207 protein-coding genes, 5 tRNA genes and 1 riboswitch (1 of these 213 cut by a window edge) are annotated in these 230,686 nt (G+C 42.2%); of the genes, 108 read left to right on the top strand and 104 right to left on the bottom strand.

Annotation, left to right across the window (positions count from 1 at the left end):
• The 3 genes from queD to FHW88_RS26700 form a co-directional block, all read left to right on the top strand.
• Window positions 1-252, top strand: the 3' portion of a protein-coding gene (queD, locus tag FHW88_RS26710; RefSeq protein WP_090533243.1) for a 6-carboxytetrahydropterin synthase QueD. 105 nt of this gene lie to the left of the window's left edge; only the last 252 of its 357 coding nucleotides appear in the window; the start codon falls outside the window, past its left edge; the stop codon is at window positions 250-252.
• A 156-nt stretch (window positions 253-408) separates the two neighbouring features.
• On the top strand, window positions 409-1,443 hold the full coding sequence (adhP, locus tag FHW88_RS26705; RefSeq protein ID WP_176628632.1) for an alcohol dehydrogenase AdhP: 1,035 nt from the start codon (window positions 409-411) through the stop codon (window positions 1,441-1,443).
• 286 nt (window positions 1,444-1,729) lie between these two features.
• Entirely contained in the window at window positions 1,730-2,419 is a 690-nt protein-coding gene (locus FHW88_RS26700; RefSeq protein ID WP_090533247.1) for an OmpW/AlkL family protein, read from the top strand.
• A 108-nt stretch (window positions 2,420-2,527) separates the two neighbouring features.
• Here FHW88_RS26700 and FHW88_RS26695 read toward each other — a convergent pair whose 3' ends face one another.
• Genes FHW88_RS26695 through FHW88_RS26685 form a run of 3 tightly spaced genes read right to left on the bottom strand, consistent with a single transcriptional unit; the run spans window position 2,528 to window position 3,524 of the window.
• Window positions 2,528-2,731, bottom strand: a complete 204-nt coding sequence (locus FHW88_RS26695) for a hypothetical protein (RefSeq protein WP_176628631.1) — start codon at window positions 2,729-2,731, stop codon at window positions 2,528-2,530.
• The gene (locus tag FHW88_RS26690; RefSeq protein WP_090533251.1) at window positions 2,709-3,023 is read right to left on the bottom strand and encodes a hypothetical protein; all 315 of its coding nucleotides are present in this window, start codon (window positions 3,021-3,023) and stop codon (window positions 2,709-2,711) included. The genes FHW88_RS26695 and FHW88_RS26690 overlap by 23 nt, the downstream gene beginning before the upstream one ends.
• A gap of 57 nt (window positions 3,024-3,080) precedes the next feature.
• Window positions 3,081-3,524, bottom strand: coding sequence for an Hsp20/alpha crystallin family protein (locus FHW88_RS26685; RefSeq protein ID WP_090533253.1), 444 nt, complete (start codon window positions 3,522-3,524; stop codon window positions 3,081-3,083).
• A 339-nt stretch (window positions 3,525-3,863) separates the two neighbouring features.
• Here FHW88_RS26685 and FHW88_RS26680 point away from each other — a divergent pair, with 339 nt between their 5' ends.
• Window positions 3,864-4,379 (top strand): hypothetical protein, encoded by a 516-nt coding sequence (locus tag FHW88_RS26680; protein ID WP_176628630.1) that lies wholly within the window; start codon window positions 3,864-3,866, stop codon window positions 4,377-4,379.
• 36 nt (window positions 4,380-4,415) lie between these two features.
• Here FHW88_RS26680 and FHW88_RS26675 read toward each other — a convergent pair whose 3' ends face one another.
• On the bottom strand, window positions 4,416-5,570 hold the full coding sequence (locus tag FHW88_RS26675; RefSeq protein WP_176628629.1) for an ankyrin repeat domain-containing protein: 1,155 nt from the start codon (window positions 5,568-5,570) through the stop codon (window positions 4,416-4,418).
• Between the two features lie 281 nt (window positions 5,571-5,851).
• Between FHW88_RS26675 and FHW88_RS26670 the strand changes: the two genes are divergently transcribed.
• Together FHW88_RS26670 and FHW88_RS26665 are read left to right on the top strand one after the other, a co-directional pair.
• Window positions 5,852-7,150, top strand: coding sequence for an epoxide hydrolase family protein (locus FHW88_RS26670; RefSeq protein ID WP_176628628.1), 1,299 nt, complete (start codon window positions 5,852-5,854; stop codon window positions 7,148-7,150).
• Between the two features lie 74 nt (window positions 7,151-7,224).
• Complete coding sequence (locus tag FHW88_RS26665) at window positions 7,225-7,635, top strand: cupin domain-containing protein (protein ID WP_176628627.1); 411 nt, start codon at window positions 7,225-7,227, stop codon at window positions 7,633-7,635.
• Window positions 7,636-7,723: 88 nt separating this feature from the next.
• Here FHW88_RS26665 and FHW88_RS26660 read toward each other — a convergent pair whose 3' ends face one another.
• The 3 genes from FHW88_RS26660 to FHW88_RS26650 all read right to left on the bottom strand — a co-directional run bounded on the left by FHW88_RS26660 (window position 7,724) and on the right by FHW88_RS26650 (window position 13,439).
• Window positions 7,724-11,362, bottom strand: a complete 3,639-nt coding sequence (locus tag FHW88_RS26660) for a family 78 glycoside hydrolase catalytic domain (protein WP_176628626.1) — start codon at window positions 11,360-11,362, stop codon at window positions 7,724-7,726.
• Window positions 11,363-11,502: 140 nt separating this feature from the next.
• Window positions 11,503-12,579, bottom strand: a complete 1,077-nt coding sequence (locus FHW88_RS26655) for a YncE family protein (protein ID WP_217633211.1) — start codon at window positions 12,577-12,579, stop codon at window positions 11,503-11,505.
• 212 nt (window positions 12,580-12,791) lie between these two features.
• Window positions 12,792-13,439, bottom strand: a complete 648-nt coding sequence (locus FHW88_RS26650; RefSeq protein WP_176628625.1) for an RNA polymerase sigma factor — start codon at window positions 13,437-13,439, stop codon at window positions 12,792-12,794.
• Between the two features lie 118 nt (window positions 13,440-13,557).
• On the opposite strand from FHW88_RS26650, the gene FHW88_RS26645 reads away from it, so the two are divergent.
• The 3 genes from FHW88_RS26645 (at window position 13,558) to FHW88_RS26635 (ending at window position 14,814) form a co-directional block, all read left to right on the top strand.
• Window positions 13,558-13,929 carry a hypothetical protein gene (locus tag FHW88_RS26645; protein ID WP_176628624.1) on the top strand — a complete coding sequence of 124 codons (372 nt, stop codon included), beginning with the start codon at window positions 13,558-13,560 and terminating at the stop codon, window positions 13,927-13,929.
• 210 nt (window positions 13,930-14,139) lie between these two features.
• Entirely contained in the window at window positions 14,140-14,526 is a 387-nt protein-coding gene (locus FHW88_RS26640; RefSeq protein WP_176628623.1) for a VOC family protein, read from the top strand.
• 45 nt (window positions 14,527-14,571) lie between these two features.
• The gene (locus FHW88_RS26635; protein WP_090533271.1) at window positions 14,572-14,814 is read left to right on the top strand and encodes a hypothetical protein; all 243 of its coding nucleotides are present in this window, start codon (window positions 14,572-14,574) and stop codon (window positions 14,812-14,814) included.
• Window positions 14,815-15,066: 252 nt separating this feature from the next.
• Here FHW88_RS26635 and FHW88_RS26630 read toward each other — a convergent pair.
• Window positions 15,067-15,139, bottom strand: a tRNA-Gly gene (locus tag FHW88_RS26630).
• A 313-nt stretch (window positions 15,140-15,452) separates the two neighbouring features.
• Between FHW88_RS26630 and FHW88_RS26625 the strand changes: the two genes are divergently transcribed.
• Window positions 15,453-17,558, top strand: coding sequence for an AAA family ATPase (locus tag FHW88_RS26625; RefSeq protein WP_176628622.1), 2,106 nt, complete (start codon window positions 15,453-15,455; stop codon window positions 17,556-17,558).
• A 9-nt stretch (window positions 17,559-17,567) separates the two neighbouring features.
• Here the strand turns inward: FHW88_RS26625 and FHW88_RS26620 are convergent, their stop codons facing one another.
• Both FHW88_RS26620 and FHW88_RS26615 read right to left on the bottom strand, forming a co-directional pair.
• On the bottom strand, window positions 17,568-17,789 hold the full coding sequence (locus tag FHW88_RS26620) for a DUF6965 family protein (protein WP_129570495.1): 222 nt from the start codon (window positions 17,787-17,789) through the stop codon (window positions 17,568-17,570).
• A gap of 49 nt (window positions 17,790-17,838) precedes the next feature.
• On the bottom strand, window positions 17,839-18,297 hold the full coding sequence (locus FHW88_RS26615) for an SRPBCC family protein (protein WP_218117307.1): 459 nt from the start codon (window positions 18,295-18,297) through the stop codon (window positions 17,839-17,841).
• Window positions 18,298-18,653: 356 nt separating this feature from the next.
• On the opposite strand from FHW88_RS26615, the gene FHW88_RS26610 reads away from it, so the two are divergent.
• Together FHW88_RS26610 and FHW88_RS26605 are read left to right on the top strand one after the other, a co-directional pair.
• Window positions 18,654-20,000: a two-component regulator propeller domain-containing protein gene (locus tag FHW88_RS26610; RefSeq protein WP_176628621.1), complete on the top strand. Its 1,347-nt coding sequence runs from the start codon at window positions 18,654-18,656 to the stop codon at window positions 19,998-20,000.
• A 328-nt stretch (window positions 20,001-20,328) separates the two neighbouring features.
• Window positions 20,329-21,129 (top strand): SDR family NAD(P)-dependent oxidoreductase, encoded by an 801-nt coding sequence (locus FHW88_RS26605; protein ID WP_176628620.1) that lies wholly within the window; start codon window positions 20,329-20,331, stop codon window positions 21,127-21,129.
• 78 nt (window positions 21,130-21,207) lie between these two features.
• On the opposite strand, the gene FHW88_RS26600 is transcribed toward FHW88_RS26605, so the two are convergent.
• From FHW88_RS26600 to FHW88_RS26590, 3 genes are all read right to left on the bottom strand, one after another.
• Window positions 21,208-21,459: a hypothetical protein gene (locus FHW88_RS26600; RefSeq protein ID WP_091170165.1), complete on the bottom strand. Its 252-nt coding sequence runs from the start codon at window positions 21,457-21,459 to the stop codon at window positions 21,208-21,210.
• Window positions 21,460-21,502: 43 nt separating this feature from the next.
• On the bottom strand, window positions 21,503-21,679 hold the full coding sequence (locus FHW88_RS26595; RefSeq protein WP_175490088.1) for a hypothetical protein: 177 nt from the start codon (window positions 21,677-21,679) through the stop codon (window positions 21,503-21,505).
• 70 nt (window positions 21,680-21,749) lie between these two features.
• Window positions 21,750-22,688 (bottom strand): sugar phosphate isomerase/epimerase family protein, encoded by a 939-nt coding sequence (locus tag FHW88_RS26590; protein WP_176628619.1) that lies wholly within the window; start codon window positions 22,686-22,688, stop codon window positions 21,750-21,752.
• A 142-nt stretch (window positions 22,689-22,830) separates the two neighbouring features.
• On the opposite strand from FHW88_RS26590, the gene FHW88_RS26585 reads away from it, so the two are divergent.
• On the top strand, window positions 22,831-23,226 hold the full coding sequence (locus tag FHW88_RS26585) for a hypothetical protein (RefSeq protein ID WP_176628618.1): 396 nt from the start codon (window positions 22,831-22,833) through the stop codon (window positions 23,224-23,226).
• A gap of 2 nt (window positions 23,227-23,228) precedes the next feature.
• Here the strand turns inward: FHW88_RS26585 and FHW88_RS26580 are convergent, their stop codons facing one another.
• Window positions 23,229-23,645, bottom strand: coding sequence for a VOC family protein (locus FHW88_RS26580; RefSeq protein ID WP_090533290.1), 417 nt, complete (start codon window positions 23,643-23,645; stop codon window positions 23,229-23,231).
• Window positions 23,635-24,138, bottom strand: coding sequence for a hypothetical protein (locus FHW88_RS26575; protein ID WP_090533292.1), 504 nt, complete (start codon window positions 24,136-24,138; stop codon window positions 23,635-23,637). The genes FHW88_RS26580 and FHW88_RS26575 overlap by 11 nt, the downstream gene beginning before the upstream one ends.
• Before the next feature lie 204 nt (window positions 24,139-24,342).
• Here FHW88_RS26575 and FHW88_RS26570 point away from each other — a divergent pair, with 204 nt between their 5' ends.
• On the top strand, window positions 24,343-24,660 hold the full coding sequence (locus FHW88_RS26570; RefSeq protein ID WP_090533293.1) for a hypothetical protein: 318 nt from the start codon (window positions 24,343-24,345) through the stop codon (window positions 24,658-24,660).
• 103 nt (window positions 24,661-24,763) lie between these two features.
• Window positions 24,764-24,979 (top strand): YjbQ family protein, encoded by a 216-nt coding sequence (locus FHW88_RS26565; protein ID WP_176628617.1) that lies wholly within the window; start codon window positions 24,764-24,766, stop codon window positions 24,977-24,979.
• 47 nt (window positions 24,980-25,026) lie between these two features.
• Here FHW88_RS26565 and lysA read toward each other — a convergent pair whose 3' ends face one another.
• The 3 genes from lysA to FHW88_RS26550 all read right to left on the bottom strand — a co-directional run bounded on the left by lysA (window position 25,027) and on the right by FHW88_RS26550 (window position 29,005).
• Entirely contained in the window at window positions 25,027-26,193 is a 1,167-nt protein-coding gene (lysA, locus tag FHW88_RS26560) for a diaminopimelate decarboxylase (protein WP_176628616.1), read from the bottom strand.
• A gap of 126 nt (window positions 26,194-26,319) precedes the next feature.
• On the bottom strand, window positions 26,320-27,630 hold the full coding sequence (locus FHW88_RS26555; RefSeq protein ID WP_091170343.1) for an aspartate kinase: 1,311 nt from the start codon (window positions 27,628-27,630) through the stop codon (window positions 26,320-26,322).
• 244 nt (window positions 27,631-27,874) lie between these two features.
• Window positions 27,875-29,005, bottom strand: a complete 1,131-nt coding sequence (locus FHW88_RS26550; RefSeq protein WP_090533299.1) for a glycosyltransferase — start codon at window positions 29,003-29,005, stop codon at window positions 27,875-27,877.
• A gap of 85 nt (window positions 29,006-29,090) precedes the next feature.
• Between FHW88_RS26550 and FHW88_RS26545 the strand changes: the two genes are divergently transcribed.
• Both FHW88_RS26545 and FHW88_RS26540 read left to right on the top strand, forming a co-directional pair.
• Window positions 29,091-30,074, top strand: a complete 984-nt coding sequence (locus FHW88_RS26545; protein ID WP_090533301.1) for a sugar phosphate isomerase/epimerase family protein — start codon at window positions 29,091-29,093, stop codon at window positions 30,072-30,074.
• 181 nt (window positions 30,075-30,255) lie between these two features.
• A complete protein-coding gene (locus tag FHW88_RS26540) occupies window positions 30,256-30,693 on the top strand; it encodes a DoxX family protein (protein WP_090533303.1) in 438 nt (145 codons plus the stop codon).
• Between the two features lie 113 nt (window positions 30,694-30,806).
• Here FHW88_RS26540 and FHW88_RS26535 read toward each other — a convergent pair whose 3' ends face one another.
• The 5 genes from FHW88_RS26535 to FHW88_RS26515 all read right to left on the bottom strand — a co-directional run bounded on the left by FHW88_RS26535 (window position 30,807) and on the right by FHW88_RS26515 (window position 36,342).
• Entirely contained in the window at window positions 30,807-31,073 is a 267-nt protein-coding gene (locus tag FHW88_RS26535; protein ID WP_090533305.1) for a UBP-type zinc finger domain-containing protein, read from the bottom strand.
• A 23-nt stretch (window positions 31,074-31,096) separates the two neighbouring features.
• Window positions 31,097-32,758 carry a response regulator gene (locus FHW88_RS26530; protein WP_176628615.1) on the bottom strand — a complete coding sequence of 554 codons (1,662 nt, stop codon included), beginning with the start codon at window positions 32,756-32,758 and terminating at the stop codon, window positions 31,097-31,099.
• 53 nt (window positions 32,759-32,811) lie between these two features.
• Window positions 32,812-34,230 carry an ATP-binding protein gene (locus FHW88_RS26525; protein ID WP_090533309.1) on the bottom strand — a complete coding sequence of 473 codons (1,419 nt, stop codon included), beginning with the start codon at window positions 34,228-34,230 and terminating at the stop codon, window positions 32,812-32,814.
• 301 nt (window positions 34,231-34,531) lie between these two features.
• Complete coding sequence (locus tag FHW88_RS26520; protein WP_176628614.1) at window positions 34,532-35,275, bottom strand: LytR/AlgR family response regulator transcription factor; 744 nt, start codon at window positions 35,273-35,275, stop codon at window positions 34,532-34,534.
• Window positions 35,272-36,342, bottom strand: a complete 1,071-nt coding sequence (locus tag FHW88_RS26515; RefSeq protein ID WP_176628613.1) for a sensor histidine kinase — start codon at window positions 36,340-36,342, stop codon at window positions 35,272-35,274. Before FHW88_RS26515 ends, FHW88_RS26520 begins: the two co-directional genes overlap by 4 nt.
• 285 nt (window positions 36,343-36,627) lie before the next feature.
• On the opposite strand from FHW88_RS26515, the gene FHW88_RS26510 reads away from it, so the two are divergent.
• The 5 genes from FHW88_RS26510 to FHW88_RS26490 all read left to right on the top strand — a co-directional run bounded on the left by FHW88_RS26510 (window position 36,628) and on the right by FHW88_RS26490 (window position 42,528).
• A complete protein-coding gene (locus tag FHW88_RS26510) occupies window positions 36,628-39,477 on the top strand; it encodes a TonB-dependent receptor (protein WP_176628612.1) in 2,850 nt (949 codons plus the stop codon).
• Between the two features lie 447 nt (window positions 39,478-39,924).
• Window positions 39,925-40,800: an AraC family transcriptional regulator gene (locus FHW88_RS26505; RefSeq protein ID WP_176628611.1), complete on the top strand. Its 876-nt coding sequence runs from the start codon at window positions 39,925-39,927 to the stop codon at window positions 40,798-40,800.
• 215 nt (window positions 40,801-41,015) lie between these two features.
• Window positions 41,016-41,567: an RNA polymerase sigma factor gene (locus FHW88_RS26500; RefSeq protein ID WP_176628610.1), complete on the top strand. Its 552-nt coding sequence runs from the start codon at window positions 41,016-41,018 to the stop codon at window positions 41,565-41,567.
• A complete protein-coding gene (locus FHW88_RS26495) occupies window positions 41,548-41,820 on the top strand; it encodes a hypothetical protein (RefSeq protein ID WP_176628609.1) in 273 nt (90 codons plus the stop codon). The genes FHW88_RS26500 and FHW88_RS26495 overlap by 20 nt, the downstream gene beginning before the upstream one ends.
• A 12-nt stretch (window positions 41,821-41,832) precedes the next feature.
• A complete protein-coding gene (locus FHW88_RS26490; protein WP_176628608.1) occupies window positions 41,833-42,528 on the top strand; it encodes an ATP-dependent Clp protease proteolytic subunit in 696 nt (231 codons plus the stop codon).
• A 55-nt stretch (window positions 42,529-42,583) separates the two neighbouring features.
• Here the strand turns inward: FHW88_RS26490 and FHW88_RS26485 are convergent, their stop codons facing one another.
• From FHW88_RS26485 to FHW88_RS26465, 5 genes are all read right to left on the bottom strand, one after another.
• Entirely contained in the window at window positions 42,584-43,456 is an 873-nt protein-coding gene (locus FHW88_RS26485; protein ID WP_176628607.1) for a creatininase family protein, read from the bottom strand.
• Between the two features lie 106 nt (window positions 43,457-43,562).
• Window positions 43,563-45,431, bottom strand: a complete 1,869-nt coding sequence (locus FHW88_RS26480; RefSeq protein ID WP_176628606.1) for an ATP-binding protein — start codon at window positions 45,429-45,431, stop codon at window positions 43,563-43,565.
• 207 nt (window positions 45,432-45,638) lie between these two features.
• Window positions 45,639-46,340 (bottom strand): NUDIX hydrolase, encoded by a 702-nt coding sequence (locus tag FHW88_RS26475; protein ID WP_090533328.1) that lies wholly within the window; start codon window positions 46,338-46,340, stop codon window positions 45,639-45,641.
• Between the two features lie 387 nt (window positions 46,341-46,727).
• A complete protein-coding gene (locus tag FHW88_RS26470) occupies window positions 46,728-46,925 on the bottom strand; it encodes a hypothetical protein (RefSeq protein WP_090533330.1) in 198 nt (65 codons plus the stop codon).
• 200 nt (window positions 46,926-47,125) lie between these two features.
• The gene (locus FHW88_RS26465) at window positions 47,126-47,776 is read right to left on the bottom strand and encodes an HAD family hydrolase (protein WP_176628605.1); all 651 of its coding nucleotides are present in this window, start codon (window positions 47,774-47,776) and stop codon (window positions 47,126-47,128) included.
• A gap of 305 nt (window positions 47,777-48,081) precedes the next feature.
• On the opposite strand from FHW88_RS26465, the gene FHW88_RS26460 reads away from it, so the two are divergent.
• The 3 genes from FHW88_RS26460 to FHW88_RS26450 all read left to right on the top strand — a co-directional run bounded on the left by FHW88_RS26460 (window position 48,082) and on the right by FHW88_RS26450 (window position 50,108).
• Window positions 48,082-49,218 carry a GAF domain-containing protein gene (locus FHW88_RS26460; RefSeq protein ID WP_176628604.1) on the top strand — a complete coding sequence of 379 codons (1,137 nt, stop codon included), beginning with the start codon at window positions 48,082-48,084 and terminating at the stop codon, window positions 49,216-49,218.
• A 120-nt stretch (window positions 49,219-49,338) separates the two neighbouring features.
• Window positions 49,339-49,533, top strand: a complete 195-nt coding sequence (locus FHW88_RS26455; protein WP_090533335.1) for a cold-shock protein — start codon at window positions 49,339-49,341, stop codon at window positions 49,531-49,533.
• A gap of 188 nt (window positions 49,534-49,721) precedes the next feature.
• Window positions 49,722-50,108, top strand: coding sequence for a YtxH domain-containing protein (locus FHW88_RS26450; protein ID WP_090533337.1), 387 nt, complete (start codon window positions 49,722-49,724; stop codon window positions 50,106-50,108).
• Between the two features lie 73 nt (window positions 50,109-50,181).
• Here the strand turns inward: FHW88_RS26450 and FHW88_RS26445 are convergent, their stop codons facing one another.
• Together FHW88_RS26445 and FHW88_RS26440 are read right to left on the bottom strand one after the other, a co-directional pair.
• Entirely contained in the window at window positions 50,182-52,047 is a 1,866-nt protein-coding gene (locus tag FHW88_RS26445) for a M1 family metallopeptidase (RefSeq protein WP_176628603.1), read from the bottom strand.
• Between the two features lie 277 nt (window positions 52,048-52,324).
• Complete coding sequence (locus FHW88_RS26440) at window positions 52,325-52,831, bottom strand: DUF892 family protein (RefSeq protein WP_176628602.1); 507 nt, start codon at window positions 52,829-52,831, stop codon at window positions 52,325-52,327.
• A 155-nt stretch (window positions 52,832-52,986) separates the two neighbouring features.
• Here FHW88_RS26440 and FHW88_RS26435 point away from each other — a divergent pair, with 155 nt between their 5' ends.
• Window positions 52,987-53,937, top strand: a complete 951-nt coding sequence (locus FHW88_RS26435; protein ID WP_176628601.1) for a Smr/MutS family protein — start codon at window positions 52,987-52,989, stop codon at window positions 53,935-53,937.
• A 59-nt stretch (window positions 53,938-53,996) separates the two neighbouring features.
• Here the strand turns inward: FHW88_RS26435 and FHW88_RS26430 are convergent, their stop codons facing one another.
• Window positions 53,997-56,144: an alpha-L-fucosidase gene (locus FHW88_RS26430; protein WP_176628600.1), complete on the bottom strand. Its 2,148-nt coding sequence runs from the start codon at window positions 56,142-56,144 to the stop codon at window positions 53,997-53,999.
• A 288-nt stretch (window positions 56,145-56,432) separates the two neighbouring features.
• On the opposite strand from FHW88_RS26430, the gene FHW88_RS26425 reads away from it, so the two are divergent.
• Entirely contained in the window at window positions 56,433-56,660 is a 228-nt protein-coding gene (locus tag FHW88_RS26425) for a hypothetical protein (RefSeq protein ID WP_090533348.1), read from the top strand.
• Between the two features lie 353 nt (window positions 56,661-57,013).
• Here FHW88_RS26425 and FHW88_RS26420 read toward each other — a convergent pair whose 3' ends face one another.
• Window positions 57,014-57,811 (bottom strand): carboxypeptidase-like regulatory domain-containing protein, encoded by a 798-nt coding sequence (locus FHW88_RS26420; protein ID WP_176628599.1) that lies wholly within the window; start codon window positions 57,809-57,811, stop codon window positions 57,014-57,016.
• Window positions 57,812-57,945: 134 nt separating this feature from the next.
• Window positions 57,946-58,572: a MarR family winged helix-turn-helix transcriptional regulator gene (locus tag FHW88_RS26415; protein ID WP_176628598.1), complete on the bottom strand. Its 627-nt coding sequence runs from the start codon at window positions 58,570-58,572 to the stop codon at window positions 57,946-57,948.
• A gap of 129 nt (window positions 58,573-58,701) precedes the next feature.
• Here FHW88_RS26415 and FHW88_RS26410 point away from each other — a divergent pair, with 129 nt between their 5' ends.
• Window positions 58,702-59,178 (top strand): hypothetical protein, encoded by a 477-nt coding sequence (locus tag FHW88_RS26410; RefSeq protein ID WP_176628597.1) that lies wholly within the window; start codon window positions 58,702-58,704, stop codon window positions 59,176-59,178.
• Between the two features lie 11 nt (window positions 59,179-59,189).
• Window positions 59,190-59,861 (top strand): NAD(P)-dependent oxidoreductase, encoded by a 672-nt coding sequence (locus FHW88_RS26405; RefSeq protein WP_176628596.1) that lies wholly within the window; start codon window positions 59,190-59,192, stop codon window positions 59,859-59,861.
• A gap of 135 nt (window positions 59,862-59,996) precedes the next feature.
• Here FHW88_RS26405 and FHW88_RS26400 read toward each other — a convergent pair whose 3' ends face one another.
• The gene (locus FHW88_RS26400) at window positions 59,997-61,367 is read right to left on the bottom strand and encodes a hypothetical protein (RefSeq protein ID WP_090533361.1); all 1,371 of its coding nucleotides are present in this window, start codon (window positions 61,365-61,367) and stop codon (window positions 59,997-59,999) included.
• A 56-nt stretch (window positions 61,368-61,423) separates the two neighbouring features.
• On the bottom strand, window positions 61,424-64,258 hold the full coding sequence (locus FHW88_RS26395) for a TonB-dependent receptor (RefSeq protein WP_176628595.1): 2,835 nt from the start codon (window positions 64,256-64,258) through the stop codon (window positions 61,424-61,426).
• Between the two features lie 175 nt (window positions 64,259-64,433).
• Between FHW88_RS26395 and FHW88_RS26390 the strand changes: the two genes are divergently transcribed.
• Window positions 64,434-64,781, top strand: a complete 348-nt coding sequence (locus FHW88_RS26390) for an ArsR/SmtB family transcription factor (RefSeq protein ID WP_090533366.1) — start codon at window positions 64,434-64,436, stop codon at window positions 64,779-64,781.
• A 24-nt stretch (window positions 64,782-64,805) separates the two neighbouring features.
• Window positions 64,806-65,510: a helix-turn-helix domain-containing protein gene (locus FHW88_RS26385; RefSeq protein WP_176628594.1), complete on the top strand. Its 705-nt coding sequence runs from the start codon at window positions 64,806-64,808 to the stop codon at window positions 65,508-65,510.
• Between the two features lie 154 nt (window positions 65,511-65,664).
• Here FHW88_RS26385 and FHW88_RS26380 read toward each other — a convergent pair whose 3' ends face one another.
• The 9 genes from FHW88_RS26380 to FHW88_RS26340 form a co-directional block, all read right to left on the bottom strand.
• Window positions 65,665-67,005, bottom strand: coding sequence for a vanadium-dependent haloperoxidase (locus tag FHW88_RS26380; protein WP_176628593.1), 1,341 nt, complete (start codon window positions 67,003-67,005; stop codon window positions 65,665-65,667).
• A 277-nt stretch (window positions 67,006-67,282) separates the two neighbouring features.
• On the bottom strand, window positions 67,283-69,013 hold the full coding sequence (locus tag FHW88_RS26375) for a GMC oxidoreductase (protein ID WP_176628592.1): 1,731 nt from the start codon (window positions 69,011-69,013) through the stop codon (window positions 67,283-67,285).
• A gap of 185 nt (window positions 69,014-69,198) precedes the next feature.
• Window positions 69,199-72,603 (bottom strand): VCBS repeat-containing protein, encoded by a 3,405-nt coding sequence (locus tag FHW88_RS26370; protein ID WP_176628591.1) that lies wholly within the window; start codon window positions 72,601-72,603, stop codon window positions 69,199-69,201.
• Window positions 72,590-73,156, bottom strand: a complete 567-nt coding sequence (locus tag FHW88_RS26365) for a hypothetical protein (protein ID WP_139160091.1) — start codon at window positions 73,154-73,156, stop codon at window positions 72,590-72,592. The genes FHW88_RS26370 and FHW88_RS26365 overlap by 14 nt, the downstream gene beginning before the upstream one ends.
• Window positions 73,157-73,170: 14 nt before the next feature.
• Window positions 73,171-76,560 carry a VCBS repeat-containing protein gene (locus tag FHW88_RS26360; protein ID WP_218117306.1) on the bottom strand — a complete coding sequence of 1,130 codons (3,390 nt, stop codon included), beginning with the start codon at window positions 76,558-76,560 and terminating at the stop codon, window positions 73,171-73,173.
• 357 nt (window positions 76,561-76,917) lie between these two features.
• Window positions 76,918-78,519: a RagB/SusD family nutrient uptake outer membrane protein gene (locus FHW88_RS26355; protein ID WP_176628590.1), complete on the bottom strand. Its 1,602-nt coding sequence runs from the start codon at window positions 78,517-78,519 to the stop codon at window positions 76,918-76,920.
• Window positions 78,520-78,552: 33 nt separating this feature from the next.
• Window positions 78,553-81,828: a SusC/RagA family TonB-linked outer membrane protein gene (locus FHW88_RS26350; protein WP_176628589.1), complete on the bottom strand. Its 3,276-nt coding sequence runs from the start codon at window positions 81,826-81,828 to the stop codon at window positions 78,553-78,555.
• A gap of 334 nt (window positions 81,829-82,162) precedes the next feature.
• Window positions 82,163-83,155: a FecR family protein gene (locus tag FHW88_RS26345; protein WP_176628588.1), complete on the bottom strand. Its 993-nt coding sequence runs from the start codon at window positions 83,153-83,155 to the stop codon at window positions 82,163-82,165.
• Window positions 83,156-83,240: 85 nt separating this feature from the next.
• A complete protein-coding gene (locus tag FHW88_RS26340; RefSeq protein WP_176628587.1) occupies window positions 83,241-83,831 on the bottom strand; it encodes an RNA polymerase sigma factor in 591 nt (196 codons plus the stop codon).
• A 481-nt stretch (window positions 83,832-84,312) separates the two neighbouring features.
• Here FHW88_RS26340 and FHW88_RS26335 point away from each other — a divergent pair, with 481 nt between their 5' ends.
• Both FHW88_RS26335 and FHW88_RS26330 read left to right on the top strand, forming a co-directional pair.
• Window positions 84,313-85,281 carry an SDR family oxidoreductase gene (locus FHW88_RS26335; RefSeq protein WP_176628586.1) on the top strand — a complete coding sequence of 323 codons (969 nt, stop codon included), beginning with the start codon at window positions 84,313-84,315 and terminating at the stop codon, window positions 85,279-85,281.
• A gap of 12 nt (window positions 85,282-85,293) precedes the next feature.
• Complete coding sequence (locus FHW88_RS26330; RefSeq protein ID WP_176628585.1) at window positions 85,294-86,079, top strand: helix-turn-helix domain-containing protein; 786 nt, start codon at window positions 85,294-85,296, stop codon at window positions 86,077-86,079.
• Between the two features lie 404 nt (window positions 86,080-86,483).
• Here the strand turns inward: FHW88_RS26330 and FHW88_RS26325 are convergent, their stop codons facing one another.
• Both FHW88_RS26325 and FHW88_RS26320 read right to left on the bottom strand, forming a co-directional pair.
• Complete coding sequence (locus FHW88_RS26325; RefSeq protein WP_112652622.1) at window positions 86,484-86,957, bottom strand: hypothetical protein; 474 nt, start codon at window positions 86,955-86,957, stop codon at window positions 86,484-86,486.
• 105 nt (window positions 86,958-87,062) lie between these two features.
• Window positions 87,063-87,152 (bottom strand) — tRNA-OTHER (locus FHW88_RS26320).
• 35 nt (window positions 87,153-87,187) lie between these two features.
• On the opposite strand from FHW88_RS26320, the gene FHW88_RS26315 reads away from it, so the two are divergent.
• Window positions 87,188-88,357, top strand: coding sequence for a site-specific integrase (locus tag FHW88_RS26315; RefSeq protein ID WP_090534885.1), 1,170 nt, complete (start codon window positions 87,188-87,190; stop codon window positions 88,355-88,357).
• Between the two features lie 44 nt (window positions 88,358-88,401).
• On the opposite strand, the gene FHW88_RS26310 is transcribed toward FHW88_RS26315, so the two are convergent.
• Complete coding sequence (locus FHW88_RS26310; protein WP_090534883.1) at window positions 88,402-88,848, bottom strand: hypothetical protein; 447 nt, start codon at window positions 88,846-88,848, stop codon at window positions 88,402-88,404.
• A gap of 666 nt (window positions 88,849-89,514) precedes the next feature.
• On the opposite strand from FHW88_RS26310, the gene FHW88_RS26305 reads away from it, so the two are divergent.
• The 9 genes from FHW88_RS26305 (at window position 89,515) to FHW88_RS26265 (ending at window position 96,984) form a co-directional block, all read left to right on the top strand.
• Complete coding sequence (locus FHW88_RS26305; RefSeq protein ID WP_139160084.1) at window positions 89,515-91,371, top strand: DEAD/DEAH box helicase family protein; 1,857 nt, start codon at window positions 89,515-89,517, stop codon at window positions 91,369-91,371.
• A 298-nt stretch (window positions 91,372-91,669) separates the two neighbouring features.
• On the top strand, window positions 91,670-92,017 hold the full coding sequence (locus FHW88_RS26300) for a response regulator transcription factor (protein WP_090534880.1): 348 nt from the start codon (window positions 91,670-91,672) through the stop codon (window positions 92,015-92,017).
• A 964-nt stretch (window positions 92,018-92,981) separates the two neighbouring features.
• Window positions 92,982-93,467: a hypothetical protein gene (locus FHW88_RS26295; protein ID WP_139160083.1), complete on the top strand. Its 486-nt coding sequence runs from the start codon at window positions 92,982-92,984 to the stop codon at window positions 93,465-93,467.
• A gap of 8 nt (window positions 93,468-93,475) precedes the next feature.
• Window positions 93,476-93,685, top strand: coding sequence for a hypothetical protein (locus FHW88_RS26290; RefSeq protein ID WP_090534874.1), 210 nt, complete (start codon window positions 93,476-93,478; stop codon window positions 93,683-93,685).
• Between the two features lie 123 nt (window positions 93,686-93,808).
• Window positions 93,809-94,306 carry a hypothetical protein gene (locus FHW88_RS26285; RefSeq protein ID WP_090534872.1) on the top strand — a complete coding sequence of 166 codons (498 nt, stop codon included), beginning with the start codon at window positions 93,809-93,811 and terminating at the stop codon, window positions 94,304-94,306.
• 308 nt (window positions 94,307-94,614) lie between these two features.
• A complete protein-coding gene (locus FHW88_RS26280; protein ID WP_090534871.1) occupies window positions 94,615-95,064 on the top strand; it encodes a hypothetical protein in 450 nt (149 codons plus the stop codon).
• 59 nt (window positions 95,065-95,123) lie between these two features.
• Window positions 95,124-95,513, top strand: a complete 390-nt coding sequence (locus tag FHW88_RS26275) for a hypothetical protein (protein WP_090534869.1) — start codon at window positions 95,124-95,126, stop codon at window positions 95,511-95,513.
• Window positions 95,514-95,772: 259 nt separating this feature from the next.
• Window positions 95,773-96,387 carry a hypothetical protein gene (locus tag FHW88_RS26270; protein ID WP_090534867.1) on the top strand — a complete coding sequence of 205 codons (615 nt, stop codon included), beginning with the start codon at window positions 95,773-95,775 and terminating at the stop codon, window positions 96,385-96,387.
• 72 nt (window positions 96,388-96,459) lie between these two features.
• Window positions 96,460-96,984 (top strand): hypothetical protein, encoded by a 525-nt coding sequence (locus FHW88_RS26265; protein ID WP_090534866.1) that lies wholly within the window; start codon window positions 96,460-96,462, stop codon window positions 96,982-96,984.
• Between the two features lie 902 nt (window positions 96,985-97,886).
• Here the strand turns inward: FHW88_RS26265 and FHW88_RS26260 are convergent.
• The 8 genes from FHW88_RS26260 to FHW88_RS26225 all read right to left on the bottom strand — a co-directional run bounded on the left by FHW88_RS26260 (window position 97,887) and on the right by FHW88_RS26225 (window position 111,021).
• On the bottom strand, window positions 97,887-98,360 hold the full coding sequence (locus tag FHW88_RS26260; protein WP_090534864.1) for a hypothetical protein: 474 nt from the start codon (window positions 98,358-98,360) through the stop codon (window positions 97,887-97,889).
• Entirely contained in the window at window positions 98,357-101,902 is a 3,546-nt protein-coding gene (locus FHW88_RS26255) for a DUF6443 domain-containing protein (RefSeq protein ID WP_090534863.1), read from the bottom strand. Before FHW88_RS26255 ends, FHW88_RS26260 begins: the two co-directional genes overlap by 4 nt.
• 30 nt (window positions 101,903-101,932) lie before the next feature.
• The gene (locus tag FHW88_RS26250) at window positions 101,933-102,751 is read right to left on the bottom strand and encodes a hypothetical protein (protein WP_176628584.1); all 819 of its coding nucleotides are present in this window, start codon (window positions 102,749-102,751) and stop codon (window positions 101,933-101,935) included.
• Between the two features lie 18 nt (window positions 102,752-102,769).
• Complete coding sequence (locus FHW88_RS26245) at window positions 102,770-106,459, bottom strand: hypothetical protein (protein WP_090527715.1); 3,690 nt, start codon at window positions 106,457-106,459, stop codon at window positions 102,770-102,772.
• A gap of 1,140 nt (window positions 106,460-107,599) precedes the next feature.
• Window positions 107,600-107,673: transfer RNA gene (locus tag FHW88_RS26240), tRNA-Arg, on the bottom strand.
• Window positions 107,674-107,814: 141 nt separating this feature from the next.
• Window positions 107,815-108,621 (bottom strand): polysaccharide deacetylase family protein, encoded by an 807-nt coding sequence (locus FHW88_RS26235; protein WP_176628583.1) that lies wholly within the window; start codon window positions 108,619-108,621, stop codon window positions 107,815-107,817.
• Window positions 108,602-109,570, bottom strand: a complete 969-nt coding sequence (locus FHW88_RS26230; RefSeq protein WP_090527721.1) for a glycosyltransferase family 2 protein — start codon at window positions 109,568-109,570, stop codon at window positions 108,602-108,604. The genes FHW88_RS26235 and FHW88_RS26230 overlap by 20 nt, the downstream gene beginning before the upstream one ends.
• A 269-nt stretch (window positions 109,571-109,839) precedes the next feature.
• Entirely contained in the window at window positions 109,840-111,021 is a 1,182-nt protein-coding gene (locus tag FHW88_RS26225) for a glycosyltransferase family 87 protein (protein WP_176628582.1), read from the bottom strand.
• Between the two features lie 109 nt (window positions 111,022-111,130).
• Here FHW88_RS26225 and FHW88_RS26220 point away from each other — a divergent pair, with 109 nt between their 5' ends.
• Both FHW88_RS26220 and FHW88_RS26215 read left to right on the top strand, forming a co-directional pair.
• Entirely contained in the window at window positions 111,131-112,060 is a 930-nt protein-coding gene (locus FHW88_RS26220) for a Nif3-like dinuclear metal center hexameric protein (RefSeq protein ID WP_176628581.1), read from the top strand.
• A 329-nt stretch (window positions 112,061-112,389) separates the two neighbouring features.
• Entirely contained in the window at window positions 112,390-113,250 is an 861-nt protein-coding gene (locus FHW88_RS26215) for an N-acetylglucosamine kinase (RefSeq protein ID WP_176628580.1), read from the top strand.
• A gap of 340 nt (window positions 113,251-113,590) precedes the next feature.
• Here the strand turns inward: FHW88_RS26215 and FHW88_RS26210 are convergent, their stop codons facing one another.
• Window positions 113,591-114,283, bottom strand: a complete 693-nt coding sequence (locus FHW88_RS26210) for an NUDIX hydrolase (protein WP_371328320.1) — start codon at window positions 114,281-114,283, stop codon at window positions 113,591-113,593.
• A 129-nt stretch (window positions 114,284-114,412) separates the two neighbouring features.
• Here FHW88_RS26210 and pfkA point away from each other — a divergent pair, with 129 nt between their 5' ends.
• From pfkA to gap, 3 genes are read left to right on the top strand one after another with little or no spacing between them, the layout of a single operon-like run.
• Complete coding sequence (pfkA, locus tag FHW88_RS26205; RefSeq protein ID WP_176628579.1) at window positions 114,413-115,399, top strand: 6-phosphofructokinase; 987 nt, start codon at window positions 114,413-114,415, stop codon at window positions 115,397-115,399.
• 7 nt (window positions 115,400-115,406) lie between these two features.
• A complete protein-coding gene (locus FHW88_RS26200; protein WP_090527741.1) occupies window positions 115,407-116,255 on the top strand; it encodes a hypothetical protein in 849 nt (282 codons plus the stop codon).
• Window positions 116,256-116,261: 6 nt separating this feature from the next.
• Window positions 116,262-117,257, top strand: coding sequence for a type I glyceraldehyde-3-phosphate dehydrogenase (gene gap / locus FHW88_RS26195; protein ID WP_090527744.1), 996 nt, complete (start codon window positions 116,262-116,264; stop codon window positions 117,255-117,257).
• A 337-nt stretch (window positions 117,258-117,594) separates the two neighbouring features.
• Here gap and FHW88_RS26190 read toward each other — a convergent pair whose 3' ends face one another.
• The 5 genes from FHW88_RS26190 to FHW88_RS26170 form a co-directional block, all read right to left on the bottom strand.
• Complete coding sequence (locus FHW88_RS26190; RefSeq protein ID WP_255485447.1) at window positions 117,595-118,860, bottom strand: DUF5103 domain-containing protein; 1,266 nt, start codon at window positions 118,858-118,860, stop codon at window positions 117,595-117,597.
• On the bottom strand, window positions 118,857-119,288 hold the full coding sequence (locus FHW88_RS26185) for a hypothetical protein (RefSeq protein ID WP_090527747.1): 432 nt from the start codon (window positions 119,286-119,288) through the stop codon (window positions 118,857-118,859). Before FHW88_RS26185 ends, FHW88_RS26190 begins: the two co-directional genes overlap by 4 nt.
• 175 nt (window positions 119,289-119,463) lie before the next feature.
• Complete coding sequence (locus FHW88_RS26180; RefSeq protein ID WP_176628578.1) at window positions 119,464-121,386, bottom strand: ABC-F family ATP-binding cassette domain-containing protein; 1,923 nt, start codon at window positions 121,384-121,386, stop codon at window positions 119,464-119,466.
• A 269-nt stretch (window positions 121,387-121,655) separates the two neighbouring features.
• Window positions 121,656-122,429, bottom strand: coding sequence for an SGNH/GDSL hydrolase family protein (locus FHW88_RS26175; protein WP_176628577.1), 774 nt, complete (start codon window positions 122,427-122,429; stop codon window positions 121,656-121,658).
• Between the two features lie 123 nt (window positions 122,430-122,552).
• Entirely contained in the window at window positions 122,553-122,912 is a 360-nt protein-coding gene (locus tag FHW88_RS26170; protein WP_090527758.1) for a hypothetical protein, read from the bottom strand.
• Window positions 122,913-123,131: 219 nt separating this feature from the next.
• Between FHW88_RS26170 and FHW88_RS26165 the strand changes: the two genes are divergently transcribed.
• Window positions 123,132-123,665 carry a hypothetical protein gene (locus FHW88_RS26165; protein ID WP_090527761.1) on the top strand — a complete coding sequence of 178 codons (534 nt, stop codon included), beginning with the start codon at window positions 123,132-123,134 and terminating at the stop codon, window positions 123,663-123,665.
• A 157-nt stretch (window positions 123,666-123,822) separates the two neighbouring features.
• Here the strand turns inward: FHW88_RS26165 and FHW88_RS26160 are convergent, their stop codons facing one another.
• Window positions 123,823-126,183 carry a BamA/TamA family outer membrane protein gene (locus FHW88_RS26160; protein ID WP_090527764.1) on the bottom strand — a complete coding sequence of 787 codons (2,361 nt, stop codon included), beginning with the start codon at window positions 126,181-126,183 and terminating at the stop codon, window positions 123,823-123,825.
• Here FHW88_RS26160 and FHW88_RS26155 point away from each other — a divergent pair.
• The 3 genes from FHW88_RS26155 to FHW88_RS26145 all read left to right on the top strand — a co-directional run bounded on the left by FHW88_RS26155 (window position 126,174) and on the right by FHW88_RS26145 (window position 127,244).
• Complete coding sequence (locus FHW88_RS26155) at window positions 126,174-126,923, top strand: TrmH family RNA methyltransferase (RefSeq protein ID WP_176628576.1); 750 nt, start codon at window positions 126,174-126,176, stop codon at window positions 126,921-126,923. The two genes, FHW88_RS26160 and FHW88_RS26155, sit on opposite strands and share 10 nt — an antisense overlap.
• A gap of 46 nt (window positions 126,924-126,969) precedes the next feature.
• Window positions 126,970-127,040: transfer RNA gene (locus FHW88_RS26150), tRNA-Cys, on the top strand.
• Window positions 127,041-127,070: 30 nt separating this feature from the next.
• On the top strand, window positions 127,071-127,244 hold the full coding sequence (locus tag FHW88_RS26145; RefSeq protein WP_090527770.1) for a spore protein: 174 nt from the start codon (window positions 127,071-127,073) through the stop codon (window positions 127,242-127,244).
• 773 nt (window positions 127,245-128,017) lie between these two features.
• Here the strand turns inward: FHW88_RS26145 and FHW88_RS26140 are convergent.
• Complete coding sequence (locus tag FHW88_RS26140) at window positions 128,018-129,067, bottom strand: quinone-dependent dihydroorotate dehydrogenase (RefSeq protein ID WP_176628575.1); 1,050 nt, start codon at window positions 129,065-129,067, stop codon at window positions 128,018-128,020.
• A 291-nt stretch (window positions 129,068-129,358) separates the two neighbouring features.
• On the opposite strand from FHW88_RS26140, the gene FHW88_RS26135 reads away from it, so the two are divergent.
• Both FHW88_RS26135 and FHW88_RS26130 read left to right on the top strand, forming a co-directional pair.
• Window positions 129,359-129,961, top strand: coding sequence for a DUF998 domain-containing protein (locus tag FHW88_RS26135; protein ID WP_176628574.1), 603 nt, complete (start codon window positions 129,359-129,361; stop codon window positions 129,959-129,961).
• Between the two features lie 23 nt (window positions 129,962-129,984).
• Entirely contained in the window at window positions 129,985-130,347 is a 363-nt protein-coding gene (locus FHW88_RS26130) for a hypothetical protein (protein ID WP_176628573.1), read from the top strand.
• A gap of 153 nt (window positions 130,348-130,500) precedes the next feature.
• On the opposite strand, the gene FHW88_RS26125 is transcribed toward FHW88_RS26130, so the two are convergent.
• Window positions 130,501-130,923, bottom strand: a complete 423-nt coding sequence (locus tag FHW88_RS26125) for a hypothetical protein (RefSeq protein WP_176628572.1) — start codon at window positions 130,921-130,923, stop codon at window positions 130,501-130,503.
• Between the two features lie 120 nt (window positions 130,924-131,043).
• Between FHW88_RS26125 and purU the strand changes: the two genes are divergently transcribed.
• Window positions 131,044-131,868 carry a formyltetrahydrofolate deformylase gene (gene purU / locus FHW88_RS26120; protein WP_176628571.1) on the top strand — a complete coding sequence of 275 codons (825 nt, stop codon included), beginning with the start codon at window positions 131,044-131,046 and terminating at the stop codon, window positions 131,866-131,868.
• A 235-nt stretch (window positions 131,869-132,103) separates the two neighbouring features.
• On the top strand, window positions 132,104-132,985 hold the full coding sequence (locus FHW88_RS26115; protein WP_176628570.1) for an endonuclease/exonuclease/phosphatase family protein: 882 nt from the start codon (window positions 132,104-132,106) through the stop codon (window positions 132,983-132,985).
• Window positions 132,986-133,038: 53 nt separating this feature from the next.
• Here FHW88_RS26115 and FHW88_RS26110 read toward each other — a convergent pair whose 3' ends face one another.
• A complete protein-coding gene (locus FHW88_RS26110) occupies window positions 133,039-134,502 on the bottom strand; it encodes a glycoside hydrolase family 30 protein (RefSeq protein WP_176628569.1) in 1,464 nt (487 codons plus the stop codon).
• A gap of 279 nt (window positions 134,503-134,781) precedes the next feature.
• Complete coding sequence (locus FHW88_RS26105) at window positions 134,782-135,162, bottom strand: chorismate mutase (RefSeq protein WP_176628568.1); 381 nt, start codon at window positions 135,160-135,162, stop codon at window positions 134,782-134,784.
• 314 nt (window positions 135,163-135,476) lie between these two features.
• Here FHW88_RS26105 and FHW88_RS26100 point away from each other — a divergent pair, with 314 nt between their 5' ends.
• Window positions 135,477-136,523, top strand: coding sequence for a sterol desaturase family protein (locus tag FHW88_RS26100; protein WP_176628567.1), 1,047 nt, complete (start codon window positions 135,477-135,479; stop codon window positions 136,521-136,523).
• A 130-nt stretch (window positions 136,524-136,653) separates the two neighbouring features.
• Here the strand turns inward: FHW88_RS26100 and FHW88_RS26095 are convergent, their stop codons facing one another.
• Together FHW88_RS26095 and FHW88_RS26090 are read right to left on the bottom strand one after the other, a co-directional pair.
• Complete coding sequence (locus tag FHW88_RS26095; protein ID WP_176628566.1) at window positions 136,654-137,637, bottom strand: GlxA family transcriptional regulator; 984 nt, start codon at window positions 137,635-137,637, stop codon at window positions 136,654-136,656.
• 128 nt (window positions 137,638-137,765) lie between these two features.
• Entirely contained in the window at window positions 137,766-138,413 is a 648-nt protein-coding gene (locus FHW88_RS26090) for an ankyrin repeat domain-containing protein (protein WP_176628565.1), read from the bottom strand.
• A gap of 274 nt (window positions 138,414-138,687) precedes the next feature.
• On the opposite strand from FHW88_RS26090, the gene FHW88_RS26085 reads away from it, so the two are divergent.
• Together FHW88_RS26085 and FHW88_RS26080 are read left to right on the top strand one after the other, a co-directional pair.
• The gene (locus FHW88_RS26085) at window positions 138,688-141,300 is read left to right on the top strand and encodes an FtsK/SpoIIIE family DNA translocase (RefSeq protein WP_090527808.1); all 2,613 of its coding nucleotides are present in this window, start codon (window positions 138,688-138,690) and stop codon (window positions 141,298-141,300) included.
• 69 nt (window positions 141,301-141,369) lie between these two features.
• Window positions 141,370-142,047, top strand: coding sequence for a LolA family protein (locus FHW88_RS26080; protein ID WP_176628564.1), 678 nt, complete (start codon window positions 141,370-141,372; stop codon window positions 142,045-142,047).
• A gap of 565 nt (window positions 142,048-142,612) precedes the next feature.
• Here FHW88_RS26080 and FHW88_RS26075 read toward each other — a convergent pair.
• The 3 genes from FHW88_RS26075 to FHW88_RS26065 form a co-directional block, all read right to left on the bottom strand.
• The gene (locus FHW88_RS26075) at window positions 142,613-143,152 is read right to left on the bottom strand and encodes an AAA family ATPase (protein ID WP_176628563.1); all 540 of its coding nucleotides are present in this window, start codon (window positions 143,150-143,152) and stop codon (window positions 142,613-142,615) included.
• Window positions 143,153-143,316: 164 nt separating this feature from the next.
• Window positions 143,317-143,772 carry a DUF4265 domain-containing protein gene (locus tag FHW88_RS26070; RefSeq protein ID WP_176628562.1) on the bottom strand — a complete coding sequence of 152 codons (456 nt, stop codon included), beginning with the start codon at window positions 143,770-143,772 and terminating at the stop codon, window positions 143,317-143,319.
• A gap of 9 nt (window positions 143,773-143,781) precedes the next feature.
• Complete coding sequence (locus tag FHW88_RS26065; RefSeq protein ID WP_176628561.1) at window positions 143,782-144,843, bottom strand: polysaccharide deacetylase family protein; 1,062 nt, start codon at window positions 144,841-144,843, stop codon at window positions 143,782-143,784.
• 117 nt (window positions 144,844-144,960) lie between these two features.
• Here FHW88_RS26065 and FHW88_RS26060 point away from each other — a divergent pair, with 117 nt between their 5' ends.
• From FHW88_RS26060 to FHW88_RS26050, 3 genes are all read left to right on the top strand, one after another.
• A complete protein-coding gene (locus FHW88_RS26060) occupies window positions 144,961-145,233 on the top strand; it encodes a hypothetical protein (RefSeq protein WP_091175078.1) in 273 nt (90 codons plus the stop codon).
• Window positions 145,230-145,991: an MBL fold metallo-hydrolase gene (locus FHW88_RS26055; protein WP_176628560.1), complete on the top strand. Its 762-nt coding sequence runs from the start codon at window positions 145,230-145,232 to the stop codon at window positions 145,989-145,991. Before FHW88_RS26060 ends, FHW88_RS26055 begins: the two co-directional genes overlap by 4 nt.
• 61 nt (window positions 145,992-146,052) lie before the next feature.
• The gene (locus FHW88_RS26050) at window positions 146,053-146,478 is read left to right on the top strand and encodes a BLUF domain-containing protein (protein WP_176628559.1); all 426 of its coding nucleotides are present in this window, start codon (window positions 146,053-146,055) and stop codon (window positions 146,476-146,478) included.
• Here FHW88_RS26050 and FHW88_RS26045 read toward each other — a convergent pair.
• Window positions 146,475-146,753, bottom strand: a complete 279-nt coding sequence (locus FHW88_RS26045; protein WP_176628558.1) for a DUF3072 domain-containing protein — start codon at window positions 146,751-146,753, stop codon at window positions 146,475-146,477. The genes FHW88_RS26050 and FHW88_RS26045 overlap by 4 nt on opposite strands.
• 66 nt (window positions 146,754-146,819) lie before the next feature.
• The gene (locus tag FHW88_RS26040; RefSeq protein ID WP_176628557.1) at window positions 146,820-147,287 is read right to left on the bottom strand and encodes a hypothetical protein; all 468 of its coding nucleotides are present in this window, start codon (window positions 147,285-147,287) and stop codon (window positions 146,820-146,822) included.
• Between the two features lie 187 nt (window positions 147,288-147,474).
• Between FHW88_RS26040 and FHW88_RS26035 the strand changes: the two genes are divergently transcribed.
• Together FHW88_RS26035 and FHW88_RS26030 are read left to right on the top strand one after the other, a co-directional pair.
• On the top strand, window positions 147,475-149,055 hold the full coding sequence (locus tag FHW88_RS26035) for a GDSL-type esterase/lipase family protein (protein ID WP_176628556.1): 1,581 nt from the start codon (window positions 147,475-147,477) through the stop codon (window positions 149,053-149,055).
• Between the two features lie 281 nt (window positions 149,056-149,336).
• Window positions 149,337-149,840 (top strand): hypothetical protein, encoded by a 504-nt coding sequence (locus FHW88_RS26030; RefSeq protein ID WP_176628555.1) that lies wholly within the window; start codon window positions 149,337-149,339, stop codon window positions 149,838-149,840.
• On the opposite strand, the gene FHW88_RS26025 is transcribed toward FHW88_RS26030, so the two are convergent.
• From FHW88_RS26025 to FHW88_RS26015, 3 genes are all read right to left on the bottom strand, one after another.
• Complete coding sequence (locus tag FHW88_RS26025; protein ID WP_176628554.1) at window positions 149,832-150,770, bottom strand: DUF72 domain-containing protein; 939 nt, start codon at window positions 150,768-150,770, stop codon at window positions 149,832-149,834. The genes FHW88_RS26030 and FHW88_RS26025 overlap by 9 nt on opposite strands.
• A 136-nt stretch (window positions 150,771-150,906) precedes the next feature.
• Window positions 150,907-151,668: an SDR family oxidoreductase gene (locus FHW88_RS26020; RefSeq protein WP_176628553.1), complete on the bottom strand. Its 762-nt coding sequence runs from the start codon at window positions 151,666-151,668 to the stop codon at window positions 150,907-150,909.
• A gap of 282 nt (window positions 151,669-151,950) precedes the next feature.
• Window positions 151,951-152,065: riboswitch (SAM riboswitch) on the top strand.
• A 149-nt stretch (window positions 152,066-152,214) separates the two neighbouring features.
• Window positions 152,215-153,660 carry a DUF3943 domain-containing protein gene (locus tag FHW88_RS26015; protein ID WP_176628552.1) on the bottom strand — a complete coding sequence of 482 codons (1,446 nt, stop codon included), beginning with the start codon at window positions 153,658-153,660 and terminating at the stop codon, window positions 152,215-152,217.
• A 253-nt stretch (window positions 153,661-153,913) separates the two neighbouring features.
• Between FHW88_RS26015 and FHW88_RS26010 the strand changes: the two genes are divergently transcribed.
• Window positions 153,914-154,315, top strand: a complete 402-nt coding sequence (locus FHW88_RS26010; protein ID WP_176628551.1) for a transmembrane 220 family protein — start codon at window positions 153,914-153,916, stop codon at window positions 154,313-154,315.
• 69 nt (window positions 154,316-154,384) lie between these two features.
• Here the strand turns inward: FHW88_RS26010 and FHW88_RS26005 are convergent, their stop codons facing one another.
• Both FHW88_RS26005 and FHW88_RS26000 read right to left on the bottom strand, forming a co-directional pair.
• Complete coding sequence (locus tag FHW88_RS26005) at window positions 154,385-155,233, bottom strand: transglutaminase-like domain-containing protein (protein ID WP_090527859.1); 849 nt, start codon at window positions 155,231-155,233, stop codon at window positions 154,385-154,387.
• 4 nt (window positions 155,234-155,237) lie between these two features.
• Window positions 155,238-155,975 carry a peptidase gene (locus tag FHW88_RS26000; RefSeq protein WP_090527862.1) on the bottom strand — a complete coding sequence of 246 codons (738 nt, stop codon included), beginning with the start codon at window positions 155,973-155,975 and terminating at the stop codon, window positions 155,238-155,240.
• Between the two features lie 140 nt (window positions 155,976-156,115).
• Here FHW88_RS26000 and FHW88_RS25995 point away from each other — a divergent pair, with 140 nt between their 5' ends.
• On the top strand, window positions 156,116-157,111 hold the full coding sequence (locus tag FHW88_RS25995) for a nucleoside hydrolase (protein WP_176628550.1): 996 nt from the start codon (window positions 156,116-156,118) through the stop codon (window positions 157,109-157,111).
• A gap of 74 nt (window positions 157,112-157,185) precedes the next feature.
• Window positions 157,186-157,413 carry a hypothetical protein gene (locus tag FHW88_RS25990; RefSeq protein ID WP_176628549.1) on the top strand — a complete coding sequence of 76 codons (228 nt, stop codon included), beginning with the start codon at window positions 157,186-157,188 and terminating at the stop codon, window positions 157,411-157,413.
• Here the strand turns inward: FHW88_RS25990 and FHW88_RS25985 are convergent, their stop codons facing one another.
• Window positions 157,414-158,127 (bottom strand): YdcF family protein, encoded by a 714-nt coding sequence (locus FHW88_RS25985; RefSeq protein WP_176628548.1) that lies wholly within the window; start codon window positions 158,125-158,127, stop codon window positions 157,414-157,416.
• Between the two features lie 139 nt (window positions 158,128-158,266).
• Here FHW88_RS25985 and FHW88_RS25980 point away from each other — a divergent pair, with 139 nt between their 5' ends.
• Window positions 158,267-158,476, top strand: coding sequence for a hypothetical protein (locus tag FHW88_RS25980; protein WP_090527874.1), 210 nt, complete (start codon window positions 158,267-158,269; stop codon window positions 158,474-158,476).
• Window positions 158,477-158,893: 417 nt separating this feature from the next.
• Here the strand turns inward: FHW88_RS25980 and FHW88_RS25975 are convergent, their stop codons facing one another.
• From FHW88_RS25975 to argH, 6 genes are all read right to left on the bottom strand, one after another.
• Window positions 158,894-159,295: a helix-turn-helix domain-containing protein gene (locus FHW88_RS25975; protein WP_176628547.1), complete on the bottom strand. Its 402-nt coding sequence runs from the start codon at window positions 159,293-159,295 to the stop codon at window positions 158,894-158,896.
• A gap of 9 nt (window positions 159,296-159,304) precedes the next feature.
• Window positions 159,305-160,939: an amidase gene (locus FHW88_RS25970; protein ID WP_176628546.1), complete on the bottom strand. Its 1,635-nt coding sequence runs from the start codon at window positions 160,937-160,939 to the stop codon at window positions 159,305-159,307.
• A 191-nt stretch (window positions 160,940-161,130) separates the two neighbouring features.
• Window positions 161,131-161,829 (bottom strand): DUF1345 domain-containing protein, encoded by a 699-nt coding sequence (locus tag FHW88_RS25965; RefSeq protein ID WP_176628545.1) that lies wholly within the window; start codon window positions 161,827-161,829, stop codon window positions 161,131-161,133.
• 56 nt (window positions 161,830-161,885) lie between these two features.
• Window positions 161,886-162,092: a YwbE family protein gene (locus FHW88_RS25960; protein ID WP_091211944.1), complete on the bottom strand. Its 207-nt coding sequence runs from the start codon at window positions 162,090-162,092 to the stop codon at window positions 161,886-161,888.
• Between the two features lie 120 nt (window positions 162,093-162,212).
• On the bottom strand, window positions 162,213-163,310 hold the full coding sequence (locus FHW88_RS25955) for a TlpA disulfide reductase family protein (protein ID WP_176628544.1): 1,098 nt from the start codon (window positions 163,308-163,310) through the stop codon (window positions 162,213-162,215).
• Between the two features lie 45 nt (window positions 163,311-163,355).
• On the bottom strand, window positions 163,356-164,690 hold the full coding sequence (argH, locus tag FHW88_RS25950; RefSeq protein WP_176628543.1) for an argininosuccinate lyase: 1,335 nt from the start codon (window positions 164,688-164,690) through the stop codon (window positions 163,356-163,358).
• 284 nt (window positions 164,691-164,974) lie between these two features.
• Between argH and FHW88_RS25945 the strand changes: the two genes are divergently transcribed.
• The 9 genes from FHW88_RS25945 (at window position 164,975) to FHW88_RS25905 (ending at window position 175,573) form a co-directional block, all read left to right on the top strand.
• Complete coding sequence (locus FHW88_RS25945) at window positions 164,975-167,644, top strand: alpha-L-rhamnosidase (protein WP_176628542.1); 2,670 nt, start codon at window positions 164,975-164,977, stop codon at window positions 167,642-167,644.
• Window positions 167,645-167,782: 138 nt separating this feature from the next.
• The gene (locus FHW88_RS25940) at window positions 167,783-168,427 is read left to right on the top strand and encodes an START domain-containing protein (RefSeq protein WP_176628541.1); all 645 of its coding nucleotides are present in this window, start codon (window positions 167,783-167,785) and stop codon (window positions 168,425-168,427) included.
• A 455-nt stretch (window positions 168,428-168,882) separates the two neighbouring features.
• Entirely contained in the window at window positions 168,883-169,620 is a 738-nt protein-coding gene (locus FHW88_RS25935; RefSeq protein WP_176628540.1) for a (Fe-S)-binding protein, read from the top strand.
• A complete protein-coding gene (locus FHW88_RS25930) occupies window positions 169,620-171,008 on the top strand; it encodes a lactate utilization protein B (protein ID WP_176628539.1) in 1,389 nt (462 codons plus the stop codon). The genes FHW88_RS25935 and FHW88_RS25930 overlap by 1 nt, the downstream gene beginning before the upstream one ends.
• Window positions 171,005-171,598 (top strand): lactate utilization protein C, encoded by a 594-nt coding sequence (locus tag FHW88_RS25925; protein ID WP_176628538.1) that lies wholly within the window; start codon window positions 171,005-171,007, stop codon window positions 171,596-171,598. Before FHW88_RS25930 ends, FHW88_RS25925 begins: the two co-directional genes overlap by 4 nt.
• A 479-nt stretch (window positions 171,599-172,077) precedes the next feature.
• A complete protein-coding gene (locus FHW88_RS25920) occupies window positions 172,078-172,815 on the top strand; it encodes an SDR family oxidoreductase (protein ID WP_176628537.1) in 738 nt (245 codons plus the stop codon).
• Between the two features lie 82 nt (window positions 172,816-172,897).
• Window positions 172,898-174,439: a DHA2 family efflux MFS transporter permease subunit gene (locus FHW88_RS25915; protein ID WP_176628536.1), complete on the top strand. Its 1,542-nt coding sequence runs from the start codon at window positions 172,898-172,900 to the stop codon at window positions 174,437-174,439.
• Window positions 174,440-174,466: 27 nt separating this feature from the next.
• On the top strand, window positions 174,467-175,069 hold the full coding sequence (locus tag FHW88_RS25910) for a TetR/AcrR family transcriptional regulator (RefSeq protein WP_176628535.1): 603 nt from the start codon (window positions 174,467-174,469) through the stop codon (window positions 175,067-175,069).
• 114 nt (window positions 175,070-175,183) lie between these two features.
• On the top strand, window positions 175,184-175,573 hold the full coding sequence (locus tag FHW88_RS25905; protein ID WP_090527920.1) for a two-component system response regulator: 390 nt from the start codon (window positions 175,184-175,186) through the stop codon (window positions 175,571-175,573).
• Window positions 175,574-175,660: 87 nt separating this feature from the next.
• On the opposite strand, the gene FHW88_RS25900 is transcribed toward FHW88_RS25905, so the two are convergent.
• Entirely contained in the window at window positions 175,661-176,146 is a 486-nt protein-coding gene (locus FHW88_RS25900) for a DUF4268 domain-containing protein (protein WP_255485446.1), read from the bottom strand.
• A gap of 288 nt (window positions 176,147-176,434) precedes the next feature.
• Between FHW88_RS25900 and FHW88_RS25895 the strand changes: the two genes are divergently transcribed.
• Window positions 176,435-176,719, top strand: a complete 285-nt coding sequence (locus tag FHW88_RS25895; protein ID WP_176628534.1) for a DUF3892 domain-containing protein — start codon at window positions 176,435-176,437, stop codon at window positions 176,717-176,719.
• Between the two features lie 57 nt (window positions 176,720-176,776).
• Here the strand turns inward: FHW88_RS25895 and FHW88_RS25890 are convergent, their stop codons facing one another.
• On the bottom strand, window positions 176,777-177,133 hold the full coding sequence (locus FHW88_RS25890; RefSeq protein ID WP_176628533.1) for a nuclear transport factor 2 family protein: 357 nt from the start codon (window positions 177,131-177,133) through the stop codon (window positions 176,777-176,779).
• Window positions 177,134-177,326: 193 nt separating this feature from the next.
• On the opposite strand from FHW88_RS25890, the gene FHW88_RS25885 reads away from it, so the two are divergent.
• The 4 genes from FHW88_RS25885 (at window position 177,327) to FHW88_RS25870 (ending at window position 179,514) form a co-directional block, all read left to right on the top strand.
• Entirely contained in the window at window positions 177,327-177,818 is a 492-nt protein-coding gene (locus FHW88_RS25885) for a hypothetical protein (RefSeq protein ID WP_176628532.1), read from the top strand.
• 158 nt (window positions 177,819-177,976) lie between these two features.
• Window positions 177,977-178,321, top strand: a complete 345-nt coding sequence (locus tag FHW88_RS25880) for a hypothetical protein (protein ID WP_176628531.1) — start codon at window positions 177,977-177,979, stop codon at window positions 178,319-178,321.
• Window positions 178,322-178,431: 110 nt separating this feature from the next.
• Entirely contained in the window at window positions 178,432-179,004 is a 573-nt protein-coding gene (locus FHW88_RS25875; protein WP_090527932.1) for a Crp/Fnr family transcriptional regulator, read from the top strand.
• 72 nt (window positions 179,005-179,076) lie between these two features.
• Window positions 179,077-179,514, top strand: coding sequence for a carboxymuconolactone decarboxylase family protein (locus FHW88_RS25870; protein ID WP_176628530.1), 438 nt, complete (start codon window positions 179,077-179,079; stop codon window positions 179,512-179,514).
• 70 nt (window positions 179,515-179,584) lie between these two features.
• Here FHW88_RS25870 and FHW88_RS25865 read toward each other — a convergent pair whose 3' ends face one another.
• Entirely contained in the window at window positions 179,585-179,875 is a 291-nt protein-coding gene (locus FHW88_RS25865) for a YciI family protein (protein ID WP_176628529.1), read from the bottom strand.
• Window positions 179,876-179,971: 96 nt separating this feature from the next.
• Here FHW88_RS25865 and FHW88_RS25860 point away from each other — a divergent pair, with 96 nt between their 5' ends.
• Entirely contained in the window at window positions 179,972-180,322 is a 351-nt protein-coding gene (locus FHW88_RS25860) for a nuclear transport factor 2 family protein (RefSeq protein WP_112652862.1), read from the top strand.
• Window positions 180,323-180,406: 84 nt separating this feature from the next.
• Here FHW88_RS25860 and FHW88_RS25855 read toward each other — a convergent pair whose 3' ends face one another.
• Window positions 180,407-182,362 (bottom strand): sialate O-acetylesterase, encoded by a 1,956-nt coding sequence (locus FHW88_RS25855; RefSeq protein WP_176628528.1) that lies wholly within the window; start codon window positions 182,360-182,362, stop codon window positions 180,407-180,409.
• Window positions 182,363-183,155: 793 nt separating this feature from the next.
• Between FHW88_RS25855 and katG the strand changes: the two genes are divergently transcribed.
• On the top strand, window positions 183,156-185,432 hold the full coding sequence (gene katG / locus FHW88_RS25850; protein WP_176628527.1) for a catalase/peroxidase HPI: 2,277 nt from the start codon (window positions 183,156-183,158) through the stop codon (window positions 185,430-185,432).
• A gap of 309 nt (window positions 185,433-185,741) precedes the next feature.
• Here the strand turns inward: katG and fbp are convergent, their stop codons facing one another.
• Both fbp and ppsA read right to left on the bottom strand, forming a co-directional pair.
• Window positions 185,742-186,788 carry a class 1 fructose-bisphosphatase gene (gene fbp / locus FHW88_RS25845; protein ID WP_176628526.1) on the bottom strand — a complete coding sequence of 349 codons (1,047 nt, stop codon included), beginning with the start codon at window positions 186,786-186,788 and terminating at the stop codon, window positions 185,742-185,744.
• Window positions 186,789-186,864: 76 nt separating this feature from the next.
• On the bottom strand, window positions 186,865-189,318 hold the full coding sequence (gene ppsA, locus FHW88_RS25840; protein WP_176628525.1) for a phosphoenolpyruvate synthase: 2,454 nt from the start codon (window positions 189,316-189,318) through the stop codon (window positions 186,865-186,867).
• A gap of 127 nt (window positions 189,319-189,445) precedes the next feature.
• Here ppsA and FHW88_RS25835 point away from each other — a divergent pair, with 127 nt between their 5' ends.
• Window positions 189,446-190,333 (top strand): AraC family transcriptional regulator, encoded by an 888-nt coding sequence (locus FHW88_RS25835; protein ID WP_176628524.1) that lies wholly within the window; start codon window positions 189,446-189,448, stop codon window positions 190,331-190,333.
• 77 nt (window positions 190,334-190,410) lie between these two features.
• On the opposite strand, the gene FHW88_RS25830 is transcribed toward FHW88_RS25835, so the two are convergent.
• The 3 genes from FHW88_RS25830 to FHW88_RS25820 form a co-directional block, all read right to left on the bottom strand.
• Window positions 190,411-192,003, bottom strand: a complete 1,593-nt coding sequence (locus FHW88_RS25830; protein WP_090527961.1) for a RagB/SusD family nutrient uptake outer membrane protein — start codon at window positions 192,001-192,003, stop codon at window positions 190,411-190,413.
• Between the two features lie 20 nt (window positions 192,004-192,023).
• Entirely contained in the window at window positions 192,024-195,293 is a 3,270-nt protein-coding gene (locus FHW88_RS25825; protein ID WP_175489996.1) for a SusC/RagA family TonB-linked outer membrane protein, read from the bottom strand.
• A 269-nt stretch (window positions 195,294-195,562) separates the two neighbouring features.
• A complete protein-coding gene (locus FHW88_RS25820; RefSeq protein ID WP_176628523.1) occupies window positions 195,563-196,570 on the bottom strand; it encodes a FecR family protein in 1,008 nt (335 codons plus the stop codon).
• A gap of 207 nt (window positions 196,571-196,777) precedes the next feature.
• On the opposite strand from FHW88_RS25820, the gene FHW88_RS30060 reads away from it, so the two are divergent.
• Together FHW88_RS30060 and FHW88_RS30055 are read left to right on the top strand one after the other, a co-directional pair.
• Window positions 196,778-196,990, top strand: a complete 213-nt coding sequence (locus FHW88_RS30060; protein ID WP_218117305.1) for a hypothetical protein — start codon at window positions 196,778-196,780, stop codon at window positions 196,988-196,990.
• Window positions 196,991-197,050: 60 nt separating this feature from the next.
• Complete coding sequence (locus tag FHW88_RS30055) at window positions 197,051-197,419, top strand: hypothetical protein (protein ID WP_218117304.1); 369 nt, start codon at window positions 197,051-197,053, stop codon at window positions 197,417-197,419.
• A gap of 14 nt (window positions 197,420-197,433) precedes the next feature.
• On the opposite strand, the gene FHW88_RS25810 is transcribed toward FHW88_RS30055, so the two are convergent.
• The 3 genes from FHW88_RS25810 to FHW88_RS25800 form a co-directional block, all read right to left on the bottom strand.
• The gene (locus FHW88_RS25810; protein ID WP_090527972.1) at window positions 197,434-198,027 is read right to left on the bottom strand and encodes an RNA polymerase sigma factor; all 594 of its coding nucleotides are present in this window, start codon (window positions 198,025-198,027) and stop codon (window positions 197,434-197,436) included.
• A gap of 249 nt (window positions 198,028-198,276) precedes the next feature.
• Entirely contained in the window at window positions 198,277-199,146 is an 870-nt protein-coding gene (locus FHW88_RS25805) for an inositol oxygenase family protein (protein WP_090527975.1), read from the bottom strand.
• 292 nt (window positions 199,147-199,438) lie between these two features.
• A complete protein-coding gene (locus tag FHW88_RS25800; RefSeq protein WP_176628522.1) occupies window positions 199,439-200,968 on the bottom strand; it encodes a glycoside hydrolase family 28 protein in 1,530 nt (509 codons plus the stop codon).
• Window positions 200,969-201,233: 265 nt separating this feature from the next.
• On the opposite strand from FHW88_RS25800, the gene FHW88_RS25795 reads away from it, so the two are divergent.
• Window positions 201,234-201,305: transfer RNA gene (locus FHW88_RS25795), tRNA-Arg, on the top strand.
• Window positions 201,306-201,341: 36 nt separating this feature from the next.
• Here the strand turns inward: FHW88_RS25795 and FHW88_RS25790 are convergent.
• Window positions 201,342-202,184, bottom strand: coding sequence for a helix-turn-helix domain-containing protein (locus FHW88_RS25790; protein WP_176628521.1), 843 nt, complete (start codon window positions 202,182-202,184; stop codon window positions 201,342-201,344).
• Window positions 202,185-202,271: 87 nt separating this feature from the next.
• On the opposite strand from FHW88_RS25790, the gene FHW88_RS25785 reads away from it, so the two are divergent.
• Window positions 202,272-202,667, top strand: coding sequence for a DoxX family protein (locus tag FHW88_RS25785; protein ID WP_176628520.1), 396 nt, complete (start codon window positions 202,272-202,274; stop codon window positions 202,665-202,667).
• Between the two features lie 4 nt (window positions 202,668-202,671).
• Window positions 202,672-203,619: a polysaccharide deacetylase family protein gene (locus tag FHW88_RS25780; protein WP_176628519.1), complete on the top strand. Its 948-nt coding sequence runs from the start codon at window positions 202,672-202,674 to the stop codon at window positions 203,617-203,619.
• A 127-nt stretch (window positions 203,620-203,746) separates the two neighbouring features.
• On the opposite strand, the gene FHW88_RS25775 is transcribed toward FHW88_RS25780, so the two are convergent.
• Together FHW88_RS25775 and FHW88_RS25770 are read right to left on the bottom strand one after the other, a co-directional pair.
• Entirely contained in the window at window positions 203,747-205,135 is a 1,389-nt protein-coding gene (locus tag FHW88_RS25775) for a sulfatase (protein ID WP_176628518.1), read from the bottom strand.
• Window positions 205,136-205,208: 73 nt separating this feature from the next.
• Window positions 205,209-205,571 (bottom strand): winged helix-turn-helix transcriptional regulator, encoded by a 363-nt coding sequence (locus FHW88_RS25770; RefSeq protein ID WP_176628517.1) that lies wholly within the window; start codon window positions 205,569-205,571, stop codon window positions 205,209-205,211.
• Between the two features lie 75 nt (window positions 205,572-205,646).
• Between FHW88_RS25770 and FHW88_RS25765 the strand changes: the two genes are divergently transcribed.
• Window positions 205,647-206,462: an SDR family oxidoreductase gene (locus FHW88_RS25765; RefSeq protein ID WP_090527996.1), complete on the top strand. Its 816-nt coding sequence runs from the start codon at window positions 205,647-205,649 to the stop codon at window positions 206,460-206,462.
• A 103-nt stretch (window positions 206,463-206,565) separates the two neighbouring features.
• Here FHW88_RS25765 and FHW88_RS25760 read toward each other — a convergent pair whose 3' ends face one another.
• Window positions 206,566-206,853 (bottom strand): hypothetical protein, encoded by a 288-nt coding sequence (locus FHW88_RS25760; protein WP_176628516.1) that lies wholly within the window; start codon window positions 206,851-206,853, stop codon window positions 206,566-206,568.
• 165 nt (window positions 206,854-207,018) lie between these two features.
• Here FHW88_RS25760 and FHW88_RS25755 point away from each other — a divergent pair, with 165 nt between their 5' ends.
• Together FHW88_RS25755 and FHW88_RS25750 are read left to right on the top strand one after the other, a co-directional pair.
• Window positions 207,019-207,903, top strand: coding sequence for an oxidoreductase (locus FHW88_RS25755; protein WP_176628515.1), 885 nt, complete (start codon window positions 207,019-207,021; stop codon window positions 207,901-207,903).
• A gap of 98 nt (window positions 207,904-208,001) precedes the next feature.
• The gene (locus tag FHW88_RS25750; protein ID WP_176628514.1) at window positions 208,002-208,808 is read left to right on the top strand and encodes a helix-turn-helix domain-containing protein; all 807 of its coding nucleotides are present in this window, start codon (window positions 208,002-208,004) and stop codon (window positions 208,806-208,808) included.
• A 248-nt stretch (window positions 208,809-209,056) separates the two neighbouring features.
• Here FHW88_RS25750 and ychF read toward each other — a convergent pair whose 3' ends face one another.
• The gene (ychF, locus tag FHW88_RS25745; RefSeq protein WP_090528008.1) at window positions 209,057-210,160 is read right to left on the bottom strand and encodes a redox-regulated ATPase YchF; all 1,104 of its coding nucleotides are present in this window, start codon (window positions 210,158-210,160) and stop codon (window positions 209,057-209,059) included.
• Window positions 210,161-210,378: 218 nt separating this feature from the next.
• Between ychF and mgtE the strand changes: the two genes are divergently transcribed.
• Window positions 210,379-211,749 carry a magnesium transporter gene (mgtE, locus tag FHW88_RS25740; RefSeq protein ID WP_176628513.1) on the top strand — a complete coding sequence of 457 codons (1,371 nt, stop codon included), beginning with the start codon at window positions 210,379-210,381 and terminating at the stop codon, window positions 211,747-211,749.
• A 93-nt stretch (window positions 211,750-211,842) separates the two neighbouring features.
• Here the strand turns inward: mgtE and FHW88_RS25735 are convergent, their stop codons facing one another.
• Both FHW88_RS25735 and FHW88_RS25730 read right to left on the bottom strand, forming a co-directional pair.
• Window positions 211,843-212,175, bottom strand: coding sequence for a DUF3276 family protein (locus tag FHW88_RS25735; RefSeq protein ID WP_090528014.1), 333 nt, complete (start codon window positions 212,173-212,175; stop codon window positions 211,843-211,845).
• A 381-nt stretch (window positions 212,176-212,556) separates the two neighbouring features.
• Entirely contained in the window at window positions 212,557-214,344 is a 1,788-nt protein-coding gene (locus FHW88_RS25730; RefSeq protein ID WP_176628512.1) for an ABC transporter ATP-binding protein, read from the bottom strand.
• Between the two features lie 680 nt (window positions 214,345-215,024).
• Here FHW88_RS25730 and FHW88_RS25725 point away from each other — a divergent pair.
• The 14 genes from FHW88_RS25725 (at window position 215,025) to FHW88_RS25655 (ending at window position 230,483) form a co-directional block, all read left to right on the top strand.
• The gene (locus tag FHW88_RS25725; protein ID WP_176628511.1) at window positions 215,025-215,627 is read left to right on the top strand and encodes an RNA polymerase sigma-70 factor; all 603 of its coding nucleotides are present in this window, start codon (window positions 215,025-215,027) and stop codon (window positions 215,625-215,627) included.
• A gap of 89 nt (window positions 215,628-215,716) precedes the next feature.
• Entirely contained in the window at window positions 215,717-216,901 is a 1,185-nt protein-coding gene (locus FHW88_RS25720) for a FecR family protein (protein ID WP_176628510.1), read from the top strand.
• A gap of 278 nt (window positions 216,902-217,179) precedes the next feature.
• The gene (locus FHW88_RS25715; RefSeq protein WP_176628509.1) at window positions 217,180-220,611 is read left to right on the top strand and encodes a SusC/RagA family TonB-linked outer membrane protein; all 3,432 of its coding nucleotides are present in this window, start codon (window positions 217,180-217,182) and stop codon (window positions 220,609-220,611) included.
• A gap of 21 nt (window positions 220,612-220,632) precedes the next feature.
• On the top strand, window positions 220,633-222,105 hold the full coding sequence (locus FHW88_RS25710; protein WP_176628508.1) for a SusD/RagB family nutrient-binding outer membrane lipoprotein: 1,473 nt from the start codon (window positions 220,633-220,635) through the stop codon (window positions 222,103-222,105).
• A gap of 213 nt (window positions 222,106-222,318) precedes the next feature.
• On the top strand, window positions 222,319-223,998 hold the full coding sequence (locus FHW88_RS25700; RefSeq protein ID WP_218117303.1) for a S8 family serine peptidase: 1,680 nt from the start codon (window positions 222,319-222,321) through the stop codon (window positions 223,996-223,998).
• Window positions 223,999-224,266: 268 nt separating this feature from the next.
• Entirely contained in the window at window positions 224,267-225,352 is a 1,086-nt protein-coding gene (locus FHW88_RS25695; protein WP_091175201.1) for a Glu/Leu/Phe/Val family dehydrogenase, read from the top strand.
• Between the two features lie 57 nt (window positions 225,353-225,409).
• On the top strand, window positions 225,410-226,357 hold the full coding sequence (nusB, locus tag FHW88_RS25690; RefSeq protein ID WP_176628507.1) for a transcription antitermination factor NusB: 948 nt from the start codon (window positions 225,410-225,412) through the stop codon (window positions 226,355-226,357).
• 8 nt (window positions 226,358-226,365) lie between these two features.
• Window positions 226,366-226,806 carry a DUF1573 domain-containing protein gene (locus FHW88_RS25685; RefSeq protein WP_176628506.1) on the top strand — a complete coding sequence of 147 codons (441 nt, stop codon included), beginning with the start codon at window positions 226,366-226,368 and terminating at the stop codon, window positions 226,804-226,806.
• Between the two features lie 16 nt (window positions 226,807-226,822).
• Window positions 226,823-227,152 carry a preprotein translocase subunit YajC gene (yajC, locus tag FHW88_RS25680; protein ID WP_090528049.1) on the top strand — a complete coding sequence of 110 codons (330 nt, stop codon included), beginning with the start codon at window positions 226,823-226,825 and terminating at the stop codon, window positions 227,150-227,152.
• A gap of 163 nt (window positions 227,153-227,315) precedes the next feature.
• A complete protein-coding gene (locus FHW88_RS25675) occupies window positions 227,316-228,266 on the top strand; it encodes a YbbR-like domain-containing protein (protein WP_176628505.1) in 951 nt (316 codons plus the stop codon).
• A complete protein-coding gene (gene coaE / locus FHW88_RS25670; protein ID WP_176628504.1) occupies window positions 228,266-228,862 on the top strand; it encodes a dephospho-CoA kinase in 597 nt (198 codons plus the stop codon). The genes FHW88_RS25675 and coaE overlap by 1 nt, the downstream gene beginning before the upstream one ends.
• The gene (locus FHW88_RS25665) at window positions 228,862-229,800 is read left to right on the top strand and encodes an MBL fold metallo-hydrolase (protein WP_176628503.1); all 939 of its coding nucleotides are present in this window, start codon (window positions 228,862-228,864) and stop codon (window positions 229,798-229,800) included. The genes coaE and FHW88_RS25665 overlap by 1 nt, the downstream gene beginning before the upstream one ends.
• Window positions 229,800-229,976, top strand: a complete 177-nt coding sequence (locus tag FHW88_RS25660; protein ID WP_176628502.1) for a DUF5522 domain-containing protein — start codon at window positions 229,800-229,802, stop codon at window positions 229,974-229,976. The genes FHW88_RS25665 and FHW88_RS25660 overlap by 1 nt, the downstream gene beginning before the upstream one ends.
• 57 nt (window positions 229,977-230,033) lie before the next feature.
• Window positions 230,034-230,483 carry a MarR family winged helix-turn-helix transcriptional regulator gene (locus tag FHW88_RS25655; protein ID WP_091175216.1) on the top strand — a complete coding sequence of 150 codons (450 nt, stop codon included), beginning with the start codon at window positions 230,034-230,036 and terminating at the stop codon, window positions 230,481-230,483.
• Window positions 230,484-230,686 lie beyond the last annotated feature (203 nt).

Raw genomic sequence — 230,686 nt, 5'->3', positions numbered from 1 at the left:
GTTTATTTTGAAGGCGAGGTAACAACACCCGAAGGATGGGTGCTTGACTTCGCCCTGATCAAAAACGCGGTTAAACCGATAGTTGATCAATTGGACCATACCATTCTGAACGAGGTCCCTGGTTTGGAAAACCCCACGGCCGAAAACCTGGCCGTATGGATTTGGAACAGCGTAACAGGAAAATTGGATGGGCTTACTAAAATTGAATTGAAAGAAACGCCGACATCGGGAGTTATTTACGAGGGAAAATAGCGCGGCTATCTTTCCCATCTTGTATTTTCATGCAGTCTCCCCCCAGATTGAATGTGCCATATCATAACAGGAGGTGATTTTGATCACTATTTAAGCCGCTAAATTCCGCAAGCTTTGTATCAATAAAAAAATCATTAGTCATAAGCCATTGAAAATATGATACCTAAAAAAATGAAAGCCGCCGTAGTGCACGAGTTTGGCCAGCCTTTGCAAATAGAAGAAATGCCGGTTCGCGAGCCGGGCCAACATGAAATACTGGTTAAAGTAATAGCCAGTGGTGTTTGCCATACCGACTTGCACGCGGCAGACGGCGACTGGCCGGTTAAACCCAAAATGCCACTGATACCCGGCCACGAGGCCATTGGTTATGTAGTAGCGCTTGGCCCTGATGTTAAAGGCCTGAAGGAAGGTGATATTGTGGGTGTACCCTGGCTGTACAGCGCCTGTGGATGCTGCGAATTTTGTATTACGGGTTGGGAAACCTTATGTAACGACCAGCGAAATGGCGGCTATAGCGTTGACGGCGGTTATGCAGAATATGTGGTGGCCGATTCCCGTTATGTTGGGCATTTCCCGGCAGGCTCGGATTGTACCGCGATGGCACCGATCATTTGCGCAGGTGTTACCGTTTACAAAGGCCTTAAAGAAACGGAAACCAAACCCGGCGAATGGGTAGCTATTTCCGGCATAGGTGGCCTTGGGCACTTAGCTGTACAATATGCCAAAGCCATGGGCATGCATGTTGCGGCTATTGATGTAGACGATACAAAACTGGAATTAGCTAAAAACCTTGGCGCCGAGTTAACAGTTAATGCCAGAACTACCGACCCTGGCGCGTTTTTACAAAAAGAAACAGGGGGGATGCATGGCGTGTTGGTTACCGCTGTATCACCCATCGCGTTTAAACAAGGCATATCCGCGTTAAGAAGAAAAGGGACTATCGCGCTGAATGGATTACCGCCCGGTAGTTTCGACCTCCCCATATTTGAAACCGTGTTGAACCGCTATACCATCAGGGGATCAATTGTAGGCACTCGTAAAGATCTGCAGGAAGCTATCGAGTTCGCTGTGGAAGGAAAAGTTAAAGCCACCATACATACCGCGAAGTTAGAAGACATCAATACAGTTTTGGCCGACCTGAAAAATGGTAAGGTAGACGGCCGGATTGTACTTGAAATAGCTAAACCCTAATCTGCAAATAACAAAAACTTTTACCGCAGGCCGGATCAAACTGCTCATTGACGCAATATACCGTACCTAAGCGCCTCCTCAAACTAAGTTACAATAAAAAGATCCGCTCCCTGGGCGGATCTTTTTTATTGCGGGCAACGTCAGCATTATACTCGTTTCCGGGTTGCTATCCGGTAATAAACCGGGTAAACGTGAAATGATAAGTATCATGAGAACAACTGTTTCCTGTCAGGCAAAATTTATCACCTGCGGGATACATTTGACCCATAATTTAATACAAATCATTATGAAAAAGATTTTCTTTACTACCGTAATCTTATTTTTATTAAACGGGATAACCGCTTTCGCTCAGCAAAAAAATGAATGGGACATCCGCATCAGGGCAATTGGGGTTATCCCCCAGGAAAGCGCGGCGATAGGCGTCATCGGCGGAGATATAAACATTTCCAATACTGTTGTTCCCGAGCTCGATTTCACCTACTTTTTTGCCAAAAATTTTTCTGCAGAATTAATCCTGGCGACAACAAAACACCAGGTAAAAACAAAAGGCTCCAACCTGAGTGCTATTGGTGCCGGCTCTTCGGCCGATGTTGATCTCGGTAAAGTATGGTTGCTTCCGCCTACGCTTACTTTGCAATATCATTTGCCCACAGGTACCCTTTTTAAACCCTATATCGGCGCGGGGCTTAACTACACTATTTTTTACAATGCCGATAAAGGTCCAACCGTAGGCGGCATTGATTACAACAACAGTTTTGCTTTTGCAACTCAGTTGGGTGCTGATTTCGATATCAGTAAAAAAGTATTCTTGAATATTGATCTGAAGAAAATATTTCTCTCTACCGATGTAAAGGTTGATGCATCCAATTTAACGCCTGCGGGCAAACCCGAACTTGCGCCGGTTTTGAAAAACATACCGGCTGATGTAAAAATCAGGCCATGGATCATCGGCGTAGGTATGGGTTACCGTTTTTAATCCCTTATAGCAAGGGATACCCTGCGAAAGCCTGGTGTATGAAGACCACACCCAATCAAGAAAGAAATACGATTTCACGAAGCTAAGGGCAGAACAACTGTCTTATTATTATATCGCCCAGTCATCGCTGTCTGTTTTGTTTATACGAAAAAGAATGCCCGATATCCAAAGCAAGGCGCCGGTGAGCAATAATTTCTGATTCATTTCGGGCAAGCGGTGACCTGGGCTGGTTAACCATAAAAACAATTCTGTCAATAACACCAGTATCGTGAGTATACCGATGAGCATTTCACTCCATTGTTGCCTGTCCATATCCGTTAAATTCTGTGAGGTTTTTCTGCCGGAAGATACCCCGGACAATCAATTTGATATTGCAGGTTAGCTCCTCAAGAGTACAGGATATCGACTTAATTTTTACCGGGATTTCACCCGTCGTTTCCATCAGGTCGATATGAAGTAAATCGGAGCCCGAATGTTCTCTGCCCTTAAAGCTGTCAAAAAGCAGGTCGGCGAAATTTCGGTCATTACCTAAAAAATACTGTCCATAACTATCAAATCCTGCCGGTGTTCTAACGCTCAGCAAAATATAAAACCCGAGTTCCATAGCTATAAATTAAAGGCTCCTGCTTTAACAGGAGCCTCATTTAAAAAACTAATCCACTTATTTAATTTCAATTTGCCTGCGTATAGCCTTAGCTTCTTCGCGTTTAGCAATATCGATCTTCAGGACGCCGTCTGTATAAGACGCCTCAATATTTTCGGCATTGGCGCTGTCGGGCAACGTAAACGAACGTACAAATGAACTGTAACTATACTCACGTTTACTGTAATTTTTTTGAACGTCGCTGCTTTCGTTTTGTCGTTCTACCGAAATGTGCAGCACATTGCGGTCAAGGTTAATTTTGAAATCTTCTTTTTTCAGGCCGGGCGCAGCCAGTTCAACATGATAATGATCCTCGGTTTCGCTGATGTTAGCTGCTGGAACGCGCGCTACCAGGCGGTCATTGAAAAAAGAATCGTTTAAGATTGATTCAAAAACATCATTAAATGACGGTAATAACGAACTGTTATTCTTTTTGTCGGCATTAAATTTAACCAATGTCATAGGTCTTCCTCCTTAAATAAATTAATGATTAAAACTTATATTAATTAAACCGGTTCATTCAATTCAAAGCTAATGCCAGTGTAATAAATACTTGAGATCACTGAAAAAAATTCACAAAAAATGCTTTTTTTTCAGTTCGACCTGACAAATATTCAATATGCCATTGCTTTTTAACATTCGTATTAAAGCAAAGCAATAATGGTTGATATTTTTACGACGTGTACCGCTTTGTTCAAGCTAAAAAAGCATTGGTAGAATCGCGGCCAATTACCCCCCTCCGTTCTTTGGGGCCTAAAACAATAACTATTTTATTTTGGTTTAAATCATAAAGTACAAATCATGGTGCCTATCAGGTTAATAACAGATGATGTGAGCAGAAGAATCACTTATTTTTATTCCAAACCCTTTTATACCAGTTTTGGATTGATGTTTAATCTTTGCTTTGGAGCACCCTTAATAGTCTTTTTTGGCAGCATGGGCGGCTGGATAATATTTGTACCATTGTTGCTGGCCTGGGCTGGCATTTTTTACCTGATCCTTTCCGTTAAATCAAAAAAGATCAAAAAGGCCAAAGAGGTTTATGAATTCGGTTATGAAACAACTATCTATTTTCAGGGGATAGATTATAATTACAGCGTACAGGTAAACGGAGCGCCGCAACCGGTGATCCTCCTCCGCATAAACAGCGAAACTATCAGGGTTAAAACATTTAACCAGCGCGTGATCAGGGCATTTGACGTTCCCGTTCAAAAGGCTTATATGATGGATAAATACCCAGATATTATACTGCCTGAAAATCTTTTTTCGATGAATATGGCTAACCCATCGACTAAATTAAGATCGATTGACATGTAGGAAAATTGCCATGCAAGCTCCTTTCATAGGGTCAGGCTATGTTTCAGCTCTTTTTTCATCGATATAAATTTGCCAGTCATTCTTAATAACTGCACCCGAGGCTATCAGTATTTCCATGATTTCCAGGTGGCCCGGCCTCCGGCTGTTGTACAGCGCCCAAAGCGTGGAGCCCAATACAGTGCCCCCGTATCCATTCAATGCTTCCATGTCTGCGCCTTCGTTCAGCAGCATCTTTACCAGTTCCACCTGCCCCCCGTAGGCTGCCGAATGGAGTGGCGTGGTATTGTCCCAAACGGTGCGCACGCCGCAGCCGTGCTTCAGTAAAAATTCAACTACCGGGCGATGACCGCAAACACAAGCCCAGATCAGGCAGCCATCGCGCTTCGCAGCCATGCTTTTACTAATAAGTTCTCCCTGTTCATTAAAATAAGATTTAACCTTTTCCAGGTCGCCAATACCACCGGCACCTTCCAATTCAACTTCCGCGCCTTTGGAAGCAAGATAACGGACAGGTTCATAACGGCCATTATGCAGACAGGCCAGGATCAGGTTGCCATCGGTATAATCCGCAGCTACCGCATGATTGGGGTCGGCACCATGCCTGATCAGGATATCCATCAGCTCTTCCTGTATTCCTTTGATAACCGGGTGCACACTGGTGGCAACAAGTCCGAGTGTAGATGTTCCCCGGTACATACTGCCCCAGGCGTCAACTTCTGCGCCTGCATCTAAAAGTATAGCCGCAATTTCCACGGCATTTTGTGGTGTTTTCTGGCGCCATGCTTCAAAGCCATTTGCACCAACATAATTTAACAATGTGCTGTGATGATTGCGCCGCGAACGCTCATTTATCAGGCCTGGCCTTTGTGCCAGCAGTTTTTTGAGCGTATCCGCATCTCCGGCAGCTGTAGCATCGGCGGCCTGCTCAAATTGCTGCAAGGACGGATTTGCTGATAACCCGGTTTTAAATTTTTCATAATCTGCCCAGCTATCAAAATAGTTTGCATGAGATATAATTAACCGGGCATTCTCCTCGGGGCTATTTTCCGATTGATAACCCGTATCCCCATACCACTGCGACAACTGTGACCTATCGCCATAATTCAGTATAAAATCAGCCAGGGTAGTAACATTGCCATCGCGGGCTGCCTGGTCTGCTATACTCTTTTGGGTTATAGATATGTCAGTCATGATTTTATTCGTTAAAACTTCATTTTTTTAGAAGTATAAACTGGCAATCTTAAAGCCTGATTTAAGTGATTTATATATTGGCAATTGTTTATCAAATATACATTAGTCAAATCTTGTTAGCTATTCTTTTTCGGCCGGTAAGCGGTCATTTTCTCCTCCTTAACCTGACTTTTGCATCCGTTAATGTCTGTCTGAAGGATTAGTTAGTCCGCTTCACCATAAAGGAGCTTCATAACGGATAGCTACTGCTGTAGTTTTACCAAAAATTAGATACTCAAACAATGAAAACTGTAAAAAACCTTCTTGTAAGTACCATTATTGCAGGAACCTTTCTGGTGCAGGGCACAACCGGCTATGCGCAAACGGGAACTCCTGCCGAAGTACAATCCAATGAAGTCATTCGCCCTTTCAAGGTTTATATTCCTCAAAAAGAACTCACTGATCTTAAACGCCGCATAGCAGCAACGCGCTGGCCAGATCATGAAACCGTTGCCGACCGTTCACAAGGTGCTCAGCTTGAACAGCTACAGGAACTTGTTAATTATTGGGGCAAGGGCTACGATTGGCGCAAAGCTGAAGAAAAACTAAATGCTTTGCCACAATTTACAACTACAATTGATGGCGTTAACATCCACTTTATTCATGTACGCTCACCATACAAAAATGCATTGCCGCTCATTATTTCACATGGCTGGCCTGGTTCTGTGTTTGAATTACTTAAGATCATTGGCCCGCTTACTAATCCGACCGCATTTGGGGGCCGGGCAGAAGATGCTTTTGATGTAGTGATTCCATCCCTACCGGGTTATGGCTTCTCTGGCAAACCAACCGAAGCTGGCTGGGGCCCAGAGCGCATTGCCCGCGCATGGGATGTGCTTATGAAACGACTTGGATACACCCATTACGCGGCACAAGGCGGCGATTGGGGCGCAGTTATCACCGAAGCAATGGGCAGGCAGGCGCCGGCAGGTTTGGCAGGCATTCACCTCAATTTACCGGCCACAATACCTGTTGAAGTAGATGCGGCGCTTACCACCGGCAGCCCCGCTCCTGCCGGACTTTCAGGTAAAGAACTTGATGTATTTAATGCCTTAAGCAAATACAGAAAAACAGGCGCCGCTGCATACAACGTAATAATGACTGCCAGGCCACAGGCCATTGGCTATGGCTTAACAGATTCACCTGCCGGCCTTGCAGCCTGGTTACTAATTCATCCCGGTTTTTCACAATGGACTTATGATGATGACCCAGACAAATACCCAACAAAAGATGAAGTACTCGACGACTTTACTTTGTACTGGCTTACAAACAGCAGTACTTCTGCAGCGCGCCTTTATTGGGAAAATGCCGGACGCGGACCCATAAGCGCCACTGCGCAAAAAACCACCGAGATCAAATTGCCGGTAGCTATTACCGTGTTTCCGGAAGATGTTTATCGCGCTCCCGAAACCTGGGCCCGGCGTGCATACCCTAACCTTACTTATTTTCATGAGGTTGACAAGGGTGGTCACTTCGCAGCGTGGGAACAACCACAATTATTTACTGAAGAGTTGCGTGCAGCATTCAAACAACTGCGTTAATTTACTTTAGGGTAATGGAGTAATCACATTGCCTGCTTTTAAATAAATTACAAACAACTAAAATCAAAAAAAACATGAAAACTAATAAAAACAAATTGGCTACTGCCATTATTATCACAGCTCTTGCAGTACTTACACTTCCATCATCTGTCCTGGCTCAGCAAACGGTAACTGGCCGCACGGAGTTACAGCGACATGACCTTAGTGTTCCTGGCCGCGAAATGGTGCAGATCCGTGTAGATATTGAAAAAGGGAAGGCTTATCCTGAGCATAAACACCCCGGCGAAGAAATTATTTATGTACTTGAAGGGTTACTGGAATACCAGGTAGCAGGCCAACAACCGGTAACACTTAAAGCAGGCGATGTTTTGTTCATTCCTTACGGAACCGTGCATTCGGTAAAAAATGTGGGTACTACTAAGGCGAGTGAGCTTGCCACCTATATTGTTGAAAAAGATAAACCACTTGTTACATTGATCAAGTAAGGTTCATTATAGATTTTGGAAGTATCGATCCCCAACCTCATCAATAATCGTTGCGATCAATACTTCCAAAATTGCTTCGGGCATAGCTTTATAAGCTTGATGTAAACCGGTAAGCTCCCGGCATCAAGCGATAAATTGCTTTGTTTCCTTCAAACCTGATAAAGCTGATACCCTTTGCCCCTGCCACAGGCTTACCACCTTCAGTTATGCCTTTAACAGTAACTGCCGGAAGAAACAATGTAGCTGTGGTATTCGCCGGAACAGTTGCATCATAGGCCAATGTTTTACCGCTTACGGACCAGCTACTGTTTATCCGTCCATAAGGTGAATCATAAGATCCTTTAGCCCAGGTCATCTCCCCGGTAGGGTCGGGCTCAGGCTGCAAAATAAATTTCTTAAAACCAGGTTCATCACGCTGAATCCCGATAGAATAAGCAATCATCCATTGACCAACAGCGCCAAATGAATAGTGGTTAAAAGAGTTCATGCTGTTATTACCGCCAAAGCCGTTTTCTACAGTATACCCGTTCAGCCTTTCCCAGATAGTTGTAGCGCCCTGATTAATAGCATACAGCCACGATGGATAATGCTCGTTCTGCAACATTTTATAAGCAAGGCCCGAGTGCCCGTTATCTGAAAGGGCTTTACTGATCGCGCCCGTACCTACAAATCCGGTCATGAGGGAATAAGACGGACGGACGATCCCCTGATCATCTTTATTCTCACGTTCAACCGCAGCCTCAAGGTTCTTTGCCATATAACTGACATTTTCGTCGCTGAATACACCAAGGGCCAAACCTGTTGCATAGGCGGTTTGTGTATCCGAAACTTTAAACTCTTTCTTGCCCGGCTCGCCGAACATCCCACCCCCAATAAGACCTACGGCTTTTTTATCAGCGTTAACAAATGTTTTGTTGAAGAAAGCTTTTCGCTCTTCATATTTTTTCCTGAATTTCTCAGCATCATCTTTCTTTCCTAAAATGCCAGCCACCTTTGCCATAATGCCCAAATCATAAACATGATAAGCCGTAACCGGGAAAGCAGTGCCAAGCTGCATATACTGTGGCCCAAGCCAGTCGCCCAGCACACCATCCGTACTGAAGCCGGTTTTAGGATCAATAGTTGAGTCGATGTAATCCATATACCTGCACATGGCATCATAATGTTCGGCAAGTAATGATACATCATTATATTGCTGGTAAGTTTCCCAGGCTACAGTAATGCCAGCGCTTCCCCAAATCACGCCGCCAAATCCGCCGCCAACAGGCGCAATATCGGTAAATCGCCCTTGCTCGGTTTGCAAATCGCGCATAGCCAGCATGTGCCTGCGCAGAAACTGATCGGCATTGGATACATAGGTTGCAGTACGCGAAAAAATACTGATATCGCCCGACCAGCCCATCCGCTCATTCCTTTGCGGGCAATCGGTTGGTATTGTGAGGAAGTTATCGATGTTTGACCACGTTAGGTTGGACCATAGTTTGTTTACCCTTGGATTGGAGGTAGTATAATTGGCAGTGAGTTTTTTTACAGAACTTATAACCAGGCCTTGTACATCCTCTAACGGCAGCGGCCTATCAATGCCGGTAATTTCGATATATTGATAACCATGCGATGTAAAATGCGGTTGGATCACCTGATCGCCATCCTTCATGATATAAAGATCCTGACTCAGTGCTGCGCGGTAATTTTCGGTCATGATCATACCTACATTTCTACCAGACTCCTTCAGGTTGGGATACAGGATTTCGGCATAACGTAAGGTTAGTTTTTTTCCGGCGATACCATTTTTGATGCTGATCTTGGGCACACCTACAAAATTCTGTCCCATGTCATATACATAAACACCTTTTCTAACTTCCCTCACTCCTTTTGCAGTAAGGGTTTTATAAATTCCTGCCGATGTTCCGATCTGCCCGATCATCGAAATATGATCAAAATCCAGCGGGATCTTTTTCCCGAAATAGTCAACGTCATCCCCCGTATATGTTGTTCCTTTTAGAGATACTTCCTGCGCCTTTTGCCAGTTATGATCATCATAAGCTACCGTGTTCCAGTCTTTAACTGCAACTTCCTTTGTGGCATCATCAACCTCGCCCATATCCAGGCTGCTGTAAACAACAGGGCCATCGTTAAAATATTTCCAGTTTTTGTTATTGGTTTTGATCACCTCCTGCGAACCATCAGTATAAGTAATAACCAGCTTGGCTAATAAGGATTGCCTGTCGCCAAAATGGTTCCAGACCGAGCCGTAGCTCAACAAGCCACTCCACCAGCCTTCGCCGAGCATAGCACCAATAGCGTTTTTCCCTTTACTTACCATACCGGTTACATCGTAGGTTTGATAAAGATGAGTTTTGTTATATTGTGTAAGGCCGGGGTTGTAATAATCGTTACCTACCCGTTTACCGTTAAGATAGATTTCATAAATCCCCCTTGCCGTTACATAAAGCCTTGCCTGCGAAATACTTTTATCGGCATTAAAAACCGAGCGTAGCATAGGCATAGCGTTATGACTGGGATCGGCAAGGATAAATGCGCCCGCACTTCCGCCATCTACCTCATATTTCCCATCTTTTATAACTAAACCGGATGAAGGAGTAATAACTGCTTCTTTAAAAATCCCTTTGTAATTATGTTCTTCGGGCTTTTCGCTGAATAAATTGTTGCGCGGCGACCTGAAATTGGAAACCGTCAGCTCAGAAAATTCGGCTTTCTGACCTTTATCTACAGAAAAACCTATCTCGCCAAGCATTCCAAAAGAGATTACATCATGGCGGCCAAGCGGATTAAGTGTTATCACGGCGTCGCGGTTTGCAGGCACAGGCTGGGCTATAGCAGTTGCATCTTTCTCATCGGCTAAAAATATTTTATTATCATCAACAGTGAATGTAAGTGTACCAAGCTCATTATTGATCAATATGGAGTGCTGTTTGTTCTTATTACCGTTGCCAATCAGGTCGGTTTTTATTGGAAAGCTTTTAAATACTTTACCCAATGTATCTTTTTCCGAATACCCTGCTCTGTATACGTTGATCCGTGCATTGCTTCCCCGATCCAGACCTGAAATATCCACCTCCACTTTAAAATAAGATTGGTTCTTTTTATTGGCAAGCTGAAAAATGTTCCTGTTACTATCCATCAGCCGTGGGTCATTAGCGGCAAAAATCATGCTTGCCCTGGAGCTGCCCGGAGCGATAGCCACTTTATATTTCAGGTTATACAGCGGCAGGTAATGTGCATAAAGCACCAGGTCATTATCTCCTCCCCCTATCCATTGCGCGCCATCCCATGCCGACATTCCCGTGTCCATGAGCCCCATTTCAAACCAGGAGCCCGAGGAAGAAACACCGCCTGCCTGATCCCAAACAGTTACCGTCCAGCTATAGCGGGTTGCGGCTTTAAGCGGCGAGCCTGCGTAAACCACAGCTAAGGCTGTTCCGCTTTTTATTCTGGTGCTATTCCATACCACTTTTCCCTGTGCATCTTTTACGATGATCTGATAAGCAACCTGGTTATAGCCTCTCGATCCTTCAGGGGCCAGCATTTGCCAGCTAAACCGGGGCAGTTTAACATCAATCCCAATAGGATGCTCAGTATATTCCACCTGTAGGTTAACTATCCGGGTCCCTTTTACAGCACCGTAAAGGTTAATTTGTATAAATGAAAATAACAGTAATAAAATCAGGGCAGCCGGTTTAGTTATCGGGGCAGGATTTTTTGTCATAATTGGGTTTACAGTAAAAATAATTGGTAAAGCAATATGCTAATAAAATGATACTTAACTGTCCCTTACTTACCCCTTTGATTGCAAATACTTTTTTATAGGACTAAAAGCAGAATACGAAGCCTAAAGCTAATAAATTATCACGGCATCAACGCCCAGGCCAAACCATCAGCCCCGCGAATATCAATATGCCCGGTCACTTCTAATTTATTAAGGTCGATCACTGCCACATAATTATCACCAGTGCAGCCGATAAATGCACGTGATCCGTCGTCGTCTACCAGAATCCCTGCCGCCCCATGGCCTGCATTTATACGTTTTATTTCCTGATGCGAAGTAGCATCAAAAACGAACAAGTCGCCGGTACGAAGACTGGTAACCAATACACGTTTGCCATCAGGCGTAAATTTAAGCCGGTTGGCACCCGTTACCTTTGCATCAATTGTGGCAGTTACCTTTTTGGCCGTGATATCGATGATCGAAATATTGCCATCCTCAGCACCTGCAGTCCATAATTCGCGCCCTTTGGGTGATACATCAAAACCCTCAGAACCTTGAGCTACCGGGATAACGGTCTGTACCCAGTCATGACGTGCCGGAGGTGCAAAACCGCCCGGAGGCCCCATTGGCTTCAGCAAACTATCCTCCAAAATGCTTACCGTTGCTGAAGATACATTTGTGGTGAACACCTTTTTCCCATCATCGGTTACATAGATCATGTGCGTTCTATCCTGGCCTGTTCCCATGGCCCAGTCAAATTTGCCGGTTGCAGGATCATAGCGGCCAACAGCTTTAGCGCCTTCGGCCGAGAACCAAACTTTTCCTCCTGCAAATGTTAACCCATGTGGCCCCATCAATGGTTTGGTATCAATGGCGGGCAGCGCTTTTTGCGCCACAAGATCAATTACGCTCAGCTCGTGCAGGCTTCCTCCACCGTAGATGGAAACATAAGCCGTCTTTCCATCGGCTGAGGCAATAACTTCATGAGGATCGGAACCCACGGGCACGCGTGTAATAACCTTTAAAGTCAGCGGGTTGATGATCGCCAAATTATGATCGCTTTTTGAAAGTGCAAGTAAAACCCGTGAGGGTGTGGCCTGCGCTGAACATTTGTTTGAAATAAAAACCATCGGAATCCATAATATGCTTACGACGAGTAATTTGACCATGTCAAATCTCATCGCTTTAAAATTAGGGGCGAATGCTGTTTTATTCATGCGGTTTACTAATTGAAGGGCGGTTTATAAGTCGTTTAAAAGTAACGAAGCCGATCATTAAGAGTGATCTCTCCTTAAAACAAATATACTGATCCCGGCTTTGCTATCTCTGCCAGTGGCAAACAAATCGACGAAGACCAGATTGTTACCCATCGCGGTTTGTTTTTAATAGATTAACTATAGTAAAACCCAAATTTCTGATAACATTATTATCAACCTGCATTGATTTTATGCATCACATAATTAACGATCACATCACAACGAGTAAGGTTAAATTCCAGAAGTTCTCCGGGCTGCCAATAACTATTTAACTCGGTGCGTAACATTTCTTTGGCCCGGTTCAATCTTATTTTAACATTAGACTCCCCTATTTCCAGCGCTTCCATTGTTTCATTAGTGGTCATTCCCTGTATCTCCCTCATTACAAATACCAACCTGTATTTTTCGGGGAGCGTTAATACCGCCTTTTCTAAAATAGCTTTTAATTCTTTGTTCATAAGATTATCTAAAGGTGTTTCAGGTTGGTGATCAATACGAATATGTTCCGTAAGTGTTTTTTCTAATTGAGCTTTCCTCTTTTTGTGCAACAGGCTCTCGTTAATCAGGATCCGGATTAGCCAGGTGCTAAAACTCGATTGATATTTGAAATTAGACAACTGGCGATAGGCGTTTAGGTAGGCCGTTTGCATAATGTCTTCAGCCTCCTTATCGTCGTTAATGATGGACATGCTGATCCTATACAATCTTTCGTTGAATTTGCGCATTAGTTTTTCGTACAAATGCTTTTCGCCATTAACTACTCGTTTTACAATCTCCTCGTCACTGAAAGTATCGGTCATATGATCGGCAGGTGGGTTCATAAAATCTGATTTATATAATAGAGCACTGTAAAGCTAAAGGGTTACAGATTACCTCTAATTAAACTTTGTAACCCTTTGTTCAAAGGCAATCTCTAATGGATATTAATTCAAAATAATCATGGAAAATCAAACTAAAAACACTCAAACTCTATTAAAGTTTACTTATGGTTTAGTGCCTGTTGTGGCGGGAGCCGACAAATTCACCAACCTATTGACCGATTGGTCACATTATCTCAATCCAACAATTAAAGCCATGCTTCCTTTTGGCGAACATGTATTTATGATGATTGTTGGCATAATTGAAATTGTGGCCGGAATATTAGTGCTTTTTAATCCGCAAAAAGGAGCTTATCTTGTTAGTGCCTGGTTAGTATTAATTGCACTTAGTTTATTGGCAAGCGGCAACTACTTAGATGTGGCTGTGCGTGATATTGTAATGGCCATCGGAGCCTTCTCATTAGCAAGACTATCTACTATAGTCAAAAATTAATATCATTAGCACCATACAATTGTAGTCTTGGACAATTATTTATAATGGGGCCATAAAGGACATTATACTGCAAAATCTGTCGGGTAAAACTTATATCCGACAGACTTACATATATGTTCATATTATTCTGGAAAGAGAAACATATTTCACATATTGCCAACCCAGTATCTGCTTCATATATTTATATCTGCAATCTTGTAAAATCAACTTATGAATCAGCCACATATAGCCGGCATTGCTCCATTCTTCATTGTAAGCAATGTCACAACAGCAATATCCTTTTATCTGGAGAAACTCGGTTTTGATACCGTTTTCCAGGAGCCGGATCACGATCCGTTTTTTGCTATTGTACAGCGGGATGGGGCAATGATCTTCCTGAAATCTGTAAGCGGGGATCCGCTTCCGAACTACAAGCAAGCCCCGGATGCCCGGTGGGACGCGTATGTTAGTGTACCTGACCCGGATACGCTGGCCGCAGAGTTTATATCGCGCGGTGTTAGCTTCACTGTACCGCTACAAAATACTCCTGATGGCTTGCGCGGCTTTGAATTGGCAGACGCTGATGGTTATATTTTATTTTTCGGCCATCCCGGTTGATAGAGATAGTTACTAAACAGGTATACTTTTTGCAAAAGGTATAGCATGGATCAAAATTATTTACTGAACTCCGTAGATGGGGTCGACGTTATCTTAATTCCCGGTTCAGGCAGTAGCGTCTGCGTTTTCGAACCGGAAACGCAAACCAGTGCGGGTTCGTCCCAACTATTGCGGGCCACAATACTGGATAAAGAACTGGTTTTCCAGCCCACAGGCAATAATATTATTTCAGAAGATGAGCTATTAAAAGTTATCCGCTGGTACAGTTACCGCAAAACTTTTTCCTGAAATATTGAGGCAATTTTTATAAGCAAACAGCTTTTACGCCCGCCCATAAGCTCAATTAGCGTATATAAACTTTCCCGAACCGGGGAAGAATTAACCCTGCCATGACGCTGCCTCGGCCAACCCTCACTATCTATCTTCATTGTATTGATATTGTTACAGATAGGCTTTTACTAAAATTATTCCTTCATCGGGTAGTTGAATAGATGATTAGAGGTATAAAAAAGCCTCTCCCTGGATAGGGAAAGGCGTAAGAGCGAAAGACGAGATTCGAACTCGCGACCCCGACCTTGGCAAGGTCGTGCTCTACCAACTGAGCTACTTTCGCATTGGTGGCCGCAAATATATAACTTCCACCAGGTGCTGGCAAAATATTTTTAAAAATTTTGCAAATTAAATTTAACACACTTTTAATCAAATACTTACACCCGTCGCCAGACCTATTATAGTTTGTAATTAATGTCCGTGTAAGAAACAGGCACTTAAAAAAAGGCAAAGAAGGTAATTAATTTATCCTTTTGGGTGTGTTTTATTTAAAGTCGTTTTCTGATATGTTGACAAACAGTTTCCAGCACTATCGCACCTAATTATTAAATTTGAAGATAATTTCCTGATCCGGGGAGCGATAATATAACAAGTGTATGGTGTTGGAGTCTTTTCATGAACTCGTCCTTAAATTTATTGAAAATACTAACCGGCCGATATTTTTAACAGGTAAGGCAGGCACCGGTAAAACCACTTTTCTCCGCTGGATCAGGGCAAACGTTACCAAAAATCTGGCGGTTGTAGCCCCTACCGCAGTAGCGGCTATTAACGCCGGCGGCGTAACCATTCATTCTTTTTTCCAGGTGCCTTTCGGGCCGCAGGTGCCTGTAACGGATTATAACAATCACAGCACCCTGCTCAGGCAGGTAAGCCTCGAAAAATCAAACATATTAAAATGCCTCGACCTGCTTATTATTGATGAGATCAGTATGGTGCGGGCCGATACGCTTGATTATATTGACACTGTATTGCGCCAGGTTAAAGGATCGGCGAGGCCTTTCGGCGGTGTACAGTTATTGATGATCGGCGACTTGTTTCAGCTCCCCCCTGTTTATGAAAAAGACTGGCCTGTACTCAGAAACTTTTACAAAGGGCCTTATTTTTTTGATAGCCTTGCATTCCAAAAATTTCCGGTGTTAACATTTGAACTTACACAGGTTTACCGCCAAAAAGATCCGGTATTTGTGGAGATCCTGAACAGTATTCGCAATGGCTACGCCAACAACGAAATGCTGGACAAGCTTAACGCACATTATAACCCTAAGCTGAATGCCAACTGGCTTAAAGATTATGTAACCCTATCTACCCATAACCAACTTGTTAACGAAATTAACCAGCAGCGTTTAATGGAGCTTGATGGTGAAGCCCACACTTTTAAAGCCACCGTAACCGGCGATTTCCCCAAAGATGCCTACCCCGCCGAAGATGAGCTTGTTTTGAAAGTTGGGGCACAAGTAATGTTCATTAAAAATGACAGCTCTGGTAAAAAGCAATATTATAACGGCCGCACGGGGCGCATCGTTGCAATGGGACCGGGTAATATTCGCCTTAGTTTCCTTGACGACGGTACCGAGTTTGAAGTGATCCCAGAAACCTGGCAAAACGTAAAATATGCATTGGCCGAAAATGAGCAGAAAGTAAATGAACAAAATAACGGTTCGTTTAGCCAATATCCGCTTAGGCTGGCCTGGGCCATCACCATACACAAAAGCCAGGGACTTACATTTGAAAAAGCGGTTATTGATGTCGACGCCGCCTTTGCTTTCGGGCAAGCTTATGTTGCGCTAAGCCGTTGCCGTTCGCTTGAGGGCATGATCCTGAAATCGCCGGTACGCCCCGAAAATATCCGCACCGATCGAGAGATCATCAGCTTTATGCAAAATGCAGCTATCTCCATACCCGATGAAAATCTGCTGGAAAGTACTATCCGGCAAATAGCCCTGGAAGAAATGAAGGACATCTTCGATTTTTCGATGCTCACGGGTGCATGGAGGCAGATTAAAACCATCATGCTAAACAGCGCGATTAAAAATAGCCCCTTATCCGAAAACATCAACAAAACCGATCACAGCTGGGAAACTGAAATTAAAACTATTGGCGACCGTTTTATCAGGAAGGAACTGGGCGCTTTACCCGATGATCAGCTTATCTGGACCAATGCCCCGTTTATAAGCAGGCTAAAAAATGCTGCTAACTATTTTCTGCCTAAATTAAATACTTTTTCGGAGGCTATTAACAGTTTTTATACTGTCATAAATAACACCAACCCTCCTGCCGAGTTTTACGACAGCTTAAATCACTTATTGGTTAAACTGAAAGCAAAAACGGCAGCATTTGTACGTCTGCCCATTGCTACATCGGGCAGGGATGTTTTATCGTCGGTACAGGAAGCAGGGATAAGTTACAAGCCCGTATATAAAAATTGGAACCCTAAAGCACTGCCAAAAGAGAAGGAAATTGTTAATCCCGAATTATACAAACAATTACTCAATTGGCGTAAAGAAACCAGTCTCGAACGTAAAATCCCCGAACATACGCTGGTGTCTGAAAACATGCTGCGCGATATCACTGCTAAGCTACCACGGTCATTAAACCAGCTTTCGCAATTAAAAAGTTTTGGTGATGCAAAAGCAACAGACCTGGGCGAACCCATTCTAAAAATGATCAGGAGTTATTTAGGCGAAAACGACTTATTTTCCTAAACAGAACATCTAAAACCTCGGAATTTCCGGGCCGTTATATGGATTTTCGAGGGCATTTTTGATCCTCATTAACTGGTATTGGTGACGCCAATTATCAGGATAGTTTTTCATGTTCTTCAATAATTGCTTAACAAAATCGGCAACATGGAGCTGAGTTGTAGCGCGATCTAACCTTAATTCCTGGGGTAATGTAACATTAGTAAAGTATTCACTCAATTCTTCGTAGCTCATAGTGCAAAAGTAAAAGATTTTAGTGTATCTGTGCTAAAAACTCCTGCTGTTACTTTCCTTGCGGGAATTTATCTTCCATCAAATTTAAATGGATCCCGTACTCCAGCCAGGCTTTCAATCCATCTAATACCGTTGTGAAACCTCCTGTAGAATCTTTGATAGCAGCAATTAATTCATCTCCCGTTTGATTGAACCCATAATTCTGAATCTCTACATAGGTAGCATCCCCGCCCATAGGTTTAAAATTAAAATCAACAGTTGTAGCAGGCGATCCCCATTCAACGGTGATCAATTCGTTTTCTTTAATAACTATCGGAACCACTACCGATGATACACCATACATTTCCCATGACCAGATAACTTGTTTTCCGGTTTCCAGTTTACCTGTTGATTGGGTAAACCAAAATTGCGTGGTAACATACGGATCAATAAAAGCGTTAAACACTTCAGCAACAGGCTTGCGAATCAGCATTTGCGCTTCGGCGCTCTTTGATTTTTCAACTTTCATATTAATTAAATATTAAAGGACCTAAAATGTAATAAATCCGTGCTCCAGGATAATTAGTTTTAAAATAACATTTATCATATTTTAAATGTTTTATAGCAGGCAAGTCAAATGCAAACTGCTTCATATTATCCTCATTTAGGATTTGTATCTTTGTTTAACATTATTTAACTATCATTCGCTTGGAGTTTCGGGTTTGCTTTCTTTTATTTATAAGCGTAATGCTGGCATTGTTATCCCCAACTAAAATCCGCAGAGTTTTATTTATCTGCCTGTTTATCTTTATTTTACCATCGGCCCTGTTTGCACAAAATCTTTTTTTGCAAAAGGTTGAGATGTGCAATATCACCAATTATTGCATGGACTGCGGCGATCCCAAGGCCAGTTGCGACCAGCTTGCCATTGATTTTGTTTCTGCGAGGATCAATAACCGTTATCTGCTAAAAGAAGCTACGGGTTCCATAACGTTCCAGGTTTTGGTGGATGAGCGGGGTTTTAGCTGCGTGCTTAGCCATAATGATGCGAGCAAAAGCGCCCTCACCAACGAGTTGATCACCTACCTGAACGGTTGTATCTGGAAGCCGGCCAAGGTAGATGGCAAGCCGGTGGCCTCATCTGTAAATGTGATCTTTCGCTTTATAAGCGGCGGCGTTTATGGCCAGGTACAGAGGTTGGATCTTGCCGAAATGAAACCACCCGGCGACCCAACCATTTACAATAAAACTTTCACCTACACCAATCCATCATTAAAAAACTACGACTTTACGGTATGGACAAAATATAACTCGCCCCTGGTTGATAACATCGCCAAATCAGCTGCTATGGATCAATCGGATCTGTTATGGTATGCTACCGAAAAAGGAATGACCCGCTTTGAGGGAACAACGTTTATCCCGGTTAATGAATATAATTCGCCATTCCCGTCAGATGCAAACATAAAGGAAGTCACCATCGACAGGGATAATAATAAATGGGTTTATTACGATAATAAAATATTTATGTACGGCAGTGGCGGCTGGCAGCTGTTTGATTTTAAGCAATTTTTGGCAGGTGGGGTTAACCAGGTGCTGAACAGCCGCAATGGCGAATTACTTTTCGCCACCCAAAACGGTCTTGTTGTAAAAAGGAAAGATAAAGTAGTAGTAATAAACAAAAAATCGATGCCTGAAATGCCCTCCAGCAATGTGCTTTTTGCTTATGTAGATAGTCAAAAACGGCTTTGGATAGGTACGTCAAAAGGCACCATCATGATTGATAAAAGCGTTATCACCTCATTTAACAGCCTTAACAACACTCCGCTGAAAAATGCCAGTATTTCGGGCGCGGTGGAGGATGAAAAAGGAAATGTTTACTTCTCACTGGTTGATTGTAATAAACAAACAGGTGAAAATGATAGTGACAAAGAAGGTATAGCCGTACTAAAGTTTAATGGCAACTGGCTGCATTATAATGATAAAAACTCGGGCATGCCTGCTAACCATGTTAATACCATGTTGTATGATAAGTTTGAGCATGTTTTGTGGCTGGGTACAGACGAATCGGGCATTGCCAGGTTTGACTTGAATAGTGGTTGGGAAAATTACCACAACAACAATTCGCCGCTCCCTGGTTTTACTATTTACCAGATTGTACAAGATTCAAAAGGTATTATTTATGCCACCACTGCTAATGGTTTGTTAAGGATCAGGAAAAAGACGGGAGCTTAACATTAAGCAACTGTATATTATCAAAATGGCCTGAAGCTTATAAATAAGCCGTTTACGTTTGTTTGCTGATTGCCATCAGATTCCCTTTTAGCAAACGTTAATATGGCAAGCAATCAAACACAATCTAACCTAATCAAAGGATATAACTCAATAGTCTCTATTGGGTCTTAAATTTACCTGGTAAGTTCATCTATGTTTAATTTGGCATATTCCTTTTCTTGTCCCACCCCCGTAATTGTCATCTTTCCCCTTCCCTCAAACATCATTTACAATTAGTTTTGTTATGTAGCCGGTGTTTTTAAAACTATCTTTAAATAAAACTACAATCATGATGCTCCAAAATAAAAACGCGGTAATTTACGGTGCTGGCGGTTCATTAGGCGGTGCTGTTGCAAAGGCACTGGCCGGCGCCGGCGCGCGCGTATTTCTAACCGGACCTAACCCCGGGTCAATTAGAAAGATATTCGATGAAATTATTGCTGCAGGGGGATTGGCTGAAATAGCAATTGTAGATGCATTTGACGAAAAAGCAATTGATCGGCATTTACAGCAAGTGGTAAGCAGCGCAGGGACGATTGATATCTCGTTTAACGCCGTTGGAGTTGACGTTGTGCAGAATGTACCGCTTACCGAAATATCAGCCGAAGACTTTGTAAAGCCCATTACCCTTACTATGCAAACCCGTTTCATGACCGCTATTGCAGCAGGCAAAGTAATGATGAAACAAAAATCAGGAGTAATTTTATCGCTTACAGCTACGCCGGGAGGTATAGGCTATCCTCACACAGGTGGCTTTGGCCCCGCTTGCAGCAGTGTTGAAAGTTTTTCGCGCACACTGGCATCCGAATTGGGTGCTTACGGCATCCGCGTGGTTAATATCCGATCGGGAGGCTCGCCCGATTCGCGCGTGTTCAAAAACGCAATTGACGCCATGCCCGATGTTATGGACCCTATCCTCAAAAAAATGGAAGCTGATACCATGCTCAAAAAACTACCATTAATGGCCGATATTGCTAATACCGCGGTTTTTCTGGCATCGGATCTGGCTGGCCAGATTACAGGCGTTACCATTGATGTAACCGGAGGTACAACTGCAGCATTAAATTACAGAGTAAACAGGCTTGATTAAACGGGTTTAGGAAAGAAACGCCATTAATTGATCCCAAAAAAGACAAGCATAAAAATCAGGTCGGGGTATTGCAGTTAATTACTTTCCGCCCATAAATCCTATCGATTTTGCCGGAACCTGTTTCGTTACTACGCCCTCAATGTAAAGCTGACCATCCTTAATTTTATAATCAAGGGTACGGTCATCAACTTTATAGTCATCATCGTGAAAAAGGTCCTTCAGTTTGCTCAGCAATTCTTTGCGATCAAACACTGGGCTGATACTTAATTGATCGTCAACCGGGGTAAGTATAATGCCATCTGCCTTGTATGAAAATATTTTAGATTCCATTTGATAAAGATAGGCTTATGCCGAACATCAGCAAAGCAATCTCCTATGATTTTCGCCGGTAAATCTTGTGCTTTGTAAAGCCTTTGCCGCTTTGATAAATCCCGTTTATAGGTTGTGTTTGTTTAAGCTTATCAGCCGATGTATCGTTAAAGCCATGTTTTGCTATTCCGCTATAGGCGGCAGGAATCCATTCCAACTTTAGTTTACAGGAGTTATCCATAGCTATATTCAAATAAATATAAATTTACAAAACAAGAAGCATTCATATCACGGACAAACCATACAATAGTTTATGCCAGCGCATCGGCAGCAAATTGGCGACAAATTTTCACCTCCTTTACCGCGTCTGACCCTTCAGGGATTTTATACTCCAGCTCAATGGTGGCCGGGAATTTATAGTGGTTATTTTTAAGCAGTTGCAGTACTTCTTTTATCGGAGTATCGCCCTGTCCCCAGGGTTGGTTGGGACCGTCATGAAACTTACGATCTTTGATGTGCATGCTGATTATACGGTCATGATATTTTTCAATAAAGGGAACCGGGCTGCTGCTGGTACCCGCTACATAATGGCCGATATCCAAATTAATTCCGTTATACTTTGACTGGGCCAGGGCCGCGTCCCAAAGGGTTGGCGTGGCCTGGGTGTGGGCATGGTAGCCAACCATCATTTTATGTTTGGCGGCTATATCACCAAGGCGTTTGGTTTGAACCTCATCAGACAACTCAACAGTTACGTGATTTACACCCAAAGCTTTCCCTGCATTAAAGGCATAATCAATTTCGGCATCGCTGTTTTTAGTACCGAGGGCATTGGGTTTCCAGGCATAAATATTGACACCGGCATCATGGTACATCTTCCTGATCTCCTTAAATTTATCCATTGGAGCCGAGACACGCCATTCGGCTATCTTTTTTCCAAATGCAGCCCAGTCTTCGCCAGCTTCATGTTTAGGGGCACCGGCGTATATTTCGGCGGCATCGCCCATAAGTTCAATGGCGTTAATATTACAGTCGATACAGTACTTCAGTAAATCTTCGATTGTGCCCGGCATGCTCCTGAATGAGTAGGTGATCACGCCTATTTGTACGCCATTGATAAGCGAGTTGGGTTTATCAACCCTGCCTGAAACCACGCCGGCGAATGATGATTTTGAAAATGCTAAAAGCCCCGCTGCGGCAAGTGCGCTGCTGCCAATAAACCTGCGCCTTGATAAGTTATGCTGCTTCATAAATTTTATAGGAAATACATTGGTTTACACCAAAGTTATCAATTAATTGATGCCTGCAAATTGTGTATTGAAAGTGTTACTAACAAAGTTAATTTGTAGCGTTTTGCCTGGTATTAACGTAAAGTATTATAAACCTTATGCTATGAAAAAGCTGTTTTTATTTGGCGTGCTCGCCGTTTTATCAGGCTGTAAAAAAGACAATACCCCTAATAATGATCAGTTGATTGGCAGGTGGGAGTACCGCGGCACCAGTTGTTACTGCGAGCCTCCCAAAGATCTTAATTCGATAAGGCCGGGCAACGGCAACATTATTGTTTTTACCGCTAATACGTACAAACGATTTAAAAAAGACACCCTGATAAACAGTGGCACTTACCGTACCCGGAAATATGATAATGCAAATGAGCAAATCATGTATGACAATGATACCACGAGCAACAGTATCACATTTTTTAGGGTAGAAGGCAAAATACTGACTTTTTACGGGACAGTTCCCCTTGCAGCAGATGGCTCCGAATCTCACTATGAGCGGTTATAATATTATGGTACAGGCCAGTGGAAGCACAGCTGATATCCATCCGGATCAAGCAGATAAATGGCTTTCCAGCCATAACCTGTAATTTGAGGTTGTTTAAGGTGCATGCCCTTACTTAATAAATAGCTATATAGCATATCAATGTCGGGGTGGCCGAAATAAAGTGAAGTATCGGCATGGGCAGAAACACGCTGTTCATCGGGCTCGAAAGGGCGGCCTGGCTTTTCGTACACGGTGTTGAGCATTAGTTCTATACCATTAAGTTTCAATAAAACCCAATCAACATCATCTCCTTCGCCCGATGCCTGCACTATTTCAAAACCCAGCACATCGCGGTAAAATCCTAAGGCCACGGGCATATCAAAAACCTGAAGCAAGGGGGCTATGCCCTGTATTTGTTTTGTGGTAGTGCTATCGCTCATAATCTCCTTCTAATAATTCTAATAAAAAAGATTTACAGCTATTACTTTCCGAGTTGAAGCCATATATCATAATAAGATAAATGAATACCAACATACCAAATGGAGTTATTGATAAGGGATCAGACCTATCAGACATTGAAGAATGTATCCAACCGCCAAAACCCGCGACCATTAAAAAAGCAGCCATTCCAATGATAATATATTCTATTTCCTGGTGCATAGCCATGGTTATATAAAGACAACTTCCCGTTTCCGCAAACTCCACGCGCCCCTTTATCAAAGGTATAAACGAATTCCTACCAACAACTACGGGTTCAATTTTAAACTCACCAATATTTACATACCCTTTAAAAGGAGTGGGATACCTGTTGGTTAATTGTTCAAAGAAACTTCCTGTGAAAGCAGGGCTTACTTGTTCTGTCAATCTTAATCTTACCTCTTCGGGGTTGAGCGGACTTATAATGGAAAATTTTTCATATGGCCACCAATTCATAACTAACAGATATTTACGTTAAAAGTACCAATACTTCTCATCAAAACCTATTTAAATAATAGATACCCCTGCACGAAAACGAACAATAAATGTATCATAACGATGCACATTATTGCATTAAAAATAATAGCAATTAATTGAATATCAATATCATAAATACATGGCACTTAATTTGAGTTCATAACAAAGATTACTGTATATATCATGAGACACGGCAAACAACTGGAAAGGCGTACTTTTAACCAGGACCGTTTTGAAATACTTATTAAACGGCAAAAAAACGGTATAGCCACCTTTAACGAGCTCACCGAACTGGATGAGATCGTAAACCGTGACCCTGAGATCCGTGAAATTGTTTTGGAAGAAATGCAGGATGCCGATACCCCAAATCCTCCGGACGATGATCAAATTCAAATGGTTGAAAAACCGGTCAGGAAAAGTTTCATCGAAAAGATAAAGGCGTTCATTAATCGCCTGTTCGCAGTTGAAAGCGATGATCTGAATCCCGCCATCGCTGCATAGGCAATGTAAACCTGTAAACAATTTTTAATTGGCGCACCATTCAAGACAAAACGGAACAATCTTTATAGATATGTTTGCAACACTGTTATGAAGCAAACTGTTTATGAAAATATTTCAGCAAATGCTTCAGCTTAGGGAGCGCAAAAGAGGCTCCCATCTTGTGACAGCCGAAGTAATGAATACACTGCCTCAAATACAAGAGTTAAAAACCGGTATTTGCCAGGTATTTATTCAGCATACTTCGGCATCATTAACCATTAATGAAAATGCCGACCCAACCGTTATTTTATGCAGATTAAAATTATATGGCCGTTGTTGAAGCTGGTACCTATGTACAGCTAAGACTTGGCTACAGGTTCAGATAGCTTATTCAGAATAAACGCTGCCAACCCTGTCGCGCAGGTTATAGCCTGATGCCATCACCTCACCATAAGCGCCAGCGGTACGTACAGCTATCAGGTCGCCGCGGAATGACTCGGGCAGGCTCACATCCCTCTGAAAACAATCCGTGCTTTCACATATCGGCCCAACAACGTCATATTTCAGACCATGGTCTATGGTCCATGATCCATGGCCTTTCCTGCTCAAATTCTCTATCTGGTGATAAGCCTGATAAAGCATCGGACGAATCAGCTCGGTCATGCCGGCGTCAAGGATCAGGAAGTTCTTTTTCTGCCCGTTTTTAACATACAATACACGCGATATAAGCGACGCACTTTGGGCTACCAGTGCACGGCCAAGCTCAAAATGAACTTCTTGCCCCGACTTAACGTTCAGGAAGTTTTTAAACACCTGGAAGTAGGCTTCAAAATCGGCTATGTTGTTATCCGGGCTGTAATAATCAACCCCGAGGCCACCGCCGGTGTTAAGCACTTTTATCGGGAAGCCACGATCTTCAAACCAATCCTGCATTTCATTAATGCGGGTACACAGGTTTTTGTAAACTTCAAGGTCGGTAATTTGTGAACCAATATGGAAGTGGATACCTAAAAATTGCAGGTTATCACATTTGCGCAAAGCAGCGGCAACATCAGGTAATTGCCAGGTATTGATGCCGAACTTGTTTTCATCAAGTCCGGTGGTGATGAAATGGTGAGTATGTGCATCAACATTCGGGTTAATGCGGATAGCCACACCGGCTTTTTTGTTTTTTGCTTTAGCAAGGCCATCAATAATAAAAAGCTCCTGGATGGATTCGACATTGAAGCAGAAGATATCCGCATCAAGGGCCAGGTTCATTTCACGGTCTGATTTGCCTACACCTGCAAATACAACTTTGCTTTTATCAAAGCCATGATCAATAGCTGCCCGAACTTCATTACCGCTCACACAATCGGCGCCAAAGCCATAGGTTTGTATGGTGTCAATAACTTTTGGGTTAAAGTTGGCCTTCATGGCGTAATGCACATGGAAGCCGTGCTTTGCAGAAGCATCGCGGCAGGCACTCAGGGTGTTTTTAAGCACCTCGAGATCGTAGTAATAAAACGGAGTTTCTAAGCCGTTGAATTTATCTATAGTTTTACTTGTGAACATGGGTAATATTTCATCAAATCATGCTGAACTATTGCATATCAGGGATTGCTTCGTTCCTCGCGATGACGTTTTAAATTAAAAATTTCAAATAAGGCAATTCCGAAATCGAAAATCCGATATCCGGAATTAAAACAACCTGTTATGTAAACTCCTTAAAGCCTCAACCTTATCCTCTGTTTTTACCAGTAACGACAGGTTGTGATCACTGCCACCGTATGATATCATCCTTAAAGGGATATGTTTAACAGCTTCAAGCACACGTGCGGCATACCCATGTTTTTCGGCCCCGAAATCACCTACCACACAAATAATGGTTTGGTTTACATCAATTTCCACCGAACCGTAAGCGTTTAATTCTTTGGTGATGTCGCCCAGGTAAGTGGTATCATCGATGGTAACAGAAACACCAACTTCTGATGTGGTGATCATATCGATAGATGTTTTATAACGTTCAAATACCTCGAATACCTTGCGTAAAAAGCCATGTGCCAAAAGCATCCTGCTCGATTGGATCTTGATAGCCGTAATGGCATCCTTAGCAGCTATAGATTTGATCTTGTCCTTTTCGCTGGTATTGGTGATTAGGGTACCCAGCGCTTTAGGATCCATTGTGTTTAATAAACGAACCGGAATCTTATATTTTTGAGCAGGGAACACGCTTTGCGGGTGCAGAATTTTGGCACCAAAATAGGCAAGCTCAGCAGCTTCATCAAACGATAGCTGAGCAATAGGCTGTGTGCCTTTTACAATCCGCGGGTCGTTATTGTGCATGCCGTCGATATCTGTCCAGATCTGGACTTCCTCGCTGCGGATGCCGGCACCAATCAATGAAGCGGTATAATCGCTGCCGCCGCGGCGCAGGTTATCTATCTCGCCATAAGCATTGCGGCAAATATATCCCTGGGTAATAAACAAGTTTACTTCGGGGTGCTTATCAAGCAGCGGGAGCAGGTTTTCGGTAATATGATCAACAATGGGCTCATTATCCTCATCTATCTTCATAAAATCCAGGGCAGGCAGCAATACCGATGGGATACCTATCTCCTTTAAATAAACATGATAGAGGGTAGTTGAAAGCAGTTCGCCCTGTGCAACGATGATCTTATCTTCAATATGGGTGAAAAGATCATTCGCCAGGTTGCTGAGCAACGAAAAATGGTAGTCGATAACCTCTTTGCCCTGGGCTAAAAATTCGGGTTTCGCAAACAATTCCTTAATAAAAATTTCGTACTTATCCTTTAGGATAGTAATAAGCTGCACTGCCTTCTTCTTATCGCCGGCGAGATATGCTTGTCCAATTTCTACGAGGCTGTTTGTTGTGCCTGACACTGCCGATAGCACCACTACCTGGCGCTCGGCCGGGTTAATGATATCAAGCAGCGCTTTCATCCGGGCGGGGCTACCTACTGATGTCCCACCAAATTTTAAAACTTTCATTTTTATGTTGCTGTTAACCGTATATGATCGGTGTTCCTGAACATCATTTTACTGATATTCAAGCACCAATATTTGAGGCGCTAAAAATAGTGTTTTAAAACGCTTTAATGTAATGTGATTGGAATTTAAATTTGACGGGCATATCGCTTCTGAGTTTTGAAATTCGTTGGGCTTTGATTGAGAAATGACATCTCCGTTCCGTCATTCGGTATAAGATGTCGGGATCGTAATAAACCCAATTTTATCACTTTCCCCTCAACATATCAAGCGAGTAAAAACTCTCGCGCCAGTAAATGCCGCCCTGTACAACTGTTATTATTGATGCTTTTAAAAAATGCCAGGCCAGAAATAGCCCCGAAAAGGGTATCATGAATGCATACCACCACTTATTTGGTGGCACTATCATCATATAAATAATATGGGATACCAGCATAATAGCAGCCATGATGCGGATACCTGCAGTGCCGAAAATAAACATCAACGGCATGGGCAGAGCTACTGTTAATAACATATTCAGCACGTTAATAATGGCTTGCACAAGATTATAGTTGGCAACAGCAAATGAGTTTTTCTGCACACCGCGCCCAAGCTCACCAAGATTTTTATACCATTCCAGGCAAACGTAACCCTTACCGGCTAAAACATCCTGCCGTAAACCTTCTTTTTTTATCAATTGACCAAGTTGAAGATCATCATCCGGGCGCAGTTTTATGCGTACATGCGTGCCAATTTTTTCATAAGCTGTACGTCTGACCAAATTGAAAGCCCCTATGCCCGACGATGCTTTTGATTTCGGTTTTTTTGCCTCCCATGGTTTCATGGCAATCATGAGCATAATGCTTAATGTGGCAAATACACTGTTTAAAATTGACGACCGGGAGATCAACTCAGGTAACATGGTTAAATGATCAACCTCGTGCTTAACGGCATAACCGACAGCCTTGTTAATAGCATCAGGATGAAAAACGATATCAGCATCGGCAAAAAGCATCCATTCCTCAGTACTGCTAAGGTAACCCTGGTAAAGTGCGTTGTTTTTACCAAGCCATCCGTCGGGTAAAGTGTCTATCGTAGTTACCTGAAGCTTTGGATAGTGTAAGCTAAAATCTTTCAGGATGTCGGTGGTACGGTCGGTTGAGCGGTCGTTCACTACAATAAGGCGATGGTTAGGATAATTGATATGGCAAACGCTTTGCAAGGCTTTTTCAAGGTCTTCCTCCTCGTTTCGCACAGCTATAATGATGGCAAGGGGTGGGGGATTATCCATCACAGGTTGTCGGCTTACCTGTTTAATTTGTTTAAAGCCGATAAGCAGATAAAAGTTAAGCGCTAAAGTGGATACAAACAGTATTACGCTGTACCAGAATAATATCATGATAAATAGGTTTGGATAAAGGTGGGCAAAATCAGGAAATAATCACAACAAAAAATGGCATATTGCATTACCAATTTTAACACCTATGAAAAACATCAGCCGCAAAAAATTTATTGCTTCGGCCGCAATAGCTGCTGCCGGTTTACCTTTTGGTTTAAGTGCTTTGGCTAAGCAATCACCCTTAAATACTGACGTTGCCACAGGTAACCCCTCTGCGGGTGAAAAAATAAAAGTGAGCATATTTTCCAAACATATGCACTGGCTTAATTATGCCGATATGGCCGCTTTAACGGTACAGCTTGGTTTTGACGGAATTGACCTTACTGTAAGGCCCGATGGCCACGTGCTGCCCGAACGTGTTGCCGATGACCTGCCTAAAGCGGTTGAAGCTATTGAAAAAGCCGGGCTCAAGGTTTATACCATAGTAACCAATATTAAAACTGCTGATGAAAAATACGCCGAACCGATCCTGAAAACAGCATCGGCATTGGGCATTAAATATTATCGTACCGCCTGGTTTAATTATGATAAGGCTACCAGTGTACCGGCCAATATCAGGGCTATCAATAAGCAACTGGCCGGTCTTGCCCAGCTCAACAAAAGGTATGGCATGCACGGCGGCTATCAAAACCACTCCGGCGACTTGTTTGGAGCATCACAATGGGATTTATGGCTGAGCCTTGAAGGGCTTGATCCTAATAACATCGGTTGTCAGTACGATGTAAGGCATGCAACAACTGAAGGTGCCGATACCTGGCCTGTTACACTTGACCTGTTGAAGGCTTATTCCAAAACAATCAATGTAAAAGATTTTTACTGGGAGAAAAAGGGCGACAAATGGCGGGTGAAAAGTGTGCCATTAGGCGAGGGTATGGTTGATTATAAAAAATACTTCAGCCTGCTAAAACAATACAATATCAATGGCCCCATGAGCCTGCACTGCGAATATCCCTTAGGCGGGGCAGAGGATGGTAAACGTGAGCTGACTATTAGTAAGGATGAGTTTTCGGCCGCTTTAAAAAAGGATTTGACCAGATTGCGTGGATGGCTGGCAGAGTATGACCTGTAGGTCTCGTTCAACGCATTACAGGTTTAAGTATCCGCGCTTCAACCTGTCATTTTTTTTACTCCCCTAAAACTTGTTTTATAACAAATTTGTTACTAAATTTAATAACAGCATGCCCGTCGCTTGATCTCCCTGATCGCCCCGGGTTGCTCATAACCAATTATTAAACTAAAAGGAGGGCTTTATGAATCTGGTTCATAAAATTGAACACTGGGGCGACACTCATCACCCTAAAGTTTTGGATATTGTGCGTATTGTTCTTGGCGTATTTTTATTAGTGAAAGGCATAACTTTTATGGAAAATACATCATACCTGCGAGGTATTATTACCGATCAGGATGTTATTAATGTATCGCCTGATATGCTGATGATCCTGGTATACTATGTATCATTTGCCCACATGGTTGGTGGTATACTCATAGCCATGGGTATATTAACCCGTTTGGGCTGCATTATTCAGATCCCTATATTGGTGGGCGCAGTATTTTTAACAGGGATTTTCCAGGAACCTATCAATACCATGTTATGGCCATCAATTACAGCTCTGGCTCTGCTTATACTATTTACCATTTTAGGCTCCGGTCCATGGTCATTGGATAAAGTACTATCGTTTAAGGGATAATGGAGAGATAAGAAATCAAGAGCCAGGAAAGGAATTTCTTTTAACTAACACCAAAACTGTAAAACTCCCAATTTGGGACTTAAAACTTCGAACTCAAAACTTCCGACTTCCAATTAATATCCTTTAACGGCTTCATCTACATAACACCATAGCCAGCGCTCACCTGGTTCGGCAGATATAACTACGGGATGGCCTGTAGCGTGGAAATGCTTAGTCATATGCGTATTGGGTGAACTATCGCAGCAAAGCGTAACGCCGCAGGTTTGGCAGGTACGCAGGTGCAGCCATGAACCGTGATGTTTTATGCATTCCTCACAAACGTAGCCTTTGGGCTCGGTTATGCTTTCAACAGCTTCGATGTGGGCACAGGTTTCTTCCATAGGTATATGTAGTGATTAATAATTTAAACTTCGGCAAGATATTTATGTACGAAACTTATAGCCATTGAGCCTTCGCCTACGGCAGATGCCACGCGGTTCATAGCCCCGGCACGCACATCGCCGGCTGCAAATATGCCCGGGCAGCTTGTTTCCAACAGAAATGGATCACGTTTAAGCTTCCAAACTTTACCAAAATTCTCGTAACTGCGCAACTCCCGGCCGGTTTCAATAAAGTCTTTATTATTTTTAATGATGTCCAGCTTTATCCAGTCGGTATACGGCTTGGCACCAATAAATATATATAATGCGTTAGCAGTTTTAACTTCGCTTTCCTTGGTTTTGCAGTTTTGTATCGTAAGCTTTTCAAGGCAGTTAGTGCCTTCGGCCTCAATTACCTCGGTATTTGGCATAACCTTTATATTGGGCGTATCGGCAATCTGGTTAATCAGATAGGCCGACATGGTGGCTGTCAAATCATCCCTGCGGATAATGATATGCACATTCTTCGCGAATTTAGACAGATACATAGCCGCCTGTCCCGCCGAGTTACCTCCGCCAATCACAAATACCTCTTTACCTGTACATGCCGAAGCTTCGGTAGTAGCCGCGCCATAGTAAATGCCGGCTCCGGTAAAGTTATCAACGCCTTTAACTTCCAGTTTACGGTAATCAACACCGGTAGTAATTACTACTGTACGACTGATGATCTCCGGTCCGTCATCCAAGATAATGGTTTTGTAGCCGTCTTTTTGCCGGATATCGCTAACAGATTGAGGCGACAAAAACTCGGCACCCAGGCGCATAGCCTGACTTATAGCACGACGGGTAAGATCGGCACCGCTCAAACCTGCCGGGAAACCCAGGTAATTTTCAATACGCGAGCTGGTACCTGCTTGTCCACCTGGTGCTTTACGCTCAATCAATAAAGTTTTTAAGCCTTCTGATGAGCCGTATACGGCAGCAGCCAACCCTGCAGGGCCGGCACCAATGATCACCACGTCATAAACATCAGTAAGCTGGGTAGGATTTTTGCCCATTTTATCGGCAATATCCCTGATGGTTGGTTTTGTTAAACAGCTGCCATCCTCAAAAATCACCATCGGCAAATCATCGGTTGTGCGGTTATTGATGGTAAGCAAACTGGCCGAATCGATATTTTTTTCGATATCAAACCAACGGTAAGGGATCAGGTTACCGGCTAAAAAATCTTTTATAACGTGCGATTGAGGCGAAAACTGGTAGCCAACGAGCTTCATACCCACAAATTCGGGTATGTAGTGGCTATGCCAGTCATCGAGCAAATCATTTATTACAGGATAAAGTTTTTCCTCCGGCGGGTTCCAGGGCTTCATCAGGTAATAATCAAGCTGTACATCGTTAATGGCTTTAATGGCGGCATCTGTATCGGAGTAGGCGGTAAGCAGTACCCGTTTAGCTTCGGGGAATACTTTTTTTGCCTTCTCCAAAAATTTAACGCCTTCCATTTCGGGCATGCGCTGATCGCACAAAAACAAGGCAACCACTTCCGAACTGTTTTTCAGTTCAATAAGGGTATCATATGCCTCATTTGCCGATGTTGTGCTTAATATTTTATATTCTTTGCCATACTGCGACTTTAAATCGCGGCTTATTGACCGCAAAACCTGCGGATCATCATCTATGGAAAATATTATCGGACGGCTCATAGGGTAAATATGCAGGCAAATTAACTAATATTTTTGGTAAAACCAGTTTTTTGCTAACCATTTATCGGGAAGCAAACTATAAACTCGGTATGCCCGGGTCTTGATTTTACTTTTATCGAACCGCGGTGCTGCTTCACAATACGCTGCACCACTTCAAGGCCCATACCAGTGCCTTTGCCCATTTCTTTTGTGGTAAAGAACGGATCGTAGATCTGGCTGATATTATCTTCGGGTATACCGGGCCCATCATCAATGATTCTTACTTCAACAAAGTCGTTATCTTTTTTTGTGCGGATGGTAAGTGTGCCTCTCTCATTTATTTCCATGGCATCAAGGGCATTATCAACCAGGTTGGTCCAAACCTGGTTAAGTTCGCCGATAAGCGCTTTCACTTCGGGCAGGGTTTCATCAAACTCTTCAATTACGGTAATATTTTCCTTCCTAATCTTGTACCCCAGCATGGTAATCGTGTTACGGATCCCTACGTGGATATCGGCATACTGCTTATCCTGGGCGCGGTCCATATGGGTAAACGTTTTAACGGAACTTACCAATTCGGCAATACGTCGTGCAGACTCCTGGATATCTTCAATCATTTTTTCGCCCATAAGCTTGGCACTAAGCCAGCCCATAATGATTGGTACCGCATGTTCTGGAATGTGCGATTTTAGTGCCTCCAGATTTTCGGTAGTAAAACTAAAGTCAACAAAGCTTTCGGCTATATCATAGGCATCCTCAACACCGTTATCTTCCAGCCATTCTGATATTTCGTCTTCAAGTTGGGTACGCTGTTTTAGTGTAAGGCGGGTATAGCATTCCTTTTTATTCAGAATCCTGAACAACTCGTCGGTCAAACCATCAACCTGCTCATCACTCGCCCTTATGGCAAACATATTTTTCAGATGGGCAGGCACCATACGCAGGTGCTTTCTTAATGATAACGAGTCGCGTACAATGGCCGATGCCGGGTTATTAAGCTCATGAGCCAAACCAGCCGATAATTTACCCAAGGCCATCATTTTATCATTTTGCTGCTGCATGGCGGTAAAATCACGTACGCGGGTGGTCATGATATGAACCAGCGCCTGGGTAAGCTCAAAATGGTTCCGGATCATTTCCATGATTTCGGCTGTAGGGTAACTCAACACCGTCAGTTCGCCAACAGCCTGGGCATAGCCTTTGGCTATGAGACCGCGGGAATAGGGCATATAACCCGTGATACTTCCTTTTTCAACCATGGTATAATCGCGACGCGAACCCTGCTGCATCATAAAGAAGCGCATGTTGCCTTCTATTATAAAATGCGGGCCTGTAAGATCCTGACCCGGCTCCATCAGGTATTCACCATCTTCAAATGTTAAGATCTCGCTTTTATCAATCAGCCATTGCAGCTGATCGTCGGGTATATTGGCCAAAGCTTCAAAAGCTTTTAAGTCTGATACGCTTACCTGTAGTTCACTTACCTTTTGCATAATTTAAAAGTAGGGAATATTATTTAATGATGTAAAAATGAGGCAAAAAATTGCAATTAGGTGAACCTGTGCAGGATGGATTTTGTTTGTCTGTACCAGGATTTTGTCTGAACCGGGATTTAGTGGATTATTGGATTCCCTGGATTCGTGTCCTTACGAAACGCTTTGTTAATATGGAAAGTTGATGGCTTTGAAGGCGATCGTGGAGACACGATCGCAGGGGCAGAATATCGAATGGCTCGGTTAATCTTCAGGCAGCATTCAAAAATCCAGTAATCAGGAAAATCCTATAAATCCGGGTTCAATTCCATTTGCTCAAAAATACCCCGAAGGCTTCTTTATACTGATCCCCAACGGTAATGTTCACTTTTCCTATCTGCAAAGCATTGCGGGTAATGGAATTGATTTTATTGAGCGATACAATGAATGAGCGATGTACGCGCATAAAACGTTTGGATGGCAGTTTTTCTTCCAAAGCTTTTAAACTGGTGAGGGAAAGCAATGGTTTTTCCTTATCCTGAAGATAGATTTTTACATAATCTTTCAAACCTTCAATGTACAAGATGTCATTAAGAGCGATCCTTACTAACTGGTATTCTATCTTTAAAAACAAGTACTCTTCCTCTTCGGGTTCAGCGGCAATTACGGTTGCAGGGCTGTTCGAGCGGTTCACCAGTTCAAAATAAGTTAGGGCTTTGTTTGAAGCATGCAAAAATTCTTCGTAGTTAAAGGGTTTGAGCAGGTAATCGAGGGCATCAACCCGGTAGCCTTCAATAGCAAACTGGTTGTAGGCGGTGGTGAAAATAATGCGGGGTTTATTTGCTCCGCGACTGTCAAGCACCCGTGCGAGCTCCATGCCGTTAAGGTTAGGCATTTGGATGTCCAGGAAAATAAGGTCAACCTTTTTATCCTGTAAGCCGACAAGTGCCTCAACGGCACTGCTGTAACGGCCGATGAGTTTCAGGAAAGGGGTTTGTTCGATAAAAGCACAAACCAGGCCCAGCGCAAGCGGCTCATCATCAACAGCTATGCAGTTAATTATCATGACAGGTTAAGGATTAAGTGAACGGTATAGATATTGGCGGTTACATCCTCAGTAATATCCAGTTTATATTTTCCTGCATAGAGCAAATCAAGCCGGCGAATGGTATTGGTTAAACCGATACCTTTATTTTCGCCAATGTTTAGGTTATGATCTTTATAGATGCCATTCTCTACCTTTAACTCCAGTAGATTATCATGCTGATCGATAATGATGCGGATAGCGCTTGGCTCCGTAGCGCTGATGCCGTGTTTAAAGGCGTTTTCTACAAAAGGTAAAAAAATCATCGGGGCCACAGTTACATCGTTAGTGTGTGCAGGCGGAGTAAAGGTAACGGTTACTTTTTGGGTAAGGCGCAGTTCCATAAGGCTGATATAGTCTTTAATGAAAGCTACCTCCTGGCTTAATAATGCCGTACCATGCTGCGTATCATATAATACATATCGCATCATGCGCGAAAGCTGGTGCAGCGCCTTGCGCGATGTTTCGGCGTTAACATGGGTAAGCGCATAAATGTTATTGAGCGTATTGAAAAAGAAATGCGGGTTGATCTGGGCTTTCAGAAAAGATAATTCCGAGCTGATCTTATCCTGTTCCAGGGCCTGGCGCAGGCGGATATCCATCTGCCATTTTTGTATAGCCGTAATACTGGTGCTGATCCCTAAAACCAATGCCACTATCACGGTTCCAAAAATATCCCAGCCGCCGCGGTCTTTTGGTTTAGGCGGACGGTGCTGCCGGTGAAAAACGGCTTCCATATGCTCATGCATATGCAGCGCTTTATCGGCCCAACTGTTAAGCAATAAAAAAACTATTACTATACCTACAACGGCTATAAAATACATACCGGTGCGGTCATGCAGTAAAAAGCGCGGAACAAGTAATTTGCTGTTAAAGTAATAGGCAGCAACCAGTATAAAAAAAGTAACCGCCTGTTTGATCCAGAACTGGTACGGAAATTCAACATTCCAGGTTAGCGGCTGATAAAAGAACAACAGCAGTCCAAATACCACCCATATTAAAATATGAATGAGGACGGTAATGGTATTGCTTTTTGATTTAAGGCTCATTGAAGGGGTTTACACTACAGTGCACTACAAATAAATTTAAAGATATAATTCAGCAATATTACAAATCAATAAGACTATAAAACAATTATAATCGCCCGGGAGGCAAAAATCACCGATGAGCGCTTTAATCTGATCTTTAAAGACTTCTATCAACCTTTCATAGGGTAGCGCTGCGCTTTTGTAGGTAAAAAGTCGTATCCCGTCTATATATAAACAGCGTCTGTCTATTATGTTTTTTACACTAAAATTAATGCTATTGTTTTGCCGCTGTTAATCAGCATAAAAATGAAAATCCTATATTCCTTAGCAGTAATAATTGCCTTAGCGTTCACGATACCGTTTAACGCAAAAGCCGACCCCGGCCGTACGATTAAAGGCATTGTAAAAGACTCTACCGGTTACCTGGTTGCCGGTACCAGCGTAAAAATGCTTACCGGTACCGATAGTACCACTGTTATTACCGGTGCCGATGGTACTTTTACCTTTAACAACGTAACAGCAAGCCAGTTTAGTTTGGTTTTTAGCTCGATAGGTTATCAGCCACTCAAACGCAGGTTTGTGTTGGCTAACGATAACAAGCCGGCCAATTTGCCTCCGGTTATCCTAAAGATAGAAACTACCATGCTGAAAACCGTAGTTATTGCAGATGTAAACCCGGTAAAGCTTAAAGAGGATACTATTGAATTTAATGCCGATGCCTATAAAGTACGTGATAACGCCCCCGTTGAAGATGTAATTAAAAAGCTGCCCGGTATGGATGTTGATAAAGACGGCAACATCACCGCCCAGGGTAAAAGCGTAACTAAGGTAAGGGTTAACGGCAAGGACTTTTTTGGAGGCGATGTTAAAACAGCTACTAAAAACCTGCCTGCCGATATCGTACAAAACATCCAGATCATTGATGATTATGGCGATCAGGCCAACCTTACCGGTATCAAAACGGGCGAACCCGATAAAGTACTTAACATCACCATCAAACAAAATAAAAACTACGGATACTTTGGGCAAGCCAGTTTAGGGGGCGGTCGTGATGCTATTCCAGGTATATCGAATGATAAAGAGAGTAACAGGTATGTGGCTTCGGCCAATGTATTTAGTTTTAACGGCAACAGGCAGCTGGCCTTTTTAGGTAACCTGAATAATACCAACACCAACTTATTCACCTTTGGCGGCGGCGGTCCGAGAGGCGGCGGTCCGGGAGGTCCTCCGGGATCAAACAGCAGCTCATCAAACGGGATCACTACCGCACGTTCGTTCGGTTTCAATTATCGCGATAGCTGGGGCAAAAAGATTACCGCTTATGGTAGTTACAGCTTTGCCGATAACTCGGTGAATACCATCAGCAGCACTATTCAAAATAACCTGTCGTCAACCAATCCCAGCACCAATAATCAAACCAATAACCAGCAGGACGAAAAGCTGAACCACCGGGTAAACTTCAACATCGAATACAAACCGGATACGGTAAACTATGTAAAGATCACCCCTACATATGCTTACGCCAGCACTAACACTACATCCGATGCAACCAGTTTGCTGGTCAGAAACTCAGAGACGGTATCAAATTACAGCCTCGCAAACCTCAGTAAATCAACAGAGCCTAACTATGGTGTTAATGTGCTGTTTAATCATAAGTTCAACACTCATGGGCGTAACTTCAGTGTAAATGTTGGGGCAGGCAGCTACACCATTAACAAATATCAAAACCCGGTTTATACCTATATTGACGGTGCCCGCAACGCGCCCCTTAACCAGTTCATCAATACCGATAGCCGTACCGATAGCGTGGGAACTACCCTATCCTACATGGAGCCTATCAGCAAGAAAGGCTACCTGGAACTTAATTATGCTTACCACTACGCCTACACCACTGCCGACAGGGCAACTGATACTCTGGCCGATGACGGAAATATAAACCGGTACGATTTGCTAAGCAATAACTACAATTCAACTTTTGTTACCAACAGGTTTGGACTTAACTATCGTTTTATCGACAAAAAATACAACTATACCTTAGGTGTGGTAGCTCAGCCAACGCTATTAAAAGGATCTTCGATAGTTGATGGCACGCCATTTACCACCAATAACAATACGTTTAACTGGGCGCCTACTGCAAGGTTCATTTATAACTTTTCGCGCAGCCAATCGCTTAGTTTAAATTATAACGGCAGCAGCAACCAGCCTACTTATACCGAGTTGCAGCCGGTTACCGATTTTAGTAACGCATCATACCCGGTACAAGGTAACCCCGATCTGAAACCGGAGTTCAACAACACGCTGTCGTTAAAATACAATAAATTCAATTTTGAAAGCGGGAACGTGTTTTTCAGTAACCTGTCGTTCATTAAAACAGATAATAAGATAGTAGCCAATACCATTACCTATCCCAGAAATTATACGCCTAACAGTAAGCTTGCGGGAAGCATCTTAACCCAATATTTAAATGCCGATGGCTATTATTCGGCACAGGGATTTTATGTGTTTGCCAGGCCATGGCAAAAAAGAAAATATAATTTGTTCATGATCGGTAACATTTCGTACAATAACAACGTCTCATATATTAGTAACGTCGACTCTGCTACCTATAACATGACAACCGAAAAGAATATCGCCAAAAATTTGGTATTATCTCAAGGCGCGCGCTTTAGGGTAAGCATTACCGACGTTATTGATGCCGAAGCAAGCACTACTTACAGCGTTAACACCTCAAGCAATTCTATCAAACAGGCAAATGTTAACAGTAACTTCCAAACGCTTAATCTTGGCCTTAATGGCAAAAGCTATTTTAAAGACTGGACCCTGAGCTATGATTATTCAAAAATGATCTACTATGGTTATACGGGCGCTACCAATCCTAATATATTGAATACCTATGTTGAGCGTCGCTTTTTGAAAGGCAATGCCGGTACGTTACGCTTTTCGGTGATGGATGTGTTTAATGAAAATACCGGGTATACTACCACTCAGAACGGCAGCTATATCACTCAAACCAACAGTAACCGTTTGGGGCGTTACTACTTGTTAACCTTTACGCTTAAGCTACAGAAATTTGCCGGCAAAAGGCCAACCATGGAGCGTGGCGGACCGGGTGCTCCACCTCCGGGCGGCGGCCCCGGCGGACCGCCGCCATTTTAAAGAACAGCAAGGTTCATAAAATATTAAAAACCTTCCCATCCCTGAGAACGATGGTGAGTTCAGATCAAAAAAGCATGATGATCTGAGATTTAGTTGATGTTATCATCAGATAACTGCAGGGCGTTCCGAGGTGAGATACGGGACGCCCCTTTTTTATTAATTATACGTTAATGCACTTATTTAGGTTTCGATTTTTTGCTTAAACCAATTTATTATTCAATCAATCTGAATATCAACGCAGTAGTATGAGATATTATTCTCATTTTTTTATTATTTAATTAAACTACACAAACCAAAGATTAAACTTTTATGTGTTAATTTACCTGGACCGTTTTTGTGGGGGGGTACTTCGTAGCCCGAATATTTGTTAATTTAGCCCTTTATAAAAAATAAGCTTTTTTTACAGTTTTTAATTACATTTAGCCCGTTGTTTGTAAATAAAACTGAATGAAGCCGCTTTTACTTAAAGTTTCTGCCGACCCTGCGCATTCCTTTAGCGTAAGGCATGATGTATCACCGGATATCAATAACCGCTGGCACTGCCATCCCGAATTGGAGCTGATTTATTTCATCAAAGGTGGCGGAACGCAATTTATAGGCGATAGTATTAAGCAGTTTGAAGACGGCGATATGGTGCTGGTTGGATCAAACCTGCCTCATTACTGGCGCTTTGACGACATGTACTTTAATAATGGCAACGAACAGGTGCCGGTTGATACCATCGTGGTACATTTTTGCGAAAACTTTTGGGGCGATCAGTTTCTTCAGCTTCCAGAAAACAAGCTAATAAAAGTATTGCTTGAACGTTCAAAACGTGGCTTGCAAATAACAGGTGAAATAAAAAAGCAGGTGGCCTCTATTTTAGCCACTATGCTTAATACTGATGGTGCCGAAAGGATCATCATGCTGCTCAAAGCATTGAATACCATAGCGGGCAGTTCACCGCCTAATTACCTAACTTCTATAGGTTTTAAGTACGATCATAATGAATCGGAAAGCGACAGGCTCAATAATATTTATGAATACTCGGTACGTAACTTCCGCAAAAAGATTTACCTGGAAGAAATTGCCGATATAGCCGGTGTGAGCGCGAACTCGTTTTGCAGGTACTTTAAATCAAAAACCCGTAAAACCTACTCGCAGTTTGTAATCGAGATAAAAGTGGGTTACGCCTGCAGACTCCTGATTGAAAACAAGCTCAACATCAAACAGCTTTGCTACGATAGTGGGTTCAATAATTTCTCCACTTTTCACAAGCATTTTAAGCAGGTAACGGGCAAAAGCCCACTCATGTACCAAAAGGAGTTTACGAAGAAAACATAATTTTTTGCTATCCCCGAGTGGTTTTAATTGTATTGAAAATAACTCGGGATGGGCTGACCTTTAGAAAAAAGGCAGTTCATGACAGGGCAGCAGCCCCTTCAATATCCTTTTCCATAAGGCTGAAAATAATTCTATTATCCTATCCTGGGAATAATTTTCTAAATTCACGGTGATATATCTCTCGTTTTGCGCACTTACTATTAAACGCACTGATCATGACACATGAGATAGTTTTTGATAAACCGGCCGCCCGAAGGGAAAAACTCATTACGAAGCTTTACCAAAGCGCTTTCCCAACAGTGGCTAAATATGTAAGCAAAATGGGCGGCTCTTTTGATGACGCGAAAGATATTTTTCAGGATGCCCTTGTTATTTATTATGAAAAGACGTTAAACGGTGATCTGTCACCGCATAACGGTGAAAAGGCTTACCTGCTGGGTATTGCCAAACATCTTTGGCTCAAAAAGTTTAAGGGTGACCGCCATAACCTGTCGCTTGATAATTGTACCAAAGGTTTTGATGTTACAGATGAAACTGAAGATCAGCCATCGGCAGTTAAACTAATGAGATACCTGGAAATGGCGGGTAAAAAATGCATGGAGTTGCTAAGCGCTTTTTATTATCATAAGCTGCCCATGAAGGATCTCGCGGATTTGTTTGGCTACGCGGGTGAGCGATCAGCTACTGTGCAGAAGTATAAATGCATTGAAAAGGTAAGGGAAACAGTTAAAGAACAATCACTGGCCTATGAGGACTTCATTGAATGAGATCAAGGAAGTTGACGATCATGTGCTTGGGCAAACTGCGCCTGATGAGGCACTGCTGTTCGATGCCAAACTGATCATCAACCCTGGCCTTAAGTATAAGGTGATGCGGCATAAACAAACTCTGGCCCTTGTGCAGCAATATGGCCGTAACAGCCTTAAGGCCGAAATTGAAACTGTACATCAAAAGCTATTCAGCCTGCCTGAGCATGTGGGTTTCAGGCAAAAGATCATGCGTTTGTTCAATAAACGCTAAACATTAAATTTTATGAATATCAATCAAAATGAGTTCCGCAAATATGCGGTAAGGCATCGCCGTGTCCAAAGTTTACATATTGACAGGTTTATTGCGCAGGTAAATAACAGCCAAATAAGGATGGGCATGACGCCCTATATTATGGAAGAGCGGCAGCTCAATATCTCGCAAATGGATGTTTTTTCGAGACTGATGATGGACAGGATCATTTTTCTGGGCACTGCGATAGATGAGCAGGTGGCTAACATCATCCAGGCGCAACTGCTTTTCCTGCAATCGGCCGATGCCAAAAAGGATATCCAGATCTATATCAATTCACCGGGCGGTTCGGTGTATGCCGGACTGGGGATTTATGATACTATGCAGTTTATATCGCCCGATGTGGCTACTATCTGTACTGGTATGGCTGCCTCAATGGCTTCGACATTACTTTGCGCCGGCGCCAACGGCAAACGGGCCGCGTTGCCGCACTCACGGGTGATGCTGCACCAGCCATCAGGCGGAGCGCAGGGGCAGGAATCGGATATCGAAATTGCTGCCCGGCAGATCTCTAAAATGAAGCGAGAACTGTATGAGATCACAGCCAAACACAGCGGGCAAAGCTACGACAGGGTTTATGAAGTATCCGACAGAGATTACTGGATGATAGCTAAAGAAGCTAAATCTTTTGGGATGATAGACGAGGTTTTGGGAGGTAAGGAGGACTGATTGGCATATTGAAGACTTAAGAAGTTTAATTACTTCGTAAGTCTGGCTACTTAGATCACTTATTTAACGCATCTACCTTATCAAAAAACTCATTTTGCAATTTGATGGTACTGGTATCGGCCTTAATCGCTTTAAGCGCTTGTATAAAACTGGCTATTTCATGCTCTGCTATAAATTTGCCAAATTCAGGTGTAGCTTTAGCCCCTTCACCTGCATAGTGGTTAGGATAAGCGGCATACCACCATATAGGTGTATAAATATTAGCTAGGTTTAAACGGCGCTGATTATCGCCTGATTGTGATGCTGCCCGGTCCATCTTCATCAGATCTGGGCGATAGTAAAGCATCGACGCGGTTTCACTTTCGCCGGCATGCTGATCACCTTCAATAGCTGATTTATGCATTTTGCGGTATTGATCTGTGTATTCCTTATCTGCACTATGCGGGTTATAAAAATATACTGCATAGCTGTGACGTTTGTTGAGCAGAGATTGCATAAAGAACTGGATAAACTCGGGATTGCCGCCATGGCCGTTCAGTATTACTATTTTATCAAACCCGTTTCGCGCAATTTCATCGCAGGTAGCTTCCAGTAAATCCCAGATCACTTTGCTTGGCAGCGCAAACGTTCCGGGCTGATGGCGGGCCTCATTGATCTGCCCATAAAAATAATCAGGAAATACAACAGCATATTCCAACTTAACAGCATGGGCAGCCCACTCACGTACGTGGATCAGGTCGGTCCCCAAAGGGGAATGGGGGCCGTGTTTTTCCAGGATCCCAATGGGCAGGATACAGGTTTTCGACGATTTTTCGAGCGCAGCAGGAAAATCTGAGGCAACAAGCTCGTCCCAGCGGGCAGGTATTTGCTGGGCAAAGGAATAAGCAGAAAGCAGTAGCGCTGCAAACAGTAATAAGTAAGTTTTCATAAATTATAGGTTTAATAACAGGTTATAGCAAACTGTATTTGAACTGAAATTTACGAACTTAAAATGTTGTTTTTCAACAGGTAATTTAAAAATTACAATGAAGAGGTTAATGGATATTGGGCAATGAGTAGCAGAAAATAGCTCCTTTTTCCTTGTTGTTTTCAACCCAGATCCGGCCATTCATCTTTTCGGTAAAATCTTTGCAGATCATAAGCGCTACGCCCGCGCCTTTTTCCTTTTCGTTACTGTACTGCATGTTGGCTTTAAAATTAAAGAGCAACTTCAACTTATCGGGTGAAATACCTTTTCCTTCGTCCTGTACACAAACAGTTATATCGTTGTTATCGCTTGACGCACCTATAGTAATGGTTGAATTATCTGGCGAAAACTTAATGGCGTTATGTATAAAATTGCGATGGATAAACTGTACCAGTTCCTTGTCGGCATGAATAACAATGGCCGGGTCCACTGTGATTACGAACTTAAGTCCACGGTCTTTCCCCATTAAGTAAAATGGTTGTATAGCCTCATCAATAAGATCCTTTAATGGCAATGGAACAGCTTTGTAATTAAAGCCCGACAATTGCTGTTTGATCCATTGCAAGATATTTTCAAAAATCTCCAGCGAAATATTTGAAGAATGCTCCATTGTATCTACCAATTCCATCAACTCTTCCCGTGTAAAAGTATTAGCGTCTTTAAGTACGGTTGCCAGTGTTTTGAGTGCGCCTATTGGCTGCCTGAAATCATGCGCAAGAATTGATACCAGCCGGTTGTTGAATTCATGATCTATTTCCAGTTTTTCGTTTCGTAGCTGTACAGTGCGATTAAGTTCTTCCAATGTTTGGCCATGCTTTTTCTTGAGGTTATACAGGCGGTAGGTAAATATTACAGTAATGGCAGTTATCACAAATAAAATACCAAGTACAATAGCAAGCACCTGCCTGTTTTGGCTCCGGATGGTTATAGCTTCCAGTTCCTGGTCCTTAAGTGCATAATCAATGTAATCGAAGCCCGATGTGTTAGCGAATTTTTCTTCATCTTCATAAAGCTTCAATAATTTTTCGCTGTAGCGCTGTACTTCATTCAGGTTATTTTGAGCGCTGTAGATTTCATATAATTTTTTGCCGAAGAACTTTTCATAATAATGATAACCACTTTTTTCGGCAATGGAAAGCCCTTGTTTGTAATATATAATAGCTTTGGCGATATTATTATCCATGTACAGATCGCCAAGGTTAATGATTATATCAAGGCTCAGATAGGAAAGCTCCATTGCTAAACCGTTGTTAGCAGCTTGTTGCAGTAATGCCGTACCTTTTTCGCGCTCGTTGTTTTGCACATACAATAAGCCCTGGATCTGGTCTGCTTCAACCAGCATACGGTTATCTTTAAATCTTGTTCCTATCTCCCGCGCTTTTTTAAGATAAATTTCAACGGAATCTTTTGGCACTTGCTCCGGGTATAAGAGCAAGTAATTACATAACACCAGCGACATTATAGAATCACGATGCAGGGTTTTGCCGAGGTTCATCGCGCGTTTAAAAAAGTCTATTGCTTTTTTATTCTCTTTGGTTTCGTTAAATACGAGGCCAATGTTCATTAACCCCTGTACAATGTTCGAGGTATCTTTTAACTCCTTATAAAGATTATAGGCCTCGTTATAATACCGCAGCGAAAGCTGTAAATTGCCTTTTAGGTCATAAACAATACCTATAGCATTCAAGGCGTCGGCTTTACCGGCCTTATAGTTAAGTCGTTCGGCTATATTTCTTGCTTTTTTTGCATAAAAAAAAGCACTGTCGATGTTTTGCTCATACAAAAGTAAGCCCAGCCGGTTAAGTGCATTGACATATTGTATACTGTCATGAATTAAAGGAAGATTTTTTTTTAGTTTATTAACCTCCTTGAATTGGCCGAAACATTCAGATACAGCAAGCAACAGCAATACTAAAAGGCTTACGTTTTTTTTCATTAATTAATATTTGCAAAACGGGGCTAACGGTTCATAATATAGCCTAAAGCTATTATACGGATAAAAAATGGTATGGTTGGAGAATGTTAAATAAAATAGGCCTGAGTTACAGTTAATTTAAACTGCTATCCCCCAAAAAAAGATATTCAAGCTTATGCAGGTAATACCGGCATAATGGCTGAAATAAAAAAATGATTCAAAGAACTGTTATAACGAATCGGGATTAGGAATAAAGTTCATAAATGCCTGAAACTTGGCATAATAGTTTTGCATGTTTAACTGGTAATAATAAGCACCGCGTTTTGAGCCGGCTTTATCCTTATCGGCCAGTTTAATGAGTAAACCGGTTGCCAGCACCCTTTTACTGAAATTACGTTTATCAATAGTGGTATTAAACACGCTTTCGTAAAGTGTTTGCAATTGCGGAATAGTAAACTTGGTGGGCAAAAGCTCAAACAGGATAGGGTGCATAGCTGCTTTGTAGCGGATGCGTTTGCGGGCCTGCTCAACCATTTCCTGCTGGTCAAATATCAATTTAGGGGCGCGTTTAAGCTGAAACCATTCGGCATGGTAATCATCACTAATCTGGGCTTCATATTTATGGATGTCAACCAGTGCAAAGTATGCTACAGATACTGTACGCTCAATAGGGTCACGCTGGGGTTGCCCAAAAGTATATAATTGTTCAAGGTACACGCCCTCCAAACCGGTTAATTGCTTTAAAATGCGGTTGGCACTTTGATCAAGACTTTCATCTGGCTGAACAAAGCCACCCATCAGGCTCCAGTTTCCCTTTTCGGGTTGAAAGCCTCTTTTTATCAATAGGATCTTTAAAACTTCGCCATCAAAGCCAAAAATGATACAATCAACAGCTAATAATAACCTTGTTTGCTTGGAGTACTTGAGCATTTATAAACAGTAATAATTTTATGGTAAAAACAAATATAGAATAACATTCGATATAAGCTTGCAAATTTGCTGTGTTATACCTGTTAAAAACGCATTAATTTACAATTGTTAGTCAAATGTGTAAATTAATTGTGCTTTTTACAATAATAATTGACACTTATTCATTATTTATTCGCCCCATGCCGATATTACCAGCATGCGGTTGCCGCCGTGGTTACGATGCTCGCACAAATAAATTCCCTCGCCGCTTCAAAATCGATAAAGCGAAAATCGATACGTCCGCTGCTCACAAAAAAGTTCCCGACAACCTCCCTCCTGCCGTTCCAAAGAACTTATTTTTAAAGTAGTTGGGATCTTGCGGCTCCAATTCGCTGTTATGATAATTACCTAATGTACCATAGCACCGTAAGCCGGGTTGAAATGATCAAATGCATGTGCGCGGCTAAAATTAAGCTGTCCACTAACCAACTCGTCTGAGTAATTAGGGCTTTCATCAACTACTAACGCCCCCGAAATATAATTTGTCGATTTGACAGCATCGGCAGATACCGGTTTAGGCAGATAAGCAATATCGCTATGGTGCATGGCCGGCGCATAAATATGATCACTGCATGCACATACTGGACAGGAGCAAAAGCAGGCTGAATTTAAGTTTCATCATAAAAGGTCCGGGGCAGGTTTATAAATAGGCACCAAGGGCATTTATATCATAACCTTATTTCGTTAGCTATATTAACAACAAGTCATCATCACTAAATATTAAAATGCGTTTGCCCAACTATTTATTATACCAGGCTACCAACAAAGTCATCCGTAAAATCATCGGCAAAATGAATTACGTTTTGCAATTCGGAAAACTCATCTATTTGATGGGTAGTAGTAAGTACAACAGCTTTCATACCTGCATTAGCGGCAGCTTCAGCACCTTTAGGTACATCCTCAAACACAATACAATCTGTGGGCAATGTATTCAGCAATTCGGCAGCTTTTAAAAATGTTTCTGGATGGGGTTTACTTAGTACTACGTCATCGGCACTTACTATTGCTTTAAAATAATGCCTGATGTTAAGGTTATCCAGTACAAAATCAATGTTAAAAGGAATAGCGGCTGAACCGATAGCCATAGGGATACCGTTTTGATAAGCTTTTTCCAAAAACTCATGCAAACCGGGCAATAGCGCCAGGTGGGGTAAAAACTCATTCTGGTAGCGCTGTTCTTTAAGGTACGAAAGCCTGTTCATTTCCTCGGTAGTAAAGCGATTGGGGCCAAACATACGTTCCAGTACTTCCTGATTTTTGCCGTACATCTGTGGTTTTACTTCATCCCAGGTAAAGCTGCCGCCAAGGTCGGTATTTAAAAGATATTGCCATGCTTTGGTATGATAAGGCATGTCATTGATCATAGTGCCGTTAAGGTCGAATATAAAGGCCTTCATGTATTAATTTTCAATTTATGAAATAAAACCGATCCCAGTTTTTTGGCAAACTTAAACCTTTAAAAAACTAAAAGTTGAATTATGCCACATATTCTTTAAACACATGAGCGATTAGTTTTTAACAGCCGTACGATTAACCAGTTAAATTGTAATAAAATCATTGCCATTATGTCTTTTTATTCTGTAATTTATACAACTATTAGCTAAACTATTGCGTATGTGTTTAATAAGCTCATTATTATTATAGTGCGCGTAGGCTCCGTATTGGATATATAAAAAAACTACTAATCCTTATACAATATACAATGAATAACGAACCCCTGCGCCTGCGTGCCGTTAAGAGATTTAAGGATCTGGATAGTGACATCGCGGTTGATTTAAATGATATAGTAGGATTAGCAGCTCAGATCTGCGGCACTCCCGTCGCCCTGGTTACTTTGCTCGATACCGACATGCAGTGGTTTAAAGCCGCTACCGGCACCAATATCACCTGTACCCCACGTGATTTATCATTCTGCAATCACACTATTATCCAAAAACAGGTATTGGTTGTACCCGACCTGCTTAATGACGAACGCTTTAACACCAACCTTCTTGTTATTGAAGATCCACAGGCAAGGTTTTATGCAGGTGCCCCTTTGATTACTAAAGATGGCCATGCCCTTGGCAGCCTGTGTGTTATTGACTTTAAGCCCCATGAACTTAACCAGCAACAGATTAAATCATTAAAAACGCTGGCCAGGCAGGTTATAAACCTCATGGAACTTAATTCAAGTTTACATTCGCTTGAGCAGCAGCACCAGCAGTCGCAATCACAAAAAGCGTTTATCAGCGAATCGGAAATGAAGTTGAAAGCAATTTTCGACAGTTCAAAAGATACCCATATCCTGGTTGGCCGTAATCTTGAGGTTATGGCATTCAATAAATCTGCATCGGTTTTTATCAGAAGCCTATATAATAAAAAACTGGCCAATGGTGATAATATTATCGCTTACACAGAGCCGGCCCTGGTAAACTCATTTTCGAAATACTTTGCGATAGCATTAACCGGCCGTTCCATTAAACGGGAGTGGGAACTGCTGTCGGGAACGCCAAATGCCTGCTGGAAAGAAACCTCATTTATCCCGGTAAAAAATAGTAGCGGTGAGGTAATTGGGGTAGCTATTAACTCAACAGATATTACTACACGCAAAAGACACGAGGAACAAATCAATATTCAAAAAGAGGCGCTTAACCGTATAGCTATCATACAATCGCACGAATTACGGAGGCCGGTAGCGTCACTGCTTGGCATATTAGACCTCATGCGGATGGAAAATATTGATTTTGGTTACTTTAATATAATAGAACATACCGTTAACGAACTGGATGAAAAGATACGGGGAATAGTAAAAGATTCGGAAGATACCATACAGGGAGGGCATTTGGCAATAGTAGCCTGACCATCAATTATCTAAAATCCAAATACCATCCCACAGATTTGGTTTACACCTAAATTACGCTTTGGCTATTGCTGATTACGGTAAATTATAACTACCTTGGCGGCATTAATAAATAAAAGAATGCAAAATCAAGGAACAGTAAAATTTTTTAATGAAACAAAAGGTTTCGGATTTATAGTACCAAGCAATGGTGGTCCGGATATTTTTGTTCATTCAACAGGCCTTATTGACGAAGTTCGTGAAAACGACACCGTTGAATACGAAGTTGAAAACGGCCGTAAAGGTCTTAACGCGGTAAATGTAAAAGTTATATAATTATAATATAATCATTAAGCCTACCAGGCACTCAATTTTTTGAGTGCCTTTTTTGTTGACTTATTTTTTTTATTAACCTGCAGGGTATTTCAACTTAATATTTGAATGTTACTTTCAAATAAAACTGGCATTGTTGTTGTTTAAACTATGATATCATAAATCGACTACATATAAAACAAAGAAAGAACATGAAAGATCAAGCAAAAATTATAGCAGCACTATTGGTAGGTGCAGCGGCGGGCGCGGCTTTGGGTTTATTGTTAGCTCCTGAAAAAGGGACTGAATTGAGAGGAGATATTGCAGACTATATAAATGATTTGGTTGATACAGCCAAAACGAAAGCGCAAACAACAGCCGGAGAAATCAAAGATTACAGCAACAATGTAATTGACAAAGCAAAAACCAAGTTTAGCGGAACTGTTAGCGACCTTTGGGATGCTAAAGATAAAGCTGTTGACACAGTACAATCAAAAGCCGATGAAATTGCAGGCAAAGCCAGCGACGCCGCCGAAAGCGCAAAAGATAAAGCTAAAGCAACTGCTAATGACTGGAACAATTCTGTACAAAACGCATAATATTTAGTACTATCATAAAATAATAAAACCCTGCCAGTTGGCAGGGTTTTATTATTTATAAGCGTTTTTTTTATTATTTATTCCATGTATTGTTGCTGTCATCAGCATCCATAAATATACCGCCATCTAAAGTAGCTGATTTAATGGTTTTGGCGGTTTTGATATCTACCGAAATTTGCTTTTGATTTTTTTCCCAAACCACAGGGGTTTGATGAATGCTTTCGGCCGAACCATCAGCATAAGTAATTTTTACATCAAACGGAATTACAAAACCGCCCACGTTTTTAATTGCTACTGTATAACCACCGGCTGTTTTGGTTACACCTTTTACCGACAGATCGATATAGTAATTAGTAAAGAACCAGTTATTGAAAAACCAATCAAGGTTTTTACCTGTAATATTACTCATAGAGTTAAAATAATCCCATGGTATTGGGTGTTTGCCATGCCAGCGGTCCATATATCCATGCAGGGCTTTTTTGAATAGTTGATCGCCAAGCATATCTTTCAGGGCTAAATAACTTAACGATGGCTTACCATAGGAGTTATTACCGTATCCACCCCTCAATTCGCTCGATGGTGTAATGACCGGCTGATCTTCGGCGGTTGAAGCATCATGGATCCATCTGTCAACACGGAAATTTTTATACAATGCTTCAGCTTTTTCTTTGCCAACTTCTGATGTTCCAATCAACAGTTCAAAAGTGGTTGCCCAGCCCTCGTCCATAAATGCATAACGGCTTTCGTTAATACCCATATAAAAAGGGAAATAGGTATGCGCTATTTCATGATCCTGCACAAACTGCGAAAAGCGCACATCGTTGGTATGGCTATCGTTAACCATCATAGGGTATTCCATATCTGCAAAGCCCTGGAACGACGTCATTTTAGGGAACGGGTAGGGTACCCCCGGCCAGTTATGTGATAACCAGCTTAATGAATTACGGCCGTTTTGTACCGCATGATGAAAATCTTCCGAGCTATCTAAAAAAGCAGCCTGCATACTGGCCCGGCGGTTTGTTGCGTCATCAACCACAACGCTGGCTGCATCCCATACATAATGATCACTAATACCTACAGCCATATCGCTGATATCATTAGCGGTCCAGGTCCAGGTGTTCATCTCCTTTTGAGCCGTTACTTTATGGGCGGCAAGCTCAGCAGCCGATGCAATATTGATAGTTGAATCACTGGTGAATGAAGCCTTCAATCGTTTTGCATATTCAGGCTGAAGCACCTCTTCAGGGTTTTGCAGGGTACCGGTAGCCCAAACCACGTAGTTTTTAGGCGCGGTAACGTGCAGGGTATAGTCGTTAAAGTCGTTGTAAAATTCCTGGGCATCTAAAAAAGGTAGCCTGTCCCAGCCATTGTAATCGTCATAAACCGACACCCGCGGATAAAAATAAGCCAGGTAGCAGGTAGTTGAATCGATCATTCCTTCGCGGCCGCTTTCTTTCGAAATTTCAAAATGCCAGCCAATATCAAGCTTAACAGAATCATGAGGCATCAACGGCTTACTTAAACCAACCATTTGATTTGTTGAACCTGATGCAACTTTTTTTGCTTCGCCATTAATTGAAAAGCTATCAAACTGAATGCCCGGTGTAAGATAGTCAGCCCCTGCATCGCCAAAACGGGCGGCACCCGGTTTATGAATGTTCAGGATGAGCTTCATGTTAAGCCTTTTTAAAGTATCCGGACTATTATTAACATAAGTGATCTGTTCTGTGCCTTTTACAGTACGATTTTGAGGCACAGCCGTAATACTGATATTATAACGGCCATAATTTTGCCAGTACTTTTTGCCGGGGCGGCCATCAGTCGAGCGCGTTTCGTTTTTAAATGCTTTTTGTATATCGCGGGGCATATACAAGGTTTGGGCCTTAACCTGTATAAATGCAATGCAGGCTAATGCAGATAAAATAATGGGTTTGGTCATACGTCTTAAATTTCGTTGCCAATTTAAATTAATTGGACTAAATAACGATATGCAGGAAACATTAATCGGAAAATTTAAAACAAAAAATCGCTTGATAAATCGCTATATCAGAGCTTATTTTGTAACAAAGCTGTCACAAAGATTATTTATAAATAAATATTTTGCGGTATCGGATATATTTTTTTTTACTTTGTTACCAGTTATTTTAATAGGGGTATTAAATAACTAACATTTAAGCCATCTGCGCTATGCGGATGGCTTTCTTTTTTATAGATACTTAATCTGCAATTATATATTCTTTGCTAATAAGCGTAAACAGCTCATCGTTGTCAATTGATTCATCTTTACATTCGGTAAGTAATTGTTGAGCTTCAGTGTAATTAAGCTGTTGAGCCACCATTATTAACATATGGCACGATGTAATATTAATATGCTCAAGTAACTGCAGATACAACATAATATCCATATCCAGCAATACAGGTATAGTTTGCTCTTCGTCCAGGCAAAACTCATCCTTAACAATGGACTTTATAGGGTTACAGTTCTTATCCGATGGAATTTCATCAATCAGGGTATACACCTTATTCATCCGTTCTATCTGTTTTTTGATATCGTCCCAAAACTCCTGTATCGCTTGCTGCAATGCGGTAAAAGAAGCGAGGCCTTTCAGGTGCCCAAGATGTTTATCAAGATAACACTTACCAAAATAAATTCTGTTCAGGTTGTGGACAAAAACCTGTTTTAACAAATCGTTATCCAGTGTTTTAGGGGTATTGTTACTCATGGTATGAAGTTAAAAGTATATAGTTAGGGTTTATATATTTCTTAAAAGCTGTTTCACGCAATTGCTTATCAAACTTACCTTAAAAATAACTAAGTTTTATTAGCCGGACAGATGTGCCGGGATAAATTAACTTTGCATTGCAATAACATAATGCTATGAAATATAAATTAGGCGATTTTGTTCGGTTTGTTGATGAAAAAATGGAAGGTTTTGTAACGCGCATCATCGACGAACAGATGATAGGCGTTACCGGCGAAGACGATTTTGAGATTCCGGTACTGGCCAGTAAAGTAACTTACGTTCATGGTTACCAACCGGCAGGGGCGACAAAAAGCAACAATACAACGGCTGAAAAGCCCTTAACACCAGGTGAATTTGTAAAAAAAGGCGTTTATATAGGCGTGGTTACTGACGCCAGGGCAAGTTCTGTCGTACATTTTCATTTAATCAATGAAACTTCGTTTCAGTTGCTGGCTACTTTGACCACAGATAAGCAACAGGTATTTAAAGGCGAATTTGCAGGGATCATCGCGCCAAAATCAACCGAAAATATCTACTCCGCCCAACTGGCCGATCTGCAGGTTTGGCCAAAGTTTATTTTCAACGTTTTATTCAGCACCAAACAAAACGTTGAACCACCGGCACCGTTGGCTGTACATGAAAAGTTTAAGGCCAAGGATTTTTCGACCACTAAAAAGAACATTCCATTGCTTAACCAGGCTGGCTGGCTCATCAGGCTCGACGAGCCTGAACTGATTATTGATGCTCAAAAACTGAAGGAAAGCTTTTTTGAAAGCCCTACCGAAAAAGTAGTGATTGAAAAGCCGGTTAGCGAAGTTGACCTGCATATAGAAAAGCTGCGGGACGATTACCAGTTTTTAAGCAGCGCTGAGATTATGGAGATTCAACTGGCCCATTTTCACAAAGCGCTTGATGCAGCTATTGTTCATCAACTACCTGATATTACTTTTATACACGGTGGTGGCAATGGCACGCTGCGTAATGAGCTGCACAAACAATTGGGCAGGCATAAAAAAGTACAAACCTTTATGGATGCCCGTAAAGAAAAATTTGGTTACGGCGCTACCAAGGTGTTGTTGAAGTAACAATTTACGAGAGTAAGTAAGCCTTACGAAGTTTTAAAACCTTCGTAAGGCGGTTTTTCTTACTTTTTCGCAAACCAGATTTCAAGATTAGGCAACTTTAAAGTTTGATGCGGCGATGCCGGATCATGTAACTTTAAACTCACCGGGTAAAGTTCATTTGCTTCAAACGTTAAAGGTTCAAGATCTTTAATATAGAGATTTTGTGGAATACTATGTGTGAGCGCAATAGGAATGTTCTTTTTAAAGTTGTTGAACACTTTTATCAGTAACTGGTTATTGCCGGGCATCAAATCCAAACCGATGACATGACTTACAGAGGCAGCCTTACCCGGATTATTATTGATGAGCAGTTGCCTCCCATTAAGCAAAACAATTATGCCATCGCCGCTGGTAATCTTAACCTGCGCGTAAATTAAATCCTTGCCTGCGTTGATGTTTTGCAAAATGTAGTAAGCATTATCCATGCCTGCAGGCAGATCAATCAGCTGCCCGTTTTTATAGTCATTTACAGACCGCCATGGTTTATCGGTGTCTTTGGTAAAAGGTTTTGAGATATCGATTTTATCCGCGCTGCCATTTAAACCTCCTAAGCCCGCGGAGTATGGGCCGGTTATATATAATGGCCCCCATTTTATTTTAGCCGTATCGGGTTTATACTTCATCTTCCTGTCGCTGTCGAGTTTGAGCGTGGTGGTTACATTATTTACATTTAGGTCAACAATGCTGCCTTTTTCTTCGTCGGTATATTGTATAGCAGGCTGATACCTGCCTTTGTGTTTGGGCTTAATTGTCCAGCCTTGCTTTACCGTACTTTGATAATTGCTGTTATAATCAATACCCGATGAACTATAATAATTATAAGCGTTGTGCTCATCCAGTTTTATGTGGTCATAACTGCTGCTCAGGATATGAACAGGTTGCACTTTGTAACCTTCGGCAACGTCAACCGCTATAACTTTTATTTGTTTTTCACTGTCAAAACCTGCGGGTAAGGTTATCACAGCGGCATCAGTTGCCTGTTTAAAGCTAAGCGATTGTTGTTCACCCAAAACAGAAACATTACTAATCCTGCCTTCCAGACCGGGTAAAGTGATCAGGCCATCAGCGGGTGCCGAGGTTACAAAAAGATAAAGCTTATTGGGTTTACTGGTTATATTCCCCCAGTCAAAAGAGGCAAAAAAGGGATCGGCAGTTGTGCCATAAACAGCTTCGGCATTTTTATGGAGCCAGGTCCCTATCTTCAATAAAACATCCTTTTCAAAACCAACTACTGAGCCATCTCCTTTGGGCCCGATATTAAGCAGGTAATTCCCTCCCCTGCTAATCACGCGGATCAGGCTTTCCAATTTCTCTTTATACTTTTCATCCTCGCTTCCGCGTTTTTGCCACGACCGGTAGCCCCAGGTTTCGTCAAAAAATGAAGCGGGCGACTGCCAGGGCACTCCGATGGAATAATCGGGATACTGATTATCACCCATTACGGCAAAATCGCCCTGATCATTACCCAAACGGCTGCTTACCATACAATCAGGCTGCAGGCGGTGCACCAATTGATAAAGCTCTTTACTTTGTTCAGGGCTTTGCGACCCCATATCAAACCAAAGTTCGGATATAGTACCATAGTTTGATAGCAACTCGGTTACCTGTTTCTTGTTATATTCATGATGCTCGGGTGTTATATAATCAGAATTATGACTTGATATGGGCGACGCTTGCGGATAATGCCAGTCTATCAGCGAAAAATACAAACCAAACCTCAGACCATGCCTTTTACAGGCTTCGGCCATTTCCTTTACCACATCACGGTTAAATGGAGTAGCATCAACCACATTAAAATCGATAGTTGTAGTTTTAAACATGCAAAATCCGTCGTGATGTTTTGAAGTCAGTACAACAGAGCGCATCCCAGCCGCTTTAGCCAGCAGGGCAATACTATCAGCATTCCAGTTTATCGGGTTAAAGTTTTTGGCCAGGTTGGCGTAAGTATCACTGTAAATACCAGCATGGGCCTGAATTTGCTCACTTAAGCCGCGGGTAACCGGCTTCCCATCCCAAACGCCACCCAAAACTGAATAAATACCACCGAAATGGATAAACATGGAAAACTTCTGATCCTGCCATTGCTTTATCGAAGAAGATGGCGGTTGTGCAAATGCAAAATGAATACAAACTAATAATGATAACAGTGTGCTTATGATTTTTTTCATGAGGAGGAATTCAATATCTCAAAGTGTAAAAAAGTTGTTAATAAACAAAAAACTCACAACTTAAACTTGCGTGTTGTAAACCAACAGCTATACAATTATGCACACAAAACACGTCAACTTTACACTTTTGCTAATAAACATGTTATATAATTGTGAAATCCGCTTCACAAATTGCATTTTTTTAATAAAAATATTATTTGCATCTTTGTAGCAACACAACCCTAATTCATAATGAAAAAACTTCTCTTGCTCAACGGCAAGGGTTCATTTAACCTTTAAAAAAACGTAATGTCCGAATCTATTCAAATTCAACCCAATATCCATTGTGAGCCTTGCAAAGAATGTGGTGCACGCCCGGTAATTAATCAAACCCGTAAAGGTTTTGTGGTTACCTGCCCAACAAATAAAAAGCATTATGAAACTGCTCCTGGTATGGTAAATATTGACGAATGGAACAGGTTTAACCAAAAATCGCCTGTGCTTACAGGCACTCAATATAAAAGCAAAGCCTCATAAAAACTATTCCATAAAGTAATAGTTTCAGTTTTGGGTATTTAATCAATAAAAGCCTGCTTATGAGGATACAATGGGTTTAATTGTATTCATGTTATGCATATTGTAGATACTGAAAATGAACCTTCAAAAAAAAGGCACAGCTATACATTTTGTCCAAAGTGCCAAACCAATACCGGCCAAAGGATCCACCGGCCGGCATTGTTAAAGCTATTGACATTTTGGCTGCCGGTTAAAAGGTATTTTTGTTATAGCTGCAACAAAAAATACCTGGTAATTGAAAGGTAACGAAACCGTTCGGTAACAACACTTCCTATTGTTCAAAACACAGTATAGCTTAACAATATAAGACCCTTTCACTTTGCAAAAAGCGGAGCTGTTTGCCTGCTACCCGATTTGAGATACTCGGCATAGCTTTTTTTAATATAACTGATCATATCATAATCGCTCATTTTTTTCACTTTTTTAATTTCGGGGTGATATTGGTTCATAAAGTTTTGCAGCGAATCGCCTTTAAGATTAGTTATTGAGCTCACCTTTTCTGGCGAAAAAAACCTGTCCACATACTCATCTTCTTCATCTTTCAGCAAAATCTTTTGCAGCTTTGATTGCGGAGCTCTGTTTTTATTCAACATGTCGATCACCGACAGCAAGTTGATGCTCAAGATAGTTGCTGTACTTTTATCCGCATTTATGTGATTGCTGGGTTTACCAAAATCAAGATCAGCCGGACGTGCTATAAACGCATCTTTTATAGTTGAGCTATGATAGGCAAAAACAGAGGCAAACTCCCTCCTGTTACGTAATGAATCGGCCCTGGAATTACGCCTGGCCCTGATCTTTACCTCACTTAAAACAGTTGCCGCAGGCTCAATGTAACATCTTAAGGTATCAAATTTTAAAAAACTGACTATAAGCTTAAAAGGCTTGTAACCTATGCTGGTGATCCTTAAAGTATCACCGGGCTTTACGTTGGCCAACACAAACTTCCCTTCGGCATTACTTATACTTTTTGATGCAGGTGTATTGATAAAAGCATTTGCCACCGGCAAATAGGTAGCTTTATCAATAACAATACCTTTAACACGCTGGGCAAACAGATTTATGGACAAGAGCATCAATATCACTGTTGAGGTAAGTTTCAATGTTTTCATGACGGGTTCAGTTAACAGGTGAGCAGGTTAACTAAATATACGCATAAATTATTAACCTTTAAACTTTTAACAGATATTAACACTTGCCGCATTACGGTCACAAAACTTTTCTTTCCGTTAAAAAAGCCAATAAACTACTTCATCATAGCTTCAAAAATTTCATCAAAACCTTTGCTTTTAAATTTTTGGAAGGTTCCGTCAAACTTTTCGCTAACGGGGTTAAGCAATTGAAAGCAAAGCTGTTTATCTTCCTCGCTCAATGCGCTGGTCATCATTCGCGCAACTTCAAGTACACGTACTTTGGCTTTTCCAAGAGTTTCCTCTCCAAGGGCTGTTAATTTTAAACGCTTAATACGTTTATCATCAATATCTTCATACTCGGTTATCAGTTCGCGTTTTTTTAGCCTGTTAAGCATATTGGTACCGCTTGATAGTTCGATTATGTTATTATAAATAGCTTCAGATTTTATTGGGTTAACCTGGTTAAAAATAGTAACCAATATACCGAACTCCTCTATCTGATCAAGCCCTGTACCTTCAAGCGCTTTGTTTGAATATACCATATGGTACTTTCCTATCCGTCTTATCAAAATCATGAGCTTGCCGTTAATTCCCGGCCTTAATTGCCAGTCGGGCGTTGCTTTCTTCTCATCTGCTGCCTTGGCCATTAGCTGATGCCGGAAGAAATCATCCAAATTACAACCGGGATTTTGCTCCTCATAATCGCCCCAAAGCTTAACCAATTCAACTGTTTTATTCACGTGTTATTTCCTTTTGGTATCAAATCTAAAAAAAACGTCTCCATATTTGCTATTTACTTTCTTTTGGTATAATATTGCATTAGTTTACTACCATATGGTATATTTTATAAATTTAATCAATCATACCAAATGAATACCTCCCTCTTTTTACCAGCACTATTAATACTACACTTAACAGGGCTAACTATAATGGCGGGCACCACCATTGTTGATTTTACAGTATTTAAAACCTTTTGGAAGCATTTTGATGATGATACAGAAAAATCAAAAGGTATACTGGCAGGTACATCTAAGTCATCAACACTGATTGGAATAGGTGCCGCCCTGCTGGTTATAACAGGCATTGGCATGATGGCCTTAACCCATGGCGTATTTGGCGAACAGCTATGGTTTAGAATAAAAATAGGAATTGTTTTGGTTCTAATGCTAAACGGGATATTTTTTGGAAGGAAGCAAGGCGAAGAGTTACGAATGATTATGAATAACGACAAAGCTTACTTAGCAGAACGGGTTGACCAAATTAAGGTGAACCTTAATATCTTTTTTACAGTACAGCTGATATTGTTTTTCAGCATAGTTTTTTTAAGCGTTTTCAAATTTAGTTAATCACCAAAAAAATGGAAATGCAACAAAACATGCCTGTTTATAAGTTCGTGATTGTAGGCGCAAACGGCGGCATTGGCAGGCAGTGCGTTGAACATGCCCTTCAGGCCGGGCACCTGGTTACCGCAATATTACGAAACCCGGCCAAATTAGCAATCGAGCACCCCAATCTAAAAAAAGTAAGCGGCGATGTTATGCAACCCGGCGCATTTGAAAATAATTTTGAAAACCAGGATGCTGTGATTTCGGCAATAGGCATGCCCGGTGGTTTCGGATCAGATAAGCCCACAACTTTGTATTCGCAGGGCAATGCCAATATTTTAAAAGCGATGGAACGAAAAGGCATAAACCGCATGTTCCTGATCTCGGCCAGTGCAATTGAAATAAGTCCCGTGCTTCCATTTTATATCAGGTTTATCGAAAAATATGTAGTTCAAAAACTGCTGAAACACATGTATACCGATTTGCTCAAAATGGAGGCATTGATAAAAAGCAGTAACATTAACTGGACTATCATTAGACCTCCACAGCTTACAAACCAGGCTGTTACCGGCACATATCGCATAGCTATTAATGCATTTCTTAAAAACTGCCTCAAAATATCAAGGGCCGATGTTGCGCACTTTATCATTAATAACATTGCTAACAGGGACACATACCAGGCAACAGTTGAAATTGGATATTAACACTAAATTCCGCCAATGAAGCAGGGCACTTTTAACTACATGTTAACTTAGCGTTCCAATCAAAGCTGACTATCTGGTATAACAAAAAAGACCTTTCCATTACTGAAAAGGTCTTTTCTTTTAGTACGCTGCGGATTATTTTCCGTAAACTATCCAGGAAGCTTTCGACCAGTCATTAGCTGGATCGATCGCACCTATATAGTTGGTTTTATCAAAGAACGAATCGGATAAGGAGCCATCAAACTTGCCTGCAACAATTGCCGGTGAACCTGCTTTAGGCAATAAGTTTGGAGCAGCATTGTTAAACGGATCGGTCAACATAATATCCGCTGCAGCAGTAAATGATTTTGTGCCATCGCGGCCTTCAACTAAAGTTTTTAAACCTGCTGCGTCCAGTAAACCAGCTGTAGCCAATTTGTCAACTTTATAAGGTGAAGTTACCGCCTGTAACAAGCTGTTTTTTAAACCGCTTGTCCCGGCAATATAATACTGCGCGGTTGGGTCATTATCCAGGTCTAAGCCCGCTTTTTGCCCCCCCATTACTATGGCATTAGCCAAAATAAATTTTGCACCTCTTCTCCAGCGCATACCGTAACCGTAATCCGCAGATACTCCTGTGGCGTTATTAGGCCCTACAGCCGTAAAGTTCGACAACAAAGGGAATGTGTTAGGAGTTAATAAATAACCTTTAGCATCTGTTGTGTTATCCACTTCAAAATTGTTGGAGATATCACCGCTGGTACCTTTATTATCAGTAAATGCCGGATCTTTAACAGAGATCGCGTATTGGATCTTACCATGGTATCCGTCATCAAAATCAAAATCATCATCAGCGTTGTTATAGGCAACCAGGTATTTAGCATTAAATGAACCCCCGAAAAACTCGTAAGCATCGTCAAGGCCGCGAAGCACTTCAATGTGGTCTATTTTGGTACCGCTACCTACGGTATACATACTTAAGCCGTTTACTTCATCACCAGGGTTAACCGCTTTACCGGCATATTCAATACGTACATATTGTAAAACCCCCGAATTATCAGCATCGTTTGTGCCGCCGAATGGCTGGTGCTCGGTATCTACGCCACCTTCCAAAACAGCGTGGTTGCCATTACCCGTGGCCGATCCAACGATCACAAGGCCACCGAAATTACCTGGTTTCGGATCAGCCTCCGCCGAAGTGAAAACAATTGGCTTATCAGCAGTTCCGGCGGCATTGATCTTGCTTCCTTTATAAATGATAAGGACACCGGCTGAGTCTTTATTGCTCACAATTTTGGTTCCCGGATCGATGGTTAAAGTTGCATTATTATCCACGTAAACATAACCGCGAAGCCTGTAAGTGATATCGGCGGTCCAATGTGTGTCTTTAGTAATCTTTCCCCTCACATCCATCTTGGTAACAGCAGGAGGATTAACCGGTGGATTTTTACCCGGATCATCGTTTTTTGAGCAGGATGCTAATCCTATCATGGCTAATGAGCCAAGTAAATACAACGTTTTTTTCATAATAATTGTTAATAATAATTGATAATAAATTGAAGGCCTTTTACTGTATAGCGTGATTATTTTTTAAAACTGAAATTATATTTGAACGAAAGGGTTGTTCCAAAACCCGAATAACGGCTCTGGATGATTTTATCCTCTTTAGCATTATATGCGGTGCTCCCCGAGCTTCCGTAATTATTATACAATGCGAAGGGCTGCGCAAGCAGATCAGATACGGTCAGTTTAAGCTCGGCATGCTTTTTAAATAACGCCTTGCTTAGCTGCATATCAATCACATTCCGCGGTTTCTCATAGATATCCACGCCACCAGTAACAGCTCTGAAACGTAAACGCTCCCCTATCCTGTTATAAAGCACGTTGAATGAAAAATCACTGCCTTCGGGTGTATAATACAGGCCCGAGTTGATCAGGTAGGGTGACTGTCCCTGGAGGGGGGTAGACGCGTTACGGCCATCAGCCAGCTTTACCTTGGCATTGATGTAGGAAGCATTCACATAAAATGTTACATCATTCAAGAAACTTCCCTCAGCAATGAAATTCAGTTTCTTCCTCATCTCGGCCTCAAAACCAAAATCCTTGGCATTGAGCGCATTCTGATAAGTCAAAATATCGTTACCCTGATTGATCTGCTCGATCGGATTCTTAAATTTCTTGTAAAAAGCCGAAACCGAGATGATCTCCCCTCCTGACGGATAATATTCAAAGCGAAGGTCTGCGTTATCAATTATACTTCGCTGCAGATCCGGATTACCGCTGACAATAAAGTTAGTCTGGTAGTCAAAATAGCGAAAACTGGCAAGCTCTCTGAACTCCGGACGGTTTACCGACCTGAAGTACGCCGCGCGTAAATTGACCTTCTCCGATAAACTATAGGTCAGGTTACCTGAAGGCAGGACATCTGTATTATTATATTTCTGTTCGGTCTGGCCCAGCGGTTTGAGCGACTGCGCATACCGTTCAACCCGTGCCCCCCAAACCAAACGGATTTTTTTGTTCAGCTTATTGTCCAGCATCACATAACCCGCGTCCTGATCGGCTTTTCCTTTGTAATCGGTGGAGCTAAGGTCCAGGCGCGACAGATCGATCCCGTTTTGAGCGATACTTTGAGGACTGAAAACATTGAAGATCGTATAGCCACCAGTCAGCGGGATTGCCTTGTTTCCGAAGCCGATGGCGTCAGTGTATCCCAGCGCATCAATACTGAAATCACGGTCACGATGAGAAATAAGACCACCGAATTTCAATTTCTGCGACTCATTAAGCCACTTGAACGGAACTGCCAGGTTTGCTTTCGCACCGTAAATATTTTCATTTAATTTTGAATACACACGGCCAAGGTCATTAGGTTTGGGGCTGTTTTCGCTGGATAATGAGATATATTCGGGCTGGTTCAAAGGTGTATAGATGGTTACGATCCTTTGATCGGGCTGGTTCCGGTATGATAAACCGTAGGAAGCATTCCAGTCAAAAATAATATTCTTTTTGCCCAGCGTGTGCTGTCCTTCCAATGCAGAAGTATAAATGCCGTTTTGAGTTGTCTCTACAGAGTAGCCTTTGTAGCGCAGCGGGTCTGTTTGACCGGCCTCAAAATTCAGGGCATTGTTGGTTTGCTCGAAGTCAACAGAAAAATCGTTGTTGTAAAGGTTTCTCCAGGCAATTTTGTTTTTTCCGAATGTATAAGCGAAATTCAGCAAACCGCCAAGGCTTTTATAATTGGTGTAAGTATTACGGTCAAAGCTGTACAGAGGAAGCTCTTTCGACGCGTCATTGAACCCGGTATAGCCAATTCTGTCACCAAATGACGCTCGGTGCCCATTGCTGTAGTTCAGACTGAAATTATAACCCAGGCGATTGCCATTAGTATTGGTCTTAGAGTTGCCCGTGGAAAATTGGAAACCAATATTGGGAAGGCTCATTTGCCCTTCTTTATAATAAAAGGTATTGGGAAATTGCTGCGCTATAGCGATTTTTTCGGCACTTGTTGTCCCGGATGTATAGTCTTTTTTCACATTAGAATAAGCTGCAGGCAGCTTTCGTGAACCGTCATCGAATCCAAGGAAATCATATTTACCGTTAGGCCTCGCATCGATAAAGTTATTCTTAAGGGTAGTTTTGGAATTATAGCCAACACTTAGCGCCACTTCCAGGAACCTGCTGTCGGGAATATCTTTGGTAATAGTATTGATCGTACCACCCGCAAAATCGCCGGGCAGATCGGGCGTCGCCGTTTTGTACACGATAATATTATCGACAAGACTTGAAGGAATGATGTCAAAAGCAAAAGCTTTTTTATCCGGTTCGGAACTTGGCAGCGTTGTCCCGTTCATCATATTGTTATTATACCTTTCGGATAAACCACGGATAACAACGAATTTGCCCTCCTGCACGCTTGTTCCGCTGACGCGTTTCAAAACGTCACCAGTATTCCGGTCAGGGGATTTACGGATCATATCGGCAGATATACCATCACTTAATTGTATACTATTCTTCTGCCTTGCGTAAAGGGCGTTTACTGAAGCCTGGCGGTATGTAGCTTTCACAACAACTTCATTAAGAGCCTGCGTTGACGATTGGGTCAAAGCGACATCCAGCGAGGTTACTGCACCTGCCTGAACTTCCACATCAGAAACCGATTTGCTCTGGTAACCGATGTATTTAACAACGATACTGTATTTGCCCGGCTGAAGTCCACTCAATATATACCGGCCTTCCACATTGGTGGCAGCGCCCTTGCTGCCGCTCTGTAAGCCAACTGTCGCGCCTATGAGTGTTTCACCAGTCTTTTGGTCGATTACCTTACCGGCAATTTTACCCAATGACTGTGCAAATGAATTGGAGCTTATTAAAAAACTTAAAATAATGAAAGGAAAGAGCCGAGTAAACTTTTGCATAATCTTAAATGACGCTCAAAATTATCGGCGATAAATTAAGCCAATGTTAAGTTCATATTATCAAAAAGAATATATTGAATAATCGATATTATAGACAATATTAAATAGATCGAGAAGCTTCCAACATTCAAAAAACAAACTCTATTTTAGCACGATCAAATAATTGTAAACAGCGATGGCACAAAAGAAAACAGAAGAGTTCAGTTATCCCGACCAGTTCATCTCAGATGTATCCATAGCACTGTCGCACCCCGGTAGGATCTCTATTATCCGTATCATTGCCCGGAAACCTGGGATTACCACAGGCGAGCTCGTGGAATTTCTACCGTTCGCGCAATCTACAGTATCCCATCATTTGAAGGAGTTGATCAAAACCGAATTGATCTCGGTTAGCATCGATGGAAAAAGATCTTTGTATACATTAAATGAAAATATGTGGAGCAGATTCGCCAGACATTATGGTCGCCTCGTGGAAGAACTGGGCATACCGGATTCCCACGAAGCAGAACCGGAACAACATTAATTTATATTCTATAATATCGTATCTATGCCCGGTTCAAATATGGATATCAATAAAGCAGATCTGGAACTTTGCAACTTTGCCAGGTTGCTGGCGCTTCCAATCAGGGTATCTATCTTCAAAGCGCTTATCGCGAATGGCAACATACTATCTCAAGAGGTATTGCTTTCTCTTCCTTTTAACCCAGGGCAATTAACGAAGCATATAACCGATCTTAAAAAAGCAGGCTTTGTAACCATCAGACGCGAGAATAGAAAGATCAGATATGAGCTTAAAACATCCGATATAAAGCGCCCTGCCATGCAGTTGGCCGATCTTTTCAAAATCATCGGCAGCTACGCACCTATTGAGCCACTAAACCCTAACACCGTCGCTTCCGGGAAAGAGAGCCTCCCACCTGCCGCTTTGAGCTTTGGTAGGTTGATCAAAAAGTATAGGACAACATTAAAGTTTTCACAAGAATATTTATCCGCAGAACTTGGAATGAACCGGAGCGAATTAAGCAGGATAGAATCAGATAAAAAGGACTTTCCTCCGGGGAAGCTACAATTGCTGGCGCTGGCACTATCTGTTGAATATGATGGATTAAAAAAGCAATTCTATAGCTTCAAAATTGTGGAAATGGTTGACAAAAGCGGGTTTGACGAGGCCGTATTAAAAAATGTCAGTCACGTGCTGCAGGCCGGCATTCCCGTCTCCGAACATTTCCCAACCAAGCAAGCTACCCGATAAATGCTGTTTATATTACATTCATATGTTATGCAGGAGATTGTCACGCCCCCTTGGTGATATCCTTTTTAATGCAATGGCTGAGCATAATTCAGTATAACATTAAATGTATATTAAAGGCAACAAGCGAAGATTGAATCGATCTTACGATATAAACTCATTTTTCATGCAATTTAATCTTCATATGTAACCTGTTTAATACCAATTGCCCAACTTGCTTACCCTCTTCTGTTCCAACTATGCAGGAATTTTTAAAATGTATACCGCCATAAACGCGCGATATGCCCGCTTCCATTGCTGCTTCCCTAAAAGATCTAAAGCTACGGGGTGCTATTCCAAACTCAGTCTCTGATGTATCCCGGTATGCAAAATTATCTCCGAATTGGTTGGTCAAAATCTCGGCTGCTGCTGCCGAGATTACAGCATGGCCGCTTACGTATTCGGGGAATGAGGGCGTTTGAATATATGTTTTCCAGTCAAGGTCCAAATATTTGGTTATTACAGTCTCGGGGCGAACTAAATTATATTTATACTTAAAATACCAGCAATTGATAAATGCATCGAATAAAGCAATCGATGTTTCAGCATATGCACAAACTGTGCTGCTAAAATCGGCCTTGCACGTTTCTGAGGCTATCCCCGCGATATTCATCCAATGCCCGCCCGGTGAGAACTTCTTAGTTCCAAAGGTGGCATGTCCCACAACGTTTAACTTAAAGGCATTATCATCCCAAAAATCAGCGATGTGTTTTTGCTCTTTGGTAAGATTTGTACCAATAGACTTTACATCTAATACGTCCTTATAAAACTGGCTATTTATGTCCTTCATATCAAATAAAGGAGGTGGTGGTGGCGCCACTTGCGAAGCAGAATCGAGTATCAAAGGCCTGATCTCTCCCCAATGCGGTTCCAATGCTTGTGAATACATAGGTGGTGTAGGTACCCAACGCCCTTCTTTTTTTGTAACCGTGTATTTGTTAGCGGATCGTGTTTGTGCATAATGATCCGTTTTGCTCCATTTCATAATGTGCTTTGCAACTACATCTGAATAGTTCACCGAATGCTCAAATACATCAGAAGGCATTCCGCCATCTTTTGCTTTCTTTTTTAATGCATCGACATATTCATCCATACTCCCCTCTGGAAATGTAACCGCATTCCCTACATAGCAAAAGGCAAGCAAGGATGCAAACGGGTAATCAATTTCAACACCCGGAGCAGGTTTTGGGGTAGCGGTTAAATGCCTGATTTGACCTGCCAACGACCGGAATTTTTTAGGATCCTGGGCGGATATTACCTCGTATGCGGCGATGTTAGCATACGCATAGTTACGGGAAGCAATGACTGGGGGGAAATTATTTTCAAGTATAATGTCATTTAATTTTTTTTCCGTAATACGGTACAATTCCGGGTTATCAGTTATCTTTTGATAATCAGTTTTTTGGCAGGAACTAAGCAAAATGATAATCCCTGAAAGCCAAAGTAAAAAACGATTCATAAAAATTTATTAATTGTGACGCAGCATAGCTACTATATGAAAAGGTGCTTTTATTTGATAATAGTCATTGGCTCCGAAAAAGCCTTGTCGCTATCCAAAAATGATAGCGACATTTAAATCTACGGCCCATGGTAATTAGTCGGAACTATTGTCCCGGTATCTTCGGGCTTTGAAATTTGCTGCGTTTTGCGATAAAACAGATGCTTACCAATATTGCCGCATGTATTAATTGTATTTCGTCTGATTAATTATTAAAATTAAAGCTTAAACATGTCGCTTATAAATTGCCTTTTTTTAACTCATCCACAGCATAGTGAGCCGCGCGTGCGGTAAGCGCCATGTAAGTGAGCGATGGGTTTTGACAGGCGCTTGAAGCCATGCAGGCCCCATCAGTTACAAACACATTTTGCGCGTCCCAAACCTGATTGTGCGCGTTGAGTACCGATGTTTTTGGATCTTTACCCATACGTGCACTCCCCATCTCGTGAATGCCCTGACCAATTGCATAATTTTTATCCCAGGTTGTGATATTCTTTACCCCGGCCGCTTCATACATGGCCACCAATTCTTTAATAATATCCCTACGCATGCTTAGCTCATTCTCTTTCAAACCCGCATCCATTGAAAGTACAGGCAGCCCCCACTTATCTTTCACATCTTTATTAAGCGTTATTTTGTTATCGTGATAGGGCAAAATTTCACCAAAACCTGTCGCTCCGATATGCCATGCACCAGGTTCTGTAAGTGCATCTTTAAAATCAGCACCTATATTCATTTCCGCAACATCCCGGCTCCAGCCGTCCCTGCTGGCGCTTCCCTGGTAACCATAGCCGCGCAGGAAGTCCCTTTTATCACCAAACAAGTTAACAAAACGGGGAATATAAAAACCATTCGCCCTGCGGCCAAAATAGTATTTGTCTTCGAAGCCTTCTATTGTTCCTTGTGCGCCGAGCATATAATGATGATCCATAATATTATGTCCTAATTCGCCGCTGCTACTGCCTAATCCGCCTTGCCATACATCTGTTGCGGTATTCATCAAAACCCATGCACTGTTCAGTGCAGAAGCATTCAGGAATACAATTTTTGAATAAAATTCATAGGTTTTATTCGTTTCGCCATCCAGCACCTCAACACCCGTCGCTTTGCTGGTGTCTTTATCGTACAAAATTTTGGTTACGATTGACCATGGCCTCACGGTAAGGTTACCCGTTGCCATTGCTGCGGGCAGCGTTGAAGATTGGGTACTGAAATAGCCGCCAAATGGGCAACCCTCCCAGCACCGGTTTCTAAACTGACACTGCGTTCTTGCCTGGATAGGCGCGGTAAGATTGGCCACGCGGCCTATAAACATGTGGCGCTGTCCCTTGTAAAAAGCTTTTATTCTTGATGCCACATCTTTTTCCACACAATTTAGTTGCATAGGCGGCAAGTAGTGCCCATCGGGTAAATGGGGCAAGCCCTCCGTCGATCCACTTATTCCGGCAAATTTTTCTACATAGTCATACCATGGCGCCAGTTCTTTATAACGAATAGGCCAATCAACAGCAATACCATCTTTTGCATTAGCTTCAAAATCAAAATCACTCCACCGGTAGCTTTGCCGCCCCCATAAAGTAGACCTTCCGCCTAACTGATATGAACGCCACCAGGTAAACGGTTTAACTTCCACATAGGGACAATCTTTTTCATTTACCCATGACTTCATCAGGGGTTCCTGGGCCGCGGTCCCGTACATAGCCCAATCCCGGGATATAACAGGGTTATCTGTTTTCTGCTGTAAGGTAGCATTGCCCCGGTGTTCAAATTCCCATGGATCTTTTGTAGCGGTAACATAATCCTTTATATGCTCATAATTACGACCGCGTTCAAGCATTAATACTTTCAGCCCTTTTTCGGTTAATTCCTTTGCAGCCCATCCGCCGCTAATCCCCGAGCCGATTACAATAGCATCGTAGGTGTTTTGAATTTTAGCTTTGGTATTTACGTTCAATGAATCTATTGGCATTTGACTATATTTAGATTTATGGTATTCGGTTAAATTATAGTTCGGCAATTTCTATTTTTCGGTAATAAATTTCTGCTTCTTCGGATTGTATAATTATCCGCCCATCATTCAACGATGGTAATTCGGTTGTATTTTACTACCACCCTATTTACAATGCAGGTAATTTTATTTTATCACTATTCCCTTTACTGTATTCCATTTACTCCTTTTTTATCCGGAGCCTTTACCAGTACCTCTGTTTTATCATTATTTTTAGCTACAATCAGCAGCTTATTGTTTCCGGCTTTAATCTCTTTTATATCACGTACGGCCCCTTTTATTACGATGCCGCTTACCTGAGGTTTAACTGCCGTAAAGCCACCTTTCCCGTCTCCTTTAAGCAGCAATCCATAGCTGGCATCGTAGATCCCTGCTTCCGGTTTTGACTGGTAAAAGTTGCCTCCCAGCACAATGTCCTTTTTCCCATCCCCGTCATAGTCTTTCACCACCAGCCCAAAAACCGTCGAAAACTGCGCCTCCACCGGCAATGGCTTCATCAGGAACTTGCCATTCCGCTTATTCAGCAGCACACTGCTCCGCATTTCGCAGGCATCCAGCTTAACCATCTTTTGTAACAGGTCCCTGCCAAATATATCTTCCATCGTTTGTTCCTTATACTGGGCGTACCGCAGGTATTTCTTCTTCAGATAAGGAAGTTCGCCTACCAGGTCATGCCTCAGTGCCATCGGGTATTGTTTGTCGCCGTTATAGGTGCATACTATATCTTCTATGCTGCCCGTGCCGCTAAAGTCCCCAACATACATGCTTACCGGCTTCGCTCTGGTTGCCTTAAACCTGGAGTTTAGCCCGTGATTGCCGGCTACTATATCCGGGTAACCATCGCCGTCTATGTCCGCAATCTCCAGGCGGTTCCACCACCCATTACTCCACTCCAGACCCGCTTCGCGCGTTACTTCCTTTAAACGCCCCCCTTCATTATGGAATATCCGGATCGGCATATACTCCCCGCAGGTTACCAGGTCTGGTTTTCCGTCGCGGTCATAATCAAACCATTTGGCATCCGTAACCATACCCAATTCCGTTAAGCCCGGGGCCCTCTCCTCGGTTACATCTGTAAAAAAGCCTTTGCCATTATTCTGCAGGAGATAACCCTTGCACGGGTAGCCATATTCACCCGGCTTTAACCGCACTCCAACAAACAGGTCCTGGTCCCCGTCCCCGTCAACATCTGCTGCCGTTACGCAGGAGCTGCTCTCAAACTGAAATGACGGCAGCACCTGTTGCGATTTGCTGAAATTACCCTTCCCATCATTGATATATAGCCGGTCGATCAGATCCGTCGAGTTAGCCGAGAACTCGTTGCCTCCGCTGCATACATACAGGTCCTGGTCCCCGTCGCCATCCGCGTCGAAAAACAAACAGTCCGTATCTTCACTGGCCTTATCCTGCTCAAACAGCTTTTCGTTGCTCCGTTTAAAACGACCCGCCCGGGTTTGGATATATAATGCGCCTGGCTGGTCCTTGGCCCCGCAGATATAGAAGTCTTCCAAACCGTCGCCGTTGACATCGCCTTTACCTATCCGCGGGCCATCCGCCGAGTGCATCTGGAAGATCAGCTTTTCCCTGTCAAAATCTATAAAGTCATTTTCCTTGTGCACAAAGTCTATCCCATGGTTATCTGTACTTTGCTCAAATACCGGCTTTGAACCGGCTGCCCCTCGCACTGCTTTCCCGGGCAGTTCTGATTCAACCTCCTTTACCGTGATCGTCTGGTTCGGTTTTACTCCTTTTAATACTTTCTGCTTACCACAAGGCCATTTTACCACTATCGAATCGATCTCCTTTATTTTACCTAACCCGAAATTCAAACGGGTGTCTACGCTCGATTCAAATCCCCGCGACGGAACCTGCTCCTGGTAGTTTAAGGTATGATTATAGTATAACGTTACCTGTGCCCCTACGCCAAACCGGTTCCTCCCCTCGCCCTGCAATACTACTTTCAAATATTTATTCGCCGGCTCCAGCTTCCTGCTGTTGTTTCGGTAGATAAAGGCCGGCATATTTACATTGTTCACCACCAGGTCAAGCGCCCCATCGTTATTTAAATCACCATATGCCGAACCATTCGAAAAACCCGGATCACCAAGACCCCATTCGGCTGCCTTATTGGTAAATGTCAGGTCCCCATTGTTTCGGTAGGCATAGTTAGGCACAGCCTCCGAGGGCATACTATCTATTAGCTTCTTGTAATTTATGCCTTTATTTGTCCAAACACTTCCCATCACGTTCCGATCGGATAAACGTTGAATATAGTCCTGGTTTGTTAAGTCCTTATAAATACCGTTAGCGATAAAAACATCTTTGAATCCATCATTGTCAAGGTCAGTGATCAACGCGCCCCAGCTCCAATCGGTTGCATGAACACCTGCAAGCCGGCCTATCTCGCTAAAAGTTCCGTTGCCATTGTTCAACTGGAGCGTGTTCCTGGTAAACTGGTGATAATAATCATATCTTAAATCAAGCTGGTATTTATCCCAGTTTTCAAAAGTGGTATTTGTTTTAAGCCTTGATTCTGATGCCGGAAGCATATCCGTCACAAAAATATCAGGATGTGCATCGTTGTTAATGTCGGCCAGGTCGGCCCCCATCGATGCATTACTAATACTTTTCATCTGATCCTCAAGCGATTCTTTAAACATACCGTTGTGATTATTAATATATAGGTAATCCCGTTCAAAAAAATCGTTGGAAACATAGATGTCGTCCCAGCCATCCCCATTTACATCTCCCACACTTACCCCCAAACCAAAACCAATTACACTACCATAAATACCGGCCTGTTCACTCACATCGGTAAAATGGCCGCCATCATTCCTGAATAATTTTTGCCCTCCCAATAAATCTCTTTTATTCCGTTCATTATTCTGAATATTAAAGCTACCGATTGCCTTAAAAGAATTGCTTAACATAAAGAGATCCAGGTCTCCGTCATGATCATAATCAAAGAAAACAGCGTGGGTTGAGTATCCATTTACGCCAATTCCATATTCTTTTGCCCGTTCGGTAAAGGTGAGATTACCGTTGTTGATGTATAATTCATTCTGCTTATGATCGCCTTTAACATCGCCACTATTGCAAACATAAATATCCAACAACCCATCACCATTAACATCGGCCATAGTAACACCGGTAGACCATCTGCCGAGCTTGGTAATTCCGGCTTTCCCGGTTATGTCTTCAAACTGAAAATTGCCTTTGTTTAAATATAGATGACTGGGCACCATGTTGCCCACCAAAAAAATATCCGGCAATCCGTCATTATTGATATCTCCTATTGCTACACCGCCACCGTTATAAAAATTACGATAAGTAAAAATATTGAAATTAGCATCATACGATAATTGGTTAACAAAATCGATATGCGTTTCATTGGAATTTAAAAGTTCAAAAAGCTTATTGCCACCTCCGCTTTGCTTTTTCTGGCAACTGGTTAAAGCCAACAAAAAGAACACAAAACAGTACCTGATGCTAAAAACATCATGAATAGTTTTTTCTGTCAAAAAAGTAAAATTCACCTTATTTTTTTTCATCTGTCAGTAAATCAGTGTAATCTACTTTTACATGGGCGTCATCATATTTCCCGATGATAATTCTGCGGTTACCATCTACCTGCACAAAAATCGTCCCTTTAGCCGGGTCCGTTATACGGATAAAGTCCTTTTCCTTATACCATTTTTTCAGCATATTTAATACATCCAACTGCAGGCTATCAGCAAACATTTGTTTATTCCAAGGGGCGAAAGCATCGTAACTAAAACTCACTCTCATTTTGCTAATCTTACCTTGCCGAAAATCAGGGTAGAAATTCATGGAAGCCGGATATTTCAATTCCTTATTTAGTTTGTATAAAACTGTTGTATTGCCGGGGCCTGCAAAAAAGATCCCTTTTTTATTCATTTCCCAACAATGGGTATAAAACTCTTTTGAGGTCATCCCTAATTTTATTCCCTGAAACAGGCTATCTCTTCTCACCCCCCGCGAAAGTTCACTCGCTACTACGTTTTCATACTTTCTGTCGTCTGAATTACAAGAAAATACAGAAATGAGGCATAAAACAACCAGGATCCCTTTAAAATATCTCATAGTTAACCACCATCTTATTTAAAACTCAACACCTCTGTTTTATCATTATTTTTAGCTACAATCAGCAGCTTATTGTTTCCGGCTTTAATCTCTTTTATATCACGTACGGCCCCTTTTATTACGATGCCGCTTACCTGAGGTTTAACTGCCGTAAAGCCACCTTTCCCGTCTCCTTTAAGCAGCAGTCCATAGCTGGCATCGTAGATCCCTGCTTCCGGTTTTGACTGGTAAAAGTTGCCTCCCAGCACAATGTCCTTTTTCCCATCCCCGTCATAGTCTTTCACCACCAGCCCAAAAACCGTCGAAAACTGCGCCTCCACCGGCAATGGCTTCATCAGGAACTTGCCATTCCGCTTATTCAGCAGCACACTGCTCCGCATTTCGCAGGCATCCAGCTTAACCATCTTTTGTAACAGGTCCCTGCCAAATATATCTTCCATCGTTTGTTCCTTGTACTGGGCATACCGCAGGTATTTCTTCTTCAGATAAGGAAGTTCACCTACCAGGTCATGCCTCAGTACCATCGGGTATTGTTTGTCGCCGTTATAGGTGCATACTATATCTTCTATGCTGCCCGTGCCGCTAAAGTCCCCAACATACATGCTTACCGGCTTCGCTCGGGTTGCCTTAAACCTGGAGTTTAGCCCGTGATTGCCGGCTACTATATCCGGGTAACCATCGCCGTCTATGTCCGCAATCTCCAGGCGGTTCCACCACCCATTACTCCACTCCAGACCTGCTTCGCGCGTTACTTCCTTTAAACGCCCCCCTTCATTATGGAATATCCGGATCGGCATATACTCCCCGCAGGTTACCAGGTCTGGTTTTCCGTCGCGGTCATAATCAAACCATTTGGCATCCGTAACCATACCCAATTCCGTTAAGCCCGGGGCCCTCTCCTCGGTTACATCTGTAAAAAAGCCTTTGCCATTATTCTGCAGGAGATAACCCTTGCACGGGTAGCCATATTCACCCGGCTTTAACCGCACTCCAACAAACAGGTCCTGGTCCCCATCCCCGTCAACATCTGCTGCCGTTACGCAGGAGCTGCTCTCAAACTGAAATGACGGCAGCACCTGTTGCGATTTGCTGAAATTACCCTTCCCATCATTGATATATAGCCGGTCGATCAGATCCGTCGAGTTAGCCGAGAACTCGTTGCCTCCGCTGCATACATACAGGTCCTGGTCCCCGTCGCCATCCGCGTCGAAAAACAAACAGTCCGTATCTTCACTGGCCTTATCCTGCTCAAACAGCTTTTCGTTGCTCCGTTTAAAACGACCCGCCCGGGTTTGGATATATAATGCGCCTGGCTGGTCTTTGGCCCCGCAGATATAGAAGTCTTCCAAACCGTCGCCGTTGACATCGCCTTTACCTATCCGCGGGCCATCCGCCGAGTGCATCTGGAAGATCAGCTTTTCCCTGTCAAAATCTATAAAGTCATTTTCCTTGTGCACAAAGTCTATCCCATGGTTATCTGTACTCTGCTCAAACACCGGCTTTGAACCGGCTGTCCCCCTCACTGCTTTCCCGGGCAATCCCGATTCAGCCTCTTTTACCGTGATTGTCTGGTCCGGTTTTACTCCTTTTAATACTTTCTGCTTACCGCAAGGCCATTTTACCACTATCGAATCGATCTCCTTAATTTTACCTAACCCGAAATTTAACCGGGTGTCTACGCTCGATTCAAATCCCCGCGACGGAACCTGCTCCTGGTAGTTTAAGGTATGATTATAGTATAACGTTACCTGTGCCCCTACGCCAAACCGGTTCCTCCCCTCGCCCTGCAATACTACTTTCAAATATTTATTCGCCGGCTCCAGCTTCCTGCTGTTGTTTCGGTAGATAAAGGCCGGCATATTTACATTGTTCACCACCAGGTCAAGCGCCCCATCGTTATTTAAATCACCATACGCCGAACCATTCGAAAAACCCGGATCTCCAAGACCCCATTCGGCTGCCTTATTGGTAAATGTCAGGTCCCCATTGTTTCGGTAGGCATAGTTAGGCACAGCCTCCGAGGGCATACTATCTATTAGCTTCTTAATTACTTCCTTCTCACTACCCATCATTTTTCTTACTTGTATCGGGTTAGCCATAAATTGGATATAATCCTGATCGGTTAGGTCTTTATAAATACCGTTGCTAACGAAAATGTCTTTAAACCCATCATTATCCATATCCGAGATCAGCGCGCCCCAACTCCAGTCGGTTGCATGAACTCCCGAAAGCCGGCCTATCTCGCTGAAGTTTATCTTATTTTCGGCTAAGTTTTTATTCATAACCGGGCCCTGGTTCAGCTGCAAAACATTGCGAAGGAATTGCTGATAATATCCATTTTGGAGGTCGGACTGATACTTATCCCAGTTTTCAAAAGCTGTTTTTGTTTTTAACCTTGATTCCGGTTCAGGAAGCATATCAGTTACATAAATATCAGGATAGCCGTCATTATTGATGTCGGCTATGTCAGCTCCCATTGAGTTTTGGCTCAATTCCCTAATTGCGTCGGTAAGGCACTCTTTAAAGGTGCCGTCGCGATTATTAATGTAGAGGTAATCACGTTCAAAAAAATCGTTGGAAACATAGATATCGTCCCAGCCATCCCCGTTTACATCAGAAATAGTTACACCTAATCCAAAACCAATTTTGCTACTGTATATTCCTGCTTGTTGGGTCACGTCTGTAAAATGACCACCGTCGTTACGATACAGTTTATTCCCACCCAGGGGATCAGGAATATTGCGCTGATCTTTGATCAAATCATAGTTCCCTACCGAACGAAATGAATTATTAAGAAGGTAGCAATCCAGGTCTCCGTCGTGATCGTAATCAAAGAAAACAGCATGAGTACACAAGCCTTTATTATTTAACCCATATTCGGCCGCTTTTTCGGTAAACGTGAGGTTACCATTATTAATGAATAACTGATTACTTCTGTTTTTCCCGGAAAAATCGCCCGACTTACATATATAAATATCCAACAGCCCATCGCCGTTAACATCCGCAAAGGTAACGCCCGTTGACCATACACCTGCCGAAGAGAGCCCAGCCTTATCGGTTATGTCTTCGAACTGAAAGTTGCCTTTGTTTAAATAGAGTCTGTTTGATTTTTGATTTCCGCAAAGGAAAACATCCGGCAAGCCGTCATTATTAATATCTCCAATACCAACACCCCCACCGTTATAAAAATTACGGTAGGTATAAACATTCAGTTGTTCGGTATATTTAACATCATTGGCAAAATTTATTCCTGTGGATGATGAAGGAAGCAGTGAAAAAAGTTTGTTGCCTTCGTCTTTTTTAGGCTCGATGCGATTGCAGCCCATCAAAAATAAAAATGCAAAAAACGGTACCTGCCGAATATAGCTGGCCTCTGTGCATGAAGCATATATCTTTGCCGCCATAACGGAACGCCAAAAGGTTGTGAAAAATAAAATGACCTTTGGGGAGCTACGTTTTATTGGAGAATAAACCAATAATACAATTGGCTCAGGAATAATATTAAGTACCCGTTTAATCATTCACTTTATATAAAATAAGTTCCTTTTAACCTTGTTCAAATATTGTAGCCGTCGCAATTTCTAAACCTGATGGGTTGACAACAACTCAATCAAAACAGCAAAACACAATCAACTAATAATCAAACATTTAAATCAACATTCAGGTCAATTAGGTAAACCCGTGGTATTTAATGAGGAAAGCAAGTAATAAATCACTTGCTTTCCTTAAAAGAGCACCTTTGCCAAACTCAAAGCATTTTATCAATACCCGGGGTTTTGTTTCAGGTTTGGATTTGCATTAATTTGAGGTTCGGGTACCGGAAAAATATTAACGTGAGCATCCGGATCGGCCGGGTGGAAACGGTACGCGTCATTATAAACACCAAAACGGATCATATCCTGCCTTCTATAGCTTTCTGCGAACATTTCCCGGCCGCGCTCTGCTAAAAATATTAAAGGAGTTAAACTGGTGAATGGTGCAACCCCTCCATGTACTGTTCGGATTTGATTAACCAAGGCAAGCGTAACCGGGTCGTTCCAATTGCCACTTTTTCTGGCTAATAATTCGGCCTTCATCAGCAAAATATCGGCGTATCTATAAATTGCCAAATCATTATCCAAACTTGACTGCATACCTTTATAAAATTGCCATTTACCAATACGAGCACCCGCCTGTCTCCAGGCATTGGGCTGCAGTTCGTTAATGTAAGGGGTAAAGGTGATAGGCGGACCATTAGGATCCGTCACATCTGCACCGCCGTCCGTTAAGGGGGTTACCCCATCAGCCTGGTATTGAGGTCCCACAAGGAAATTATTCAGCATCCGTTTGTCGAGTGTGCCGGTAGTAGGTGTACCTTTGGGGTCAAGGCCTACAACAGTTCCCTGCGGGCCGGGGTTTTGCGCCGGGTCAATATAGGATTGGTAAAATTCCTGTACCGAAGCAAATCCATTCCATGGCTGGTTATTCATTTGATAAGTGTTCTGGCTTTGCAAGTGCAAGGTCTCCATATTCATATTAAAGCCGCCCGCTTTAACCCCATCAAACGGTATCGCCCAAATAGACTCGGTTGAGCCCGTATTATTCCTTGAAAAGTTGTCGGCGTAATTATTCATCAGCGTATACTTACCGGAATTAATAATTACATCACATGCAGCTAATGCTTTATCATATTGTGGGGTTCCGGTATAAGTTTGGGCATTTAAATATAACTTGGCCAAAGTTGCTTCAGCAACATAATAAGTAACGCGGCCGTAGTATGGGCCATCGCCTGTGCCTATTTTGGGTAGTTTTTCAATATTTGCCAGTAATTCTGATTCAATAAAAGCGTAAACCTCGGCCCGGCTTTTGGTTGCAGGGGGTTTGGTATCCGAAAAATCAGTGGTGATAGGCACGTTGCCAAACAAATCAAGCAGCCAGTAGTAGTAAATGGCCCTTAAACATTTTAATTCTGCTACATAAGTAGCAGCAGTTGGTGATTTACTTACAGCCAGGGCGGCTAAAATTTTGTTACAAGTGGTAACCCCGCCGAAACCAAGGCTCCAGCCATTAGCTGGTTGCGAATCGGTGCTGTTGGTTTTATGTGTTTTTAAACGTACCCAGTGCCCACCGTCACCCCAGTCAGCGCCCCGTGTTGGTACAACAACCTCGTCGGTAGTAACCTCATTTAAGTTAAAGAAAGCACCGTTGTAACCATAAATAGAAGAATATGCAGCGCCCACGGCGGCCGCCAGTTGCTTGTCTGTTTTATAAAAACTATCCTCAGTTACCTGATCGTAGAGCAATGCTTTTTCATCCAGCTTTGTACATGAAGCCGCAGCAAGAAACACCAGCAACGAATATCTTGTTAATGATTTATGTTTCATAATTTGTATATATTAAACTTTGAAATACCTTAATTAAAATCCCAAATTAACGCCGAGGGTAAATGACCTTGTATAAACCCATGTCTCCCTACGGTCGATACCCGGAGCTAACACATTTCCGGAGTCAGCGTACCTAACCTCCGGGTCAACACCTGTATAGCCGGTAATAGTGAAAAGGTTCTGGCCCGAAATATAGGCTCTCAAACTGCTAATCATCCCCGGTTTATTGCTTTTGGCAATCTTGAAAGTATAGCCAAACGTTGCGTTATCCAATTTCAGGAAAGATGCTTTTTCAACGTCATAACTGCTGTATGCAGCACCATCGGTAACTTTGGGATTGAAATATTTGGTATTTACTATATTGTAGCTGGTTGCAACATTTGGATTTTCATAAAAGGCGCGATAAGTATTGATTAACTGATGACCGATAGATGAGCGAAGGAAAAAGTTAAAATCGAACTGTTTGTATCTAAAGGCGTTGGTAATCCCAAATTCAAATTTAGGTAAGCCATTGCCAATAACCTGGCGTGGTGCATTTGCCAATCCAACAGTGCCACCTTTACCGTCAGAGTACTGGTACACACCATTTGCATCAACGCCTACATATTTGGGCCCGTAAAGTATACCAATAGGCTGGCCTTCAACCGCCCTCGTTAGCTGCGTGGCTTCCTGACCAGGAGTGCCCAGGTTGGTGGCCCCTACGTACGAACCTTTTAAAGCATCAATCAGCTTTGTTAAAACTACGTGATAACTTGAAATATTGCCACCGGTAGTCCAACTGAAGTCAGGTGTTTTAATAGCTTCATAGCTTAAAGCTAATTCCACGCCTGAGTTACTCAGTTCGCCAATGTTTTCCCAGGTGTTGTTGAATAACGCTGGCGGCGAAGGCACCGTAACGTCAAAAATCAAGTCGGTAGTTTTCCTGTTAAAATAGTCAAAGGTACCAGTTAACCTTCCGTTTAACAGTGAAAAGTCTAACCCGATATCTGTTTCAGCTTTTTTCTCCCATTTCAGACCAGGGTTAGGATTCCTGGTGCCGCTGTAGGTGCTCAGATATACACCATTACCCGCATAATAGGTACCGCCACTATTTGATAAAGTAGACAATGAAAGATACGGAAACGGTGGTAATGCACCGGTAACACCGTAGCTGCCGCGCAATTTGAGGTTGCTTATACTTTGAATCTTTAATATTCTGCTCAAATCAAAACCTGCACTAACAGCAGGAAAAAAGCCCCATTTGTTATTTACACCAAACTCTGTTGAACCGTCTCTTCTTAAACTGGCGGAAAGGAAAGCGATATTATCATAGTTTAAGTTTACCCGCCCGAAAAACGAGATCAGCTTATTCTCATTTTTATAACTTTCAACTACGCCTATACCATTTTTAAAGTCGAGGGCTGCAGCAAAATTTTGACCCGAGGCATCCGTTACAAAATTACCACCCTGGGCATCAAATCCCTGGTAGAAGAAATCCTGATACGAATATCCGGCGACGGCAGCAATCTCCAGTTTATGTATTGTTTTGTCGTAAGACAAGGTACTTTCAAGTAAACTGTTTTCAGATTCATCATCAAATTTTGCAGAAATGCCCGAACGGCTAAAACCACTGCCCAACGGGAAGCCCCTGGAAATAAAGGCTGTAGTTGGGGAGTACTCTGAATGATAAATACTTGTTGTTTGTTTAAAATATTTAGTAGCAAATTTCAGCCCTTTGGTTAGCTCATAGGTCGCAGTTCCGCCAATATTAAACTTCTTATTCCGCGCTTCGTTAGTATTTTGAACCAACATTGCCACCGGGTTTGAATAATCAACGAAGTTGGATTCAAAAAAACCACCGCCGGTTAAATCATATAAAGGATCTGTAGAATGAACTGGTGCTGTGGGGTTAAAAATGGTTGCATATTTGAAAGCATCTGGAAAACCAAATTGTGAGTTTCTGTTAGTAGTATTTATATTTAAATTAAGGACCAATTTGTTATCCAAAGCCTTGTGTGTGATATTCAAACGGCCATTTAATTGCTGAAAACCAGTTCTGATTGCAACACCCTGACTATTGCGATAGTTTAAAGTTGCATCATAAACAGTACGTTCGTCACCTCCCGAAATACCTAAATTATGTACATGTGAAAAAGCCGAACGGGTTATTTCTTTATTCCAATCGGTAGAAGAGCCATAGTTTGTCCCTTTGCCAAGCGCAACAAACTCGGCGGCTGTCATATGCTTGGTAAATTTGGCAGGGGTTTCTTCAGTACCTGAAACGTTATAAGTAAGCTTTGACATCCCTCTCTTTCCTGCGATGGTTGTTATAATGATAACGCCTGCCGAACCGCGTGTACCATAAATGGCAGCGGCCGAACCATCCTTCAGTACGTCAATACTTTTTATATCATTTGGATCAACTGTATTAATATCAGCCCCCACCTGGCCATCAAGCACTATTAGCGGCTGTGTGTTAGCTCCTAAAGTAGAAAGTCCCCTTAATCTGATGGCAAAACCACCGTTAGGGTCGCCACCCGGGCGTGCGATAGAAAGACCGGCTACTTTACCTTGTAATAACTGTGCAACATCACTGATATTACCTTTATTAAATTGTGCTGCACTTACAGAGGTAATTGCGCTGGTTACTTCCCGCTTTTTCTGGGTTCCGTAACCAGTTACAACAACTTCGTCCAGGCCATTTGTACTTTCCGTTAACGCCACATTAATTACACTTTGCTGATCCTCTCCTAGTGCTAATGTTTTTGTTACCGATTTAAAACCAACAAAAGTAAAAGTGAGCGTATAGTTACCTGCCGGTAAATTAGAGAAGCTATAGTTGCCGTTAACGTCTGTTGCTTTATTTAATGAAATCGCGCCATCCAGTTTTACCGTAACACCCGCTAACGGACTCTCCTTTGAATCGGTTACCGTTCCTTTAATTATGCCTTTGGATGCTACTATATCAGTAGTGACATCTGCTTTTTCACCGGTTGCCGCTTTATCCTGATTTGATTTTGTAATTAATATCTGGTCATCAATCTGTCTGAATTTGAGTAAAGTGTTAGACAAAATGGCCTTCAGAACTACTGCTATCGATTTATTACTGGCAGCAATATCCAGGTTGAGAATATCTTTCACATCATCATTGCGATACATAAAATGAAAACTGCTTTGTGATTCGATTTTATGAAAAGCTTTTACAAGTGATTCATTCTTGAGTGTAAGACTCACCGCTACCTGGTCAATTGTCTGACTCTTTACAGGGGCTGCTGAAAATACAGGAATTGAAGTAGCTAATATGAACATTGAAATTATCCCGATTCTCATACACTGTTTAAAATTTAAGTCAATTAGCAGATGAAATCTAAGCGGGTATTTAACAAAATGCCGCGGTTCTGCCAGAATTATGGAAAAATTCATAATTTAGTTTGTTTTAAGTGATTAATGTCTTCGATTGAATGTTAAAATTTAAAACACCCGGCTAATACAATCGATTGCAGTCGAATAGTGTTAGCGACCCTCTGAGGTTATTTCCCCGGAAATGGTTCAGAGGGTTTTTTATGCCGGAGAACTATCCGGACTTCTTTGAAACAGGATCTGTTTGTGATTTTTGAGGTACTTTTTCTTCATATACTTTAAGTTTAATTGGTTTGAGATTTAGTTAATTGGCTTGAGATTTAGTGGAGATGGTTATGGTAGTCTTTGCTTTATCGTACGAATAAATGGCGTCATTGAACTCACAAATGCTTTTTAATGCCTGATCCAGGTTGGCAGATTTATTGAAAGTAGAGGTGAAGTGTTTTGAGCGAACCAACTGATCTGCAAATAATATCTTAACCTTAAACCGGTCTTCCAATACCTTGGCTGCTTCCCCAAAAGTCACATCTTCAAAATACAAATCATCCTTCGCCGTCCAGATTGTATAATTTTTTGCATTTATGTTAGTTTGCATTGAAATAGATTTTTGCCGGTCAAAGGTGATTTGCTGATTAGGAACAATAATACCCAGGAGCTTGTTGTTATTGCTGACTTTTACCTTACCTCTTGTAACGGTGACTGTTATAGCTTTATCACCTGGCACAGCTTTTACATCAAATGCAGTACCTAATACGGTTGTTTTTATTTTACCGGTGTGTACAACAAAAGGTTTTAAGTTGTTGTGTTTTATGTCGAAAAAGGCTTCACCGGTAAGATATACTTCGCGTTTCGCAAGGCCATCAAATGATGAAGCATAACTAAGTTTACTACCATAGCTGAGTATTACCCTGCTTCCGTCAGGCAATACCAGAAACAGGTTAGGTTTTGGCCGATGGGCCGAGTATGACTGGGGAGATTTAACAACTGGTTTATTGTATAAAAATAAATATCCTATGCCACAAACTCCTATGATTGCCGCTGCGGCAGCTATTTTTCTGCCCCAGGTCTTCAGACGTATAATTTTTTTATCAACCCCGATATGTTTATCGATGCTTTCCCAAATTGAGGCATTTATTTCTTCCTTGATTTCCTTCTTTTGCTCATCACTCAATAGAGAAATAATATCTGGCTCAGCAGAAAACAACTCATAATATTTAACTAAAAATTGCTGTTCTTCATCTGTTGCCTCATTATTGAGATATTTATGCAGCAGTTCAAGAAAATATTGCTTGTCCATTTAAAATAGGTTGTACTATTGATTATAGATATGACCTGTAAACAAACAAAAGTCCCACTCTGCTAAAAAATTTATTTTTATAGACTTAATTATTTTTTGCCCAAAATAAAATGATCAATAAAGAGAGGAAAGGCAATAATGACACTTTCAATTTTTCAATAGCTTTTCCGAGCTGATTTTGAACTGTTTTTCTTGTGAGACCTAATTGCGCCGCGATTTCTTTGGTTGGTAAATCGTTCTGATAATGAAGGCGGAAAATAATTTGCCTTTTAGGAGGAAGCGTATTTAAAAGTGCCTCATAAGATATTAAAAACTCTTTCCAAAGCAAATTGTCGTCGGCCTGTTGACAAGATGCAGGCAGGTCATCAATGATATCAAAGAATGGATGAATGGTTTTCTGCTTTTCAACCAGTTTAAATACCTTATTACGTATAGCTACTGTTAAATAAGCCGGTAGATTATGAATACGGAGACTTTCCTTTTTGAGCCAAATATGGGTAAATACTTCCTGGACTATATCTTTTGCCTGATCCGAATCCTTTAAACGTTTATAGGCTTCAGAATAGGCGTTCCCCCAATGCTTTTCATACAATAAATTAAATGCATGTTGACTGCCCTGTTCTATTTGCTGCAATAATAAAACGTCGTCAGTATGATTTAACTCAATTGGCTTCATTATAAATTTGGTGTTTATAACAGTTACAGTCCGTCTTCATTGAAAACAACTAATTTGTTTATCAGTCAATAAAAATTCAACGCGTAGAGGAACTATAATTAGGTTTTAATTGTATTACTAATCTAAATCAATTAAATCAATAATCAAATAAAAACTCAAATTAATTGTTAAATAAACATTAATTTCCAGTTCGATGAATATACCGAAAAACCAAATGTCGCTGTTCGCGTGCCAGAGATATAAGAATTTTCCATGAGGAATTCGGCACAAATTTAAGTGTTACTTTAACATCTATAACAAGTCAGATTGGAATTAAGGACTGCCTTGTCCACTTGGTAAACAATACGGTTATTTGCTAACTCTTATAGTCAGCGATTAAAGCAAAATCAAATTTTCTGGACTTTTAAACAAAACAAAATTGAACTTCTAAACAAAACAGGCAAGCCACATTAGCGCCATCTTTGTCAAAAGAAAATTCAAAATGGAAAATAACATCAAACAGCCAACCGTATTAGTAACAGGCGGCACAGGCTTCATTGGCATCTACTGTATCCTTCAACTCTTACAACAAGGTTACACTGTTAAAACAACCCTTCGCTCCTTAAAAAGAAAAGACGAAGTAATTAACCTGCTCAAAGGAGCCGGAATCAAATCCTTTGAAAACTTAGCCTTTGTGGAAGCAGACCTGACTAATGACCAAAACTGGAACCGGGCAGCTGATGGCTGCACCTATGTGCTGCACGTAGCTTCCCCATTTCCTGCCGAAGAACCCGAAGATGCCAACGACCTTATTATACCAGCACGGGATGGCGCGTTAAGGGTATTGAAAGCCGCCCGCCATGCCGGTGTGAAGCGCGTGGTACTAACCTCATCCTTTGCCGCCATCGGCTACAGCAAAGATCCCAAAGGCTACACCTTTACCGAAGAAGACTGGACAGACCCCGAACTGACAGACCGCGCCTACATTAAATCTAAAACGATTGCCGAAAAAGCTGCCTGGGACTGGATCAACAGCGAGGGCGACGGCATGGAACTCACCGTAATAAACCCGGTAGGCGTATTCGGCCCTGCCCTGGGAAAAGACTTCTCCACCTCTATCGGCTTTGTGAAAGGCGTATTGGATGGCCAGATCAAAGAAACGCTGCCCTTCACTTTTGGCGTGGTAGATGTGCGTGATGTAGCCGATATTCACCTCAAAGCAATGACACATCCGGCCGCAGCGGGCGAGCGCTTCCTGGCAACAGCCATCGGAGTCATGAGCCTTTACGACGTGGCTGAGCTTATCCGGAAAGAAAGACCGCAATACTCCGGAAATATCGCCGACCTGAAACCGCTGGATGAATCCTTCTATATTGCCATTTCCAACGAAAAGGCACAGCGGGTATTGAATTGGCATCCTCGCAGTAAGGAAGAAGTGATATTGGCAAGTGCGGATAGTCTTTTGAATTAAGTATTTTTGAGCATGATCACCAGTAGTCTGCAATCCTGTCATTTAGGCCCCGGAATATCTCCCGAACAGGTAATATCCGATCATTTCTTTCTGTACCTCCTAAAAGGCTCAATGCTGGCATACAGTGGCGACAAGCATTACCACTTTCATCCCGGCGACAGCTGCATCGCCCGCAAGAACCATTTGCTACGCTACACCAAGCAGCAACAGGACGGTGACTTTAAAAAGATCGTCATCGTCCTGGATGAAGCTTTTCTAAAACGGTTTTTAGCCCGGCACAGGGTAGATACCGGCATCGCCACGTCAGACGATTCCATCCGGCCGGTCAAGGACGATCAGCTACTCACCAGCTTCATCAATTCCCTCGAACCCTATTATAAGGGCGAGGCCGAGATCGAGGAAGCTTTTGCAGATCTCAAGCGGGAAGAGCTGCTATTGATCCTGCTCAAAAACGACCCGGGCCTTGCTGCCGTATTCTTCAACTTCGGTGTGCCGCAAAAGATAGACATCGAAGCTTTCATGACCCGGAACTTCAGGTTTAATGTCCCTTTGGAGCGCTTCGCGTTTCTGACAGGCAGAAGCCTATCCGCTTTCAAGCGTGACTTCCAGCAAATCTATAACGACACGCCCGGACGCTGGCTGACAAAAAAGCGATTGGAAGAAGCTTACTTTCTCATCCACCAGCAAAGCCAAAAGCCCAAAGACATTTATCTTGAGCTGGGCTTCGAGAATCTGTCCCATTTCTCCTTTGCCTTTAAAAAGCAATTCGGGCTTGCGCCGACTGCTGTGCTTTACTAAAAAAAGCATCAGACTTTCGTATAGTCTATAGCTCGCATACCGGGGAAATAGCACACATAAACTCACTTAGCAATGACTTTTACAACTGGCTATAAAGTCGATACGATACTCGTTGATAGGTGGAGATTCTGTTGAACTTGACCACTGTGTTCCGGAACAAGCTGATACGACGAGCGTCTATTCAAGATATGGGGCTAGCCCTCAAAAGTACCCTCATGCACAAAAAAGCTGTTTCTATGTATATGAAACGGCTTTTCTTATAAGTGAGCGCAACTGGATGCCATACGAACCAGTTTTTTGATATTTTGAAGACGATTGCAAGTCTCAAAATTCCGGAAGGTGTGGTGTATGGAGATTAGCGATAGTTGATTTTAAGTATGAATGCTAATAGCAAAATGAAGGCATCATTTTATCTTTACAAAATGTTTAGTTTGTTCATTAAGTATCCAATATTCTGGCTGACAAACCGCGCAATCACTTTTATCACCTGGTCTATTTACAATTAGCAATCTACTCCAGCGCCTATATTCGAACTGACGAGCAGCCGTAGGCCCATCGTACACCTTTCCCGTTTGCAAGTCGACAATCGCGCTTTGTTGACAATCAGATCCGCACCCCCAATACGCGAAACAATAATGACCAGCGAAATTTAGCCCTCCTTTACCATGGAATTTTCTGATATATGGATCGTCATTATATGAATTAGAAATTGCTGTCTTATATCTTTCTGCCAATGCATTACCTTTGATTTTAAGTTTGGCAGCTCTTCCAATAAATATTTTTGTTTTATAATTGCCAAATGAAGGCGTCTGAGCGAAAGATACTTTTACTACACTAATTAGGAAGAGTGTCGTAATTACTTTGAAATAAGGTTTCATATTGGTTACAAGGATAAAATTATATCGCTCTAATATACCAATAAGGCTTTTTGCAATTCATTTTAAAAAAATATAGCCAGATACAATGTATCCAGCTATATTCAGTGATCCCATTTGGATTCGAACCAAAGACCTACAGATTAGAAATCTGTTGCTCAACCCTTCGATAGTGCATTTAAAGGCCATTTTCGGGATATTGTAATACTGAATGCGCCAAAAACGCGCCAAGTATGTTCACAATACCTACAATTGTTGTAAGCGATGATCTTACCCAAAGAGCTTACATAACTTTTTATTTCAATAACAACCGAGTCCGAGAATACAATGGGAAAAAGATAGGCTTACACATCAGCCCGAACAAGGCAACTTCGTTAACACAGAGAAGCGAACTGCTGGAAAAGCTTAGATTCGAGTTTCACAAAGCCTTAGAAGCAAATTCCTATCCATTAACAAAGACGAAGCCTGTACAAAAGCCGCAACTACAGGAAATAGCGAAGCCGAACGAACTACCAATACACGATTCCTGTATCTACCTGCTGTTTAAAGCAACTCGCGCAAAATTACAATCTGACCTAAGCAAGAAATACAAACGCAATTTAAAGTCTATCTACCGACAGTTTAAGAAATACATGTCAAACGAGGATTTGAGTGGGCCAATAACGCTCATATCTGCATCAAAGATTGACTTGTTTCTAAATCAGTTTCGATCATCGGGCACATACTACATGAACAAAAGGCGCGACCTTGGTGTACTGTTTTCCGCAGCAGGGAGGCTGATAGACCAACCAGTGGAAACAATTCAGAAATCCCAAAAGAAGAAATCCAAAGCCGTACTGCATAAGGCTTACGAAAAGAAGCAGTTAAAACCGATATTAAATTATTTGAAGGTTAACAATCCGAACCTTTACATCTGTAGCCTGTTAACATACGGAGCGTGGTTAAGGCCTCATGAAGAAGTGCGATTACTTACGATGGGCAGTTTTAAAAGCGATCTTAGCGAAGTCCATCTATCCGGTGAAGAAAACAAAGGTGGCAGGGTAAGAGTAGTTCACATTCCCGAATATATCCGAGTAGAACTTAGAGGAAAACTTGCCGGTTTGGGAAGACACGACAATATCTTTAGCTTGAATGCAGTACCTTTTAATGAGTACTACTTTAACACCCAATGGTCAAGAGCCTGGGCGAAGATGTACAAATTAGGTTTGATATTCGAAGATCAAACCATTTACTCATTTAGGCATACAGCAGCGGTACAATTGTATCGAAGAACTAAAGATGTTCACCTTTTGCAACAGCTTTTAGGCCATTCAGCAATAACCGTAACATTAAAGTATCTTAGAAACTTAGGAGAGATTGATAGTGAACAACTTGCTAAGTATGCACCTCTATTAGAGCTTTGATAAACAAAAAAGCCCATCCGTACAAATGGATGGGCTTCCAAGTTCTAAGCTGGTAACACCTTCGCAACAGGTTGATACCCCTTAAACACTTTCACCGGAACTTTTTCAACCACTACATCTTCATAATGCTCTCGTACAAAGAAGACCAAATTGAAGTCAGCTTCGGATTGTATCTTAATCTTTTCGGTGTAAGGGATTAATCCCATTTCCCTACGAGCTTCATTTACCTTTCCGATAATTTGCCCTGGAGTGTAGACTTGATATAACTCAAAAGTCTCATACAGACCGTTATAATACTCTTTCACTTTAGGCTTGGCCTCAATAACAGAATCAATCTTTTCTAAAGTTGAATTCCAGGAGGTTTTGCCTTTGCCGAACACGTTGCGAACTATTGTCGACGATAATTCACCATAGATCGGGAAAAGATAATCATAACGTTGTTGTTGAATGGGAGTGAGAGGGGAACCTTGAGGCTCAGTTTGATTTGACATTTTGTAATGAAACAATAATTGGTAATAGACTTTCGTCTGTGTTAAGGATCTTGATACAGGCTTACGCCTAAAGAGCAGTATCCGGCCCTTCATTCGTTTCGAAACAGAACTAGCTGTATTTGGTTCCAACTCAACGTGCACTTTTTGGCTGGATTGTACAGTTAAAAACAACAGGTCAAACACGACCTCAGCATGTCAAAGAACATAAAAATTCATTTGCCTCTAAAGGCAGCGTTTTGATTGATTCGGCCATAGGAATGTCGGTTGGTGTCGGCCTAGCGGAGAACAGGTTGATAAAGCATAGTAGCGCTCCGTTAAGACAAAGATAGCTTGGTTAAACTAATAAAGCAAAGGAATTGTAAATTAAATAGCTTAATAAGATTAGTGAAACGTTGTTTGATCTTAAATACCTTGAGTTGGGATTTTAGTAACTATTTGCTTATTAGATATTTAAGTTGTTTTTATCGTAAAGATTTCGTATATTTGTACTACAAATTCAAAGTCAATATAGCCAATCGGCAGGGTCAATTAGGGATCAGTTTAGCTAACTGATCTTTCCTTTTGTCCCAACTTTCTAGAAATTTTGACTTTTTAGATTCACCCTTAAGAATACAACCACTTCTTAAAAGTTAGATAAACCCTGAAGAACTTTAATGACTATGAAAATTGTACAAATTAACAACTACCTATGTAGTATCCCCTAAAACCCGATTAGATAAAATAATGCCTGTGGGCGTGCCTATTAATGCCTTTATCGATAAAGGACGTTGCGGTATAGGCGCAACTTATGGGGAGATTAAAAATAAAGATAGATGCACACTTATAGCTGTACCTAACATAAGTATTCTGCTATGTAAGCAAAAAGCGCACCCCGAGATCGATATTGTATATGGATTAGTATCATATCAAGATATTAAACAAATGTTGATGACAAGCAAGACAGGACATAAAATAATGACTACACCTGAAGGGATGCGCAGAATAATGAAAGCAGCCGAAGAGGTTAAACGTTATGACGAAATCGTTAGCGAATGGTTTCTATTACTCGATGAAGTACACACATTCGTGAGCGAAGCATACCGTGAAGACATATTAGCGCCATTCGATTACTTCTGGCAATTTAAAAACAAGTCTATCATTTCAGCTACCCCATACGAATTTAGCGATGAAAGATTTAAATCCTTACACCATTACCGAATCAAATTCGAAGAGAAATTGGGTAAAGTAACGTTGGTGAAAGCAAAGAGTGTTGTTGGCACATTAGACTACATACTTCAGAACTGTGATGAGTTTCCTGGGAATCTGCACATATTTTATAATTCAGTTACTCAAATTGTAGCGGCGATCAAACGGGCAAGATTAACGATAGAACAATGCAATATCTTTTGCGCGGATGATAAAGACGGAAAGAACATGCAAAAGCTTGGTGAATTGATTAATTATTTTGTTGCAGAGCCTAAAGACGGCATTTACAAGAAGATCAACTTCTACACAAGTAAGTATTTTGAAGGCTGGGATTTACGTGACATCAATGCGACGATGATTTTAGTGACGGATAAGCATCGGCCTCAAACCTGTGTAGGTGCAAGTACAAAAGGCAAACAAGCATTTGGCAGGTTGCGATCAGGCGAAATTCAAGGCGATAAACCATATCAATTAATCCATATCACAGACCATAAAGGACTTTTAGAATTGAAACCTCTTGTGCAATTTAAAATTGATTTTCGAGAGGATGCCAGGTTAGGGATAGACCACTGGAATGAAAGAGTGGCACACCGCACAAAATCAGGCATGACACTCAGTGAGAAAACCGAGGTTGACAAATACGCAGATAGAGATACCAAAACAAAAATCGCACAATTAAATCTTATGAAACTCGATCAACAAATAAACGAAGCAGCAAACAACGAGATATACAATCATATAAACTTTATAAAGCAAGATTGGGAGGATGGATACTTCAATGTTGAACTTCTTGAGGCAAATCATGTAATTGAAAATAAGAGCACTGAGAAACGGAAGTCAAAAGCTAAGCAGCTTGAAGAGGATTATCTAAAGCTTAAAGAATATAAAGGGAAGAAGGCAAATGGTATAGTATTTTCGATAGGACAATCAATTGAAGATGAAATCAAAAGCAGGAATCCAACCGCGTATCAAGCCCACGAACTACTAGATGAGGCCACAATGATAAAATTGAAGTATAACGTTAAGCGAGTTGATAGAGAAATTATTCTTAAAGAGAACACAAGAGCAGAACTAAAATTGGCCAAGCTATTGAAACAGGAATTCAAGCCTGGGAATAAGGGATACACAAATCAACATGTTAAATGCAAGTTGCAAGAAATGTATAACAGCTTAAACATTCGTAGTGAAAATGGAAAGGTTAGGATAGCTGCTGCTACTCATCTTGAAGATAATGGCTGGTTTCAAGTTGAAACAGGAAAGGTTAAGAACTCAAGAGGCATCCGGGAAAATGGCTTGCGTATCATACGTGCCAACTTTAACATACTGATGGCTGCTTGATTTATTTAGGGTATCTATTTTCTATTTAATTTAAGAAAGGTGCATTGTTATAGGGATTTACAAAGTTTGTGAATTTATTAGAATGTATAGTTATTGGTTAATCGTTAGCTAACTACCCTTTAAGTCATTCTTTAATGCTAAACATGCGGTATTGCTAACATCTTGGATAAAACATATGTTTAGTACAGTTATACAGAAAAACACTGTTTTACTCCTTTCAAATTTCAAGTATGACATATTGATTCTTCTTTTGAAAAATGTTTCATTGTTACTCTATCTTTGAGGCTTAAACAATAAGATGAAAACAGTATTACTTATAAGTAACGATAACACTTCAGCCGACACGATTAAACAAATTTTAGAATGCCAAGACTACTCAGTTAGTATTGTCGATAGCAAACAACTGACTTCTGTAGAAATGATTACACCTGAACTGTCACTCATTTTGTTGGACATTCAACATGACAATGAGGCAAGCGAATTCGTAAATAATGTTAAGGAAAAGATGGTGGGTAACAGGCCACTTATGGTTATAGCCGATCCCCGTGAAGCGGAAGCAATCTCGCAGTTAAACGCAGCTTATATCTTTACAAGGCCATTCGATTTACATGAATTTATAACTGTTACAAATAAACATACTGTGTAAATTATCAAGATTACTCGACCTCAATAGCTGCCATAGTGCAGCTATTTTTGTTTACAAGCTATTTGCGCTGATGCTATTTCAATCGCATTTATTAAAAGGTAAACTGCTCAAATTATTCGGATAGTCATTAGCGAGGCTTCCCTTTTAAATAAAGCGTTGGACAAATTCACTTACTTTCATTAACAAATCTATAATACCAAACAGAGGCCACTATAACTATACAGTAAGGTAATGCCCAAAGTACTGTCTCTTTGTATGATGACGGATCATCATACCCAAATACAATATAGAACGCCAAGGAAGAAAGGGCTGTGCCTATTACGGATAATAGACCCCTCGCCTGGTTAGTCTTCACATCAAATCGTATCAATAGATAAACTGCTAACCACAATAAGAGAAAGCTTGGTATTGAAAGTATTATTCCAAAGGGTATTGACATTAAAATAAAGTATACGCTACTTGTAACACCAATCTTTGCATATCCCATGTTAGGTTCTGTAATACCGTTAATAAAAAGATGAAGAATTGGACTAATTACGATGCTGGTTAGCCATATCTTCAAAGTGTAACCTAGTGCTTTAATAATCATGATCCAATTTAGGTTATAAGGCTAATATACACATCTACAGCAAATCCCCCCCGGTATACTCTTTTCACCCCTGCTCCCTATATCAAAATAAAACGCCCCCCTACACACCTCATCTGCTCCTTAATTTTCCGGCAAGAGTGTTCTGCGCGATTTAAGGGGTTCGATTTCTACCGCCTCACCTTGTCTCGATGGAAAGCCGATTGACTTTGCGTGTGAAGGCCAAGAAGGCTGTCAGCAAAGCAGCAAAAAGCAACCTTATCGGTTGGCAGCCTAAAGCTGCCATAACTAAACTATATGTGCTGCCTTGCACCATCCTATTTCTTGCCTCCAAACTCAAACTCATCAAATCTCTAAACCATAACTAATCAACAAACAATGACACGACAAACAGAAAACGACAACAAATCAAAATCGCCATCAACATTAAGCCGCAGATGGCCTTATCGGGAGCAAAAGATGTGGAAAAAAGTCAAACCATCTACCCATCCTACCAACATGGTACTTGCCGTAGAACATGCAATGGCTGCTTACTTAGCCATACTTCAAGTGCTAAAGACCCACATCATTGAACCGGGCACCGTTTACTTTGAGCGTGATTACAGGGGCGATAATAGTGATTCTCATGCATGCTACTGCTTTGCTTTTGAGAAAGGCTATTTATACCTTGAATGCGATGCAGCTTGCAATATGCAGCTTCATTATGACTTCACCGGCTACGCTAAAGAGGCAGAGGTTGTGAAGCTCTTAAAGCTACTCATCCATTTAAAATTAGCTTCGCACAGACCACGACAGCCGGACTTGCCAACTTTCTTCAAAGGCGTTATGGCCTATCAACCTCAACAGTTTATTCACACACTTTAAAACTTACAATGAATAATCCTTATCAATTCAGCAATGCCACATCGGTAGATGAACTTTACGTATTAATCAAATGGCCTTTCGTACAGGAATTAATGGAGGAAGATTGGTTCCGGGCCGAATGCATACTTTACCAGTCATTTGACGAGCAAGAGTACCTTGATTCGGCCTACTTTGTGCCACTGAAACGCCTCTATGAATTTAAAGAGCAGGAAGGATAAGTGCCTTTCAGCCCTATTCTATTAAAAGGTAAACTTCGCAATTAACTCTTCGAGCAACACACGAAAAGCCTTGGTTTCATCAACCAGGGCTTTTCTCATTTACGAACCTTAACAAATCTCATTATGAAACCCAAGCAAAATGATCCGCCATTACTAACTTATAATAAGTCAGTTAAAGAAGCATATTTCAAAATCCTTAAAGGAGCCAAACAGCTACTCTCATCAACATTCAGGCACGAGCTTCGCTGTGCCTTGTGCCGCTCCAATAAGCCTGGAACAATGGTTAACACTATTGATGAACTTGTCAATCCAATAATTTACTTATCGCTTGAGTGCAACGATGGCGAACGTTATTCTATCCACTTTGGGTTTGAGCAGTTTAAAGAGGAATGCGAATACTCTCTAATTACTGCGAAGTTCGTTAGGCTACTTTATAAGCTTACAGCTATCGAGCATACTACAGTCAACATTGAGGATTGCATTAACACGGAGTATGTTATTACAGATTGCTCCGCATTATACGAGGCAGTTGAGGATAGCAATCATAAAAAGCATAAGCTGATTGTCATACCTTACAAACCAACCGTTAAACAAAGAAAACTCATGAAAGCCGTGGCATAGTGTCACGGCTGTTTATTAACTTCGCATAAAAACAGGAGGAAACCGCAAACATACCATTACATAGACATATCATTAAATAGAAAATATAAGCGTTAAGCTTTGTTTGTTTTGCATTCGGGAAACCTAGGAAATTTCACAAAACAGCAAAAACAAATGAGTTGGACGTCCACGCGCAAGCGTAGGGCGAAGACTTGTTTGTTGCTGTAAGGGCTCTCCTAGGTGCCTCCGATGCGCAGACTAAGTTCAGTCCTGCGCTTTCGTGTTTATAAACCTACCGATTAAGGGCTGTTCGGTACCTTAAAATTATCATGAAACCTATAATTATCGCTTTATTTATTGTTTCACTAACTTATGCCAAATCTTTTGGGCAACGCTCTCTAAGAGTTCGTATAAATGAGAAGGAATATAATATTGATGAGCAAAACCTAAATACTCTGTTTAACAACTCTTTTAGCCAGCTAATATCGCAGAAAATCACCACAGAAAACGACTTTTCACTTTGGGCTTCAACCTATTCGGATTGGAAAGATTATGCGTTAAAAGGCGTCTTTAACTTTCGTGTATTAGGTAACAGGCTGGAAGGAGTTAGCTTTGATGGGGAAATGCCTTTATTTTACCTTGGGTGGAGAGAAAACCATAAACAGGCAAAAGGCAACCCAAACCGCAGAGATAACATCTCTCGCAGGTGCAGCTTCATGAATTATTATCTCCACAAAGAGATAGTTTATTATTGTACCAATATCGTATTGGCAAACTGATTATAAAATCATTTTTTAAAACCTACCGAAGAAACTTCTCGGTGCCTTAACTAATCACAATGTATAAGCTTTTATTAATTCTACTTATCTCTACAACCCCAATTTTGTGCTTAGGGCAAACCCAATACGTCCTGACTAAAGTCTCTTATCAGAAAGTAAAGCCTGATGGCTCCTTAGAGAAAGCTCCTTTTAAAGATTTACCTAAAGGGGTTCGCGCCTTGTTATTTAGTAATGCTTTAACAATCTCAGGACTCGACGTAATAGGAGAGTCTTATAAGTTTGTAAGAAAGATTAATCAACAGGAAAAGGATGGCGTACATGTGAAATGGATTGCCTTAGATCGGAATGAAAATGCCTTTCAAATCATGATATTAGATTTTGGCAACTATTCAAGAATCGGAATACTAAACCAAAAGACGAGGAATTTCACTCTATACGAAACCCTGTAAAAAGCGATTTATCCGTAAAACATTCCTGACCTATCGAATAACCAAAAGATAAATATAACTATGAAACAAACGATTACCATGACCCTTGCAGCCACATGCCTAATTTTCGCTTTACGTTCAAAGAATAGCAACACTGGCGGACGACTTCAAACTTAAAACAAGGTAACGATCAATGGCACCTTTTTATAAGGTAAAATTAATTGCTAAATAAAACCCAACTAGAGCCTATCACTTATTAGGCTCTTTTAATAAATTGACTATGACGAAGCAGGAACAAAATAAAATCAACTGGCTCGCATCCGCGATGAGTTTGCCGATAGTTTATCGTGATGAAGTTTGCTACTATGCCAAGCAGCTAAATCTAATGGGTGCAATTGCAGGCAATGATCATCTTTTATTAGAAGAGGATTTTAAAACAAAGTACACAACTCAATATACAGATCTCGAAATTGAATTACTTACAGGCCTTTTTCAACAGTTTGATAACAATCAACAAGACTTCGTTGCCATTCCCCGAATAAGCAATGATGAGCGCGTTCGCATTCAAATGGAGTTTATGGCTACTCACCAAGATCTATCTGATTTTAATGTACTCGTTGACTATATTACGTCGCAAGATGATAACACAGCATTCATTCTACTTCATTTATTTTGCAACGAGTCACATCTGGAGTATTTGCTCGATGATTGGCAAGTACATATGAACAGGGCAATGCTCATTAAAATAAATGATTTCCTGAAACTATGGGAGATAGATTTAAGTACTGTCGAAGTTTGGGATATTGACTTTTCAAGACGTGCGATAGTTGATTTGCCCAATCAAACTCCAATTGCTCAAACATCGGGAAAGAAGCCTTTTTGGAAGATTTGGTAATTAAAGCTCATTTATCTGATAACCCATTGATTCACCGCATTTCTTTGAATATCTTCGCTCTAAATCTTTTCTATGCCGATCATCAAAGAAGCACACCATTTCGTACTCGATTCAAGCTTTAAAGCAAAACGAGTGGATAAATTGACCAACGAATCGATTGCATCGCCAACGATTATTTTAACAACTGGTAATCAATCTAACCACGGAACATTTGGGCCAGTATTCAGGGTGCCATACTCCGATGTGTATTTTACCTTTCCCAACCAAAAAGTTCATAATCGTAGCATAGTTAACGGTTGGTCTTTGACAGTTGCTGTGACTTACCCGAAATACGACAATGAAAAAGATTCGATATCTTATACTCATAACCCGATCACGTTTCTTATCACCGACCCATTTCACCGTAAGAAAGAGTTTCATTGCAAAGCAGATATAGACGAGGTAGTTAATATTTTGGCCACCTTTGTTAAATACAGTAGCAAAAGCTCTCTTGATGTTGCTGCATATGAGACGCGAATACAAGAATTAGAAAGTGAAAACGAAAAGCTTAAGGCGGTTATCTCCGACATTCAAAGCAAAATTGCGCCACTGTTTTAATTTGGAGCCATTTTTGAACTTTTTAAGTCTAATTTAAATAAGCCATCACTTGCCTTTCCCGCTTTTGGTTGCTTAGACCGAGAAAGGCAAGCTCTGCTTATGCCTGTCCCTCGCATAGCCCACCACACCAGGAAGATCGGTGTTCTTCACTTCTAAGCGCCGCAAAATATCACGCCAAGCTTCGTTACGCTCGATAAGCTTTCAGCACATCTCGCTAAACCGCATCTTTTTGCCAGTGCAACTAACTCCGCACATTATTTATTTATAAGGTATACTTTGTATATGGTTGTTTTAAAAATGTGCGGAAGTAAGACCAACGCACAGATGCGGCTTGTCACGCTATTTGAGGGCGCAAAGTCGTTCATCACATGAGCTCTCCCTGTCTTCATCAACCTTTCACCTATGCTGCGCTTTCACTTGGTCTATCGACCAGGTGAAGCTTGCAACGCTCAAGATTAACTCAGCCAGTCGCTCATCATTTTAGGCTCGCCTGCGCCATCGCAAAAGGCTTCGGTACTGTCACAGCATTTGAAATATCCAACGCTTTGCCCTTATAGTCAAATGCAGCGCCAGTAGCCTTGTGAAGCATGCTGTGAAGTCGCTGCTATGCAGCTTTCCCTTCACAGACCTTTTGCTCAACTCGCAGCGGCTCGAAGATCAGCTACAAAGCATCAATAGCCGATAATACATTTACGAAAATCCCGGATGCTGATTTCATCCAGCATTTCCTATACCTCGCAAGCAGGATGCTTGCTTTGTTTTTGGTCGAAGTTACGCTTTCGCTAAACTTCGACCAGTGAGGTGCAACAGCCACGAAAACGCTTGCGGCAGCAGGGGGGGCGGAGAAAATAACAGCAAAGCCCGGACTTGGCCGGGCTTTCTTATGTCTATCATTGTCTTGGTTAGTTTTGCTTATCGGTAAACATTATACCATCACCTTCTTTAAGTAAGTCAAACTTCCAATAAACAATCTTCTTGTACTTGTCACTATCTCCCTCGGTAGAAACCCCTATCAAATTGTCAAAAGGTGCTTCATCAACACCAAAAATCCACTTTACATCTTGAGTTGATTGGACTACGCGGCGATCTACATTATGAAAAACCCCTTTATAACCTTTATAGGTAATAATTACAGTGATTGTCTTTACTTTCTTATTAAGTTGAGGAGGTATTATATAATTACTCTTAACAATCCCATACTTAATAAAACCCTTTTCATCACTGAACGCTATGGTTAATCCGGATAAACCAGCATCTTTTTCATCTATAAAGAACTTCGAGGGAACAGAACTGTTCCTGTTTTTGATCTGACCGCTAATCTTGCAACTAATCAGTAGAAACAACAGCACTGTAATTGATATTATACGCTTTTTCATTTACCTAATTGTCTAAATTTGTCTAAAGGGAACGTTGCAACAACAGTAGCTGTGCCGCTGGCACCATTAGGCTTATAAATGTATATTGTGTTATTTCCTGCTCCTAATACGTAACTCGAACCATTTATACCAAACCTTTCACTTCTATAACCTGCATTATTTAAATCTGCAGATGATGGAGGCTGCACAAAAGATGTCTTACCGTCTCCTTTGGGATGAACATGGTAAGTACCTTCTATCTTAATCCCTACTCTGTCTTCCGTACTGCCCGTTGTATTTAAAGGATTCACACCTAAACCTTTTCCTCCCGGTTGATATACCATCCCTGGTTTAGAATCAAGTGCAACATCCTTTGTTCCTACCTTTCCATAAACCCCTCCTTCTTCATGCATACCACCTTTCGTGTCCTTTGCCTCTGTACTAGCGCTATTAGACCTATCAACAGCCGCTACCATTCTATCTCTGACAACCTCGCTTGGTAATTGTATCGCGGAAGAAACTTCAATAACTTGGGTCGTTCCTCCTGCTGAATTAGTAGTAGAGATTTTATTTATTTCATTTTGATTAGATACCACATAGTATTTCTTATCATCGATACCGTTGGTTCCAATTTTGTTACCTTGTTGATCTAGAAAATCTCCAGGTACCATCCCATCAGGATCAAGGAAACGCATTGGATTATTGAATCCATAATTGTATGGAGAATGCCTTCTCATTTTCTCCGTCAATGGATCCACGCTTCCCCATCTCCCAATGACCGGATCATAGAACCGCGCGCCATAATCATATTGCCCCAATTCTTCCTGCAGTTCTTTCTTATTATAAAGGTACTCATTCTTCGGACTTGCAGTAGTACCTCTTGATATTTCCATACCAAACGGGTAATAATCATCCTGCTGCCTGATTGCTGTCGCCGAGTTCTGATCAAAGCTTAACCGATTGTTGCCCAAATGATCTGTCAGGGTATACTCATAGATATAGTTGCCTCCGCTGTTGATCGCCCGGCCTTCTTCGGTTTGGATAAAAATGATGTTACCGTTTTCGTATTGAATGCCCTCAATATAATCGGTTATGGTCGCCCCGTTGTTTTTACGGAGTTTTTTACCTGCCGCATCGTAGGTATAGCTCAGGTTAAAACCTGTTGCGGTTACACTCTGCGGCAGGTTCAGCAGGTTATACGCAATGGTCTTCTGGTTACGGGCATCAAATTTGACATTCCCATTCGGGTCGTATTGATATGTACCCGTGGTCAGCCCGCTTACCGATTGCAATTGGTTGCCCGTATAATTATAAGTATAGGCTGAGTTTTGGCGAGTCAGGTGCTGGATATTCCCTGCCAAATCATAATCAATGCCCTGTTCATTATAGTTCTCATTAGATATACCTGCTGTCAGCCTGTTCAGCGCGTCATAGGTATAATTATAACTTTTGCTTGCGCCGCCCTGGATCTGCCAGGTTTGGTTACTGATATTGCCATTAAACGGAGCGGTATTACCATTATTATAGGTTAATTGCATGGCAAACAAGGGTGAAGTACTGCTCTTTAACCATCCACGTTCATTATAGGCATACGCGATATTCTGCATAAACGGTGCTGCTCCTGTTGCTCCGTGCAGGTGTTTGGTTTGAACCTGGCCAATCTCGTTGTAATCTGTCTGGCTCAACAATATGTTCGCACCACTGTTGATCTGCTCCTTGGTTTGCACCTTGCGGCCCATATGGTCATAAGCGTAGGTGTTTAGTATCGTTACCGATTTAACCTTATCCGTATTGTTCGCGTTTTTGACATAATGTTCACGCTTACTGGTCGTCAGTTCGCTGGTAATGTTATTATATGTATTGGTGATCTGGTCATAATTATACTGGCTTACCGTGCCGCCTAAATAGTGCTGTTTAAACAGCTGTGTTTCCCTGCCCTTATCGTCATAGTAATGTACTGTCCACAAATAATCTGAGGGGTTGTTCAGCACCGCTGTCTTACTGGCTGTTATTAATCCTGTGGTCATAGTGCTGTTCCCCGATACGGTAAAATTGGTTGGGTAACCCGGGTAACCTGCCAGAGTGTTATAACTATCATAATAGTTTACCGTCAACGCTACTGCCCCCGGACCGGTCGGAAATGAAGTGTTGGTATAACCATGAGTACCGGCAGCACTGGGAATTTCCCATTCCGTAACTCCTGACGATGCGTTCTTTAGTGTTGTAGTTATATAATCCTGAAGGCCCTGCCTGGTTTCGGTATGTCCACCTTCTGTACCGGTCATAATTACCCTGCCTAAAGCGTCATATTTGATAAAGCTCCAGTCCTGAGGCGATTTGATCCGTTGATTGCCATCCTGGGTAAAGATCACCTGGTCTAAAAGGTTATATACCATATATTCCCAATCTTTACCCGGCAGCCTCTTTTGAACCATCCTGTTCCGCTCATCATACTGGTACTGGTAGCATAAATTATCCAGTGTGGCTTGATTGGCGGCACTGGTGATACCCGCGTCGGCATTGCTGTTCGGAGGCAATACAAAAGCCAGGTTTCCCAGATCATCGTACACATAATAGGTTGATAATACCTGTACGGTTGTGCCCACCTGATTAAATGTCCGTTTCAGTATCACATGCCCCTCTTTGTCTTTATACTCTTCTGTAGTGCCGGGCTTCCCGCTTACCCAGTTCTCATCTTTGCTTATTGTTACGTACAGCTGACCGGCAGCATAGTTGGCACCGTTTGCGTGGTTGAGCGTCCGGCTTTGATCACTGTTGATCGCTGCTGTGTACAAAACTGCCAGGTAACTGTTGTTTACATCACTTAGCGCGGTGATATTATTGGTGGTATAATCTATCTTATTGGTATGCCCGGCAGTGCTGCCCGCTACCGGCTGCCATACGGCACCGGGAGCTCCCTGTTCCAGCACCCGGTTCAGTGGCGAGGGTTCAAAATTGGTCATAGAAAAAGGGCTTGCAACCGCCGAAACGCCCGAGCCTGATGGCGGGGAGGTATAAAATGTATTCTGGTCGCTGATTGCTGCGCTTTTATAGCTCCCGTCTGCTGCTCCCTGTGCCGCGTAAGGCAGGTACGTTTGTGCTTCCCGCCCGAACTGGTCATATACAAATGGCTGGACCACATCTTTACCCGCTGTCGACCCTTTTACCTGTACCGTTTGCAGCGGCCTGCCCAACCCGTCAAAGTATTGCACTGTTTGCATCAGGTCACAGGCCGTTTTACCGCTCGTGCTAAACGAGCTCATTGCCGTACGCGGCGTACTGGTAATAATATAGTTCTGGTTTTGGCTAAAACTGTTTGTTAGCTGCTGGCAGTCGGGATTGGCGATATACAGGTTCAGGCTGCTACCAGTTGCTGCCGTAAAACTGAAGTTTGGGTTCAGCGTGATCCCCGTATAGTTATAATATGAGCCCGCTGCCGGTGCTGCTGTTAATGTTGCCGGAGGCGACAGGTAGATTTGTGCCGCCAAACGCATACTGCCTGTAAACAGCGATATAAGTAAGGAAACCGTAAAACGGTTTCTGTGACGAGCATTTCTTTTCATGCTTCAAATATTTAGCTGTGATAGGTTCGGTTATTTTTTTGCTTTCCCTGAAGCAGGCTTGAGTTGTTGCTTTAACGCGTTGATCTGTTCCTGGAGCGAAGCCAAAAGCTTGTCTTTTTTCTTGTCCTTCTGCTCGTTCTCTATCGCGTACAAGGTCAGTTCTTCCACTTTCTTCATCAGTAACTTGTTCATCTCGCTGACATTAAGCCCTTTTTTGGTCATTTCCTGTTCTGAAGGGATTTCCGGTAAATGCTGGTTTTGATCGATATATGCTTCGACCTCCGATAACGGTGCCAAGCGATAATCTTTTTTGAACACATAATCACTCCAGCCATTCAGGTCGATCAGCACGGATTTAGAATGTATGGTGCCATTAACATCCAGTTTGTTTTGCGGGTCCGTTTTGCCAATACCTATATTTCCAGAGGCATCTATGGTAAGCCTACGGATGTTGCCTGTTACCAGGCTAAAAGAAGGGAGATTGGCATATCCATTACTGCTTTCCAATAGCATCCCACCCATTTTGTCAGATTCACCTGTGGTGCTTTCGCTTGATAATTTGAAAACAAGGCCGATCTGCCGCTGAACAGCATCTACGTTTACGCCTGGATGGTTCAGAACTACCAGATCAGCAAAGGTTGCCGGTCCGGTCCCTGTTACTACATTGAATTTGGACGTAACAGATGGAAATAAAGCCGCTGAAGCATTGACTACTGTTGGGGTTGTCGCCCCGATAACCACACTGCCCGCATTATTGGTATATATATTGGTGCCGCTGGTTGTCCATTGCGCAAAAAGATAGTTCGAGATAAAAACGAACAGAATGGTGATTAAGGTTAATTTTTTCATGTGATTGGTTCTAATTTGTTATTGTCCCTGGTAATGGTAATCTGTATGTTTAACGATGTTGCCGTCTTTATCCCTGATGTTTTGCAAACGTCCGAGGCCGTCATATTCGTAGTACGAGGCATTGTTCTTCGGATCTATCGAACTGGTCACGCCGATCAGCGGCGTATAAGTATAGGTGGTCATCTGAGCGCCCTTCGGATATAACCTGAGTTCATCAATATTACCTGTACCTGATACGGCAACTGTCGTCTGCCCGGTAACCTGGTGCTCGTAATAGGTCCACCCGTTAATAGTCCCTCCTTTCAGCGGGTAACCGGCTACGGTACCGGCTATGGCTAACGCCGATCCATTGCGGGTCCAGTATGATATTACATAGGTATTAGCTGCGGTCAAGTTGCCTTTGGTGATACCGCCATTAGAAAGGTTATAGGATTTATAGCCTGAAAATGCTGCGGTAACGCTATCTCGCTGGGTTGACGCTACTGCCCAGTGGCCTGTTCCCTCCGTCTCGAAAGAGGTATAAGCGACCGACAACGTGTCCGCGTTCTTCACCTGGGCGACTGGTGACATCTGGCGGTAGTCCCAGATAATGCTTATCGGTAACTGACCTGTTGCCGTATATTGCGCAATATTGTTCTTATCATCATACGCATCGAAGTTAATCAGCTGGCGGTACCGGCTGTCCTGGTTAATGGTATTCCCGCTTACCGACATCGGTACAAAATCCGTTACCGGCTTGATCACATCAAGCTTATACATCTTGTCTGACACTACCGTTCCCGATGAAAGCTGACGGAACCTGCTTACAGATGCCCCCGCTACGTACCCAGTGGATGATCCTTTATAATACAGGCTGTCCCGCTTTTCTATTGTCGTAGCGACCATGTTTCGCCGGATCAGCGTATCGAGTACAGTGTTTCCTGTCACTCCTCCCCCTGTAATGTAATCCTGAGGGTAAGTGGTTCTTGATACATGGCGATCTCCTTTTTCATCAGTCATGCTGCTCCGGGTCAACTGGTAATGCAAAGGATTATCGTAAAAACTTTTGTTGCTCACCGTTACAAATTTCGTAGTGTCATTCTGATCATACGTAATTTCCCTGACAGAATCCTGTAACACCCGTTCCGATTTCAATAATGGGTAAAACAATGCGATCATTTCAACAGGAACCCCGGCGTTACCGTTGCAATCCCCGATGCCTGTTCCCCCAGAACCTATTGGCCAGGCCAGGAAGTATTTGGGGTTAAAATATACGTTGCGGTTTGCCGTATGATAATAATTATAGGTTTCATGAACTTTATAATAATTGCCGCCTGTATTCCTGTATTCTTTTTTTGATAACAGCGAACCGTTTAAATGGTTGCCTATGTTTAACGTTCCAGGCCTCCGGAAACCATTATAATTAATGACGGAATCGGGAGAATTGAAGAAATTGTAAACGCTTTTCCCGATATCAGCATTGGTTACGGGATCAATAGTTCTTTCGTTGACCTGGGAGTACCCTACGATATTGCCCTGTATCACACTGGTTAAACCGGTATTGCTGGTACCCAAAATGACCACACTGGGGCAAACACCCTGATTGATCGTATTAGCAACAAACTCCTTGTGGATATAGGATGGGAATGACATCAGCCTCCCATAGGTATATTGATCAGATCCGGAAGTGTACCCATAATCCCAAATACGTTTTTTTGTTATCGTTACGTTATCCGAATAATCAGTTATGGAGTTGATCCTGATCCCCCCTGCGATCTCCTTGTGGATACCATTGCTCTGATGTACGCGCAGTTTATAGCCCTGATAGGTTACCTGTACATGAATAAGCGAGAAGTCAGTTGTGGGAATACTGGGATCTACGTATGAATTCCAGGTATAAATGGTGCTTGATTGCGTAGGCGCATGAAGGGTTACACTGGTACTGCACGCCGGTCCACCACAACTCAGGTTACTACTGGACAGGTCGACAACGCTCCCGTTCACCGAAAAGTACAGTTTTCCGTAAGTTGCCCTGTCAGCCGGAGGCCAGCCGGAATTGATTTTCGAAACAAAGGCCACATTGACTGTTGCATCTGTACCGGCTACGATGTGGCTAAGGTCAAAAGTCCCGTTTTTTGCGCCATACGTGCTGATCACAAAAACTGTATCAATAGTCACCTGGTCAAGCTGTGGGTATTCGGTAACACCAATGATAGACTTATCATAATCATATTCATTGGCCGAATATTCGAATACGGTTTTGCCTCCTGTAGGATAAACGACCTGTTGCAGCGAAAATAGCTGCATATACTGAGATGAGGGAGAGCGGTCGGCCCCTGTGAAATTTACCTGCAAGCCTGCCGACCCACTTGCCTCATAAGAAGTGCTCGTGGTTGGGATCAGCGTGGTATTTCCTGTGGCTCCATTAAAAAAGCCCCAGTGGTCAACACCATAATTATGTTTTCCGGCCAGGGAACTTCCGTCTTCATTATAGATAAAACGGTATGGTTTGACCGATAAACTGCCGTTTACCTCCTTGACACTATCCAGCCGGAGCCTTGACATCTCTGGTTTATTTGCAGCGTTCGCGTTAAAATAGGAATAATACAAGTCGTTTTCCTTGATCATTTTCAATCCAGCTTTGCTTTTTGAATAAACTTTAATGTCATTTAACTTGCTACCGCCAGAAAGGTCCGGGCGAATGTTGTCGAAATCAAAAACAATCCTTCCGTTAGTAAAATCAATACTTTGCAATACCGAATTGGTATAAGTTGTGGCGGTGACCGGCGCCGGGTAAAGCCCCTGGTTGCCGCAACCAAAACTATAGCTCAACATTGGTTGCTCTGCTACGGTTACTGCGCCGTTTGATGCATAATTAAAGGTAATTACATCATTTTCCTGCGTAATTATTTTACTAAGGTGCCAGGTACTTAACTGGTCGGGACTTGAGCTTGACCCGCCATATTCCTTATCATTAAAAAAATAACGGACACCCTTCTCATCTGTAACGATAAATGTATTGGCGGCAGTTAGTTGGATCCTGATATTATCCTGCTTTTCCAGAACCACGGTTTTATCCGGCCGTATGATAAACTTGCCGCTCATCCCCAAGAAATTAAAGCTATAACTATCCGGCTCCATATCTGAAGGGCTTGTTCCGGAGGTCGCAGTCGAAAAAACATGCGAATAATCCATAACAGTTCCGTTGGTCAAATAGACCAGATAACTGCAATTAAAATCAAAAATGTATTTATTGATATTCAGCATCGGCATTTCCGGGTGTTTGGGATCGCCGTTGCCATTGGCCGGTTGATTGTCAGCCAAATCACCTGGAATCAATGGAAGTTCGGCGGATCCGAAGTACCCGCTGTAAAAATCGTCTTTATCCCGGACGGTGCGGGAGATCATTCCTCCGGCATTCAGAGCCCATCCAAGACCTGTCCAGCCTGACTCTTCGTTAAGCCGGATACCTCCGGTATGATAGTTTAAACTGATCGGCATACTAAGGCCTTTAGCCTGTATCGTATAAACCGGTACGGAAACATCTGCAGTTCCGGTATATGGACTCACCGGTACATCTGCAAATTTCATCAAGACTGCCGCGTTTGGCGAAGGCGGCAGTACATTAGGCACATATGGCGGCGGACTTGTTTGCGCAAATAAATTTATAGTAATGAATAGCGCACAACATAGCAGCGCTAATACTTTGATTGGTTGCCGTGATAACATTAGGTGTAAAAATTTAGGTAAGGGAAAAGTTGATAGGTTTTTTACTTGAGCGTTTTGAAGGTTAAACTATGATGGGCGGCGGTATTTTTGTTGACATGCGATAAGGATTTTAGTGCTTGGTTTACATTAACAAAACTAACAGATTTTTTTACAGTTGCAACTTTTTTTGAATACCTCTTTCTGCCGTCATACTAAAACCACATCAAGATCGATATCTTAAAGATTTTTCTCCAGTAGTGAAACTTGTCAATCGAAAGCAGATACCAGCCGTTTTTATGGAGGTTATGATTGCCGAAGCAATATATGAATTGACTATAGTAAAGTAATGTATAGAAATAATAGCTCTCAATACTATTCTTAAAAGGTCACTGATTTCAATTGACTGCAAAGTTCATTTAACAGTCGTTTGTAAAACTATCGGATTCAGTGACCTTTTAAGTCGAGTGGTGGAAATGCCACCCCAAACAATCAAACCAAACACAACATTGAGCGTCTACAACCTCATTCTACTTTTCTAATTTATTTATCAATTTCACTTTATAAGGGTAATTACAAGGCCATCGAAATTATTAGAAAGGCAGTTACAAGGCTTACCTTTTAAATGAAACTGGTTGAATAGCGAACTTTAACGCTATACTCAATTCTAACTTTTCTTATTTTTATTGAAATGTTACTTTTATAAGGGTAATTACAAGATTCTATAAAAAATTAGAAATGGAAAGGAGAGCAAGAAATGAATTATTAGGCAAAGTTACGCTTATAGCTGCTGAAGCGTGGCAAGGAACTACGGCATAAACACAAGCCAACGCGCAGCCTCTCATTTATTCCGTTCCTCCTTGCACTTGATTGCTATAAGCGTGCATGGGCATCATAATTCATTCACTCATTAATCTTCGTAACTATGCAATCACAAAGTATCATTAAGCTGTTCACAGCTAAAATTGAATTGAAAATGCGCCAAAAATGCGCCAAATACACCTTCAAAACTTTAAATTACAACACAGAAAGAGTAAATTAACAAATCACCAAACTATTCAATTAATTAACCAACAAGTTTCAAAAACAGCGTTTAGAGTATCAATAGCCCGTTTTAGCCAATAAAAAAGCCCCTTAGATAAATCTAAGAGGCTGTAGAAGATGTGATCCCATTTGGATTCGAACCAAAGACCTACAGATTAGAAATCTGTTGCTCTATCCAGCTGAGCTATAGGACCATCGCACCTAAACTACAAATATAAGCATGGTTTCGAACCCATGGTATACTGTATATTTTTTTGCGGTGCAAATATGCAAAATTATGCTGAAAATAACAATCAATTTGGTAATTGATTTGCTATAAGCTGCTTAACAGCTCGTTAATGTAATACGGCCTCCTGTTTAATTTTGTTTTTAATTGTTTCACAAAATCCGTCCGTCCGTCCAAAGGTGTAACCCTTGTCCATTGCCCAATCGATAAAATCAGCTATCCTTCGTGCAAAAGCTTCGCCCGAGTTTCTGGAAACATAGCCCGGGAAACCGAACTTTTCTTTATCGTGCAGATTGGTAAATTCCCAGGGGTGAAAATAAAGGTTCAGGTAGCCATCCTTTTTAAGCGTTGCCGAGGCCATCCTTTTTAATAAAGAAAGCGGCAAATTATGAAAGCTTAGCCAGAAAAGCGGAAAACGTACGACCGGCGAAACCGAAGCCGGAATCTGCAGCACATCATGGTCATAAAACCAGGTACGTGGTTTATCAAAATTATTATACCGCCCGGGCAGCCAGGTTGGGTTTATAGACGAGTTATACTCATAGCCGGCTTTTGCTATTTCAGCCTCATCAACAGGCATCATCCGTGCCATGCGGAAGCCTGTTACTTCAGTTCCGGAAATATCCTCCAAGACCAGCTTCGACTGCCTTAAATGTTCGGCCTTAAAATCTGAATGATAATACCCGTGCGATGCTATCTCATGTCCTTCGGTCACCATCTGTTTGATGACATCCGGCCTATTGATGGCATAATTGGCAGTGCAAAAAAAAGTAACCTTTATATTTTTCTGCCCCAGTAATTTGAGTATAGCATTGGTACCCCTTGTTGAAATTTCAAGCTGCTCATCAAATGGTATTGATTTACCGTACTCAAACGGCATATCAAACTCTTCAACATCAAACCCTAATAAAATCATTATTTACAATAACAACGTTTGACGACCGGATGATATAATGTGGGCGATGTTTAGACTGCATAAATATTTTGCCAACATACACTCCAATAACACTCATTACAAGTAACTGAAGGCCGCCAAAAAAGGCTATGGTAGCAATAATTGATGCCCATCCCGAAACTGCGTAACCTAAAAAGTAGCTTACTAATACATAAGGGATATACAAAATAGCCAGTGATGAAACCAGTAACCCAATTAATGATACAATGTAAAGCGGCCTTGCACTGAACGCCACAATGCTGCCTACAGCAAGTTTAACCAGCTTTGCAAACGAGTAGCTTGCCTCGCCGGTATGCCGTTTTGATGGCACATAAGGAATGCCAACCTGTTTATATCCTGCCCATTTAATTATCCCCCTAAAAAAGATCTCGTATTCGTCAATCAGTTTAAGCTGTTTTACGACTTTTTCATCAATCAATCTGAAATCGGCGGTACCATTTTCCATCTTGATATCCGAAAGCATGTTAAGGCCTTTATAAAACAATTTTGACGTAACTTTCTGATAACCCTTGCCATGAGGGTTTTCGCCTTCGCGATAGGTGTAAACAATATCATAGCCATTTTCCCAAAGGTTTAACATCTTCAGGATCAGCTGTGGCGGGTGCTGCAAATCAGCATCCATTGTTATCACGGCATCGCCCTGCGCCATTGCAATACCGGCCTTAAGAGCATAATCTTTACCAAAGTTGCGCGAAAGTTCTACATAAAATACATTGGAATGCAGCTCGGCATTGATCTTTAACTCATTCAGGGTATTATCGCGGCTTCCGTCGTCAACAAAGATCAGCTCATAGGCATATCCCGTGGGCGAAAGTGTTTCACGAAGTTGCTCAATTAAATAACTAATGTTTTTTTCTTCGTTATGAGAGGGTATAACAATAGAGATCTTCTTATCGGCAAGGTAAGTCATAGTTATACTATGGATTTTTAATTGTAATAGGTGGTATAGTAATTAAGCTTATATTTGAATACCTTTTAGGCACCGCTTTTTTACTTAAATAACCTTACGCTAATTTGTTACAAAATGTAACTGCCGTAATCAGATTTAAATAAAGGTGTCAAATTCCTCAAATGTAACTTTAATGTTACAAACATAAAAATTATTTATTAATCTGCAAGTTTTCCGGGGTTTACATCAAAAATTAGCCCCTGCAGAATTGTTTTCATATCAGTAATCCTCTAAACTGCGGCCGTATTCAATACACTTTTCTTTTCGCCCGCAAAATCCCTGGTAAGCGTTTCGTAAATTATTTTAAGCCAGATCAAAAAGCAGGGTATCGATTTTAGTTTATAAGGAACAATATATTGGGTACGGATAAAGGAGGGAAAAAGATCTGAAGGCGAAAGACTTGTTATCAACAGCGCCAAAACCAACAGGAAAATCTCGAAGCCGGTTACTGGTCGGTTTAAATTCATAAACCAAACGGCTACCCCGACAAAAGCAATGATATAAGTTGATGATTCGGCCGAACTGCTGAATATCACCGCAAAGATCAGCACCGACGATAGGATGAGCCGCTGATATTCCAAAATTTTATAAGCGCCTATGCGCAGGTATGACAGCGTGAACAGCACTAGCGCCGGTCCTATTACATACATATTTTTGAGGTCCTCATAATGAGATATCCTTCGGATAAAACCGGTAACGCAAATCTCCTGCATTAACGAATGTTGATTACCTGAATTTTTGATCACCAGATCGGTATACCAGTCGTGATAAGTTTGGATGATAAACGAAGGTGACGAAATAGCCATCGGCAACACAAACAACACTACCGACCAAAATATAAAGCTGAGCACAAACTTTGGTTTATTTGTGGAGAAGAAAAAGAAGGCCAGCCCAACTATCCCATAAAGCTTTATAAATGCACCAAGGGCAATCATCAATGCAGCCCAAAAATCCTGTTCCCGCTTTATAAAATTAAAACTTAGAATAATCAGCGCCGCAATCATGGGGTTACTTTGCACATTGGCCGATGCCGTCATCAGCTCATGGGCGCACAACAAAAGCACAATAACATACTGATCTTTTTTTAGCGGCAATAATTGAATAGCCTTAAAAAGGATAAACGCATTAAACAGCACCCATAAAATAACCCCGATACTATCTGGCAGGATAGAAAATGGCGCCATGATTATTGAAAATATTGGCCCGTAGTGGTTCAGGTCATAATAATGCTCAGGCTGATAAGCGTACAGGTTATGCTGATGAATGGTATTTAAAAAGTTAAATTTAAATATGGTGTAATTGTTAAAGCCCTGGTGGGCTAAAACACCTTTAATTACCAAAAATAAACTTAGGCCAAACCATAAAGAATATACAAAAGGTTTGTTGGTGATAAGCTTAGCAAGTTTTTGCACGGATTAGGGGTCGTTAAATTTATGCGAAGATATAAATATGTCACACAATTATTACAAATCCCTAAATTAACTTACCTGTGCTATCTTTGATCAAAACCCAATCATTACCATGAAACCAAACCCTTCCCCCATCAACCATAACCCCGATCGCCGTAAATTTATTGGTCAGTTAGGTGCCTTAGCCGGTACTGCAGCATTGTTGTCGGCTCCATTTGCTGCCGATGCCATCATCTTTACTAACCCTGACGAACAAGTTACTGTAGGGCAAATCATCGATCTGTTTATGAAACAAGTGCCGGGCGCTCCCTTCCCTAATACGGTTGATACCCTAAAATCGGGCAACCGCGATATTGTTGTTACCGGCATAGTTACCACCATGTTTGCAACCATTGGCATTATTGAAAAAGCAATCAGCTTAGGGGCTAATTTTATCATAGCACACGAACCAACTTTTTATAACCATGCCGATGAAACCACCTGGCTGGCCAACGATGACGTATTTCAGTATAAAAAACAATTGCTCGACAAGTACAACATTGCGGTTTGGCGCAACCATGATACCATACATAGCCTTAAACCCGATGGCGTTGGCATTGGTTTGTTAAAGCAGCTTGATTGGATAAGCTATTACAAACCCGAAACAGGGAACCTGTTAAACATTCCGTCTACCTCCTTAAGTTCGCTTATCGAAACATTTAAAAAGAAGCTAAAAATTGAGAAGGTACGCTACATTGGCAATCCATCACAAAGCTGCCAAAAGGTGCTGCTGTTACCCGGGGCGGCCGGTGGTAAAAGACAGATCACCGAAATGAGCACCAAAAAACCAGATGTACTGATTTGCGGTGAAATTTCAGAATGGGAAACTGCCGAATATGTGAGGGATGCCCAAGCCAAAGGCGATAAACTTTCATTAATTGTATTAGGGCATATTGCCAGCGAAGAACCGGGTTCGGAGTTTATGATAGGATGGCTGAAGCAAAACGTACCCGGCATTAAAGCCACACACATTCACCCGGGTAATTCACTTGCGTTTATGTAACCCGTTTGTAATACAAAATACACGTTTTAGCATTAATTAAAGCCAATATTTTGCTTAATAATGTAACATTGCGTACAATTGTAAATTACTCTGTTTTTAAATTGTAGGGCGCACTGCTTATCTGTAAACTTTACATTTAAAAAAAGGTATAGTTGACCTGATTAATTATTGATAACAATGGTATAAAAGCACCATTTAAAGTTTAATTTATACAAAAAAGTAGCTATAATTTAAGTAAAAATCGCAATTTTCAATTTTTAAAATACTAAGTGTTTTTTTTACAATAAGTAAATCCTACTTTTAACCGATTTTTAAAAAAACAAAAATTTATGATCATAATTGCTGACGGTGGCTCAACCAAAACAAATTGGTGCCTGGTTACCGAAGAGGGAAAAAAAGTTTACTTCAATACCGAGGGTTATAACCCCTACTTTTCAAGTACAGAGTATATTATACAGTCACTGAACGAAAGCCTGCCAACCGATCTTGAAAAAAACCTGATCACAGAGGTAAATTACTATGGTGCCGGCTGTTCAACCCCCGAAATGCGTAAAATTGTTGAGGAAGCTATGAAAGTAGTTTTCACCGGCGCTAAAGTTAATATTGGCCATGACTTGCTTGCTGCTGCCCGTGCTTTGCTTGGTAACACCGAAGGCTTTGCCGCCATATTAGGTACCGGAACCAATACCTGCATTTATGATGGTAAAGAAGTTGTACACAATATTGATTCGGGCGCCTATATTCTTGGTGACGAAGGCAGCGGTTGCTACATCGGCAAAAAGCTGTTAACAGATTACCTGCGCGGTTATATGCCTGAGCCTGTACGTGCCCTTTTCTGGGAAACTTACAAACTTACTCCTGATGATATCAATGAGCAGGTTTATACCCAGCCGCGTGCTAACCGTTTTTGTGCAAGCTTCAGCAAATTTGTTTACGATAACAACGTACACATCGAATATTCACGCAACCTGGTACGTACCTCGTTCGAAGATTTCTTTCGCAACCTGGTAACCCACTACCCTGATTACCAAAAATACACTTTCAACTGCATCGGTTCGGTAGGTTATAACTTCCGTAACGTGCTGGAAGAAGTAGTTACTGAAAATGGCATGGTTGTTGGCAACATCATCCGCTCGCCTATAGATAACCTGGTGAAATACCATTTGGAATTAGCACCTTCTTCTTTATAGTTAGAAGCAAGACATCAAGAATCCAGACCTAAGACGTCAAGATTTTAGCTAAAAAGGACTGGAACATTTTCCGGTCCTTTTGCTTTTTACGTGTTCTTCAACAAATGAATGGGATGATTCTGCCGTCTGTATACCTGTGTCACTACACTTTCTACAGATAGTGGATACCTGCCCCCTCCACCCGTCATTGCTTCGCGCCTCGCAATGACGGGGTGAAACGATCACTAAAAACAAAAGGGCTGGAAAATCTCCCAACCCTTCTGTCTTATAATTCTATTTCTTTCTTGGCTCTTGATTCTTGACTTCCTGACTCTGTCCTGACTTCCTGACTCTCTAAAAGCTATACCAAATTCATCTCTCCCTGAAAAATCTTGCCGTACTTACGTTTATCAAACTTGTACAGTTTAGCGGCGCGGTATGATACCCCCTTCTGCTTTTCATCAAGCTCCTTCAAAAAGCCATAGCTGAGCATCTTTTTGCGAAAATTGCGTTTATCAAGCTTCTTATCCAAAACAGCCTCATAAAGCGACTGCAATTGGGTAAGCGTAAATTTTTCGGGCAATAGCTCAAACGCTATCGGCTGGTAGTGTAGCCGGCGCTTTATCTTATTGAACCCTGTTTTAAAGATCTCACTATGGTCAAACGCCAGTTTAGGCAATTCGCTTACCGGATGCCAGAATGCTTTTTTGGCATATTGGGTAACCGGTCGTAATTCCTTTTGCCCGTTTATGCGGATCAATGCATAGTAAGCAACCGTAATTACACGGCCCTGGGGGTGGCGGTTCACTTCGCCAAAAGTATGAAACTGCTGCATGTGCAAATCACGTAAACCTGTAAGCTCATACAGGATCCGCTCAGCCGCATCATCAATACTCTCGTCTTGCTCAACAATATAGCCGGGCAGTGCAAGCCAGTCTTTATATGGCTCCTCGTTTCGCTCAATAAGCAAAATTTTAAGCTCGCCGGCTTCAAAGCCGAATATCACGCAGTCAATCGAGAATACGGAATCAAACTTGGGTAACATTAGTTCCAAACTATTAGTGAGATTTAGTTAATAAGTTTAAAGATATAGCCTTAATTCCTAATCCAAAAAAAAATAAATAAAATTTAATGGTGTAATTTACACACAGTATCTTCGTAGCGTAAAATTAAGGAGCGAAAGATGCGTAAAATTTCAAAAATAGGGGTTTTAACTTCAGGCGGTGACGCCCCCGGAATGAACCCTTGTATACGTGCCGTTGTGAGGACCGCACTGTATAACGGGCTGGAAGTTATAGGTATAAGGCAGGGTTATAAAGGCCTTATCGAAAACGACATGTATGAAATGGATAAACGCTCGGTAAGTAACATCCTTAATTTGGGCGGCACCATTTTAAAAACCGCGCGTTGCCTGCCTTTCAAAACTGACGAGGGCATGGAGATAGCATACCAAAACGCCAAAGCCCGTGGTATCGATGCCCTTGTGGTTATTGGCGGTGATGGTACTTTTACCGGTGCCCTGCGTTTTTCACGTAAGTATCCCGACATTGCAGTAATGGGCGTACCGGGTACAATTGATAATGACCTTTGCGGTTCAACCTATACCCTTGGTTTTGATACCGCTACCAATACGGTTATCCAGGCTATCGACAAAATCCGCGATACTGCCGATGCGCATGACCGCCTTTTCTTTATAGAGGTTATGGGCCGCGACTCGGGCGCTATTGCCTTGCGTGCAGGTATATCATGCGGTGCCGAAGCTATTTTACTTCCTGAACGCGCTACTGCTATTGATGATTTGATCGTAAACCTTAAAGAGGGCCACATGAACAAAAAATCATCAAGCATTGTAATTGTTGCCGAAGGTGATAAAAACGGCGGTGTTTATGACGTGGCAAAGGCTGTACAACAAGAAGTTAAAAATTACGACATAAAAGTTACTATCTTAGGCCACTTGCAACGGGGCGGTGCGCCGTCAAGCTTTGACCGTATTTTGGGCAGCAGGCTTGGCTTTGCTGCAGTTAACGCTTTGGTTGCCGGCGAATCACAAAAAATGGTAGGTTTGCAGGCCAATCAGATCATGATGACAGACCTGGAAGCAGCACTTAACCAGCACGAGTTTAAGCTTGAAGAAGACCTTTTACAAATGATGGATATATTATCGATATAGATTATTAATGATTGCAGTTGTTTATAGCGGATCGTACTTTGCACATTGGAGGCTTACTGATAAGGGAAGAACTGTTGCTTCCTTTAAAACCAATGGCATAAATCCCTATTTTAACGACGAGAAGCACATCCTTCAACTGCTCAATAAAAACATCAATCTTATACACCACGCCGAAGTGATCAGACGCATCTACTTTTTTGGTGCGGGCGCCTCGTCAGATGAGCGGAAGAAGATAGTACATAGTGCTTTTTCAACCTTTTTCAAGTTCGGAAAAGTTTCTGTCGAGCATGATATTGCCGGGGCGGCTATAGCCTGCTGTAAAAACGAACCCGGCATTGTGAGCATTTGCGGCAGCGGCAGCAACGCCGCCTGGTATGATGGAAAAAGAGTTTGGCCAAACAATTATGGCTTGGGTTATATCCTGGCCGATGAAGGATCGGGCAACTGGCTGGGCAGGCAGCTCATCAAGGAATTCATGAACGATACCCTGCCTCTATCTATCCGTAAAAAGTTTATACACAAATACGATGCAGACCGTAAAAATCTGCTCGAAAAGGTTTATCGTCAAAAGCAACCTGCTTTATTTTTAAGTTCCTTCACCGATTTTTATCTCGATAATAAAAACGATCATCATCTGCAAAACGTCATAAAAAAAGGATTTAGCAAGCTAATTTACACATATTTGTTACCTTTATATCAGCAACACCCGGGTACGTCTGTTCACTTTGCAGGCTCTGTTGCTTTTAATTTTCAGGAACACTTGTATGAAGCTGCCGCCGAAGCTGATCTGCAAATCACTAATATAATTAAAGAACCCATAAATAATTTATTAACCTACTATTCAAGTAAAAATTAAAAAATCATGAAAATAGGAATTAACGGTTTCGGCCGTATTGGCCGCCTGGCATTCAGGGCTGCAATTGAAAGACCAGACATTGAAGTTGTTGGTATTAATGACCTTGTTGAGCCGGATTACATGGCTTACATGTTAAAATACGATTCAACCCATGGTCAGTTCAATGGTACTATTGCTGTTGAAGGCGGTCATTTGGTTGTTAACGGTAAAACCATCCGCGTTACTGCCGAAAAAGACCCTGCTAACCTTAAATGGAATGAAGTAGGTGCTGAGGTTGTAATTGAATCAACCGGTTTGTTCTTAACTCAGGAAACTGCTCAAAAACACATCGACGCCGGTGCTAAAAAAGTAGTAATGAGCGCTCCTGCAAAAGATGATACCCCTACATTTGTAATGGGTGTTAACCACAAAGCGTTGAAAGCCGATCAAAACATCGTTTCAAACGCTTCATGTACTACCAACTGTTTAGCTCCTATCGCTAAAGTATTGGACGATAAATTTGGTATCGAAGAAGGTTTGATGACTACTGTACACGCTGTTACTGCAACTCAAAAAACAGTTGACGGCCCATCTGCAAAAGATTGGAGAGGTGGTCGTGGTGCTTACCAAAACATCATCCCTTCATCAACAGGTGCCGCTAAAGCTGTAGGTTTAGTTTTACCTCAGTTAAAAGGTAAATTAACAGGTATGTCATTCCGCGTACCAGTTGCCGACGTATCTGTAGTTGACTTAACTGTACGTTTGAAAAACGGTGCTTCATACGAAACCATCAAAGCTGCTATGAAAGAAGCTTCTGAAGGCGAATTAAAAGGTATCCTTGGTTACACTGAAGATGAAGTTGTATCTGAAGACTTTAAAGGCGATGTGCGTACTTCAATTTTCGACGCTAAAGCAGGTATCGGTCTGAATGATAACTTCGTAAAAGTTGTTTCATGGTACGATAACGAGTGGGGTTACTCAAACAAACTGATTGACCTTGTTCAGGAAATTGGCAAATTATAATCGCTGATTTTTTTAGATCATATAAAACGCCCTTCGGATAACCGGAGGGCGTTTTTTGTTAGAGAGGGCTTACTACGCCGCATGGATATTCAGAAAATTTATTAATTTGTAGCAGGCACCTACGTTTTAATATCTAACAATACATGAAAACTATTGATTGTGCAGATGTTTGAACTTTACTTTACAACCAATTGCGCCATTAACCCGCAGGTAGCAAAATCGTTTACAACTTGCAAGCCTCTGCAATTATTAACTATTAAAGTAGTCAGTAGTTCGTGCCAGTCCTGCTTTGCTGGTATTCAAAACCCTCTCAAAAGGGAGAGGATTTAGGAGAGATCTACCTCTTCGTCACCAACTCCCTATAACCCACCAGCTCATCCCAACGGGCCGCGGGAGGACGATAATAGGTAAGTACCTGGTATTCGTTTTCAGTTTCAAAGTGGCTGCCCTCAAAAGGGATATCATCAGCTTTGCCGGTTTTAGCATCTACCCAAACGTATTCATAATCATACACGCCTTGTTTTAGCAGCATGTTTACGGTGTATCTTCCGTTATCAAGCGGGTGTAGCTTGTTGCTATCATCAAGCCGGTAATTGTTAAACTGCCCTACCACATAAGGTGCTCCGTCTTTAGGATTTTTATTGGTTGATAACGTGAAGTATACGTGAGCGTAATCGGCATCGGTGGCCGGCGTGGTACCATCATTATTCAGGATGTAAAACTTACCGTCGTTATCGTACTGAAAAATGTAGTTGGGCTGGTCGCGCACGGGGTCGCCAAGCAGTACCACTACGTTAACGGAGTCTTTGTAAATTTTGGCTACCCTTTGCGAGTTAAGTTTGAGCGTACGCATATCAAACAGCCTGAACTCGTTACGGCCCGGAAAATCATTAATGCTTACATCATTATAAATTAACTGCGAACCACGAATATAAGTTGGCTGCCCGTTAAGCACCGCCGTTTCGGTACGGGCGTTTTGCATAATAAAAGTACGCAGGGCATAAGCCGGGTTCTGCACAACAAGGCCCGAATAATCAACCGTAAAATTGATTTTTTGATTAGTTTGCCGGATAGCATTATTGGCCGAAGCTACCAGATCGGCAGCTATCGAAACACGTTTGCCCAGCACGTACAAGCGGCGGGTAAGCACCATTTTGTTTTGATCGCCATCTTCATAAACCTTCAGCACATAGTTGCCCGATATTTTGGGGGCGATGTTATTGTTGGGCAACGAAATTTCGTAATGGGTATATTTTTGCATGGTGCCGGTTGAGTAGCTGTAATTGTACAGCCGGTCGTCGGTAAAGCTTTGCAGGTACTCGGCAGATGAAAGGTTTGACGAGTTCCAATTAGCATCGCAATGCTCAATGGTATAATAGTAATTACGGCTGCCCCCACGCAGGTCATCGAAAGTTAGCAGCACCTTTTCATCGGTCCCCAAATTAATAACCGGGAAAGAGCCCTGCTTGGCAGTGTTATAAAACTCAACGCTTTTTATAGCCGGAGAGTAAACGTTGTTGTTGTAGGGGGATTGTTGTGCAAAGCTTTGTTGAGCAAATAAGATAAGGAGCGCAATACTCAAAAAAAATCTCATCAATTTCATTCCTCTTCAATATTTGTTTTATCCTGCAGCCAATTCTGCCTGACATCAAAACTAAACAATGCAATTGATAAAAATAAGAATGGGGCGCCTGTAGCAAATGTAAACTTAGCACCACCATCGTTGGACATATTATGTGTCTGGTAAAATAAACCTGTCCACATAAATATAACACCAATAAGCCGTGTAATTACATGCATTCTGTGTGTACCGAAAAACAACAAAAGTTGTCCGATAAAAAAGAACAACGCTGATGCCGCAAGGGTATCTTCATTATTATTGGATAGTTGTAATGAAAACTTAAGCCCTTTTGCTATCGGGGCCATGATTTCAATCAACATCATTGGTACCGCGCCGTGACCTGCCCCAACTATAATAAGGCAACTGGATATTATTATAGCAATGACAAGGCTACGGTATTGATTGGTCATTTATTAATTTAGGTTTATAGTCGCTATTACAACGCAATAGCGACTTTCGTGTTCATCAGGGCCCTCTTCGAGAGACCCGGATGGGACGTTAATTGATGGGACGTTAATTCACAATAACAGTTTACTCCACACGCTCATCAAAGCCCTCTCCCTTTCGGGGAGGGTTGGGTGGGGTTTACGATTCCAACTCCAATATCTGCTCGGCAAGTGCTTCCCACTTTTCCTGCAATTGTTTCAGTTCGGTTTGTTTGGCGCTGTAGGCAGCGTTGGTTTGTTTTAATTTGGCGTTATCGCTGTATATTTTTTCGTCGGCCAGCTGGGTTTCAAACTGCTTTACTTCTTTTTCAAGGTCGGCAATTTGTTGTTCCATTTTGGCCAGGTCCTGGTTCAGTTTTTTAAGCTGCTGATGTTTGTTTTCGCCTTGCGGCTGTTTAGCCGGCTCGGGCTTTTTCTCTTCCTTTTTAGGCTGAGGTGCCGGCGCGGCAGCTTTGGGCTCCAGTTTACGTTTGGCATACCATTCATCAAACTCGGCATAAGTACCCGGATAAATCTTGATCTTCTGATCTTCAATAAACCAAATCTTATTGGCTACATTATCAAGGAAATACCTGTCGTGCGATACCACAATGAAAGTACCCTCATACTGGTCAAGCGCCTGGATCAGGATATTAACCGACTGCATATCCAGGTGGTTGGTAGGCTCATCCAGTACCAGGAAGTTAGCATCGGCAGTAAGCGCTTTAGCCAGTGCTACGCGCGATTTTTCACCACCCGAGAGTACTTTGATCTTCTTAAACACATCGTCACCGGTGAACAGGAATGAACCTAAAATGGTACGCAACTCGGTATCAGTATGTTTGGGGGCAAATGATTGCAGCTCCTGTAATATCTGATTTTCGAGGTGTAAAGATTCCAGTTGGTGCTGGGCAAAAAAAGTAGTAGTTACGTTATGACCGGTAGTTACCGTACCTGTATAATCCTTATCGGCCGATGCGATGATACGCAACAGGGTTGATTTACCTTTACCGTTGGCACCGATGAGTGCAATTTTATCACCTTTTTCAATTACAGCTTCGGCGTGGTCAAGAATATCGATAGCAGGGTATTTTTTGGTGATATCCTCTAAAGTGATCACGTGCCTACCCGACTGTTTGCTGAAACGGAAAGCGAAGTTAACGGATGGATTATCGTCATCCACATCGTCAATACGCTCCATCCTATCCAGCATTTTGATGCGGGATTGCGCCATTTTAGCTTTAGAAGCCTTGGCACGGAAACGCTCGATCAAACGCTCTTCCTGTTTAATTTTTGATTGCTGGTTTTTAAACTCACCGCGCTGAATTTCTTCGCGCAGGGCTTTTTCTTCGAGATAGAAAGAGTAGTTGCCCGCGTAAACAGTAAGCTTGCCTTTGCGCGATTCAACCGTACGGTTGATCACCTTATCCAGGAACCACCTGTCATGCGATACGATGATGATAGCACCGGGAAAAGATTTCAAATAGTCTTCCAGCCATTGGATAGATGGTAAGTCGAGGTGGTTGGTAGGCTCATCCAGCAGCAGGATATCGGGTGCCTGTAACAGAATCTTGGCCAGCATAACACGCATCCGCCAACCGCCCGAAAAGGTGCTCAACTTACGCTTGCAATCCTCATCACTAAAGCCCAAACCGGCTAAAATCTCATGTGCTTTATATTCGATATTGTAACCATCGAGCAATTCAAACTCGTGCTGCTTGTCGCTAAGTTTATTTAACAATTCTTCGCTATAATCAGTTTCCAGCTTTTTGAGCAGGTTCTCGATCTCATCGTGCAGCTGGTTCTGGCGCTCAAAGGCTTCCATGGCCACATGTACGATGTTTTTATCAGATGAATATGAAAGCAGATCCTGGTTAAGGTAACCCATAGTAAGGTCCTTAGCCATTGATACCGTTCCGGAAGTAGGCTTATAGTCGCCTACAATAATTTTTAAAAGGGTAGTTTTACCTGTACCGTTGGCACCAATTAAACCAATTTTTTCACCGGGTTTAATATGCCAGTTGGCTTCATCATATAAGGCCCGCGCACCAATCTCGAACGTAAGGTTATTTATAGCAATCATTTACGCGCAAAGATACGCTTTTTGTTTTAAGGCGAAAGATGAAAGGTTCTTTAGGAGGAGGTGAAAGCAGAAAGGTAAAAGGTGAAAGGCTTTTAAAATGCGATAAATAGAAAGGCCAAAGATACACCAAGAAGCATGCAAAACTGCAGCTACCTTTTACCTTTTATTTGCAAAGCCGCAGCTACCTTTTGCCTTTCACCTTTAGCCTTTTACCTTTTATTTGCAAAGCCGCAGCTACCTTTTGCCTTTCACCTTTAGCCTTTTACCTTCTAAAGAGCTCCAACCGCTTTCAACCAGGTTTGGGCCATGAGGGCTTCACCGGCAACGCTGGGGTGTACGCCGTCAAGGTTCCAGTAGGTGGCTGGTGCTGTTTGCTCGGCTTTGTCAAATGCCGATTGGTAAGGCACAAATACCGCATCAAACTCTGCAGCAATATCTTTAGCAGCTTTACGGAAGATATCAAATGTAGGGTACCATTTATCATCAACGGCCTTCACGTTTTTTTCGGCGAAGGGCTCGCAGATCACCAGTTTAATATCGGGCAGGGCTTGCTTGGTACGGGTAAGCAACGCCCTGTAATCGGCGATATAAGTATCTATTGTACCTTTGTAACCACTGGTAAGGGTATGCCAAAAGTCATTCACGCCTATGTGAATACTTAATATGTTTGGTTTAAGGGCAAGACAATCGGTATCCCAGCGCTCGGCAAGCTGATATACTTTATTACCGCTGATACCTTTATTGTAGATTTTTAAACCTTTATCAGCGTGTTTAAGCAGCAATTGTGAAGCAGTTAACAAAGCATAGCCCGAGCCTAAAGCGCTGGTAGTATTGGGTTCGGTTTTGCTATGGTCACGCCCCCAGTCGGTAATGGAGTCGCCCTGAAAAAGCACTACATCGCCCTGGTTAAAGGTTAGCTTTTTTGCAGGTCTTTCGGCAGCTAAAGCCGATAAAACAATTGAGGGTATGCCCATAGCCGCAAGCGTGCCTACAGCGGTGGTTTTTAAAAAATGCCGACGGTAGTTTTGTTTGGTATCTTTCATTTGAGGATTATAAGGGTATTTGCCGAAAATACTGATTTGCTATAACTATTAAAATTTTGTCGGGTTTTGTACCAGTATTTGTAAAAGGAATATTACGTGCCTCCACAATTGTAGCAACAGTTCTTATTTATCAGCCACAAAATTTATCGGTTTTTCCGGATCAAAGGTAACATATACCCGTTTCCAGGGCTCATCATCCATCAGTCGCCATTTGTGTGCTGTTCCGGTTATATCCTGGGCTATCAGGATCTCGCCGGGCCTAAGTATGAATTTTTCGCCGGGATAGGTTTCAAATTCAAGCGTACCGGTAAGGGTTATCACATACTGATTGGTTGGGGCATTATGGTAATCATAAAACGCATGCGGTTCCGATTCCTGGAACCTTATTGCCAGAGCTTCGTTAAGCGACCCTAATTCAACCATCCCTTTTTGTATATGCGAATGACCGTCATCACCGGTATATAACCTGTAGGCTTTTATCATGCAGGCTAAACTAATATTTAAGTGCTAATTCAGCTCAATTATTATGTAATTATTATAACGCAGTTGTACCACTTATGTAAAGTGTTCATTTTGATTAGTGTTAAAGATTACCTATTTCCAGTAAACCTTTAAGTATTTATTTCTTTAACCGATAGCTCATAAAAAACGCTATTTTTATTGCAGATAATTACAGCACCGATAAGAGCTTTCTATCAAACCATGAAAAAACTTTTACTTATTTTTTGCTTTATTACAGCAGCACACAGCTTTGCGTTTGCCGATAAAACTGCTATCAACCATTTTGTAATTAAAGAAAACCCCTTTGCGGTTGATGAGGTAGCCGTAGTTGCAACCGATACTGCAGGCGTGATACAGGAAAATGTAAACGGCATTTTCACCTTTGTAATGAACGGTTTTACCGAAGAACTTAAGTTTGACAAAGGCACGGCTTTTTACCGCCACAAGCTTGACCGTTCAACCTTCCTGTACGCCAAACATATGAACGATTCCGGCACACATGCCATACTATACTACATTTACAAGCATGATAGTAAACTAAGTCCATTCCATATCAGCTGGGTACTGTTGATAGCCATTCCCCTGTTACTGGTATTGCTGGCTTATATGTTTAAGCGGTTTATCATTATTGCCGTAGTAATCTTCTGTATCTTCCTGTATTTCAATTACCACAACGGCTTAAGCATTCCAACCTTTTTTGAAAGCATTATTGATGGGTTGAAGAATATGTTTTAGAAGGAAGGTCAAAGGCGAAAGGTCAAAGGCGAAAGGTCAAAGGTTTTTTATGGAGAGGTGAAAGTAAAACGAAAAGTAAAAGTTTTAAAAAAACAGATGCACACGTAAAGCTGCAGCTACCTTTTGCCTTTCACCTTTATCCTTTTACCTAAAAATCTTAAAAAGGTAATCCAATGCCAAAGTTCAACTGCATAAAGTTGTAATCTTCTCCGTTGGCTGCTTTGTAAGCTTGTTTGAATGAACCTTTGCTAAACAGTTCGCCGGCATGGTTAACCAGCACCCATTGGTTAGCTCCGCTAAATTGCGGGTCTTTAAGTTTAAAGGCGGCATCAAGCCGAAAAACGAAGAAGCTTAGGTCGAACCTCAACCCGGTACCAATACCTACAGCCGTTGAGCTTAAAAAGTTGTTCAGTTTAAACTGTCCGTTGGGGTTATCAGGCTCATCATGCAAGCGCCATACATTACCGGCATCAACAAAAACCGCACCTTTAAGTTTTGCACCAAAAAAGTTATTTGCCAACAGGTACCGGTACTCGGCATTGGTTATAAACTTGATCTCGCCAAACTGGTCAAGATATTTCAAACGTGCCCGGTTATTAACATCGGTACCGTAATACGCACCCCGGTTAAATTGCCCTGGTCCTAAGGTTCGCGGCAGCCAGGCCCTGATATCATTGGCTCCGCCTGCATAAAAATTCTTTTCAAAAATAAGCTGATTGCTATTACCGTAAGGGATACCTATACCCGGGTTTATACGGAAAACAAATTGTTTCTCGCCACCAAAGTTTCGATAGATGCGCGTATCAAGCTCAACTTTGGTATACTGCGCAAAAGTATATCCAAAAAGCTTGTGTTGCCCAAGAGTATCTTTAGGAGCATTGGTGAGATTGCTTACCAGGTTAAGAAAATTCCCGCCAATATCTAAACTGCCCCGGAAATAGGTGAAATTTTCATAACCATTAAGCTTTATGGCATTAACCTGGTAAGTGTATTGGCTACCGGATGTAAAAACCGTACGCCCGATTAAATAAACATAGGAGTACCTGTTTTGTGCAAGCAGCGCCGCCCTTGCAGCCGGATCAATTATGCCCCTCGAAAACTCAATGTTGATAGGCGTAATGGTATGTGTTTTATACGGCGTATCAAAAAAGTCGTACGTAATGGAATTGATAAAACTTTCGCGCTTAACCAGGTCCTTTTGGTAAAACAGCGAATAGTTTGATGAAAATGTGGTGTGTGGAACCGCAAATTTACCAAGAAACGGAAATTTGAACGGAAGCAATAGCCGCGGATAGACAAGCTGTGCTCCTACCCTAAACTCCTGGTTTTGGATACTACTGTGATCATTACCCACATTATTGCCATTATCAAAAAGGATACTCCAGTTAACTTTTAACTGCAATATAGCGGCCTGTTTAAATAAATTCCTGTCGGTAAAGGTGTTACCCACGTTATAACCAAAACGACCGCCGCTAAAAAGCACCTCACCCTCTACACGGTCGCTCATCCGTTTAAGCGGCACGATATCTATCCGGGTATTAAGCCTGTTAGAGCTATCCTTCAGTTTTTCGTAGACGGGGTTGGGCACATTTCTGAAAACATTTAACTCGGATAAGCGAGTGGTGGTGCGTGTTTGCTTATCAATATCATAGATCTCGCCTTTTTTCTGAAAAACGTAATCGGTTACCACCCTTGGTTTAAACCTTTTTGAATAGTCAACAAACCTGAATTGTGAATCAACCTGTATCGTATCAACTTTGCCCGGTGTACGCCCCTGGCTGTTTGATATCGTAATTAATGTATTGTTGATGGTATAAACCGGGTGCTGTGTTTTCCCCGCCGGGTTATCAATTATCATTTTTACATCAACCACACTGCTGTTAAAGGTGGAATCATAGGTAAAATTGATATATTGCCTGTAAAAATCGTAGTAACCGTTATGCTTCATGAGCAAATAGAGCTGGTCGCGGTCGTAAGCTAAACTATCGGTGTCAAACCTGCCGCCTGGCTGTATGTGCGAGATCCTGTTACGATTACCGTTATACAATGCTTTAATATTATTATCGGCAATACTATCGGTAAATTTGCGGATGCGGAACATAGGACCTTCATTAGCAGTAAAAATCAGCTCAGCTTTTTGCTTTTTTATCACCACACTGTCGGTGACCTTCGCTTTCAGGTAACCACGGCTCCGGATGTATTTTTCCATCTGTACACGCGAGTACTCGATCAGGTTACTATCAACAACAACGGGGGCCTCGCCTATATTTTTTTTACCTTTATTGCTAAAAGTATAGTACAACTGCAGGTTGAGCCAGTTATTGGGTTGTTGCTCCTTATCCACATAATTTATAGCGGTTTCCGCAAATTGCTCGTCAATACCTTTTATAGTAATTTTGCGCACCAGTGCCTGGTCTTTGCGGATGCCACGGGTAATGCTGCAGCCCGAACCGATAATAACCAGTAAAATACTTAATATTGTAAGGCGGTAAACAGCAGGCTTAGTATATGCTTTCAAAATCACAGATCAGTTTATTAAAATCCTTACAACATAAAAAATTCCGTAAAGAGCATGGTTTGTTTTTGGTTGAGGGTTACAAATCAGTTGTTGAGTTTGTAAACGCTGCATACCAGGTTGATGCTATATACCATACATCCGAAATTGCTCCAAAAATGATGAATTTATCCCGAAAAATAAATTTTCAGGAAATTTCATTGACCGATCTGGAAAAGATCAGCAGTTTGAAAACCCCACAGGATGTAATTGGTTTGATAAAAATACCAAAATGGCCCAGATTAAATTATAACTTACTGAAAAACAAGTTCTCGCTGGTGCTTGATGGGGTGCAGGACCCCGGCAATATGGGCACTATTATCCGCACGGCCGACTGGTTTGGCATTACCGATATTATTTGCTCAGATGATACCGTTGATGTTTATAACCCCAAAGTGGTGCAGGCTACCATGGGCTCATTAGCACGGGTAAATGTGCATTACGGCGACTTAATGACTATCATCCCCGAAATAAAGCTCCCATTATTTGGCGCCATGCTCGATGGCGAAAATATCTACAACACCAATTTCGGCCGTGAAGGTTTACTGGCTATGGGCAACGAGGGTAATGGCTTACGCCCTGAAATACAGCAGTTAATAAATAAAACAGTAACCATACCCCGGATAGGCTATGCCGAATCATTGAATGTAGCTATAGCTACGGCCATATTATGTTCAGAAATAAAAAGAAATTCGTTCAAATAAATTTGTCCGCTAAAAATAATTACTATCTTTGCAGTCCTTAAAAAAGGGTCGGATGGCCGAGTGGCTAGGCAGAGGTCTGCAAAACCTTTTACAGCGGTTCGAATCCGCTTCCGACCTCAGGGTTAAAAAAATTTAAAATAAAAGACAATGGGCGTTACTCGTTTAAAAAGAAAAGACAGGAGAAATAAAACTTTTTCACGCTTAGAAGTACAGTTCTTGAAACTGGCTACTAACCTAGAATACGGAAGCCGTTCTGCTGAGTCAAAACACAGCCAGATAGCTAAAAACAATGCAGCTTTAGATATCGCATTAGGCAAATAATTCTCTCCTTCTTCGGAAGAAAAGACTTTAAAGTCCTGCCGGTTTCCGGCGGGACTTTTTTTTGTGTTTGAACCATGATTATTAGGATTTGAAGATGACCTTGATAGCCTTTTGCACCTACAAAATCACCCAAATTGGGAACAACGTGGAAAAAATTCTTTAGAAATTGCTATGATAACTTTTATATGAAAATTGGGAGATTTTTATTGATACTTATTCCTTCAATATATTAACGGCCAACAAATAAAAATGAAAGAATCACAAAAGAAACAATCAAACTTAATCCTAAACTTCCAATGAAAATCAATGTCATCTTTGCATAAAAGATAAGATTTCTATCATCTTCAATAAATTTATTTAGGAAATATCGAACTGAAAACAAAGTGAATATTGCGGATGCAAATAAAGTTAGGATCAATAATATAGCCCCCCCGGCAGTAGAAAATGAACTCATTAGCTTGAATAAATGATTTCTTGAAATTAAAAATTTAACCTAAAAACATCATTTACTGAGTTGCATGAGTTTGAGAGTAGTTATACTGAACATAGGTTTGCAAATTTTGCAGCATTTTTTTACAAGTCGGGTAAAGCTTTTTGCGATAAGCAGCAAATCCCGTATTAAAGCTTTCGACTTTGTTAGTGTCTCGACCACCCCATCCTCATGGGATACTAAAAATATCTTTCAACAAACGCAAAGGCATTAAAGTTCCCGAGAAGATACAGAAACGAGGAACTTGGCGTCGAAATACATATTTCAGGATAATCCTCAAATCCTATAAATCACGGTTCAGGATCTTTTTATTGATCCTTCCAATCAATCCCGGCCCTTCATAAATAAAACCAGTATACAACTGCACCAATGATGCACCGGCATTCAACTTCTCAATGGCGTCTTCGGCGGAGTGAATTCCTCCTACTCCTATAATAGGGAACGAACCGTTTGATTTTTTATGCAGATAAGCTATTACTTCGGTTGAACGTTTAGTAAGTGGTTTGCCGCTCAATCCGCCGGTTTCATCTTTTAGCTTAGGAGGTGACGATAAATTTTCCCTGCTGATGGTAGTATTAGTAGCTATTACCCCAGCTATACCTGTTTGCTGTACGATGTCAACAATATCGTCCAGTTGGGAATCAGTTAAATCAGGCGCTATTTTTAGCAGGATAGGTCTGCTGATACCGTTTTTACTATTACGTTGCTGTAATGTATTCAAAATTTCCATCAAAGGTCCCTTTTCCTGCAGGGCACGCAAGCCCGGGGTATTGGGAGAACTTACGTTTACTACAAAATAATCAACTACATCAAACAGGCGGTCAAAGCATTTAATGTAGTCGTTAACAGCATCCTCATTAGGGGTAACCTTGTTTTTACCGATATTGCCGCCAATGATTAGTTGTTTGTTGATATTTTTCGGATCGCGCCTGAAGGCGGCGATTCGTTCAGCAGCTATATCTACACCAAAATTATTGAAACCCATGCGGTTGATGAGCGCACTATCTGCCGGCAGGCGGAACATGCGTGGCTTTTCGTTACCAGGTTGCGGCAGCGGTGTAACAGTACCAATCTCAACAAAACCAAAACCAAGGTTAGCCATTTCGCCCATCATTTCGGCGTTTTTATCAAAACCTGCAGCCAAGCCAACCGGGTTCCTGAACTTCAGACCAAAAACCTCGCGTTCAAGCTTCGGATCTTTTACATCCCACATCGCTTTACTTAACGATGCACCACCCGGAAAACGATTAAAGCGCTTCAGGTTGCGGGTAACAAAGTAATGTACTTTTTCCGGATCGAACTTAAACAGGATGGGTTTTATCAACTGATACATGCCGCGAAGTTAGCACATTTTTGTGATGGTGAATAAATGTATGGGTATAACCGGCATCTGTTTCATCTCTGTGATATTACGCTGTGTTGCCTCCTGCCTGCCTGGCAAGGGCGAAGTGCATCTAAATCAAATACAGGTTTCGTCAATCCATTTTTAAACTAACACATTCGGCGAAGCCATTAAACAGTTTTGAAAAAATAAAATAAAAAACATAGTACTATGTATTGTATAGTACCATGTTTAATATTAACTTTGTTTTAATCGAACTAAAACAATCTGAATATTATTAAAATGGATACTAAACCGCTACTATATACAGGCATCATTATTCCCATTATATTTTGGCTTTCAACCATTATTTGTGGGTTTGTGCATGGTAATTACAATCATTTCAGCAACACTATCAGTGAGCTGGGCGCTATCGGCACAAAATCTGAAGCGTTGATGGAAACATTTACGCTGCTTAATACAGTGCTCAGTGTGTTTTTTATGGCGGGCCTGTTTATTGCGTGCAGCCAGTTGCAGCTTAATATCCTGCCCGTGTTTGGGGTGATAGGTTTCCCTATCATGTTTGGCTGGGCGGCTATATTTCATGCAGGTAACCCACTGCATTCGGCATCCGGGCCGGTGTTTTTGACGCTTTATATCGGTGCGCTGCTATCTGCTATTTTATGGCGGGGAGAGGAGTTCAGACAGATCAGCAAGCTTTCGCTATTAAGCCTGAGTATTATGCTGCTCATCTTTATCCGCTTCATTCCTTCGGCTACTATTCAAAACAATTATACCGGGCTTATTCAAAGATTGGCCCACCTGGGTTGGTCGGTTTGGTTTGTATCGCTCGGCTCCTGCTTTATAAAACTGCTCAACACCAAAGAGCAGCGTCAATTAAAATAATCAACATTAAAAAAAACAACAACATGAAAAAATTATTAGGTTATGTATTGGTTGTCATAGGTTTGATAGCCTTATTAGATGCCTGCCACATAGGCGGAAGGCATACAGTGATTTCTGAAAACGGCAATGGCAGAGAAAGACGGATTGAATACTGGGGGCACGTGTATTTTACCGCTGATAGCACGGGCATCAGCAGGATCTCGCCCAATGGGAAGGTAAAATACAAAAATAATGACTTTGAAATAAGTGCCGAAAGCGATTATAACGGGCGTATTACCTATCAGTTTAATGACGGAGAAAAGAAAAAGGAACTTGATAATAACGAGAAGATTTCATTAGCAAACGCCGTAAGGGATATGATGAAAGTAGGGCATTACGCTAAATAACTATTTTATGGGGTAAGCGTAGCTTACAGTTTACTCACCCCCGCCTGTGTCCCTCGTGCTTTGCAAAGAGGGTAAGAAAAAATACCCTCCTCTCTTTATGCGTATTTAGAGAGGAGGTAACGAGCACAGCGATGCCGGGGTAAGTAACGGCAATTATTTCATCCGCACATATACCTCATTATACCCGTCGGCTATATAAATTTCATTCAGGTAAAGCGTATCGTGCCTGATGAGGTATGAAACCGGGCGCGTATCAAGCGTAGGCCCGGAAATCAATAATATATCTGCCTTTTCTGTTGGGCTATATTGATAGTTTGGAATAGTGCGGAAATTGCCGCTGATCTGCAGCACGTCGTTTTGGAACCTTTTGAAACTGCTATCAGGATAAAATTCATTTCGAATATTGTAGCCGCTGCTTTGTGGCGTAACGGTAAAGCCGCCAATACCGCCAACTGATTTTACCCAGCGCCATTTTCCAACTATACTGCTGCTGCCCGGGCTGGGAAGGTCGCCTTTATTGCAGGCGGTTATACTACCTAATAAAATTACGGATGCTGCTAACAGGATAATTTTCATAATTGTGGGTTTATAAGATACCTTACGGTACAGCACATGGCTTTGCTACAATAAGTTGTAAAATAATTTAAAGGGAAATGCCTGTTGTATATTCAGCAAAATTCTTTGTATCATTAAACCATGATTATTGTAATACAGTGTAAAGACAAAGTGGGCCTTGTGGCGGCCATATCTGCAACATTAGCCAAACACCTGCTCAATATAGTTTCCATGCGTGAGCATGTTGATCATAACGAAAATGTTTTTTTTACGCGCCTGGAAGTTGAACAAGGCGACGACGCCGGCCTCGAAGATTCATTACGTAAAATACTGCCCGAAGGGGCTTATATTTCAGTAAACCCTAAGCCTGTAAAAAAAGTGGTTGTGCTGGCTACCAAAGAATATCATTGCCTGAGCGATATCCTGGTGCGTAACCACTTTAATACCCTTGGCGCAAGGGTGCAATGCGTTATCGGTAATCACGCCAAGCTTCAAAACATATGCGAGCGATTTGACATTCCTTTTTATCATATCAGCCATGAACAGGTAAGCAAGGCTGAATTTGAACAACAGGTGATCGGTACCATTAAACAATATACTCCTGATTACGTGGTACTGGCTAAATTTATGCGGATCCTCTCACCCCAATTTGTGGCTGAATTTCCGATGAAGATCATTAATATCCATCACTCGTTTTTACCGGCGTTTATAGGTGCCAATCCCTATAAGCAGGCGTTTGAACGGGGTGTGAAACTCATAGGCGCAACAGCGCACTATGTATCAAATGAGTTGGACGAAGGGCCGATCATCGCCCAGCAAATTGTTCCGGTAAATCACTCATATAGCTGGACAGACATGGTAAAAGCCGGCCAGGAAGTGGAAACCGCCGTATTAGCCAAAGCATTGAAGCTTGTTTTTGAAGACCGGGTATTTGTTTATAAGAACAAAACGGTAGTGTTTGAGTAAACACACCAACCAATATTCGGGATAGTAGCGATACCGCCAATGCGAAGCTAAGCTTGTTCCCGGCCTCCTTGCATGTTTCTCTAAATTCTGAATAGAATTACTCCTGGCATACAAAATTTTGAACCCTCGTAAGTTTTCGCAGGTTAAATACTCTTCAGTGTATAACTTATGTTATAAGGTAATATTTACTTTTAACTTTGTTCAAGTGCTGTTGGCATCTTATCTAAATACTACTATGAAAAAACTACTTTCTTTATTATTTATGGCTATACTTTCTGTTTCAGCAAGTTATGGCCAGCATCAACTTACTATTGCCACGTATAATTTACGTAATGATAATGCTACAAATGATGATTCTGTACGAGGTAATGGCTGGAAACAGCGCCTGCCGGTTATAACGCAGCTCATCCGCTTTCATGACTGGGATATTTTTGGCACCCAGGAGGGGTTGGTACACCAACTTAATGGTTTAAAACAGGCCATGCCCCAGTACGCTTATACCGGCATAGGCCGTGATGATGGTAAAACTGCCGGCGAGTTCTCGGCCATTTTTTACAAAAAGGATAAATTTAAACTACTGAAACATGGCGATTTCTGGATGGCACCGATCACCAACAAGCCCAACAAAGGCTGGGATGCCGCACTTCCAAGAATCTGCTCATGGGGATATTTCCAGGAGATAAAAACCGGGTACAAGTTTTACTATTTTAACCTGCATATGGACCATATAGGTGTTGTTGCCCGCCGTGAGAGCGCAAAGCTGGTATTGAAAAAAGTGAAAGACTTAGGCGGTAGCTCCCCTGCTATTTTATCAGGCGATTTTAATGTTGATCAAACGTCTGACAGCTACGCTGTAATCAATAACTCGGGGAGGTTGAAGGATAGCTATGAGCTATCGCCCATAAAATATGCTACCAATGGTACTTTTAATGACTTCGATGCTAATGGTAAAACCAGCGGCCGTATCGATCATATTTTTGTAACCAAAGATTTTACGGTAAAGAGATATGGGATTTTAACAGATACCTACAGGGCAAAGGCTAAAGGATCGGATAAATATGAGGCTAAGGAGCCCAGCGACCATTTCCCGGTAATGATAATGGTGGATCATAAATGACCCACCATACCAGAGATTTAGTTGATTGTTTAAACTAAAGATTTTTATAAAGATTACTTCACTATAAGTGTAGCAATTGAGTGCGGCAGGGCAGTAGTGCCTGCCGCTTTTCCTTTTATCCAAAGGCTGTAATCTATTTTTTCATCGGTTTTGTTCATTACCACCACTGCAATTGAGCCATCGGGGTTTTGGTAAGCGGTTGTTAACAGCTTATCCCTGCTGGCTACCGCGCTAATGCGTTTTGCACCGGGGTGAATATATTTAGAGAAATGGCCTATGTAATAGTATGAACTGGTGTAGATGAGGCTTCCGTTGCGCAGGTCGGCATGTACCGGGGCAAAGCAAAAGTTACCTACGTGATTTGGCCCGCCGTTTTCGTCAAGCAATACGTTCCAGTCGGTCCAGGCAACGGTACCGGCATTAAAGTCATTGATCATTGAAAGGCCGTAACGTTCGCCAAGCGACCAGTCATTGATCTTGTTGAAATCAAATTTTTCGATACAACCTTCGGTAAATACCAGGTTTTTGCCCGGGAATGCTTCATGGGTACGACGGGTGGCTTCAAAATTTTGGCCTGCGCCGGTCCAGGTTTCATACCAATGGAACCCGATACCCCAGATGTATTTGGCCGCTGCCGGATCTTCCAGGATAGTGCTGGCGCGTTGGTAAAGCAAATCTCGGTTATGGTCCCAAACTATCAGTTTTTTATTGGCCAGGCCTTGTTTTTGCAAGGTTGGGCCCAAAAAGTTCTTTACAAAATCACGCTCCTCTTCGGCAGTATACATGCATGATTCCCATGTTTGCTTAGCCATCGGTTCGTTTTGTACCGAAAGGCCCCATATAGGGACACCTTCTTTTTCATAAGCTTTAATAAACTTAACGTAAAAGTTGGCCCAGCTTTGATCAAATTCCTTTTTGAGCTTACCTCCATGCAGTACATCGTTATTATCTTTCATAAAAGCAGGAGGGCTCCAGGGTGATACAAACATGGTCAGTTCACCTCCCGCAGCCGCTGCGGCCGCTTTAATAAAAGGAATCCGGTAGGTTTTATCATGACTGATATCGAAGGTTTTTAATTCCCTATCACCATCTTTTACATAACTGTAACTATCGCTCGAAAAATCACAGCTTTGAATATTGGTGCGGCCAAAGGAGTAACCAATGCCTTTGGCTTTATTATAGTAAGCGGTTAAAAATTCTTTTTGTTTATCTTTTGGCAGTTTAGCATACGTTTCTGCTGCCGCATCTGTAAGCGCACCGCCAATTCCAATCATCGTTTGGAATGTTTTGGACGGATCGATAAAAACCGCCACCTCTGTTTCTGCAGGTTGAGGCTTATCTGCAAACTTCAGGGTTTCGGTTTCTTTAAATTTATATCCGGCCTTTTGCTCAGAGACAATCACCTTGACCGATTTACCCATTACCGAATAAGGCGCTTTACCCTGCGCGCTGACAAAGCCAGCCTTTAATAATAATCCGCCCGCGATGAAACAGGCTATTAAATACTTTTTTTGCATGAATTTAATTAAATAGGCTTACCGGCTTGGTTACAAGCCTGGATTGTGGCTAACCGGAGTTGTCAAATTTATTAAACTTAATTAAAAAAAAGCAAAAATCACGATATAAATTATCACCTCAAAAGGTCGTGCCGGGCAAATTGATACGCCTTAATACCAAATTTTATCTTAGTTTAATCAATTGATAATAAATACATTGAACGATAACTCATATAGAAATTACTTACAAATTTGATGCGCTAAAATGCATTTTAAATTATAGTGTATTTTTTACACCGGCTATTGCTTTTGAGCCTTAATTTCTTCCTCAATGCGCAGGCTTTCTTTATGGATAGCATTCATAAGTTCTGTAATGAATGTGGCGGAGAGCCCCTCCTGTTTCCCGGCTTCGACAGTTTTTTCCAGTACCTGTTTAAAACGGTCGGACTGAAGGGCAGGAATATTGTTTTTTGCTTTATAGATGCCGATCTCTTTTACTACCCTCTCGCGTTCGCCCAATAAGGCTATCAATTTTTTATCGAGGGAATCAATTTTGATCCGGTTATTTTGCAGTGGATTGCTGGCAGAAGTTTGGGTCATAGGTGTTGATTGGGCGTTAACTAAACTGTACCGGATCATACACACTAAAAATAATACAAAAGCGCGGTTAAATGATTTCATATCAGATGATTTTTTGAGGCAAATTTATAGAAATAACCTTGCTGTTAATGGATTGTTTCGGGATTGATGCAGAGTTACTCACTCCTGACATCACTACACTCGCTACCCTTTTTATTTGATGTTCCATCATTTCTTTTCATTTTTTTAATAAGCTAATTTATCAGTGATAATAAAAAGGACCGAAGAGCACAGGCAGGTCAGCCGTGATGTGTGATGTTAATACTCGTTCAAAGAATTTACATGTACCTACATATATACAAATTAATTTTCCTAAATTTGAATAAAACATTTTACCGGTAAACCTAATTTTTGATATGGATTTTTTAAAAGCGATATACGAGCATATTACTGGATTTTTCGGCCTCGGCGGATTGTATACCATCATCAAATCGGGCGATTATGGCAAACTACTTACCTATGATGGTATTACGGCTTTGTTAGGCCCAATGCTACCTGTATTGCTGGTGTTTGAGATCATCAGGGGGGCGTTCTATAAAAAATTCAAGGTGATCCACTACAAGATCTCTTTTTGGACATATGTGCTAAATGCTTTTATAGGCAGCGTACTTTCCATTGCCATGGTAGGGTTTTGTATCGGCTTCTTTTCGCGGTTTGCTATTTTCAAAACCACGTTTACCTGGTACTGGTTTATTTACGGCTATATCGTATGGGAATTTGCTCATTTTTGGTATCACTACCTTGCGCATAAGGTGAGAATTCTATGGTGCCTCCACTCAACCCATCATGCACCCGAAAGCATGAACCTTTCGGTTACTTTCGCCCATTTTTTCCTTGAAGCACCCTATGCCGATCTCATCCGCACCAGCATTTGTATTTTATTGGGTGTAAACCCGCCAATGCTGTTTGTGATCATGTTTGTGGATGGCTTTTGGGGATCAATGATCCATATCGGTGAAAACCTTATTGAAGATGGGCGTCTTGGCTTCCTGAACAAAATCGTGCTCACACCATCGCATCACAGGGTACATCATGCACGTAATCCATTATATATGGATACCAATTTCTGTAACCTGTTACCGATTTGGGATAAAGTTTTCGGCACCTTCCAAAATGAAGACCGTAGGATCCCTATTGAATATGGCATCAGTCGCCCCATGATTAAAAACAGCTTTTTGGATGCTTATTTTGGCGAGATCATAGCGCTGGCCAAAGATATACGCAAGGCACCCGGTATTAAAAACAAGTTTCTGTACGTTATAATGCCACCCGGCTGGAGCCATACCGGCGATCATAAAATGACCACGGTTGTTAAAAAGGCCTATTTTGAATCGCTTGAGGAACAAGAAAAAACTGATAAAGTAAAAGAAAGTAAAGCTGAAATAGCGCAAGATATAATATAACAATGTCAATTGCGAGGTACGAAGCAATCCCCAACTGTACAGAGGAACTTGCATAGCTGCTCTGCGAATCTGGGGATTGCTTCGTACCTCGCAATGACGCGCCGGAGAAGTTTACTGTTAATATCCCCTCCTAATTCTCCAGCACTGCCCTCCTGCAATATTTACTCCTGTAGTCCTGCGGGGTTAAGCCTGTTATCCGTTTAAAGATCTTTCTGAATGTCTTTAAATCATTATACCCAACCTTATACATCAGCTCGCTGATATTAAAATTGGTTTTCTCGAGGCCTTTTTTTACCGATTCAATTTTTACCTTTTGCAGGTATTCCATCGGGGTATTTTGCGTGGCGCTTTTAAAGCGGCGGATGAAATTGCGCTTGCTCATATTGGTTTGGCCGGCAATTTCCTCTACCGAAATAGGCAAATGGTAATTATTTTCGATAAACAACTGCGAACGCATTATTTCCTGGTCTTCATGTTGGTGCTGCCCTTCAAACACCTTAAAATGTGCCTGGCTGGTACGGTCAATATCCAGCGAAAACATTTTGCTGGCCCAAATGCCGGTGTCCCTGCCGCAATATTTTTCAATCAGGTAAAGCACCAGGTTCATGCTTGAAAAAGCCCCTCCGCTGGTATAAGTACCCCCTTTGTCGGTGGTTACCATATCCGGTAAAATTTCTACTTTGGGGTAACGCCGTTTCATATCATCAACAGCTACCCAATGGGTTGTACAAGGTTTACCATCAAGCACGCCGGCTTCGGCCAAAAAATAGCTGCCAAAACACAGGCTGGCTACTTCTGCGCCTTTATTGTACATGTTCCTTATAAAGTCTATCAAATTTTTGTTTTTGTGCATCACCAGATCCGGCGGGCCGTAAAATGCGGGGGCTATCACCAGGTCAATATCTTTGATCTCATCAATAGTTTTAAAACCGGTGAATTGGGCAGGGAAATAAAGCAGGTTATTATTTATTTTTTCGCCTACAAGCATTACGCTAAAAGCTTCGGCTTTGCCGCTTTCAACCAGGAAACGGTTAGTATGCCTCACCATATCCAACACGCCCGATATGGTTGAAAGATTAATGTCTTCGTGAATAAGCAGCGCTATTTCTTTCATTTGTTATAATTCAGGTTATTACAAATATATAAAAGCACCCGGCACAAAAACATGCGATAACCCTTAAAAAACGCAGATCATTGATAAAAAGCTATCACTTAACCAGTTTAAAATTAAGCGTTTAAACATCAACTCAAAATCTCAGCTATCTCTTCAAAACCTTTTTCACGGGCCAGATCAGCGGGAAGCTTGCCACCTTCCATCCGGGTATGAACCTCGGCACCACTTTCGAGCAGCAGGATGATCAGCTCAAGATTACCATTTTGCGCGGCCGAATGCAGCGGCGTAGCGCCGGCTTGCTGCACAACATTCACCTGAGCGCCGTTTTCGATCAGCATCCGCGCTATATCGGTATAGTTTCCGGCCGCCGCCGAATGAATTGGGAACACGTTGAAACCATTATTTGATTGCAGGTTAACATTTGCACCTTTCAGCACCAGGTAGCGCGCAACATCAAACTGCCCGAAATAACAGGCGAGCCCTAAAGCAGTAAAGCCATCTTCGGCGTAATCATCAAGAGTATTTGGGTTAGTAGTAACCAGGTGGGCAACCGTATCAAATTTGCCGGCCGCAGCCGCTTCAAACAAACTAATATCGTTTACATAATTTAACAGTAAACCGGTAACCTCCGGCTTTTTATAATAGCACGAAAGCATAAGCGGCGATACCCTGAGGCTTGTTTTTTGAGTAGCCAGCGCAGGGTCGCGGCCAAGCAGGGTATTGATACTATCTAAATCGGCGGATGCGATATATTCTTCCAGTCTTTCTATGCTCATTACTTAATTAAGTAAAGCGTTTACTATTAACGGCGTTGTTATATTCACTTTGTTAAATTTACGTTTATGTTACGGGTAAATGTTGTTTTTCAATTATACTAAAAAATTAAAAATGTTGACAATAAGTTATATAATCTGTTAACTTTATATTCATTCGGCCTGTAATTTTTTGCGGGTTAACGAATCTTATATAAAATATTTACCGGGTGTAACTGCAAAGTTCACATAGGTGAAATTTTACGTAAGTTTGCACATAAACGATTGTTACATCAGGATGCCGGCAAAAGGAAACCAGTTTAGATCAAATAATTTCAAGGGAGAAAATCAGCCTCGCCAAGGCGGCAAGGCCGAAAAGGAACGAGTGGCAGGCAGGAAATTACCTAAACTGCCCAGTTTTGACTTTGACTATGAAAACGGCAAGGCTGTTAAAATAGCGGGTTTGTTTTCACTGCTATTATCCATTTTTTTCCTCATCGCTTTTACATCATACCTGTTTACCTGGCAGGAAGACCAGAGCTATATTTCTAAAACAAACGGTGGCTGGCATAACCTGTCGACGGGCACTACGGTTCATGAAATTGCCGACCTGAGCGACCCGACCATCAGGGCGCAAAACTGGCTGGGCAAGTTTGGCGCGTTATTATCCAATCAGTTTATTTATGAATGGTTTGGCGTAGCTTCATTCCTGTTTATTTTTGTATTTTTTGTTGTAGGGTACCGACTGCTGTTTAAAGCGAGGCTATTTTCTATCCGTAAAACACTTGCATATTCGTTATTCAGCATTGTCTTTATTTCTGTGGCGATAGCTTATTTTCATTCATTTGTGATTGATTATCCCCATTACCTTGAAGGCGGTTTCGGTTTTTGGACTAACCGCTTACTTGCGGCTCAGATAGGTGAAGCGGGTACCGGCGGATTGCTGGTGTTTTTGGCGCTTACCGTATTGGTAATAGCCTATAATATCGACTTTAAAATACCCCAGCGTAAAAACCGCCCGGTTGCAGCTATGAGTGTTGATGAGATAGCACCTGAACCTGTTGAACTGATTGATGATGAGCCGTCAATGCCGCTTGAATGGCCCCGGGGCAATAACAACATCCGCGAAACCCATGTAAGCAGCATCATGCCCGAGCCCATGGTACAGGAACCGCTTATACCTCCATCACCGCTTAGGCACCCTCCTATGGAGCAAATGCCCGGATATCATGAACCTGTGGTATTGCGTCCTGAAAATACAATTAAACACGAACCCGAAGAGGAAGAAGAAATCCCGCTCACCATTGATACCAACAGGCCTCTGCCCGAATTAAGTGTTGAACAGGCTGATGAAGCCAAACAGGATGACCTGCTAAGCAAATTTGGTATATATGACCACAAGCTCGATCTGGCTTCATACAAACTTCCGCACCTGGAGTTATTAGAAAACCACGGCTCAAACAAGATTTCGGTTAATGCCGAAGAGCTGGAAGCCAATAAGAACAAAATTGTTGAAACACTGAACCACTATAATATCGAAATTGATAAGATCAAGGCAACCATTGGCCCAACGGTTACCTTATATGAGATCATCCCCGCGCCAGGTGTGAGGATCAGCAAGATCAAGAACCTTGAAGATGATATTGCCTTAAGTTTAGCTGCACTGGGCATCCGTATCATCGCCCCTATGCCTGGCAAGGGGACTATCGGTATTGAAGTGCCTAATCAAAATCCTGAGATGGTTTCGATGCGCTCTATCCTATCGACCGAAAAATACCAGAATACCACGATGGACCTGCCTATCGCTTTAGGTAAAACCATATCTAACGAAGTATTTATTGCCGATTTGGCCAAGATGCCACACTTACTGGTTGCCGGAGCCACCGGCCAGGGTAAATCGGTTGGTATTAACGCCATCCTGGTATCGCTGCTGTATAAAAAACACCCTGCCGAACTCAAATTTGTACTGGTTGACCCTAAAAAGGTGGAGCTTACGCTTTTCCGTAAGATAGAAAGGCACTTTTTGGCTAAACTGCCTGATGATGGCGATGCCATCATCACCGATACCAAAAAGGTGGTAAATACGCTCAATTCGCTTTGTATTGAAATGGACCAGCGTTATGACCTGCTGAAAGACGCGCAGGTACGCAACCTGAAAGAGTACAACTCCAAATTTGTAAACCGTAAGATCAGCGACCCTGAAAAACACCGTTACCTGCCATTTATAGTTTTAGTAATTGACGAGTTTGCCGATTTGATGATGACGGCCGGTAAAGAAGTGGAAATGCCGATTGCCCGTATTGCGCAGCTGGCCCGTGCGGTGGGGATCCATTTGGTTATTGCAACGCAGCGCCCTTCTGTTAACATCATTACCGGTACTATCAAAGCCAACTTCCCGTCAAGGCTGGCCTTCAGGGTACTTTCTAAGATCGATTCGCGCACCATTCTGGATGCCGGCGGCGCTGATCAGTTGATCGGTCGTGGGGATATGCTATTTTCAACAGGTAGCGACCTGATCCGTTTACAGTGTGCATTTGTGGATACGCCGGAGGTTGAAGCTATATCTGATTTTATCGGCAACCAGAAAGGCTATCCATCGGCCATGTACCTGCCCGAATATGTGGGAGAAGGTGAAGCCAGCAGCGGCGCCAAAGAATATGACCCTGACGACCGCGACCCGATGTTTGAAGAAGCTGCACGTTTAATTGTACTGCATCAGCAAGGCTCAACATCGCTTATCCAACGCAAAATGAAACTGGGCTATAACCGCGCCGGCCGCATTATTGACCAGTTGGAAGCAGCCGGAATTGTAGGCCCTTTTGAAGGTAGTAAAGCCCGCGATGTGCTTTATCCCGACGAGTACAGCCTTGAGCGCTACCTGGAAACGCTGCAAAAACCTATTAAAGATTAAACCAAGCAAAATTTATTTACTCTAATCCAATAACTATTAATAACAATAGTTGTTGTTGAATAAAACTGAATGAAAAAGATCATAGCATATACCATTTTAGCAATAAGTACATACAGCACCGCTTTTGCGCAAAAAGACAGCCAGGCAAAGGCGATTTTAAATCAGGTGAGCCAAAAATACCGTTCTTACGATGTTATTAAAACCGACTTTACCTTTAGCCTTAACAACCAACAGGCCAATATTAAAGAAACACAAACCGGCACCCTGATATCGAGGGCAAAAACCGGCAAATACCGCGTTACACTTTACAGCGCAGCTGCAAAACCCGAAGTAGACAAAGAGATCTTGAGCGATGGCAAAAACCAATGGACATACCTTAAAAAAGATAAAGAAGTACAGGTAAGTGATGCCGACAAAAGCGGCGACGGACTAAATAACCCTGCCCAGATTTTTACGATGTATGAAAAAGGCTTTAAATACCTGTACACCGGCGAACAGAAGATAGCAGGCAAAGTTTATCAAAATATAGAGCTTACACCCGAAGATGATAAAAAAGCCATCTTTAAAGTGAAGCTTACCATCGACAAAGTAAAAAAACAACTCTACAGTGCTTTATTGTTCGACAAAAACGGCAACAGGTATACTTATACCGTACGCACCTTTACCCCTAACGTACCTGCTCCTGACGCGACTTTTGCCTGGGATGCCAAAGGCCACCCGGGTGTTGAGGTGGTAGATTTGAGGTAATCTGTCTCAGATGTGAGATGTGAGATTTGAGACATGAGAATTGAGATATTTTGAAGCGGGGGGGTTTTACTTTCCGCTTTTTTATTGGTCTTCGCCGCCGCTCGGCTCCAGCCGGGTGGCAACTATTCCGCGGCGTCCCGCCGCCGAAGCTAAATAAATCAGGCTCAACTTATGCCTGTTTGAAACCAGCGGTTAACCGGGGTTGCTGTTAAGGATTATTTCGCATCACGTTAAACTTACCTTCTCATTCAGAACGACATTTACCAACTCCGGTAGTATGTTCTACATCCACTACAAACTACGTACAAAGGGGGGTTAACAGGGTTAACACAATTTCAAAAGTCGCATTTTATACTGCTGATAATCAAATGTTTATAAAAACAAGGGGTTACACTAAATCTCCCTTTACTGGTCGAAGTTTAGCGATAGTGTACCTTCATCCTAAAACAAGTTAAGCTTTCAGCTTAACACACAAAGTATCAAACTATTAATAAATTCTTTTGTCTTCGGAAGCAGAACGCTTTCATCATTTCTGGTCGAAGGACTGTTTGCCGCGGTTATTATATTACAAACTTAACTCCTTAATCTTCATTAAAACAGCCTCTACCCTTTCCTGCACGGTAGTATCCCCTTCTATAATCAGCAAAGGAGTTGTGAGCTTATTCATCCAATTCTTATGCGAATGCAGGCTTCGGCTGTTGGTTATAAGCTCATCATAGCCACGTGCCCAGTCAATAAATTCGTTATAAAGCTTATTTCGCTCCCTGTCGGTATAGATAATATCGCCATAACGTTCAAGCTCTCTTTGCTGCAAACGCCGAATCCTGATGGCTGGCGGGATATATAAAAATACCGACAGATCAAACTGCCAGTTATTATTCCAGTTGATAACTGAACCGCCCAGGATCCAGTTTTCATTACCGGCCATCTCACTGTTGATCATTGCATTTCGTTCTTCAGGCGGCCTTCGGTTAATAAAAGGAGGATCGGAAGGGAACCAGAAATAATGATCGCTGTCGAAATACGGGTAATCGAGTCTCCCGCTTAAAGTTTTGCCCAGCGTAGTTACCCCTGAGCCAGATGCACCAAAGATGTTGATTTGCATAAAACAGATAGATTGTTCTGCAAATAACTAAATATTCACCAAAGACGGGGTATATAGAAGCCCCAAAAATGAACTCAAAACCAGCCTGCCTTGCAGCAATTTATTTTACTCAATACACTGAGTAAAATTACGCAACGTATTGAGTAAAAAATCAGATGATAATACTAATGCCCCTCACCTAAACAAGATTCAGCATAATCTATAATATCCTGCTGTCTCAATTCCTCTAACCTGGCTCTAACTAAATCATAATTAACCTGGGCCGGTACATCCATTGCAAAATATTTATCATTCAATCCCTCCCAGTTGCATCCCAATTCTTCAAATGATTTACCAACACTTTTCACGTTGGCAGTATCACTCATTAGAATAATATGAATGGTTGAATTACCGGAATATTCCCTTGTTTCGCGGTAAGTGAGCATCTGCTCATCAATATCAAATTCGGCAAATACTATATCACCGGATGCAATAACCGGCAGGTAAAAAGGGACATTATCCAACGAATAAAGCTCCCGCTCTTCATTAACCACTTTAGCCCACATGGTCTCCACTGCCATCTCTTCTAAAATGCTACTGTATAACCTAAACAGTATTTTTACATGTTTATCATCAGCCATAAAACAAACTTACTCATTTCCTACCTTAACCCTCCGCTCCATTACCTCTTTCCAGGTGGTTAAAATAAAGCCTTTTTGTTTAAGATAAGCTTTCAGGCGCGGGTTGGTCATGGCCAGCAGGTCGCCTTTTCGTTTCTGGCCTTCATTACAGATATTTTTAAACTGAGGTGAAGGCTGTGTACAATGCATCAATACCATCGTCAACCCCGGCGAAAAACGGTCGAAGTTTTCGATGTAATGATCTGTATACCACTTTTGCAATTCGCTATCGGTTGCTTTTTCAATATCGGGCATTGCCCAGTCATAGCTCGAATTATCAAGGTCGTCTAATACAGGCAAACCTCCCTTCCAGGCCATTTCACCAAGTTCGCGCGCTTTTGCCAGTTCTGCAGGTTCGGGTATCTCCATACCTTCAGTGTATTTACCATCTTTTTTAAGCCGGGCAATCGTAGCGTTTTTTGCTTCCTCACGGTAAAAATGATCTTCTCCGCCGGGCAGCATCACCGGTATCTTTTTTTCGATGCCGAGGTTAATATATTTTTCGAGAAAAGCCGGCTTGGCAAATAAAGTACCCATATGCGAGTCGAGATGGGTTGGTATAAAGCCCATGGTTAAGGCACGGTCAAGCTGGGCGCGGATCTCCTTGTCAATCTCATCGGCAGTAGCATGGAAATAAACGGCGACTACTCCGGGCCAGAAAGCGCCTTCTTTATCAATCAGTCCCTGAACTGTTGCCTTGCCCGCAAGCGGCCCCCATCGGTAATTTTTCCATTCGGAAGTTAAGGTTAAATGCAATCCGGCATCTATACCGGGGTGCTGATCCATATAATGTTTAAAATCGGGCACCCAGGGGCAGGGCATCATCACACTGGTTGAAGTGGCTACACCCTCACCAATGGCTTTCTTCACCCCTTCGTTCGATTCATGCGACATCCCGGCATCATCAACATGCAGGATAATTACACGTGCGCCTTTAGGCCAGCCAAGCTTTTCGGCATAGGTTTTGGTTTGCTGCGCACAAACGGCGATGCTAACAACAATGCCTGTAACGGTAAGCAGTAAGTTCTTCATCCGGATAGTTTTAGGGTATAACAGGTAAATAAAATTAGAAATTAAATTAGCAAATGTGACATGCAAATGCCAATTTAAGTCCGGCAAATACACCCATTTTTGCTACTTTTGAAATTAATGCTACCCGCGACTAACCATACCCTCGAGAAATTGGAACTGCTGTTAAAAACGGCCGGTTACAAGGTGCGTTATGAAAAGGGCAACTTCAAAACCGGCGCCTGCCTGCTGCTTAACAGTAAAATGATTGTAGTAAACCGTTTCTCTAACCTGGAAAGTAAAATCCTTGCTTTGGTTGAGCTATTGCGCGAACTTGAGGTAGATTACAAGCTGCTTGATGATAAACAGATTACATTTTTGCAGGAAATTAAACAAACTAAACTGCAGCTGTGACCATAACATTTTTAGGAACCGGAACATCGCAGGGGGTACCTGTTATAGCATGTAACTGCGAGGTATGCCTCTCAACAGATAAGCACGATAAGCGGCTGCGCAGCTCTGTTTTAATTGAAACCGAGGATAAGATAATTGCCATTGATTCGGGCCCCGATTTCAGGTACCAGATGCTCCGTGCAAAAGTACAGCACCTTGATGCTATCGTTTTTACACATGAGCATAAAGACCATATTGCCGGTATGGATGATATCCGCGCGTTTAATTACAAACAAAATGCCCCGATTGATATTTACGCTGATGAAAGGGTGCAAAAAGCCCTGGTGCGTGAATTTCCCTATATTTTTGATGGTACAGGATATCCGGGCATTCCGCAGGTAAACATGCATATCATTGCGCTTGATCCCTTTATGGTCGGTAATGTTGAGTTCGTCCCTATCGAGGTGTTTCATTACAGATTGCCTATAAAAGGTTTCAGGATTAAAGATTTCACCTACCTCACCGATGCCAAAACAATTCCGGATGTAGAAAGGGAAAAAATAAAAGGCACAAAAATATTAGTGATCAACGCCCTGCAAAAGGAAACCCATATCTCCCACTTTACGCTTGAGGAAGCCATAGCTTTTGCAAACGACATTGGGGCCGAAACCACTTACTTTACGCATATCAGCCACAGGCTGGGCAAACATGCTGATGTTTCTAAAGAGCTGCCTGCCGGTATCGAACTGGCGTATGACGGTTTAAAACTGACTATTTAACCCCAACATTAAATCTGCGTTTCTAAATTTCCCGTATCTTGGGCAAAATTTCTTCTCATCTATGGAATATCTTGTTTATATAAGTACCGCTAAAAAATTAATGGGCGATGATGAATTATTGAACCTGCTGCAAACAGCACGAATAAAAAATTTCGCCCATAACGTCACCGGTATGCTCCTATACAGTGAAGGTACTTTTATACAGGCGCTTGAGGGCGAAAAAGAAGATCTTTACAAAATTTATAACGCCATCCAGCTTGATTCACGTCATCGTAACATTGTTCTGATGATAACCGGAATGGTTGAGGAAAGAATTTTCCCAAAATGGTCAATGGCTTTTGCGTCGGTAAATGCAGGCTTGCTGAAAAATGTAGAAGGATTCCTTAATCCGGCAAATAAAAATGTCGCGTCCGATAACAACCATACTGCTGTTATTATGCTCAAAACATTTGCCGAAACCAACAAGCTTTCCTTATCTTTTAATTAATTATTTAAGCCCCTGCCCGTTTTATGCTGCAACTCGTCTATCCGTTTTGATGCTTCGGCTTTGGTAAGCGATCCGTCAAACTCTTCACCAGCCTCGTCAGATAATGTTTTGAGATAGGAATGCTGTGCGCCGGTCATGGGTTCATTACCTGTTGACCATTCATCAGGGTCTTTTACCATATTTGAGCCTTTTATTTGATTTTGATTGATGATCTCCTCATCATCCGATTCATCAAAAAAGCCATTGTCGGGTGTATCATTGGGGTTGATAGCCATAACTATTGTTTTATAATTACAACTGTTACCGGGGCGCATTGTTTTTATTTTCAAAGGGATTGAAGGTCACAGCTCTATAAAACTTACCCTGTCGATAGTGCCTCTGTATTGTTTTAAATGTCCTTTATCGCTCGCATCAACTACACCCCGAATAGTCACTTTACGTTTATTCATACCGATAAACTGACCATCGTTATAGGTAAACAAACCTATATGAGTGCCCGGCAGATAAAGGGGGCAGTCCTGGCTAAAATCAACCCAAATGGCATTATGTAAAGCGTGGTTCGAGAACAGGCTGTCATTAAAAAGCGCGGATTGCTCGTTCCCCTCTTTGTATTTGCCGCTTACTTCAACATATTGCTTATCATATTTTTCAATATGACTGGTCAGCTCTGTAAATGAAATCTTTTTATAATCTTTTGAACTATTGCAATCGCTTTGGAAAACTTTTTTTTGTTTGGCACATGCACCAAGCAAAACTAACAGCGGCAAAATCCGGAGCAATTTTTTGATATGGATAAATACCGCGGTCATATAAATCAGGAACGATTAAGTTAGCGAAAATATCTGTCAATAATGCTGATAACAGATATTTTACAGCGAGGTTACAGATGTAATAATTAAAACAGAATTTATCTTTGCTAAAACGTTTAGGCATCTTGCAGTTTAGCTTTATGCTGTTATTTTTGCACATCAACATTTAACCTGAATTAACCCTCCCATGAAATTAAAACTGATAGGCACCTTACTCCTATTGTCGGCCTTGGGCGTACAGGCCCAGCAAAAAGTTATCTCGCTGTACCCCGGCGCAGCTCCCGGTTCCGAAAACTGGACCTGGAATGAGGGCGAAAGCGACAGCAACGCGTTTAATACCAAAGTAGTTTATAATGTTACGCACCCTTCCCTGGGTGTTTTCCTGCCCGATTCATCCATCGCTACCGGCACCGCGGTGGTTATTTGCCCGGGTGGCGGCTTCCATACCCTGTCGATCAACAGCGAGGGTTATGACGTAGCAAAATGGCTTAATAAACAGGGCGTGGCCTGCTTTGTATTGAAATACAGGTTGGCTCACAGTTTAACTAACGATCCGGTAAAAGAATTGGTAGCCAAAATGAGTCAGAAGGATTTCCCTAAACAGGTAGCGCCGGTTATTCCGCTGGCTATTGCTGATGCACGAGCGGCCCTAACATATGTACGTGAACATGCCTCCGAATACCATGTTTCTCCGCAACGAATCGGGATCATGGGCTTTTCGGCAGGCGGCACACTGGCCGGTGCCGCAGCTTTCAATTACACAGGAGCTAACAAACCCGATTTTGACGCGCCTATTTACGCATACGTGCCTCCAGAGCTGATCTCAAAAATCCCTGACGACGCGCCGCCGATGTTTATAGCTGCAGCTACTGATGACCAGCTTGGCCTTGCGCCGCACAGTATTGAGCTTTATAGCAAATGGCTGGCATCAAAACATAGCGCCGAGCTGCATATGTACGCTAAAGGAGGCCACGGTTTTGGCATGCGCAAACAAAGCCTGCCTACCGACAACTGGATAGACCGCTTTAACGAGTGGCTCGATCTGAAAGGTTTTTTAAAACCCATAGACCCTAAAGTAAAATCAGTTAAAGAAAGGGCCGATCAATGGGAAGCCTACCATAAGCAATGGGAAGATGCATTTCATAAAGACTGGGCAAACATGACCCGTTACAAGGCCGATAATGAAAAGGTAAAAGCATCGGCCCCAAACCCCAAAAGTGTAGTTTATATGGGCGATTCCATTACAGATTTCTGGATCAGCAGGGATTCAACCTTCTGGAGCGGTAAACCATATTTTGACCGCGGCATCAGCGGACAAACCACCACCCAAATGCTGGTGCGTTTTCGTGAGGATGTGATAGATCTGAAACCTGGCGCCGTGGTGATCCTGGCAGGAATAAATGACATCGCCCAAAATAACGGTCCGATAGCTATTGAAGATATTTTTGGCAATATCCAATCCATGGCATTGCTGGCCAAAGCTGCCAATATTAAAGTGGTGTTATGTTCAGTACTGCCCGCCTATGCCTTTCCATGGCGTCCCGGTATGGAACCTGCGCAAAAAGTGGTGCAGCTTAACGCCATGATTAAAGCTTTTGCCGATGCCAATAAAATGGTTTATGTAGATTACCATAGCGCCATGGCCGACGAGCGCAAGGGTTTGCCGAAAAATTTAGCCGCTGACGGCGTGCACCCCACTGTTGAAGGGTACAGGGTAATGGAGCCATTGGTTGAAAAGGGTATTGCGGAAGCGTTGAAGAGGAAGTAAGCCCGATAAACTTTAGCAGTTCATGTTGAGTTTCGAATCTGGCGAACTTTCGAGGTGCAATGATAAGCCGGACAGACTTGCGAAGTTTTTAAAACTTCGCAAGTCTGGTTCCTACAATATGGCCTGGGGACACGCCTTTAAAACCGGTAAGCAAATACCTTCTTTTAAAAATGTGATGTTTTTAACTTAGTAAATCGCATATTAGGACTTAAATACAGTGGCAAAGTTGATGGCACAGATCAACTTGCCGATGAAATCCTCATAAAAAATAGAAGATCTCCATGAAAAACTTATTCAAGCTCCTGATCATCATATTATCGCCGCTGGCATTACATGCTCAAAATCCGGTAGTTGTAAAACAACAGGCAACCCTGATGGCCCAAAGCATGACCAAAGGAGATTATAAGACTATTGTTAGTTATACTTATCCCAAAGCGGTGCAAATGGCCGGCGGCAAAGAAAAAATGGCCGATATGATTGGTACAGCTATGCAGCAAATGAAAACTGCGGGCATCAGCTTTGAAAACATTACAGTTGGCACCCCTGGTAAATTTTATAAAGCCGGGAAGGAAATCCATTGCCTGCTGCCTGAAACTATCATTATGGCAAGCCCAAAAGGCCGTATGGCCATGCACAGCAACCTATTGGCGGTTAGCGGCGATGGTGGCAAAAACTGGTCGTTCCTGGATATGAACAATTCAACCGCGGATAAGGTGAGGCAACTGATCCCCAACTTTAACCCGGCTATGAAAATTCCGCCGGCTACTACAGAGCCATTACAATAACAGCGAGGTTTGGGCGGTTGGCTTATTATCGTCTCTCTGGATAAATTGAGGGCGCATTAATTGGGTGCCCAAAGCGTCATTAAGTTTTTCAACCACATAATCAGCAAGCTCTGGTGAGTAGCGCTCATCATGCTGGTGCATAAAAAACCATACCGATTTAAGGCCTTGCTCTTTCCAGTTTTTGATCCGCTCAACCCATTCATCAACACGGGCATAATCTGTTGGGTGCAGGCTGTTGCCTACAAAACGGATAAAGGCGTGGGGTGTAGGCAATGCCATATGCACCACATCGCGGCGGCCACTGGCATCAGTTATGATAGAGCCAATATTGAGATCGCGGAAAAGATTAAATACCTTGTCGCGGTTTTCGGCAACGGCAAACCAGTCTTTATGGCGCAGCTCAACAAATACGGGAATATCTTTTGGTAGTTGTTCAAGATAGGCTTTAAGCTCCGGGAAACTCTTTGGCGTGTAATTATCGCTCAACTGCAAAAACAGCGGACCAAGCTTATCGCCGAAGGCCAAAATGCCTTCATAATACGTGGTTGTAATATCTTCGGCATTTTTTAAGCGGCGGATATGGCTAATGCTCTGCGAAAATTTAGGGCAAAATTTAAACCCAGGATTACTATCGGCCTTGGCCCTCCATTTGGCGATGGTATCGGGCCCGTAAACATTGTAAAAAGTGGCGTTAAGCTCAATACAGTCAAAGTGTTTAACGTATTCATCTAAAAAATTAGCGTCTTTGGTTTTTGGCGGGTAGATCTTACCAACCCATTCCTTACGCCCCCACTTGGCGCAGCCAACATGCACCTGCAGCGGCGCGTCGTTTTTTGCTGCTGCAAGGGTGTTTAAGGTTATCTGCGGATCAGCCGGCAGGGTAAAATCAACCCCTGCTAATTCTTCATCGGTTACTGTGCCAAATTCCATATCGCTTTTTTGTGGGAAAGATAGGAAATTGTCTGAATCAGAATTTACAGGATTAACGAATTTTCAGAATAAATGATTTGTTCGCAATACATCCTGTTAATTTAAAAATTCTGTAAATTCTGATTCAGACAATCAACTACAAGAACATCCCGCCCGAAGCTTCAATACGCTGAGCGTTGATCCAGCGGGCATCTTCGGTGCAGAGAAACGCTACTATACCACCGATATCATCCGGTTGGCCTACTCTGCCCAATGCGGTAGATTTCGACATCATTTCTTCCAAACCGGGATGGGAGTCGAATGCTGCTTTGGTAAAGTCGGTTTGGATAATACCCGGAGCTACAACATTTGCGGCTATACCACGGCTGCCCAATTCTTTTGCCAGGTATTTGGTGAATACCTCAATAGCTCCCTTCATAGAGGCATAAGCGGCATACCCGGGAGTTGAGAAACGGGCCAGCCCGGTCGAAAAATTAATGATCCGGCCACCATCAGCAATTACGGGTAAGCTCTTTTGTGTTAAGAAGTACACGCCTTTAAAATGCACATTAAACAGGTTATCAAAATCCTCTTCCGTAGTTTGCGCGAATGGCGAGGCCGCGTCAATACCTGCATTATTGATCAGGAAATCAAAGGTATCACGGTTCCATTTTTCGTTTAGGGTTGCTTTCAGTTTTGTAATGAAAGCATCAAAGGTGGATACGATACCTGTATCCAGTTGCAAAGCAGCAGCTTTTTGCCCTGCCAATTCAATTTCTGCAACTACTGCTTCAGCTTCCTCTTTTTTACTGCGATAAGTAACTATTACATCAATACCTTTTTTAGCCAGGTGCAATGCCGCATTTTTTCCAAGCCCGCGGCTTCCGCCGGTTATCAGTGCAATTTTATTTGTTCCCATTGTGATGTTTTTTTTAATGTTTTAACAATACAAAGGTGCAATAGTTGGGAATGAAAATTATGGTGACTACTTCAGATTAAATGGTGACCGTTTCAGTTTTTTCTTTCAGATACTTCTCCAAAGAATTCGAAATAACATTGTTTTTTTACAATAACTGCAAGTTTATCCCATTCAAAATCAGCTCAAAACGAATAAAAATTAAATTAAACTACTTAAACTATAGGAATTATATAATTTATTATTACATTTGTACTGTCAACAACGACAACACGTTCTTTACATAACTTATCAAGAAAGACTGAGGGAAAGGCCCAAAGACGTCTTAGCAACCTGTACATCCGCATAATGTAAAAGGTGCTAATTCCTGCTCCTGTGCAAAACGGGAGAGAGATAATTATATCTACACCCCACAACCGATCTGATTAAGTGAATTTTTATGGTTTTCAAGTCGCGTGACCGAGAGGATAGGTGGGGGTCCGCAATACCCTAAACGGCAGTTCGAATCTGCCCGCGACATCAAATTTTTCCAATCCTTTTTTTTATAGCTTACAGGTTAACTCTGTACCTTGTTGAGATCCGCAGGTACGGGTAAATTTTGTCTACATCCGGGTGATTTTTATAGTTTCCTTCCAACCTGAAATATCCAGGTTCGGCACTTATCGAGAGGTCTTTTAACACACGGTAACTTATCTCATTGGTTATGGTATGTAAAAAATAATGTGACTTATTACCGTTAATAGTCATGAGCCAACTACCGCGATAATTAATACTATAATAAAATCTGTTACCTATATTAAAACCAGCTCTGCCGTTTATGGCGAAACCCGAGCCGTAGTCATAATTACGCCCTCTATACAGGTAGGGATCGGGAGCGGCTCCTAAAATGATAAGCCCCGCACCCACCGCCGTATTCACTTTAAAGCCATTCAATAATCTAAATTCGGATAGTAAATTAGCCTTTACGCTTTGCCCTCCGTAAAAGAAAGCGGCATTACGTATATAATCATAATTAGCCGATATGATGATCAGGTTTTCCACGCTATCCGATATTGACACGTCCCATCCTGCAAGAGATCCATAAACACTGATCACATTAACCGCACTGCTATCGTCTTTTCCAAACTCGGCTGTGATGGAAATATTGCTGAAAGGTGTGTGCAAATTTTCGTTAGAAGCGCCGTAAAGCAGCTTCGCCCGGCCAAACCAACCAAACCGTCCATGGGTTAACAATCCCTGGTTGCCGCTGTTAAACTTACGTGCGCCCAGATCAAATTCGGCACTTACTTTTGATGAATCATCCTGCGACCTATTTGCCGGCCCAACAACCTTTCCCCATTTTCCATCAATAATGCGGTTAAGCCCATTCATCGGGTTAACCAAAAAACCCAGCACCTCACTGGCCTGCCGTTTAAAACCGCGGCGATGGTTATTAATGATCTTATTTGATAGCCGATAGGTCATTTCACCCAATACTATGCCGCCAAAGCTGGTGTTGATAAAATCATTAGGGGCGGGTGCCTGGTTTTCGGCAAATGTTTCCCACAGGTAACTGCCCACCATAGTAGCCGGTACTGATTGCCAAAAACTATAACCATTACTCCTGAAGGCGCTATAAAACATGCTGCCGTGATATGGATGTCCAAACTGGTTGGTTTGAAACGGATCATTGTCCCAGGTCCAACTGCCTGGGTTCAGGTTATGGCCTGTTGTTTTCCAGGAAATCCGGGCATAATCAACGTTGACTATATAGCGATCATATGTCCAGGGCGCAATCTCGGCGAGGCCAAGCTCTAAGGCAGCCCTTCCAAAACGTTTCTGTTTTGCCGGCGGATCTGAAAATCGTGTTATGGTATCTTTTTCCTTACGCAGGTCAAAAATATTAACCTGGGCCCCTACTTGCTGGCTGCAGAAAAGCATGAACAGTAAAAGCGGCAGTATAATTCCTAACCTTCCGGAGTATTGCCTGATAAAATGGTAATCCGTTAAAGTCATATACACTAACAATTTAAAAGATACAGCTACGAAAGTTATAAAGGATGAAGTGAATTAGGTTAAAAAATGTTTGAGCAATATTTAATTAATGTTAAGGCGGATATAATTTTGATAATGCATTGGGCGGTAATGGGTACCAATAATTGTTATTTCCTTATTTAAGTACTGAAACATATTTTCATATATTTAGCATTGCTTAACCTGTATATTAAGCACCATAACCAGTATAAATTATTGCAATTACTTTTTACTTATGAAGATCTTCAATATCATATGGGTTGTACTTTTTGTCACATTTGCAGGTTTACAGTATAATGATCCAGATCCTTACCTTTGGATGCCCATTTACCTTTATTGTGCCTGGTTTTGCTACCTGGCAGCAAAAAAAGAGTTTTACCCCATTGGCTATGCAGCCGGCATAATCATTTTTACAGGTTATGCCATTTATAAGATATTTGATAACAATGGCCTTATCGACTGGTTTAAGTTCCATCATGCCGAAAGTCTTGTGCAAACCATGAAAGCCGAAAAGCCCTGGATTGAAGAAGTGCGTGAGTTTTTCGGGTTACTGATCTGTGTAGCAGTACTGGCAATTAACTGGATCTATGCTATAAGAGAAAACAAAAAAGTACCGGTAAAAAAGGGAAAAAAGTAAGCCCCCTCTAAATCTCCCCCGGTAGGGGAGACTTTTAAGGTCCCTCTCTCCTGGAGATGAGGCTTCTTTTTACAAATACGACAACCCATTAAATTCCCCATCACTATAATAAAAGGGCTCAAAACCGTCTTCGGCAAGTTCACAACTTACCTGCATGGTGGTAAAAGTAACATCGCCAAAAATATTGGCTATGGCCGAGTCGGCAGCATCATGGCCGGTAGCTATTTTGATAAGGCCGTTTAAAGGTATCAGCCGCGTTGCATCAAACAGGATCCACTTGCCGCCAAGATAAGCCTCAAAGCAGGCGTGGAAATCGGCAGGTTTAAGATGATAGGCGTACCCTGTAAAATAGCGGGCAGGTATGGTAAGCGCACGGCAAAGGGCAATGCCCAAGTGTGCAAAATCACGGCAAACGCCGGCCTGCTCGGTAACGGTATCAAAAGCTGATGTTTGTGAATTGGTTGATCCGCTTAAATATTGTACGTTTTTATTGATCCAGTTGGTTAATTCAACCACCTGCTCAAAAGGGTTGGTAACATGCCCGAACATATTATGTGCAAGCCGGTATAATTTGTCCGACTGACAATAGCGGCTTGGATTTAAATATGGCAGCACCGGCGAAGGCAGCTCAGAAACGTGGGTTTCCTGTAAATTACCGAAATTGGTTATTTCATAACAATTATCAACCGTAGCTTTGTAGGTAACTTTAATATTGGGCGTATCGGCACTTACATCAAAACGTACCAAACGATTTTCGCCTTGCAGGGTTTGCAGCTCTTCAAACTTGATATATGGTTCCAGGCCAAATTCTTCACTTATTACCGTTTGATTTGGGCTGCGTAACGCGTGTATGTTTAAAATCAATGTGCCCGGCGACCGTACTACATATTCCATTTGGGTAAACACATCGAATTTCATGTTATCAGCTTTCTGTTTTTATTTCTTCTAATTTGTTAAATGTGGCATCCATCCAATCCTCCGAAATATGCTCAAGTGCCAGTTTCAGTTCCTCGGCCCATTGGGTTGAGATATGTTCAAGGTCCTGCTTATTATAACGCTGCTCAACAATATTGAAACTATCCTTTTTATAAACAGCCACATCTATCGGAAAATCGACATTGTTCGAGCTCACCCTTGTTGAATCGAATGAAAGAAAACCTGTTTTTAGCGCCAGTTTCAGGCTCGAATCTTCATTAAGGATACGGTTAAGGATAGCTTTACCATGCCCCGAATTTCCGATAACCACGTATGGCGCCCCCTGCCCTAACTCCACCCAGTTTCCTTCGGGATATAGCAAAAAAAGCTTGTGTTCATCATCATCGCGCAGTTGCCCGCCAATGATGGTATTCAGGTCAAATCGTAACCCGGCTGCATCAAGCGACGCTTTATCTTCCTGTGCGGCACGCTTTACCTGTTCGCCAAATGCATTCACGGCCTTATACATCTTATTAAACTCGGCTGTCTCCAATAATTCATTAAAATATATCACGGCCTTATCACGCACCGAGCGCAAACCGCTGGTCATGATAAACAGCGAAAAATGATCCTTTTGTTCTATAGTGATCTTCTTTTTTACAGTGGTATCCGTCCCCGAAGTTATACGGGTATCGGCAATGGCCAATAAGCCCTCTTTAACTTTAATTCCCAGGCAATAAGTCATTTGATTAGCGTCGTTCGTTATAAATTAATACTTGCCAAAGTAATTAAATAATGCGAGATTTATTTACCGGTTATTCATAAACCATTTATTTGCCGATACATCTTTTTCGGGCCTAACTACCTTTTATTTTATTGCATACAATGAAATTCAAATCAGCATTACTCATCCTCGCATTTATTTTTAACCTCAACTTTGTCAAAGCGCAAAAACACAGCCCTGTCCCTGTTATTTTCGACACGGATATCGCCGGAGATTATGACGATGTTGGTGCGATGGCTATGCTGTATGCCTTTGCAGATAAGGGTGAGGCCAAAATATTAGCAACCATATCCTGCAATGCCTTCGAAACTACCGCACCAACCATCAGTGTGATCAACACCTATTTTGGCAAGCCCAATATCCCCATAGGTATTGTAAAAAAAGACAAACCCAATAAGGACTGTGCACAGCAATGGGCCCAGGCTATTATTGCCAAATATCCGCATAACATAAAATCAAACAGCCAGGCAGTTGAAGCGGTAGCACTTTACCGCAAGGTGCTGGCAAAGCAAGCCGATGGCAGCGTAACTATTATTTCGGTAGGATTTTTCACCAACCTGGCCGATCTGCTCCGGTCGGGAGCTGATAAATACAGCAAACTGGATGGAGAACAACTGGTGAAAAAGAAAGTAAAACAACTGGTATCCATGGCTACGGGAATAGGTACCGACGGTAAAACCTTTAGCGAATACAATGTCAATGTAGACGCAGCCTCTGCGCAAAAAGTGTTTAAAGACTGGCCTACACCTATTACCCTTAGCGGTTTTGAAATTGGTGAAAAAATCCTGACGGGGATCCGCCTGGTCAACAATACATTAATACAAAACAGCCCGGTAAAAGACGCTTTCCAGATAGCACTTACAAAAGACAAGAATACAACCGGCCGGAACAGTTGGGACGAAACCGCCGTATTAACAGCCATCAGGGGGCCCAAACCTTATTTTACCTATCGCAAACTTAACATGGAAATAAAGGACAACGGTACCGATGTAGTGGTACCGGGAGAGCGGTTTCTATATCTTCAATTTGCCATGCAGCCCGGGGATATTGCAAAGGATATTGAACAATTGATGATGCACCAGCCTGTTAAAAAATGAATAGTAATATACTGCTAAAAATACCAACTACTTGGTATTGAATCTTTACGCGATAGATAGCACCTTAGTTTATTATGAGCGAACCCATTAAAATTCAGGTATCCATTTTTTGCGAGCCTTGCATCATCTGCGGCAGCAGGCCTGTCATTGCACAGGCTAAAGGTAAATTTATTGTAAGATGCGGTGCCAACCCAAATCATTATCAAACGCCGCCCGGAATGGTGGATATAGCCAATTGGAATAAACATAACCGCCGGGAGCCTGGTTTTACCCCAAATATAGGGCATCTTAAACAAGGCTGATCACTTAAAATAACGAGTTACCACATAGCCGATGGCTTCTTTTATATAGGTCCCCCAACCTGCTAAAGCACCTGCATTGGGCAAAAAATCATCGGCAGATACCGAAAACCTGCGGCTGGAAAAATTGCAGGGGTATGCAACCACGTCAACTCCCTGTTTTTTAAATATCATCAGGGAACGGCGCATATGAAATGCCGAGGTAACCAGTAAATATGGTGCTTTAAGTTTATGCTGCTGCAAGAGTTCTTTTGAAAAAGCGGCATTTTCAATGGTATTCCGAGATTTCGGTTCGCTTAGTACGCAACTGTCCGCAACCTGCATTTCCCTGAGTTGCTCCCTTACCCAATCAGCCTCCCTAAAACCCGATGGCCTCAAAAGCCCGTTTCCTCCTGTGATAAGAAGATGGCTGACTTTACCTGTTTTTTGCAAACGAACACCCTGGATAAACCTATCGGCAGCAGAGTTAAAGAAACCGCCGCCATTGCCATCATCCGAGCTAAAACCACCCAGCACTATAGCACAGGTATACTTTTTATCGGCTGGTACAGTAATCTCCCTGATATCCCAACACCAGCTAACCAGGTTAAGTAACAATGAATTAGAGAAAATATAAAGCACAATAATACCTGCAAGCAAAAATTTCCGTTTACGTTTTACGTTCTTTGAAAAAAGGGCGATCAATAAAAATGCGAATACCCATAGAAGCAAATTCATTAAAAACGAAAGAACTTTTGAAAAAATAAAAAACATATGGCGGTTATGGTGTTTAAGTACTTCAAATATAGAAGCTTTTATTGGGCGAAGTAACAAACTGGCATTATCATTGTCATATATCAGAAAAGAAAAATAAATTATGGGCTTTATCAAAACTCTTGCGATAGGTGCTGCAGTTGCTTACGGAATAAATTACGTAACCAAAAAAGGACCCGACGGTAAATCAATTATCGATAACCTGGTTGACAACGCCCCCGAATGGGCCGATCGCGCTAAAAAATACGGCGAACTTACTTTGGAACAAATTGCCGTGCGCACTCAAAATTTCAGGGATAATAACAGGCGTTAATACGTCCTGCCTGGTACTTTATATGTTAACATTTGTTATTAGCCGGCTTTATCTCCTGTCTAAAAAGTTATTGTAGAATAAAGAAGATGTGTCATTGCGAGCGTAGCGCGGCAATCGCATACTTTACAGAGTGGCTATGCTTCCGTGCGGTTGCTACGTTCCTTATAATGATGTGATTATAAGTTACTGATTTATTAAGTATATTTTTTTGATCGTTTTTTTTTAAATATTGGCGTTGCCTGCGGCCCGTGCTATCCGCTCATACTACGCAAGCCTTAGCCACTTGGCCGGTATCCGCTCCTATCACTAACGCGGCCCCCGCGCAGCATTGCAAAAATATATTTTTAATATTATCACGCTGGGAATTGTCTGCAAACGGCATAACTCTTTAACTATTTATCCTGTAATCCTCCAATCCTATAAATCAAGGTTCCTTACCAACCATTGTTCACGATACTGTTTTGGTGTAATTCCCTCAAAACGCTTAAAAAACTTGGTAAAGTTTGATGGATCAAAAGTAAGCCGGTTAGCTATTTCGGCTACACTGACCTTGTTTTCCTGCAGCATGGTTTTGGCAATCCCCATGATTTTTTCCTCGAAAAAGGAACAGGGATGTTTGCCTGTGGTGAGTTTAATAGTATTGCTCAAATGGGTAGGATGGATATGCATTTCATCAGCAAAATCACGGATCTCGTACATGTCCAATACGCGGTTGTTCAGCACATCCTCAAGGTGTTTGTCAATGGCCTTCAGATAGTCGGCGGTAATTTCATGCTGACGGGCCAGTATCTTTTTCGGAACAGTAAGCGTTGCTTCCATCATACAAAATTAAGCAAACAGATCGGGCTTAAACAGCGGTGCTACCCGCTTTTTAGATGCCTGCTCATAAGCATATCCCAATTTTATGATGTCGCCCTCTTTGTAGGCTGTACTAAAAAACGATAACCCAACCGGCAGGCCATGGGCCAACCCCATGGGCACTGTAATATGCGGATACCCCGCCATAGCTGCAGGACCTGAAAAGCTAAAACCATTATCATAGTCGCCATTTACCAGGTCGATACATACAGCCGGGCCATTAGTGGTACCTATGATGGCATCAAGTTTATATTTGGCCAGCATATCGTCAATAACTTTACGGGTACCTGTATTGGTTTGCTTAACTGCGTCAAGATACTCCTTACTGTTCAGGTCACCTTTGGCTTGAGCTAACTCCATCGTTTCCTGTTTAAAGAAAGGCATTGCTTTAACCTCATTTTGCTTGTTAAAGGCAATTACATCGGCCAGGGTTTTTATTTTGCTGTTGGCGTTGCCAAAGTATTGATTAAGGCCGTCTTTAAATTCATAAAGCAGCACGGTAAATTCATTTTTGCCTATGGTTTTTAGCTCCTTGTTTAATTCTATCTCCACCACTTCGGCACCTTTACTTTTCAGGGTTTTGATGGCATCCTGTAATAATGCCACAACGGTTGGGTTATCATTAAGCGCAGATTTCTCAATCCCCAGGCGCTTACCCTGTAAACCATTAGCGTCTAAAAATTTGGTATAATCCGCCTCGATCCTGCCTTTACTACCAAGTGTTGCCAGGTCGAGCGTATCAATACCGGTAAGCGCTCCGAGTAATATGGCGGCGTCCTTAACTGTACGCGCCATTGGTCCGGCCGTGTCCTGCGTTTTGGAAATGGGGATTATACCCGACCGGCTCCACAAGCCCACAGTTGGCTTAATGCCCACCAGGCCGTTAACCGATGCCGGCGATACTATCGAGCCGTTGGTTTCTGTACCGATACCAATAACGCAAAGATTGGCTGCTACAGCCGTTCCGGTACCGGCGCTTGAACCGCTGGGGTTTCTATCTAAAATATAAGGGCACTTAGTTTGCCCTCCCCTGCTGCTCCAGGCGCTGGTTGAATGTGTAGACCGAAAGTTTGCCCACTCGCTTAAATTGGTTTTGCCCAATATCACAGCACCTGCCTCACGAAGCTTATGCACTATAAAAGCATCTTGCTTGGCAAAATTATCGGCCAAAGCTAATGAGCCCGCCGTGGTGTGCATGTTATCGCCGGTATTAATATTATCCTTTATCAGCACAGGTATACCATGCAGCGGACCACGCACCTTACCCTTTTCACGTTCCCGGTCCATCGCATCGGCCATGTTCAAGGCATCTTTATTAAGCTCGATAACCGAGTTAAGCATGATGCCTTTTTTATCTATCTGATCAATGCGTTTCAGGTACAGCTCGGTAATCAGCCTTGAAGTAAACTGTTTGCTCTGCATTTTTTGCTGCAGATCGGTAATGGTTATTTCGCTCAGTTCAAATATATCGTCCTTACTGTTATCGGCAGCGGCAGTTTCATCGGCTTTATTTTCGGCAGATGGCTGATTGCAGGAAGCCGCTACTAAAGTAGATATCGTTAATCCGGCTAATGAACCGGTTTTGAGGAAATTTCTTCTGTGCATAACTGTTTAAATAAAAGGCATTACAAGTAACAAAATATTTAACTACTTTGAAAATTACGGAGGGTGGAGATAGTTAAATGTTACAATGTACTAACAGGATATATCACGCAAAGCCGCTAAGACGCAAGGCTATTGCAACTTGACCTCTTGGCGACTTAGCGCCTTTGCGAGCAACCTTTATGCTTCAGACCTTATTTCGATATCATCCCCGATATCACATTAATGCTCAATGCCACAATAGCTGTATTAAACGCAAAAGAAATTAATCCGTGTAACCAGGCCAGGCGGCGGATAGAGCGGGCGGAAATCTCCACGTCGGATACCTGGAAAGTCATGCCTACTACAAACGAAAAGTATACAAAATCGAGGTAATCCGGCTCTTTTTCATCACCCGGAAATTCAAGGCCGCCGAGATGTTTGAGTTTTTTATCATCATCGGGATCTGTAGTATAATACATATGGGCGTAACGCAAGGTGAATATAGTGTGTACCAGCCACCATGAAACAATAACCGATGCCATGGCCAATAAAACCCGCGCCGTCACAACCGCATCCGATTGGTTTTTTGTGGATAACAATAGAAATACTATTGCCAGCAAACTCATCATTGATGATACTATCACAAACAAAAATATCAGCGTGCGGCTTGAGTCTTCGATACTGGCTATTTTACGGATTTCGGCGGGGTTGGCCGTCAGAATAATGATCCAATCCATAATAATGATGCATAAACCAAATGCTATCCAGGTTACCAAAGCAACCGTTGGCGCCGAAAAACGCGCCCAGGATAAAAACAGTGTTATTGCTGCGGCCCCTAACGAGATCAGGAGGCGGTGATGGGCATCAAGACTAAAAAATACTTTGGTTTTTGTTTTGGCTTTTTGAGGCATACAATTTAAGCTACACCATAAATATGATAATGTTTGATGTAGATTAAATGAAGATACTAAAAATCGTCTTCCTCAACAATCCAGGCCACACGCCCTACCTGCCCGTCATCCAACTGCACTTTTATTCCGCGTGAGTGGTAAGCCGCACTGGTGAGTAACCGTTTTACAAAGCCCCGGGTTAGCGTACCGGTGCGCTGATCTTTTTTTAGTATGATATCAACCTCAAGGCCGGGGTATATATCGCTTCTGTTTTGTCCATTCATGACCGTTGATTTATTTGATTACGTTGATTTCGCTGATTTTATTTTTTGATTTTTTTGATTGATATGATTTCACCGATTGAATAGATCGACAATAATCTTATCACAAAAACCAGGCAAATATCAATTTTTCGCAAGATAATCGGCTATAAAAGTTTTAACGCGTTCTTTGTTGCCATTGTCAAAACCATCAATTTTTTTTACAATCACATTTTTGTTGTTTACAAGGTATACTTGTGGGATAAAGCCTAAATTGTATTTTGCCTGTGCTTTAGAAAACACCTGCTGAGGTATGATGAGTTGCTGCCAGGGCATATCTTCAGCTTTCATAACTGGTAACCAGTTCTCTTTCTTTGCATCTATTGATACGCTAACAAATCTGATATCATCTTTATTAAATTGGGCTGCTATCCGCTTTAAGGAAGGGATTTCCTGGCGACATGGGCCGCACCAGCTTGCCCAGAATATCACCATGTTTAACTTTTTTGTATTATCCACCAGGTTCACCGGCTTTTCATCAGCATCATTGAAAACGCTATTAGCAAACTGATTTTTATCTGCAAGCTGATTATCAATAAACCGTTTCAGTTTTTTCCCATAGTACGATGCTTTTGCTTCATCGCCAAAAGAGTTGAATAATTCTTTCAATTGGGAATGATCTAAGTAAAATCTAAAACCATGCAACGCAAGTAAACTCCAATAAGAGTCGGGATTCTGACTGATAATTTTTTTTATCCTTTCTGCTTGCGCGGTTCTCCTAATACCATCTTTACTTATACGGATATAAGGCAGCGTTATATTCTTCAAAAACGACTCGGATTGTGGCCCACCTTTTAAGATCGCTCCTTCAGTTTTTGAGAGGTCTCCGGTTATTGTGGTTATTCCCGAACTTATAACAAAAAAAGTATACCTGGAATGATTTTTTGAAGGCTCATACGGATTGGCAACATCTATAAATTGCTGTTTTTCTTTTTCGTCGAGATAATTTAACTGAACAAGATCGGCAAAAAAAGGGGTATCCCGTTTAAATCTAATTTCGAACTTTCCATCAGCAACTTTGGCAGAGTCTGTGGCTTTACTAAAAAATGAATAAGCGGGTTTGTAATACACCCATTTACTTTTAAGGCCTTTTATATCGCCTTTAATAATTACGGTATTATCATGTTTACAGGAAAACAGGCTGATAAGCATCAGCAGGATGATGTAATAAGGTTTTTTCATTGGTTTAGTATCAGGGTGTTTAAAAAATTCCTGATACTAAGATAACTACTTAACCAATCCTTTTATTGCCTGCTCTACTTTTCCGAAATCAAAATTATCGATCAGTTTATTAAACGAAGCCGAGATCTGCTCATTGCCCAAATTACCGATGCTACCCTCATGAGTATGGTTCACCGTTTTATCAGGGTTAAAATTGCCTGCTTCAATAGCCAAACCAATCTGTTTATAAGCATCGCGGAATGGTGTACCGCTCAGCGTTAAACGGTTCACTTCCTCTACACTAAACAGGTAAGCGTATTTGGCATCATCCAAAATATTCGTTTTAACAGTGATATTTTGCAGCATGAAAGTTGCCATTTGCAGGCAGTGCTTCAGGTCGGCAAAGGCAGGGAACAGTAATTCTTTTAATAGCTGTAGTTCGCGATGGTAACCCGATGGCAAGTTGGTGGTCATCATGGCTACATCGGTAGGCAGCGCTTGCAGACGATTACATTTGCCGCGCATAATTTCCCAAACATCAGGGTTTTTTTTGTGAGGCATGATGCTGCTGCCGGTAGTTAATGCATCAGGATAGCTTACAAATGAAAAATTCTGGCTCAGGTACAGGGTTTGGTCCATAGCCATTTTAGCCAGCGTTGCTGCAATGGTTGATATGGCCTGTGCAATGATACGCTCGGTTTTACCACGACCCATTTGCGCGTAAACAACGTTATAATTAAGGTTATCAAAACCTAAAAGCTGTGTAGTTAAAGTACGATTAAGCGGAAACGACGAGCCATAACCGGCAGCCGAACCCAGCGGATTTTTATTGGTAATGCGGTAAGCAGCCAAAACCAGTTCAAGGTCATCAACCAGGCTTTCGGCATAGGCGCCAAACCATAAGCCAAATGATGATGGCATAGCCACCTGCAGGTGGGTATAACCCGGCAATAAAACATCTTTATGTTTTTCACTTAATTCAATAAGCTGGCGGAACAAGGTTTCGGTGCTTTCAACAACTTCCTGCAACTGGTGACGGAAGAAAAGCTTAAGGTCGACCAAAACCTGGTCGTTACGTGAACGGCCGCTGTGGATCTTTTTACCGGCATCGCCAATACGCTGGGTAAGCAGCAACTCAACCTGTGAGTGTACATCTTCCACATGTTCGTCAATACGGAAACCGCCTTTGGCAATATCGGCGTAAATATTTTTCAACTCGCGTTGAACAAGCTCAAGGTCGGTGCTGTCCATCAGCCCAACGCTTTGCAGCATGCGGGTATGGGCCAGTGACCCCAAAACATCAAACGCAGCCATTTGCTCATCAAATTCGCGGTCGCGACCAACAGTAAAGTTTTCAACCAGTTCGTTAACGTTGGTAGTTTTTTGCCATAGCTTGCTCATGGTGCAAATGTATAAATTATCTGAACTGTCTTATTTTGTCTGAACTCGAATTTATTGAATTAAATGAATTTATTGAATTTGCTCAGCATTCTGTTAATTCCTTAATTGCATAAATTCGGGTTCAGAAAAAAATCAGCGTAATCAATGTAATCAAAAAAATCAACGGTCAGAATCCCGGTCAGACAGTTCAGGATGCCAATCCCGATCTATCCGGTTAACATTGTTGATTGTGACAACTTATCATAGGCTTTGGCCAATATTGTATAAACCGCTATCTTAACCACATGAAACACCCTTTATGTAAGCCATTGCTTAGCATTGCCTTATCATTTTGCTTTTATTCGGTAACACATGCCCAAACGCCCGGGGCTGCAGGTCTTAAGTCCGAGTATCTTGTAAACCCTCTTGGTATCGATAATACGCGTCCCCGTTTAACCTGGCTCATGAATGATAAAGCACAGGGAGCAGCTCAAAGTGCTTACCAGTTGTTTGTAGGTACAGATTCAGTTGCCGTTGTTACAAGTAAAGGCAACGCGTGGGCCACCAACAAAATTGCTTCATCAAATAATCTTGTTATTTATAGTGGCCAACAACTAAAACCTTTTACTAAGTATTTCTGGAAGGTTCAGCTTTGGGACCGGGCAGGTAAAAAGCTTGCCTCATCAGCTATAAACAGTTTCGAAACCGGCATGATGGGCATGCAAAACTGGAAAGGCTCATGGATCAGCGATAATAAAGGGATAGCAGTAAACCCTGCCCCCTATTTTCGGAATACGTTTAAGGTAGCTAAACCAATCCGCTCAGCAAGGGCTTATGTCGCGGTTGCTGGCTTATATGAACTTTATCTCAATGGCAAAAAGATTGGCAATCACAGGCTCGACCCTATGTATACCCGGTTCGACAGGCGCACACTTTACGTTTCGTACGATGTTACAGCTCAGTTGCAAAGCGGCAAAAATGCTGTGGGTGTGTTGTTAGGTAATGGTTGGTACAATCACCAAAGTACTGCGGTTTGGTTTTTTCACCAGGCGCCATGGCGTGCTCGCCCGGCGTTTTGCATGGACCTACGCATAACCTATACCGATGGCACAGTTGAAACCATAAAATCCGGCACCGACTGGAAAACTTCACTTAGTCCAATTGTTTTTAACAGCATTTATACCGCCGAGCATTACGACGGCCGGTTAGAGCAACCGGGCTGGAACACCGCCAACTTTGACGACAGCAAATGGAAGCCAGTCATTAACCGTTCGGCCCCGTCCATGAACATTGTATCACAAGCTATGCAGCCTATCCGTGCGGTTGATACCATCAGCACCAAAAGCGTTACCAAAATTGACAGCGACGTTTGGGTGTTTGACATGGGCCGAAATATTTCGGGCGTAAGCCAGATCACTGTTAAAGGTGATTCGGGCACCGTGATCCGTCTTAAACATGCAGAAAGATTGAACAAAAACGGACATGTTGATCAATCAAACATCGATCTGCATTACCGCCCTACTGATGATAAAGATCCATTCCAGACCGATATTTTCATTTTAGGCGGCAAGGGCGAAGAAACATTTTCGCCGCGTTTTAACTACAAAGGTTTTCAATATATTGAGGTAAGTAGCAGCAAACCCATCCAAATTGGCAAAGAAAACATCAAAGCGTTTTTTATGCACAGCGATGTAGAGCCCATCGGTACCGTTAAAGCATCCAATCAAACCATTAACCAGATCTGGACGGCTACCAACAATAGCTACCTCAGCAACCTGTTCGGCTATCCCACTGATTGCCCTCAACGTGAAAAGAACGGCTGGACCGGCGATGCCCACATTGCCAGCGAAACCGGCCTCTATAATTTTGATGGCATCACCGTTTACGAAAAATGGCTGGCCGATCATCGCGATGAGCAGCAACCTAACGGCGTACTCCCTTCAATTATCCCAACCGGCGGCTGGGGCTACGAGTGGGGTAACGGGCCCGACTGGACCAGTACCATCGCCATTATTCCTTACAATATTTATTTATTTTATGGCGATAGCAAACTATTGGCCGATAGCTATAATGCTATTGAAAAATACGTAAACCACATCGATGAGCTTTATCCGACCGGCTTGACCACCTGGGGCCTGGGCGACTGGGTGCCGGTAAAATCGGTTTCGCCGGTTGAGCTTACTTCGTCTGTTTATTATTATACCGATGCCAGCATACTGGCTAAAGCAGCCAAAATATTAGGCAAACAGGTCGATTATGTAAAATATTCGGCATTGGCCAATAAGATCAGGAACGCCATCAATGCTAAATATTTAGATACTACAACTGGCCTTTACGGCAAGGGCTTACAAACAGAATTAAGTGTACCACTCTACTGGGGTGTAGTGCCCGATAACATGAAAAGTAAAGTTGCCGCCAATCTGGCTAAACGTGTTGAAGCCGATAACTTCCATTTGGATGTAGGCATTTTGGGTGCCAAGGCCATCTTGAGTGCACTAAGCGATAACGGTTATCCGGATGTTGCCTACAAAATAGCCTCGCAGGAAACCTTCCCATCATGGGGATGGTGGATGGTTAACGGCGCTACCACACTATATGAAAACTGGCAAATAGATGCAAAATCTGATATTTCGCTCAACCACATTATGTTTGGTGAAATTGGCGCATGGCTATACAAGGGCATTGCAGGTATTCACCCCGATCCGGAGCATCCCGGCTTTAAAAATGTATTACTGCAACCGCACTTTGTACCAAACCTAAACGAATTTACGGCTACCCACAAAGGGCCTTATGGTAACATTGTTTCATCGTGGCAACGCACCGGTAACAGTGTAACTTATAAAGTAAGTGTGCCTGCAAACTCAAGTGCAACAATTAGCTTCCCGGCTGGTAAAGTTTATCTTGCGGGCAAAGCAATCAACAACCCTGCGTTGTATAAAATAAATGCGGGCAGCTATGTGTTCGAGGTAAAATAATATCACCGCAAATGCCATAGTATTTTCATATTTTAATATCTGCGCATATCAAATGACCATTTACTGACAGGCCGGGGCAACCCCGGCCTGTTTTTGTATATAAATTTGTCTCACCTTATTTACAATCACTGATACACCATGCGCAGGATACTTACTATCGTATTTTTATTATTTGTTACCAAATTTGCCATGGCAGGCCCTGAAGAGCCATGGTCATTAAGCACCGACAAAGACGGCATCAAGGTTTACACCCGCCATATTGCAAATTCAAAAATCAAAGCCATAAAAGTAGAGTGCACATTTAATGCTTCAGCAGCACAATTGGTGGCGGTTCTTATGGATATCAAAACCTGCAGCGAATGGGTTTACCACACCAAGTCGGCAACTGTTATTAAAGAAGTTTCTCCTTCAGATATTTATTACTACTCGGAAGTAAACATACCATGGCCGGTTCATAACCGTGATTTTGTAGCACATTTAAAAGTTACGCAAGACCCTAAAACCAAAGTGGTTACCATCGACGCGCCGGTTATCTCAAATATGGTACCCGCGAAAGATGGCATCGTAAGAGTTGAAAACTCAACCGGCAGGTGGGTTATCACTCCCGTTGATAGCAATCATGTAAGTATCGTTTACACCCTGCACCTTGATCCGGGAGGCTCGGTACCTGCCTGGCTTATCAATATGTTTGCCGCACAAGGCCCTACCGAAAGTTTTAAAGGTTTAAAAAAACAATTGCAGAAACCGGCTTATAAGGATGTGAAGCTGGCATATGTGCAGTAGTTGCGTTCTGTCTGAACTCGAATTTTAGGAATTAAAGAATTTATCGAATTGGTTTGTTAGTTCCACAATTCCCGTGCTATTCTAAGTCTGTTAACTATCGGGGAGTATGTAGTTATAACTACACACATAGTACATCCATAGACAGAGTCTGCGAACAGCAAACAGTGAAGAATTTGCTTGGTAGTTCACTGCATAAAGATTCTGTCTATTCTTTAATTCCTAAAATTCGAGTTCAGACAAAATCCTGTCTTCCAAAAATCCCCCCAAATCCAGGTTCAGACAACTTGCAAATAAACGTCAGCATTTTGCAAATAAAATTGAAAACTCGTATCACACTTAGCTGTACTTTCGGTGGTAGTATATAACCGTTTAATTTGCCGGCAGGATACCAGGGGATAGTTGTGCAAATTATAAACGCTAATATTGCTTTAACCAATAAAGTAAACGTATAAACGATGAGAGTTGCCTTGTTTGTTCCTTGCTATGTTGACCAGTTTTACCCAAAAGCGGCCATTGCTACGCTGGAGTTACTGGAGAAACTTGGCTGTGAGGTTCACTACCCTAAAAATCAAACCTGCTGCGGGCAGCCAATGGCCAATTCGGGCTATGAGCATTTAACCGGCGGCTGCAATAATCTATTTGTCGATAATTTTTCGGGATACGATTATGTCGTTTGTCCGTCGGGAAGTTGTACCCTGCACATCAAAGAGCATTTACATGCTGATGGAAAAGAGGACCAGGCAACAGAGATCCGCAAAAAAGTTTATGAGCTTACCGAGTTTTTGGTAGATATTTTACGGGTTAAACAACTTTCGGCAAGTTTCCCTTACAAGGTTGGTTTACACCACAGCTGCCATGGTTTGCGTGGTTTACGCATAGCCCAAATGAGTGAGCTTGTTGCCGAACCATTCAGCAAACCGGCCCAGTTACTGGATCTGGTGAATGGCCTGGAACTGGTACAACTTAGCCGCCAGGATGATTGCTGCGGTTTTGGAGGAACGTTTTGTGTGGTTGAGGAGGCGGTATCGGCCAAAATGGGGAAAGACCGTGTAGCTGATCATATATCGCACGGGGCGCAATATATTACCTCGGCCGATCTTTCGTGCCTGATGCACCTTGAGGGCATCCTGCGTCGCCAAAACAGCGATGTTAAAGTAATTCACGTAGCCGAAATTTTAAACAACAGCCTGTAATGAGTACCGCTACTACCAAAGATCACCCGCATTTAGCTGCCGAATTTAACCGCGATGAGCCCCGTGTAAACTGGCATGATGAAACCCTATGGTGGGTACGTGCCAAACGGGATATTGCCGCTCATAAACTCCCCGAATGGGAACTGCTGCGCGAAACGGCATCACAAATAAAACTGAACGTGCTCTCAAACCTGAGCACCTACCTGGAGCAGTTTGAGGCCAATGCCACCAAAAATGGGATCATAGTACACTGGGCGGCCGACGCCACAGAACATAACCAAATTGTACACGGCCTGCTTGAACAAAAAGGCATTACCAAAATGGTAAAAAGCAAATCGATGCTTACCGAGGAATGCCATTTAAATGAATACCTGAAAGAGCAGGGCATTGATGTAATTGACTCCGATCTCGGAGAGCGCATTGTACAGTTGGCCAATGAACCGCCAAGCCATATTGTGCTGCCTTGTATCCACAAAAAAAAGGAAGAGATAGGTGATATTTTCCACGAACATTTAGGTACGGCCAAAGGCGAATCAGATCCTAAAATATTGACTGAAACTGCCCGTCAACATTTGCGCGAGGTATTTTTAACCCGTCGCGCAGCACTTACCGGTGTTAATTTCGCAGTGGCCGAAACAGGTGAGTTCGTGATCTGTACCAATGAGGGTAACGCCGATATGGGAGCGCATTTAGCCGAGATCCATATCGCATCAATGGGCATCGAAAAGCTTATTCCAGAAAGGAAACATCTTGGTGTGTTTCTGCGCCTGCTTACCCGCAGTGCTACCGGACAGCCTATTACCACTTACTCGAGCCATTTCAGCAAACCGCAGGAAGGCACCGAAATTCATATTGTTATTGTTGATAACGGGCGCAGCATTCAGCTGGGTCGCGAGGAGTTCCGCAACTCGTTGAAATGTATCCGTTGCGGGGCTTGTATGAATACCTGCCCGGTTTATCGCAAAAGTGGCGGTCACAGCTATCATACCGCCGTTGCCGGGCCAATAGGATCCATCCTGGCCCCTAACCTCGACATGAAAAAATATGCCGACCTGCCATTTGCCTCTACCCTTTGCGGTTCGTGCAGCAACGTGTGCCCGGTTAAGATAGATATTCATGACCAGCTGTATAAATGGCGGCAGGTGATTGTGAAGGAAGGATATTCGCCCAAAGCCAAAACTATGGCCATGAAGGCCATGGCATTGACGCTGGCATCGCCAACTTTATACCGCATGGGAGGCAAAACCGGGCGACTGGTGTTTAAATATGTCCCATTTGCGGTAAACAGTAAATTAAACCCATGGTACAATCAACGCGAAATGCCAAAAGCACCCGATGAATCGTTTGGCGAGTGGTATGCCAAAAGGAAAGGAGCAAAAAACTCATGAGCCGGGAAAAAATATTAGCTGCTGTAAAATTTAATCAGCCCACTGCTATGCCGCTGCCAGATATGGAAGTGCTGAATACGCTAACCGATGTCAGAACTGATCTGGTATCAAAATACAAAACCATCGCTACAGCAGGCGGCAGCTTTGTTTATGAGGTTAGTGACTTTGATGAGATCAAAACCATCATTAATAACGAATTTAAAGCCGGCGTTAAGATCATATCTGCCCTTAGCGAACTGAGCGATTACATTTATGCCGAAACTGTAAAGCACGAAGACGGTCACACTTTTGCCGATGTAGAGTTGACCGTACTCCGCACCCAACTTGGCGTTGCCGAAAATGGGGCCCTTTGGCTTACCGAAAAAGATATGGGCAGCCGCGTATTACCTTTTATTGCCCAGCATTTGGCGGTAGTGATTAGCAAAGATGATTTTGTACCTACTATGGCGCAGGCTTATCAAACTATTGGCGATGCTGATTACGGCTATGGCTCGTTTATTTCCGGCCCTTCAAAAACTGCAGATATTGAGCAATCATTGGTGATTGGTGCACACGGGCCAAGGAGTTTATCGGTGTTTATACTTTCTTAAAGATCTTTTAAAAGCGACCTAAAAGTAACGTCATTGCGAGTAACCATCAGGGAAGCCCTGAAAAAAAACGTAATGACATGTAAAATATATTTTAGCGGTGTTGCGCGTGGGCCGCGTTAGGGATTGCAGTGTAAAGCCCACAGCGCGTAGAGAAGTTGCGGGCAGGAAAGGCGAGGACTTGCAACGGAAAGCCCGGGCCGCAGGCAACGCCCATGTTATAAAATTTATCAGAAAAATATACCTAATAATCAATAACTTACAATAACGCCATTATAAGGTACGAAGCAATCCCAAACTATACAGGGTAGACCTGCTTATAGGGGATTGCTTCGTACCTCGCAATGACGCTTTTTGTTTACGCCTCACCTGCCACTAACCAACCTAAAAATCAACAATTTACAACAATGACAAATATATGATACAAAAATATACCGATTGGTATATTTTTGTACTGTCAAAACTAAATGACACACAACAACATGAAAACTTCACAAAATACAGTATTGATAACCGGCGGCAGTGCCGGTATAGGTTTTGAAATTGCAAAACAACTATCAGCTAAAAATAACCACGTAATCATTATTGGCCGCAACCAGGATCGCTTGGACAAAGCAGCCGCTCAATTACAAAATGTAACAGCAATTAAAGCAGATATATCAAATGCAGAAGATGTGGAAGCATTAACCGCAAAAGTGAAAAAAGATTTCCCTCAGCTAAATGTGGTGATCAACAATGCTGGTGCAGCTTCAATTAACGATCTGCTCACTACGCCAAACGTTTTTGAAAACGCACAAACTGAAATGTTTACCAACTATATTTCAGTAATCCGCCTTAACGAAAAACTGCTACCGGTTTTACAGCAGCAAAGCGAAGCGGCTATCGTAAACGTATCATCAATAGTTGCCTTTTTGCCTGGCAAGCAAACTGCCACCTATTCAGCAACTAAAGCCGCCCTGCACTCTTATACAATTTCATTAAGGGCCGCTTTAGAAGACACTAAAATTAAAGTATTTGAGCTAATGCCTCCATTGGTCGATACCGAATTTTCGGCAGAGATTGGCGGGCACAATGGTATCCCGGCTTCGCAGGTTGCTGATGAATTTGTTGCAGGCTTTGAAACCGACAACTTCGAGATCCGCGTTGGTGGTACCGAACCATTCTACCGTCTGTTCCTGTCAAACCCAGACGAAGCTTTAAAAGCCCTTCACCAGAGATAATTCTCTGGTTTTTATTTTTTACCCTAAAAAATACCGATTGGTATTTTTTAGGACAATTTTTAGTTTTTCAATTCATATTTCAATGAAAAAAAGCATCCTTATCATTACCGTTATAGCCGCTGCTATCATGGAACTGATAGATACCTCAATAGTAAATGTTGCCCTCTCGCACATGAGCGGTAACCTTGGCGCTACGCTCGAAGATACTTCCTGGGTTATTACAGCTTATGCCATTGCCAACATCATCGTAATACCGATGACCAGCTTTTTAACCACCAAGCTTGGCCGTCGTAATTATTATATCGGTTCAATCATCGCGTTTACTTTCTTTTCGGCTATGTGCGGACTATCGTCAAACATATGGACACTGGTTGCTTTTCGCTTTTTGCAGGGCATCGGTGGCGGCGCGCTGTTATCAGTATCTCAGGCTATTGTATTTGAGGTTTACGGCAAGGAACGCGTGGGCATAGCCAGCGCGCTGTTTGGCGTGGGTGTGTTTTTAGGCCCGACCATCGGGCCAACATTGGGTGGCTTCATTACCGAAAATTATAGTTGGCCATGGATCTTTTACATCAACATCCCTATCGGTATTGCTGTAACTATATCCAGTTTATTGCTGGTCACTGAACCGGAGATCAAAGCCAAAGTAAAAAGTGTAGACTGGTGGGGCATTCTCCTGCTCGTCATCGGCATAGGCTCCCTCCAAACCGTATTGGAACGCGGCGAAACGGACGACTGGTTTTCGGCAGGTTATATCATCGTGCTTACTATAATAGCTGTCATCAGTCTCAGTACTTTCATTTGGTGGGAGCTCACAACGCCTAACCCTGTTATCGATCTTAGGGTGTTGCGAAGCAAGTCGCTCGCGGTAGCGGCTATATTGACGTTTGTGACTGGTTTTGGCCTGTTTACGTCTGTATTCCTTACGCCTGTTCTTGCCCAAAGGGTGCTGCTGTTCCCGCCAACCATTACGGGGCTTATTCTGTTACCGGGTGCGGTACTGGCCATTGTGGGCTTGTTATTTTCGGCCACATTGTTAAAAAAAGGCGTATCGCCATTAATTATTATCACCGCCGGTTTCATCATCTTTATCACCTTTACCTGGCAAATGTCGCGCATGAACCTGGAGGCAGCACCTGGCGATTTGGTTGGTCCGCTTATTTACCGTGCCATGGGTATTGCCTTATTGACCGTACCCCTTACCGCTTTGGCTGTATCGGGGCTCGAACCTAAAGACATTCCACAGGGGACTGCTTTAAATAACATGATGCGGCAGTTAGGTGGCTCATTTGGCATCGCCGTAATCAATACCTATGTAGCCCAACGTTTCGGATTACACCGCAATGACCTATTATCGAATATTAATATTTTCAACGATCAAACTACGGCACGGATAGCCAAGCTTAGCAATTATTTCAGCAGCCGGGGTTTTTCATCATTTGACGCGCATAATAAAGCTATAGCAGTTATTGACAGCACCATTAACAGACAATCATTTTTATTAAGCTATCTGGATGCCTACCTGTTTTCGGGTTTGATATTTTTTCTGGCTATGCCGCTCTTGTTCCTTGTTATCAACCGTAAAAAACAAGCCCGCCCTGTTGTTATCATAAATGACCACTAATTAAATACCAATTGGTATATTTGTAATATGGAAAACGAATTGTCAAAAGCCGAACGTACACGTCAATTCATTATTGAGCGTACCTCACCCGTGTTCAATAAAAAGGGGTATGCCGGTACATCTCTTTCCGATCTTACCGAGGCTACTGGGCTCACCAAGGGCAGTATTTACGGTAACTTTAAAAATAAGGAAGAAGTAGCTGCCGAAGTATTTGAATATAACTCGGGCAAGGTGCGCAAACAGATCCAGGAGCGGATTCAGCGGGCCACCAGCTACCATGACAAATTATTGGTTTATGCCCAGGTATACCACAGTTTTACGCGGGGTGATTTTATTCCCGGCGGATGCCCTATTCTGAATACTGCTGTTGATGCCGACGACACCAACCCATTGCTGAAAGATAAAGCCGCCAGGGCGGTGATCCGTTGGAAAACGGGCATCGAAAACCTCATCAAAGCAGGTATAGAGGCCGGTGAACTCAAGGCCGACATTAACATTACAGAAACTGCCTTAAGCATGATAGCGCTTATTGAGGGCGGCATCATGATCTCGAAAGTGACAGATTCTCCTGCAAATTTGGATATCGTTTTGGCATCTGTTCATAACCTCGTAGATAACCTGAAGCTGTAAATAATAACAATATCTTAGAGCTACAGGTTGTTACTTGATTGTTACAATAATTGGATATAACTTTGAAAACAAAAGAAACACTCCCCCTGTTATCTTCTTTACCAATTATTAATTATGTCAAAAAAGATCTTGATCCTCGATGATAGCGAGGATATTTTGGAAGTGATGAAAGAAGCTCTGGAAATGGAGCACTATGAAGTTGAGGTACTGAACTATACTGATGACATATGCAAGGCGGCCCTATCAGCTAACGCCGACCTTGTAATTTTGGATTACATTTTGTTCGGTATAAACGGTGGCGAACTTTGCCACATGCTAAAAACAAACCCGGCCACGGCGCATATCCCGGTGGTGATGGTATCGGCCTACCCGCGTGTGCTGGAATCATTAGGCAGCTATGGTTCCGATGCTTTTATTGCCAAGCCTTTTAATTTGAGCGATGTTATCGACACAGTTAACCATTGCTTTTTGGCAGCCGGTGATGATGTGGCACACATGGTTTAAAGATTTTTCTTATTGCACTCTTAAACTTACGAAGTTTTAAAAACTTCGTAAGTTTTTCACCATATCCGTTCAGGAAATTTATTCGATCTACCTGAACAAATCAAAACTATACTGCGCTATGCTCCAAAACTCATCAAGCGCGATAATTCTTGGTTTAAAGAAAGAGATCAGCGCGGGCCAGTCCTGCTGGTTAAATACACTTACGCCGGGTAGGGTTTTAATAATGCGGCTCACTGTTTTACCATACTCATCGGTAGTATGCAACTCCCAGTCCCATTCTTCCTCAAGCTGGCTGTTTAGGACATTCTTTAGCTCAACAAACTGATCAAACATCAATTGTTGGATATCAGCATCGGGATGACTCATTTCAATAGCGATAAAAGCAGATCTTTTATCGGCCTCCATTTTAAAGTACAGGTGCTTAATGCCCGTTTTATAGTTAACCCAGTTAGTGCGCAAGCCATCGGCCGAAAGCTGGGGTTTGAGGTATTGCCCAAACGCTGTCCAGAACGCCTGTTTTAGTTGAGTTGCCTGCTCTTTTGAGTACAATTTACCGGGATTGATGAGGGGCAAAAGTAAGGTTTTTAAAATAAACCGCCATCCTGAGTTTGAAACAGGGTGAACGTTGAAGGCGATATAACAAAGGAAGAGCTGTCAGTCTGAGCCTGTCGAAGACTCGTGCGCAGAGGCCTTGCCCACCATGCTTCGACAGGCTCAGCATGACACCCAATTTTAATCTTTTCGCGTGTGACCTTCGAAAGACGCACGCTGACACCCCAAGCATAACGCTTTTAATGACTTTCTTCTAACCTTCTTATTACTTATTAAACCATATCTTTACAATTACCACACTAATATTTTATGGCAAGCTACCAGGTAAACTGTATTGATAAACCCAAAGCATCAAGCACACATGACCAAATAACCCACATCGGTTATTATGAATCGTTAGACAGGCCAAGAGTAGTGATCTCCGTTGCCGAAGCCATAGCCCGTATCGAAGTCAACAGCCAGGCTTTTTATGTAAGCACCGAGCGGGGCAAAACCTATCTTACTATAGTAAAACCCGAAAACGGCAAAAAACACCTTAAGTCGTTAGCAGATAAGTCGGGTATCGATAACCTGCTAACGCTCGAAGAAGTTTAGGTCGCAGAAGTCAAAACCTTTCACCTTTAACCTTTTTCCTTTCACCTCAAAAACAATCTATTCCTTTTTGTCAACTATGTACGAGGTAATTTTTTTTACCTTGTCATTTTCAAGTTCATATATATCCGCATAGTACATAGCCATGTCTTTGCCATCTTTGTCTTTGCACCGAACAAGGCCATCGACAGCCGCAGTGTTGCCGTCCACAATAATATGCTCCTTGGTTGATGACACCATTTTCACGTCTTCCATTCCGCCTAAAAATTGCTCCACTTCATTCTTCTCGTTCATAATAGTTACAGATGAGCCTTTCATAGTCCATTTTACGTCGTCGGCAAAAAAACTTAAGATCTTTTCAACGTCATTATTATCAAAAGCGTCGATAACCTGCTGTACAATTTCTTTAGTTGTCATGATAGTTTGATTTTGTTTAAGATAAAGCTAGGCCTAATGCGGCCGGGCAAGAGGGGGTAAAAATGCCATTATCGGGGTGCTATATGACTTATATGATTCAAAAAGTACAATTCTTCAATTGATATTATTCCATCACAAATAACCTTCAAATCATTTCTATTATTTATATTGCCTCAAGATAACCAACCTTAACATGATCAATAAACAGCCGGTAGTTCAAAGCCCCAATACCTTCCTGAAAACTATATCGATAATCCACCTGGCTCTGATAGCCGGACAAATTATGTTTGCCGCAGTAACTTTCATGATAACTAACAAAACAACTACTGGGCAGCGTGATAACGTGTTCATTTATGTTGCACCCATAATGGCCTTTACTGGTCTTGCCGTAAGCAACATATTATTTAAAACATTGGTGAATAAAATTGACGGCCAAAGTCCATTGAAGACTAAACTCGCTGCTTATCAATCTGCCTTGATCGTGAGGTTTGCTTTATTAGAGGGGCCTTCCCTTTTTGCTATTGTGAGCTTCATGCTAACCGGTAATTTGATCTTTTTGGGTATATCCGGGGCTATCATAGCATACTTTATTTATTTGCGCCCGACAAAGCAAAAAATTGAAGATGATTTAAATTTAGGGTATGAGGAAAAGGCAGAACTTGATGGTACAGGTAAAGTTTATTGATGATGTATTAGACAAATGAGATCCAAGTTCAAATTTTGGCCTAAATTCCTTATACTGATGTGCCTGTTTTTGAACTGCCTGATAGTTTTTTTTATTTTCATTAATTTCGATATTTTTTTGCTCATGGTAAGCCCCTTCATTTCCTAATATTTCCTTATATGATATTTATTTGGACTATCTGTAGTTTGATAGGGTATCAACTAAATCATAAAGCCCATAAAATAGTTATTGATGGTGACACAGTAATCAGGGTTCGCTGGTTTGGATTTGGCTTAAAAAAAGTTTATAAAATAAGCGATATAGAAGGTTTTTTGACCTATTCGATATCTGGCAAGAAAAATGCGAACGAATATCTATACCTGATTGCAGGCGATGAAAAGGTAGCGAAACTATCAACCTATTACCACAAAAACTATCAAGAACTAAAGCTGTCTATAGTTCAGCATCAGATTAGAAATTTAGCCAATGAACATTGGACGATATGGAAACATATCAGCGCATAAATAATGGGGGCTTTTATATAAATAGCATTTATTTTTTATGAGATATAAGTTTAATTCGCGCAATTCAACCTAATTTGACAAATTTGCTCCTGCTAATTCATACCTGATCTATGTATCCCGAACTAATCAGCCATGTTAAACGATATGTTCAGTTGTCACTGGCCGACGAGGAAACTATTTGCCGGCATTTTGAATTAAAGAAGTTTAAAAAGAAAGAGCTCATTTTAGAACCGGGCAAACATTGTGCAGGTAATTATTTTGTACTCAAAGGGCTTGTAAGGCAGTACTTTGTTAACAATAAACTTAATGAGCAGATCATCCAGTTTGGCTTGGAAAATTGGTGGATTGCCGATCAGGATAGTTTGCTCAACCATCAGCCGGCTACTACTTACATTCAAACCATCGAAGCTTCAGAAATGCTGTTGCTTACCGAAAAGAACCGTATAGCATTATTTGAAGCGGTTCCGCAGATGGAAGGTTATTTCCGGATCATGATGCAAAAAGCTTTCATTGCATCACAGCGCCGCATAGGTTATATCTTTAATCAAAACGATGAGGAGCGTTATCGCCATTTCACCGGTTTGTTTCCAGCTTTTGTTCAGCGGGTGCCCCAATACATGCTGGCATCCTATTTAGGCTTTACCCCGCAGTTTTTGAGCCGGCTCAGGGCTAAAAAAATCTGATTTTCTTAAACTCAGTTCATTTTTTGAGGCCATGTTTATCCCCAATTTTGTATTAACAAAAAAGAAAAAAACATGAATCGCTTAAAAATCAACATCGCCGAACCGGCTGCATACAGGGCCATGTTTGCCCTTGAAAAATACATTGAAAGCACTGAGTTAACCACCCGTCATAAAGACCTGATCAAGATCCGCGCTTCACAAATTAATGGGTGTGCCTACTGCGTGGATATGCACACTGCCGATGCCCGCAAAGCCGGCGAAACAGAGCGTCGTATTTATAACATCAGCGTATGGCACGAATCACCTCTTTTTGATGAGCAGGAACGTGCAATATTAGCCCTTACTGAAGAAGTAACCCTGATCACCGGCCGAGTATCTGACGAAACTTATAAAAAAGCCGCAGAATTATTTGACGAAAAGTATTTATCGCAAGTGATCATGGCTATCATCACCATCAATGCCTGGAACCGTATTGGTGTAACTACCCATCTTCAGCCGCCGCTCGATTAATCCTTTTTAATTTTGTTGTTTTGATTTTAAGCCGCCTGTATTACCGGGCGGCTTTCTTGTTAACTTAAAACTAAGCCGATATCCAGGCCATCATCAACGCCACTTCATAGGTACCTAAAACATTAGCGGGGTCATTGGCGATAATTTCGTGCACCTGAGCTTCCTCATCAACAGCCAGGATACCAAGGCCATAAACACCTTTCGGATCGAAAACCGGGCCAAAAATAAGCACCAAGCCTTCTTTCATTTTCCCTTTCAGATATTCGGAATGAGCTTGCATAATAACGCGTTCGTCATCGGTCATATCGTTAGGAAACGTTGGGCGGTTGCCGGTGAGTTTAATTACGAAATGCTTTTTCATCCTAATAAATTTAAGAATTATTACTGAATGGATAAGTAAGGGAATAATTATTGATGGTTATATTAAATCATTTTGTAACCTTAAATAACCATTCCTATGACAACAGAAGCAGGTGCAACAGTTGGCAGCGCCAATGACGTGGTGCTTTCCTTCATAAAAGCATTAAACGAAGAAAATTTTGCAGAGGCCCGCAATTGCGTGGCAGACGACTTGAAATTTGTAGGCGTACTTGGCCAGCGCGACGGTGCCGATGCCTATTTTACTGATATGCAGCACATGAAGCTAAAATATGATATTAAACGTGTGTTTAGCGATGGCGATGATGTATGTATCTTTTATGATATTGATATGGACCGCGCCACCATATTCAGCTGCGGGTGGTATCATGTGGTTGATGGTAAGATAAACTCCATCAGGGTAATATTTGATCCGAGACCATTGTTGTAAGTAATAGAACAGTTGAAGACTTACGAAATTTTAGAAACTTCGTAAGTCTGGATTTTAGAAGATGGTTACGTTATACTCTGTTATTTACTTCCCTGCCCAATTATCCGTGCGGAAAGGCGAAGCCGGTAATCCGACGCCATTGTACAACGAACTTACCGGGTTATTGGCCCAGGCGTACCTTACGGCAACCGGGTTTGTAACATCCGGGCTGCTCACTATAACCTTATCGCCTTTTATAACAGCGGTAGCCCAATGAAACTTCATATCTTCACCGGCTATGGCAAAACCCTGCATATTGTCGCCTCCCTGTGCTTTTAAACCGCCATCGGTATAATTAAAGCTTAATTCAATTTTATCACCCTCGATTTTTTGTGATTTGTACATCGGCCCGGAATAGGGCTGTTTTTTATGATAGGTTTTATCAAGCGCGACCAATGCCAGCCTCCGGCCAACTTCCTGTTTATTTTTTGGGTGGATATTATCAGCTTCGCCCAGATCGGCAGCTACGGCCATGCCAGTGTTAGGCAGTTCAAGTGTTTGGGTTTGAGCCTCCCGCAACTCTGCCCATCCTGATGCAACGGGGTCGGCTTCACGTTTTTGCCAGTTAGCTAACTGTACAAAATAAAACGGAAAATTGCCCTCGTTCCAAATGGTGCGCCAGCCGTTTATCATGCCCTCAAATAATTCTTTATACTGGCCCGACCTGCCTGTATTGGCTTCGCCCTGGTACCAGATAGCACCACGGATAGCCATAGGTGTAAGCGGATTGATCATCGCATTATACAACACAGCCAACCGGTTCGGGTTATTGGCAACAGGCATTGGCGGCAGGCTTTTTATATTAAAACCAACTTTATAATCCCAGGTACCGGCTAAGGAGATCTTTTCACCCGATGCTGATACCAATTGCATTTCATCGGCGCCGTACAGACCGCCACCGCCACCGCTGTCAAAAACCCGCACGGTGATCACCGACTCCCCGGCCTTTACCTTTGCAGTAGGAATAATGTAATTACGCGACTGTGTGTAACCATCCGTAGCGCCTATCTTTTCACCGTTAAAAAATGTTATTTCATTATCATCTATCTTACCCAGGCTAATCTTTACATCCTGCCCGGCCCAGGCTGCAGGAATGATGATCTTTTTACGGAACCAAACAACGCCATCGAAATCTCCTAAAGCGCCTTTTTCAAAAAACTGGGGCAGCAACATGCTCCGCCAGCCGGCAGTATCAGGATTAAACGCGTTATTATTGGTATACCCCCAATCAGCAGCGGCGGCAAGTTTGTTCCAAGCATCCATTTTTTGTGCAAAGGTTAATGGCGTTTCTGTTTTAGCAGATTCCTGCTGCTGTTTGATCTGTGCGCTGAAAACCGGGTTATTAGTAAGCGTGTTTTCATCGCTCCAGGCTTCGATCATAGTACCCCCCCAGTTTGAACTGATGAGGCCGATAGGAATTTTAACCTGTTTATTGATCTCCCTGGCAAAAAAATAAGCTACCGACGAAAATTCGCCGATAGTTTGAGGTGAGCATACCATCCAGCCGTTATTGGCAACTTTAATATTGGTTTGCGGGGTAAGGCTCGTTGCCTGCGATACCTGTAACAAACGGATCTCCGGATAATTTGCGTTGGCTATTTCTTCTTTATAGTTATTTACCTGGCCCCAACCGGCCACGGGCATTTCCATGTTCGACTGGCCCGAGCAAATCCATACCTCTCCTATCAGTACATTATTTAAAACCACCGGGTCGCTGCCGTCGGTTATAGTTACCTGGTAAGGCCCTCCGTACGATGGCGTCTTGATCTTCGTTTTCCAGTTACCATCAGCATCGGCAATGGTTGTATAGGTTTTATTGTTCCATGAAGAGGTAATGGTTACTGTTTTACCCGCATTCGCCTTGCCCCAAACCCGAGCCATGGTTTTTTGCTGTAAAACCATGTTATCGCTAAAAACACCCGGCATGATCACTTTGGCAAATGCACCGGCATTAAGCAATACACTTCCGATTAGTATGGATAAACACTTTTTAAGGTTCATTAATTTAGGTTTAATACGGTAATTATTGACGAATTGACTGGCCCTAAGTTAAGTGTAACCGACAAATTAAAAAACGTCCTGGCAACATTTAATAAACAATTCATTTCTGTAAGGCTAACGAATGCAGCATATCAATGGTCAGTAAGGAATTTGCATTTATAAGTTTCGAAGAATAATGGGAGAAAGTGCCTGGATAAAATGAGCTGGCCCGGAAGGCGAATAAACAATGTGCTATCCCTGGCTAACACATTGTTTTTTTAACTAAAACTGTATTTTACAATGAAAATACTCATTAAAGAACTATCGGGAATATCGTTAGGCAGTATTAAACGCTGCCTGGTATGTTTAAATTATACCGTAAATTTTTCAGCAAAAACACATCGTTAATCCAATCAACCGGACACAGCCGTTAACATCTTCATATTTCAAGAAGACGACCTTGATAGGGTTATTGTTACAGGATAGGATATTTTTTTCAATACTGATAAGTTTAGGGTTGATGCAAAACTAAACATTTCGTTAATAAAAAGATTAATTAGCATGTTAAAAAGGTATTTTTTTTTACATGCTAATTAACAAAAGATTAAAACTACAATTCCCGGCACATACAATTTGGCGGATATAACACATCTTTTTACCATTTTAAAAGCCCGGCCATCTGAACTATGTTATAGCTTTTAGCTATCCGCTTATAGAATTAATTGATTGTGATTGTTGCTATTAACATCCTACTTTTATAAAACTTAATACCTAACGACGGTTTAAGCAGTCTATTCAATTTATAACTATAATTATGGAAAACGGATCAAATGACATCAGTAAATGCCCGTTTCACAACGGTACAATGAAGCACAATGTTGGCGGCGGCGGTACACGCAACCACAATTGGTGGCCTAACCAGCTAAAGCTTAATATCCTTCGGCAGAACTCTTCACTATCAAACCCTATGGATGAAGATTTTAATTATGCTGAAGCCTTTAAAAGCCTCGACCTTGAAGCTGTAAAAAAAGATCTGCACGCGCTTATGACCGATTCACAGGATTGGTGGCCGGCAGATTTTGGCCACTATGGCGGCTTGTTTATCCGCATGGCCTGGCACAGTGCCGGCACCTATCGTGTAGGTGATGGTCGCGGAGGTGCCGGAGCAGGCTTGCAACGTTTTGCGCCGCTTAACAGTTGGCCCGATAACGTAAGCCTTGATAAAGCCCGCAGGCTGCTTTGGCCTATTAAACAAAAATATGGCCGCAAAATTTCATGGGCCGATCTGATGATCCTTACAGGAAACATAGCACTTGAATCAATGGGTTTTAAAACCTTTGGCTTTGCCGGCGGCCGCGAGGATGCCTGGGAAGCAGATGAATCGGTATACTGGGGTTCAGAAACTACCTGGCTGGGCGGCGATATCCGTTACGCACATGGTTCGCCGGGTGTGCAGGAAGGTCATGGTGTACTGGTATCAGATGATGATGCCGATGGCGATATTCATACACGAAACCTCGAAAAACCGCTTGCAGCCGTACAAATGGGCCTGATTTATGTAAACCCTGAAGGCCCCGATGGCAATCCTGATCCTATCATGGCAGCTAAAGATATCCGGGATACCTTCGGCCGGATGGCGATGAATGATGAAGAAACCGTTGCGTTAATTGCAGGCGGCCACACTTTTGGCAAAACCCACGGTGCTGCATCTGCAGATAATGTGGGGAAAGAGCCCGAAGCTTCTGACATTGGCGCACAGGGCTTTGGCTGGCATAACGGTTATGGCTCAGGCAAAGGTGCTGATACTATTACCAGCGGCCTGGAAGTAACCTGGACTACAACCCCTACCAAATGGAGCAATAACTTTTTCGAAAACCTGTTTGGCTTTGAATGGGAATTAACCAAAAGTCCGGCCGGCGCGCACCAATGGGTAGCTAAAAACGCGGAAGCTATCATCCCCGATGCTTATGATGCTTCGAAAAAGCATTTACCAACCATGCTCACCACCGATCTTTCTTTAAGGTTTGATCCTGCATATGAAAAGATATCAAGGCGATTCCTGGAAAACCCTGATCAGTTTGCGGATGCCTTTGCACGCGCATGGTATAAATTAACACACCGCGATATGGGGCCAAGGGTCCGTTACCTGGGTGCCGATGTGCCTGAAGAAGTACTGCTTTGGCAAGATCCTATCCCGGCTGCCGATTACGCAACGATAGTTGAAAGCGACGTTGCTGCTTTAAAGGCGAAAATATTGGCATCTGGCTTAAGCATATCTGAATTGGTTTCAACAACATGGGCTGCTGCCTCTACTTTCCGCGGGACCGATAAACGCGGTGGTATAAATGGCGGCCGCATTCGCCTGGCCCCGCAAAGGTACTGGCAGGTAAATAATCCTACACAATTACAAAAAGTGTTGAACGTGCTTGAAGGGATCCAAAAAGATTTCAATAATGCTCAAACCGACGGCAAAAAAGTTTCACTGGCCGATTTGATTGCGCTGGCAGGAAGCGCCGCTATTGAAAAAGCTGCTAAAGATGGCGGGCATGCTATCGCCGTTCCGTTCACTCCGGGCCGTACCGATGCTTCGCAGGAGGAAACTGATGTAGAGTCATTCGGTTACCTTGAGCCGGCAGCCGATGGATTCCGCAATTATCGTAAAACAAAACATCCTGTTTCTACCGAAGAATTGCTGATTGATAAAGCGCACCTACTCACCCTGACCGCTCCTGAGTTAACCGTATTGTTAGGCGGTCTGCGTGTATTGAACATTAATTTTGACGGATCGAAACACGGCGTATTCACCGCGCGCGAAGGTGTGCTTAGCAACGATTTTTTTGTAAACCTGCTTGATATGGGCACTGCCTGGAAAGCCACAGCTGCCGATAGAGAACTTTACGAAGGCAGCGACCGTGCTACTGGTGCAATAAAATGGACAGCAACCCGCGCCGACCTTGTGTTTGGCTCCAATGCCGAACTAAGAGCTATTGCCGAAGTATACGGAAGCGCCGACGGACAAGACAAATTTGTAAAAGATTTTGTAGCTGCCTGGACCAAGGTAATGAACCTTGACAGGTTTGATCTGGCTTAATATCAACGTCAACGCTGTAAACAAATACAGTGTTGAAAAAAAATGGGTGTCATGCTGAGCCAGTCGAAGCATAGCGGGTAGGGCCTCTGCGCCAGTCCTTCGACAGGCTCAGGATGACAGGCCCTCTACACCTAATGTCATTTATGAATACAACTGTTGGGCTATTATTCACATGTAATACATGTAAAATAATAGCCCACAGTGTTTTAATTAAAAATCCGGGTAAACTTAAATAGCGCCCCCGCTCCCCCGGTTTGTCTTTAAATCAATTTACAGCTTTTAGCATTGTGCTTTCTGCTTTTAGCTTTCTTATATTAATTCCATATAACTATAGTCAACATTAGTTGTAATTGGCGAAAAGCGCCTCATCATTTCTTCAGCTTTAGCCACCATCTTTTTTGAGCCAATGAAGATGCCAGTACGCTGGTGCAGTTCGGTAACATCAAGATCTAAAATGCGTTGGTACCCGTTACTGGCTCTTCCCCCGGCCTGTTCAATGATGAAAGCCATAGGGTTGCACTCGTAAATTAAACGCAGTTTCCCTTTCGGATCGCTTGCATTTGCCGGGTAAATAAAGATTCCGCCTTTAATCATATTCCTATGCAGGTCGGCCACCATGGATCCGATGTATCTTGCCTTAAACGGCCTGTTTGTTGAAACATCTTCAACCTGGCAATATTTGATATATTTTTTTACACCGTCAGGGAAATGAGAATAATAGCCTTCATTTATAGAGTAAATTACCCCATCATCAGGGATTTGCATTTTGGGATGCGAGAGGCAAAACTCACCGAGTGAGGGGTCTAAGGTGAAACCATTCACCCCTTTCCCTGTAGTGTAAACCAACATGGTTGATGAACCATAAATTACGTACCCTGCTGCCACCTGCTCCGATCCCCTTTGCAAAACATCCTTAATAGACGCCCGCCCATCTGTTGTTTTTCTGCGGTAGATAGAAAAAATGGAACCCACGCTTACATTTACATCTATGTTAGAGGAGCCATCCAGGGGATCTATCGCTACAATATATTTAGCGTGTTTGGAGATCTCGCTGTCAATGTCAATATATTCATCGCTTTCTTCCGATACTACAATACAACATTCGCCGCCGTGCTGTAAGGCCGAAATAAACTGTTCATTGGCAAAAATATCCAGTTTTTTCTGGCTTTCTCCCTGTACGTTTACCGAACCGTTATCATGGGTCAGGTCAGCTAATCCAGCCCTGTTAACTTCCCTGTTAACAATCTTTGCCGCAATACCTATATCTCTCAGCAGCCTTGAAAGTTCGCCTTTGGCGTATGGAAATTCTGCTTGTTTTTCAATGATAAACTGGCCTAAAGTTTTTACCGCTTTCATATAAATAAAATTTTAATATTAGTACCGCTACCCGGATTGAGTAGCGGCTTTAGCATTAGTTAATAAATCGTTCGTGTCAGGCAGATAGGCAGAGCCGTTTAGCCGCTTCAATCTCATCCTCTATTTTCCTGATAGCCATTACGGTTTTAAAAAATGAGTCGGGAGTAACGGAGATGCTGTCAATCCCTTCTTCTACCAGGAACTGGGCAAAATCAGGATAATCTGATGGCCCCTGCCCGCAGATTCCCACTTTCACGCCTTTTTTCTTTGCAGTTTTTATTAACGATGAGATCATGAACTTTACCGCATCATTACGCTCGTTGTATAAGCCCGCCACTAAAGACGAATCACGGTCGAGCCCCAGTACAAGCTGGGTGAGGTCGTTAGAGCCAATTGAAAAACCATCTACATGATCGGCAAATTGTTCGGCCAGGATCACGTTCGACGGAACTTCGGCCATCAGATAAACTTCAAGCCCGTTTTCCCCGCGTTTCAGGCCATACTCGTTCATGGTTTCGTATACCAATGAAAGTTCATTCACTGTGCGGCAAAAAGGGATCATCACCACAACATTATCAAGGCCCATCATTTCGCGTACCTTCTTAATAGCTTTACATTCCATCCCAAAAGCATCTTTATATACTTTAGAATAGTACCTGGATGCTCCCCTCCAACCGATCATTGGATTTTCCTCATTCGGTTCGAAATACTTGCCGCCGGGCATATTATAGTATTCATTGGTTTTAAAATCCGAGAAACGTACAATTACTTTATTAGGATAAAATGCAGCGGCTATCTTAGCTACCCCATACGATAATTTTTCAATGAAAAATTCCTCTTCGCTATTATAACCCAGCATAGCCTCCTCAATATGGGCTGTTAATGAGGCATCATTCAGGCCCCTGTGCTCGAGGAGGGCCAACGGGTGAATTTTTATGTAGTTATTGATGATAAATTCTTCCCTGGCAAGCCCTACGCCTTTTCCGGGATAATGCGCATAATTAAATGCTATTTCAGGCGATCCGATATTCATCATCAGCGGGGTTTCAATTTCAGGCAGGTCATTAAGATCATGTTCCCGCTTACTAAATGCTACTATGCCGCTGTAAATAATTCCTGCATCTCCTTCGGCGCATGAAGCGGTTATTTCATCACCGGTTTTTAGGATAGTGGTAGCGCATTCGCAGCCAACTATTGCCGGAACGCCTAACTCGCGGGCAACAATGGCGGCATGGCAGGTTCGGCCACCTTTATTGGTGATGATGGCCGATGCTTTTTTCATTACCGGTTCCCAGTCAGGGTCGGTCATATCAGTAACCATGATATCGCCGGGCAAAAAGTTGATTTCGTGGATATTTTGCTTACCAATACCGGAGAGATTATGTACCCTGCCTGTCGCTATTTTATCGCCAACAGCGATACCTTTCAGCAAGATCCTGTCCGCTCTGTCCGGGTCATTGATACGAAATTCGGTAAGCAGGTTTACCTGCTTGCGGGAGTGAATAGTTTCGGGCCTTGCCTGTACTATAAACAATCTGCCGGTGATCCCGTCAACCGCCCATTCAATATCCATAGGGCACCATTTGCCTTTTAATTTGGTGTAATAGGCTTCAATGATAATTACCCAATTACTCAATTGGATGATCTGATCATCCAACAGGCAAAACCTTGAACTATCCTCAACTGGGGTGTCAATGATTTTTACGGCAGCTTCCCCGGCGTTTCCGTAAATCATTTTTTGATGCTTTTTGCCCAATTTTTTTTCGAGGATGGGCCTGAAACCGCTTTTAAGCAGCGGCTTATAAACGATAAATTCGTCGGGATTAACCGATCCCTGTACCAGCATTTCGCCTAAGCCGTACGATCCGTTAATGATTACGGCATCTTTGAAACCACTTTCTGTATCTAACGAAAACGCAACCCCCGAAACGCCAATATCAGAGCGTACCATTTTTTGAACGCAAACAGATAGGCCGACATTGAAATGATCATAATTAAATGATTCCCGGTAGCTGATTGCCCTGTCGGTAAATAATGAGGCAAAACAATTCTTTATCGCTGTTAATAGGTTTTCTTCTCCCCTGATATTTAAATAAGTGTCTTGCTGGCCTGCAAATGATGCATCGGGCAGGTCTTCAGCAGTAGCCGATGAGCGGACTGCAACATCGACAAAATGATCTTTATATTGAATTGATAGCTCTTTATAAGCTTCGGCAATCTCATTTTCCATAGCAGTGGAAAACCGGCCATTTTTTATAAGTGTTCTTATTTTACTGCCACAGGATAAAAGAACCTGCAAATCGGTAACATCTTTATCTTCAATAATGTCCCTGATCTGCTTATCAAGCTGGTTATCTGCGATGAATTGGTAATAGGCTTTACTTGTAATGATAAACCCATCAGGAATATCAATGCCAAATTGAGAGATGTTCTGCATCATTTCTCCAAGCGATGCATTTTTACCTCCTACTAACTCAATGTCACTTATCGAAGCTTCAATAAGTTTCATAGTAAACTTCTTTTCCTTCATGGCTAAAATTTTATAAAACGAAGTTAGCCGCTTAGCAAATTGCCCAATGCTTAAATATTCATCATAAGTAATACTATATTCACAATATAATGGCTATTTTTATTTTTTATCATCACTATAGTATAAAATGAGAGAGTTTTTCGAGCAAATTCTGAAAGTCGACAATTCAGCTTTTACAATAGCCGAAGCAAAAACCTACCATGCTATCAATAATTTTCACAACCATCCTGAACTGGAACTTATTTATATTATAAGTGGCGAAGGCACTTTTTCGATAGGAAATACTTCAAAAAGAATTTCAGGGGATACCATGATCATGATAGGCTGCAACGTGCCCCACATGTTCAAATTTGAAACTAACCGTTATTATGATTACTCCATGAAAAGCGGTAAAACTCCCAAACCGCTGCAACTGCTTACCCTTCATTTTGATCCGAATAAATTAGGGAGCACCTTCATGATGCTGCCCGAAAACAGCCTCCTGAACAACCTTTTAAACAGTGCTAAGAATGGCTTGCTGATCAATAGTAATTCAAAGGCCCTGGCGATTGACTTTATCCGGCAAATAGAAGGTTCGGCGAAGTATGAACAACTTCCGTTATTGCTGCAACTGTTAAATAAAATTGCTGAGGGCGAACAGCTCTCAAACCTGGCCGGTGAAACGGAGAAGAAGATCTTTAACAGGATAGATGAAGTGCGGCTAACAAAGATCTATCTGTATACCATGGACAATTTTTACAAAGACATTAAGCTTAAGGAAATAGCTAACATCATACACATGGTGCCGAAGGCATTTTGCCATTATTTTAAATTGCGTACCGGCCAAACCTACTTTGATTTTTTACTGACCGTAAGAATAGAAAACTCGTGTAAACTAATCAGAGAGACCAATGAAAATATAAATTCAATCAGCCGCGATTCGGGGTTTAACAACCTTTCAAACTTTAACAGGTATTTTAAATTAGTTACCGGGAGCACACCAATGGAATACCGGAGAAAATTCAGGGAGTTTTAGGATCATTAAAGCCCTTCTAAAAAAACAAATGCAGGCTTTTTAGGGCCTGCGTTTGTTAAATAAATAATAGAACTAAATTAATAACCCGGATTTTGTACCAGTTTCGGGTTCAACTGCATTTCCGGTCTTGGGATCGGGAAAATACGTTTATTAGGATCGGCATCTGTTTTTATACCCCATTTTTTCTCAAACTGACCAAAGCGGATCAGGTCATTACGACGCCACGTTTCCATAGAAAATTCGCGGCCCCGTTCATCTAATATATCAGACAGTGTTACCGAAGTTAAAGGCGAAGCTTTTGCACGCGCTCTCACCTGGTTAACCAATGATAAAGGCGAATCGCCATTGGTTGCTGATGCGCCGCGTAAAATAGCCTCGGCTTTTTCAAGCAAAATATCAGCATACCTGAACATAGGCACATCATTGCCCTGGTTACGGTCATTACTTAAGCTATCCGGATAAAACTTATTGTTCCTGTAACCTTCTTCGTTAGCAAGCTCATCATTACCGATGTCAAAAGTTGCCGGGTTTTTCCACACAATATCAGGCGTAAACTCTAACTGGTGGATCACTATATCATTTGGCTTAGGGCCGGAATAACTTGCATCCAGTCCGATATTAGTTGTTGTGATTAATATTGGAGAGCCATCATTGTTGTACTGCTTGCCAACTAAAAATTGCTTTTTGCGAATATCATTTGCATCATTAAACAAGGCATAATACTCCTTGTAGGTGTACACCGGCCCATCTGGCGTGTACGGCATTTTATACTTACTTTTCAGGTTAGGGTTCAGCGTCCAGCGTGCGTAGTACTGTCCCTGCGCCAAAATGCCGTCATAAGGTATGGCAAAAATAAAGTCTTTAACACCCGGGCCGTTATTAGGCTTAAACATGCCTAAATAATCTGCATCTAAACCATATTGACCGCTTTTTATAACGTTATCGCACATAGTAACAGCATCCTGATATCTTGGAGTGCCGATATAGTACTGCGCGTTCAAATACATTTTGGCAAGTATGGCATACGCCAAACCTTTGGTCGGCCTACCATAAGTAGTTACCCCTGCTGTCCCGCTCAGATCAGGAATCTGGGCAAGCAATTCACTTTCAATAAATGCAAACACTGCCGCCCTTGGCTGGGTGCCCAGGTTGGTGGTATCGCCAAAGGTTTTGCTGATAGGCACGTTACCAAACAGGTCCATCAGGTAAAAATATGACAGGGCGCGCATGGTTTTAATTTCGGCAATGGTTTGTTTTTTTGAATCGCTTTCGGGCGTAGGTGCCAATAACGACAATACCTGGTTACATAAACTGATGGTTCCGTAACCTCCCGACCAGCAAGTTTCGGTCATGCCGTTATCAGGCGTAACAGTGTGCAGGTTTACGGTTGAATAGGTACCGCCGTCAAGCCAGTTACCACCACGTGCTACAAGTACGCATTCATCGGTACTTAAATTTTGCAACAACCAGTATTGCCTGCCCGGTGCCCCGCGAAACGAGGTATAGATAGGCCCGGTAGCAGCTACATACTGCGCTGGTGTAGTAGGAAAGTTAGCCGTCGTAAGCGCCGATTTTGGCGTGATATCCAATTTAGTACAACCTGAAAGGTAAATTGCTCCTATAAACATGGCAATGAGGCCAGGTTTTATATATCTTTTTAAATTATTCATGTCTGTTAGGTTAAAATCTATTATAAATCAACTTGTACGCCGGCAAGGAAGCTCCTTGTTTTTGGATAAAAATTATTGCTGTCTACCCCGATAAACTGGCCGCTTAATTGGTTATCGATGTTCAGGTTCAATTCAGGATCAACGCCTTTGTATTTGGTGATGATAAATAAATTAGTACCGGTAACATACAACCGGATACCATGTACATAATTACCCGGAACGTTTATTTTATAAGACAGTGTAGCATTACTTAACCTGATAAAGGCTCCACTTTCAAGATAACGTGTTGAATAATAATAGGCATTAACATCGGTACCCGGCTCGCTTAATGTTAAAGCAGGTACGCCATGTACCGAAGCCTGGGTAGGCTGGTTAAAGCTGGCCAATGATGCATTCATGATCTTGTTCCCACCCTGTCCCCTGAAAAAGAAGTTAAGGCTGAAGTTTTTATAGGTAAGATCATTACCAAAACCAAATGTGTATGTAGGTTGGGCATTGCCTGCATAAGTCTGATCGGTACTTTGAGGTGTTGTTGTTGGCTGGCCATTAGCACCCATGAAGGTAGATACACCATTGGTGCGGCCAAGGTATTTCAGGGTGTAAAATTCGCCAAGCGGATAACCGGCCTCAATGATTGATGTTTTGATACCGCTTTGTCCGGGACCTTCCGGGTCGCCTGCATATATTTTTGAAAGGTTTGGCGCCAGTGCAGTGATCTTATTTTTATTAAATGAGATATTGCCATAGCTGCTCCAGGTAAAATCTTTTGTTTTTATTGGTGTTCCGTTAAGGGCTATCTCAACACCTTTATTGGTCATACTACCTACGTTTTCAACTTTTGTATTTACAAAGTTGTTAATAAGCGACACCGGTACCGTGGTGATCATATCGGTTGTTTTTTTATTGTAGATATCAACCGAGCCGCCCAAACGTCCTTTAAATAAGGAAAAATCAACGCCGCCGTTTAACGTAGCCGTACTTTCCCATTTCAAATCAGGGTTTGGGTTTTGAGTTACACCAATTGCACCAATATAAGCGTTATTGTAATAAAAGCTACCGGTAGTGCCATAAAGCGTGAGGGGCGTATAAGGCGAGAAGCCTAATGAGTTACCGGTTTTACCATAGCCAACGCGCAATTTCAAATCATCAAATAAGGATTGAGATTTCATAAAGCCCTCGTCGATAACCCGCCATGCGGCCGAAGCAGCCGGGAAATACCCCCAGCGTTTATTAGTACCAAAGGCGTTTGAACCGTCACGTCGTAAAGATGCCTGTAAAAGGTATTTACCCCTGTAGCTATAATTAAGACGAGAGTAAAAGGATATCAAACGTAAAGTTTCGACGTTAACGTTACCATAATCAACCCGGTAGTTCCCGGAAGGCGTACCTAAACTAAGATTGTCTGAACCCGTAGCATCCGAAATAAATCCTTGATTGGTTGATTGAAAGCCATTCCCGGTGGTAGTTTGATCTATTGAATAGCCAAACAGGGCTTTAAAATCATGTTTATCGCCCCATTTATGAGCATAGGTCAAATAGTTTTCAAACAACTTTTTGTTATCCTCATAAGTTGAACGGATGGCTTTGCCGTTGAGGCCAGGTGCCAGCTCTGATGCAGAGTTGTAATAAGTATTATTGTCGGTATTTGTTTCCTGGTAAGCTAAGTTAAAATTGTAAAGCAGGCCGGCAGGCAGTATCAACTCACCGCGTATATTACCCAGCAACAAGTTAACTTTTTGTTTGTAGCTATCGTTAGTAATAAGCCCTACCGGGTTATAACCTAATTTTAAAGTAGGATCGTTGTAAAAAGTACCATCAGGATTATAAATAGTACGTGTTGGTAAATATTGAACTATTGATTTAAACAAGCCGGGGCTTTGTCCGTTTGCAGATGACAGCGGGATATCATTAACTAACAAATTGGCGTTAGTTACCGAATTGCTTAATGAAAAGTCCAGTTTCAGTTTATCATTCAACGCTTTTTGGGTGATATTAAGCCTGCCTATAACACGCTTCATATCGCTGCTTTTAACTATACCCTGATTTTGCAGGTAGTTTATGCTTCCGTTATAAGTAGTTTTATCGGTACCGCCGCCAAAAGACAGGTTATGGTTTTGAGAGAAACCTGTACCACGTTCAACAGCTTTTTGCCAGTCGGTATTGCCACCGTTGTCATTCGCAGGGGTAAAACTTTGTCCGTTAGCTTTTACATAGGCCCTTAACTGGTCGGCGCTGGCAACTTTAAACTGGTTAGATACTTTCTCAAATGATCCGTATCCGTTATAAGTCATCCTTAACTGACCTGCTTTTGCCCTTTTGGTAGTAACGATAATTACACCATTGGTAGCCCTGGTTCCGTAAATTGCCGCTGCCGAAGCATCCTTCAACACATCTATCGAAGCAATATCTGATGGAGCCAATAGGTTAAAATCGGCGCCGGGCACGCCGTCAATTACATAAAAAGGCACAGACGCTGCGCCAGCCCTTATTGAAGATGGACCGCGCAGTGTTACCGAAGCTTTACCATTAGGGTTACCATCGTTGGTGATATTTAAACCGGCTACTTTACCTTCCAATAAATCGGCAGGAGTTGCAACAACACCGGCATTAAATTGCTCGGCTTTTACAGTCGCAATAGCGCTGGTCAATTCCTTTTTGGTAGTAGTACCGTAACCAATTACTACAACGGTAGATAACGAGTTTGCCGAAGGCAGTAAAATTACTTTTATAGATGTTTGTTTGCCTACGGCTATTTTTTGAGTTTCAAAGCCTATGTAAGAAAACACCAGTACAGCTTTTTCGTTGGCAACCTGCACCCTGAATTTACCATCTATATCGGTTACCGCACCTGTTGCAAGGCCTTCTATTTTAACAGAAACACCTATTAAGGGCTGGCCTTTATCATCTACTACAGATCCGGTAACAATAACAGGCGGCGGGAGCTCGATCTTCTTCTCAACCGGTGGCTTTGGGGCGGGTTTAACCAGCAAACTTCCTTCAACTTCGGTATAAGTAAACTGGTTATCTAATAAAACTTTTTTCAAAACAGCCTCCAGCTTTTCGTTATGAGCTGTAAGGGTTACTTTAACATCGCTTTCAATGTTATTCCCGGTGTACATGATCCGTACGCCGGTACTGGCCGAAATCCGCTCCAGTGCATCAGCAAGAGGGGTATTTTTTAATTTAACGGTAACTGGCTTTTCCAGCACGCTTTGTCCGTATGAGTTATCAGCCATGGCAATGGTTGACAGGGAACAGACTACTAATAAAATGATCGCATTAATTTTCATAACAAATGTTATGGCTCGAAAGACTCTTTCGGGTATGTTTATTTTCATATTTTTGCTATATTAAAGTGTTATAGGTCAAGCTGGAACGTGCTGCGGTTGTGAGAGGCCCTGTGCATGGTCCATTAAAAAATCTTTACATTTTATTCCTCCAAAACTGGCCCGGCCATTTTGGAGGATCATTTTCTCTTTCCTTGTTTTAACTCATAGCAATTTCATTTTTTTAGGTTGTCAAACATTTATTTGTTTTTATAATTGGTATATCGGGTACATTAATTACAGCCTTTGCCCTTTAAAGTATAAGCATCGCCTGCCTTTTTAAAATGGGCATTTATAAGGGCCTCCGTCAGCTTCAATACTTTTTCTAACGGCATATTGTTAAAATCGGCGTATAACGTGCAGTTCAGTAAATTTTTGTCGGCCCTGATTGTTACATTATATTTTCGCTGCACATCGGCCAAAACATCAAATAAAGGGGTGTTATGGTATTGCAGCTTGCCCTGCTGCCAGCTGATTACAGACGAAGCATCTCCAATTTTTTCGGTAATCAGTTTTTGGCTGGTTTTATTATATACCATTTGCATATTCGCTGTGAGTAATACAGCTACATGTTTTGAGATCGTTGGAACAACTCCTACTTTTCCGCTTACCACGGTGATCTTAACCGATTTATCTTCGGTATAAGCTTTAACATTAAAGCTGGTACCTAAAACAGTGGTTTTAATTTTACCCGAGTGAATAACAAACGGTTTGCTGCTATCGTGCGCTACTTTAAAGAAAGCCTCGCCTGTAAGTGTAACCTCTCTCGTTTTATCTTTAAACTTATCCGGGTACTTTAAACTACTGCCGGCATTAAGGCAAATGCTCGTACCATCAGGTAAAGTGATCAGTTTAATTTCGCCGTTTAGTGCCACCGTTTCCTGGTAGTGAACCGGGTTTAACCAGTTGTCCAATTGTTTTCTGAATATATATGCTGCACTGAAAACGGCTGTTACAGATGCGGCTACAGCTATTTTCACCAGCAACCGCCAAATTGGGAATACCTTACGTGCAGGTGGAGGCTTTATTATACGCTGATGGATATTATTAAGTATCTGATCTGATTCCTGTTGGCTAAGGGACAGTTTTTTTTCAAGTGCATCTTTACTGAAACCTTCAAGCGCAACAAGATATAATTCCGAAACATCGCCCTTCAGGTATTCAGCAAGCCAGCGCCTGTCCTCAGGAGTTAAATTCTCGGTATTATAAAGCCTTTCTAAGCGTTTGACTATAGTTTCCACAAGCTATTTTTATATAAATACGCCGGGAGCTTTAAAACGGGGGGATGGGTTTACAATTATTTTTAAGAAAAATAAAAACTCATAAAAGCAAGCTGCATTTAATTTTTTTCACAGCCACATTATTGTCATCAATGTACTGCAGCCCTTGTGTTAACTTACTTAAATACTACCTTTATCATTAATAAATAGCTAAATAATTACCTCTGTATGAAAAATGCCTGGACAGAAAAATGGGACCAACGATATGCCGAAGAAGAATTTGCCTATGGTGAACAGCCTAATAATTTTCTACAACAACAACTGTCACTTTTAAAACCCGGCAAAATTCTTTTCCCTGCAGAAGGCGAAGGGCGCAATGCTGTTTTTGCCGCCGGGCTTGGCTGGGCAGTTTCTGCATTCGACATTAGCATTGAGGGGTAAAAGAAAGCCCTGAAACTTGCAGAAAAAAAACAGGTAACTATTGATTATCAGGTTGGAGAGTTGCAGGAGCTCAACTATACAGCGGATCAATTTGATGTGATCGCCCTCATTTATGCGCACTTTCCTCCCAACATCAAATCACTTGTACATCAAAGTGTTAATAAATATTTAAACGTCGGAGGTCTTATCATTTTTGAGGCTTTTAGTAAAAGTCACCTTGACTACCTTGCAAAAGATGAAAAAATGGGCGGTCCCAGAGATATCGAATCACTATTTTCTTTAGAGGAAATTAAGACAGATTTTAATAATTACGAGATTTTAGAACTTCTGGAAACGGAGATCCATTTAAATGAAGGGCCTTATCACAGCGGACAAGGCTCGGTTATCAGGTTTGTAGGAAGAAAGAAATTAGTTGGAGCAATTGCTTAAAATAAATCCCATCATTAATTTGTTCCTATCCAATAACAAACCATTATAACCCCTGCGGTTTTCCATTCAGCCTGGTGTTCTTTTATGTGGTTTTTAACTGCTACAACCGCATGTCCGAGGTATTCCTTAACAGTATGTTTAGAAAGGTTCAATTTCTCGGCAGCCTCTTCATAGGTTTTCCCTTCCAATTTGCAAAGGGTAAATACCTTTTTTCGCTGCGGCGATAATTGGTTAATAGCCTGTTGTAATAAATAATATTGCTCATCCATTAACTGTACGTCGCCGTTATCGGTTTCCATTTCAGCAAAAGGCATGGTGTTAACAACAGCCGTTTCGCGTACTTTTTTGCGGAGATAGGAGATGGATTTATTGAAGCTCAATACAAATAACCAGCCGCTTACCGATTGATCGGGGTTAATATCAGCCCGTTTTTCCCATAGGGCAACAAAAATATCCTGCAAAATATCCCGGGCGATATCATCGTCTTTAGTGAGTTTGAATATGTTACGATAAATAGCCTGATGATACTTTTGATAAAGCATATCAAATGCACCGATGTCATCATCGTGTAAGCGAAACACTAAATCTTTATCTCCATTTGAATCCATAAAAAACTGATAATTATTTATTTATTCTTTAATCAACAGGCAGGAATTATTGTTAAAAGTACAACTATTTTTCAATCAACGAAGCCACGCCATAGCAGCGCCATTAATTATTTATTCAGTAACAGGTAGGAGGCTTATCGCCTTTTGTAAAGCTTGACCCAGACTATAAACTTATTTTTTATAGCCTGGGCTAAACAGGTAACTGGAATGACCAATATATAAAAACGGGCTTAACTACCGCCCATTAAATTACAATTTAACTGTTGCGGGCAGATATTTGGCAATTAAATCCTCATAATAAGGTTTTAACTCCGATACTACCGGCGGTTTCGGGCTTTTCGAATACAGATCGTACGGATTAAATTTATCAACCCATTTAAACATTTCCTGGTCATGCGCATTCAACAAATGGTCATACGCTTTTTCGCGGTGCTGTGAGTAAAATGAGTGATAGCGGATCATGTACAAAGCTTCTTCGGGCAGGTAATCTTTGGTGATATGGTACAGGTACTCATCATGTCCCCATGACATATGCACATTTTCGAGCCCGCATTGATGAGTATAAACGCCATACTTGGTATTGTAACGCTCATCGTAGCTATCAGGATTTGCGGCAAAAAATTCCGGGTAAACTATCTTATCCGAAAACTTGCAGCCTACCGGGAACGTATCGCCCACTACATTCCATTGCGGTTCGCCAAAAAGGCAAAGTACCTTGCCTAAATCATGTATAAAGCCTGTTAATACAAACCAATCCGGATGGCCATCAGCACGGATAGCCTCAGATGTTTGCAATAAATGCTGTAGCTGATCAAGCGAAATATCCGGATCTGATTCATCAACCAGTGTGTTCAGGTATTCCATTGCCGACCACCATGGCATCTCTTTTTTATCAAACTGTAAAAAGTTGGCCTTTTTGGCCAATACGTTACCATAGGTTTGATAAGTATGGTTAAGCCTGTAAAACTCCCGCACCGGGTTATTTTCATCGTCGTTATAAACCCTAAACTCCTCTTTGGCCTTTTCGGTACCTGGTTCCGGGTACCTGCTCAATACATCATCTTCCCATACGTCAAGACTCGGCAATGGCGATATCTCTTTTTCAGTTAACTTTTCCATATTGTAAACCTTTTATTAAATATTAAGCACCTTGATATTTATTGCGCTCCAAACCAAATACCACAGAAAAATCCAATTAATTATTGCGGCTTTAAGTTTTACTGGAGCTGCAATTCAATGCTCCGTTTAGTTTTATAATGATTAAATTTTGATAAAAAAAACGGTCCTTTTATATTAACTGCAATATTTATTTACGTAAACGATTAAGTTACACTAACGTTAAAAGCTGCACGCACAACGTTAAAAGCCCTTAAATTGATTTAGCAAGGCTGATTCCTACTGTGAAATGGAATTACCTCTTAAGGATCTTATTTTTACTTGTTCCGGGAATCTGAATGCCTTTAACCGAAGATTTGCTTACCCCGTTAAACACAATCACCGGCAGTGATTTAACCTGTGGTATTTTGAGGCCATTAATAGTCAACCCATCCACATTATCAAACACGCCGGCAGCCCTGAAATCATATCCCAGGCAACTAAGGGTTACATTTTTAAACGTTACCCCTTCTGCATGGCGCGTGTAAAAGCCCCAGGCTGGCAATTCACCAAACATTGAAAATTCGGGATAATCATGCGGATTCTCGGGGATCTTCGCCAATGAATCGAGGCTAACACTTGCCACAGCTTTGCTGGCATCTCCATGGTACACTATCTTAATATTTTCGAGGATCACATTTTTAACGGGATGCCCCGGCAAGCCCGCAATTGACGAAGGAAAGATATTATGGTCCCCTTTAACTAAAGGCCCTTCCATCGGGTAACCTTTATCGGGTTTACCTTTAGGCACATCAACCGTTACGTTACTGATACGGATGCCATTGATGCGGCTTACCACGGTATCTTTATTACGATGACCAAGGCGAATAAAAATGGCATTGCCTGTATTAGTGGCACTGATGTTACTGATATCAATATCTTCCATCACGCCACCATCGACACATTCCAACGCAATGGCCGACCGGTAGGTATCGTAAATTTTCACATTCTTTATCGTTATCTTTTTAAAGCCGCCACGCGAGGCCGTGCCAAGCTTGATACCGCTTGCGCTTGACCTGGTGGTACAGTTTGCTACATAAATGTTTTCACAGCTACTGTTCCTGTCGCTTGATTTCAGGCAGATGCCATCATCATCGGCATTAAAAAAGCTATTGGTAAGCTTTACATTTTGGCAATCAACCAAATCAATACCATCGTTGTTCCAATACGTGTTGCTTTCTACTTTTATGCTATCGATAACCAGGTCGCGGCATTTGGTATAATCCTGCACCCACACCAGGCCGTTTTTCATGGTTACACCTTTTATTAGTACATCGGTACAGTTTGAAAAATGGATCAATTTAGGCCGGTTAGGTTCCTCGGGTTGGGTTTGCCCCCAGGGGTTTTGTTTTTGCCATAACGAATCCCTTAATTTACCCGCTTTCAGCATCGCAAAAAGGTCTTTCAGCAATTCTTCTCCATTTCCATCAATGGTTCCCTTGCCCGTTATGGCAATATGCTGCAGGTTATTGGCGGCTATCAATGGTGCTGCATGGCCTTCGCCGTAATCAATTCTTTTTGCGCTGCCCAGCAATACAGCATTTTTGGCAAGGTTAAGGGTGACATTTGATTTTAGGCTGATAGCAGCCGTTAGAAACTTTCCGGCAGGAACATATACCATACCGCCTCCCTGCTCGCTTGCATTATCAATAGCTTTTTGAATGCTGACAGTGTTATTGGTAATACCATCGGCTTTAGCGCCATAATCGGTAATGTTAAATACTTTTTGCTGAGCATAACCCGCAAATGGCGTTATAAGCAACGTTAAAAAATGAAAGATTTTCATTATCAGTTATTATTAAAAGAAAAATTTAAGCAGGTTTATCGCTTATTGAGTTTACGAACAATGAAGCGTTTAATTGTACATTAAACACCTAAACTATTAAACTTTCAATTTAATTGGCGATGGCGGTGTACTTTTTATTTACGTAAACGTTTACGTAGCGCCGGTATCGATAACAATCGTTATTAAACCGGGGATTATTTCATACGCGTTAATATATCAAACAATGCTTTTGGTTTAAATCAATTTTATATCTTTGCCCCCGACTGCTCCCGTAGTTCAATGGATAGAATTATGGTTTCCGGTACCATCGATATGAGTTCGAATCTCGTCGGGAGCACAAAAGAGACTTGCAAGTTGCAAGTCTCTTTTTGTTTTACCTATTCACTTGAGCATATCTCTTCCTAAACGCCGTTGGGTTCTCTCCTTTATACTTTTTAAAAATGCGGTTCAGGTGACTTTCATCTGTAAAACCAAACTCATAGGCTATTTCGCTCATGCGTTTATCGGTGTATTGCAGGCGGGTTTCAATCAGTTTCAGCTTATAGCTGGTAATGTACTGCTGCAAGCTCTCGCCCGTAGTTTTCTTAAAGTATTCGCTGATGTAGTTTGGTGAAAAATTAAATGACGAGGCTATACACTCGGCCTTCAGGCGGTCGGGCTGGTAAATATATTCGTGGATATAGTTAAGCAACGGCAGTGTAGTTGTTGAAGGCTGCTTTATAATATTGGCATGCTGCTGCAGGGTGATGTTGCGGGCGGCAATGGTAATAATGGTATTCATCAATTGCTCAACCACTTCATTATGCTGCGGAAATTCATGGGATGTTTCCCGTTGTAAGGCCTCTATCAGGGCCCTTACCAACGGTTTGTCCGTAACTGTTTTGAGGATGCAGCCTGGCAAGTGGTTATGGTTATGAAAAATGTACTCCATTTTTTTCACCCATTGGTCGCTTTGGGTTTTCAGGTAACTATCCGTAAAACGGATGAAGTAAAACCGTGTTAGCTCATGTACCTCGAAGCCATGATGGTCTTCCGGAAAAATCAAAAAGAACTTGTCCGAAGCATAGGGCAGTTCATGCCCGTTAATGATCTGGATCCCCTTACCTTCCAGCGTAAATACCATTTCAAAAAAAGTATTACGATGCGGTTTGGCTGTGTACTGGTTTGTTTCGAGCAACTCCAGTTCATAAGGCCTGTACAGGTTCTTGGTTTCCATACCCGTAAAGTTACAGATCATCCCCCTGAATGTACAAGGCGCAGGTACTGATTATACAGAACTTTGACTTATCAAAACAAACACATCATGAACGATTTAACATTTGTAATACTAAGACTGGCCGTCGGAGCCAGTATGTTTGGTCACGGCCTGGTCCGCTTACCTAAACTAAATGGTTTCAGCCAATGGATGGTTGGCACTTTTGAAAAGTCAATGCTGCCCAAAGCTATGGTAACACCCTTTAGTTACCTGTTACCAATTGCCGAATTTATTATAGGTATATTGCTTTTATCGGGCTTATTTACTAAACCTGCTTTAATTGGCGGTGGCCTGGTAATGATCATATTAATATTAGGCAGCTGTTTGATCGAGAATTGGGAGATCCTTCCTTCACAGCTGATCCATGCTGCTTTCTTCGCCGTACTGCTTCAGTTTTCGGCTAACAATACCTATTCATTAGATAACCTTTTCTTTAATAAATAAGATCATGAGCTCAAGAAGAGATTTTGTAAAACAAGGCGGACTTTTAGGGTTGGCCGGCCTTGTGGGCAGTAATTTGGCATCGGCTAAACAAAACACATCGGCAAATAACTTTAATACCTCAAAATGGGCCGATGGTTCAAGGCTGGTGGTTTCTGTATCCATGCAGTTTGAGGCCGGCGGTCAGCCGGATAATGCCGAGAGCCCGTTTCCGCAGAATATGCAAAAAGGTTATATCGATCTGCCCGGTGCAACCTGGTTTCAATACGGTTATAAAGAAGGGATTCCCCGTATGCTGGATAACTGGGATAAACTGGGCATTAAAGTAACATCGCACATGGTTGGTTCGGCAGTGCTCAAAAATCCTGCTTTAGCTAAAGAAATTGTAGACCGCGGGCACGAGGCAGCAGCTCATGGTATGAACTGGGCAACGCAGTACACTATGCCTTATGAACAGGAAAAGCAGTTTATAAAGGATGGTGCCGATGCCATTAAAAAAGTAACCGGATTTACTCCGGCAGGCTACAATGCCAACTGGCTACGCCGTGGTGAAAACACGCTGAAAATATTACAGGAGCTCGGTTTCGTATATCATATTGACGACCTAAGCCGTGATGAGCCTTTTATCATCCCGGTTAATCAAAAGGATTTTGTAGTGGTGCCTTACACCATCCGCAACAACGATATTGTGCTGATTGAAGGCAAAAACTTCTCGGCAGATCAATTCCTCACACAGGTAAAAATGGAATTCGACCAGCTTTATGCCGAGGCTGAATTTAAACGCCGCCAAATGTCAATCAGTTTCCACGACCGTATTGGCGGCACCCCGCAAATGGTTAAGGCCTCCAATGAGTTGATCAAATACATACAACAACACAAAGGCGTAAGCTTTAAACGCAAAGATGAAATCGCTAAAATGGCTTTGGAGGATAAGACGACGATAAGGGAGAGTTAAGAAGTAAAAAACGTCATTGCGAGGCACGAAGCAATCCCAAACTTTACAGAGAAACTTGTATGGTTGATCTTCTGATTGGGGATTGCTTCGTGCCTCGCAATGACGCTTTTTTTATTTTGCCTAATTCCTAATTCTCCTTCATACCCGGATATTGGTCAAAAAGAGCTTTTAGCTTTTGGGCCATTTCTGGGTATTCTTTGATTACGTTAGTACGTTCGCTGGGATCATAGGCCAGGTTAAACAGTTCGGTTTTTGCAGATAGCGGCGAACCTGCTACACCGCCAACATTGTTATTAGCCTTTACTTCGCGATATTTCCAGTCACCCAGCCGAACAGCTTCGCAAACGCTATTATTGTAATAGTAAATAGGCCTATGCTCCGGGTGTTTAGGCGCCTTTCCGGTTAATACATCAGCTATAGATTGTCCATCCAGTGTACGGCCTTTCGGCAGCGGGGCGCCAGTCCAATTGGCAAGTGTAGGCAACACATCCAGGTTACTCATCATGCTGGTGATGCTTGCGCCAACCGGAGTATGATTTTTCCAGTAAACAATGAATGGCTCACGTACCCCGCCTTCATATGTTAATCCCTTGCTGCCGCGAAATACACCGGCGGTACCTGCATCCCAATGTTTAGTGGCACTATCGCCAAGCATCCGGTCAGGAAAATCTACCCATGGACCATTATCGCTCGAAAACATGAATATTGTATTATCAGCCAGTCCCTGCTTTTCAAGCTCTGCCCAAACCTGGCCAAGGCTTTCATCAAGCTGTTCAACTACATCACCTAAATGACCGCCATCGCTTCTGTTTTTATTTTTCGCCGATGATGCAAAGGCTACCGGTAAATGCGGCATATTATGAGCCAGGTACAAAAAGAAGGGTTTATCATTCTTTTTTTGTTCCTTAATAAAATGGATGGCTTCCCGTTGATACAACTCTATCAGCGATGAATCGGCAGGTTTTAAGATCTCGGGCTTATGGTTTCGGAATACTTTAATTGTGGTATCCGTTTTCACATAAGGCGACCGATAATCGTGACTATACAGCAAGCCATAATACGAATCAAAACCCTGCGCCATAGGGTGGTTATAAGCCGCATGATCGCCAAGGTGCCATTTACCAATCATGGCAGTTTTATAGCCAATTTGTTTCAGCATTTCGGCAATGGTAATTTCCTGATCGGGGATACCAAGCTTTGAACCGGGGCCTATCGGTGCCGGCAGGTTCATCCTTGAAGCATAACGCCCCGTAAGTAATGAAGCCCTTGATGGCGTACAGGTTGGGCTGCTCACTACATAATTGGTTGCCCTCACCCCTTTTTGCGCCATCTTATCTAAAAATGGCGTGCGGATCACCGGGTTACCATAACAACTCAAATCAGAGTACCCCATATCATCGGCCAGTACAAAAATAATATTGGGCAATTGCTTTTTCTGTGCCAAAGCCGGTGCAATTAAAAATATAAAAACCAAAAGGAAAAGGCCTTTGCAGGTTAATTGGGTATAATGTTTCATTACCGGGTGAAAATAGTTTTTTATAGCGGATGACCGTTAAAGATATCTTAACTTTTACAATGGGGATTAACAACTACTGCTTACCAGCCTTCCTCAACATTTCCCTATGCTCCTCGCCCCATTTTATCATCTCCAAAATGATGCCGCCAAAACTCCGGCAGTACTCTGTCGATTCGTACTCAATTAAAACCGGCGAAGTTGGGGTCACCGTACGTTTAACAAGTTTGTTCATCTCCATGGTTTTCAGCTCGCGCGATAACATGCGCGTGGTGATGCCGGGGATGCTCCGCTCAATTTCTCTGAAACGTTTGTTTCCGTTGCAAATAGAATTAATGATTGGCAGCGTCCATTTACCGCCAATAACATACATGGTGTCTTGTAAAGCCTGCCGCTCATCGGCATGATTACGCTGGTATGACGTTATTCCCTCTTCCATACTGGTATACTCTGTGTAACTGGTTACAAAATTATACCAATTATAACATACTTTTGCATCAAAAAATAAAATACCATGTCAAAAACAGTTTTTATAACCGGAACAAGCAGCGGACTGGGCAAATTAACCGCTAAACATTTTGCACAACAAGGCTGGAATGTAGCCGCCACCATGCGTACACCCGAAAAGGAAACCGAACTAACACAATATCCTAATATCAAAATATTTAAACTGGATGTAACCAACCTTGAACAGGTAAAAACAGCAACAGAACAAGCGATAGCCGCTTTCGGTAAAATTGATGTTGTGGTGAACAATGCAGGTATGGGTACTTACGGTGCACTGGAACTTGCCAAAGAAGAAGATATCGACTGGCAGTTTGCGGTAAATGCCCGCGGTCCTATTAATATCATCCGTGCCTTCCTGCCTCATTTCAGGGAAAACGAAGGAGGTATGTTCATCAACATCAGCTCTTTTATGGGTATCACTTCGGCCGTACCACTTGGCTCACTGTACAACATGTCGAAATTTGCATTAGAAGGCCTTACAGAAGGACTATATTACGAACTAAAACCGCTTAATATTCATTTAAGACTGATAGAGCAAGGCGGATCAAAAGGAAACAACTTTGTTGAAAGCGTAGTTTGGAACCAAAACCCGGATATAACTGCGTACGATGAACTTACCAACAAACTGCAAAACCTGATGGGCTCACGTGATGAATCGCAGCTGGATGATCCGATGTTGATTGTTAATGCTATTGATGATCTTGCCACCGGCAAAAACAACAAGTTCCGTACGGTGATAGGTGATATGGGCAACATGCTAATGAACATGCGCAGCTCGATGCCTATTGAGGAATATATGGATAAGATGAGCAGCTTCTTTTAACCGTGATTTGTAGGATTTTGGGATTGCCCTGATAAAACGAGCTAATGAACCCGCTCGCATATTGGGGCAATTATTATTATCAACATTAAGAGCTTATAGTTTACTAATCGGTTTCTTGTAACAGACTTATACAATCATCATATAATTCATAAGTCGCATCGGGTGCCCGATCTTTTATTACCTGGCGGGCTATAAATTCAATTACCTGATGCCGGTTATTAGTAGGTATCCCTGTTTCTTCAAACCAACTTTCCGTTGTCGGAATATATACCAATGCAACGTGCCTGCCGGCAGCTAACTCGTACAGAAACTGCAACTTAATATCTCCATCCCTATAAATAACGTACCCTTCACGACCGTTATCAATATATTCTAACTGTTTAGATACCATATCATTTATTATTCTTTCTCTATCTACTAATATAACTTCTTTATCCGATACCTGACGACCAAAACCTGCAGCTCGACCTTTTCAACAAAGCAACTTGAGCTTTTTAACAAAACGCCGCGCCGCCTTTCAACCTAACTTTGTGTTATCAAAAAGAAAGATAACACTATGAAAAAAGTATGGTTTATAACAGGCAGCGCCCGCGGATTAGGCCGCAGCCTTACAGAAGCAGTTTTAGCAGCAGGCGATAATGTTGCAGCAACAGCACGTAACCCCGAACAATTGAAAGATCTGGCTGATCAATATCCCGGTCAGGTATATCCGATAAAATTAGATGTTACCGATTACCCGGCAGTATATAAAGCCGTTGCCGACGCGGTAGCCCACTTTGGCAAAATTGATGTATTGGTAAACAATGCCGGTTTCGGGATCATTGGTGCAGCCGAAGCCTTTACTGATGAGCAGGTACGCAGTCAACTGGAAACGAATTTATATGCCCCCATCGAGATCACCCGCGCGGTATTGCCTTATATGCGCAAACAACGTTCGGGCCGTATTTTACAGATCAGCTCGGTTGGTGGTCGCGTTGGTAATGCAGGTTTAAGCATGTACCAGGCAGCTAAGTTTGGTCTTAGCGGCTTCGCCGAAGCTTTAGCTAAAGAAGTAAAGCCACTTGACATACTGGTTACCAGCGTTGAGCCTGGGGGTTTCCGTACCGATTGGGCAGGCGATTCCATGAGTTACGCCCCTAAGGTTGAAGGCTATGAACAAACGGTTGACGTGCGTGCCGATTATTTATCGAGTGGCAAATTTATTCCTGTAGGTGACCCCGAAAAAGCAGCGAAGGTAATGGTTGATCTTGTTGAACATCCGGAGCCTCCTGTGCACCTTATATTGGGCAGTGAAGCCGCCGGCTTGTTAAAAGCTGCCGACGAAGCACGCAAAGCCGAATTTGAAAAATGGCTCCCCGTTACAACTTCAACTGATCATGCCGAAGCTGAAGATTTTCTGAATACAGAATTTGGGAAATCAATAACCGCTCAAAAAGCATAATATAATTTCGGTTGTGGGGACATGTTCCCCGGGATATATCAGACTTACGAAGCTTTTGAAACTTCGTAAGTCTTTCTTTATTATTAAATTTGAACAACATGCCTGTGCCAAATCCAAAAACGTCGCCGCGGATCCTTTATTCCTGTTACTCGCAAGTAAGCCGAGCTGGCGAGCAATTTATTGCCGACCACGTATTCGGCTATATCCTCTCCGGCGATTCGGAGCTTTATGTCAACGGTAAAAACTATTATTTTAAACAAGGCGATTACCGTTTTCTGAAGCGGAACGAACTGGCTAAATTTGTAAAGCATCCACCCGCAGGCGGCGAATTTAAAACCATCACTATTGGTATGGATCAGACTACCCTGCAAAGTATGAGTGCCGAACTTGATTTGCATGCAGATGGCCAGTATTCAGGCGAAAGCGCTTTGTTTCTGAGACCAAACGAGCTTTTCAACAATTACATTACATCGTTAAGTCCTTATATGGATAAAACCGGCGACGAAATTAGCCCGGCACTTACCCTGCACAAGGTTAAGGAAGCTGTAATGATTTTGCTGGAAACAAACCCCGAACTCAAAAATATCCTCTTTGATTTCAGTGAACCCGGCAAAATAGACCTGGAGGCTTTCATGACTCAAAACTATCGTTTTAATGTAGACTTGAACCGCTTTGCTTACTTAACCGGCCGCAGCCTGGCTACCTTTAAGCGTGATTTTGAACGGATCTTTAATATATCACCCAACCGGTGGATCCAGCAGCAACGATTAAAGGATGCCTACTTCCTGATCAAAGAAAAGAAGCACAAAGTATCGGACGTGTACATGGATGTGGGCTTTAAAGATCTCTCCCACTTTTCCTTCGCCTTTAAAAAAGCTTATGGGGTAGCGCCGTCGGCGGTGTAGCCGCTGGGGGAGAGTCAAGAAATCAAGAAAATAGAGTCAAGACAGCAAGAGTCAAGATACAAGAAAAAAAAGAAGCGAGAAGTCAAGACTTAAGAATCAGGACGAGAAATAGAGTCAAGAAATCATGAGTCAAGAGTTAAGACATAAAAAGAGCCAGAAATGGATTAGATCTCATTCCTGGCTCTTGTATCTTATTGTCTTGACTCTAAATTCTTAATTCCTGACTCTTGCCGTCTTGGGTCTATTCCCTAAACGTTAAACCTGAAGTGCATAATATCTCCGTCCTGCACAATATAGGTTTTACCTTCAACGCCCAGCTTGCCGTTCTCTTTGATGACAGCTTCAGAGCCGTTGAATTTCACAAAATCTTCGTATTTAATTACTTCGGCACGGATAAAGCCTTTTTCAAAATCGGTATGGATCACACCCGCCGCCTGTGGCGCGGTGAAACCCTGAGTAATAGTCCAGGCACGAACTTCCTGCACACCGGCAGTAAAGTAGGTAGCCAGGTTTAATAGCCTGTATGCCGCTTTAATCAGTTTGTTAACACCTGATTCGGCAAGACCCAGATCATCCAAAAACATCTGGCGCTCTTCATAGGTTTCCAGTTGTGAAATTTCAGATTCAATCTGAGCTGAAATGATCAGCACTTCGGCATTTTCATCTTTAACGGCTGCTTTTACTTTTTCAACATAAGCATTACCGGTACTTACCGAGCCTTCATCAACATTACAAACATATAATACCGGTTTGGCGGTAAGCAGCCAAAGGTCGGCTACATATTCTTTATCTTCTTCCTCAACAGGTGCAGTACGGGCCGACTTACCTTCCAGCAGGTGATTTTTATAAACGGTTAAAACATCGAAGGTTTTTTTAGCCTCTTTGTCGCCGCCGGTTTTAGCCATCTTTTCAACCTTCTGAATCTTTTTCTCTATAGATTCAAGGTCCTTTAGCTGCAGTTCAGTATCAATGATCTCTTTATCGCGGATTGGGTCAACCGAGCCATCAACATGGATCACATTATCGTTATCAAAGCAACGTAATACGTGGATGATAGCATTGGTAGCGCGAATATTGGCCAAAAACTGGTTACCTAAACCTTCGCCTTTGCTGGCCCCTTTAACCAGGCCGGCAATATCAACTATCTCTATAACGTTTGGTACAATTGATTTTGGCTGTACTATTTCGGTAAGCTTTGTTAAGCGCTCGTCCGGCACTGTAATTACACCCACGTTTGGCTCAATAGTACAAAACGGAAAGTTAGCCGCTTGTGCCTTAGCGTTTGATAAGCAATTAAAAAGTGTCGATTTGCCCACATTCGGCAAACCTACTATACCACATTGTAAACCCATTTTTGTGTTTTTAGTTGATTGGGTGAATGGTTGATTGGGTTGATTAAGTTTTGATTTCGGTAAACTACTCAACCATTTAACCTAATAAACCACTCACTTTAAAAAGCGCAAAGATAACAGAAAATTTTGCCTTATAATTTGAAAAAATAAACGACTTTTGCGCTCGGAAAAAAGAAGCTAAATATTAATACACCGATGTAAAAGAGGAGGGCCTATATATGGAAGAAATGGTTGAGCAAATAGAATTGTTGCTGGAAAAACAAGACGATACCCAATTACAGGAATATTTGAACAACCTTAACATATCGGATGTTGAAGAACTGATTGGTGAACTTCCTGAACATGGCCCAAAATTCATCGAAACCCTTTCGCTTAACCGCGCGGTTAACGTGTTCCGCATCCTTGAATTCCCTGTGCAAGAGCGGATCATCAAAAAACTTTCGGGTCAAAAGCTTGAAGATCTGATCAACGAACTCCCTCCTGACGACCGTACGTCACTTTTCAGCGAATTGCATGGTGACGCCGTTCAAAAACTTATCCAAAAACTTTCACGCGAAAACCGCGAGGAGGCTTTAAAACTTTTAGGTTACGAAGAAGAAAGCGTTGGCCGCTTAATGACACCCGACTATATTGCCGTTAAACGCACCTGGGACGTAAGCCGTGTGCTTTCGCACATTCGCCGGTATGGTAAAAACTCAGAGACCATCGATGTTATTTATGTAATTGATGAGCACGGTGTTTTACTTGATGACATCCGGATCCGTGAGATCTTATTGGTAAAGCCCGAAACCAAGGTGAGTGAGCTAATGGATGGTCGTTTGATTTCGCTTAGTGCCAGTGATCCGCAGGAAGAAGCAATCAACGTTTTCAGGATGAATAACCGCACCGCCCTACCTGTTGTTGATAATAATGACGTATTGCTTGGCATTGTAACAGTTGACGACATCCTTTGGATAGCTAACGAAGAATATACCGAAGATATCCAAAAAATAGGTGGTACGGAAGCGCTGGATGAACCATATCTTGATATCAACCTTTTTAAACTTGTAAAAAAACGCGTAGGCTGGCTCATCATTTTATTTTTAGGAGAGATGCTTACCGCTACCGCTATGGGTTATTTTGGCGATGAGATCTCCAAAGTAGTTGTACTGGCTTATTTTATTCCATTAATTATTTCGAGCGGTGGTAACAGTGGTTCGCAGGCTTCAACCCTCATTATCCAGGCCATGGCCCTTGGTGAAGTTACCGTTGCCGACTGGTGGCGGGTTATGCGCAGGGAAATTCTTTCGGGTTTAATGCTTGGTGTTTGTTTAGGTTTAATAGGCTTTTTACGCATAGCGGCCTGGAGCATGTTCAGCAATATTTACGGCCCGCACTGGATGCTGGTAGGCTTTACCGTAGGCGCGTCCCTTATCGGTATTGTTTTATGGGGATCATTATCAGGTTCGATGCTGCCACTTTTGCTTAAAAAACTTGGCGCCGACCCTGCTACCTCGTCAGCTCCGTTTGTAGCCACCCTGGTAGATGTTACCGGGTTGATCATTTACTTTACTATAGCCGTAATATTTATGCGGGGTATATTATTGTAATCCTCGTTTTCAAATATAACACACGAAAAAAGCCCTGTTTCTGAATAAGAAGCAGGGCTTTAATTATTTTAGTTTAGTATTGTTCTGTAATAATTAGATCTCAAACGAAAAATCTTCATCGGCAGATGCCCTGGCAATTTCAGGGTTTTCGCTGTACTCATAGCGTTTTTCAACTACCTCCTGGTTTGATTTGATGTAGTCGATGGTATCTTTCAAACCTTCGGCAAATTTTTCAAAGTCTTCTTTATATAAAAAGATCTTGTGTTTTACAAACACCCCATCTTCCAAACGCTTTTTGCTTTCAGTAATAGTAACATAATAATCGTTTGAACGGGTTGCTTTTACATCAAAAAAATAGGTCCGCTTCCCGGCTCTCACCTTCTTTGAATAAACCTCTTCACGCTCTCTATTGTCAAAATCTCCCATATATATTTACCTGTAATTAGTTTTGGTTGGCATAAATATAAATAAATTTTCAAAGTGCAAGTATTTTATTCGTTATTATTGAGTTTTTTGAAACAAAAGCGTCATTTTTTTGTGTGGATGACCGATTACAGGTGAGTTGTGAAAAGAGAACGCACATAAGTCTTCACTGGCGCAAGTTTTGCGGGTTTGGCTGTGCGGAGGCTAACTTGGGCCACCTGTTACAATGCGGGGTAAATGTATAACAAAAATTATTTTATAAACTGTAAACCTTTTTGGGACGTGACAGGTAAACCTATTTCAGGACAAGGCACACACAAATTCATCTCCCACCGGCGCAAGTGTTGTGCGGAGGTTGCGGGCATGCTCACTTGAGCCCATTCGTTATGCGTTTTCCTCTTCTTCCAGTAATTGTTTTTCGTAAAGCTCAAAGTAGGTGCCTTTAAGCTGCATGAGGTACGCATGGTTACCCTGCTCAACAATTTGGCCGTTATCCATTACCAGGATCTTGTCCGCATTTTTTATGGTGGAAATGCGATGGGCTATAATGATGCTTGTTTTATCCTGCATTACCCGGCCAAGGTTATTCAGAATCTCCTCTTCCGTGCGGGTATCAACTGCCGAAAGACAATCGTCAAAGATCAAAACCTGCGGGTGCTTAAATATGGCCCGTGCAATGGATACACGCTGTTTTTGCCCGCCCGATAAGGTAACGCCGCGTTCGCCTATAAGGGTTGTAAAACCTTCTTCCAGCTCAATAATATTATTGTACACCGCGGCATCTTTGGCAGCCTGCTCAACAACCGGCATATCCAGTACATCGGCACTAAAAGCAATGTTATTGGCTATGGTATCCGAAAACAGGAAAACCTCCTGCGGTACAAAACCTATCTGCGAGCGATAGTTTTCGAGGCCAAGTGATTTTATCGGCCGACCGTCAATGGTGATCTCCCCCCCTGTAGTATCATACATACGCATTACCAGGTTGGCAATGGTTGATTTACCTGAGCCCGTACGACCTATAATTGCCAGCATCTGTCCCGGCTCAACCGTAAAGGAAACATTCTTTAAAGCCTGGATTCCGGTATCGGGATAAATGAATGATACATCATCAAACTTAATCAATCCCTCAACGTGGTGGTTGTCTGCAACCGGTGAAATGATCTCCGGCTTTTCATGCAAAAATTCATTAATGCGTTTTTGCGAGGCGGCGGCGCGTTGCACTAGTGAGGTTACCCAACCCAGCGAAATAACCGGGAACGACAGCATATTGAGGTACACAATAAACTCGGCGATATTACCGGGAGTAATGTTACCTTTTATTACTTCTACCCCGCCAACATACATGGTTATTACGTTACTCAGCCCTACCAGTAACAACATAATGGGGAAAAACAGGGCCTGTACTTTAGCCAGTTCCATGGAGTGCACTTTATAGTCTTCGCTCTCCTTGGCAAAGTTTTCGCGCACAAAGCCTTCGCGCACGTACGATTTGATCACCCTGATACCCGAAAAGTTTTCCTGCACAAAGCTGGATAAACCAGACAGGCGCTCCTGGATCATCTCGCTGCGGTGATTGATAATATTGTTTACATAGTAAATAACACCAGCCAAAATAGGCAATGGCAATACCGAAAAAATGGCCAGTTGTACGTTTACTGTGAGCATGGCATATATTACCATAACAAACAATACTACGGTATTGATGGAGTACATAATACCCGGCCCAAGGTACATGCGCACACGGCTAACATCCTCGGTTACCCGGTTCATTAAATCTCCGGTGTTGTGGCGGCGATAAAAGGCGAGCGACAGTTCCTGGTAGTGGTTGTAGATCTCGTTTTTTAAATCGTACTCGATATGGCGCGACATGAGGATGATGGTTTGCCTCATAAAAAACAGGAACAGGCCCCGCAGCAAGGCCAGCACCAATACCAGTGTACCAAACAGGAATAAGCTGGTACCGAAAATATCATAAATAAAACTCTGCCTGTCGAAACCCGAAAAAAGCTGGTAGGCCCCTATGTTTTCGGTAACCAGGTCAAAAGCTACGCGGATAACCTGTGCCGGCAACACACCAAAAACATTGGATATAATTACAAACAACACACCCGGGATAAGCCGCCAGCGGTATTTGTAAAAAAACTTATTAAGGTATGCGAGGTCTTTCATTTATTATTATAGTCCGGAAGTCGGGAATGTCCGAAAGTCGGAAAGCCCTGACATAATAATCAAAAGTATTAAAATTTGAGGAGAGTGATTGGATGGAAAAGTCGGGAGGATGTAAGAATGTTACATTGATACACTCGTAACAATCCTGGTAGTGTTCAATTTTTAAAAGTGTGAACACTTGCATATTTCTCTAAAATAAACACCATTGATAATCAATACATTACAAATAAGCCAAAGTGCGTTAAAACTTAAAATGAACACACATGTACTAATAATCAGACAGTTATGAAATTACAAAATAAAACGCTGAACACCTGTTTTTTAAAAATTGAACACTGACAGGATCCTGTCAGTATTATCAATATTATGTATCCATATACAAAAGGCAATTTTCCTGCAACTATCAGCAGGGAAATCGCTTTTAACCACATGCACATCGAGAAGTCATAAATGAAAAATTCTCACACTAATTTTCACTTATTAATCGAATTTCACGAATTTCCAATTGATTTAAGATTCGTGTAATTCGATTAATTGTGGATCGTTTGAAAAGCATTCGTGTAGAAATTTTTCAGATGAGATTTAGTAAAACAGGTCTCATCATTTTTACAGTGATTTTCCTGTAACTATGGGCAGCATGATGATGTTAATGTTAAATAATACTTATATTCGTTATTTATATGAACAACCGGGTCGATTTGACAGAACATGAGCTACTTACCTTACTTAAGGGCAAAGATATAGCCGCGTTCGATCAGATTTTTGAAAAATTTTACCGGCCATTGTGCTTTTTCGCCTCCCGCATTATTCATGACACCGTTGACGCGCAAGACCTGGTACAGGATGTTTTTGTTAAATTTTGGCAAAAAGAGAACATGCCCTGCACTGCGGATGCTATCAGATCTTACTTATATGTGGGCGTAAAGAACACCTGTTTCAATTATCTTGAAAAAAACAGCGTTAAGATAGCCCACCGGCAAACCCTTGTAAATACCGATATAGAGGAGGCTACCATTTTAAATAACATTATACACGCCGAAGTATTAAGGCAGGTTTTTGCAGCAGTGGATACTTTGCCCGAGCAGTGCCGCAAAATTATCCGGATGACTTTTGAAGATGGTAAAAAAGCCAAAGAAATTGCCTGCGAACTCGGCATTACCATAAGTACGGTAAACAACCAAAAAATGCGTGGCCTCAGTTTGTTAAAAAACCGCCTGTCTGACGAAGGACTTGCACTCGGAATGCTCCTGATATTACCCGGTATTATGGACCATGTAAAGTAGGCGTTAATAAAACATAAAATTTATTTCAATTTCCTTTAGATAAAACCCCACCCTTCCCTGTTCTATCATCAAATACCGGTTATAGACGCATGGATAATTCAAAAACAGACAGCCGATTAAGGATTTCTGATCTCATCAGCAAGTATTTAAATGGCAATTTAAGCGGGGCAGAACATGCCGAGTTATTTTCATGGGTTGAAGCCAGCCATGAAAACAGCGCTTTATTTGATACGATCCTTAACGAAAACGAACTCGAAAACCGCTATGCCGAATACCGCTCATTTAATACCGAACATGCTTTGGCCCACGTTAAAGCCAGGCTGCAGCCAACTGTTGTTAAACACTTTAGACTCCCTAACTGGTTACTGGCAGCAGCGGCCGCCATTATTTTATGCATGGCCATCGGTATACCTGTTTATTTAAACCGTTTGCCGCAACAAACTGTGGCAATTATAAAAAAGAACCATGAAATTGCTCCGGGCGGCAACAAAGCCATCCTCACATTAGCCAATGGCAGCAAGGTTGTTTTAAACAGTGCCGGCAATGGCAATATAGCCAGCCAGGGCAACACCACAATTAAAAAACTAAGCAACGGAGTGGTTGCCTACAATAAAAATAATTCGATAGCTGCACAGCCTGCCGCTGTTGCTTATAATACAATGAGCACCCCGCGCGGCGGGCAATACCACCTGATACTGGCCGACGGCACTAATGTGTGGCTTAACGCCGCGTCATCCATCAAATTTCCTGTTGTATTTAACGGAAACGAGCGCAAAGTACAAATTACCGGCGAGGCATATTTTGAAGTAGCGCATGATAAAACCAAACCGTTCCGGGTTGAGAGCGATGGGCAAACTGTTGAGGTATTAGGTACGCATTTTAACATTAATGCCTATGCCGACGAAAATGAAATTAAAACAACCCTGCTTCAAGGCAGCGTAAGGATAAAAGCGGGCAATAAAAACTACCTGCTTAAACCCGGCGAACAATCGCACTTAAAAAATGGAGATGTAAATATTACCCAGGCAGATATGGACGAGGCGTTAGCCTGGAAAAATGGCGTTTTCCATTTTAATGATGCCGGCATTGAATCAGTTATGAAACAAATTAGCCGCTGGTATGATGTGGACGTAAAATATGAAGGAAAAATAAAAGAACGCACGTTCTCCGGCGAAATATCGATGAACGTTAATGCTTCACAAATATTGGATGCTATGCGTTTCAAAAAGATCCATTACACAATTGAAGGAAAAACAATTACCGTAAGGCCTTAAACAAATATTAAACTACTAACTAAACCCAACCGGATGAAAAAAAACATACAAAAAACCCCTTAGGCGGTACTCCCCCAAAACCAAGGTTATTTTAAATAACCGCACCCCGACTGGCATCAGGGTACGGTAAATATTTGAGTTAACCCTTCCGGTAAACCGGAAAAACAAGCTTAGTGTCCCTAACCATGTATTAACCCAAACTTTCCAAAAGTATGAAATTAAATGCTTTTTCAACAGCCATTTATAAGCCGTGGCTGCCCAAAAAAATTCTATTGGTTATGAAATTGACTACCCTATTTATGGTCATAGCCTTTATGCAATGCAGCGCGAGCGCGTTTAGTCAAAAGATTAACCTCGACGTTACAAACGTACCTTTAAAACAGGTGCTAAAGGAAATCAATAAGCAAAATGGGTACCTGTTTTTTTACGATACCAAAGATGTGCGTAATAAAAACATTACCATAAAAGTAAAAGATGCTTCGGTTGACGAAGCTTTAAACGCTTGCTTAAAAAACCTGCCCTTAACTTACAAAATTGTAAACAACACCGTTTTTTTGCAGGAAAAGGACAATGCCGTAACCAGCGTTGTGCCACTTAATATTAAAGGCAAGGTAGTTGATGAAAAAGGTGCACCTTTACCCGGCGCAAGCATAAAGCTTAAGGGCACAACACTTGGCGTAACTGCCGATGCAAATGGCGCCTTTAGCATTAACGTACCTGATGATAAAAGCATTTTAATTGTAAGCTTTGTTGGCTTCACACCAAAAGAAGTCGCGGTTGCCAACAATACGTTTTTAACAGTTAGCCTTAGTGAATCAGGCAAATTAAGCGAAGTTGTAGTAACAGCTCTGGGCATCAAAAAAGCCGAAAAACAATTAGGTTACTCCATAAGCCAGGTTGGCGGCGAAGAGGTATCGTTAACCCGCGAGCCTACTTTTATAAACGCGCTGGAAGGTAAAGTGGCGGGGTTAGTAGTGCAAAGCCCGCCAAACGGCCCGGGCGGCTCATCAAGGGTTATACTGCGGGGAAACTCGTCATTTTCGGGATCAAACCAGCCATTATATGTTGTTGACGGCGTGCCTATCAACAGCAGCACCCGCGAAAACAGCGACGATGGCGGCAAAGTTTATGGCGGGTCTGACCCGGGTGATGGTTTATCGTCTATCAACCCCGATGATATTGAAAGTATCAGCGTTTTAAAAGGAGCGTCGGCTGCAGCCCTTTATGGAGGTGGCGCGCAAGCTGGTGTTATTTTAATCACCACCAAAAAAGGCAAAAAAGGCCAGGGCCTCGGTATCAGCTTTAACAGCAATACGGTGCTTGAAAAAATGGTGCCTTATGATGATTTGCAAACCCAGTATGGCCGTGGCTACCTGGGCCGCCCGTATACCGCCGCCGATTATAGCGACCCTATATTTTATGGGCAGCTTGCGGATAATTCCGGCGATGCGCCGGGATGGTCATGGGGTGGTAAGCTGGATGGCAGGCCATTTATAGATATCGACGGAAAAACAAAACCCTATGTGTCTCAATCGGCAGCAAAAAACTTCGATCGCTTTTTTAAAACCGGTGTAACTACTACCAACAGCCTGGCCTTTACAAAAGGTACCGAAAACGGCTCATACAGGGTTTCGTTATCGCAAACACAAGACAACCTGCCTACCCCCGGCGAAAAATACGAGCGCTATAACGCCGTAATACGTGCCACCCAGGATTATGGCAGCAGGTTACATACCGATTTTAAGATAGACCTTTCAAGAACCCTACGCAAGAACGCGCCGCTTTTACGCGGGGATGGCCGCGGTTCATTTGGCCTTGCTTATCCGCGTATTGCAAGCTCGACAGATATCACTTTGCTGGATGATAAAACCCCTGACGGCAAATACCTGTCAACTTATAACGCCAACTCTTATGTGCAGATAGAACAGGTAACAAACAACCAAACGCAAAACCGCATCCTGTCATCGGGCAATATCACTTATGATATTACAAGCCACCTGCATGCCAATTTAGTTGCCGGTTACGACTATATAAACACACCCGCCTTATTTGTGGTACGCCCAAATAACGTAATTAATACCAACGGCGTTTACCGTACTACTACCATTGAGCAGCAAAAATCTGATGTTAGGGCGATGTTATCATACGATCATAAATTTTCAGATCTTACGGTGAATGCCTTTGCCGGTGCCGAATTACAAAATTCACAACAATATTCATTAGACCTGTATGCTGAAGGACTGGCCGACCCTAACCTGTTAAACTTTAGCAATGCAAGCAATGTGCACCCGCCTACAGAATCGCATACGCCGAGGTATAAAACCAATTCGGTTTTTGCCGATGTGCAATTTGGCTATAAAGAATACCTGTTTCTGGAACTAACCGGCCGTAATGACTGGTATTCGGCACTTGCATCTACCCGCCCTAATTTTAAACCAAACTTATTTTACCCATCGGCTAACTTAAGCTTTGTATTTACCGATGCGTTGAAATTAGATCAGTCAGTGTTATCATTTGGTAAAATAAGGGCATCTATAGGCCAAACGGGCAGTAACCCCACCCCGCAGCTTACCGACCTCACCTTTACGCTTAAACCGCCTGTAAATGGCATTACCAATGCTGAAATTACCGGTGCAACCGTACCGCCGCCAAGTTTAAAACCTGAAACTACAACAGAAACAGAACTCGGTACCGAACTTAAATTTTTCCAAAACAGGTTATCGGTTGATTTTGCTTACTACTACAAAAAGTCTGATAACTTTTTACTGCAATCAACAATCAGTAATGCAACCACTTATAATTCATTGTACTTTAACGCTGGTTCCATGTATAACCGCGGTGTAGAATTAGCTATTAGCGGCAGCCCTGTTAAATCTCAAAACTTTACCTGGAACGTTGGCTTTAATGCAGCCAGAAACAAAAACATGGTAACCGCGCTCGACCCTGCCATCGGGGCTAATGGTATCTCGCATTATTACAACATTAAATCAAAAGTAGGCTACCCGCTGGGTTCTATTTTCGGCACTACATTTTTAAAGAATGCCCAGGGCCAGGATGTATATATACCGGTAAATTCGAGATATGGCACATCTGATGCCTCACAGCCAAATGACGCCGTTATCAAAGATGTTAACAATAATGAAAGTTATCTTGGCTCACCAAACCCAAATTGGGCTGGCGGTATCACCAACACCTTCAACTATAAAAACTTTTCGTTCAGCTTCCTTATCGACGGCCAGTTTGGCGGCCAAATTTATGAAGCAGGTGCCCGGTGGACCAACTATTTCGGTAATTCACAAGCCTCACTTGTTGGCCGCGACGGTAACTATATACCAAACGGCGTTATCAACACCGGTACTGCATCGGCACCTGTATACCAAAAAAACACCCTGCCGTTTAGTCCTTATATCCAATATAATGATGGCGGTAATGCCGATAAAAGCGCTGATGAGGCACATGTGTTTAGCCGCACTTTTGTCAAATTCAGGCAAATTTCCCTGGGCTATTCGCTGCCCCAAAGCCTGTTGAACGGTAGCCATATCCGCTCGGTTACCCTTTCACTTATTGCCCGTAACCTTTTCTATATTAAGAAAAACCTGCCAACTTTTGATCCTGAAGCATCAGACAGTATTGCCCAGGGATATGGTTATGACAGCGGCGCGCTGCCAACCAGCCGCACTTTTGGCTTTAATTTAAATGTTACCTTTTAATTATACAGAAAGGAGAAAATCATGAAAAACTCATTAAAAAGCATATTATTCTTTGTTGTAACAGCTGCGCTTTCGGGTTGCACAAAAAACTTTCCGAAATACAACTTAAACCCCGATGCCATAACTACTATTGATCCGGGAGCTTTGCTTTCTGACGCGATGGTTAATACATCAACTGTGGATATGTTTCCGCGTACGGCTTATTGCCACGCTTTTATGCAGTACGGTTATGCGAATGACTGGCCAGGCAACGCTTATGTTGCAACTGATGATGTATCGCAACGTTACTGGAACAACTTTTACCGGCCGGCGCTAAATGATCTTGAGTACGTAGTACCAGTATTAAAAGCCCGTACTGATTTGCAGTCAACTTATGCTGCCGCCAGGATATGGAGGGTATTTGTTTATCAAAAATTAACTGATTATTATGGCGACATCCCTTACAGCCAGGCTGGTAAAGCTTTAAGCGATAAAGTATTCACTCCTGCGTATGATCCGCAGCAACAGATCTATACCGATTTTGTGAAGGAGCTTAGGGAGTCTATTACAATTTTAACAAATAACGCAAATCAGAAAGTAAGCGGCGACCAGTTTTATGGTGGCAATGCAGCGCAGTGGAAAAAGCTGGCTTCATCCATGCTGCTAAGGATAGGCATGCGTTTAATTAAGGTTGATCCAACCCAGGCATCAACTTTAGCCAAAGAAGCGATTGCCGATGGTGTAATGAGCAGTAATGCCGATATGCCCGTTTTATTACACAATGCCGCCGCCCCCAACGGGTTTAACTTTACCCTTAACGACGGGCAGAATGATTTCTTCCTGCATAAAACCCTCGTAACCGAAATGAAGGTTGCAGGTGATCCGCGTTTATTTATATATGGCGGTGTTTACAACACATTTATTGCTAATGGCGGCACAAAAGCCACCCCGGTTGATACTACTCAATTTAATGGCTACAGCGTTAAAGCGAGCGACCCGGCACCAAATACCCGCGTTAATTACGACGCGTTTGGTCAAAAAGATACCCCGTTTTTTGATTTTGCCTATGCAGAGGTTGAGTTTTTAACAGCAGAAGCTATTGTGCGCGGCTATATTACCGGCAGCGCCAATGATCATTACCAGGCAGGTATCAGGGCGCACATGCAGTCGTTATCAAAATTATCGGGCAATCCGGTTATTACCGATGCCCAGATAAGCGCATACCTGGCAAAAAACCCGTTGCCGGCAACATCAGAAGCACAAATAGCTAAAATAAACACCGAATTTTGGGTGGCTGGTTTTGTTTTTGATGCCGATGAGGTGTGGGCCAACTGGAGGCGCACCGGATACCCTGTGTTAACCCCAACCCCAGGTACAAGCGGTGTTATCCCGCGCAAAATACCTTATCCTCAATCAGAGTTTAATTTAAATAATGCCAACGTAACCGCGGCTTTAGCCAATTACGGCGGCACTAATAATTTTAATGCTAAAGCCCGCGTTTGGTGGGATAAATAATTCAGCATTAATTGGGTTAGCAGAGGCCGCCTCCGGTGTTTACCGGGGCGGCTTTTTTTGTTTTTGGCAGGATGGCAACACTATTCATATTAAACCTCATAACCAAGCCAAAACAGCACTTTGGTATTCCCGGCGATAACGATATCTTTGCGGCGTTAAAAAAAGCAGATAGCAATGATCTGCTTTAATAATTTATCATCAAACCTTTAACCTTTGATCAAAACACCGCTCTCATTCCTGATGACTTCCAAACTTTTTACCCTACCCATATACTTTGTTATAATATGCTTTTTTTCAACCGGATGTAAAAAGACTGACAATCCCCCGAAGGCAGTTACCACAATAACTATTAATCCATCATCGTTAAACATAGTTAAAAATCCGGCTTATTCTTATCGCTTATTAGCTACGGTTAGCAATGGTTCCGGGGCTGCACAAATTACCTGGAGCTCCGAGAACACGAGAATAGCAACAGTTACTGCCGATGGCCTGGTTTCGTGCTTAGCTGCGGGGCAAACCAATATTGTTGCAACGCTTGCAGATGGAAAAGCTTCGGCAAAATGCAAAGTAACCGTTACCGATAATAATGATTACAAATACAGGCTCATACTTAAAGACAAAGGCACATCTGCTTATTCAATAAGTAAACCCTCCGAATTTTTATCGGCGCGGGCAATTGCGCGCCGCCGGAAACGCAATATCCCGATTGATGAAACAGATCTGCCTATATCCCCCGATTATATTAAAGCGATAAAACAGATAGGCGGTGTGATAGTAGCGAAAAGTAAATGGCTTAATACAGTTAGCGTAAATACATCCGACGAGTTTTTGGTAGATAAATACAAAGCATTACCGTTTGTAAAAGATGTGGTATTGGTATGGGAAGGACCAAGACTTAGCACAACACCAGCTAAATACACCGACATACCGCAGCCCGGTTCAAACCAAACCGCCAATGCGCCGCTTGATTATGGCGCGGCAACAGCAAATATCAGCACATCCAATGGGCAGGCCCTGCACAACAAGGGCTTTAAAGGCGCCGGGATTGATATTGCCGTTATTGACGAAGGCTTTATCAACCTGAAAACTAACCCGGCTTTTAACAACGTCAGCATCAAGGGCGCAAAATCATTTGTTTATGAAAGTCCGGATCCATACGCCATTGATAACCATGGTATATGGGTTACATCATGCATGGCGGTTAACAAACCTGGAACCTATGTGGGCACCGCGCCCGAGGCAAATTACTGGTTATTCCATACTGAGGATGCATTGACAGAATACCCTATTGAAGAAGATTATTGGGTTAACGCCATTGAGTACGCCGATAGCGTTGGGGTAGATATCGTTAATTCGTCGCTTACTTATACAAATGGTTATTACCTGACCGAGGCCCGTTATAAATTTGAGGATATGGACGGAAAAACAGCAATGGCTACCAGGGCAGCTAATGTTGCGTTTAACAAAGGCATTTTTATTGTATGCTGTGCAGGTAACGAACAGCAATGGGTAGGTACTCCTGCCGATTCGCCTGATGTGCTAACGGTAGGTGCAGTTAACTATAAAGGTATTATTGTCCCTATCTCGTCGTTTGGAATAACGGTTGATGGCCGTGTTAAACCCGATATTGTAGCGGTGGGCATAGGAGCCGGTGTGATTAACCCGATGGGGGGGTCGGAAGAACGAATGGGCACATCCTATTCCAGCCCTATTATGTGCGGCCTGGCTGCCTGTTTATGGCAGGCTTATCCCAAACTAACTAATAGAGATCTGCTTGTGGTGCTCAGAAAATCAGCTAACAAATATAATAACCCGGTTATGCCTTACGGTTATGGCCTTGCTGATATGCAAAAAGCTATGGATCTTGCTAAAACTATATCTGATGCTAAATAATATGAATATGATATATGTCCGTTACTGCAAGGCCATACTTTGCGGTAATGCGCTCATTTATAATAAGCCAGAAATTTAAACCCGAAAATTCCTCAAAATCAAATTTGTTTTCATAATCCAATTATAATCATCAAGCCTTTAATATCGAACTAAAGGTTGTTGATACATATTTAATAGCGTTTTCATACATACTGCAACTTAATATCTTTGTCAGTATTAAAAAAAACCTCTACTTTTGTGCGCTTAAAGACATTTACTTATAGTACTAATGCCTGAACAACATCCACCGGAATCCATATTTAACCAGCTTGACGCTTTCGGGCATAAGAAAGTTGTTTTTTGTACCGATCCTGATACCCATCTGAAAGCTATTATCGCAATCCATAATACAACGCTTGGCCCTGCTTTTGGCGGCGTGCGTATGTGGGCCTATAAAACCGAAGGTGATGCCCTTAATGATGTATTGCGATTAGCAAAAAGCATGACCTACAAGGCAGCGATAGCCGGCCTTAACCTTGGCGGCGGCTATTCGGTGATCATCGGCGATTCGCGCCAGGACAAGAACGAAGCTTTACTGCGTAAATTTGGCCGGTTCATTAAAAACCTTAACGGCGAATTTATCGCTGCCGAAGACGTAGGCACCAGCCCGCGGGATATGGAGTACATTAAAATGGAAACCAACCATGTTACCGGCGCTCCTGAAAACATTGGCGGCAGCGGCGACCCTTCGCCAATAACAGCGCTGGGCGTTTTGATGGGCATTAAGGCTTGCGTAAGGGAAATGTATGGCAGCGACAGCTTAACAGGCAAATCGGTTATTGTACAGGGTATTGGCCATGTGGGCGAAAACCTGGTACGCCTGCTTAGAGACGAAAATGTAAAAGTTTACGCCAGCGATATTAATGAGGAACGCGTAAGTCAGATCTCTAAAAAATATGGCGCGCAGCCGGTATCAAACAATAATATTTTTGATATCGATGCGGATATTTACGCCCCCTGCGCTATGGGCGGTACCGTAAATGATCAAACCATTGCCAAATTAAAATGCGGCATTATAGCAGGTTCGGCCAATAACCAACTGCTTGACGAGAGTGTGCACGGGCAAATGCTGCTTGATAAAGGTGTGCTGTTTGCGCCCGATTATGTGATCAACGCGGGTGGTATTATTACCGGTTACTCGGAGTTGATGAATTTCAATAAAAAGCGTACCTTACAGCTTACAGAAAATATTTATGAGGCTACGCGCAATGTGTTAAAGCTGTCAAAGGCCGAAAACATTCCAACCATTAGCGCGGCCAATAAAATAGCCGAAAAACGCATTGAAGACATCAGAAAAGTAAAATCATCCTATTAAAACAATTAATTTTTATATAAACCGTTTGCATAAGCAAACCAAATCGTTCTTACAAAAATGTTAAACAGAAGGCACCTCCGGGTAAAGGTATTACAGGCACTGTATGCGTATCATCAATCAGACACGAAAGATGTTAAGCTATTCGAGAAAAACATGCTAAGCAGCATTGACCAGGTTTACGAAATGTATATCTGGATGCTATCATTAATTAATGAAGTAGTAAGTTTTGCCGCGAATGACGCGCAGGAACGCGCCAACAAACACCTCCCTACCGCCGATGACTTAAATGCTAACCTTAAAATACTCACTAACAGGTTTATCCTGAGCCTGAACGATAATAAGGAATACATTACAGCCTGGAAAAAGTACAAAGTTGACTGGACCTTTGAGCCCGAACTTGCAAAATCCCTTTTTATTATCCTTAAAAACTCGCCTGAGTATGCCGAATATCTTGCCAAAACAGGCGATACGCTGCAAACGGACAAGGATATCATCAAATTCATTTTCAAAAAGGTTATCCTTAAATCGTCATTAGCCGAGCAGGTTTTTGAAGACAGGTTTATTTTTTGGCCTGTTGATAAAGACGTGCTCCAGGCGCTTATCGCCAAAACGTTCAAAAACTTTTCGCACGATGATTACAAGCTTAACCAGCTTGCCGAAATTACCGGCAACTGGGTTGAGGACCGTGAGTTTGTGGTAAACCTGTTTCAGCAAAGCATCAGGTACAATGAAGCCTACCATGAGCTGATAGCCGCCAAAACCCAAAACTGGGAGCCCGAGCGTATTGCCATGATGGATACCCTGTTAATGAAAATGGCTATAACCGAGTTTATTAACTTCAATTCTATCCCGGTTAAGGTTACTATAAACGAGTATCTTGAAATATCAAAAGAGTTTAGCACGCCTAAGAGTAATTCATTTATAAACGGTATCTTGGACAAGATTTTAATAGAGCTTAAAGCCGAAAACAAAATCAAAAAGATAGGCCGCGGCTTAATAGAATAATATTAAAAATGAAAAAACTATTTTTAAGCTTAGTAGCAGCGGGCATGTTATTATCGGCCTGCAACAGCAGCAACGGCAGCACAGCCGATAACGCTTCAAAAGCTAATGCCGATAGCGCCGCAACCGCGGCTAACGCGCCGGTAGCTAAATTTGAAAAGGAAAGCCACGATTTCGGCAAGATCAAAGAAGGCGACAAAGTATCGTACGATTTCAAGTTTACCAATACCGGTAAATCGCCATTAATTATTACCGACGCTCGTGCTACCTGTGGCTGTACTACCCCTACCTGGCCAAAAGCACCAGTTAAACCCGGCGAAAGCGGCGTGATCAGTGTTACTTTTAACAGCGCCGGTAAAAGCGGTTTACAGGATAAACAAATCACCGTTACAGCAAACACCCAGCCCGCCGAAACCATGGTACATTTAATTGGCGAGGTTTTAAAAAAATAACAATTAATTTAAACAAATGATAGCTACTATTTTATTACAGGCTTCAAGCGGCGGCTTAGGCAGCTACGGTTCATTAGTACCAATGGTACTGATCATCGTGGTGTTTTACTTCTTTATGATCCGCCCGCAGGTTAAAAAGCAAAAAGACCAAAAAAAATACGTTGAAGAACTTAAAAAAGGCGACAGGGTTATAACTACAGCCGGTATCCACGGCCGTATCGTTGATTTAAACGAAACCACATTTTTGGTTGAGGTTGAAAACGGCAAGATCCGCTTTGATAAATCGGCCATATCGCTTGATGCATCAAAAGCATTGAATACACCGGTGGTTGAAAAGAAAGCGTAATTGAGGCGAAAGGATAAAGGTTAAAGGCGAAAGGTAGAAGCCTTAACGCGAAACCAGAAAACTTTTACTCAGATAAAATAAACAATGACGAAAGGTTAAAGGAAAAGGAATGCATGAAAGTGCTTGACCTTTCACCTTTAACCTTTCGCCTTTAACCTAAAAGATGGCAATAGTAAAATTATCGGCAACAGAACGCAGGCGGCTCTCGGTATTTTTTACCTGTTTGTCGCTGGCTATCATTGCCTGGATTTTTACTACCCTTTCTGATCCGCTTCCGTATAAGGTAAAAAAAGTTTTAACTTTTAAAAACGCTCCGCAAAGGCGGGCTTTTCATTCGCTGCAGCCCGATACTGTTGATGCTACCATACAGGGTACCGGCTGGCAAATGCTGTTCTCCAGGCTCAACAGTGATAATAAGCCACTAACTGTTGACCTCCGCTCGCTCGAAACCCGCAATTATGTGGTTATCGACAGCACGCAGCTTAAGCAGATGAATATGGGGAAAGATCCGGCTAACCGCGTTTCATCTATTGACCCGGATACGCTTTATTTTGATTTCAGTAACCGCCTTATCAAAAAGGTCCCCGTTCAGCTTACCATGGGCGTTAGCTATCAAAAGCAATTTGCCGTATCGGGTAACATAACGGTGAGGCCTGCTTATGTTACCGTGAGCGGCCCTATTGAACGCCTGAAGCAAATCACCTCGTGGAAAACAGACTCGCTTAAATTCAGTAATGTTAATGAAACCATTAATACCCGGGTTAACTTAAAGCCCAGCAATGAAGGCAACCTGAATGTTTATCCGCGCTCGGTACAGGCCATCATTCCTGTTGATGAATTTACCGAAAAAACGCTGGAGATCCCCGTGAAGTTGATCAATAACAACAACTATTACACCGTAAAAGTATTTCCGCAAAAAATTAAAGTAACTTTTACTACGTCGTTAAGCCGGTATGCTGATATTGATGAAGACCTGTTTGAGGCTGTTGCCGATCTTAATCTTTGGCGCGATAAGGGTTATACGGCCCTGCCGGTAAAACTTATCCATATGCCCCCCTTTTGTAAAATAGTAAAGATTGCCCCTGCCAATATTGACTTCTACATAAAAAAATAATGCTTAAAATAGGTTTAACCGGTAACATAGGCAGCGGCAAAACTACCGTAGCCCAGGTATTTGAATTGCTTGGCATCCCTGTTTTTTATGCCGATGACGAAGCCAAAAAAGTAATGGTTACCGACCGGCTTCTTATTGAAGGTATTAAACAAACATTTGGTCGGCAGGCCTATTTTGATGATGGCAGCCTGAACCGCAAGTATATATCGGGGATAGTTTTTAACAATAAAGCCGAACTTGAAAAGCTTAACGCCCTGGTACATCCTGCCGTGTTCAGGGCTTTTGATAGTTTTGACCAACTGCACAAGGATGCTCTTTATGTAATTCGCGAAGCGGCCATTTTATTTGAAAGCGGCTCATACAAAATGTGCGACAGGGCCATCATGATCACCGCTCCGCTTGAAACCCGCATTGCCCGTGTTATGGAACGCGACGGCATTAGCCGGGCCGACGTTGAAAGCCGCGAGGCCCGCCAGCTATCGCAGGAGGAAAAACTGAAACTGGCCAATGATGTAATTATTAACGATGGTAAACAATTGGTTATACCACAGGTAATAGCCCTGCATGAACTGTATTTATCGCTCGCTCAGCATTAATGATACTTGACGATTTTGTTTCTTTTGACGAAAAAGGGCTGTACTGCAAATACGGCGACTTTTATATAGACCCCCAACAGCCGGTAAAAACGGCTGTAATATCCCATGCCCATGCCGATCATGCCATAAGTGGTAACAACAACGTTTACTGCACCCGCGCCACAGCAAGCATTATGCAGCTGCGGTATGACCGTACCGCCGCCAAAGTTTTTAACATAGCTGCCTTTAACCAGCCATTTGAAGTAGGCAGGGTTACGGTAATACTAATCCCGGCAGGGCATATGCTTGGTTCGGCACAAATACTGATGGAGTATGAAGGCGCAAGGTATTTATACACCGGCGACTACAAGCTACAGCCCGATGCCACCTGCGAACCTATTGAATGGGTGACAACCGATGTGCTGATCACCGAAAGCACCTTCGCCAATCCGGCTGTTATTCACCCGGATCCGGTGAGCGAGATCCGTAAGATCAACGATATTAAAAGCAATATTTTACTTGGTGCGTACGCGCTCGGTAAAAGTCAGCGGCTGATCAACCTCATTACCGAACATGCGCCGCAAAAAAAGATCCTGGTACATCATAAAATAATGCCCATCAATGCTATTTATGAAAAGATGGGCTTCCCTCCCGGCAAATACCAGATTTACGGGCGCAAGCTGATGAAGGTGCAGGATGAGTTTGTTTACATTGTGCCGCCATTTACTTTCGACAGTTATATCCGCGCTACAGGTGTGAAACGCCTCTTTGCTTCGGGATGGAAAAACCTGCAGGTTAATAACCAGGATACCCTTTTTATATCCGACCATGTGGACTGGAACGATATCCTGCAAACCATCGCCAACACCAAACCCAAACAGGTGTGGACACTTCACGGTAAGGGCGAACATCTGAAAGCTTACTTTAAAGATGATATCTTTGTAAAAATTCTGAACTGATGTTGCAGGAAGGCATTGATTATTATATCAACGAAGACGGCAATTTCGTTTTTACCGAAGCCTACCATTTAAAGCGGGGCTATTGCTGTAAAAACAAGTGCCTGCATTGCCCCTGGGGTTATGGCAAGGTAAAATTGTTTGGAAATGACACTGAATCAAGCGATAGCGTTAAATAAATCAATGTTAAATTAAAAATAATTAAACATATTTGCATCCCATTCATTACTATTACTATGCGAATAGAAGACGAAATACAAAGTACCAATTTTGAAGACAACTACCACAAAGTGGCCATTAACGTGGCATACACGCAAGGTTGGCTGGCTAACTATTTTCGTTGTCATTTTGAAAAACATAATATTACCCAGCAGCAGTTCAATATCCTGCGGATCCTGCGCGGCCAATACCCCAAACCGGCTACTATAAATTTATTGAAGGAAAGGATGATCGATAAAATGTCGGATGCATCGCGCATTGTTGACCGCCTTGTTCAAAAAGGACTGGTATCACGCTGCACCAATAATAAAGACAGGCGCGCCGTAGATATCCGCATTAGCGAAGAAGGCCTTGCAACACTTTCAAAAATGGACGCCGAGTTTAAAACAAAAGAGATCCTGAGCAATAACCTCACCGAAGATGAAGCCGCAACCCTAAGCGATTTATTGGACAAAATGCGGGGATAGTTTTTTGCCAGGGTGATTGATTTGAGACGAAAGGGAAAAGGTTAAAGGCGAAAGGTTTATTGCCTTGATTGTAGTAATCAAAAAAATGTCATTTCGACAGAGCACCGGAAGGAATGAGCGCCCGAGCGAAAGAGAAATCTTATGCGCCATATATCTCACAGCAAGGTGTATAAGATCGTATGCATGAAACAGTTAAAGAAGAG

It is taken from the genome of Mucilaginibacter sp. SG538B (assembly GCF_013376065.1).
Taxonomy (GTDB): domain Bacteria; phylum Bacteroidota; class Bacteroidia; order Sphingobacteriales; family Sphingobacteriaceae; genus Mucilaginibacter; species Mucilaginibacter rubeus.
This window is presented reverse-complemented; position numbering and strand designations above follow the sequence as displayed.

Coding starts and splice junctions, on each gene's coding strand:
- adhP (WP_176628632.1), top strand. CDS start 409: ATGATACCTAAAAAAATGAAAGCCGCCGTAGTGCACGAGTTTGGCCAG.
- FHW88_RS26700 (WP_090533247.1), top strand. CDS start 1,730: ATGAAAAAGATTTTCTTTACTACCGTAATCTTATTTTTATTAAACGGG.
- FHW88_RS26695 (WP_176628631.1), bottom strand. CDS start 2,731: ATGGACAGGCAACAATGGAGTGAAATGCTCATCGGTATACTCACGATA.
- FHW88_RS26690 (WP_090533251.1), bottom strand. CDS start 3,023: ATGGAACTCGGGTTTTATATTTTGCTGAGCGTTAGAACACCGGCAGGA.
- FHW88_RS26685 (WP_090533253.1), bottom strand. CDS start 3,524: ATGACATTGGTTAAATTTAATGCCGACAAAAAGAATAACAGTTCGTTA.
- FHW88_RS26680 (WP_176628630.1), top strand. CDS start 3,864: ATGGTGCCTATCAGGTTAATAACAGATGATGTGAGCAGAAGAATCACT.
- FHW88_RS26675 (WP_176628629.1), bottom strand. CDS start 5,570: ATGACTGACATATCTATAACCCAAAAGAGTATAGCAGACCAGGCAGCC.
- FHW88_RS26670 (WP_176628628.1), top strand. CDS start 5,852: ATGAAAACTGTAAAAAACCTTCTTGTAAGTACCATTATTGCAGGAACC.
- FHW88_RS26665 (WP_176628627.1), top strand. CDS start 7,225: ATGAAAACTAATAAAAACAAATTGGCTACTGCCATTATTATCACAGCT.
- FHW88_RS26660 (WP_176628626.1), bottom strand. CDS start 11,362: ATGACAAAAAATCCTGCCCCGATAACTAAACCGGCTGCCCTGATTTTA.
- FHW88_RS26655 (WP_217633211.1), bottom strand. CDS start 12,579: ATGAATAAAACAGCATTCGCCCCTAATTTTAAAGCGATGAGATTTGAC.
- FHW88_RS26650 (WP_176628625.1), bottom strand. CDS start 13,439: ATGAACCCACCTGCCGATCATATGACCGATACTTTCAGTGACGAGGAG.
- FHW88_RS26645 (WP_176628624.1), top strand. CDS start 13,558: ATGGAAAATCAAACTAAAAACACTCAAACTCTATTAAAGTTTACTTAT.
- FHW88_RS26640 (WP_176628623.1), top strand. CDS start 14,140: ATGAATCAGCCACATATAGCCGGCATTGCTCCATTCTTCATTGTAAGC.
- FHW88_RS26635 (WP_090533271.1), top strand. CDS start 14,572: ATGGATCAAAATTATTTACTGAACTCCGTAGATGGGGTCGACGTTATC.
- FHW88_RS26625 (WP_176628622.1), top strand. CDS start 15,453: ATGGTGTTGGAGTCTTTTCATGAACTCGTCCTTAAATTTATTGAAAAT.
- FHW88_RS26620 (WP_129570495.1), bottom strand. CDS start 17,789: ATGAGCTACGAAGAATTGAGTGAATACTTTACTAATGTTACATTACCC.
- FHW88_RS26615 (WP_218117307.1), bottom strand. CDS start 18,297: ATGAAAGTTGAAAAATCAAAGAGCGCCGAAGCGCAAATGCTGATTCGC.
- FHW88_RS26610 (WP_176628621.1), top strand. CDS start 18,654: ATGGACTGCGGCGATCCCAAGGCCAGTTGCGACCAGCTTGCCATTGAT.
- FHW88_RS26605 (WP_176628620.1), top strand. CDS start 20,329: ATGATGCTCCAAAATAAAAACGCGGTAATTTACGGTGCTGGCGGTTCA.
- FHW88_RS26600 (WP_091170165.1), bottom strand. CDS start 21,459: ATGGAATCTAAAATATTTTCATACAAGGCAGATGGCATTATACTTACC.
- FHW88_RS26595 (WP_175490088.1), bottom strand. CDS start 21,679: ATGGATAACTCCTGTAAACTAAAGTTGGAATGGATTCCTGCCGCCTAT.
- FHW88_RS26590 (WP_176628619.1), bottom strand. CDS start 22,688: ATGAAGCAGCATAACTTATCAAGGCGCAGGTTTATTGGCAGCAGCGCA.
- FHW88_RS26585 (WP_176628618.1), top strand. CDS start 22,831: ATGAAAAAGCTGTTTTTATTTGGCGTGCTCGCCGTTTTATCAGGCTGT.
- FHW88_RS26580 (WP_090533290.1), bottom strand. CDS start 23,645: ATGAGCGATAGCACTACCACAAAACAAATACAGGGCATAGCCCCCTTG.
- FHW88_RS26575 (WP_090533292.1), bottom strand. CDS start 24,138: ATGAATTGGTGGCCATATGAAAAATTTTCCATTATAAGTCCGCTCAAC.
- FHW88_RS26570 (WP_090533293.1), top strand. CDS start 24,343: ATGAGACACGGCAAACAACTGGAAAGGCGTACTTTTAACCAGGACCGT.
- FHW88_RS26565 (WP_176628617.1), top strand. CDS start 24,764: ATGAAAATATTTCAGCAAATGCTTCAGCTTAGGGAGCGCAAAAGAGGC.
- lysA (WP_176628616.1), bottom strand. CDS start 26,193: ATGTTCACAAGTAAAACTATAGATAAATTCAACGGCTTAGAAACTCCG.
- FHW88_RS26555 (WP_091170343.1), bottom strand. CDS start 27,630: ATGAAAGTTTTAAAATTTGGTGGGACATCAGTAGGTAGCCCCGCCCGG.
- FHW88_RS26550 (WP_090533299.1), bottom strand. CDS start 29,005: ATGATATTATTCTGGTACAGCGTAATACTGTTTGTATCCACTTTAGCG.
- FHW88_RS26545 (WP_090533301.1), top strand. CDS start 29,091: ATGAAAAACATCAGCCGCAAAAAATTTATTGCTTCGGCCGCAATAGCT.
- FHW88_RS26540 (WP_090533303.1), top strand. CDS start 30,256: ATGAATCTGGTTCATAAAATTGAACACTGGGGCGACACTCATCACCCT.
- FHW88_RS26535 (WP_090533305.1), bottom strand. CDS start 31,073: ATGGAAGAAACCTGTGCCCACATCGAAGCTGTTGAAAGCATAACCGAG.
- FHW88_RS26530 (WP_176628615.1), bottom strand. CDS start 32,758: ATGAGCCGTCCGATAATATTTTCCATAGATGATGATCCGCAGGTTTTG.
- FHW88_RS26525 (WP_090533309.1), bottom strand. CDS start 34,230: ATGCAAAAGGTAAGTGAACTACAGGTAAGCGTATCAGACTTAAAAGCT.
- FHW88_RS26520 (WP_176628614.1), bottom strand. CDS start 35,275: ATGATAATTAACTGCATAGCTGTTGATGATGAGCCGCTTGCGCTGGGC.
- FHW88_RS26515 (WP_176628613.1), bottom strand. CDS start 36,342: ATGAGCCTTAAATCAAAAAGCAATACCATTACCGTCCTCATTCATATT.
- FHW88_RS26510 (WP_176628612.1), top strand. CDS start 36,628: ATGAAAATCCTATATTCCTTAGCAGTAATAATTGCCTTAGCGTTCACG.
- FHW88_RS26505 (WP_176628611.1), top strand. CDS start 39,925: ATGAAGCCGCTTTTACTTAAAGTTTCTGCCGACCCTGCGCATTCCTTT.
- FHW88_RS26500 (WP_176628610.1), top strand. CDS start 41,016: ATGACACATGAGATAGTTTTTGATAAACCGGCCGCCCGAAGGGAAAAA.
- FHW88_RS26495 (WP_176628609.1), top strand. CDS start 41,548: ATGAGGACTTCATTGAATGAGATCAAGGAAGTTGACGATCATGTGCTT.
- FHW88_RS26490 (WP_176628608.1), top strand. CDS start 41,833: ATGAATATCAATCAAAATGAGTTCCGCAAATATGCGGTAAGGCATCGC.
- FHW88_RS26485 (WP_176628607.1), bottom strand. CDS start 43,456: ATGAAAACTTACTTATTACTGTTTGCAGCGCTACTGCTTTCTGCTTAT.
- FHW88_RS26480 (WP_176628606.1), bottom strand. CDS start 45,431: ATGAAAAAAAACGTAAGCCTTTTAGTATTGCTGTTGCTTGCTGTATCT.
- FHW88_RS26475 (WP_090533328.1), bottom strand. CDS start 46,340: ATGCTCAAGTACTCCAAGCAAACAAGGTTATTATTAGCTGTTGATTGT.
- FHW88_RS26470 (WP_090533330.1), bottom strand. CDS start 46,925: ATGCACCATAGCGATATTGCTTATCTGCCTAAACCGGTATCTGCCGAT.
- FHW88_RS26465 (WP_176628605.1), bottom strand. CDS start 47,776: ATGAAGGCCTTTATATTCGACCTTAACGGCACTATGATCAATGACATG.
- FHW88_RS26460 (WP_176628604.1), top strand. CDS start 48,082: ATGAATAACGAACCCCTGCGCCTGCGTGCCGTTAAGAGATTTAAGGAT.
- FHW88_RS26455 (WP_090533335.1), top strand. CDS start 49,339: ATGCAAAATCAAGGAACAGTAAAATTTTTTAATGAAACAAAAGGTTTC.
- FHW88_RS26450 (WP_090533337.1), top strand. CDS start 49,722: ATGAAAGATCAAGCAAAAATTATAGCAGCACTATTGGTAGGTGCAGCG.
- FHW88_RS26445 (WP_176628603.1), bottom strand. CDS start 52,047: ATGACCAAACCCATTATTTTATCTGCATTAGCCTGCATTGCATTTATA.
- FHW88_RS26440 (WP_176628602.1), bottom strand. CDS start 52,831: ATGAGTAACAATACCCCTAAAACACTGGATAACGATTTGTTAAAACAG.
- FHW88_RS26435 (WP_176628601.1), top strand. CDS start 52,987: ATGAAATATAAATTAGGCGATTTTGTTCGGTTTGTTGATGAAAAAATG.
- FHW88_RS26430 (WP_176628600.1), bottom strand. CDS start 56,144: ATGAAAAAAATCATAAGCACACTGTTATCATTATTAGTTTGTATTCAT.
- FHW88_RS26425 (WP_090533348.1), top strand. CDS start 56,433: ATGTCCGAATCTATTCAAATTCAACCCAATATCCATTGTGAGCCTTGC.
- FHW88_RS26420 (WP_176628599.1), bottom strand. CDS start 57,811: ATGAAAACATTGAAACTTACCTCAACAGTGATATTGATGCTCTTGTCC.
- FHW88_RS26410 (WP_176628597.1), top strand. CDS start 58,702: ATGAATACCTCCCTCTTTTTACCAGCACTATTAATACTACACTTAACA.
- FHW88_RS26405 (WP_176628596.1), top strand. CDS start 59,190: ATGGAAATGCAACAAAACATGCCTGTTTATAAGTTCGTGATTGTAGGC.
- FHW88_RS26400 (WP_090533361.1), bottom strand. CDS start 61,367: ATGAAAAAAACGTTGTATTTACTTGGCTCATTAGCCATGATAGGATTA.
- FHW88_RS26395 (WP_176628595.1), bottom strand. CDS start 64,258: ATGCAAAAGTTTACTCGGCTCTTTCCTTTCATTATTTTAAGTTTTTTA.
- FHW88_RS26390 (WP_090533366.1), top strand. CDS start 64,434: ATGGCACAAAAGAAAACAGAAGAGTTCAGTTATCCCGACCAGTTCATC.
- FHW88_RS26385 (WP_176628594.1), top strand. CDS start 64,806: ATGCCCGGTTCAAATATGGATATCAATAAAGCAGATCTGGAACTTTGC.
- FHW88_RS26380 (WP_176628593.1), bottom strand. CDS start 67,005: ATGAATCGTTTTTTACTTTGGCTTTCAGGGATTATCATTTTGCTTAGT.
- FHW88_RS26375 (WP_176628592.1), bottom strand. CDS start 69,013: ATGCCAATAGATTCATTGAACGTAAATACCAAAGCTAAAATTCAAAAC.
- FHW88_RS26370 (WP_176628591.1), bottom strand. CDS start 72,603: ATGAAAAAAAATAAGGTGAATTTTACTTTTTTGACAGAAAAAACTATT.
- FHW88_RS26365 (WP_139160091.1), bottom strand. CDS start 73,156: ATGAGATATTTTAAAGGGATCCTGGTTGTTTTATGCCTCATTTCTGTA.
- FHW88_RS26360 (WP_218117306.1), bottom strand. CDS start 76,560: ATGGCGGCAAAGATATATGCTTCATGCACAGAGGCCAGCTATATTCGG.
- FHW88_RS26355 (WP_176628590.1), bottom strand. CDS start 78,519: ATGAAACATAAATCATTAACAAGATATTCGTTGCTGGTGTTTCTTGCT.
- FHW88_RS26350 (WP_176628589.1), bottom strand. CDS start 81,828: ATGAGAATCGGGATAATTTCAATGTTCATATTAGCTACTTCAATTCCT.
- FHW88_RS26345 (WP_176628588.1), bottom strand. CDS start 83,155: ATGGACAAGCAATATTTTCTTGAACTGCTGCATAAATATCTCAATAAT.
- FHW88_RS26340 (WP_176628587.1), bottom strand. CDS start 83,831: ATGAAGCCAATTGAGTTAAATCATACTGACGACGTTTTATTATTGCAG.
- FHW88_RS26335 (WP_176628586.1), top strand. CDS start 84,313: ATGGAAAATAACATCAAACAGCCAACCGTATTAGTAACAGGCGGCACA.
- FHW88_RS26330 (WP_176628585.1), top strand. CDS start 85,294: ATGATCACCAGTAGTCTGCAATCCTGTCATTTAGGCCCCGGAATATCT.
- FHW88_RS26325 (WP_112652622.1), bottom strand. CDS start 86,957: ATGAAACCTTATTTCAAAGTAATTACGACACTCTTCCTAATTAGTGTA.
- FHW88_RS26315 (WP_090534885.1), top strand. CDS start 87,188: ATGTTCACAATACCTACAATTGTTGTAAGCGATGATCTTACCCAAAGA.
- FHW88_RS26310 (WP_090534883.1), bottom strand. CDS start 88,848: ATGTCAAATCAAACTGAGCCTCAAGGTTCCCCTCTCACTCCCATTCAA.
- FHW88_RS26300 (WP_090534880.1), top strand. CDS start 91,670: ATGAAAACAGTATTACTTATAAGTAACGATAACACTTCAGCCGACACG.
- FHW88_RS26295 (WP_139160083.1), top strand. CDS start 92,982: ATGACACGACAAACAGAAAACGACAACAAATCAAAATCGCCATCAACA.
- FHW88_RS26290 (WP_090534874.1), top strand. CDS start 93,476: ATGAATAATCCTTATCAATTCAGCAATGCCACATCGGTAGATGAACTT.
- FHW88_RS26285 (WP_090534872.1), top strand. CDS start 93,809: ATGAAACCCAAGCAAAATGATCCGCCATTACTAACTTATAATAAGTCA.
- FHW88_RS26280 (WP_090534871.1), top strand. CDS start 94,615: ATGAAACCTATAATTATCGCTTTATTTATTGTTTCACTAACTTATGCC.
- FHW88_RS26275 (WP_090534869.1), top strand. CDS start 95,124: ATGTATAAGCTTTTATTAATTCTACTTATCTCTACAACCCCAATTTTG.
- FHW88_RS26270 (WP_090534867.1), top strand. CDS start 95,773: ATGACGAAGCAGGAACAAAATAAAATCAACTGGCTCGCATCCGCGATG.
- FHW88_RS26265 (WP_090534866.1), top strand. CDS start 96,460: ATGCCGATCATCAAAGAAGCACACCATTTCGTACTCGATTCAAGCTTT.
- FHW88_RS26260 (WP_090534864.1), bottom strand. CDS start 98,360: ATGAAAAAGCGTATAATATCAATTACAGTGCTGTTGTTTCTACTGATT.
- FHW88_RS26255 (WP_090534863.1), bottom strand. CDS start 101,902: ATGAAAAGAAATGCTCGTCACAGAAACCGTTTTACGGTTTCCTTACTT.
- FHW88_RS26250 (WP_176628584.1), bottom strand. CDS start 102,751: ATGAAAAAATTAACCTTAATCACCATTCTGTTCGTTTTTATCTCGAAC.
- FHW88_RS26245 (WP_090527715.1), bottom strand. CDS start 106,459: ATGTTATCACGGCAACCAATCAAAGTATTAGCGCTGCTATGTTGTGCG.
- FHW88_RS26235 (WP_176628583.1), bottom strand. CDS start 108,621: ATGATTTTATTAGGGTTTGATGTTGAAGAGTTTGATATGCCGTTTGAG.
- FHW88_RS26230 (WP_090527721.1), bottom strand. CDS start 109,570: ATGACTTACCTTGCCGATAAGAAGATCTCTATTGTTATACCCTCTCAT.
- FHW88_RS26220 (WP_176628581.1), top strand. CDS start 111,131: ATGAAACCAAACCCTTCCCCCATCAACCATAACCCCGATCGCCGTAAA.
- FHW88_RS26215 (WP_176628580.1), top strand. CDS start 112,390: ATGATCATAATTGCTGACGGTGGCTCAACCAAAACAAATTGGTGCCTG.
- pfkA (WP_176628579.1), top strand. CDS start 114,413: ATGCGTAAAATTTCAAAAATAGGGGTTTTAACTTCAGGCGGTGACGCC.
- FHW88_RS26200 (WP_090527741.1), top strand. CDS start 115,407: ATGATTGCAGTTGTTTATAGCGGATCGTACTTTGCACATTGGAGGCTT.
- gap (WP_090527744.1), top strand. CDS start 116,262: ATGAAAATAGGAATTAACGGTTTCGGCCGTATTGGCCGCCTGGCATTC.
- FHW88_RS26190 (WP_255485447.1), bottom strand. CDS start 118,860: ATGAAATTGATGAGATTTTTTTTGAGTATTGCGCTCCTTATCTTATTT.
- FHW88_RS26185 (WP_090527747.1), bottom strand. CDS start 119,288: ATGACCAATCAATACCGTAGCCTTGTCATTGCTATAATAATATCCAGT.
- FHW88_RS26180 (WP_176628578.1), bottom strand. CDS start 121,386: ATGATTGCTATAAATAACCTTACGTTCGAGATTGGTGCGCGGGCCTTA.
- FHW88_RS26175 (WP_176628577.1), bottom strand. CDS start 122,429: ATGAAAGATACCAAACAAAACTACCGTCGGCATTTTTTAAAAACCACC.
- FHW88_RS26170 (WP_090527758.1), bottom strand. CDS start 122,912: ATGATAAAAGCCTACAGGTTATATACCGGTGATGACGGTCATTCGCAT.
- FHW88_RS26165 (WP_090527761.1), top strand. CDS start 123,132: ATGAAAAAACTTTTACTTATTTTTTGCTTTATTACAGCAGCACACAGC.
- FHW88_RS26155 (WP_176628576.1), top strand. CDS start 126,174: ATGCTTTCAAAATCACAGATCAGTTTATTAAAATCCTTACAACATAAA.
- FHW88_RS26145 (WP_090527770.1), top strand. CDS start 127,071: ATGGGCGTTACTCGTTTAAAAAGAAAAGACAGGAGAAATAAAACTTTT.
- FHW88_RS26140 (WP_176628575.1), bottom strand. CDS start 129,067: ATGTATCAGTTGATAAAACCCATCCTGTTTAAGTTCGATCCGGAAAAA.
- FHW88_RS26135 (WP_176628574.1), top strand. CDS start 129,359: ATGGATACTAAACCGCTACTATATACAGGCATCATTATTCCCATTATA.
- FHW88_RS26130 (WP_176628573.1), top strand. CDS start 129,985: ATGAAAAAATTATTAGGTTATGTATTGGTTGTCATAGGTTTGATAGCC.
- FHW88_RS26125 (WP_176628572.1), bottom strand. CDS start 130,923: ATGAAAATTATCCTGTTAGCAGCATCCGTAATTTTATTAGGTAGTATA.
- purU (WP_176628571.1), top strand. CDS start 131,044: ATGATTATTGTAATACAGTGTAAAGACAAAGTGGGCCTTGTGGCGGCC.
- FHW88_RS26115 (WP_176628570.1), top strand. CDS start 132,104: ATGAAAAAACTACTTTCTTTATTATTTATGGCTATACTTTCTGTTTCA.
- FHW88_RS26110 (WP_176628569.1), bottom strand. CDS start 134,502: ATGCAAAAAAAGTATTTAATAGCCTGTTTCATCGCGGGCGGATTATTA.
- FHW88_RS26105 (WP_176628568.1), bottom strand. CDS start 135,162: ATGAAATCATTTAACCGCGCTTTTGTATTATTTTTAGTGTGTATGATC.
- FHW88_RS26100 (WP_176628567.1), top strand. CDS start 135,477: ATGGATTTTTTAAAAGCGATATACGAGCATATTACTGGATTTTTCGGC.
- FHW88_RS26095 (WP_176628566.1), bottom strand. CDS start 137,637: ATGAAAGAAATAGCGCTGCTTATTCACGAAGACATTAATCTTTCAACC.
- FHW88_RS26090 (WP_176628565.1), bottom strand. CDS start 138,413: ATGAGCATAGAAAGACTGGAAGAATATATCGCATCCGCCGATTTAGAT.
- FHW88_RS26085 (WP_090527808.1), top strand. CDS start 138,688: ATGCCGGCAAAAGGAAACCAGTTTAGATCAAATAATTTCAAGGGAGAA.
- FHW88_RS26080 (WP_176628564.1), top strand. CDS start 141,370: ATGAAAAAGATCATAGCATATACCATTTTAGCAATAAGTACATACAGC.
- FHW88_RS26075 (WP_176628563.1), bottom strand. CDS start 143,152: ATGCAAATCAACATCTTTGGTGCATCTGGCTCAGGGGTAACTACGCTG.
- FHW88_RS26070 (WP_176628562.1), bottom strand. CDS start 143,772: ATGGCTGATGATAAACATGTAAAAATACTGTTTAGGTTATACAGTAGC.
- FHW88_RS26065 (WP_176628561.1), bottom strand. CDS start 144,843: ATGAAGAACTTACTGCTTACCGTTACAGGCATTGTTGTTAGCATCGCC.
- FHW88_RS26060 (WP_091175078.1), top strand. CDS start 144,961: ATGCTACCCGCGACTAACCATACCCTCGAGAAATTGGAACTGCTGTTA.
- FHW88_RS26050 (WP_176628559.1), top strand. CDS start 146,053: ATGGAATATCTTGTTTATATAAGTACCGCTAAAAAATTAATGGGCGAT.
- FHW88_RS26045 (WP_176628558.1), bottom strand. CDS start 146,753: ATGGCTATCAACCCCAATGATACACCCGACAATGGCTTTTTTGATGAA.
- FHW88_RS26040 (WP_176628557.1), bottom strand. CDS start 147,287: ATGACCGCGGTATTTATCCATATCAAAAAATTGCTCCGGATTTTGCCG.
- FHW88_RS26035 (WP_176628556.1), top strand. CDS start 147,475: ATGAAATTAAAACTGATAGGCACCTTACTCCTATTGTCGGCCTTGGGC.
- FHW88_RS26030 (WP_176628555.1), top strand. CDS start 149,337: ATGAAAAACTTATTCAAGCTCCTGATCATCATATTATCGCCGCTGGCA.
- FHW88_RS26025 (WP_176628554.1), bottom strand. CDS start 150,770: ATGGAATTTGGCACAGTAACCGATGAAGAATTAGCAGGGGTTGATTTT.
- FHW88_RS26020 (WP_176628553.1), bottom strand. CDS start 151,668: ATGGGAACAAATAAAATTGCACTGATAACCGGCGGAAGCCGCGGGCTT.
- FHW88_RS26015 (WP_176628552.1), bottom strand. CDS start 153,660: ATGACTTTAACGGATTACCATTTTATCAGGCAATACTCCGGAAGGTTA.
- FHW88_RS26010 (WP_176628551.1), top strand. CDS start 153,914: ATGAAGATCTTCAATATCATATGGGTTGTACTTTTTGTCACATTTGCA.
- FHW88_RS26005 (WP_090527859.1), bottom strand. CDS start 155,233: ATGAAATTCGATGTGTTTACCCAAATGGAATATGTAGTACGGTCGCCG.
- FHW88_RS26000 (WP_090527862.1), bottom strand. CDS start 155,975: ATGACTTATTGCCTGGGAATTAAAGTTAAAGAGGGCTTATTGGCCATT.
- FHW88_RS25995 (WP_176628550.1), top strand. CDS start 156,116: ATGAAATTCAAATCAGCATTACTCATCCTCGCATTTATTTTTAACCTC.
- FHW88_RS25990 (WP_176628549.1), top strand. CDS start 157,186: ATGAGCGAACCCATTAAAATTCAGGTATCCATTTTTTGCGAGCCTTGC.
- FHW88_RS25985 (WP_176628548.1), bottom strand. CDS start 158,127: ATGAATTTGCTTCTATGGGTATTCGCATTTTTATTGATCGCCCTTTTT.
- FHW88_RS25980 (WP_090527874.1), top strand. CDS start 158,267: ATGGGCTTTATCAAAACTCTTGCGATAGGTGCTGCAGTTGCTTACGGA.
- FHW88_RS25975 (WP_176628547.1), bottom strand. CDS start 159,295: ATGGAAGCAACGCTTACTGTTCCGAAAAAGATACTGGCCCGTCAGCAT.
- FHW88_RS25970 (WP_176628546.1), bottom strand. CDS start 160,939: ATGCACAGAAGAAATTTCCTCAAAACCGGTTCATTAGCCGGATTAACG.
- FHW88_RS25965 (WP_176628545.1), bottom strand. CDS start 161,829: ATGCCTCAAAAAGCCAAAACAAAAACCAAAGTATTTTTTAGTCTTGAT.
- FHW88_RS25960 (WP_091211944.1), bottom strand. CDS start 162,092: ATGAATGGACAAAACAGAAGCGATATATACCCCGGCCTTGAGGTTGAT.
- FHW88_RS25955 (WP_176628544.1), bottom strand. CDS start 163,310: ATGAAAAAACCTTATTACATCATCCTGCTGATGCTTATCAGCCTGTTT.
- argH (WP_176628543.1), bottom strand. CDS start 164,690: ATGAGCAAGCTATGGCAAAAAACTACCAACGTTAACGAACTGGTTGAA.
- FHW88_RS25945 (WP_176628542.1), top strand. CDS start 164,975: ATGAAACACCCTTTATGTAAGCCATTGCTTAGCATTGCCTTATCATTT.
- FHW88_RS25940 (WP_176628541.1), top strand. CDS start 167,783: ATGCGCAGGATACTTACTATCGTATTTTTATTATTTGTTACCAAATTT.
- FHW88_RS25935 (WP_176628540.1), top strand. CDS start 168,883: ATGAGAGTTGCCTTGTTTGTTCCTTGCTATGTTGACCAGTTTTACCCA.
- FHW88_RS25930 (WP_176628539.1), top strand. CDS start 169,620: ATGAGTACCGCTACTACCAAAGATCACCCGCATTTAGCTGCCGAATTT.
- FHW88_RS25925 (WP_176628538.1), top strand. CDS start 171,005: ATGAGCCGGGAAAAAATATTAGCTGCTGTAAAATTTAATCAGCCCACT.
- FHW88_RS25920 (WP_176628537.1), top strand. CDS start 172,078: ATGAAAACTTCACAAAATACAGTATTGATAACCGGCGGCAGTGCCGGT.
- FHW88_RS25915 (WP_176628536.1), top strand. CDS start 172,898: ATGAAAAAAAGCATCCTTATCATTACCGTTATAGCCGCTGCTATCATG.
- FHW88_RS25910 (WP_176628535.1), top strand. CDS start 174,467: ATGGAAAACGAATTGTCAAAAGCCGAACGTACACGTCAATTCATTATT.
- FHW88_RS25905 (WP_090527920.1), top strand. CDS start 175,184: ATGTCAAAAAAGATCTTGATCCTCGATGATAGCGAGGATATTTTGGAA.
- FHW88_RS25895 (WP_176628534.1), top strand. CDS start 176,435: ATGGCAAGCTACCAGGTAAACTGTATTGATAAACCCAAAGCATCAAGC.
- FHW88_RS25890 (WP_176628533.1), bottom strand. CDS start 177,133: ATGACAACTAAAGAAATTGTACAGCAGGTTATCGACGCTTTTGATAAT.
- FHW88_RS25885 (WP_176628532.1), top strand. CDS start 177,327: ATGATCAATAAACAGCCGGTAGTTCAAAGCCCCAATACCTTCCTGAAA.
- FHW88_RS25880 (WP_176628531.1), top strand. CDS start 177,977: ATGATATTTATTTGGACTATCTGTAGTTTGATAGGGTATCAACTAAAT.
- FHW88_RS25875 (WP_090527932.1), top strand. CDS start 178,432: ATGTATCCCGAACTAATCAGCCATGTTAAACGATATGTTCAGTTGTCA.
- FHW88_RS25870 (WP_176628530.1), top strand. CDS start 179,077: ATGAATCGCTTAAAAATCAACATCGCCGAACCGGCTGCATACAGGGCC.
- FHW88_RS25865 (WP_176628529.1), bottom strand. CDS start 179,875: ATGAAAAAGCATTTCGTAATTAAACTCACCGGCAACCGCCCAACGTTT.
- FHW88_RS25860 (WP_112652862.1), top strand. CDS start 179,972: ATGACAACAGAAGCAGGTGCAACAGTTGGCAGCGCCAATGACGTGGTG.
- FHW88_RS25855 (WP_176628528.1), bottom strand. CDS start 182,362: ATGAACCTTAAAAAGTGTTTATCCATACTAATCGGAAGTGTATTGCTT.
- katG (WP_176628527.1), top strand. CDS start 183,156: ATGGAAAACGGATCAAATGACATCAGTAAATGCCCGTTTCACAACGGT.
- fbp (WP_176628526.1), bottom strand. CDS start 186,788: ATGAAAGCGGTAAAAACTTTAGGCCAGTTTATCATTGAAAAACAAGCA.
- ppsA (WP_176628525.1), bottom strand. CDS start 189,318: ATGAAGGAAAAGAAGTTTACTATGAAACTTATTGAAGCTTCGATAAGT.
- FHW88_RS25835 (WP_176628524.1), top strand. CDS start 189,446: ATGAGAGAGTTTTTCGAGCAAATTCTGAAAGTCGACAATTCAGCTTTT.
- FHW88_RS25830 (WP_090527961.1), bottom strand. CDS start 192,003: ATGAATAATTTAAAAAGATATATAAAACCTGGCCTCATTGCCATGTTT.
- FHW88_RS25825 (WP_175489996.1), bottom strand. CDS start 195,293: ATGAAAATTAATGCGATCATTTTATTAGTAGTCTGTTCCCTGTCAACC.
- FHW88_RS30060 (WP_218117305.1), top strand. CDS start 196,778: ATGAAAAATGCCTGGACAGAAAAATGGGACCAACGATATGCCGAAGAA.
- FHW88_RS25810 (WP_090527972.1), bottom strand. CDS start 198,027: ATGGATTCAAATGGAGATAAAGATTTAGTGTTTCGCTTACACGATGAT.
- FHW88_RS25805 (WP_090527975.1), bottom strand. CDS start 199,146: ATGGAAAAGTTAACTGAAAAAGAGATATCGCCATTGCCGAGTCTTGAC.
- FHW88_RS25800 (WP_176628522.1), bottom strand. CDS start 200,968: ATGAAAATCTTTCATTTTTTAACGTTGCTTATAACGCCATTTGCGGGT.
- FHW88_RS25790 (WP_176628521.1), bottom strand. CDS start 202,184: ATGGAAACCAAGAACCTGTACAGGCCTTATGAACTGGAGTTGCTCGAA.
- FHW88_RS25785 (WP_176628520.1), top strand. CDS start 202,272: ATGAACGATTTAACATTTGTAATACTAAGACTGGCCGTCGGAGCCAGT.
- FHW88_RS25780 (WP_176628519.1), top strand. CDS start 202,672: ATGAGCTCAAGAAGAGATTTTGTAAAACAAGGCGGACTTTTAGGGTTG.
- FHW88_RS25775 (WP_176628518.1), bottom strand. CDS start 205,135: ATGAAACATTATACCCAATTAACCTGCAAAGGCCTTTTCCTTTTGGTT.
- FHW88_RS25770 (WP_176628517.1), bottom strand. CDS start 205,571: ATGGAAGAGGGAATAACGTCATACCAGCGTAATCATGCCGATGAGCGG.
- FHW88_RS25765 (WP_090527996.1), top strand. CDS start 205,647: ATGTCAAAAACAGTTTTTATAACCGGAACAAGCAGCGGACTGGGCAAA.
- FHW88_RS25760 (WP_176628516.1), bottom strand. CDS start 206,853: ATGGTATCTAAACAGTTAGAATATATTGATAACGGTCGTGAAGGGTAC.
- FHW88_RS25755 (WP_176628515.1), top strand. CDS start 207,019: ATGAAAAAAGTATGGTTTATAACAGGCAGCGCCCGCGGATTAGGCCGC.
- FHW88_RS25750 (WP_176628514.1), top strand. CDS start 208,002: ATGCCTGTGCCAAATCCAAAAACGTCGCCGCGGATCCTTTATTCCTGT.
- ychF (WP_090528008.1), bottom strand. CDS start 210,160: ATGGGTTTACAATGTGGTATAGTAGGTTTGCCGAATGTGGGCAAATCG.
- mgtE (WP_176628513.1), top strand. CDS start 210,379: ATGGAAGAAATGGTTGAGCAAATAGAATTGTTGCTGGAAAAACAAGAC.
- FHW88_RS25735 (WP_090528014.1), bottom strand. CDS start 212,175: ATGGGAGATTTTGACAATAGAGAGCGTGAAGAGGTTTATTCAAAGAAG.
- FHW88_RS25730 (WP_176628512.1), bottom strand. CDS start 214,344: ATGAAAGACCTCGCATACCTTAATAAGTTTTTTTACAAATACCGCTGG.
- FHW88_RS25725 (WP_176628511.1), top strand. CDS start 215,025: ATGAACAACCGGGTCGATTTGACAGAACATGAGCTACTTACCTTACTT.
- FHW88_RS25720 (WP_176628510.1), top strand. CDS start 215,717: ATGGATAATTCAAAAACAGACAGCCGATTAAGGATTTCTGATCTCATC.
- FHW88_RS25715 (WP_176628509.1), top strand. CDS start 217,180: ATGAAATTGACTACCCTATTTATGGTCATAGCCTTTATGCAATGCAGC.
- FHW88_RS25710 (WP_176628508.1), top strand. CDS start 220,633: ATGAAAAACTCATTAAAAAGCATATTATTCTTTGTTGTAACAGCTGCG.
- FHW88_RS25695 (WP_091175201.1), top strand. CDS start 224,267: ATGCCTGAACAACATCCACCGGAATCCATATTTAACCAGCTTGACGCT.
- nusB (WP_176628507.1), top strand. CDS start 225,410: ATGTTAAACAGAAGGCACCTCCGGGTAAAGGTATTACAGGCACTGTAT.
- FHW88_RS25685 (WP_176628506.1), top strand. CDS start 226,366: ATGAAAAAACTATTTTTAAGCTTAGTAGCAGCGGGCATGTTATTATCG.
- yajC (WP_090528049.1), top strand. CDS start 226,823: ATGATAGCTACTATTTTATTACAGGCTTCAAGCGGCGGCTTAGGCAGC.
- FHW88_RS25675 (WP_176628505.1), top strand. CDS start 227,316: ATGGCAATAGTAAAATTATCGGCAACAGAACGCAGGCGGCTCTCGGTA.
- coaE (WP_176628504.1), top strand. CDS start 228,266: ATGCTTAAAATAGGTTTAACCGGTAACATAGGCAGCGGCAAAACTACC.
- FHW88_RS25665 (WP_176628503.1), top strand. CDS start 228,862: ATGATACTTGACGATTTTGTTTCTTTTGACGAAAAAGGGCTGTACTGC.
- FHW88_RS25660 (WP_176628502.1), top strand. CDS start 229,800: ATGTTGCAGGAAGGCATTGATTATTATATCAACGAAGACGGCAATTTC.
- FHW88_RS25655 (WP_091175216.1), top strand. CDS start 230,034: ATGCGAATAGAAGACGAAATACAAAGTACCAATTTTGAAGACAACTAC.